207 protein-coding genes, 4 tRNA genes, 10 pseudogenes and 1 riboswitch (2 of these 222 cut by a window edge) are annotated in these 227,796 nt (G+C 64.3%); of the genes and pseudogenes, 125 read left to right on the top strand and 96 right to left on the bottom strand.

Annotation, left to right across the window (positions count from 1 at the left end; genetic code table 11):
* The 28 genes and pseudogenes from gltB to U5A82_RS18825 form a co-directional block, all read right to left on the bottom strand.
* Positions 1–2,212: the 5' portion of a glutamate synthase large subunit gene (gene gltB / locus U5A82_RS18960; protein ID WP_326292419.1), read on the bottom strand. 2,324 nt of this gene lie to the left of the window's left edge; only the first 2,212 of its 4,536 coding nucleotides appear in the window; it begins with the start codon at positions 2,210–2,212; its stop codon lies off the left edge, out of view.
* 87 nt (positions 2,213–2,299) lie between these two features.
* Positions 2,300–3,016 carry a DUF2059 domain-containing protein gene (locus U5A82_RS18955; protein WP_326293001.1) on the bottom strand — a complete coding sequence of 239 codons (717 nt, stop codon included), beginning with the start codon at positions 3,014–3,016 and terminating at the stop codon, positions 2,300–2,302.
* Positions 3,016–4,461 carry an NAD(P)-dependent oxidoreductase gene (locus U5A82_RS18950; protein ID WP_326292418.1) on the bottom strand — a complete coding sequence of 482 codons (1,446 nt, stop codon included), beginning with the start codon at positions 4,459–4,461 and terminating at the stop codon, positions 3,016–3,018. The genes U5A82_RS18955 and U5A82_RS18950 overlap by 1 nt, the downstream gene beginning before the upstream one ends.
* Before the next feature lie 164 nt (positions 4,462–4,625).
* A complete protein-coding gene (locus tag U5A82_RS18945) occupies positions 4,626–5,435 on the bottom strand; it encodes an undecaprenyl-diphosphate phosphatase (RefSeq protein ID WP_326292417.1) in 810 nt (269 codons plus the stop codon).
* A 106-nt stretch (positions 5,436–5,541) separates the two neighbouring features.
* Positions 5,542–6,471 (bottom strand): complex I NDUFA9 subunit family protein, encoded by a 930-nt coding sequence (locus tag U5A82_RS18940; RefSeq protein WP_326292416.1) that lies wholly within the window; start codon positions 6,469–6,471, stop codon positions 5,542–5,544.
* A gap of 103 nt (positions 6,472–6,574) precedes the next feature.
* Positions 6,575–7,153, bottom strand: a complete 579-nt coding sequence (locus tag U5A82_RS18935) for a TMEM165/GDT1 family protein (protein ID WP_326293000.1) — start codon at positions 7,151–7,153, stop codon at positions 6,575–6,577.
* Between the two features lie 68 nt (positions 7,154–7,221).
* Positions 7,222–7,360: riboswitch (yybP-ykoY riboswitch) on the bottom strand.
* A 52-nt stretch (positions 7,361–7,412) separates the two neighbouring features.
* Entirely contained in the window at positions 7,413–7,811 is a 399-nt protein-coding gene (locus tag U5A82_RS18930; RefSeq protein WP_326292415.1) for a hypothetical protein, read from the bottom strand.
* 85 nt (positions 7,812–7,896) lie between these two features.
* Positions 7,897–8,436, bottom strand: coding sequence for a hypothetical protein (locus U5A82_RS18925; protein WP_326292414.1), 540 nt, complete (start codon positions 8,434–8,436; stop codon positions 7,897–7,899).
* Between the two features lie 13 nt (positions 8,437–8,449).
* On the bottom strand, positions 8,450–9,004 hold the full coding sequence (locus U5A82_RS18920) for a demethoxyubiquinone hydroxylase family protein (RefSeq protein ID WP_326292413.1): 555 nt from the start codon (positions 9,002–9,004) through the stop codon (positions 8,450–8,452).
* Complete coding sequence (locus tag U5A82_RS18915; protein WP_326292412.1) at positions 9,001–9,495, bottom strand: disulfide bond formation protein B; 495 nt, start codon at positions 9,493–9,495, stop codon at positions 9,001–9,003. Before U5A82_RS18915 ends, U5A82_RS18920 begins: the two co-directional genes overlap by 4 nt.
* A 71-nt stretch (positions 9,496–9,566) precedes the next feature.
* A complete protein-coding gene (locus U5A82_RS18910) occupies positions 9,567–10,919 on the bottom strand; it encodes a S41 family peptidase (RefSeq protein WP_326292411.1) in 1,353 nt (450 codons plus the stop codon).
* Positions 10,920–11,022: 103 nt separating this feature from the next.
* Positions 11,023–12,257, bottom strand: a pseudogene (locus U5A82_RS18905) (murein hydrolase activator EnvC family protein).
* A 51-nt stretch (positions 12,258–12,308) separates the two neighbouring features.
* Positions 12,309–12,731, bottom strand: a complete 423-nt coding sequence (locus U5A82_RS18900) for a 23S rRNA (pseudouridine(1915)-N(3))-methyltransferase RlmH (RefSeq protein WP_326292410.1) — start codon at positions 12,729–12,731, stop codon at positions 12,309–12,311.
* A gap of 148 nt (positions 12,732–12,879) precedes the next feature.
* Entirely contained in the window at positions 12,880–13,284 is a 405-nt protein-coding gene (rsfS, locus tag U5A82_RS18895) for a ribosome silencing factor (protein WP_326292409.1), read from the bottom strand.
* Positions 13,285–13,347: 63 nt separating this feature from the next.
* Positions 13,348–13,989 carry a nicotinate-nucleotide adenylyltransferase gene (locus U5A82_RS18890; protein ID WP_326292408.1) on the bottom strand — a complete coding sequence of 214 codons (642 nt, stop codon included), beginning with the start codon at positions 13,987–13,989 and terminating at the stop codon, positions 13,348–13,350.
* Between the two features lie 253 nt (positions 13,990–14,242).
* Positions 14,243–14,449 (bottom strand): hypothetical protein, encoded by a 207-nt coding sequence (locus tag U5A82_RS18885; RefSeq protein WP_326292407.1) that lies wholly within the window; start codon positions 14,447–14,449, stop codon positions 14,243–14,245.
* A 61-nt stretch (positions 14,450–14,510) separates the two neighbouring features.
* Positions 14,511–15,992 carry a DNA recombination protein RmuC gene (locus U5A82_RS18880; protein WP_326292406.1) on the bottom strand — a complete coding sequence of 494 codons (1,482 nt, stop codon included), beginning with the start codon at positions 15,990–15,992 and terminating at the stop codon, positions 14,511–14,513.
* Positions 15,993–16,022: 30 nt separating this feature from the next.
* Positions 16,023–17,219: an aminotransferase gene (locus U5A82_RS18875; RefSeq protein ID WP_326292405.1), complete on the bottom strand. Its 1,197-nt coding sequence runs from the start codon at positions 17,217–17,219 to the stop codon at positions 16,023–16,025.
* 379 nt (positions 17,220–17,598) lie between these two features.
* Positions 17,599–18,015 (bottom strand): Dabb family protein, encoded by a 417-nt coding sequence (locus U5A82_RS18870; protein ID WP_326292404.1) that lies wholly within the window; start codon positions 18,013–18,015, stop codon positions 17,599–17,601.
* A 51-nt stretch (positions 18,016–18,066) separates the two neighbouring features.
* The gene (locus U5A82_RS18865) at positions 18,067–19,104 is read right to left on the bottom strand and encodes a LacI family DNA-binding transcriptional regulator (protein ID WP_326292403.1); all 1,038 of its coding nucleotides are present in this window, start codon (positions 19,102–19,104) and stop codon (positions 18,067–18,069) included.
* 105 nt (positions 19,105–19,209) lie between these two features.
* The gene (locus tag U5A82_RS18860; RefSeq protein WP_326292402.1) at positions 19,210–20,892 is read right to left on the bottom strand and encodes a GMC family oxidoreductase; all 1,683 of its coding nucleotides are present in this window, start codon (positions 20,890–20,892) and stop codon (positions 19,210–19,212) included.
* A gap of 57 nt (positions 20,893–20,949) precedes the next feature.
* Entirely contained in the window at positions 20,950–21,795 is an 846-nt protein-coding gene (locus U5A82_RS18855; RefSeq protein WP_326292999.1) for a sugar phosphate isomerase/epimerase family protein, read from the bottom strand.
* A complete protein-coding gene (locus U5A82_RS18850; protein WP_326292401.1) occupies positions 21,795–22,370 on the bottom strand; it encodes a gluconate 2-dehydrogenase subunit 3 family protein in 576 nt (191 codons plus the stop codon). The genes U5A82_RS18855 and U5A82_RS18850 overlap by 1 nt, the downstream gene beginning before the upstream one ends.
* Positions 22,367–23,245, bottom strand: coding sequence for a 3-keto-disaccharide hydrolase (locus U5A82_RS18845; protein WP_326292400.1), 879 nt, complete (start codon positions 23,243–23,245; stop codon positions 22,367–22,369). The genes U5A82_RS18850 and U5A82_RS18845 overlap by 4 nt, the downstream gene beginning before the upstream one ends.
* Positions 23,246–23,259: 14 nt before the next feature.
* Positions 23,260–24,174, bottom strand: a complete 915-nt coding sequence (locus U5A82_RS18840; protein WP_326292399.1) for a hydroxypyruvate isomerase family protein — start codon at positions 24,172–24,174, stop codon at positions 23,260–23,262.
* Positions 24,171–25,475, bottom strand: coding sequence for an MFS transporter (locus U5A82_RS18835; RefSeq protein WP_326292398.1), 1,305 nt, complete (start codon positions 25,473–25,475; stop codon positions 24,171–24,173). Before U5A82_RS18835 ends, U5A82_RS18840 begins: the two co-directional genes overlap by 4 nt.
* A 72-nt stretch (positions 25,476–25,547) precedes the next feature.
* A complete protein-coding gene (locus U5A82_RS18830) occupies positions 25,548–26,591 on the bottom strand; it encodes a sugar phosphate isomerase/epimerase family protein (RefSeq protein ID WP_326292998.1) in 1,044 nt (347 codons plus the stop codon).
* Positions 26,592–26,608: 17 nt separating this feature from the next.
* Entirely contained in the window at positions 26,609–26,983 is a 375-nt protein-coding gene (locus U5A82_RS18825; RefSeq protein WP_326292397.1) for a c-type cytochrome, read from the bottom strand.
* Positions 26,984–27,092: 109 nt separating this feature from the next.
* Between U5A82_RS18825 and U5A82_RS18820 the strand changes: the two genes are divergently transcribed.
* Entirely contained in the window at positions 27,093–28,220 is a 1,128-nt protein-coding gene (locus tag U5A82_RS18820; RefSeq protein WP_326292396.1) for a Gfo/Idh/MocA family protein, read from the top strand.
* A 72-nt stretch (positions 28,221–28,292) separates the two neighbouring features.
* Here the strand turns inward: U5A82_RS18820 and U5A82_RS18815 are convergent, their stop codons facing one another.
* The 5 genes from U5A82_RS18815 to U5A82_RS18795 all read right to left on the bottom strand — a co-directional run bounded on the left by U5A82_RS18815 (position 28,293) and on the right by U5A82_RS18795 (position 35,628).
* A complete protein-coding gene (locus tag U5A82_RS18815; protein ID WP_326292395.1) occupies positions 28,293–30,551 on the bottom strand; it encodes a TonB-dependent receptor in 2,259 nt (752 codons plus the stop codon).
* A gap of 95 nt (positions 30,552–30,646) precedes the next feature.
* Positions 30,647–32,209 carry a sulfatase family protein gene (locus tag U5A82_RS18810; protein WP_326292394.1) on the bottom strand — a complete coding sequence of 521 codons (1,563 nt, stop codon included), beginning with the start codon at positions 32,207–32,209 and terminating at the stop codon, positions 30,647–30,649.
* Entirely contained in the window at positions 32,206–33,471 is a 1,266-nt protein-coding gene (locus U5A82_RS18805) for an MFS transporter (RefSeq protein WP_326292393.1), read from the bottom strand. The genes U5A82_RS18810 and U5A82_RS18805 overlap by 4 nt, the downstream gene beginning before the upstream one ends.
* A 193-nt stretch (positions 33,472–33,664) precedes the next feature.
* The gene (locus tag U5A82_RS18800; RefSeq protein ID WP_326292392.1) at positions 33,665–34,735 is read right to left on the bottom strand and encodes an LLM class flavin-dependent oxidoreductase; all 1,071 of its coding nucleotides are present in this window, start codon (positions 34,733–34,735) and stop codon (positions 33,665–33,667) included.
* Complete coding sequence (locus U5A82_RS18795) at positions 34,732–35,628, bottom strand: aldo/keto reductase (protein ID WP_326292391.1); 897 nt, start codon at positions 35,626–35,628, stop codon at positions 34,732–34,734. Before U5A82_RS18795 ends, U5A82_RS18800 begins: the two co-directional genes overlap by 4 nt.
* Positions 35,629–35,658: 30 nt before the next feature.
* Here U5A82_RS18795 and U5A82_RS18790 point away from each other — a divergent pair, with 30 nt between their 5' ends.
* The 24 genes and pseudogenes from U5A82_RS18790 to U5A82_RS18675 all read left to right on the top strand — a co-directional run bounded on the left by U5A82_RS18790 (position 35,659) and on the right by U5A82_RS18675 (position 68,215).
* A complete protein-coding gene (locus U5A82_RS18790; protein ID WP_326292390.1) occupies positions 35,659–36,747 on the top strand; it encodes a Gfo/Idh/MocA family protein in 1,089 nt (362 codons plus the stop codon).
* A gap of 133 nt (positions 36,748–36,880) precedes the next feature.
* The gene (locus U5A82_RS18785; protein ID WP_326292389.1) at positions 36,881–39,418 is read left to right on the top strand and encodes a sulfite reductase flavoprotein subunit alpha; all 2,538 of its coding nucleotides are present in this window, start codon (positions 36,881–36,883) and stop codon (positions 39,416–39,418) included.
* A gap of 258 nt (positions 39,419–39,676) precedes the next feature.
* Positions 39,677–39,766, top strand: a complete 90-nt coding sequence (locus U5A82_RS18780) for a potassium-transporting ATPase subunit F (RefSeq protein WP_192670039.1) — start codon at positions 39,677–39,679, stop codon at positions 39,764–39,766.
* Positions 39,767–39,782: 16 nt separating this feature from the next.
* Positions 39,783–41,486, top strand: coding sequence for a potassium-transporting ATPase subunit KdpA (gene kdpA, locus U5A82_RS18775; RefSeq protein WP_326292388.1), 1,704 nt, complete (start codon positions 39,783–39,785; stop codon positions 41,484–41,486).
* Positions 41,487–41,503: 17 nt separating this feature from the next.
* On the top strand, positions 41,504–43,540 hold the full coding sequence (gene kdpB, locus U5A82_RS18770; RefSeq protein WP_326292387.1) for a potassium-transporting ATPase subunit KdpB: 2,037 nt from the start codon (positions 41,504–41,506) through the stop codon (positions 43,538–43,540).
* A gap of 13 nt (positions 43,541–43,553) precedes the next feature.
* Positions 43,554–44,141 carry a potassium-transporting ATPase subunit KdpC gene (gene kdpC / locus U5A82_RS18765; RefSeq protein ID WP_326292386.1) on the top strand — a complete coding sequence of 196 codons (588 nt, stop codon included), beginning with the start codon at positions 43,554–43,556 and terminating at the stop codon, positions 44,139–44,141.
* Positions 44,141–46,809 (top strand): annotated as a pseudogene (locus U5A82_RS18760) (DUF4118 domain-containing protein). Before kdpC ends, U5A82_RS18760 begins: the two are co-directional and overlap by 1 nt.
* Positions 46,806–47,534 carry a response regulator transcription factor gene (locus U5A82_RS18755; protein ID WP_326292385.1) on the top strand — a complete coding sequence of 243 codons (729 nt, stop codon included), beginning with the start codon at positions 46,806–46,808 and terminating at the stop codon, positions 47,532–47,534. The pseudogene U5A82_RS18760 and the gene U5A82_RS18755 overlap by 4 nt, the downstream one beginning before the upstream one ends.
* Before the next feature lie 207 nt (positions 47,535–47,741).
* Positions 47,742–49,961 carry a catalase gene (locus U5A82_RS18750; protein ID WP_326292384.1) on the top strand — a complete coding sequence of 740 codons (2,220 nt, stop codon included), beginning with the start codon at positions 47,742–47,744 and terminating at the stop codon, positions 49,959–49,961.
* Positions 49,962–50,038: 77 nt separating this feature from the next.
* Positions 50,039–51,205 carry a glycosyltransferase gene (locus U5A82_RS18745; RefSeq protein ID WP_326292383.1) on the top strand — a complete coding sequence of 389 codons (1,167 nt, stop codon included), beginning with the start codon at positions 50,039–50,041 and terminating at the stop codon, positions 51,203–51,205.
* Positions 51,198–52,169, top strand: coding sequence for a glycosyltransferase family 2 protein (locus U5A82_RS18740; protein WP_326292382.1), 972 nt, complete (start codon positions 51,198–51,200; stop codon positions 52,167–52,169). Before U5A82_RS18745 ends, U5A82_RS18740 begins: the two co-directional genes overlap by 8 nt.
* Positions 52,166–52,720, top strand: a complete 555-nt coding sequence (locus U5A82_RS18735) for a hypothetical protein (RefSeq protein ID WP_326292381.1) — start codon at positions 52,166–52,168, stop codon at positions 52,718–52,720. The genes U5A82_RS18740 and U5A82_RS18735 overlap by 4 nt, the downstream gene beginning before the upstream one ends.
* Positions 52,615–53,211, top strand: coding sequence for a hypothetical protein (locus U5A82_RS18730; RefSeq protein WP_326292380.1), 597 nt, complete (start codon positions 52,615–52,617; stop codon positions 53,209–53,211). The genes U5A82_RS18735 and U5A82_RS18730 overlap by 106 nt, the downstream gene beginning before the upstream one ends.
* Entirely contained in the window at positions 53,208–54,335 is a 1,128-nt protein-coding gene (locus tag U5A82_RS18725) for an acyl-CoA dehydrogenase family protein (protein ID WP_326292379.1), read from the top strand. Before U5A82_RS18730 ends, U5A82_RS18725 begins: the two co-directional genes overlap by 4 nt.
* On the top strand, positions 54,332–55,021 hold the full coding sequence (locus U5A82_RS18720) for a PIG-L deacetylase family protein (RefSeq protein ID WP_326292378.1): 690 nt from the start codon (positions 54,332–54,334) through the stop codon (positions 55,019–55,021). Before U5A82_RS18725 ends, U5A82_RS18720 begins: the two co-directional genes overlap by 4 nt.
* Positions 55,021–55,608, top strand: coding sequence for an SAM-dependent methyltransferase (locus U5A82_RS18715; protein ID WP_326292377.1), 588 nt, complete (start codon positions 55,021–55,023; stop codon positions 55,606–55,608). Before U5A82_RS18720 ends, U5A82_RS18715 begins: the two co-directional genes overlap by 1 nt.
* Complete coding sequence (locus U5A82_RS18710; RefSeq protein ID WP_326292376.1) at positions 55,605–56,450, top strand: glycosyltransferase family 2 protein; 846 nt, start codon at positions 55,605–55,607, stop codon at positions 56,448–56,450. Before U5A82_RS18715 ends, U5A82_RS18710 begins: the two co-directional genes overlap by 4 nt.
* Before the next feature lie 148 nt (positions 56,451–56,598).
* Entirely contained in the window at positions 56,599–59,064 is a 2,466-nt protein-coding gene (locus U5A82_RS18705) for an ATP-binding protein (protein ID WP_326292375.1), read from the top strand.
* A gap of 151 nt (positions 59,065–59,215) precedes the next feature.
* Entirely contained in the window at positions 59,216–61,504 is a 2,289-nt protein-coding gene (locus tag U5A82_RS18700; protein ID WP_326292374.1) for a TonB-dependent receptor, read from the top strand.
* 23 nt (positions 61,505–61,527) lie between these two features.
* Positions 61,528–63,174 (top strand): alkaline phosphatase D family protein, encoded by a 1,647-nt coding sequence (locus U5A82_RS18695; protein WP_326292373.1) that lies wholly within the window; start codon positions 61,528–61,530, stop codon positions 63,172–63,174.
* Positions 63,175–63,509: 335 nt separating this feature from the next.
* Complete coding sequence (locus U5A82_RS18690; protein WP_326292372.1) at positions 63,510–63,833, top strand: hypothetical protein; 324 nt, start codon at positions 63,510–63,512, stop codon at positions 63,831–63,833.
* On the top strand, positions 63,830–66,670 hold the full coding sequence (locus U5A82_RS18685; protein WP_326292371.1) for a hybrid sensor histidine kinase/response regulator: 2,841 nt from the start codon (positions 63,830–63,832) through the stop codon (positions 66,668–66,670). The genes U5A82_RS18690 and U5A82_RS18685 overlap by 4 nt, the downstream gene beginning before the upstream one ends.
* Complete coding sequence (locus U5A82_RS18680) at positions 66,670–67,620, top strand: diguanylate cyclase (RefSeq protein ID WP_326292370.1); 951 nt, start codon at positions 66,670–66,672, stop codon at positions 67,618–67,620. Before U5A82_RS18685 ends, U5A82_RS18680 begins: the two co-directional genes overlap by 1 nt.
* Before the next feature lie 415 nt (positions 67,621–68,035).
* Positions 68,036–68,215, top strand: coding sequence for a hypothetical protein (locus U5A82_RS18675; RefSeq protein WP_326292369.1), 180 nt, complete (start codon positions 68,036–68,038; stop codon positions 68,213–68,215).
* Between the two features lie 93 nt (positions 68,216–68,308).
* On the opposite strand, the gene U5A82_RS18670 is transcribed toward U5A82_RS18675, so the two are convergent.
* The 3 genes from U5A82_RS18670 to U5A82_RS18660 are packed head-to-tail and all read right to left on the bottom strand — an operon-like array spanning position 68,309 to position 70,752.
* A complete protein-coding gene (locus U5A82_RS18670; protein WP_326292368.1) occupies positions 68,309–69,673 on the bottom strand; it encodes a sensor histidine kinase in 1,365 nt (454 codons plus the stop codon).
* A gap of 10 nt (positions 69,674–69,683) precedes the next feature.
* Positions 69,684–70,364, bottom strand: a complete 681-nt coding sequence (locus U5A82_RS18665; protein ID WP_326292367.1) for a winged helix-turn-helix domain-containing protein — start codon at positions 70,362–70,364, stop codon at positions 69,684–69,686.
* A 13-nt stretch (positions 70,365–70,377) separates the two neighbouring features.
* Entirely contained in the window at positions 70,378–70,752 is a 375-nt protein-coding gene (locus U5A82_RS18660) for a PDZ domain-containing protein (RefSeq protein ID WP_326292366.1), read from the bottom strand.
* Between the two features lie 132 nt (positions 70,753–70,884).
* Here U5A82_RS18660 and U5A82_RS18655 point away from each other — a divergent pair, with 132 nt between their 5' ends.
* The 10 genes and pseudogenes from U5A82_RS18655 to U5A82_RS18610 all read left to right on the top strand — a co-directional run bounded on the left by U5A82_RS18655 (position 70,885) and on the right by U5A82_RS18610 (position 85,840).
* On the top strand, positions 70,885–71,619 hold the full coding sequence (locus U5A82_RS18655) for an AcvB/VirJ family lysyl-phosphatidylglycerol hydrolase (RefSeq protein WP_442802189.1): 735 nt from the start codon (positions 70,885–70,887) through the stop codon (positions 71,617–71,619).
* A gap of 3 nt (positions 71,620–71,622) precedes the next feature.
* Positions 71,623–72,030, top strand: coding sequence for a DUF2147 domain-containing protein (locus U5A82_RS18650; protein WP_326292364.1), 408 nt, complete (start codon positions 71,623–71,625; stop codon positions 72,028–72,030).
* Between the two features lie 20 nt (positions 72,031–72,050).
* Positions 72,051–74,603 (top strand): bifunctional lysylphosphatidylglycerol flippase/synthetase MprF, encoded by a 2,553-nt coding sequence (gene mprF, locus U5A82_RS18645; protein WP_326292363.1) that lies wholly within the window; start codon positions 72,051–72,053, stop codon positions 74,601–74,603.
* A gap of 84 nt (positions 74,604–74,687) precedes the next feature.
* On the top strand, positions 74,688–76,121 hold the full coding sequence (locus U5A82_RS18640; RefSeq protein ID WP_326292362.1) for an AcvB/VirJ family lysyl-phosphatidylglycerol hydrolase: 1,434 nt from the start codon (positions 74,688–74,690) through the stop codon (positions 76,119–76,121).
* Positions 76,122–76,251: 130 nt separating this feature from the next.
* A complete protein-coding gene (locus U5A82_RS18635) occupies positions 76,252–76,800 on the top strand; it encodes an RNA polymerase sigma factor (RefSeq protein WP_326292361.1) in 549 nt (182 codons plus the stop codon).
* Complete coding sequence (locus U5A82_RS18630) at positions 76,784–77,725, top strand: FecR family protein (RefSeq protein ID WP_326292360.1); 942 nt, start codon at positions 76,784–76,786, stop codon at positions 77,723–77,725. Before U5A82_RS18635 ends, U5A82_RS18630 begins: the two co-directional genes overlap by 17 nt.
* 74 nt (positions 77,726–77,799) lie before the next feature.
* Positions 77,800–80,751 carry a TonB-dependent receptor gene (locus tag U5A82_RS18625; protein WP_326292359.1) on the top strand — a complete coding sequence of 984 codons (2,952 nt, stop codon included), beginning with the start codon at positions 77,800–77,802 and terminating at the stop codon, positions 80,749–80,751.
* A complete protein-coding gene (locus U5A82_RS18620; protein WP_326292358.1) occupies positions 80,751–82,400 on the top strand; it encodes an FAD-dependent oxidoreductase in 1,650 nt (549 codons plus the stop codon). Before U5A82_RS18625 ends, U5A82_RS18620 begins: the two co-directional genes overlap by 1 nt.
* Positions 82,401–82,497: 97 nt before the next feature.
* Positions 82,498–84,207, top strand: a complete 1,710-nt coding sequence (locus tag U5A82_RS18615) for a thiamine pyrophosphate-dependent enzyme (protein ID WP_326292357.1) — start codon at positions 82,498–82,500, stop codon at positions 84,205–84,207.
* Positions 84,204–85,840 (top strand): annotated as a pseudogene (locus U5A82_RS18610) (FMN-binding glutamate synthase family protein). Before U5A82_RS18615 ends, U5A82_RS18610 begins: the two are co-directional and overlap by 4 nt.
* A gap of 54 nt (positions 85,841–85,894) precedes the next feature.
* Here the strand turns inward: U5A82_RS18610 and U5A82_RS18605 are convergent.
* Both U5A82_RS18605 and U5A82_RS18600 read right to left on the bottom strand, forming a co-directional pair.
* Positions 85,895–86,251, bottom strand: a complete 357-nt coding sequence (locus U5A82_RS18605) for a PilZ domain-containing protein (RefSeq protein ID WP_326292356.1) — start codon at positions 86,249–86,251, stop codon at positions 85,895–85,897.
* Between the two features lie 400 nt (positions 86,252–86,651).
* The gene (locus tag U5A82_RS18600; protein WP_326292355.1) at positions 86,652–86,780 is read right to left on the bottom strand and encodes a hypothetical protein; all 129 of its coding nucleotides are present in this window, start codon (positions 86,778–86,780) and stop codon (positions 86,652–86,654) included.
* Between the two features lie 143 nt (positions 86,781–86,923).
* Here U5A82_RS18600 and U5A82_RS18595 point away from each other — a divergent pair, with 143 nt between their 5' ends.
* The 11 genes from U5A82_RS18595 to U5A82_RS18545 all read left to right on the top strand — a co-directional run bounded on the left by U5A82_RS18595 (position 86,924) and on the right by U5A82_RS18545 (position 96,749).
* The gene (locus U5A82_RS18595) at positions 86,924–87,589 is read left to right on the top strand and encodes an alpha/beta fold hydrolase (RefSeq protein WP_326292354.1); all 666 of its coding nucleotides are present in this window, start codon (positions 86,924–86,926) and stop codon (positions 87,587–87,589) included.
* Positions 87,586–87,912: an alpha/beta fold hydrolase gene (locus U5A82_RS18590; protein ID WP_326292353.1), complete on the top strand. Its 327-nt coding sequence runs from the start codon at positions 87,586–87,588 to the stop codon at positions 87,910–87,912. The genes U5A82_RS18595 and U5A82_RS18590 overlap by 4 nt, the downstream gene beginning before the upstream one ends.
* Positions 87,909–88,994, top strand: a complete 1,086-nt coding sequence (locus U5A82_RS18585) for an amidohydrolase family protein (RefSeq protein ID WP_326292352.1) — start codon at positions 87,909–87,911, stop codon at positions 88,992–88,994. Before U5A82_RS18590 ends, U5A82_RS18585 begins: the two co-directional genes overlap by 4 nt.
* Before the next feature lie 352 nt (positions 88,995–89,346).
* Entirely contained in the window at positions 89,347–90,003 is a 657-nt protein-coding gene (locus U5A82_RS18580; RefSeq protein ID WP_326292351.1) for an isochorismatase family protein, read from the top strand.
* 63 nt (positions 90,004–90,066) lie between these two features.
* A complete protein-coding gene (locus U5A82_RS18575; protein ID WP_326292350.1) occupies positions 90,067–90,906 on the top strand; it encodes an alpha/beta fold hydrolase in 840 nt (279 codons plus the stop codon).
* Positions 90,907–90,929: 23 nt separating this feature from the next.
* Positions 90,930–91,178 (top strand): DUF1427 family protein, encoded by a 249-nt coding sequence (locus U5A82_RS18570; RefSeq protein WP_326292349.1) that lies wholly within the window; start codon positions 90,930–90,932, stop codon positions 91,176–91,178.
* Positions 91,175–93,103: an amidohydrolase gene (locus U5A82_RS18565; protein ID WP_326292348.1), complete on the top strand. Its 1,929-nt coding sequence runs from the start codon at positions 91,175–91,177 to the stop codon at positions 93,101–93,103. The genes U5A82_RS18570 and U5A82_RS18565 overlap by 4 nt, the downstream gene beginning before the upstream one ends.
* A gap of 159 nt (positions 93,104–93,262) precedes the next feature.
* A complete protein-coding gene (locus U5A82_RS18560; RefSeq protein WP_326292347.1) occupies positions 93,263–94,171 on the top strand; it encodes a VOC family protein in 909 nt (302 codons plus the stop codon).
* On the top strand, positions 94,168–94,596 hold the full coding sequence (locus U5A82_RS18555) for a DoxX family protein (RefSeq protein WP_326292346.1): 429 nt from the start codon (positions 94,168–94,170) through the stop codon (positions 94,594–94,596). The genes U5A82_RS18560 and U5A82_RS18555 overlap by 4 nt, the downstream gene beginning before the upstream one ends.
* 1 nt (position 94,597) lies before the next feature.
* Positions 94,598–95,950 carry an alginate export family protein gene (locus tag U5A82_RS18550; RefSeq protein WP_326292997.1) on the top strand — a complete coding sequence of 451 codons (1,353 nt, stop codon included), beginning with the start codon at positions 94,598–94,600 and terminating at the stop codon, positions 95,948–95,950.
* 103 nt (positions 95,951–96,053) lie between these two features.
* Positions 96,054–96,749 (top strand): YoaK family protein, encoded by a 696-nt coding sequence (locus U5A82_RS18545; protein WP_326292345.1) that lies wholly within the window; start codon positions 96,054–96,056, stop codon positions 96,747–96,749.
* Here U5A82_RS18545 and U5A82_RS18540 read toward each other — a convergent pair.
* The 3 genes from U5A82_RS18540 to U5A82_RS18530 form a co-directional block, all read right to left on the bottom strand.
* A complete protein-coding gene (locus tag U5A82_RS18540; RefSeq protein ID WP_326292344.1) occupies positions 96,746–97,321 on the bottom strand; it encodes a TMEM175 family protein in 576 nt (191 codons plus the stop codon). The two genes, U5A82_RS18545 and U5A82_RS18540, sit on opposite strands and share 4 nt — an antisense overlap.
* A 28-nt stretch (positions 97,322–97,349) precedes the next feature.
* Positions 97,350–98,279, bottom strand: coding sequence for a LysR family transcriptional regulator (locus U5A82_RS18535; protein ID WP_326292343.1), 930 nt, complete (start codon positions 98,277–98,279; stop codon positions 97,350–97,352).
* Between the two features lie 436 nt (positions 98,280–98,715).
* A tRNA-Ser gene (locus U5A82_RS18530) sits at positions 98,716–98,806 on the bottom strand.
* Positions 98,807–98,907: 101 nt separating this feature from the next.
* Here U5A82_RS18530 and U5A82_RS18525 point away from each other — a divergent pair.
* The 7 genes from U5A82_RS18525 to U5A82_RS18495 all read left to right on the top strand — a co-directional run bounded on the left by U5A82_RS18525 (position 98,908) and on the right by U5A82_RS18495 (position 105,402).
* Positions 98,908–99,798, top strand: a complete 891-nt coding sequence (locus tag U5A82_RS18525) for a peptidylprolyl isomerase (protein ID WP_326292342.1) — start codon at positions 98,908–98,910, stop codon at positions 99,796–99,798.
* A gap of 102 nt (positions 99,799–99,900) precedes the next feature.
* Positions 99,901–101,016 (top strand): alanine dehydrogenase, encoded by a 1,116-nt coding sequence (gene ald, locus U5A82_RS18520; RefSeq protein ID WP_326292996.1) that lies wholly within the window; start codon positions 99,901–99,903, stop codon positions 101,014–101,016.
* 277 nt (positions 101,017–101,293) lie between these two features.
* On the top strand, positions 101,294–102,124 hold the full coding sequence (locus U5A82_RS18515) for a sulfite exporter TauE/SafE family protein (RefSeq protein ID WP_326292341.1): 831 nt from the start codon (positions 101,294–101,296) through the stop codon (positions 102,122–102,124).
* 97 nt (positions 102,125–102,221) lie between these two features.
* Positions 102,222–102,932 carry a response regulator transcription factor gene (locus U5A82_RS18510; protein ID WP_326292995.1) on the top strand — a complete coding sequence of 237 codons (711 nt, stop codon included), beginning with the start codon at positions 102,222–102,224 and terminating at the stop codon, positions 102,930–102,932.
* A complete protein-coding gene (locus U5A82_RS18505) occupies positions 102,925–104,274 on the top strand; it encodes a sensor histidine kinase (protein ID WP_326292340.1) in 1,350 nt (449 codons plus the stop codon). Before U5A82_RS18510 ends, U5A82_RS18505 begins: the two co-directional genes overlap by 8 nt.
* Positions 104,267–104,827: a hypothetical protein gene (locus tag U5A82_RS18500; protein WP_326292339.1), complete on the top strand. Its 561-nt coding sequence runs from the start codon at positions 104,267–104,269 to the stop codon at positions 104,825–104,827. Before U5A82_RS18505 ends, U5A82_RS18500 begins: the two co-directional genes overlap by 8 nt.
* 191 nt (positions 104,828–105,018) lie before the next feature.
* Positions 105,019–105,402 (top strand): hypothetical protein, encoded by a 384-nt coding sequence (locus U5A82_RS18495; protein ID WP_442802188.1) that lies wholly within the window; start codon positions 105,019–105,021, stop codon positions 105,400–105,402.
* A gap of 51 nt (positions 105,403–105,453) precedes the next feature.
* On the opposite strand, the pseudogene U5A82_RS18490 reads toward U5A82_RS18495, so the two are convergent.
* Positions 105,454–106,655, bottom strand: a pseudogene (locus U5A82_RS18490) (phospholipase D-like domain-containing protein).
* Between the two features lie 125 nt (positions 106,656–106,780).
* On the opposite strand from U5A82_RS18490, the gene rpoZ reads away from it, so the two are divergent.
* On the top strand, positions 106,781–107,125 hold the full coding sequence (gene rpoZ, locus U5A82_RS18485) for a DNA-directed RNA polymerase subunit omega (protein WP_326292338.1): 345 nt from the start codon (positions 106,781–106,783) through the stop codon (positions 107,123–107,125).
* Between the two features lie 171 nt (positions 107,126–107,296).
* Here rpoZ and U5A82_RS18480 read toward each other — a convergent pair whose 3' ends face one another.
* On the bottom strand, positions 107,297–107,653 hold the full coding sequence (locus U5A82_RS18480; RefSeq protein WP_326292337.1) for a glycine zipper 2TM domain-containing protein: 357 nt from the start codon (positions 107,651–107,653) through the stop codon (positions 107,297–107,299).
* A gap of 108 nt (positions 107,654–107,761) precedes the next feature.
* Entirely contained in the window at positions 107,762–108,487 is a 726-nt protein-coding gene (gene ung / locus U5A82_RS18475) for a uracil-DNA glycosylase (RefSeq protein ID WP_326292336.1), read from the bottom strand.
* Between the two features lie 96 nt (positions 108,488–108,583).
* On the opposite strand from ung, the gene bla reads away from it, so the two are divergent.
* From bla to U5A82_RS18460, 3 genes are read left to right on the top strand one after another with little or no spacing between them, the layout of a single operon-like run.
* Positions 108,584–109,639 carry a class A beta-lactamase gene (bla, locus tag U5A82_RS18470; RefSeq protein ID WP_326292335.1) on the top strand — a complete coding sequence of 352 codons (1,056 nt, stop codon included), beginning with the start codon at positions 108,584–108,586 and terminating at the stop codon, positions 109,637–109,639.
* Positions 109,640–109,684: 45 nt separating this feature from the next.
* A complete protein-coding gene (locus U5A82_RS18465; RefSeq protein ID WP_326292334.1) occupies positions 109,685–110,050 on the top strand; it encodes an Mpo1-like protein in 366 nt (121 codons plus the stop codon).
* Between the two features lie 40 nt (positions 110,051–110,090).
* Entirely contained in the window at positions 110,091–111,158 is a 1,068-nt protein-coding gene (locus U5A82_RS18460) for a GNAT family N-acetyltransferase (RefSeq protein WP_326292333.1), read from the top strand.
* Here U5A82_RS18460 and U5A82_RS18455 read toward each other — a convergent pair.
* Together U5A82_RS18455 and U5A82_RS18450 are read right to left on the bottom strand one after the other, a co-directional pair.
* The gene (locus U5A82_RS18455) at positions 111,136–112,020 is read right to left on the bottom strand and encodes a cupin-like domain-containing protein (protein WP_326292332.1); all 885 of its coding nucleotides are present in this window, start codon (positions 112,018–112,020) and stop codon (positions 111,136–111,138) included. The genes U5A82_RS18460 and U5A82_RS18455 overlap by 23 nt on opposite strands.
* Positions 112,017–113,159: a GNAT family N-acetyltransferase gene (locus U5A82_RS18450; RefSeq protein ID WP_326292331.1), complete on the bottom strand. Its 1,143-nt coding sequence runs from the start codon at positions 113,157–113,159 to the stop codon at positions 112,017–112,019. Before U5A82_RS18450 ends, U5A82_RS18455 begins: the two co-directional genes overlap by 4 nt.
* A 171-nt stretch (positions 113,160–113,330) precedes the next feature.
* Here U5A82_RS18450 and U5A82_RS18445 point away from each other — a divergent pair, with 171 nt between their 5' ends.
* From U5A82_RS18445 to U5A82_RS18430, 4 genes are all read left to right on the top strand, one after another.
* On the top strand, positions 113,331–114,326 hold the full coding sequence (locus U5A82_RS18445; RefSeq protein WP_326292330.1) for an NAD-dependent epimerase/dehydratase family protein: 996 nt from the start codon (positions 113,331–113,333) through the stop codon (positions 114,324–114,326).
* Positions 114,327–114,622: 296 nt separating this feature from the next.
* Positions 114,623–115,633 (top strand): KpsF/GutQ family sugar-phosphate isomerase, encoded by a 1,011-nt coding sequence (locus U5A82_RS18440; RefSeq protein ID WP_326292329.1) that lies wholly within the window; start codon positions 114,623–114,625, stop codon positions 115,631–115,633.
* A 5-nt stretch (positions 115,634–115,638) separates the two neighbouring features.
* The gene (kdsB, locus tag U5A82_RS18435; protein ID WP_326292993.1) at positions 115,639–116,439 is read left to right on the top strand and encodes a 3-deoxy-manno-octulosonate cytidylyltransferase; all 801 of its coding nucleotides are present in this window, start codon (positions 115,639–115,641) and stop codon (positions 116,437–116,439) included.
* A gap of 13 nt (positions 116,440–116,452) precedes the next feature.
* Positions 116,453–117,043, top strand: coding sequence for a histidine phosphatase family protein (locus U5A82_RS18430; protein WP_326292992.1), 591 nt, complete (start codon positions 116,453–116,455; stop codon positions 117,041–117,043).
* 4 nt (positions 117,044–117,047) lie between these two features.
* Here U5A82_RS18430 and dmeF read toward each other — a convergent pair whose 3' ends face one another.
* Entirely contained in the window at positions 117,048–118,058 is a 1,011-nt protein-coding gene (gene dmeF / locus U5A82_RS18425) for a CDF family Co(II)/Ni(II) efflux transporter DmeF (protein WP_326292328.1), read from the bottom strand.
* Positions 118,055–118,327, bottom strand: coding sequence for a metal/formaldehyde-sensitive transcriptional repressor (locus tag U5A82_RS18420; protein ID WP_326292327.1), 273 nt, complete (start codon positions 118,325–118,327; stop codon positions 118,055–118,057). Before U5A82_RS18420 ends, dmeF begins: the two co-directional genes overlap by 4 nt.
* A gap of 76 nt (positions 118,328–118,403) precedes the next feature.
* Here U5A82_RS18420 and crtY point away from each other — a divergent pair, with 76 nt between their 5' ends.
* The 4 genes from crtY to U5A82_RS18400 all read left to right on the top strand — a co-directional run bounded on the left by crtY (position 118,404) and on the right by U5A82_RS18400 (position 122,711).
* Entirely contained in the window at positions 118,404–119,552 is a 1,149-nt protein-coding gene (gene crtY / locus U5A82_RS18415; RefSeq protein ID WP_326292326.1) for a lycopene beta-cyclase CrtY, read from the top strand.
* Positions 119,552–121,033 carry a phytoene desaturase gene (locus U5A82_RS18410; RefSeq protein ID WP_326292325.1) on the top strand — a complete coding sequence of 494 codons (1,482 nt, stop codon included), beginning with the start codon at positions 119,552–119,554 and terminating at the stop codon, positions 121,031–121,033. Before crtY ends, U5A82_RS18410 begins: the two co-directional genes overlap by 1 nt.
* 27 nt (positions 121,034–121,060) lie before the next feature.
* Entirely contained in the window at positions 121,061–121,642 is a 582-nt protein-coding gene (locus U5A82_RS18405; protein ID WP_326292324.1) for an LOG family protein, read from the top strand.
* Between the two features lie 79 nt (positions 121,643–121,721).
* Positions 121,722–122,711: a phytoene/squalene synthase family protein gene (locus U5A82_RS18400; protein WP_326292323.1), complete on the top strand. Its 990-nt coding sequence runs from the start codon at positions 121,722–121,724 to the stop codon at positions 122,709–122,711.
* Between the two features lie 425 nt (positions 122,712–123,136).
* Here U5A82_RS18400 and U5A82_RS18395 read toward each other — a convergent pair whose 3' ends face one another.
* From U5A82_RS18395 to U5A82_RS18375, 5 genes and pseudogenes are all read right to left on the bottom strand, one after another.
* Positions 123,137–124,483, bottom strand: coding sequence for an ammonium transporter (locus U5A82_RS18395; RefSeq protein WP_326292322.1), 1,347 nt, complete (start codon positions 124,481–124,483; stop codon positions 123,137–123,139).
* 14 nt (positions 124,484–124,497) lie between these two features.
* On the bottom strand, positions 124,498–124,836 hold the full coding sequence (locus U5A82_RS18390; RefSeq protein WP_326292321.1) for a P-II family nitrogen regulator: 339 nt from the start codon (positions 124,834–124,836) through the stop codon (positions 124,498–124,500).
* Between the two features lie 151 nt (positions 124,837–124,987).
* Positions 124,988–125,562 (bottom strand): annotated as a pseudogene (locus tag U5A82_RS18385) (DUF924 family protein).
* Positions 125,563–125,617: 55 nt separating this feature from the next.
* Entirely contained in the window at positions 125,618–127,060 is a 1,443-nt protein-coding gene (tldD, locus tag U5A82_RS18380; RefSeq protein WP_326292320.1) for a metalloprotease TldD, read from the bottom strand.
* 99 nt (positions 127,061–127,159) lie between these two features.
* Positions 127,160–127,387 (bottom strand): zinc-finger domain-containing protein, encoded by a 228-nt coding sequence (locus tag U5A82_RS18375; protein ID WP_326292319.1) that lies wholly within the window; start codon positions 127,385–127,387, stop codon positions 127,160–127,162.
* Here U5A82_RS18375 and U5A82_RS18370 point away from each other — a divergent pair.
* From U5A82_RS18370 to U5A82_RS18345, 6 genes are all read left to right on the top strand, one after another.
* A complete protein-coding gene (locus U5A82_RS18370; RefSeq protein ID WP_326292318.1) occupies positions 127,365–127,673 on the top strand; it encodes a hypothetical protein in 309 nt (102 codons plus the stop codon). The genes U5A82_RS18375 and U5A82_RS18370 overlap by 23 nt on opposite strands.
* A 278-nt stretch (positions 127,674–127,951) precedes the next feature.
* A complete protein-coding gene (locus tag U5A82_RS18365; protein ID WP_326292317.1) occupies positions 127,952–128,260 on the top strand; it encodes an ASCH domain-containing protein in 309 nt (102 codons plus the stop codon).
* On the top strand, positions 128,257–128,718 hold the full coding sequence (locus U5A82_RS18360) for a hypothetical protein (RefSeq protein ID WP_326292316.1): 462 nt from the start codon (positions 128,257–128,259) through the stop codon (positions 128,716–128,718). Before U5A82_RS18365 ends, U5A82_RS18360 begins: the two co-directional genes overlap by 4 nt.
* Entirely contained in the window at positions 128,715–128,996 is a 282-nt protein-coding gene (locus tag U5A82_RS18355; RefSeq protein ID WP_326292315.1) for a hypothetical protein, read from the top strand. Before U5A82_RS18360 ends, U5A82_RS18355 begins: the two co-directional genes overlap by 4 nt.
* Positions 128,997–129,082: 86 nt before the next feature.
* Entirely contained in the window at positions 129,083–130,192 is a 1,110-nt protein-coding gene (locus U5A82_RS18350) for a hypothetical protein (protein ID WP_326292314.1), read from the top strand.
* A gap of 265 nt (positions 130,193–130,457) precedes the next feature.
* Positions 130,458–130,697, top strand: coding sequence for a hypothetical protein (locus tag U5A82_RS18345; protein WP_326292147.1), 240 nt, complete (start codon positions 130,458–130,460; stop codon positions 130,695–130,697).
* A gap of 293 nt (positions 130,698–130,990) precedes the next feature.
* Here U5A82_RS18345 and U5A82_RS18340 read toward each other — a convergent pair whose 3' ends face one another.
* From U5A82_RS18340 to U5A82_RS18330, 3 genes are read right to left on the bottom strand one after another with little or no spacing between them, the layout of a single operon-like run.
* On the bottom strand, positions 130,991–131,302 hold the full coding sequence (locus tag U5A82_RS18340; protein ID WP_326292313.1) for a hypothetical protein: 312 nt from the start codon (positions 131,300–131,302) through the stop codon (positions 130,991–130,993).
* Positions 131,299–131,529: a hypothetical protein gene (locus tag U5A82_RS18335; RefSeq protein ID WP_066601807.1), complete on the bottom strand. Its 231-nt coding sequence runs from the start codon at positions 131,527–131,529 to the stop codon at positions 131,299–131,301. The genes U5A82_RS18340 and U5A82_RS18335 overlap by 4 nt, the downstream gene beginning before the upstream one ends.
* Positions 131,526–132,659, bottom strand: a complete 1,134-nt coding sequence (locus tag U5A82_RS18330; protein ID WP_442802220.1) for a P22 phage major capsid protein family protein — start codon at positions 132,657–132,659, stop codon at positions 131,526–131,528. The genes U5A82_RS18335 and U5A82_RS18330 overlap by 4 nt, the downstream gene beginning before the upstream one ends.
* On the opposite strand from U5A82_RS18330, the pseudogene U5A82_RS21755 reads away from it, so the two are divergent.
* Positions 132,552–132,800: pseudogene (locus tag U5A82_RS21755) on the top strand (phage antirepressor KilAC domain-containing protein); the annotation flags it as partial. The gene U5A82_RS18330 and the pseudogene U5A82_RS21755 sit on opposite strands and share 108 nt — an antisense overlap.
* Positions 132,801–132,980: 180 nt before the next feature.
* On the opposite strand, the gene U5A82_RS18325 reads toward U5A82_RS21755, so the two are convergent.
* Together U5A82_RS18325 and U5A82_RS18320 are read right to left on the bottom strand one after the other, a co-directional pair.
* Positions 132,981–133,139: a hypothetical protein gene (locus U5A82_RS18325; protein WP_326292311.1), complete on the bottom strand. Its 159-nt coding sequence runs from the start codon at positions 133,137–133,139 to the stop codon at positions 132,981–132,983.
* A gap of 415 nt (positions 133,140–133,554) precedes the next feature.
* Positions 133,555–134,916: a packaged DNA stabilization protein gene (locus U5A82_RS18320; protein ID WP_326292310.1), complete on the bottom strand. Its 1,362-nt coding sequence runs from the start codon at positions 134,914–134,916 to the stop codon at positions 133,555–133,557.
* Positions 134,917–134,919: 3 nt separating this feature from the next.
* On the opposite strand from U5A82_RS18320, the gene U5A82_RS18315 reads away from it, so the two are divergent.
* The 3 genes from U5A82_RS18315 (at position 134,920) to U5A82_RS18305 (ending at position 137,037) form a co-directional block, all read left to right on the top strand.
* Positions 134,920–135,384 carry a DUF551 domain-containing protein gene (locus tag U5A82_RS18315; protein WP_326292309.1) on the top strand — a complete coding sequence of 155 codons (465 nt, stop codon included), beginning with the start codon at positions 134,920–134,922 and terminating at the stop codon, positions 135,382–135,384.
* Positions 135,381–135,668 (top strand): HNH endonuclease, encoded by a 288-nt coding sequence (locus tag U5A82_RS18310; protein WP_326292308.1) that lies wholly within the window; start codon positions 135,381–135,383, stop codon positions 135,666–135,668. Before U5A82_RS18315 ends, U5A82_RS18310 begins: the two co-directional genes overlap by 4 nt.
* Before the next feature lie 154 nt (positions 135,669–135,822).
* Positions 135,823–137,037 carry a tyrosine-type recombinase/integrase gene (locus U5A82_RS18305; protein WP_326292307.1) on the top strand — a complete coding sequence of 405 codons (1,215 nt, stop codon included), beginning with the start codon at positions 135,823–135,825 and terminating at the stop codon, positions 137,035–137,037.
* 18 nt (positions 137,038–137,055) lie between these two features.
* Here the strand turns inward: U5A82_RS18305 and U5A82_RS18300 are convergent.
* From U5A82_RS18300 to lptB, 5 genes are all read right to left on the bottom strand, one after another.
* Positions 137,056–137,131: transfer RNA gene (locus U5A82_RS18300), tRNA-Val, on the bottom strand.
* A gap of 62 nt (positions 137,132–137,193) precedes the next feature.
* Positions 137,194–138,201 (bottom strand): MarR family transcriptional regulator, encoded by a 1,008-nt coding sequence (locus U5A82_RS18295; RefSeq protein WP_326292306.1) that lies wholly within the window; start codon positions 138,199–138,201, stop codon positions 137,194–137,196.
* A gap of 231 nt (positions 138,202–138,432) precedes the next feature.
* Positions 138,433–139,284: a D-amino-acid transaminase gene (locus U5A82_RS18290; protein ID WP_326292305.1), complete on the bottom strand. Its 852-nt coding sequence runs from the start codon at positions 139,282–139,284 to the stop codon at positions 138,433–138,435.
* Positions 139,285–139,538: 254 nt separating this feature from the next.
* Positions 139,539–141,059 (bottom strand): RNA polymerase factor sigma-54, encoded by a 1,521-nt coding sequence (rpoN, locus tag U5A82_RS18285; protein WP_326292304.1) that lies wholly within the window; start codon positions 141,057–141,059, stop codon positions 139,539–139,541.
* A 45-nt stretch (positions 141,060–141,104) separates the two neighbouring features.
* Positions 141,105–141,887, bottom strand: a complete 783-nt coding sequence (gene lptB / locus U5A82_RS18280) for an LPS export ABC transporter ATP-binding protein (protein ID WP_326292303.1) — start codon at positions 141,885–141,887, stop codon at positions 141,105–141,107.
* 522 nt (positions 141,888–142,409) lie between these two features.
* Here lptB and U5A82_RS18275 point away from each other — a divergent pair.
* Together U5A82_RS18275 and U5A82_RS18270 are read left to right on the top strand one after the other, a co-directional pair.
* A complete protein-coding gene (locus U5A82_RS18275; protein ID WP_326292302.1) occupies positions 142,410–142,712 on the top strand; it encodes a hypothetical protein in 303 nt (100 codons plus the stop codon).
* Positions 142,713–142,785: 73 nt separating this feature from the next.
* A pseudogene (locus tag U5A82_RS18270) lies at positions 142,786–143,555 on the top strand (hypothetical protein).
* Positions 143,556–143,630: 75 nt separating this feature from the next.
* On the opposite strand, the gene U5A82_RS18265 reads toward U5A82_RS18270, so the two are convergent.
* The 7 genes from U5A82_RS18265 to araD1 form a co-directional block, all read right to left on the bottom strand.
* Complete coding sequence (locus tag U5A82_RS18265) at positions 143,631–145,673, bottom strand: discoidin domain-containing protein (protein WP_326292301.1); 2,043 nt, start codon at positions 145,671–145,673, stop codon at positions 143,631–143,633.
* A gap of 111 nt (positions 145,674–145,784) precedes the next feature.
* Positions 145,785–148,634 (bottom strand): TonB-dependent receptor, encoded by a 2,850-nt coding sequence (locus U5A82_RS18260; protein WP_326292300.1) that lies wholly within the window; start codon positions 148,632–148,634, stop codon positions 145,785–145,787.
* Positions 148,635–148,884: 250 nt separating this feature from the next.
* Entirely contained in the window at positions 148,885–150,312 is a 1,428-nt protein-coding gene (locus tag U5A82_RS18255; RefSeq protein WP_326292299.1) for a family 43 glycosylhydrolase, read from the bottom strand.
* A 36-nt stretch (positions 150,313–150,348) separates the two neighbouring features.
* Positions 150,349–151,401, bottom strand: a complete 1,053-nt coding sequence (locus tag U5A82_RS18250; RefSeq protein ID WP_326292298.1) for an arabinan endo-1,5-alpha-L-arabinosidase — start codon at positions 151,399–151,401, stop codon at positions 150,349–150,351.
* A 111-nt stretch (positions 151,402–151,512) separates the two neighbouring features.
* Positions 151,513–153,081 (bottom strand): alpha-N-arabinofuranosidase, encoded by a 1,569-nt coding sequence (locus U5A82_RS18245; RefSeq protein WP_326292297.1) that lies wholly within the window; start codon positions 153,079–153,081, stop codon positions 151,513–151,515.
* Between the two features lie 20 nt (positions 153,082–153,101).
* Positions 153,102–154,028, bottom strand: a complete 927-nt coding sequence (locus U5A82_RS18240) for a Gfo/Idh/MocA family protein (protein ID WP_326292296.1) — start codon at positions 154,026–154,028, stop codon at positions 153,102–153,104.
* 10 nt (positions 154,029–154,038) lie between these two features.
* Positions 154,039–155,031 carry an AraD1 family protein gene (gene araD1, locus U5A82_RS18235; RefSeq protein WP_326292295.1) on the bottom strand — a complete coding sequence of 331 codons (993 nt, stop codon included), beginning with the start codon at positions 155,029–155,031 and terminating at the stop codon, positions 154,039–154,041.
* A 203-nt stretch (positions 155,032–155,234) separates the two neighbouring features.
* On the opposite strand from araD1, the gene U5A82_RS18230 reads away from it, so the two are divergent.
* Positions 155,235–155,999: a FadR/GntR family transcriptional regulator gene (locus tag U5A82_RS18230; protein ID WP_326292294.1), complete on the top strand. Its 765-nt coding sequence runs from the start codon at positions 155,235–155,237 to the stop codon at positions 155,997–155,999.
* 144 nt (positions 156,000–156,143) lie between these two features.
* On the opposite strand, the gene U5A82_RS18225 is transcribed toward U5A82_RS18230, so the two are convergent.
* A complete protein-coding gene (locus tag U5A82_RS18225; protein WP_326292293.1) occupies positions 156,144–157,451 on the bottom strand; it encodes a sugar MFS transporter in 1,308 nt (435 codons plus the stop codon).
* 120 nt (positions 157,452–157,571) lie between these two features.
* Between U5A82_RS18225 and U5A82_RS18220 the strand changes: the two genes are divergently transcribed.
* On the top strand, positions 157,572–158,732 hold the full coding sequence (locus tag U5A82_RS18220; RefSeq protein WP_326292292.1) for an aldose epimerase family protein: 1,161 nt from the start codon (positions 157,572–157,574) through the stop codon (positions 158,730–158,732).
* The gene (locus U5A82_RS18215; protein WP_326292291.1) at positions 158,732–159,604 is read left to right on the top strand and encodes an SMP-30/gluconolactonase/LRE family protein; all 873 of its coding nucleotides are present in this window, start codon (positions 158,732–158,734) and stop codon (positions 159,602–159,604) included. The genes U5A82_RS18220 and U5A82_RS18215 overlap by 1 nt, the downstream gene beginning before the upstream one ends.
* Before the next feature lie 276 nt (positions 159,605–159,880).
* On the opposite strand, the gene U5A82_RS18210 is transcribed toward U5A82_RS18215, so the two are convergent.
* From U5A82_RS18210 to U5A82_RS18195, 4 genes are all read right to left on the bottom strand, one after another.
* Positions 159,881–160,093 (bottom strand): hypothetical protein, encoded by a 213-nt coding sequence (locus tag U5A82_RS18210; RefSeq protein WP_326292290.1) that lies wholly within the window; start codon positions 160,091–160,093, stop codon positions 159,881–159,883.
* Positions 160,094–160,198: 105 nt separating this feature from the next.
* Positions 160,199–160,351: a hypothetical protein gene (locus U5A82_RS18205; protein WP_326292289.1), complete on the bottom strand. Its 153-nt coding sequence runs from the start codon at positions 160,349–160,351 to the stop codon at positions 160,199–160,201.
* 18 nt (positions 160,352–160,369) lie between these two features.
* Positions 160,370–161,080: a hypothetical protein gene (locus U5A82_RS18200; RefSeq protein WP_326292288.1), complete on the bottom strand. Its 711-nt coding sequence runs from the start codon at positions 161,078–161,080 to the stop codon at positions 160,370–160,372.
* Positions 161,081–161,201: 121 nt separating this feature from the next.
* A complete protein-coding gene (locus U5A82_RS18195; protein WP_326292287.1) occupies positions 161,202–162,425 on the bottom strand; it encodes a toxic anion resistance protein in 1,224 nt (407 codons plus the stop codon).
* 153 nt (positions 162,426–162,578) lie between these two features.
* Between U5A82_RS18195 and U5A82_RS18190 the strand changes: the two genes are divergently transcribed.
* The 12 genes from U5A82_RS18190 (at position 162,579) to U5A82_RS18135 (ending at position 172,922) form a co-directional block, all read left to right on the top strand.
* On the top strand, positions 162,579–162,899 hold the full coding sequence (locus U5A82_RS18190) for a DUF485 domain-containing protein (RefSeq protein WP_326292286.1): 321 nt from the start codon (positions 162,579–162,581) through the stop codon (positions 162,897–162,899).
* Positions 162,896–164,587: a cation acetate symporter gene (locus tag U5A82_RS18185; protein WP_326292285.1), complete on the top strand. Its 1,692-nt coding sequence runs from the start codon at positions 162,896–162,898 to the stop codon at positions 164,585–164,587. The genes U5A82_RS18190 and U5A82_RS18185 overlap by 4 nt, the downstream gene beginning before the upstream one ends.
* A 169-nt stretch (positions 164,588–164,756) precedes the next feature.
* The gene (gene typA / locus U5A82_RS18180) at positions 164,757–166,592 is read left to right on the top strand and encodes a translational GTPase TypA (RefSeq protein WP_326292284.1); all 1,836 of its coding nucleotides are present in this window, start codon (positions 164,757–164,759) and stop codon (positions 166,590–166,592) included.
* A 143-nt stretch (positions 166,593–166,735) separates the two neighbouring features.
* Positions 166,736–166,906 (top strand): hypothetical protein, encoded by a 171-nt coding sequence (locus U5A82_RS18175; protein ID WP_326292283.1) that lies wholly within the window; start codon positions 166,736–166,738, stop codon positions 166,904–166,906.
* Between the two features lie 108 nt (positions 166,907–167,014).
* Positions 167,015–167,425: a DUF805 domain-containing protein gene (locus U5A82_RS18170; RefSeq protein WP_326292282.1), complete on the top strand. Its 411-nt coding sequence runs from the start codon at positions 167,015–167,017 to the stop codon at positions 167,423–167,425.
* Between the two features lie 245 nt (positions 167,426–167,670).
* On the top strand, positions 167,671–168,162 hold the full coding sequence (locus U5A82_RS18165; RefSeq protein ID WP_326292281.1) for a response regulator transcription factor: 492 nt from the start codon (positions 167,671–167,673) through the stop codon (positions 168,160–168,162).
* A 67-nt stretch (positions 168,163–168,229) separates the two neighbouring features.
* Positions 168,230–168,574, top strand: coding sequence for a hypothetical protein (locus tag U5A82_RS18160; protein WP_326292280.1), 345 nt, complete (start codon positions 168,230–168,232; stop codon positions 168,572–168,574).
* A gap of 61 nt (positions 168,575–168,635) precedes the next feature.
* Positions 168,636–169,055: a hypothetical protein gene (locus tag U5A82_RS18155; protein ID WP_326292279.1), complete on the top strand. Its 420-nt coding sequence runs from the start codon at positions 168,636–168,638 to the stop codon at positions 169,053–169,055.
* Positions 169,033–169,500, top strand: coding sequence for an ArsR family transcriptional regulator (locus tag U5A82_RS18150; RefSeq protein WP_326292278.1), 468 nt, complete (start codon positions 169,033–169,035; stop codon positions 169,498–169,500). The genes U5A82_RS18155 and U5A82_RS18150 overlap by 23 nt, the downstream gene beginning before the upstream one ends.
* 88 nt (positions 169,501–169,588) lie before the next feature.
* Positions 169,589–170,911 (top strand): NupC/NupG family nucleoside CNT transporter, encoded by a 1,323-nt coding sequence (locus tag U5A82_RS18145; protein WP_326292277.1) that lies wholly within the window; start codon positions 169,589–169,591, stop codon positions 170,909–170,911.
* A gap of 65 nt (positions 170,912–170,976) precedes the next feature.
* Complete coding sequence (locus U5A82_RS18140; protein WP_326292276.1) at positions 170,977–172,044, top strand: DUF1176 domain-containing protein; 1,068 nt, start codon at positions 170,977–170,979, stop codon at positions 172,042–172,044.
* Between the two features lie 167 nt (positions 172,045–172,211).
* Entirely contained in the window at positions 172,212–172,922 is a 711-nt protein-coding gene (locus U5A82_RS18135) for an HAD family hydrolase (RefSeq protein ID WP_326292275.1), read from the top strand.
* Positions 172,923–172,991: 69 nt separating this feature from the next.
* On the opposite strand, the gene egtD is transcribed toward U5A82_RS18135, so the two are convergent.
* The 6 genes from egtD to gluQRS all read right to left on the bottom strand — a co-directional run bounded on the left by egtD (position 172,992) and on the right by gluQRS (position 178,098).
* On the bottom strand, positions 172,992–173,951 hold the full coding sequence (egtD, locus tag U5A82_RS18130) for an L-histidine N(alpha)-methyltransferase (RefSeq protein ID WP_326292991.1): 960 nt from the start codon (positions 173,949–173,951) through the stop codon (positions 172,992–172,994).
* Positions 173,952–173,956: 5 nt separating this feature from the next.
* Positions 173,957–175,225, bottom strand: coding sequence for an ergothioneine biosynthesis protein EgtB (egtB, locus tag U5A82_RS18125; protein WP_326292274.1), 1,269 nt, complete (start codon positions 175,223–175,225; stop codon positions 173,957–173,959).
* A gap of 84 nt (positions 175,226–175,309) precedes the next feature.
* Positions 175,310–176,164, bottom strand: coding sequence for a GGDEF domain-containing protein (locus U5A82_RS18120; RefSeq protein WP_326292273.1), 855 nt, complete (start codon positions 176,162–176,164; stop codon positions 175,310–175,312).
* A gap of 150 nt (positions 176,165–176,314) precedes the next feature.
* A complete protein-coding gene (locus tag U5A82_RS18115; protein ID WP_326292272.1) occupies positions 176,315–176,884 on the bottom strand; it encodes a cob(I)yrinic acid a,c-diamide adenosyltransferase in 570 nt (189 codons plus the stop codon).
* Positions 176,885–176,952: 68 nt separating this feature from the next.
* Positions 176,953–177,183, bottom strand: coding sequence for a twin transmembrane helix small protein (locus U5A82_RS18110; protein WP_326292271.1), 231 nt, complete (start codon positions 177,181–177,183; stop codon positions 176,953–176,955).
* A 9-nt stretch (positions 177,184–177,192) separates the two neighbouring features.
* On the bottom strand, positions 177,193–178,098 hold the full coding sequence (gene gluQRS, locus U5A82_RS18105; protein WP_442802187.1) for a tRNA glutamyl-Q(34) synthetase GluQRS: 906 nt from the start codon (positions 178,096–178,098) through the stop codon (positions 177,193–177,195).
* A gap of 94 nt (positions 178,099–178,192) precedes the next feature.
* Here gluQRS and U5A82_RS18100 point away from each other — a divergent pair, with 94 nt between their 5' ends.
* Positions 178,193–178,759 carry an HNH endonuclease gene (locus tag U5A82_RS18100; protein ID WP_326292270.1) on the top strand — a complete coding sequence of 189 codons (567 nt, stop codon included), beginning with the start codon at positions 178,193–178,195 and terminating at the stop codon, positions 178,757–178,759.
* An 82-nt stretch (positions 178,760–178,841) separates the two neighbouring features.
* Here the strand turns inward: U5A82_RS18100 and U5A82_RS18095 are convergent, their stop codons facing one another.
* Positions 178,842–179,576, bottom strand: a complete 735-nt coding sequence (locus U5A82_RS18095) for a Crp/Fnr family transcriptional regulator (protein ID WP_326292269.1) — start codon at positions 179,574–179,576, stop codon at positions 178,842–178,844.
* Between the two features lie 208 nt (positions 179,577–179,784).
* Between U5A82_RS18095 and murA the strand changes: the two genes are divergently transcribed.
* Together murA and U5A82_RS18085 are read left to right on the top strand one after the other, a co-directional pair.
* Complete coding sequence (murA, locus tag U5A82_RS18090) at positions 179,785–181,068, top strand: UDP-N-acetylglucosamine 1-carboxyvinyltransferase (RefSeq protein ID WP_326292268.1); 1,284 nt, start codon at positions 179,785–179,787, stop codon at positions 181,066–181,068.
* Positions 181,061–182,587 carry a sensor histidine kinase gene (locus U5A82_RS18085; RefSeq protein ID WP_326292267.1) on the top strand — a complete coding sequence of 509 codons (1,527 nt, stop codon included), beginning with the start codon at positions 181,061–181,063 and terminating at the stop codon, positions 182,585–182,587. Before murA ends, U5A82_RS18085 begins: the two co-directional genes overlap by 8 nt.
* On the opposite strand, the gene U5A82_RS18080 is transcribed toward U5A82_RS18085, so the two are convergent.
* From U5A82_RS18080 to U5A82_RS18070, 3 genes are all read right to left on the bottom strand, one after another.
* Positions 182,535–182,969, bottom strand: a complete 435-nt coding sequence (locus U5A82_RS18080; RefSeq protein ID WP_326292266.1) for a response regulator — start codon at positions 182,967–182,969, stop codon at positions 182,535–182,537. The two genes, U5A82_RS18085 and U5A82_RS18080, sit on opposite strands and share 53 nt — an antisense overlap.
* A 98-nt stretch (positions 182,970–183,067) precedes the next feature.
* Positions 183,068–183,286, bottom strand: a complete 219-nt coding sequence (locus U5A82_RS18075) for a DUF2188 domain-containing protein (RefSeq protein ID WP_326292265.1) — start codon at positions 183,284–183,286, stop codon at positions 183,068–183,070.
* Position 183,287: 1 nt separating this feature from the next.
* Positions 183,288–183,905, bottom strand: coding sequence for a DNA-3-methyladenine glycosylase family protein (locus U5A82_RS18070; protein WP_326292264.1), 618 nt, complete (start codon positions 183,903–183,905; stop codon positions 183,288–183,290).
* Positions 183,906–183,984: 79 nt separating this feature from the next.
* Between U5A82_RS18070 and U5A82_RS18065 the strand changes: the two genes are divergently transcribed.
* Entirely contained in the window at positions 183,985–184,302 is a 318-nt protein-coding gene (locus tag U5A82_RS18065) for a 2Fe-2S iron-sulfur cluster-binding protein (protein WP_326292263.1), read from the top strand.
* Positions 184,303–184,359: 57 nt separating this feature from the next.
* Here the strand turns inward: U5A82_RS18065 and rlmB are convergent, their stop codons facing one another.
* On the bottom strand, positions 184,360–185,100 hold the full coding sequence (gene rlmB / locus U5A82_RS18060) for a 23S rRNA (guanosine(2251)-2'-O)-methyltransferase RlmB (RefSeq protein ID WP_326292262.1): 741 nt from the start codon (positions 185,098–185,100) through the stop codon (positions 184,360–184,362).
* A gap of 103 nt (positions 185,101–185,203) precedes the next feature.
* On the opposite strand from rlmB, the gene U5A82_RS18055 reads away from it, so the two are divergent.
* The 5 genes and pseudogenes from U5A82_RS18055 to U5A82_RS18035 all read left to right on the top strand — a co-directional run bounded on the left by U5A82_RS18055 (position 185,204) and on the right by U5A82_RS18035 (position 191,296).
* A tRNA-Tyr gene (locus tag U5A82_RS18055) sits at positions 185,204–185,290 on the top strand.
* 52 nt (positions 185,291–185,342) lie between these two features.
* Positions 185,343–185,418, top strand: a tRNA-Lys gene (locus U5A82_RS18050).
* Positions 185,419–185,546: 128 nt separating this feature from the next.
* A pseudogene (locus U5A82_RS18045) lies at positions 185,547–187,819 on the top strand (glycoside hydrolase family 3 N-terminal domain-containing protein).
* A gap of 98 nt (positions 187,820–187,917) precedes the next feature.
* Positions 187,918–188,985 (top strand): fatty acid desaturase family protein, encoded by a 1,068-nt coding sequence (locus U5A82_RS18040; protein ID WP_326292261.1) that lies wholly within the window; start codon positions 187,918–187,920, stop codon positions 188,983–188,985.
* A 446-nt stretch (positions 188,986–189,431) separates the two neighbouring features.
* Positions 189,432–191,296, top strand: a pseudogene (locus tag U5A82_RS18035) (ABC-F family ATP-binding cassette domain-containing protein).
* On the opposite strand, the gene U5A82_RS18030 reads toward U5A82_RS18035, so the two are convergent.
* On the bottom strand, positions 191,293–194,136 hold the full coding sequence (locus U5A82_RS18030) for a CHAT domain-containing tetratricopeptide repeat protein (RefSeq protein WP_326292260.1): 2,844 nt from the start codon (positions 194,134–194,136) through the stop codon (positions 191,293–191,295). The pseudogene U5A82_RS18035 and the gene U5A82_RS18030 overlap by 4 nt on opposite strands.
* A 169-nt stretch (positions 194,137–194,305) precedes the next feature.
* Positions 194,306–195,823, bottom strand: coding sequence for a cysteine--tRNA ligase (locus U5A82_RS18025; protein WP_326292259.1), 1,518 nt, complete (start codon positions 195,821–195,823; stop codon positions 194,306–194,308).
* A gap of 96 nt (positions 195,824–195,919) precedes the next feature.
* On the opposite strand from U5A82_RS18025, the gene U5A82_RS18020 reads away from it, so the two are divergent.
* From U5A82_RS18020 to U5A82_RS18010, 3 genes are all read left to right on the top strand, one after another.
* Complete coding sequence (locus tag U5A82_RS18020) at positions 195,920–196,684, top strand: MerR family transcriptional regulator (RefSeq protein WP_326292258.1); 765 nt, start codon at positions 195,920–195,922, stop codon at positions 196,682–196,684.
* A 256-nt stretch (positions 196,685–196,940) separates the two neighbouring features.
* Complete coding sequence (locus tag U5A82_RS18015) at positions 196,941–197,651, top strand: Bax inhibitor-1/YccA family protein (RefSeq protein ID WP_326292257.1); 711 nt, start codon at positions 196,941–196,943, stop codon at positions 197,649–197,651.
* Positions 197,652–197,656: 5 nt separating this feature from the next.
* Positions 197,657–197,950 carry a TFIIB-type zinc ribbon-containing protein gene (locus U5A82_RS18010; protein WP_326292256.1) on the top strand — a complete coding sequence of 98 codons (294 nt, stop codon included), beginning with the start codon at positions 197,657–197,659 and terminating at the stop codon, positions 197,948–197,950.
* A 198-nt stretch (positions 197,951–198,148) separates the two neighbouring features.
* Here the strand turns inward: U5A82_RS18010 and polA are convergent, their stop codons facing one another.
* Complete coding sequence (polA, locus tag U5A82_RS18005; protein WP_326292255.1) at positions 198,149–200,935, bottom strand: DNA polymerase I; 2,787 nt, start codon at positions 200,933–200,935, stop codon at positions 198,149–198,151.
* 160 nt (positions 200,936–201,095) lie between these two features.
* Between polA and U5A82_RS18000 the strand changes: the two genes are divergently transcribed.
* Positions 201,096–201,911: a transporter gene (locus U5A82_RS18000; RefSeq protein ID WP_442802186.1), complete on the top strand. Its 816-nt coding sequence runs from the start codon at positions 201,096–201,098 to the stop codon at positions 201,909–201,911.
* Positions 201,912–201,933: 22 nt separating this feature from the next.
* On the opposite strand, the gene U5A82_RS17995 is transcribed toward U5A82_RS18000, so the two are convergent.
* Complete coding sequence (locus U5A82_RS17995; protein ID WP_326292254.1) at positions 201,934–203,082, bottom strand: serine hydrolase; 1,149 nt, start codon at positions 203,080–203,082, stop codon at positions 201,934–201,936.
* Between the two features lie 186 nt (positions 203,083–203,268).
* Here U5A82_RS17995 and U5A82_RS17990 point away from each other — a divergent pair, with 186 nt between their 5' ends.
* On the top strand, positions 203,269–204,099 hold the full coding sequence (locus tag U5A82_RS17990) for an alpha/beta fold hydrolase (RefSeq protein ID WP_326292988.1): 831 nt from the start codon (positions 203,269–203,271) through the stop codon (positions 204,097–204,099).
* Between the two features lie 21 nt (positions 204,100–204,120).
* Here the strand turns inward: U5A82_RS17990 and nadB are convergent.
* The 4 genes and pseudogenes from nadB to purM form a co-directional block, all read right to left on the bottom strand.
* A pseudogene (nadB, locus tag U5A82_RS17985) lies at positions 204,121–205,723 on the bottom strand (L-aspartate oxidase).
* A gap of 47 nt (positions 205,724–205,770) precedes the next feature.
* Positions 205,771–206,709, bottom strand: coding sequence for an ABC transporter ATP-binding protein (locus U5A82_RS17980; RefSeq protein WP_326292253.1), 939 nt, complete (start codon positions 206,707–206,709; stop codon positions 205,771–205,773).
* A 49-nt stretch (positions 206,710–206,758) separates the two neighbouring features.
* Positions 206,759–207,709 carry a phosphoribosylglycinamide formyltransferase gene (gene purN, locus U5A82_RS17975; RefSeq protein ID WP_326292252.1) on the bottom strand — a complete coding sequence of 317 codons (951 nt, stop codon included), beginning with the start codon at positions 207,707–207,709 and terminating at the stop codon, positions 206,759–206,761.
* 24 nt (positions 207,710–207,733) lie between these two features.
* Positions 207,734–208,828 (bottom strand): phosphoribosylformylglycinamidine cyclo-ligase, encoded by a 1,095-nt coding sequence (gene purM / locus U5A82_RS17970; protein WP_326292251.1) that lies wholly within the window; start codon positions 208,826–208,828, stop codon positions 207,734–207,736.
* 132 nt (positions 208,829–208,960) lie between these two features.
* Here purM and U5A82_RS17965 point away from each other — a divergent pair, with 132 nt between their 5' ends.
* The 12 genes from U5A82_RS17965 to U5A82_RS17910 all read left to right on the top strand — a co-directional run bounded on the left by U5A82_RS17965 (position 208,961) and on the right by U5A82_RS17910 (position 219,912).
* A complete protein-coding gene (locus tag U5A82_RS17965) occupies positions 208,961–210,226 on the top strand; it encodes a heavy-metal-associated domain-containing protein (protein WP_326292250.1) in 1,266 nt (421 codons plus the stop codon).
* Positions 210,223–210,876: an HdaA/DnaA family protein gene (locus U5A82_RS17960; RefSeq protein WP_326292249.1), complete on the top strand. Its 654-nt coding sequence runs from the start codon at positions 210,223–210,225 to the stop codon at positions 210,874–210,876. Before U5A82_RS17965 ends, U5A82_RS17960 begins: the two co-directional genes overlap by 4 nt.
* A 3-nt stretch (positions 210,877–210,879) precedes the next feature.
* A complete protein-coding gene (locus U5A82_RS17955) occupies positions 210,880–213,018 on the top strand; it encodes an RNA degradosome polyphosphate kinase (RefSeq protein ID WP_326292248.1) in 2,139 nt (712 codons plus the stop codon).
* Positions 213,019–213,024: 6 nt separating this feature from the next.
* The gene (locus U5A82_RS17950; RefSeq protein ID WP_326292247.1) at positions 213,025–214,542 is read left to right on the top strand and encodes a Ppx/GppA family phosphatase; all 1,518 of its coding nucleotides are present in this window, start codon (positions 213,025–213,027) and stop codon (positions 214,540–214,542) included.
* A gap of 126 nt (positions 214,543–214,668) precedes the next feature.
* Complete coding sequence (locus U5A82_RS17945) at positions 214,669–215,340, top strand: queuosine precursor transporter (protein ID WP_326292246.1); 672 nt, start codon at positions 214,669–214,671, stop codon at positions 215,338–215,340.
* Positions 215,341–215,489: 149 nt separating this feature from the next.
* Positions 215,490–216,407 (top strand): acetylglutamate kinase, encoded by a 918-nt coding sequence (argB, locus tag U5A82_RS17940; protein ID WP_326292245.1) that lies wholly within the window; start codon positions 215,490–215,492, stop codon positions 216,405–216,407.
* Between the two features lie 17 nt (positions 216,408–216,424).
* Positions 216,425–216,985 (top strand): DUF1993 domain-containing protein, encoded by a 561-nt coding sequence (locus U5A82_RS17935; RefSeq protein ID WP_326292244.1) that lies wholly within the window; start codon positions 216,425–216,427, stop codon positions 216,983–216,985.
* 124 nt (positions 216,986–217,109) lie between these two features.
* A complete protein-coding gene (locus U5A82_RS17930) occupies positions 217,110–217,424 on the top strand; it encodes a YggT family protein (RefSeq protein ID WP_326292243.1) in 315 nt (104 codons plus the stop codon).
* Positions 217,421–217,747, top strand: a complete 327-nt coding sequence (locus tag U5A82_RS17925; protein WP_442802219.1) for a DUF167 domain-containing protein — start codon at positions 217,421–217,423, stop codon at positions 217,745–217,747. The genes U5A82_RS17930 and U5A82_RS17925 overlap by 4 nt, the downstream gene beginning before the upstream one ends.
* On the top strand, positions 217,744–218,637 hold the full coding sequence (folD, locus tag U5A82_RS17920) for a bifunctional methylenetetrahydrofolate dehydrogenase/methenyltetrahydrofolate cyclohydrolase FolD (RefSeq protein WP_326292241.1): 894 nt from the start codon (positions 217,744–217,746) through the stop codon (positions 218,635–218,637). The genes U5A82_RS17925 and folD overlap by 4 nt, the downstream gene beginning before the upstream one ends.
* Before the next feature lie 4 nt (positions 218,638–218,641).
* Entirely contained in the window at positions 218,642–219,298 is a 657-nt protein-coding gene (locus tag U5A82_RS17915) for a YybH family protein (protein WP_326292240.1), read from the top strand.
* Entirely contained in the window at positions 219,295–219,912 is a 618-nt protein-coding gene (locus U5A82_RS17910; protein WP_326292239.1) for a MarC family protein, read from the top strand. The genes U5A82_RS17915 and U5A82_RS17910 overlap by 4 nt, the downstream gene beginning before the upstream one ends.
* 117 nt (positions 219,913–220,029) lie before the next feature.
* On the opposite strand, the gene U5A82_RS17905 is transcribed toward U5A82_RS17910, so the two are convergent.
* Positions 220,030–220,710 (bottom strand): YiaD family glycine zipper/OmpA-like lipoprotein, encoded by a 681-nt coding sequence (locus U5A82_RS17905; protein WP_326292238.1) that lies wholly within the window; start codon positions 220,708–220,710, stop codon positions 220,030–220,032.
* Between the two features lie 151 nt (positions 220,711–220,861).
* Between U5A82_RS17905 and U5A82_RS17900 the strand changes: the two genes are divergently transcribed.
* Positions 220,862–222,178, top strand: a complete 1,317-nt coding sequence (locus U5A82_RS17900; RefSeq protein WP_326292237.1) for a hemolysin family protein — start codon at positions 220,862–220,864, stop codon at positions 222,176–222,178.
* A gap of 656 nt (positions 222,179–222,834) precedes the next feature.
* Here U5A82_RS17900 and U5A82_RS17895 read toward each other — a convergent pair.
* Positions 222,835–223,464: a c-type cytochrome gene (locus tag U5A82_RS17895; RefSeq protein WP_326292236.1), complete on the bottom strand. Its 630-nt coding sequence runs from the start codon at positions 223,462–223,464 to the stop codon at positions 222,835–222,837.
* A 185-nt stretch (positions 223,465–223,649) separates the two neighbouring features.
* Here U5A82_RS17895 and U5A82_RS17890 point away from each other — a divergent pair, with 185 nt between their 5' ends.
* The 6 genes from U5A82_RS17890 to U5A82_RS17865 form a co-directional block, all read left to right on the top strand.
* Positions 223,650–224,540, top strand: a complete 891-nt coding sequence (locus tag U5A82_RS17890; protein WP_326292235.1) for a prephenate dehydratase — start codon at positions 223,650–223,652, stop codon at positions 224,538–224,540.
* 66 nt (positions 224,541–224,606) lie between these two features.
* Positions 224,607–225,335 (top strand): sterol desaturase family protein, encoded by a 729-nt coding sequence (locus tag U5A82_RS17885; protein WP_326292234.1) that lies wholly within the window; start codon positions 224,607–224,609, stop codon positions 225,333–225,335.
* Positions 225,336–225,343: 8 nt separating this feature from the next.
* The gene (locus tag U5A82_RS17880) at positions 225,344–225,781 is read left to right on the top strand and encodes a DUF2141 domain-containing protein (RefSeq protein ID WP_326292987.1); all 438 of its coding nucleotides are present in this window, start codon (positions 225,344–225,346) and stop codon (positions 225,779–225,781) included.
* A 73-nt stretch (positions 225,782–225,854) separates the two neighbouring features.
* On the top strand, positions 225,855–226,712 hold the full coding sequence (locus tag U5A82_RS17875) for a MipA/OmpV family protein (RefSeq protein WP_326292233.1): 858 nt from the start codon (positions 225,855–225,857) through the stop codon (positions 226,710–226,712).
* 113 nt (positions 226,713–226,825) lie between these two features.
* Positions 226,826–227,737, top strand: coding sequence for a tetratricopeptide repeat protein (locus tag U5A82_RS17870; protein ID WP_326292232.1), 912 nt, complete (start codon positions 226,826–226,828; stop codon positions 227,735–227,737).
* Between the two features lie 5 nt (positions 227,738–227,742).
* Positions 227,743–227,796, top strand: the beginning of a protein-coding gene (locus U5A82_RS17865; RefSeq protein WP_326292986.1) for an LON peptidase substrate-binding domain-containing protein. Its footprint extends 561 nt past the window's final position; only the first 54 of its 615 coding nucleotides appear in the window; it begins with the start codon at positions 227,743–227,745; its stop codon lies beyond the right edge, outside the window.

Here is a 227,796-nt window from a genome sequence, read left to right as displayed (position 1 = left end):
TGATCTTGAGCAGGCCTTCGTTGATCGCCGTGCGATAGCGTTCGAAACAGGCGTCGAGCGACAGGTCGCCGAACAGGCCACGACTGTGACGATCGGCGATGCTGGCTTCGGCCAGATAGGCGTTCACCGTGGTGGCGCCCACGCCGATCAGCACCGCGAAATAATGGGTGTCGAGCGCTTCGGACGACCGCACGTTGATCGACGCGTAGCTGCGCAGCCCCTTGCGGACCAGATGCGTATGCACGGCGGCTGCCGCGAGCACGCCTGCGATCGCGGCGCGGTCTGCGCTCACACCCTCGTCCGTCAGGAAGATTTCGGTGCGGCCTTCGCGCACCGCCTGCTCGGCTTCCTCACGGATGCGGGAAATGGCGGCGCGCAACTGCTCCTGTCCGCCGCTGGCGGGGAAGGTGCAGTCGATCTCGGCCACGGCCGGGCCGAAATAGGCTTTCAGCCGCGCCCATTCGGCGCTAGTCACCACCGGCGATTCCAGCACCAGCACATGGCTGTTCTGCGCGCCTTCCTCCAGGATGTTGTGGAGGTTGGAGAAGCGCGTCTTCAGGCTCATCACATGCCGTTCGCGCAAGGGATCGATTGGCGGGTTGGTGACCTGGCTGAAATTCTGGCGGAAGAAATGGCTGATCGTGCGCGGCTTGTCCGAAATGACGGCCAGCGGCGTATCGTCGCCCATCGACCCGATGGCTTCCTTGGCGTCCTCAACCATGGGCGAGAGGATCAATTCCAGATCCTCCAGCGTCAGGTTGGCGGCGACCTGGCGGCGGGTCAGTTCGGCCTTGTCCCAGCCCGGCAGCGCGGTCGGCGCATCGGCCAGATCATCGACGGCAAGGAAGTCCTTGATCAGTTCGCCATAGGGGCGTTCGCCCGAGATCCGATCCTTGATCGCGCGATCGTCGTAGATTTCGCCTTCCAGCAGGTCGACGGCGATCATTTGGCCCGGACCCATGCGGCCCTTTTTGACGATGGTGGTTTCGGGCACGACGACCATGCCGGTTTCCGATCCCACGATCAGCAGATTGTCGCCGGTCAGCGTGTAGCGCAGCGGGCGCAACGCGTTACGATCGACGCCGGCCACGACCCAGCGACCGTCGGTCATGGCGAGCGCGGCTGGCCCGTCCCACGGCTCCATGACGGAGGCGAGATAGTCGTACATGTCGGCATGCGCCTTGGGCAGGTCGGCGCTTTGCGACTGCCAGGCTTCGGGGACAAGCATCAGCTTGGCGGTCGGCGCGTCGCGGCCTGAGCGGCAGATCGCTTCGAACACGGCGTCGAGCGCGGCGGTGTCGGACGCGCCGGCCGGGATGACCGGCTTGATATCCTCCGACTGCTCGCCAAAGGCGAGGCTCGCCATCTTGATCTCGTGGCTCTTCATCCAGTTCTTGTTGCCGCGGATCGTGTTGATCTCGCCATTATGGGCGAGGGTGCGGAACGGCTGGGCCAGCCACCATTGCGGGAAGGTGTTGGTCGAATAGCGCTGGTGAAAGATCGCGACGCGGCTTTCGAACCGCTCGTCCTGCAGGTCGGGGAAGAAGACCGACAGCGATTCGGCCAGGAACAGCCCCTTGTAGATGATCGAGCGGCAGGACAGCGAACAGATGTAGAAATCCTGGATCTGCGCGGCGATGACCTTCTTCTCGATCCGGCGACGGATGAGGTAGAGATCCTTTTCGAATTCGGCGACGTCACGTTCTTCCGGCATCGGGCCGGCGATCATGATCTGCTCGATTTCGGGGCGGGTGCGCTGCGCCTTTTCGCCGATGACCGACACATCGACCGGCACCTGGCGCCAGCCATAGATGGTATAGCCCGCGTCGATGATTTCGGATTCGACAATGGTGCGGCAGGTTTCCTGCGCGGACAGGTCCGTGCGCGGCAGGAAGATCATGCCGACAGCCAGGCGGTTGGGCAGCGGCTTGTGGCCGGAGTCCGCGATCGCATCGTCGAAGAAGCGCACCGGCAGGTCGACATGGATGCCCGCGCCGTCGCCGGTCTTGCCATCGGCGTCCACCGCGCCGCGATGCCACACGGCTTTCAGCGCATCGATCGCGCTGGCGACCACGCGGCGGCTGGGGCGGCCATCGGTAGCGGCGACCAGGCCCACGCCACAGGCGTCGCCTTCCAGGTCGGGGTGATACATGCCCTCGGCCGCGATCCGTGCGCGTTCTTCGGGGCTGGCCATGAAATTGGTGTCGGTCATGATGACTTACCCTTGCATCTGGCCGTCCGTCTATCGGGGCACGGCCGCTATCATTCCGTTGGTGTCGGCAATCGCCGACGTCGATCGTCAGTTGGCCTTCTTGGCGTCCGCGCCAAGCAAGGCGGTAAGGCGGTCGCGTTCAGCCTTGGTCAGGTCGTTGTAGGTGCGCGGCTTGGGCAGCTTTTCCAGTTCGGCCGCAGACGATTTCATGATGTCCGGCATGGCCCGCATCATTTCCGGCATCACCTTCTGCAAGCGGCCGATATAATGCGGATCGGTGGCCAACTCCATGAAGCCGGCGCCGAATTTGGCGCCGACGGGCGTCTTCAGGAACGCCGTGATCTGGTCCAGTTCGGCGGCGTTGTAGCGGTAGGCGAAGGCCTCAGCCATGCCTTCGCGCATGTCAGGTTCATAGCGTCCCATGAAGCGGCCGATCGCGGGCATCATGCTGTTGACGATCACATCCATCCGCTTGCGGAAATTCGGATCGATGATCGCCATCATCTCCTCGATCGTCCCTTCGCCCAGCTTGTCCGCCTGTTCCGGGTCGAGGCCGCCGACTTTCAGGAACTCGCGGATCGGCATCTTGGTCATGCTGTCCATCATCGGACCCATCATCTTCTGCATCATCGGCCCCATCATCTTTTCCATGGTGCCGTTGGGGAGCATGATGGCGGCGATCGGCTTGGCCTTGGCCAGCAGCGCCGGATCGACAGATTGGGGCGTCGCGACAGGTGCTTGAGGCTGCGCCGCGACCGGCGAAGCGAGCAGGAGCAGGGGCGCGGCAAGAAAGGCGAGGCGCATCATGCCGCGACCCTTTCGCCCGCCTTGGCTTTCGCCTTCAGATAGCGGTGCATATGGTCGGTTACGTCGCGGCCGTCGCGGATCGCCCAGACGACCAGCGATGCGCCGCGCACGATGTCGCCTGCCGCGAACACGCCGTCCACGCTGGTCATCATCGTCTTGTGATCGACGCGCAGCGTGCCCCAGCGAGTGACCGACAGGTCTTCGCTGCCGAACAGCCGGGGCAGTTCCTCCGGGTCGTAGCCCAGCGCCTTGATGACCAGATCGGCGTCCAGCGTATGTTCGCTGCCCGGATCGGGTTCGGGCGCGCGGCGGCCCGATGCGTCGGGCTGGCCGAGGCGCATCTTGGTGACCTTGACGCCGGTGACTTGGCTTGTGCCTTCGAACGCGATCGGCGCGGTCAGCCAGACGAACTCCACGCCTTCTTCTTCGGCATTGGCGACTTCGCGCTGCGATCCGGGCATATTTTCCCGGTCGCGGCGGTAGAGGCACTTCACCGACTTGGCACCCTGGCGGATCGCGGTACGGACGCAGTCCATCGCCGTGTCGCCGCCGCCGATGACGACGACATTCTTGCCCGTCGCCAGCAGCGTGCCGTCTTCATGTTCGGGCACCGCGTCGCCGAAGCCCGCCTTATTCGACGCGGTGAGGTAATCGAGCGCCTTGACCACGCCGGCCGCGCCGACGCCCGGCGCCTTGATGTCGCGGGGTTTGTAGACGCCCGTGGCGATCAGGATCGCGTCATGCTTGGCGCGCAGCTGTTCCAGCGTCGCGTCGCGGCCGATCTCGAAGCTGTCATGGAAGATGATGCCGCCATCCTTTAGGCGCTGGACGCGGCGCATGACCACGTCCTTCTCCAGCTTGAAGCCGGGGATGCCATAGGTCAGCAGGCCGCCCGCGCGGTCGTGCCGGTCATAGATATGGACCTCATAGCCCGCCACGCGCAGATATTCCGCCGTGGTAAGGCCGGCTGGCCCTGCGCCGATCACGCCGACCGACTGGCCGCGCGCCGCGCCGGGGACCAGCGGTTCGACCCAGCCTTCCTTCCAGGCGGTGTCGGTGATGTATTTTTCGACGCTGCCGATGGTGACGGCGCCATGACCGGAAAATTCGATGACGCAATTGCCCTCGCACAGGCGGTCCTGCGGGCAGATGCGGCCGCAGATTTCGGGCATGGTGCTGGTCAGGTTCGACAGCTCATAGGCTTCGCGCAGGCGGCCTTCGGCGGTCAGGCGCAACCAGTCGGGAATGTGGTTATGCAGCGGGCAATGGGTCGAGCAATAGGGCACGCCACATTGCGAGCAGCGCGACGCCTGTTCCTCCGCCTTGTCCAAGATGAAGCTGCGGCTGATTTCCAGGAAATCGTCGGCGCGGTCGTCGGCTGCGCGCTTTTCAGGGTAGGATTGTGCCTTGCCCACGAATTTCAGCATCGGATTGTCAGCCATGGATCGCCTCTGAGTCTGTTGCAGATGCGCGCATAGCATAAAAAACCACGCAGTCACGTGGATTCTGACATTTAGGTCAGCATAGCTTACTAAATAAAAGCCCTTTGCGTGCCTAGTTGCGAACTGATCGCAAAAATCGAGACGATATTATGACCGAGTCGGACCTATCTTGCCGCAAGCCAGATCAACGTTGCTGTCCCTGCAACAATTCGGTACCATGCGAATGGCGCGAAGCCATGTTTCGACACCAGCCCGACGAACCATTTGATGACCAGCAGCGCGACGATGAAGGACATGATGAAGCCGAGCGCGATGCTGTCCCAGCCGACCGCCGCGCTGGTGATCTGATCGCCCTTCTTGAGCAGTTCCAATGTGGTCGCGCCCAACATGGTCGGGATAGCTAGGAAGAAGCTGAACTCCGCAGCCGTACGCCGTTCCACGCCTAGGCTCAGCGCGCCCATGATGGTCGCGCCCGAGCGGCTGACGCCCGGGATCATGGCCATGCATTGGATAAGGCCGATGCCGATCACGCGCACGACTGGGATGTTCGCAATGCCATGGAACCGCTGTTCCTTGATCGCCCGCTCCACGACCAGAATCGCGATGCCGCCCACGATCAGCGCCCAGGCGACGACCTGCGGCGCGCCCAGCAGTATCTCGACATAGTCGTGGAGGGCGAGGCCGATGACGGCTGCAGGGATGAAGGCGATGACGAGGTTGCGCAGGAAGCGCCAACTCACCGGTTCGCGCCGCAACAGTCCCATGCCGACCGCCCAGAAGGTACGCCAGTACAGCACGACCACTGCCAGGATGGCGCCCAACTGGATGACGACGTTGAACATCGCCCAGGTCGCCGAATCATAGCCGAGCAACTCGCTCGCCAGGATGAGATGCCCGGTCGAAGACACGGGCAGGAACTCAGTCAGCCCCTCCACAATGCCCAGCAGGATGACGGTCAGATAATGCAGGTCCATGGGCTTGTCCCTAATGGCTTGGCATAAAAAATCCTCCCCGGATGCGGGGAGGAGGCAGAAGGGCGGGGCAACGTGTCACGATCCCCCGCCTGTCTATGCATATCGCTCAGGCGCTCGCGCGACCGGCGAAACGGCCGTGGCGGCGATAGCGGACCATCCACTTGTCCGCGACCGCGCCCAGCGGCGTCGCGGCGACGCCCAGCGCCTGCAACCCTTCCGAACCGGGCGCAGCGACATTGTCGCGACCCAGCATGGCGAGCTGGTCGCGGGTGATCGGCGCACCCGGCAGCATCGCCAGCAGGGAGGCGAGGCCGTGGGGAACTTCGATGATCGGCTTGTCGCGGCCGATCGCCTTGGCGATCCAGGCGTTGATGTCCTTCATGCTCAGGACTTGCGGACCCGCCAGTTCATAGGTCTTGCCGCCATGGATGCCGGGCTGCTGCGCGGCGTTGGCGATCGCCTGCGCCACGTCGGCGACATAGACGGGCTGGAACTTCGTCGCCGCGCCGATCACCGGGATTACGGGGGCGGCCGAACCGATGATCTGGGCGAAACGGTTGAGGAACTGATCCTCCTGGCCGAAGACGATCGAGGGACGAATGATGGTTGCCGTCGGGAAGGCGGCCTTGACCGCGGCTTCGCCCGCAGCCTTGGACCGGCCATAGGCCGACGGGCTTTGCGCATCGGCGCCGATCGCCGAGATATGCACCAGTGCGGTCACGCCCACGCTCGCCGCAGCCTTGGCGACGTTGGCGGCGCCGTCGCGGTGGAAGCTGTCGAAATCGCCGGACAGGATGCCGACCAGATTGATGACGATGTCGCTGCCGTGAATCGCGCGCGCGACGCTGTCTGGCTTGCGGATGTCGGCCGCGACGAACTGCGTCTGGCCCAGATTGCCGAGCGACTTCACCCTGACCGCCGTGGCCAGATCACGCTGCGCGATCCGCACGCGCGCGCCCCGCGCCATCAGCGCCTGGGCGACCTGACGGCCCAGAAAGCCGCCGCCGCCGAAGATCGTTACCAGACTATCCTTCATCACGTGCGTCCCATGTCCAACAATAAGGGGAATGACTCCGCCTATCCCCTTGCAACAGCCGTCGCGCGCTGACAACCGCCCGCCACGCGGCGACGCTCCTTTTTTAGCCCAGCCAGCCCTGGAGGTCGGCCAGCATCCACAGGCCCAGACCCAGGAACAGCAGGGCGGCGCCGACCTGAAGCGCGCGCATCGGCACCTTCTTCGCCAGCGCTTCGCCGAACAGCACGGCGGGCACGTTGGCGATCATCATGCCGAGCGTCGTGCCCATGGTGACGGCGATCAGATTGTCGAAACGCGCGCCCAGCGCCACGGTGGCGACCTGCGTCTTGTCGCCCATCTCGACCAAGAAGAAGGCGACCAGGGTGGTCACGAACACGCCCGCCTTGGACGGGGCCTTGAGCGGTGCATCTTCATCGAAGGTGTCGGGGATCAGCGTCCATGCGGCCATCGCGATGAAGGAGGCGGCGACGGCGTAGCGGAACCAGGGCTGGGTCAGGACGCCCGCGATCGAATGGCCGACCAGCGCGGCGAGGAAATGATTGGCGACCGTGGCCGCGAAAATGCCCAAGATGATCGGAACCGGCTTGCGAAAGCGGGTGGCGAGCAGCATGGCCAGCAATTGCGTCTTGTCGCCCATTTCGGCGAGCGCGACCAGTGCTGTGGAGGTGAAGAGAGCTTCCATCATCTGTTCCGGGGCCGGGCGGGGTAAACAGACGCAATGCCACCGTCGCTTCCCGCCCGGCCGGACAGAAAAGCGCCGATGCCATTGGTCTCGCGCGATGCGGCCTTTTGGCCGCTCCCCATACGCCACGACCTCTCGGTCGAATATGTTGACGCATGGCCCGTTCCTGCAAGCGGAACGGCTGGCTACTCCCCAGATGACGAGCCGAGCCTTACCGACGGTCGTGACGGATGGCAAGCATGGCTCATCTGGGTCGGGCTTAAGGCTCGCCCTTGCTTTCCTGCATGCGTCGTTCGGCGAACCATCGCGCCATCATCTGCGCGAAGCAGCCCGTATTTGCGCCGCCGATCGCCGAGCAGCCCATCGGGGTGGCGTTACGTTGCGTTTCTTCCATCGTCGCGACCTGGCTGCCCCAGCCGGGGCCGCCCGACACGGCAGGCTTTTCGCGCAGCTTCTTGGGAATGCGATAGCGTTCCGATTCGGGCTTGCGGGCGCACACCACGATTTCGTCGCCCTTGCTCTGGGGGCAAGGATCGTCGCCATAGACCAGCAGGTTGATGATGCGTTCAGGCGGCGGCTCCGCCTGCGCAAGTGCAGGGGAGGGAAGCAGCGGGACCAGCAGCAGGCCGATCAGGGGGATCACGACGCCATGTCGCATAGATAAGTCCTTCATGCCCCTGTCGGATGCCGGTTTGCCCAAGGCCCGGCGGTTCAAGCTAGACGCCACCGGCGCCCGGCAGCCGTCAACGCTGCGGCGGTGTAGGGGCGGGCTGCTGCGCGGCCTTTTCCTCCGCCTTCACCCGTGCCTCGATCGCTTCGCTGTCGGCGTCGATGGTCGACAGGCGCTTGGCGCGCTCGGCTTCGACCAGATCCTTCCAGCTGGCATTGTCGAGCGCCTGCCGTTCCGCCTTCGCAAGACGGGACAACTGGGCGAAACAACCCGTCGCGCCGCCCGATCCGACCGGCGAGCAGCTTTCCGTGCCCTGCCGTCCGACATATTCCATCGAGCGGACGCGTTCGCCCCAGGCCTGCTTGCTGGGCATGTTGGGATCGCCGCGCAGCGGTTCGGGAATGCGATAGCGTTCCTCCTCGCCCTTGCGCGCGCAGACGACGATATCGTCGCCCGCGCTCTGCGGGCAGGCGTCGTCGCCATAGACGATGACGATATTGACCTTTTCCGATGCCGGATTGGTCGAGCCGGTCGGGGCGGCAGCCTGCTGGGCCAGGGCGGGGACGGACGCGCCCAGCATCATCAGCGCTGTTATCATCGGGATCTTCATCATCTGTCCGTCCTTTTCAGATGCGCTTGGAAAGCGCGATGGCGGCCCGGCATCCCAAACGGATGACGCCCGACAAGAGGGGGTAGGCGGGCGCCTGCTGCGCGCCATGGGCCAAGGCGGCTTCGCGATGTTCGACCTCCTCCGCCTGGAAATCCGCAATGGCGGTGGAGAGTTCCGGATCATCGTCGCCCAATTGCGCCAACTGGTCGGCATAATGTTTGTCGATTTCGGTTTCGACGGCCGCGGTGCAGGCCATGGCGACCTTCGGCCCCATGGCGGCGGTGACGGCGCCCAGCGCGAAACCGGCGGCGTTCCAGAAGGGCGACAGGATCGTGGGGCGCACACCGCGCCGGGCGATCATCGCGTCGAACGCGTCCCTGTGTCGTTCCTCCTGCGCCGCCATGCCTGCGATCAAGCGGCCATAGGGGTGGCGATCGCCGATGACGGCAAGCTGCCCGGCATAGATACGCACCGCGCCGAACTCGCCCGCCTGATCGACGCGCACCATGGAGGCGCGATCGGCGTTCGTCAGCCTCTTGCCGGGGCGGGGGAAATCCTCAGGCGCGCTCATGCTTTCCTCGCTTTCAGCAGCAGGGCCAAGATGGCGAGCGCGGCGGCGCTGGACAAGAGGCCGTTATAGCCCGCCAGCGAAATGCCCAGGAGGTTCCAGGGCGCGACATCGCAGCGGATGAGGGGGGTCGCCATGATCTGGTTCAGCAGGTCCGCGCCGCTGCCGCCCGACGGCGACGTGGAACAGGTGGTCAGCCCTTCCCACCAGCCATATTCGACCCCGGCATGGAACAGGCCGATGAGGCCGCTGATACCGACTCCGATCCCCGCAAAGCCGGTGAAGAGGCCGCTGACGCAGGCGCGGCCCCGCACCGCATAGGCGATCAGCGCCAGCGGGATCGCCACCATGTGCGGATAGCGTTGCCACCAGCACATTTCGCATGGATGCAGGCCGCCCACATATTGCGATATGTAAGCGCCACCCAGCAACAGCATAGGGGTCAGCAGCGCCAGCAGGCGGGCCTTGGCGAGGGACGGGGACAGGCTGTTCATACTGCCCGCTTAAACCCTCGCCTGGCTTTCGTCATGCTGAACTTGCGGGCGATTCCCCTGCAAGCGGCCGATTATTTCGCGCCCGGCTTTCGGGCTGCCGGCTGCGCCTGGGCGATGGTCGCGGCGGGCGTGCTCGCCAGGCGCGATATCGTCCTGAGCGCATAGTCGAGCTGGAAATCCTCGACGCCCTTCTTCTTGAGCTCCTCGGCCGACAGGGCGAAGCGCGGATCGTCCTTCGTATCCTCTTCCAGCGCCTTGTCGTCGGTCTTGATCTCGTTGATCAGGTGACGGCGCAGGTCGCTTTCGCGGAATTTGGGGCGATTTTTGTAATCGGGGTCGGACAGCTGCGGCACGCGGATGTCGGGCTGGATGCCGCCTTCCTGCACGCTGCGGCCCGAGGGTGTGTAGTAGCGCGCGGTCGTAAGCTTGAGCGCGGTGGTGTTGGACAGCGGCAACATGGTCTGGACGCTGCCCTTGCCGAAGCTGCGTTCGCCCATCACCAGCGCGCGATGCTGGTCCTGCAGCGCGCCCGCGACGATTTCCGATGCCGAAGCCGAGCCCGCGTCGACCAGTACGATCACCGGCAGACCCTTCGCGTCGTCGCCCGGCTTGGCATAATAGCGTTCGACGTCGCCCTTCGCCCGGCCGCGCTGCGACACGATTTCGCCGCGCTCTAGGAAGGCGTCGCTGACGGTCACGGCTTCGTCCAGCAGGCCGCCGGGGTTGGAGCGCAGGTCGAGGATATAGCCGGTGGGCTTGTGGCCCAGACTCTTGTCGATGCTGCGGATCGCCTGGCGCACGTCGGCCCCGGTATTGGCCGAGAAGCTGACGATGTTGATGATGCCGATATTATTCTTCACTTCCCATTTGACGGGCTTGAGCTGGATGATCTCGCGCGTGAGGGTGAGTTCGATCGGCTTGTCGCGGCCCGCGCGCACGAGGGTCAGCTTGAGCGAGGAGCCCGGCGCACCGCGCATCTTGTCCACCGCCTCGTCCAGCGTGCCGCCATAGATCAACTGGCCGTCAATATGGGTGATATAGTCGCCCGCCTTGATCCCCGCGCGCCAGGCCGGGGTATCCTGCGTGGGGGCGATCACCTTGACCGCGCCATCTTCCTGCGTGACGGTAAGGCCGAGGCCGCCATAGCTGCCCTCCGTCTGGGTGCGCAGATTCTGGAAATCGCGCGCATCGAGGAAGCTGCTGTGGGGATCGAGGCTGGCGAGCATGCCGTCGATCGCGCCCTTGATAAGCTTTTCGTCGTCGACCTTTTCGACGTAATCGCTGCGGACCTTCTGGAACACGTCCATAAATTCATCGAGCGCCTTGTAGCTCGATGCTTCCCCGTCGGCGAGCGCGGCAGTGGTGGCGGGGATGAGCGCAAGCGCCCCGAGCGCAACCGCGCCCTGGAGGAAAGTGGATTTCATGGGTGTCCTTGGAGTCCGCATCGATAGCCTGACATACGCCGATTCGTCGCCCAACGCAAAAGCGCGCTTCGACCAATGTCGCGTAGCATCGATGAGCGTAGGGTTAATTCATGCCGACGAGCGGTCCGATATCCACGGGACGGCCGTTGCGGCGCAGTTCGACGGTGATGTCGGGCCGTTCCGCGCCGGTGATGCCGACCGGATCGCCCTGCCGCACGCTGTCGCCGACCTGGGCGGTGACGCGATGCAGGCCGGTGATGAGCGTGGTCCAGCCCTGGCCATGGTCGATGATGAGGATCTGGCCATAATCGCGATAGGGACCGGCGAAGGCGACCCGCCCGGCGGTGGGCGCGATCGCCTGCGCGCCCGGTTGCGTCACCAGCGTCAGGCCACGGGATCGCACGCCGCCGTCGTTGACTTCGCCCATGCCGGTGACGAGCTGACCGATGACGGGCAGGCGATAGGGGGCGGGCCGTTGGCGGCGGCTTGCCGTTCCGGCGCGGCGGCCCCGGCCTGGTCGGGGCGGGCGGGGCGCAGGAGCGGGCCGGACAGGGACGCGAGTCGATCGCGCAGGTCGCCCGCCTGTTCCAGCCGGTCCATCAGGTCGACGATGTCGCGCGCCCGTTCCCCCAGCGCCAGCGCCCGGTCGCTCTCCAGCCCCGCATTGTTGCCGAGGTCTCGGGCGGCGACGCGCTTCTGCGCTTCCAGCGCAGCGAGCGCGGTCTGCCGATCCCTGCGATCCGCCTGCGCCTGGTCGAGGGCGTCGGCCGCCTGCTGCGCGGTCGCGCGCAGGGCGCGGCTGCGGTCCAGTTCCAGGCGCAGGCCGGCGGTGCGCTGGTGGATCACCGGCAGCACCTGGCCCAGCACCGCGCGCATGTGGACGGCGTCGGCGACCGATCCGGGCTGGATCAGGGCGAGCGCGAGCGGGCGGCGGGCCATCATCTGGAGCGCGGCGGTCAGGCGCACGACCGGTTCCTGGCGGAGGGCGAGGCGGGCGGCCTGGGCGCGCTGCATCCGGGCGATGATGGCGATGCGGGCCTGGGCCGCCTGAATATCGGCCTCCGCCTGCTGGATGCGGGCGGCGACGGCCGCGGCGCGGCGGCGCGCCTGTTCGGCGTCGTCGCGTGCGACGCTGGCCTGCTGCTCCAGCCGGATGGAGCGATCGCGCGCCTCGTCCGACTGGCGGCGGGCGGCCTTGAGCGACTGCTGTTCCTGCGCCAGCGTGGTCCCGGCGGTGCCGGACAGGATGATCGCGGCATCATTGGCGGCGGGCAGGCGCGTGGCGGCGAGGGCCACAAGGCCCGCCAGTCCGCCTGCGATGATGATGCTGCGCTTCACCCGATGTCCCGCCCGTAATGGCCTTTGACTAGGCGTAAAACCCGTGCGGTTCTAGCCTTCGCGGTGATAGGGATGATTGGCGAGGATGGAGCAGGCCCGCCACAATTGTTCGGCGAGCATCGCGCGGGCCATCATATGGGGCCAGGTCATTGCGCCGAAGGCGATCAGCAGGTCCGCGTCGGCCCGGTCGGCGTCATCGAACCCGTCCGCCGCGCCGATGAGGAAGCGGCATTCGCGGGTGCCCGCGTCGCGCCAACCCTCGATCCGGCGGGCAAAGTCCATCGAGCCGAGCTGCTTGCCCTTTTCGTCCAGCATGACCGTAACGGTGCCGGGCGCGACCGGGGGCAGCTTGCCGCCCCGATCGGGCATTTCGGTGATCTTGTGCGGCATGGTCAGGCGCTTGACGTAGCGGTCGACCAGCTCGGCTTCGGGCGAGCGTCCGATCTTGCCGCGCGCGACGATGTGGAGAAGCATGGCGACATCCAGATCCGTTCACCCTGAGTGAAGTCGACGGGCTTCAACCGAGCCACTCGCCTCGGTTCAACTGAGCGGAACGAAGTCACTTCGACTTCGCTCAGTGACGGGCTTCGACTTCGCTCAGCCCGAACGGAAACGCAGGTCTTCAGGCGTTGCCCGCGACCGGCGCGTCCACGAAGCCCCACATCCGTTCCAGATTGTAGAAGCTGCGCACTTCCGGCTTGAACAGATGGACGATCACGTCGCCGGCGTCGATCAGCACCCAGTCGGCGACCGGAAGCCCTTCGACCCGGGCGGAACGGCCCGTTTCCTTCTTGATCCGCTCGGCCAGATGCTGCGCGATCGCCGCGACCTGGCGCGACGAACGGCCGCTGGCGATCACCATATAATCGGCGATGCTGCTCTTGCCTTCCAGGGGGATCGAGATGGTTTCCTGCGCCTGGTCGTCGTCGAGCGACTGCATGACGAGGGCGTGCAGGGCGGCCACGGATTGCGCGCCAGGCGCGGTATCGTTGGCAGGGGCGAGGTTAGACAAACATACTCCAATCATTTCTTCCGTGGCCGCATTGCCGGGTCGGCCACCCGCCTGCGGCGGTCCTTTCCCGAGCATGCGTCATATGACCAACCGACGTGTGAGCGGGTCGCGCACGCACGTTGCTTCATATTCGCGATGCCAGAGGGGGTCCGCCTGCCGAAGCAGGGTTGCCGATCTTGGATCAGGGCGAAAGCGCAATAGCACGAGCGCCGGTCGTCTCCAATTCGTCCAGTCTGCACTCTGGCGCGCGGACCGGACGAAGCGCCGCAGCCAGCTCATGGCCGCAGAGCCACGAGCGCTTCGATCATAGCCTGGACGGGCGATCACGGCAATGGGCATTTGCCGCGCGATCCCGCGCCAGTCCTTCCATTGGCCAAATTGCGCCAGATTGTCCGCCCCCATCAACCAGATGAAGCGGTTTTTGGGATAGCGCCGGGTGAGCGCGCGCACGGTGTCGACGGTGTAGCGCGTGCCCAATCGCCGCTCGATCGCGGTCGCGCGAATCGGCGCGCGGCGGGCGACCTGCCGTGCCTTGGCGAGGCGCGTGGGGAGCGGCGCCATGCCCTTGGCAGGCTTCAAGGGATTGCCGGGCGACACCAGCCACCAGACTTCGTCCAGGTCGAGTGCTTCCCTGGCGAAGAGGGATATGGCGCGATGGCCGCCATGCGCCGGATTGAAGGAGCCGCCGAGCAGGCCGATGCGAGGGCCGATTGATGTCATGCGTCCCGCCATGCCAGCGCGCGCCGGAAGCGGCAATGGGCGAGGGCGGTTGGGGAGATGAAAGCGGCGGAGAATGACGCCCGGAAAATAGGATATCGTCCGCTTAACTTCGCATATTTCCCGCCGATTGCGACATGAAGTAACAGAAATAGGACATTATATGAGGTTTGGCCCTATCAACGGATACACTCTATATGATGTAGCATCCGCGCGTTCGATAGGACAGTTCGGCCCACCTGGCGCGCCATGCCGATCATGGATGGCAGGCGCGTTTCCATCGCCGTTGGTAGGGAATCTTGTCCAGTTGCGCCATCAGGTCCGCAAAGGGGTTCGCCTGTGCGGACATGGCCGCTGGCGATGGCGGATTATCGGTCTTTTCGTCTTTGTCCCGCCGCAGGGGACGGCGGAACAGGATGGATTTCCACATGACACTCTCCAGTTCGCGACCATGTCGGATCATCCTGTCCGATGTCGCTGATGGATAAGATACGCGGTGGAGCCGGGCTTGTTCCTCCTTTTGTTCACTCCGCCGCCGGCAGCGCCCGTGCCTCGTCGGTCTGGGCTTCGCGGGCGAGGACGTCGAGCGGTTCGACGCTATCGATCTCCTTCCCGCCGGTTTCGATGTCGAGGTCGCGGAACTTGCGGCCGGTGGACAGGACACGGGTTTCGAAGCTGCCGATGAAGCTGTTATAGTTGGACACCGCGCTGTTGAGGCCGGAGCCGAGGCGCTTCAAATGGGTCGCGGCGACGGCCAGCCGTTCGTAGAGTTCCTTGCCAAGCTGGCCGACCTGCTGCGCCTGTTCCTGCATCTTGGCCTGTCGCCAATGGCCCGCGAGCGTACGGGCGAGCGGCAGGAAGGTGGCGGGGCCGCAGATAATGACGCGGTTCTTGGCCGCGCGTTCCCACAGGTCCATGTCCGCTTCCAGCGCGGCGGTGACGAAATTGTCGCCGGGCACATACATGATGACAAAGTCGGGGGCTTTGGTGAATTGTTCCCAATAGGCCTTGCGCCCCAGGGCATCGGCATGGGTGCGCATCGCGCGGGCATGGTCGAGCATATGGGCGTCGCGCAGAGCCGGATCGACCTGATCGACCGCGTTCAGATAGGCGACGAGCGAGCATTTGACATCGACCACCATCTGCTGGTCGCCCGGCAGGTTGATGATGAAGTCGGGGCGCATCCGGCCGTCTTCGACCGCGACCGAAACCTCCTCCTGAAAATCGACGAAGGGGGAGAGGCCGGCGGTTTCGATCAGATTCTTAAACTGCTGTTCGCCCCAGCGACCGCGCGTCTTGGGCGCGGCGCGCAGCGCGTTGACCAGCTTGGCGGTTTCCTCGCGCACCTGGCCCTGACCCAGATGAACCTGCTGCACCGCTTCGCGCAATTCGGCATAGCTGCCGACGCGGTCCTTTTCGACGCGGGCCAGCCCTTCCTCATAGCGTTTGAGCGTGGTCTCGACCGGATTGAGCAGGGTCTTGAGTTGCGCTTCGCTCTTTTCGCTGGCCTGGGCGAAACGCTGGTCGGCGCGGGTGAGGAACTGGGTCTGGGCCGATTCGAGCAGCTTGCCGCCGATCTCGCTGAACTGGGCGGACAGTTGTTCCTTGGCGTCCTTGAGCGCGGCGATCTGCTGTTCGAAGGCCTGGGTGCGCGCCTGCGTGTCGGACCGGAGCGATGCGAGGTCGCGCAGGGCGGCTTCGCGTTCGGCCTGGATCGTGTCGAGGCGTTGCGCCGCGCTGGCCTGCGCGGCCTCCAGCCGATGGTCGGCGGCGATCTGCGCGGCTTCGAGCCGGGCGATCTGGGTCGCGGCGTTGGCGACCCGCTCCTTTTCCACCGCCAGTTCAGCGAGCGCGCCGTTGCGTTGCGCGGCGGCGGTGTCCAGCCGCGCCGCCAGGTCCGCCCTTTCTGCCATCAGGGGGCCGAGCGTCTTGCCCTTGAGCAGCCAGCCGACGGCTAGGCCGATCAACAGCGCGACGAGAAGGAAAAGAGCGGCCAGGCTGTCCATGATAAACCCCGATAAGAACGAATGGGGAACTTAGCCGGGGTCGGCGGAGGCGGCAACCTCTGTTTGCCGAAAGGCGGCGAGCCGCGCGATCGCCCGGTCCAATGTCGCGTCGCTCTTGGAGAAGCAGAGGCGCACCAGATGCGTGACGGGTGCCGCAGGGTAGAAGGCCGATATCGGGATTGCCGCGACGCCGACTTCCTCGATGATCCGCTCGCAGAACGTGACGTCGTCAAGTGCGATGCCCGAGGCGGGCAGGTCGATCAGGAGGAACCAGGTCGCCGCGCTTGGCTGGACGGCGTAGCCCGCAGCGGCCAGGCCCGCTGCCAGACGATCGCGCGAGGCCTGATAGGCGGCGCGCTGGTCGGCGAACCAGGCGTCGGGATAGCCAAGCCCTTTCGCCACGGCCCATTGCAGGTTGGGCGGGGTGGTGAAGGTCAGGAACTGATGCGCGCGGGCGAGCAGCGTGGCGATGGGCGGGGCGGCGCACATCCAGCCGACCTTCCAGCCGGTGACGGAGAAGATCTTGCCCGCCGAGCCGATCTTGACCGTGCGGTCGCGCATGCCCGGAAAGCCGATCAGCGGCCGGTGCGGGCGGTCGTCATAGACGGTCTGTTCCCACACCTCATCGCAGATGGCGATGATGTCATGGGCGACGCACAGTTTGGCGAGCAGGGCGAGTTCGTCGTCGCGCAGGACGATGCCGGTGGGGTTCACCGGATTGTTCATCAGCAGGATGCGGGTGCGGGGCGTGATCGCCGACTCCAGCGCGTCGCGGGTCACGCGCCAGTCGGGCGGAGTCAGCGTCACCACCCTCGGCACGCCGCCCGCGCGCTCCACCAGCGGTAGATAGGCGTCGTAGAGCGGAGCGAGCATCAGCACTTCGTCGCCGGGCCGGACCAGCGCGAGCAGGCTGGCGGACAGCGCCTCGGTCGCGCCGGAGGTGACGATGACCTCCTGCGGTGTGAGATCGAGTTGCTGGTGGCGGGCATAATGATCGGCCACCGCCGTGCGCAATTCCATCAGGCCGGGCATCGGCGGATATTGGCTGGACTGGCCGAGCAGGGCGTCGGCCGCCGCCTGGAGCACGTCGCGGGGACCGGGGCCTTCGGGAAATCCCTGCCCCAGATTGATCGCGCCGGTTTCCCGTGCGCGAGCGGACATATGTTCGAAGATGGTCGTGGGCATGTCCCGATAGACGGGGTGGCCCAGGGCGGGGGTGTCGGTCATGGCCAAGGGTATAGCGGGGCGGCGCAATAGGAAAAGCCCGGCTTAACTTCGCATATTTCCCGCTGGTTTCGATAGAAAAGACCAGGAGTAGGACATTTTGTTTCAAGTGGTGGCGGGGTCGCCATGGTGGTCGGCGCGTCCCGACAGGGTCGGGCGGTAGCGATTCTGACGGAGGATGTGCCGGTAGGACAGGGGCGGATTATAGAGGGGCTGTGACGGGTTGCAGGCTGATATGCCCCTCTATCGTCACCCCGGGCTTGACCCGGGGTCCCACTATTCTTCACGCTACTGAGCAAGCAGATGAAAGAAGAAGCGGGATCCCGGGTCAAGCCCGGGATGACCATGATTTTCATAGCCAATGTCAGTCGCTTCCCGCCGGTCAGGCGGCAGCGGGCACGACCTGCATGTCGTACACCAGGACCCTTTGCCAGAGATGGTCGCAGGCTTTGACGAAGGCCTGATGGATGGGATGGTCCTGATAGACTTTCTGGTCGGCCGGATTGTCGAACACCATCAGTTCCGACACGTCGAAGCTGCTGTCCACGACGTCGCGCTTTTCCGTGCTGGCGGGGACGCCGATCTGGAGGTCGCGGATGACGGGGATGGCGCGCAGCGTGCGCAGGCCCGCGATGAGCCGGTCGCGGTCGGCCGGGTTGCCGGGCCGTTTGAGCCAGAAGAAGACATGATGCACGAGCTTCGGCTGGGTCGCGGGTGTCGCCGCGCTGGCCGGGGAAAGGGCCATGCCTGCGCCGCCCAATGCCATCATCGCCGCCATTTCCCTTCTACTGGTTTCCATGCCGCATATCCTTCGTCGTGAGGGCGGGGCCTTCCCCGCCGGGTGATCGGGTCAGGAGAGGATCGCAATGCTCTCGCGCTCCACGAGCCGATGGTCGAATATCTCGTCGCTGACCGCCGTCGCGTTGCCGGTGCTGGCGAGCGCGGCGATCAGGCATTGGGTCGCACGGAACGCCATGTCCTCGACCGGTTGCCGCACCACGGTGAGCGGCGGCCAGATGCGCGAAGCGAGGATGGTGTCGTCGAAGCCCGTGACCGACAGGTCGCGCGGCAGGACCAGGCCCATATGCCCCGCCTGCGCGATCACCCCTGCGGCAAGATCGTCGCTGCTGCACATGATCGCGGTGGGCCGATCGGGCAGGGTCAGCAGCCTGCGCCCGGCGGCGACGCCCGAGGCATAGTCGAATTCGCCCTGGCGGACGATGAGGTCGGGGGTGTCGGCTATACCATGCTGGGCCAGCGCGTGCCTGAAGCCGTCGAGCCGGGCGGCGACCACGCTGCTGTGATCGGGACCGGCGATATAGGCGATCCGCCGGTGCCCGCCCGCGATGACGCGCAGGGTGATGGCGTGCATGGCGGCCCGGTTGTCGATCCGGACGGTCGTCATGTCGGGCATCGGCCTGCCCGTCGCGATCGCAGCCAGCGGCACGCCCAGGGTCGCGAGCAGGGCCGATCCGCTGAGCAGTTCGGCAAAGGGCGGGATGAGAAGGAGCGCGTCGGCGCCGCTGCGAACGAGGTCGGTGGCGATGCGTTCCGCCTCTTCGCGGCCCGTGCCTTCGCCTTCGCGCAGGATGAGTTGCAGGCCATGGGCGTTGGTGGCGCGCAGCGTGCCGACCAGCACCGCGTCCAGAAAGGGGGTGCGCCGGTCGGAATAGATGAGGCCCATGGTCGTCGCCCGCGCCTTGGCCAGGCGGCGGGCGGCAAGGTTGGGAACATAGCCCAGTTCGGCGATGGCGGCGCGCACCGCCTCCATCGTGGCGGCGCTGGCCCGACCCGCGCCGTTGATGACGTTCGATACGGTCATCGCGGACACGCCGGCCCGCTGCGCGACCGCGCGGATCGTCACGCCATTTTCCCGTCGTCGTGCCATGCCGCTTATCCCCCAATGCCCCTGTAGCGCCTTTCCGGCACGATCATAGGGCCGGAAAGGACGGATAGTCGACGGGGCATGCGACGGCGCATCCACGGACCGGAGTCAGATCACGCCGCCCTTCAACTGGGTCACGGCATGGTCGACGGCGCGGGCGGTCAGCGCCATGAAGGTCAACGACGGATTGACGCAGGAGATGGACGCCATCTGCGCGCCGTCGGTGACGAACAGATTGGCCGCGTCATGCGCCTGGTTCCATTGGTTGAGGACCGAGGTGCGCGGGTCCGCGCCCATGCGCGCGCCGCCCATTTCGTGGATGGCGTCGCCCGGCACATGTTCGCGCACCCGGCTTTCGACATTTTTGAGGCCCGCCGCGCGCAGCATCTTTTCACCCTGTTCGCGCGCGTCCGCCATCATCCGCAGTTCGTTGTCGCGGAAGGTGACGTCGAACCGCATCTGCGGCATGCCGAAGCGGTCGACCTTGTCGGGGCTGAGCGAGACGCGGTTGTCTTCATAGGGCAGGCATTCGCCGAACGCGCCCATCTGGAATTTCCAGCCGCTATATTGGCGCATCCCTTCCTTCATCGACGCGCCGAAGCCGACCGGCTTGCTGGGTTCGCGATAGGCCCCGCCCTGATAGCCATAGCCGCGCTTGAAGCCGACATCTTCCTGACCGTCATTGTTGCGGAAGCGGGGGACATAGACACCGCCGGGGCGGCGGCCATATTCGATATATTCCTCCATGCCCGGAATATCCCCCTTCACGCTGACGCGGAAGATATGGTCCATGACATAGCGGCCGAGCGTCCCGCTGCTATCGAAATGGCTGCGTTCGCCGCCGGGCTGGCGCGAGTTCATGAGGATCTGGACCGACGCCAGGGTCGACGCGTTGAGGAAGACCATGCGCGCCTTCACCACTTCGGCCTGGCCGGTCTTGGCGTCCACGAAATGCACGCCTGTCACGCGCTTGGTCGCGGGATCATAGTCGAGCTTGGTGACGACCGCGTCGGAGCGCAGCGTCAGCTTGCCCGTCGCGCGGGCGGCGGGCAGGGTGACGGCCTGGGTCGAGAAATAAGCGCCGAAGGAACAGCCATTGCCGCACTGGTTGCGGTGCTGGCATTTGGTGCGGCCTTGCTCCGGCTTGTCTTCGGTGATGTTGGACAGGCGGGCGTTGATCAACTTGCGCCCCGGAAACTGCGTTTCCAGTCGTTCCTTCATCCATTTTTCCGCGATGTTCATCGGCATGGGCGGCATGAACTGACTGTCGGGCAAATAGGGGAGATTTTCGCGCGACCCCGAAATGCCGACATATTTTTCGATATAGTCGTACCAGGGCACGAGGTCGTCATAGCCGATCGGCCATGCGCCGCCGATGCCTTCCCGCTGGTTCGCCTGGAAATCGGCGGCGCTCCAGCGGAAGCTCCAGCGGCCCCAGATCAGCGACTTGCCGCCCACGGCAGCGGGACGAATCCAGTAGAATTTGCTGCCATTTTCATAGTCATAGGGGTTCAGGCGGTCATTATTGTAGAAGGCCTGGTTGCTGGGCGCGACATAGCCGTGCTGGGCGATGAAATAGTCGCTCTGCTTGAGCGGGGCGGGCATTATGTTGCGCGCGGGCACATCATAGGCGGGGCGACCGTCATAGGTGTAGCCTTCGCCATGTTCGACCATGACGCCGCGATCCAGCATCAGGACGCGAAACCCCTTTTCCGTCAGTTCCTTGGCGGCCCACCCGCCGCTGATGCCCGAACCGATGACGATTGCGTCGAACTTGTCCGTCGAAGCCATGATGATCCCCTTTTCAAGGATGAAGTCTCTAGTCCCAGTGTCGCCAAGCGGCCCGCGTCAGAAACGCAGCGCGCGCAGCGTCTGGAAGCTTTTGGTGATGTCGGGCAGATAGGGTGCGGGCGACTGGTCGTTTTCGACGTAGAAATGCTGCGCCCCGGCCAGCCCGTTCAGCTTGAAGATGCTGGCGAAATCGATGGTGCCAAGGCCCACCGACGTCATCTTGCGGTCGGCCGCCATATCCTTGACATGATAGGCGTAGACGCGTCCGGCGAGGGTCTTGACCAGCGCCTGTGCATCTTCCCCGGCGTGGACCGCCCAGTAGAGGTCGAGTTCGATCTTCACCAGCGCGGGGTCGGTCGCCTTCACCAGCCGTTCGAACAGGCTGACGCCGTCGGGCTTCACGGTAAATTCGAAGTCGTGATTATGATAGGCAAAGCCCAGCCCCGCCGCCTTCAACTGCGCGCCGAAGCGGTTGATGTTGGTGAGCGCGGCGGTCCAGGCGTCGGCGCTGCGATGCTTGTCGATTATATAGGGCAGCACGATCGTGTCCGCGCCCAGCGTTTTGGCCATGGCGACGCTGGCGTCGAACTTGTCGAGCAATGCGTCATAGCCGACATGGATGGACGGCGATTTGAGGCCGAGGCGATCCATCGTCCGGCGCAGCAGGGCGTGGTCCATGCCGTCATAGCCGCCACCGCCATATTCGACTTCGCGATAGCCGATCTTCGCCACCTTTTCGAGCGTGGCGACCGGATCGGCGGAGAAGAGTTCGCGCACAGTATAGAGTTGCAGGCCGATGTTGCCGAGCTTTGCGGAACCCGCAGCCTTGGCGAAGAGGGGCTGGCTGGCGAGGGCGGCAAGACCGCCCGCGCCCAGCATCATGGAACGACGGTTGATCATCATCATGCGGTAAAGACCTTCTTGACCTTGGAATAGGGATAGGCGCCGTCATATTCGCCGGGCACCGGCAGATATTCGCGTTCCTGCGTCATGCCGATTTCCGACGTGTAATAGCCCGTGATCACCATCTGCCGGAACGCTTCGAAGAACATCTCGCCATCGGGAATCTTGTCTTCCATCGCCAGCGTCAGCAGGGCGTCCTGCTGCGCGGGGGTGGTCTTGATCGCGGGCAGCTTGTAATCCTGCCAGGCGCGGGCGTCGATTTCCGCCAGGCCCGTGATGATGGGCGCGCGATCCTCCGCCACCGACCAGTCGGCGAGCAGCTTTTCGATATAGGCAGGCACGCCGGCCGCGATCGCGCCGGGCGTGTCCGTGGCGGGAATGATGCGATCGCTGAGCGCGGTCATCAGGGCGCGCTGATCGGGCGTGAACAATTGGCGGCTGGGCGCGCCCTGGTCGATTGCGGGCGGGGACGCGGGCGGGGCGGGGGCGATCCCGGCCGCACGCGCCAGCGGCGCGAAAATCTGCGCGCCGAACAGGGCAAGCGTGCCCGCCAGCGCTTTTCTGCGGTCCATCATCGTCCGTCTCCCTTCAAATCCTGCGCGATCGCGTCCTGTGGCAATGGCCTGACCCAGATGTTGCGGAAGGACACCGGCGAATCATGGTCCTGCAACTGGATCGGCGCGGCGTCGCCATGCGCCTGATACTGGCCGATCGAACGCCATTTGGTGGTGCCCAGCATCGCCTGATGGTTCTGCACCAGCACGCCGTTCAGCAGCGCGGTCACATAGGCGGGACGCACAAGGCTGCCGTCCGCAGCGAAGCGGGGGCGTTCGAAGATGATGTCGTAGCTCTGCCATTCGCCGGGCTTGCGCGACGGGTTCACCAGCGGCGGCTTCCACGCATAGACCGCGCCGACCGTGCCGTCGGCATAGGTCGCGTTCCGATAGCCGTCGAGTATCTGCACTTCGTAGCGCTGCATGAACCAGATGCCGCTATTGCCGCGATCCTGCGAGCTTTTGGTCGGCGGATTGGGCGAGCGGAATTCCAGATGCAGCTGGACGTCGCCAAATGCCTGTTTGGAGATGAGGTTATTTTCGCCGCCGCTTTTGGCGCGGGGCGGGATGGTCATCACGCCCTTGTCCAGCGTCCAGGGGCCGCGTTCGCCGCGCCAGGCGTCGAGCGATGTGCCGTCGAACAGGACGATGGCGTCGGACGGCGCGCCGCCTGGGCTTGCAGCGGGGGTGACGACCGTGGGAGCGGGGCGGTCCGGATCATGGACGTGCCATTTGCCGCCGGGCAGGATCGGCGTGTCCGTAAAACCCAGCTTGCCCGGCTTGTCTGCCGATGGCGCCTGCGCCTGCGCCATCGTACCGGCCAGCAGGGCGGCGGCCAGTGCGATGCCTTTGGGCCAAGTGCCTTTGGGCCAGGTGCCTTTGGGGATGCGCTTCATCCTCTCCCTCCTCCTCATGCTGCGTCGATCGCGCGATAGGCGGCGATCAGGCGATCTTCGCCCGCGCGTACGGCCACCGAATTGCCATGTTCCATGCCGATCACCCCGGCATAGCGGCGACCGCGCAGCCAGCGGACGATGTTGCCATAGTGGATTTCGCCGGTGCCCGGTTCCTTGCGGCCCGGATTGTCGCCGAACTGGATATAGCCGATCTCCGCCCAGCAGGCGTCGAGCGTGGGGATCAGGTTCCCCGACTGAATCTGTTCATGATAGAGGTCCGCCAGGATCTTGACCCCCGGACTGTTCGCGCCGCGCGCGACGGCATAGCCCTGCGCGATCGATTGCATATAGACGCCGGGATGGTTGGTTCGGGTGTTGAGCGGTTCCATCACCAGCGCCAGGCCATGGGGCGCGACGATGTCGCCCGCGCGGCGCATACAGTCGATGATGCGGCCGGTCTGGATATCCTGTGGCACCTTGCGGTCCATGAAGCCGGTGACGACGGTCATATGTTTGGCGTCGAGGCGCTTGGCAACCTCCACCGAGGAGCGGATGTCGGCCAGGAAGGCTTCGCGCTCCGCATCGTCGTTCGCGCCCAGCAACGGGCGGAAGTCGGCCCATTGGGGCATGCTCGCGACGAAGACGCCCATGGTCATGCCCCGTTGCGCCAGCGCGCGGGCCATCGCCTGCTGTTGTTCGACCGGGCGGCTGCGCGCTTCATTGTCTTCCCAGGCGGTAAAGCCCTGATCGGCGGCATAGGCGATCTGTTCGAGCAGGCCGCCGCGACTGGCGAAACTGCCTTCGTGCGGGGCGTAGGCAAGCGAGAAGCGGGCCGCGTTGGAGCCGCTCCTGCGCGCCGTGGCCGACAGGGCGGGCGTGGCGGCGGCGGCCAGCCCGGCGGCGAGCATCGTGCGGCGGGAGACGGTCACGCCAACCCCTCCGCCACTCGCGCGGCCCAGGCCTTGGCACGGCGTTCCACCAGCCAGATGCCGCCGAAGACGACCAGCAGCGTGAGCGGCACGAAGGTCAGCCGGGCGAAGGATTGGGAGGCGGCGGCGTCCTCCACTTCGCGCAGGGCCGCGCCGGTCAGGCGGGTGAAGGCTTCGGGGCCGCCGGCGATCTCCACCTTCGCCTGGTCGAACATGCCGCCCAGTTGCGGCAGGACGAAGAAGCTGGCGAGTGCGCCCGCCGATCCGACCAGCCCCAGCGCCCAGGCGTCGCCGCGCGGATAGCGTTCCGCCACCGACGCCAGCATCGTGGGCCACATGGCGCAGACGCCCAGACCCCAGACGGTGGATGCGAGGATGGCCGATGCGGGTGATTGCGCCTGCGACAACATGAACAGGCCGATCGCGGCGAGCAGGCTGGACACCCAGAGCAGGCCGGGGTTGGACAGGCGACCGGCGATCTTCCCTGCGAAATGGCGGAAGACGAACATCAGCGCGCTGACATAGACGAGCAGCAGGATGCCGCGCATGCCCACGCGGTTGCTGAGCGCGACATCGATCCACTGGCCCGGCGCGAGTTCGGACGAGGCGGTGAGGAACATCGCGCCGAACCAGATGAAGAAGCTGGGGCGGCGGACGACTTCGAGCATCATGTCCTTCATGCCGTTTTCGGCGACGACCTGGGGCGGCTGCGGGAAGGTCGTGGTCGCGGCGATCGCGATGACGCCGATGGCGGGCAGATAGGCCAGGCCCATGATCGCCTGCCAGGGCAGGGCCGAGGCCAGGAATACGCCCGCCAGGCCGCCGACGATCAGCCCGCCGGGATACCAGGCGTGCAGGACGTTGAGGCGATGGGTCGTGTCTTCGGGATAGAGGCGGGCGGTGAGCGGGTTGATCGACGCTTCGGCAAAGCCCCAGCCGATGCCGGACAGGAGCATGCCAAGCCACACCAGATGATAGATGGCCATGCCGGTGGCGAACGCGCCCGCGCCCACGATCAGCGTCGTGCCGATCAGGAAGGCGACGCCGCACGCGATCAGCACGCGGCGGATGCCGAGCTTGTCGAGCAGGGCGCTGACGACGAAGACGGTGATCGAGAAGCCCAGGAAGGCCGAGCCGAGCGCCGCGCCGATCATTTCGCCCGCCGCGATCGGCGCAACGGGATCGATCCATTCCGCCTTGAGGCTGCTCGCCACCGCCGCGCGGAGCGCCGCGCTCATGGAGGCGGTGAAGAGCGCCAATACGCTCAGCCAGAATAGCCTCTGTCGGTTTACGCCCGTCATGCCCGCTCCTCTACCCTGTGCCCCGCCTGCTATTTTGTGTCGGGGCGTGTCTGCGTCAGTGTCGTTCGGCGTTCAGGCAAGGCCCAGCCAGCGCCGGTTGTCCGCCGGGTCGCCGCCACCTGCAAAATCGTCGAAGGCGCGTGTCGGTCGCCGGATCATATGCGCCTCGATGAAGGGTGCGCCTTCGCGCGCGCCGTCTTGCGGATGTTTGAGGCAGCATTCCCATTCCAGCACGGCCCAGCCGTCATAGCCATATTGGGTGAGGCGCGAGAAGATGCCGGTGAAGTCGATCTGGCCGTCGCCCAGCGAGCGGAAGCGGCCGGGACGATCGATCCAGTCGGCATAGCCGCCATAGACGCCCGCGCGCCCGGTCGGGTTGAACTCCGCATCCTTGACGTGGAACATCTTGATGCGGTCGTGATAGATGTCGATGAACTGGAGATAATCCATCGCCTGCAACACGAAATGACTGGGATCGTAGAGGATGTTGGCGCGGGCATGGCCGCCGACCGCATCCAGGAAGCGTTCGAAGGTCAGGCCGTCGTGCAGATCCTCGCCCGGATGCAGTTCGTAGCAGAGGTCGACGCCCTGTTCATCGAACGCGTCGAGGATCGGCCGCCAGCGTTTGCCCAGTTCTGCGAAGGCTTCCTCCACCAGACCCGCAGGCCGTTGCGGCCAAGGGTAGATGAAGGGCCAGGCGAAGGCGCCGGAGAATGTCGCATGGGCCTTGAGGCCGAGGCGTCGGCTGGCCTTGGCGGCGAGCTTCAGCTGATCGACGGCCCAGGCCTGCCGCTCGGCGGGCTTGCCGCGCAGTTCGGGGGGCGCGAAGGTGTCGAAAGCGGCGTCATAGGCCGGGTGGACCGCGACCAGCTGCCCCTGCAAATGGGTGGAGAGTTCGGAAATCTCGACCCCCGCTTCCCGGCAGCGACCGACGAGATCGTCACAATAATCCTGGCTTTCGGCCGCTAAAGCCAGGTCCATGCAGCGCGGATCGTTGCTGGGCAACTGAAGGCCCTTGTAGCCCGCATCCGCCATCCAGCGCGCGGCATTGTCCAGCGTGTCGAACGGGGCGGCGTCGCCCATGAACTGGGCCAGGAAAACGGCGGGACCGCGCATCGTCATGGGCTTTTCCGTCACTTGAGGCTTTTGAGATAGGCGATGAGCGCGGCGCGCTTGGCGGGATCGGGCGAGCCGATCGGCATGCGGGTGCCGGGCACCTTCTTCATCGGCGCGGCGAGAAATTCGTCCAGTGTCTTGTCGTCCCAGCGCAGCTTCGAGGCCTTCAACGCAGCCGAATAGGTGAAGCCGGGCAGCGAAGCCGCCGGACGGCCCGCGACGCCGAAGAGGTTGGGACCAAGCCCGTTCTTCCCGTCCTTCTGCACCGTATGGCAGGCGCGGCAGGTGCCGAACGCGGGCGGTGGCGCGGGCGCGGTTTGCGCCATGGCAGGCGCGGTGGCGATCATGCCAGTCGCGATGAAAATCAGCTTGAGGCTCGCTACCCTTAGCATCCTCGACTCTCCGTCATTATCTATTCTGCGCTATTATTTACCGGTAAACCGTGGCAGATCAAGTGCAACAATGGTCGTATGCACAACATGGCTGAAATGGAGGAGAGAGATGGAGAAACGCACATTGCGCCTGGGCATGGCTGGCGGCGGCGAGGGCGCATTCATCGGCGCCATTCATCGCGCCGCGGCCGCGCTGGACGGGGATTGGCGGCTGGTGGCGGGCGCATTCAGCGGCGACGCCGACCGGAATGCCCGGTCGGGCGAGGCGCTGGGGATCGACCCGGCGCGCACCTATGCGACCATCGACGCGCTGCTGGCGGGCGAGAGCGCCCTGCCCGCCGATCAGCGGATCGACGCCCTGTCGATCGTGACGCCCAATCATCTGCATGCGCCGATGGCGATCGCGGCGCTGGATGCGGGTTTCCATGTTTTCTGTGAAAAGCCGATGGCGATGAGCCTGGAGGAAGCGCGCAGAATCGCGCAGGCGGCGGCGCGGTCCGGCCGCCATTTCGGCCTCGCCTTCACCTATAGCGGCTATCCGCTGGTGGAAGAGGCGCGGGTGCGGGTGGCGCGCGGCGATTTCGGCAAGATCCGGCTGGTGCAGGTCGAATATTCGCAAGGCTGGCTGGCAAAGGCGATCGATACCGAGGGCAACAAGCAGGCCGAATGGCGCACCGATCCGGCGCGCGCGGGGCTGGGCGGATGTCTGGGCGATATCGGCACTCATGCCTTTCACCTGGCCGAACATGTGTCGGGCCTGCGCGTCAACGAACTCTGCGCGGACCTCGCCATCCATGTCGAGGGACGGCGGCTGGACGACGATGTCAGCGTGCTGTTGCGGCTCGATGGCGGCGCGCGGGGCGTATTGAAGGCGACGCAGGTCGCGGCGGGCGACGAAAACGGGCTGAAACTGCGCATCCATGGCGAGCATGGCGGGCTGGAATGGTCGCAGATGGAGCCGAACAGCCTGTTGCTACGCTGGCTGGATCGCCCGGCGGAGATCGTGCGGGCCGGTGGGCCGGGCCTTGCGCCATCGACCCAGGCGCGGCTGCGCACGCCTGCGGGCCATCCGGAAGGCTATATCGAGGCGTTCGCCAATCTCTACCGCGCCTTCGCGACGCAGGTACGGGGCGGGGCGGACTGGTTTCCGTCGGTGGACGACGGGCTGCGCACGATGGCCTTTGTCGAGGGGGCGATTGCGAATAGCGGGTCCGACAGGAAATGGACCCGCCTGTAGGCGCGCCCATCTTGCGATTATCCATGATGTCGCCGGGGCGCGCTTTCGCAAGCGCCCCGGCGACACGCCTTGTCAGAAATCGATGCTGCCGGTCAGGCCGAAATAGCGATCATTGTCGCGTGGCACGAAGCGCGACAGGCCGGCGACCGCGCCATAGGCGAGGAAGGTCGAATAATGCTGGTTGGCGATATTCTTGACGATGCCGCGCAGCGACCAGCGCTGCCCCTGATTGTCGCCCAGCAGCGCGATCGACGCGTTCCAGATGCCATAGGCGGGCTGGATCGTGTCGGGCGTCTGGGTGATCGAATATTGGGTCTTCGTGCGATAGCTGTAATCGGTGTTGACTTCGAGGCCCAGCGTGTCGCTGAGCGGCACGGTGTAGGTCGCGTCGACATGCGCCTTCCACTTGGGCGCATAGGGAAGCGGCTGACCGTCGAAATTGGTGCAGGTCGCATTGGCCGGGCAGTTGAACCGGTCGATCTTCGCATCGGTATAGGCGAAGTTGAGGCCGAGGTTCAGCGCATCGACCGGGCGGAAGCGCAGGTCGCCCTCGATCCCGCGCGATGATACGTCGCCCGCATTGGTGAGGCGGGTGACGAGCGCGCCCTGGAAGCTGTCCTGGAAATTGGTCTGATAGCCGCTGAACTTGGTGATGTATGCGGCCAGGCTGGCCTGAATCCGGTTGTCCAGCGCGGACCCCTTCAGACCGATTTCATAGCTGTTGGAGGTTTCGGGCGCGAGCGGTTCGACCGCATTCTGGGGCATGTTGAAGAAGACGTTATAGGCCTGCCCCTTATAGCCGCGCGAATAGGTGGCGTAGGCCTGCGCATTGTCCGACAGATCATATTGCAGGCCAAGGCGCGCGGTATAATCGGTCTTCGACGTGCTGCCGGTGTTGGAGATGGGCGCGGCGATGCCGGGCACGCCCGCTGCCGGGGCGTCCGACACGCGGTTGTGATAAAATTGCAGTTCGTCCTGAATGACGCGCCCGCCCACGATGCCGCGGAAGGCCGGGGTGAAGTTGATGTTCGCTTCGCCGAATGCTGCGAAATTGTCCGATTCCACACCATAGCGGGCGACGCCGAAATTGTTGACGGTCGCCCCGCCGATCAGCCGGGTGATGTCGCGGCGATAGACTTCGTCGGTCTTGGCCTTGAGGAAATAGAGACCCGCGACATAGTCGATCAGGCCGCCCTTGGCCGAGGTGAAGCGCAGTTCCTGGCTGATCTGGCTGCTGGTCACGCGGCCGCGATCGTCGCCCTGCGTCAGGGTGCCGGTCGTGCCGGGGGCGGTGAGGCGGCTGAAGCTTTCCCAATCCTGATGCTGGGCGTTCTTCCATTCGCGATAGGCGGTGATGGAGGTCAGCGTCGCTTCCCCGATCTCGAAATCGGCCTGGACCGACCCGCCGTAATTCTTGTCCCGCACGCTGCTGTCGAAGCTGCTGGCGACGGTCCTGTTGTTGCGCGAGGGCGTGACGCCTTCGGCGGCCAGAATCGCGGCGAGGGTGGGGTTGGTCGTCACCGCATTGTTCGGGTAGGCGATGCGGTTGGTGCTGGCGAAGACGCCGGTCGGCACATCCTCACGGCTCCATAGATAGTCGGCGTTGAAGGTCAGCGTGACGGTTTCGGACGGCTTGGCCACCAGCTTGGCGCGACCGCCCCGGCGCTTATAGCCGTTAACGTCGTTGCCGGTGACGAGGTTCTTCACATTGCCGTCGAAGCCCGCGATCAGCCCGGTGACGGAGAAAAGCAGCTTGTCCTGCACGATCGCGCCCGATGCGCCTGCGCGGAAGCGATATTCGTCGCCTTCGAAATAGCTGGCCTGGGCCGACAGGTGGAAATCATTGGTCGGCGTCTTGCTGACGATGTTGATGACGCCGGCGGACGCGTTTTTGCCAAACAGCGTGCCCTGCGGCCCGCGCAGCACTTCGATCCGGTCGATATCGACCAGGTCGAGCGTCGACTGGCCCGGGCGGGTCAGCACGACGCCGTCGACCACGGTGGACACGGATGGTTCGACGCCCGGCGACGTCGTGATGGTGCCGACGCCGCGGATGAAGACGGTGCGGTCCTTGTTCGATGCGCCCGCGCGGAAATCGACGGTCGGCACGATCGCGGCGATGTCCTGCAAATTATTGAGGTTCTTCTGCACCAGTGCGTCGCCGTTCAGCGCGGTGATGGCGATGGGCACATCCTGAAGCGATTCGGTACGGAAGCGGGCGGTCACCACGATCTCGTTCGGGTCGGCCGGGGCTGCCGGTTCCTGCGCCAGCGCAGCAGCGGGCAGAGCCGCTGCCGACAGCAGCAGGCGACGAAGGGCGTAACGAGACATGATAAGCTCCCTGATATTCAACTTTATAAGTAGACAATTAGAAGCGCTCATAAGCGCGCGCAAAAAAGAAAATCTATGACCGGGTCGGACTGGCCCTATCGGGCGAGGAATTTGAGCAATTCGGCCGGGAAGGGGGCCAGCGCGCGCTTGTCGGCATCGCGCAGGATCATCCGTTCGCCTGCATCGCGGGGCAGGGGCATGTCGAGGCCGCCGGTCGCTTCCAGCCGGTCGAACAGGCTCTTGTTCAGCCGCTCGACGATGTCGTGATGGCCGGGGCTGAAAATGAGGTTGCGGCTTTCGAGAGGATCGTCCTGAAGATCGTAAAGTTCGTCTATGTCCCAGATGCCGTGGTAGCGGACATATTTGTAGCGATCCTCGCGAATGGCGTGGACGGTCGGCGTCTGCGGAAAATTGCGTTCCCAATAATATTCGTAGAGCAGGGCGTCGCGCCATGGGACTGTTTTGCCCTGCATCAGGGGCAGCAGGCTGCGCCCTTCCATCCAGGCGGGCGGTTCAAGGCCAGCGATTTCCAGCATGGTGGGCGCGATGTCGAGATTGGCGACGACCTCGTCCACGGTGCCGCCACCGCCGAACAGCGCCGGGCAGCGGGCGACCATCGGGATGCGCATCGATTCTTCATAGGCGCAGCGCTTGTCGATCAGGCCATGTTCGCCGAACAGGAAGCCATTGTCGCTCATGTAGAGGATCAGCGTGTCGTCCAGTTCGCCGCGCGCCTCCAGATGGTCCATGATCCGGCCCATCCCTTCGTCAACCGACAGATAGGTTTCCATATAGCGTTTGTAATAATCGCCGATGTCGAGATCGTCATGATAGGCGAAGTCGACGCCGTGCCAGCTGTTGCGCTGATTTTCGACCCACATCGGGCGGCCTTGTGCGCCCGGTTCCATCGTTTCGGGATAGCGGAAGGCGGCGTCTTCATAGCGGCCCTCGTGGCGGGGCGCGGGGTAGAATTCGGCGTGGACCGCCTTGTGCGCCAGGAACAGCATGAACGGCTGTTCGCGGGTGCGCGTCTCCAGCCAGTCGAGCGCCAGGTCGTTCAACTGGTCGGTGAGATAGCCGTCCTGCTCCACCCGCTCGCCGTCGATATTCAGGCCATCGCCATTGGGCCAGTAATCGCCCTGCCCCTTGAAGCTGACCCAGCGGTCGAAACCGGGCTGCGGATCGTCGCCCTCCAGCCCCATATGCCATTTGCCGATGAAGGCGGTTTCATAGCCCGCCGCCTGGAGATATTCGGGGAAGAAGACGAGGCCGGGCGCGATCGGATGGTTATTGTCCACCACCCGATGCTGATGCGCATAGAGGCCGGTGAAGATGGTTGCGCGGCTGGGCGAGCAGAGCGCGGTGGTGACGAAGGCGTTGCGGAAATGCACGCCTTCGCGCGCGATCCTGTCCGTCACCGGGGTTTCGATGAAATCCTGGGGCTTCAAGAAACCCATTGCGTCGTAGCGATGATCGTCAGTCAGGACGATGACGATATTGCGCGGTTTGCCGTCGCCCTTTTTAGGGAGGGCGAGGTCCTGGGTGCGGGTGGTGAAGGCGGGTTCGGGCGCTTCCCCGTCGGCGGGCCAGGAGAAGGCGGCATAGGGCTTTCCCTGCCCTTGCGAGGCGAGAAGGATGCTGCGTTTTTCGTCTGTCATGCGGCGGCTTTCCGAAGCTGGGGCAGGCGGGGCAGCAGAAGCTGAATCCAGCCGATGCCCAGCAGATAGGAGATGGAAGCGAAAAGGAAGAGGGGGAGATAGCCCAGCCCCGCCGCCAGCGTGAGGCCTGCGATCTTGGCGATCGCCATGCCGCCCAGATTGCCGCAGAAGGCGCCGAAGCTGGTGACGCGGCCGACCTTTGCCTGAGGGGTGACGTCGGCGATGAGGGCAAAGAGGTTGGTCGAAAAGCCCTGATGCGCGGCGAGCGTGAGCGCCAATATGCCGACCGCGACCCAGTAATTATCCGCCTGCAAGGCGAGTGGCACGGGCAGGACGAGCAGCGCGGACACCAGCAACACGCCCTTGCGCACGCGGTTGAGGTCGTGGCCACGCGCGAGCAGGCGCGAGGGTACGAGGCCGCCGATCAGCGAACCGATCGCTGCGCCGCCATAGGCGACGGCGAGCGGCGGGCCGAGATCGACGCCAGAGAGACCGAATTGCCGGTTGAAGAAATCGGGCATCCAGAAGAGCAGCAGCCACCAGGTCGCATCGGACAGGACTTTCGCGCCTGCGATGGCCCAGGTGCGCCGGTCCTTCAGGATCGGGCCATAGTCGGGCGCGCTGCCATCTGCGGGTGGGGCGATGGCGGGCTGGGCCGATCCGAAGTCGATCCGGCGGGTGGCGAGCAGCCAGAGCGCTGCCCACGCCAGCCCGATGACGCCCGCCGCGATGAAGGTGCCGCGCCAGCCCCAGACGAGTGCGACCACGGGGATCGCCAGCGGGGCCAGCACCGCGCCCATGCTGTTGGCGGCATTGCCCAGGCCGAAACCGGCCGAGCGCAGGGACGGGGGGAAGATGGTCGCGATCGACTTGATGCCGGTCGGCGTCCCCATCGCTTCGGTCGCGCCCAGCGACACGCGGCAGAGGATGAACTGGACCATGGAGTGCGCCCAGCCATGGGCGATAGCGGCGATGCTCCATGCAGCGACGCCCAAGGGGTTGGCCCATTTGACGCCCAGCTTGTCCGCGATCCAGCCGGTGAAGAGAAAGGCGACGGCGGCCGCGCCCTGGAACCAGGCGGCCAGCGTGCCATAATCATCATCGGTCCAGTTCAGATCATGGGCGATCTGAGGCTTTAGGACCGAGATGATCTGGCGATCGACGAGGTTGAGGATACCCGCCGTTACGACCAGCCCGAACAGCAGCCAGCGGGTCCGGCCGGCGATGGCGGCGACGGGAATTTTGGTCGTCGGCGCGTTCATGGCGAAACACCGTCCCACAGGGTCTTCGCGGCGGGAAAGGCAGGCAGATGGATCATGCCAGTCTGCTCGCATGTGGCGCGAGCGGAGGCAAGACTAGTATTTCTATCGCTTTAGTAGAGTTTTCTGTCTCTCATAGCTTGGCGCTGGATCTTCCCATGAGGGCCGGGGTCAGCGTCCCATGCCACGGCACGCCTCAAAGCGTTAGTGGCGCGTGATCCAGATGGGGCAGGACGTGGCGGGCGAAGAGGTCGGCTTCGGCGGCATGGGGGTAGCCCGACAGGATGAAGGCGTCGATCCCTTCGGCGCGATAGGCGTTCAGCTTGGCGCGGACCTGATCGGGGTCGCCGACGATCGCCGCGCCGCAGCCGGAGCGGGCGCGGCCGATGCCGGTCCACAGATTATCCTCGACATAGCCTTCATTGCCTGCCGCTTCGCGCAGTTCGGCCTGGCGGCGGACGCCCGCCGATTGCGAGTCGAGCGAACGGGCGCGGATCGCCGCGCCTTCGGCATCGTCGAGGCGGGAGAGGAGGCGGGACGCGGCGGCGCGGGCTTCACCTTCCGTCTCGCGCACGACGACATGGACGCGATAGCCAAAGCGCAGCGTGCGGCCGCGTTTGGCCGCGCGGGCGCGCATGTCGGCGATGATGTCGCGCACCGCGGGCATCGTGTCGGGCCACATCAGATAGACGTCCGCCCCTTCGGCCGCCGCTTCGCGCGCCGCTTCCGACAGGCCGCCGAAATAGAGCGCCGGGGCGGTGCCGCCCTGGGCGATGCGGGGCGGGTCGAGTTTCAGAGTCCAGAAGTCGCCCTGATGGTCGAGCGGCTGGCCGTTCAGCAAGGTGCGCAGGATGTGCATCGCCTCGACCGTGCGGGCGTAGCGTGGGGCGCTGGCCAGCGTGTCGCCGGGCAGGTCGCTGGAGATGATGTTGATGGCAAGGCGGCCGCCCGCGATCTGGTTGATCGTCGCGATCTGGCGCGCCAGTTGCGGCGGCCAGCTTTCGCCCACGCGCACCGCCATCAGCAGCCTGATCCGCTGCGTCAGCGTGGCGATGGCGGCGGCGAAGGCGGTGGTGTCGATGCCCAGCGCATAGCCCGAGGGCAGCAGGATGTTGTCGAAGCCGCCGCTTTCGGCCGCCAGCACGATGTCGCGGCAATGCGCCCAGCTGGATTGCAGCTTCGGGTCGGGGACGCCCAGAAATTCATAATCATCGTCGCACAGCGCCGAGAACCAGGCGACTTCGCAGGGACTGAGGGCGGCGGTCATGGCAGGCGTTCGCCCAGCGACGCCTCCAGCACCGCATACCATTCGCTGCGGGTCCATTCGACCTTGAACGCGTCCACACTGCGCGCGATGCGGTCGGGCGACTGGCTGCCAACGATCGGGATGGGACGGGACGGATGCGTCATGATCCACGACAGCGCGGCGGCGGTAATGTCCACGCCATAGCGCGCGCCCTGTTCCGCGATCAGGATCGCGGCGGGATGCAGCGGCTTGGCAAGGCGACCGCCGCCCAGTGGCGACCAGGCCAGCACCGCCATGTCGCGCGCCATCGCCTGGTCGAGCGTGCCGTCATAGAGCGGCGCGGTGCGCAGGGCGGAAAATTCCGGCTGGGTGCTGACGATCGGCAGGTCGAGAAAGGCCTGCAAACTGTCCAACTCGCTGATTGCATAGTTGGACACGCCGATCGCGCGGACCTTGCCCGCTTCGACCATCTTGGTGAGGCTGGCGGCCACTTCCTGCGGGTGGGTCAGGAAATCGCGGCGATGGATCTGGTAGAGATCGACCTGCTCCACATGCATGCGGGTGAGCGAGGCATCGATCGCGTCGGCCATATAATCCGCGCCGCTATTATAGGGGATGCCGGGGCGGATGCCGCCCTTGGTCGCCAGCACCATCCGATCGCGCAGTTCCGGTGCGTCGGCCAGTATCCTGCCGAACAGCGCCTCGGCCGAACCGAAGCCGGCGGGCGTGTCGCAGCCATAGATGTCCGCCGTGTCGAGCAGGGTGATGCCTGCGTCCAGCGCGGCCTCCACCCTGGCGCGCGCGGCGGCGACATCCTCTCCGGCGAGCCGCCACATGCCCCAGGCGATCGGGAAAACGGAAATTCCACTCTTGCCGAGCGGACGTGGTTCGTTGGATAGGCGCAGCGTCGTCATGGACGGCTCAATGGCACAAGGATTATCCCAGTGGTAGACACTATACGCTATGGCATCGTCGGAACGGGCATGATGGGCGTCGAGCATATCCGCAACATCCTGATTCAGCCCGGCGCGACGATTACCGCCATAGCCGACCCTGTGGAAACGTCGCTGGGCTGGGCGCGGACCGCGCTGGGCGACAAGGCGGACGGCGTGGCGGCCCATGCCAGCGCAGCGGAACTGGTGCAGGCGGGGAATGTCGACGCGGTCGTCGTGGTGTCGCCCAATTACACCCACCGCGCGGTGCTGGAGCCGTTGCTGGACAGCGATGTCGCAATCCTGTGCGAAAAGCCGCTCTGCACGACGGTCGAGGATGCGCGCTGGGTCGTGGCACAGGTGGAGGGCCGCGCCGCGCCCTTCTGGACCGGGATGGAATATCGCTACATGCCGCCTGCCGCCGCCTTCATCGACCAGATCCATGGCGGGCGGATCGGGAAGCTCCAGATGCTGCTGATCCGCGAGCATCGCTTCCCCTTCCTGGTGAAGGTCGGCGACTGGAACCGCTTTGCCGCCAATACCGGGGGCACGATGGTGGAGAAATGCTGCCACTTCTTCGACCTGATGCGGCTGATCGTCGGGGCGGAGCCGGTGCGGGTCTATTGTTCGGGCGCGATGGACGTCAATCATCTGGACGAACGCTATGACGGGCGCACGCCCGACATTATCGACAACAGCTTCACCACGGTCGATTTCGCCAATGGCGTGCGCGCGATGCTGGACCTGTGCATGTTCGCCGACGGGGCGGAGCATCAGGAGGAGATGTCGGCGACCGGCGACAAGGCGCGGCTGGACGTGCTGATCCCGCCGGGCGACTTGGTGTTTTCGCCACGCGTCGGCTTCCTGAACGATAAGGCGGTCGAGCGGACCCATGTGCCGGTCGATCCGGCGGCGATGGCGGCGGGGTCGCATTATGGCGCGACCTTTTACCAGCATCAGGCCTTTGCGAAGGCGGTGCGCGGCGAAGGCGCGGTCGAAGTCACGGCGCTGGACGGGTTGCGCGCGGTCGCGATGGGGCAGGCCGCCGAAATCAGCGCGCGCGAAAAGCGGGTGGTGGAGATGGCCGAACTGGGGCTTTGACCGGCCAGCCATCGCCCGGAATGACGGCGCGTATGTCTGCGCGATATTGAGACTAGGTCGCATTTGCATTCATCGTGCATATGCGCGATAGCCCCGTGATAATCGTTCACGGATCGCAGCCATCGGAGCCTGGGTGACCAAGCGCGTCTTCTTTCAAATCCACTGGTTCCTGGGCATTACTGCAGGCATCGTGCTGGCGCTGATGGGCGTCACCGGGGCGGCGATGAGTTTCGAGGATGAGATCAGCGAAGCGCTGTCGCCGCGCCTGTTCGCGCCGGGCGTTCCGGCCAGGCCAGACCTGTCTCCGGATCGACTGATCGCGAAGGTGCAGGCCGATCATCCGGGCTTCTACGTCGCGCGGCTGGACTGGGAAACGGCGCGCGACCGATCGCACAGCATACGCCTGATCGCCAGCGAAGGGCGCGGCCGCCAGCAGGGGCAGGTGGACCGCGCGACCGGCGCGTGGCTGGGCGAACCGACCGGCGCGGGCTTCTTCCACCTGATGGACGAACTGCACCGCTGGCTCGCATTGCCGGGCGGCGGCAACGGGATCGGGCGACAGATCACGGCGTTCAGTGCCCTCTCTCTGATCTTCTTCGCCTTGTCCGGCCTGTATCTGCGCTGGCCGCGACAGGCGCTGGACTGGCGCGCCTGGTTCGTGCTGGACCTGCGCAAGACCGGGCGCAACCTGTGGCGCGCCCTGCATGTGGTGATCGGCACATGGGTGCTGCTCTTCTACCTGCTGAGCGCGCTGACGGGACTGTGGTGGAGTTATGATTGGTATCGGCAGGGCGTCACCTATGCGCTGACGGGCAAGGCCGGGGGCGAAGAGCGGGTGCGGGCGAAGGGGGATGGCATCGCGCCCCGCCCCCCGATCGATCCGGCCTGGACGGCGTTCCGGCAGGCCACGGGCGATCGCTATGGCTGGGTCCGCATCACGCAACCCGCGCCTGCGCAGCCGGTGAAGGCGATCAATTTCGACGCGCGCCCGACCGATGCGCGCCATATGCGCCAGACCGACCGCTACAGCTACGATCCCCGGACTTTCGCGCTGAAAAAGCGCGAGCTTTACGATCGCCGCCCGTTGGGCGTCGTCATCACCCAGAGTATGCTCGAACTGCATCGTGGCGCCTTTTTCGGCATCACCGGGCGGATCGTCATGCTGCTGACCAGCCTGACGATGCCGCTGTTCACCATCACCGGCTATCTCCTCTATTTGTCTCGGCGTCGCAAAAAGCGGGCGGCGAAGGCGCTGGAGGGGGGCATCGCCGTGCCCGAAGGCACGGGTGGGAGCGCGGGCGATCTGGTCATCGCCTATGCCAGCCAGGCCGGCACGGCCGAAATCCGGGCGCGCAACGCCGCGCTGGCGCTGGCGCAGGGGGGTGTGCGGGCACAGGTGCTGGCGATCGGCAAGCTGACGCCCGACCTGTTGGCGGCGACGCGGCGGATGCTGTTCGTCGTCAGCACCTATGGCGATGGCGAGCCGCCCGACATGGCGCGCGGCTTTGCATCACGTATTCTGGGCGGAGATGCGCAGGATCTGTCGCATCTTCGCTATGGCATATTGGCGTTGGGCGACCGCGAATATGCCGATTTCTGCGGCTTCGGGCTGCGGCTGGAGGCATGGCTGCGGGACGCGGGCGCGAGTGGGATCTTCCCGCTGATCGCGATGGACCATGGCGATGTGGTGGCCGAGCAGCAATGGCATGCGGCGCTACGCGATCTGGGCGCGGCCGACGCCATGCGCGGGCAGACCGTCATCCCCTTTGCGGACTGGAGCCTGGTGGCCCGTCATAGCCTCAATCCCGACAGCAGCGCCGCCCAGGCCTTTCACCTCCAGTTCGAACCTGCGGCCGATCGGCAGGCAGAGTGGGAAGCAGGCGACATCGTGGAGGTGCAGCCGTGCAACGCGCCGCAATCCGTGGACGCCCTGCTGGCGACACCAGCGCAGGATGCCGAGCTGATCGAACTGTCGGCGGAACTGCGCGCCCATCTGACAGGCGCGATGCTGCCCGATGCTGGAGCGCCTTTGACGAATGACGCGGTGCGCGCGCTGCGTCCTTTGCCGGTGCGCGAATATTCGGCGGCGTCGATCGCGGCGGATGGCACGCTGGACCTGGTGGTACGACAGGTGCGGGGGGAGGATGGCAGTCTTGGCATCGGGTCGGGCTGGCTGACGGCGCATCTGCCGGTTGGGTCGACCACGCGATTGCGGGTGCGGCCCAATCCCGGATTTCGCGTCGATCCGGCCCAGCAGGGGCGGCCGCTGATCCTGATCGGCAACGGCACGGGCATCGCTGGGCTGCGCGCGCATTTGCGGGCGCAGGCGCAGGGCGGGCATAAGGGGCATTGGCTGTTTTTCGGGGAGCGCAGCCGCGCCCATGAACGCTTCTTCGACGAGGAACTGTCCGGCTGGGTCGAGGACGGCACACTCGCCCGTCTGGATCGCTGTTTTTCGCGCGACGCCGATTGCGGGCGCTATGTTCAGGACAGGCTGCCCGATGTGGCGGGCGACCTTGCCGACTGGATCGCGCGGGGCGCGATCATCCTGATCTGCGGCAGCCTGGAGGGCATGGCGCAGGGGGTGCATGATGCGCTGGTCGGGATATTGGGGGACGCCGCCCTGGAACGACTGGCGGAAGAGGGGCGGTATCGCCGGGACGTCTATTAGGCCGATCGCCATCGGTGAAAATCCAACAATCATACGCAAATACTATGCGTTCGCGCTTTCCTGTCTCTCGCATTCAAATGCACCCCCGCCCTAGTTGAGGCGCGCAGACGAATCGGCGCCGCATCTTCCCTGGCGCCGGACGCCGTGCGGGAGATTCCATATGCAGGACATCCTCTGGATCGGCCTCATCTTGGGCATGCTGGCGGCGACGCTGGGCTATGCCGCCCTGTGCGACAATGCATGAGGGGTATGAGAGCCATGACCATCGACCTCTGGCTGGCGGCGCTGACCGCGATCGGCCTTCTTCTTTATCTGGTGGCCGTGCTCGCACGCCCCGAACGCTTCTGAGACGGGGGCGACCATCATGACAATCCAGGGATGGATATTGATCCTGGCCTTCGTCGGCATCCTGCTGGCGCTGGCGAAACCGGTGGGCCTGTGGCTGTTCACCTTGTACGAGGGGCGGCGCACGCCGCTCCATGCGGTGCTGGGTCCGGTCGAGCGCGGCTTCTACCGGCTGGCGGGCATCGACCCGGCCGAAGAGCAGAGCTGGCGGCGCTATGCCGTGCATATGCTGATCTTCAATGTCGCGCTGCTTCTCTTTACCTACGCGATCCTGCGGTTGCAGGGGCTGCTGCCGCTCAATCCGCTGGGCTATGCGGGGACGAGCGAACATCTGGCGTTCAATACCGCGATCAGCTTTACCGCCAACACCAATTGGCAAAGCTATGCCGGGGAATCGACCATGTCGAACCTCAGCCAGATGCTGGGCCTGACCATTCATAACTTCCTGTCGGCCGCGACCGGCATCGCGCTGGCTTTCGCGCTGTTCCGCGGCTTAGCGCGGCGCGGGGCCAAGACGATCGGCAATTTCTGGGCCGACATCACCCGGGTGACGCTTTACCTGCTCCTGCCACTCTGCTTCGTCATCGCGCTCTTCTATATCGCGAGCGGCGTGCCCCAGACGCTGGCCGGATCGGTCGATGTGACCACGCTGGAGGGCGCCAGGCAGACGATCGCGCTGGGGCCGGTGGCGAGCCAGGAAGCGATCAAGATGCTGGGCACCAATGGTGGCGGCTTCTTCAACGCGAACTCGGCGCATCCGTTCGAAAATCCCACAGCGCTCACCAATTTCGTGCAGATGCTGTCGATCTTCCTGATCGGCGTGGGCCTGACCTACACATTCGGCAAGGCCGTGGGCAATGTGCGCCAGGGCCGGGCGATCCTGGCCGCGATGCTGCTGCTGTTCCTCGCCGGGACGACGATCACCTATTGGCAGGAAGCGGCGGGCAATCCCGTCCTCCACCATCTGGGCGTCGCCGGGGGCAATATGGAGGGGAAGGAAGTCCGCTTCGGCATCGCCGCTTCGGCACTGTTCTCCGTCATCACGACCGCTGCATCCTGCGGCGCGGTCAACGCCATGCACGACAGTTTCACCGCGCTTGGCGGCATGATCCCGCTGTTCAACATGCAGTTGGGTGAAGTCGTGATCGGCGGCGTGGGTGCGGGCATCTACGGCTTCCTGCTGTTCGCCATCCTGGCCGTGTTCGTCGCGGGCCTGATGGTCGGCCGCACGCCTGAATATGTCGGCAAGAAGATCGAGAGCCGCGAAGTGAAGCTGGCGGTGCTGGCGATCGCCGTGCTGCCGCTCGTCATCCTGGGCTTCACCGCGCTGGCGTCCGTGCTGGACGCGGGCCTGGCCGGGCCGCTCAACAAGGGGCCGCACGGCTTCTCGGAAATCCTCTACGCCTTTACCAGCGCGGTGGCGAACAACGGGTCCGCCTTTGCGGGCATCAGCGCCAACACGCCCTTCTACAACGGGATGCTGGGCGTCGCGATATGGATCGGTCGCTTCTTCGTCATCGTGCCGATGCTGGCGATCGCCGGGGGGCTTGCCGCCAAGAAATATACGCCGGAGACGGCAGGCAGCTTCCCCACCACCGGGCCGCTATGGACCGGGCTGCTGGTCGGCATCGTCCTGATCGTGGGGGGCCTCACCTTCCTGCCCAGCCTAGCCCTTGGCCCTGTCGCCGATCATCTCGCGATGATCCGTGGCCAGCTTTTCTAAGAAACCGGAGCATATCCATGGCACGCACCGCGTCCAAATCGGTCTTTACCGCCGACCTGATCGTTCCTGCGATCGGCGACGCATTCCGCAAGCTTAACCCTAAGGAACTGATCCGCAACCCGGTGATGTTCACCACCGCCGTCGTCGCGGTGCTGCTGACGGCGCTGCTCGTCGTCGGGCAGGACGGTCTGTCGGTCGGCTTCAAGCTGCAACTGGTCATCTGGCTGTGGCTGACCGTCCTGTTCGGCACTTTCGCCGAAGCGATCGCCGAGGGGCGCGGCAAGGCGCAGGCCGCCTCGCTGCGCGCGACCAAGGCGGAACTGACGGCCAAGCGGCTGAAGGGCGATGGGCGGGAGGTTGATCCCGTTCCCGCCAGTGCGCTCAAGCTGGGCGATGTCGTGCTGGTCGAGACGGGCGACCTGATCCCGTCCGATGGCGAGGTCGTGTCGGGCGTCGCGTCGGTCAACGAAGCGGCCATCACCGGGGAATCCGCGCCGGTGATCCGCGAGGCGGGCGGCGACCGGTCCGCGGTGACTGCGGGCACGCGGGTGATTTCCGATGAAATCCGGGTGCGGGTCACCGTCAATCCGGGGCAGGGTTTCCTCGACCGGATGATCGCGCTGGTCGAAGGGGCCGAACGGCAGAAGACGCCCAACGAAATCGCGCTGACGCTGCTGCTGGTGGGCCTAACGATCATCTTCCTGATCGCGGTGGGCACCATTCCGGGCTTTGCCAGCTATGCGGGCGGTTCGATCCCGGTGTCGATCCTGGCGGCCTTGCTCATCACCCTCATCCCGACCACGATCGCGGCGTTGCTGTCGGCCATCGGCATTGCGGGGATGGACCGGCTGGTGCGTTTCAACGTGCTGGCGAAGTCCGGCCGCGCGGTGGAGGCGGCGGGAGACATCGACGTGCTGCTGTTGGACAAGACCGGGACGATCACCGTGGGGGATCGTCAGGCGACCGAGTTTCGTCCCGTCGGCGGCGCGACGCAGGCGCAATTGGCCGAAGCGGCGCTGCTCGCCAGCCTGGCCGACGAAACGCCCGAAGGCCGATCGATCGTGCTGCTGGCGCGCGACAGGTTCGGCCAGACCGCGACGACTTTGCCCGACGGGGCGGAGGTCATTCCCTTCACCGCGCAGACCCGCGTGTCGGGTGTCAGCATCGGTGGGTCCACCATCCAGAAGGGGGCGGTCGATTCCATCCTGAAGGCCATGCCGGTGGCGGTCGACGCGCGCGCTACGGACGAACTACGCCGCATCACGGACGAGATCGCGCGCGCCGGCGGCACCCCGCTGGCCGTGGCGAAGGATGGGCAATTGCTGGGCGCGATCTTCCTCAAGGACATCGTGAAGGCCGGTATTCGCGAGCGGTTTGGCGAGTTGCGGACCATGGGCATCCGCACGGTGATGATCACCGGCGACAATCCGCTGACCGCCGCGTCCATCGCGGCCGAGGCGGGCGTGGACGATTTCCTGGCGCAGGCGACGCCCGAAGACAAGCTGGCCCTGATCCGCAAGGAACAGGAGGGCGGGCGGCTGGTCGCCATGTGCGGCGACGGCACCAACGACGCCCCCGCGCTGGCGCAGGCGGATGTCGGCGTCGCCATGAACACCGGCACGCAGGCGGCGCGCGAGGCGGGCAACATGGTCGACCTGGACAGCGATCCCACCAAGCTGATCGAGGTCGTGGGGCTGGGCAAGCAGTTGCTGATGACGCGCGGCGCGCTCACCACCTTTTCGGTCGCCAACGACGTCGCCAAATATTTCGCGATCATCCCGGCGATGTTCGTCGTGCTTTATCCTGGCCTTGGCATCCTGAACGTCATGGGGCTGGGGACGCCGCAAAGCGCGATCCTGTCGGCGATCATCTTCAATGCGCTCATCATTCCCTGTCTGGTGCCGCTGGCTTTGAAGGGCGTGACCTATCGCCCGATCGGGGCCGGGCCCCTGCTGGCGCGCAACCTCGCCATCTATGGTCTGGGCGGGCTGATCGCGCCGTTCGTCGGCATCAAACTCATCGATCTGGCCGTCAATGGCCTGGGTCTGGCCTGAAGGAGCCTATCCCATGAACAAGGACATCCTGTCGTCGCTCCGGCCCGCTCTGGTCATGACGATCCTCTTCGCCATGCTGCTGGGCCTGGCCTATCCGCTTGCGCTGACCGGCATCGGCCAGTTGGTCTTCCCCGCGCAGGCCAATGGCAGCCTGATCGTGGCGGACGGCAAGGTCGTGGGGTCGGCCTTGATCGGTCAGGGCTTCGCCAGCGATCGCTATTTCCATCCGCGCCCTTCGGCGGCGGGCAAGGGCTATGACGGCCTTGCCTCCTCCGGCTCCAATCTGGGTCCCGCGTCGCAGGCGCTGGTCGACCGGGTGAAGGGCGACATCCAGACTTATAAGCCTGCTACACCCGATCGACCCGTTCCGTCCGATCTGGTGACCGCCTCCGCCTCGGGCCTCGATCCCCATATCACGCCCGAGGCGGCTTTTTATCAGGTGGCGCGGGTCGCGGCGGCGCGGGGGCTTGCCGCTCCCGCGATCCATGCGCTCGTCGAACGGAGCGTCGAACGCCCGCTGTTGGGCATATTGGGCGAGCCGCGCGTGAATGTGCTGGAAATCAATCGACGGCTGGATGAGATCGGCGCTACCAAGTCTTGATGAACGATCCCACCCGTCGAGACCCGGAGGCCTTCCTGCGCCAGGCGGCGCAGGAAGGTCGCGGCCGTCTCAAGATATTCCTGGGTGCGGCGCCCGGTGTCGGCAAGACCTACGAGATGCTGACCGACGGCATGCAGCGGCGCACGGCCGGGATCGACGTGGTGGTCGGCGTGGTCGAGACGCATGGCCGCAAGGAAACCGAGGCGCTGCTCAACGGCCATGAGATCGTGCCCCGGCGCGCCGTCGACCATATGGGGCACCGGCTGGGCGAGATGGATATCGACGCGATATTGGCGCGTCGGCCGCAACTCGTGCTGGTGGACGAACTGGCGCATACGAACGCAGCGGGGAGCAGGCACCCCAAACGCTATCAGGATGTCGAGGAACTGCTGGACGCGGGCATCGACGTCTATTCCACCGTCAATATCCAGCATGTCGAGAGTCTGAACGACGTGGTGGCGTCCTTCACCCGCGTGCGGGTGCGCGAAACCGTGCCCGACTCGATCCTGGAAATGTCCGAGATCGAGGTGGTCGACATCCCGCCCGACGAACTGATCGAGCGGTTGAAGGAGGGCAAGGTCTATATCCCGCAGGAGGCGACGCGGGCGCTGGGCCATTTCTTTTCCAAGTCCAACCTGACCGCCCTGCGCGAGATGGCGCTGCGCCGCGCGGCGCAGGCGGTCGATGCGCAGATGCTGGACTATGTGCGCGCCCATGCGCTGGCGGGCAGCTTCGCCGCAGGCGAGCGCATATTGGTCGCGATCGGCGAGGTGCCGAGCGCGCAGGGGTTGGTGCGCGCCGCCAAAAGGCTGGCCGACGCATTGAAGGCGCCCTGGTCCGCCGTCCATATTGAAACGCAGCGCAGCCTGGCCTTCACGCAGGCGGAGCGAGAGCAGTTGGCCGATACGATGGCGCTCGCGTCGCGGCTGGGCGCGACGACGGCGACGATACCCGCGGCGTCTGTGGTCGAGGGCTTGCAACATTATGTAGTCGATGCGCGCGCGACCCAGATCGTCATCGGCAAGTCGGCCCGGTCCTGGTGGTTCGAACTGCGCCATGGATCGGTGGTGGACAAGCTGGTGCGGGAGATTGGCGACGTGGCGGTCCATGTCCTGCCCGCCGACGATCCCGCGCCCGTGCGAAAGGGCGCGCACAAGCGTACGGCCCTTAACCGGGGCAAGCCGATCGACTATATCTGGTCGGCGGCCATGATCGCCGCGATGACGGCGCTGGGACGATTGCTGGTCGAAACGATCGATCTCAACAATATCGCGCTGCTCTATCTGATCCCCGTCATGTTCGCCGCCGCCAGCTTCGGCATACGGGCGGGCCTGTTTTCGGGGCTTTTGTCGAGCCTGGCCTATAATTTCTTCTTCCTGCCGCCCACGGGCACGCTGACGGTCGCCAACCCGGAAAATATCATCAGCATCCTGGTGTTGCTGGGCGTCGCGATCGTGACGAGCCAGTTCGCGGCGCGGGTGCGCGCGCAGGCGGACCTGGCTCAGTCCAGCGCGCGGCAGAACGCGGCGTTGGCGGGCTTTTCGCGCCAGTTGACGGCGTCGGCCAGCCGTGAAGAATTGATGCAGGCGATTTGTGCTGAGGTGTCGCGTTTGCTGTCTCTGCGCACCGTCCTGCTGCTACCGTCGCCCGACGGGCCGCAGTTGCGGGCGGCCTTCCCCCGGAGGACAGGCTGGAGCAGATCGAGAAGGCGGCGGCGCAATGGGCGATGGACAATGCGCAGCCGGCGGGGCGCGGATCGTCGACGCTGACGGCGTCCGACTGGCTGTTCCATCCGCTGCGCACCACACGGGGCGTACTGGGGGTACTGGGGCTGGCGCGCGAAGATGCCGGGCAGCCGCTGCGGTCCGACCAAATTCCGCTGTTGATGAGCCTGCTGGACCAGGCGTCGATCGCTTTCGACCGGATGGCGCTGGAAGAAGAGATGCTGGACGTGCGGCAGGTGCATGAGCGCGATCGCTTGCGGTCCGCGCTGCTCTCTTCGGTCAGCCACGACCTGCGCACCCCGCTCACCACCATCATTTCCGCCATCCACGAACTCAAGCGGCAGCATCCCTCGGACCTGCTGGATACGGTGGATGCCGAGGCGCGGCGGCTCAACCGCTTCGTCGCCAATCTGCTCGACATGGCGCGGGTGGAGGCGGGGGCCTTGCCGTTGAAGGTCGAGCCGACCGATCTGTTCGACGCGGTCGCGGGCGCGGTCCACGACACCAGACAATCGCTGGTCGGCCATGCGGTGCAGGTCGATATCCTGCCCGACATCCCGTTGGTGCGCGTCGATCCGACCCTGCTGCACCATTGCCTGATCAACCTGCTCGACAATGCGGGACGCTACGCCGATCCCGGCACGCCGGTCGTGGTCCGGGGTCGGCGCACGCCCGATGCGATCCTGCTGTCGATCCTGGACGAAGGGCCGGGTATCCCTCCGGGTGCGGAGGCGCGCGTGTTCGACACCTTCACCCGATTGGAAGGGTCGGACCGGGCCAAGCATGGCACCGGCCTGGGCCTGGCCATCGTCAAGGGCTTTGCCGAGGCGATGGGGCTGACCGTGTCCGCGTCCAACAATCTGGAACCCTATGGCGCCTGCTTCACCATCTGCGTGCCGCAATCGCTGATCATCGCCGACCTGCCCCGCGAGGACATCCTATGAAAGTGCGTCACAAGGTGCTGGTCGTGGATGACGAGCCGCATATCCGCAAGCTCATCCACGCCGCGCTGACCCGTGCCGACTATGCCATTGTCGAGGCGGAGAATGCGCGCGAGGCGCTAGAAAAGCTGAAAGCCGAGCGGCCCGACATCAGCCTGCTCGACCTGGGCCTGCCCGATCGCGACGGGCTGGAACTGGTGCCGTTGTTCAAGCAGCATAGCGACACGACGCTGATCATCGTGTCTGCGCGCGACGCGACCGACCAGAAGGTCGCCGCGCTGGACCTGGGCGCGGACGATTATCTGACCAAGCCGTTCGACACCGACGAACTGCTGGCGCGGGTCCGCGTCGCGCTGCGCAACCGGATGACGAAGGGTGGCGGCGTGACGACCGTGCGCGCTGGCGACGTGGAGATCGACCTTCTCAACCGGACGGTGCTCAAGGGGGGCAGGGAGACGCATCTGACGCCCAAGGAATATGCGGTGCTAGCGCAGCTCGCCAAATTTCCCGGCCGGGTCATCACCCATCAGCAGATCATGGCGCATGTCTGGCCCAATGAGCATGCGCATCATGTCGAATATCTGCGGGTGTTGGTGAGGACGCTCCGGCAAAAGCTGGAAAATGATCCCCAGCGGCCCCGAATCATCGGCAACGAACTGGGCATCGGCTATAGATTGCGTTTCAATGTGGAAGGCGAGACCGAAGAATTTGCGCCTGATAGTGATTGAATAGACGCGCTGATCAGCTTGTCGCGGTGACGATGTCAGCGACGTTGCAACAATCGTGCTGACCCAGGTTAGTTTCCGAAAATATTTAGCAACTTCGCGGTCATGAGGCTGTTAGTGAAAGTCTTGCCGCCACCGGTACAGGCTGATGGTCGGATTTATCCGAAATCATCCCTTGTGGCGGCCATCTTTCAGCAGACGAGGATCATCATGGCCAAAACGCCCCCGAAATCCAGCGCCCCCGATGGCATGATCACCCCCGCCGACCTTTCGCCCGCCGACATGGGTGGAGAAACGCCGCGCAACGCGACAGCGATCCCTGCCGATGCCGATATATCGCATGCTTATGCCGAACCGCAGGGCAATGGCGGGGAAACCCGTCAGAGCGCGGGCGGCGATGTCGCCACGCTGACGACGCAGCACGGCATTCCGGTGGCGGACGACCAGAACAGCCTGAAGCAGGGCGCGCGTGGTCCCACGCTGCTGGAAGATTCGCATTTCCGCGAGAAGATGTTCCATTTCGATCATGAGCGCATTCCCGAGCGCGTCGTCCATGCGCGCGGCTATGGCGCGCATGGCTATTTCGAATTGACCGACAGCCTGGCCGACGTCACCCGCGCCGACGTGTTCCAGCGCGTGGGCGAACGCACGCCCGCCTTCGTGCGCTTTTCGACCGTCGCCGGATCCAAGGGGTCGCCGGACCTCGCCCGCGACGTGCGTGGCTTTGCGGTCAAACTTTACACGCAGGAGGGGAATTGGGATCTGGTCGGCAATAATATCCCGGTCTTCTTCATCCAGGACGCGATCAAGTTCCCCGACCTGATCCACGCCGCCAAGCCCGAGCCGGATCGCGACTTCCCGCAGGCGCAGACAGCCCATGACAATTTCTGGGACTTCATCAGCCTGACGCCCGAAAGCATGCACATGATCATGTGGATCATGTCGGATCGCACCATTCCGCGCTCGCTTCGTACGATCGAGGGCTTTGGCGTCCATACCTTCCGCTTCGTGGATGCGGCAGGCAAGTCGACCTTCGTCAAGTTTCACTGGAAGCCCAAGCAGGGGCTGCAGTCGGTGGTCTGGAACGAGGCGGTCAAGATCAACGGCGCGGACCCCGATTTCCATCGCCGCGACCTGTGGGACGCGATCAACGCAGGCGATTTCCCGGAATGGGAACTGGGCGTCCAGCTGTTCGACGATGAATTCGCCGACGGTTTCGACTTCGATGTCCTCGACGCGACCAAGATCATTCCCGAAGAGCTGGTGCCGGTACGCATCGTCGGGCGGCTGGTCCTCGACCGCGTGGTCGACAATTTCTTCGCGGAAACCGAGCAGGTCGCGTTCATGACCCAGAATGTGCCGCCGGGCATCGATTTCTCGAACGATCCGCTGTTGCAGGGGCGTAATTTCTCCTACCTCGACACGCAGATCAAGCGGCTGGGCAGCACCAATTTCACCCATTTGCCGATCAATGCGCCCAAATGCCCGATGGCCCATTTCCAGCAGGACGGGCATATGGCCATGCGCAATCCCAAGGGCCGCGTGAATTACGAACCCAATAGCTGGGGGGCGACGCAGGGCGGGCCGCGCGAAGATCCGGCGAAGGGCTTCGTCAGCTTCGCCGAAACCGCCGATGGTCCCAAGCAACGGGTCCGGTCGGAAAGCTTCGCCGACCATTATAGTCAGGCGCGCCAGTTCCTGATCAGCCAGACGGAGATCGAGCAGAAGCATATCGGCGACGCGCTGGTGTTCGAACTGTCGAAGGTGGAGCGTCCCGACATCCGGTCGCGCACCGTGTCGCATCTGCGCAACATCGATGCGACGCTGGCGGAGACGGTCGCGGACGGCCTGGGCATGCCGCTGCCCGATCCGGCGGTCGCGGCGCGCGAACCCATTGCCGACCTGCCGCCTTCGGACAAGCTGAGCATCGTCAAGAACGGGCCGCCGACGTTCAAGGGGCGCAAGGTCGGCATCATGCTGAGCGATGGCGCGGACGCCGCGATCTTCAAGGCTTTGTTGAAGGCGATCGACGGCGAAGGCGCGGTCTATGAAGTCATCGCGCCCAAGATCGCGGGCGTGACGCTGTCGGACGGCACCACGGTCGCGGCCAGGCACAAGGTCGATGGCGGTCCATCGGTCCTGTTCGACGCGGTCGTCATCCTGGTGTCGGCGGAGGGCGCGGCGCTGCTGTCGCTCGACGCGGCGGCCAAGGATTTCGCGACCGATGCCTTTGCGCACTGCAAATATATCGGCATCAGCGCCGATGCCGAGGCGATCTTCGTCAAGGCGGGCATTGCCGACGATCTGGACGAGGCGTGTCTGCCTATCGCGAAGCCAGCCGATGCACAGGCCTTTATCGAGGCCTGCCGGTCGCTGCGCTACTGGCCGCGCGAGGTAGCCATCGACCTGGATGCCCAGCCAGAAAGCTGAGCCGTCCCGTCATTTCCGACAAACGGAGGGCTGGCCGTGCGCCAGCCTTCTGTGCCACCTTGTGAGGACCATTCCGCATGCGGATCGGCATCATCGCCCACCTGAAATATCCGATCGCCGAACCCTTTGCGGGTGGGTTGGAGATGCATACGCATCTGCTCGCCCGGTCGCTGCGCGATCGCGGGCATGCGGTGACGGTCTTCGCCTCGTCGCGATCGGCACCCGAGATCGGCCTGGAAGCGATATGTTCCGAAACGGCGATCAGCACGGTTGGCACTGCCGAAGCGCCCGATATCGCTTTCTTCAAGGAACATCATGCCTATCTGAGTTTGATGAGCGCATTGCGGCATCGGCGCTTCGACATCATCCACAATAACAGTCTTCACTATATCCCGGTGACGATGGCGGACAGCCTACCGATGCCCATGGTGACGACGCTGCACACGCCACCCTTCTGCTGGCTGGAGAGCGGAATCCGCCTGTGCCGCGCGCGCAACAACGCGTTCGTTGCCGTGTCCCAGGCCCTGGGCAGGCTATGGGACCATGTCATACCGACAGACGCCGTCATCATGAACGGTATCGACCTCGACCGCTTCTCCTTCCATCCGACGCCCGATGCGCAGCCCTATCTGGTCTGGTATGGGCGTATCGTGCCCGAAAAGGGCCTGCATCTGGCGATCGCGGCGGCGCGCAAGGTCGGCCTGCCGCTCAAGATTGCCGGACCGATCCTGGACGAGGTCTATTTTCGCGAACAGATCGCTCCGCATCTGGGCGCGGGCGCGAGCCATGTCGGCCATCTGGCGCATGCGACGCTCGCCGCCCTGGTCGGCGGCGCGCGCGCTTTTCTCTGTACGCCCTTGTGGGATGAGCCCTATGGGCTGGTCGTGGCCGAAGCGTTGGCCTGTGGCGTACCGGTGGCCGCCTTTGCGCGTGGTGCGATCCCGGAGATACTGGACTCTTCGTGCGGGGTGCTCGCCGTTCCCGATGATGTGGATTCGCTGGCGGCGTCGGTGCGGTCGGCCCTCTCGCTCGATCGTGCGGCCTGCCGCAGGCGCGCGGAACGGGTGTGCGACGCCCGCCGCATGATCGATGCCTATGAAGCGCTCTATCGCAAACTGGTCGCCCATGGCGACACGAGGCTACGGCTGGTCGGCAAGGCGGCGGCCGATCCCATGTCCGCCATCCTCCCCCTTGGCGGCGCTGCGATCGCTGGACCCGTAGGGGATATGCCGGGCCATGTCTGAGCCTTTTCAGCGCGCCGTCGGGGCGGAGATCGCCGCCTTGCCGATCGTCTTTTGCATCTGTGTGCCGGCGCGCGACGAGGCCGACCGGTTGCCGCTCTTACTCGACGCCATTGCCGGGCAGGACTGGCCTGGGACGATCTGCGTCTCGGTCGCCGTGAACAATAGCACCGACGACAGCCTGGGCGCGATAGCGGCGGCGCGGGCGCGTCATGCGGATCGCCTGGACATCCGGGTGAGCGTGGCCGACTTTCCGGCCGAACTGGCGCATGCGGGATCGGCCCGCCGACTGGCGATGAGCGAGGGCATGCGCTGTCTGCCTGATCTGGATAGCGGCGTGCTGGTCAGCACCGATGCCGACGCCCGCCCGCCCGCCGGATGGCTGCGCGCGATCGCGGCGGCCTTTGCGCGGGGCGCCGATCTGGTTGGCGGCAAGATCGTCATCGACGAGGAGCGCGAGCCTTTGCCGCAAGCGGTCGCGCGGCTGCGCTCCGCATGGGACGGCTATTGGGCGCAGGTGCGCGCCATCGAAGATAGGATAGATCCGGTCGCTTGGGATCCCGCGCCCCGGCATGGCGACCATACGGGGGCGTCGCTGGCGATCAGGGCGAAGCTCTACCTTGCCTGTGGCGGCGTGCCGATCATGCCGACCGGCGAAGACCTGGCGCTGGTGCGGGCGGCGGTCGCGATGGGTGGCCGACTGGCGCATCCCGCCGATGTCCATGTGCGGGTGTCGCCGCGAACCGAGGGGCGGGCCGAAGGCGGCATGGCGGCGGCTATGCGCGACATGTTTCAGGCGGCGGAAGACATGCGCGTGCCGATGGCGCCAGCCTTCCACCATTGGGAGGCCCGGGCGACATGGCGCAGGCATATGCGCGCGCGTCCCGATGGGGATGCGGATATCGCGCGGCAGGAACCGCTGCTGCCACCCATGGTGCACGACATGCCGTTGGAGGCCTGGGAATGAAGGAACGACCGATCGGCTATTATGTGCACCATCATGGGGCCGGGCATCTGGCCCGGGCGCGGGCAATCGCTGCGGCGTCCGGTGGACGTGTCACGCTATTGGGCACGGGGATCGGCGCGCTGGGCATCGATCTGGCGGACGATCGGCCGGTTTCGGGCGGGTTCGACGGCGTCGATAGAGCGGACTGCCGTCCTGATGCGCTGCATTATGCGCCGATCGATCATGGCGGTGTGCGGGCGCGCACCGCGGCGATTTTGCAGTGGATTGCCGCGCAACGGCCATCGCTGATGGTGGTCGACGTATCCGTCGAAGTCGCGATGCTGGCGCGCTTGGCGTCCGTGCCGGTCGTCTATGTCCGGCTGAATGGCGATCGTCGCGATGCGCCGCATCTGGAGGCTTTTCGGGGGCGACCGCCTTGCTCGCCCCGTTCCATGCAGAGCTCGACATGGGATCGACACCGCCATGGGTGCGCGCCAAGACCCGCTATCTGCCGGGCATCACCGCAACGCCGTCGTCCCGCCTTCATGGGGAAGGGCGCACCATCCTGGTAGTTTACGGTCGCGGTGGACAGCCGGGCGATGGTGAGGCGATGGCAAGGGCGGCGAAAAGCTGCCCGGACTGGCGGTGGCGCGTGATGGGGCCCTGTTCCGTGCCGCGTCATCTGCCGGAGAATCTCGACATGCTGGGTTGGGTGGTTGATCCGGATCGCGAAATCGCAGCGGCCACGGTGGTCGTGGGCGCGGCGGGGGACGGGCTTGTGGGCAGCATATTGGCCGCCGATCGGCCGTTCATCTGCATCCCCGAAGACAGGCCCTTTGGCGAACAGCAGGCGATGGCGCGCGGCCTTAACAAGGTCGGTGCGGCGATCGTCCTGTCCCGCTGGCCGGATGTGGCGCAATGGGATGCTCTGATCGCCGAAGCGATCGCGCTCGGCTCGGAAGCGCGACGAAGACTGCACGACCCGGATGGTGTGCGCGTTGCGGCACAATGGCTACAAGGGGTAGCGGATCGCCAGGGACCGGCATGGGATCAGGCGGCATGACGGTCGCCGACAGTCAGACACGCCATGCCGGATCGGCGGAAAATCGGGCGCGGTCCATTGCCGGGGCCTTGGCGCAGCTTGGCGCGCGTTATGATGCTGCCCCGGTCTTTCCCGTCGAGAGCGTGAAGCTGCTGCGCGATGCCGGGTTGCTGGCGACTTTCGCGCCCGTGGAGGCGGGGGGCGATCCTTTTCCCGATCTTCAGCGCGCATATGCCTGCATGATGGCGGTCCTGCGCATCGTCGGGCGCGCTGACCTCAGCGTCGGGCGCCTCTATGAGGGGCATGTGAACGCCCTGCTGCTGTTCGCATGGTTCGGCACTGCGGCCCAGCATGCGATCCTGCGCCAGACGCTGGGTCAGGGCGCGCTCTATGGCGTCTGGGCGACCGAGCCGCCGCCGGGCGTTCATCTGCTCCCTGCGGCAAAGGGGTGGACGCTGGACGGCGCGAAATCCTTTGCGACCGGAGCGGGCGGATTGGCGCATGCGATCATCACCGCCCAGCCGTCAGAGGGATCGCGCCGACTGGTTATCGCACAGGCTGACGATCCCGCGCGGGCCGACCTGTCGCAATGGCGGGTCCGGGGCATGCGCGCGACGGGAAGCGGGCGTTATGATCTGAGCGGCATGGCCATCGCGCAGGACGATCTGCTGGGCGAAGCGGGCGATTATGATCGGGAGCCGGATTTCACCACGGGCGCCTGGCGGTTCACCGCAGTGCAGCTTGGCGGCATCGAGGCACTGTTGACCGAGACGCGGGAGGCCATGACACCGCCGGCGCGGGCCGATCCCCTGCAACGCGCGAAATTTGCAGATGCAGTCGCGGCGACGCGTACGGCCTATCTGTGGGTGCGCGAATGCGCCTTGCGGGCGGCGGCAAGGGATATCGATGGCCCGGCCTTCGCACGGATGACTCGTGGCGTCGTGGAGCGTGCGGCGCTCGACGTGATGGAACTGGCGAGCCGCATCGTGGGAACGCGCAGCGCCGTCGATGGAGAGCGAATCGACAAGATCATCCGCGACCTCAGCCTCTATCTTCGCCAGGCCGGTCCCGATCATGCCAAGGATGAGGCGGCGATCGCTTGGATCGACCATGATGTCTGGGGCGATGGAGACAGGCTTTGGTGAGCGGGCGCGCGGTTGCGCGCCCGATAGCGGGGCGGCCCTGGCGCTACCGACGCTGGTTGCTGCTGGCCCCGCATCCCGATGACGAGACATTGGGGACGGGCGCGTTGATCGCGCAATTGGGCGCGACCGATTGCCTGGCCGGTCTGGTCTATCTGACCGATGGGTCGGGATCGCACCCGGTGCGTGACGACAGGGCCGGTCGCCTGATCGCCACCCGCAAACGCGAGGGGACGCTGGCGCTGCGGCGGTTGCTGGGTGGCCGGGGATCGGCGCCGCTTTTCCTGGGATGGCGGGACGCGCATCCGGAAGATGTGGACAGCCCGGCGTTTGCGCGCAGTCGTCGCAGGCTGGCGGCGCTGTGCGTTCGGTTGCGGGTCGACATCATCGCGACGACGGCGTTGCAGGAGCCGCATTGCGATCATGCGGCCGCCGCCAGGCTGGCATGCGCGGTGAAATCGTCGTGCAAGCGCAGGCTCTTCGTTGCCGAATATCCGGTCTGGGGCGCGCCGCCGACGGCACGAACCCATCGTGCGCTGATGACCAGGCCGATGCTGCCGGGGGTGCGCCGCCACGCGCTGGCCGCCCATCGCAGTCAGTTGACGGCGGCCCATGGCGAAGGCTTCCGCCTGCCCAAGGACAAGCGCCGCATGACGCCGCATGATATCCTCTATGTCAGGAGACGATGATGGCCCGGCATCCGACCACGATGGACGCAGGATATTTCGAAACCATGTTTCGCGAGACGAGCGATCCCTGGGATCTGGAGACGAGCGCCTATGAGCAGGCCAAGTATGAGGACAGCGTCCAGGCGCTGTCCGGCCGGATCTATGCCCATGCGCTGGAAGTCGGGTGCGCGAAAGGCATGCTGACCGCCAGGCTAGCGCCGCAATGCGAGGCTTTATTGGCGATCGACGTGAGCGAAACCGCCCTGCAGGCGGCGCGGAAACGGGTGGCGACGTTCGATCAGGTCGCCTTCGAGCGCATGATGTTTCCCAAGGACACGCCCAGCGACCGGTTCGATCTGGTGGTCCTGTCCGAGGTCGCTTATTATTGGGACGACGCCGATCTGGCGCGGGCGGCCGATTGGTTGCAGGCGCAGCTAGTGTCGGGCGGCGACCTTCTGCTCGTCCACTTCACCGGCGAAACCGATTATCCGCAAAGCGGCGACGATGCCGTCACCAAGCTTTGGGCGCGGTTGGGCGAGCGGATGACGATCGTCCGGGCCGACAGACGGGCCCGCTATCGGCTCGACCTGTGGCGTCATACCATATGAGCATCAGCGTCCTGACGATCGTCAAGAACCGGGCGGGGCATCTGGCCCAGCTTGTCGAAGGTTTGCGGCGCAGCGCCGTGCTGCCCGACGAGCTGATCATCGTGGACATGGGCAGCGATTCCCCGGTGGCTGCGCCCGATTGCGCCTTCCCGGTGCATGTCATCCGGCTGGGCGGCGAGGGCCTGCCCCTGGCTGCCGCCCGCAACGCCGCCGCGCGCGCGGCTGTCGGCGATCATCTGTTGTTCCTGGACGTGGATTGCATTCCGATGCGCGACCTGGTGGGGGCCATGCGCGACCAGCTGGATCGGGAGGATCATCTGTTCTGCGCCGAAGCCTTTTATCTGGGGCCGACGGATGCGCGGGGCGCGTGGGACGAAGAGCTGCTCAAGCGTTCGGCCATGCCTCATCCGGTGCGGGCATTCCCCGCCACGGGGGTGCGGGAAGAGGCCAATGCCGGTCTGTTCTGGTCCTTGATATTCGGTATCCGCCGCGTGCGGTTCATCGCGCTGGGCGGATTTGACGAGGCGTTCACCGGCTATGGCGCGGAGGACACCGATTTCGGGTTCAGGGCGCAGCGCGCTGGCCTTCCCCTGATGTTCATCGGCGGGCCGGGCGCTTTCCATCAATATCATGACGTGCTCGATCCACCGCTCCAGCATTTTGGGGATATCGTGCACAATGCGCGGCGCTTCCACAAACGCTGGCAATTCTGGCCGATGGAGGGCTGGCTGCGGGCCTTTGCCGACATGGGCTTCATCCGATGGTCCGATCAGGCGATCGTGGTGCTTCGCCGTCCCGATGAAGCCGACCTGACACGGGCGCGCCGAGCGTCCGCCGCCTAGAGCATGATTCGATCCTACAGGGTCGGATTATGCGACATGTGGCTGGCCCTGGGGAGGTGCGCATATTTTCAGGCGGCGGATCGCAGGAGCCGACGGACCGTTGTCGATCTGGTTGCCGAAGCCGTTTTTTTTATCCATGTGCCTAGCGATGAGTCATTCAAGCGATATGGATGCCGAGGTGCGCGCGGCAAAGCAAAACGCGCTTGTCGATCTTGCCGACGCCCTGCGCAATCTGCGCGATCCCGCAGACATTCTATTCGCCGCCGCGCAAATCCTGGGTCGCGCGCTCCAGGTTGGCCGGGTCGGCTACGCCGCCATCGACCATGATGAAGAGACGCTGCACGTCGATTGCGACTGGACGGCGCCGGGCGTCGAAACGTTGGCGGGCGTCCTGTCCCTGCGGGACTATGGATCGTTCGTCGACGGTCTGAAGCGAGGCGAATTCACCGTCATCAGCGATATTCGGCAGGATGCGCGCACCGCCGATCCGGCCGCCATCCGCGCGCTGGAGGGTAAAACCACCCGCGCCTTCGTCAACGCGCCGGTGGTCGAACATGGACGGCTCGTCGCCATGTTTTTCGTGAACGCCGTTACGGTGCGGGCGTGGAGCGACGCCGAGCTGGCGCTGATCCGCGAGTTTGCCGAGCGGACCCGGCTCGCCGTGTCGCGCGCGCGCGGGGAGCAGGCGCTGCAACGCAGCCAGGAACGCTACCGTACGCTGTTCGAATCGATCGAATCCGGTTTCTGCGTCGTCGAAGTCGATCTGGATGGATCGGACGGACGGATCGACTATCGGGTGATCGAGGCCAATCCGGCCTTCTATCTGCAGACCGGTTTTCCCGAGGCGATCACGGGGCGATGGTTGCGCGAAGCGGCGCCCGACCTGGAGGACCAGTGGTATGAGGCCTATGGCCGGGTCGCCGCGACCGGGGAGCCTGCTCGTTTCGAACAAGGATCGCGCGCGCTGGGCCGGTGGTTCGACGTCAATGCATTTCGTGTCGGGGATGCGGTCGACCGCCGTGTCGGCATATTGTTCAACGATATTTCCGCGCGGCGGAATGCCGAAGAACGCTTGCGCGAACTCAACGACACGCTGGAACAGCAGGTCACGGCCCGGTCGGCCGAGCGGGACCAGCTTTGGACCCTGTCCCAGGACATGCTCGCCCGCGCGGACTTCAGCGGCATGATGTCGGCCGTCAGTCCCGCTTGGACGCGGACATTGGGCTGGAGCGCCACGGAACTGCTCAGTCGCGGCTACGCCACCTTCATGCACCCCGACGATATGGCGCCGACGTTGGACGCCATCGCGCAGATGGCGCAGACGCATCAGCCCGCCCGCTTCGAAAACCGCATCGCGACGCAGGATGGCGGGTGGAAGCATATCGAATGGACCGTGGCGCCGGAGGCCGATGGCGTGAACTTCATCGCCGTGGGCCGCGATCTCAGCCAGGCGAAGGCCCGGGAAGCGGAACTGGAAATCGCGCAGGAAGCGCTGCGGCAGAGCCAGAAGATGGAAGCGATGGGCAGCCTGACGGGCGGCGTCGCGCATGATTTCAACAATCTGCTGACGCCCATCGTCGGCTCGCTCGACATGCTCAAGCGCAAGGGCATCGGCACCGAGCGCGAGCAGCGACTGATCGACGGCGCGATGCAGTCGGCGGAACGCGCCAAGACGCTGGTCCAGCGGCTGCTCGCCTTCGCCCGGCGGCAACCGTTGCAGGCCACGGCAGTGGACATCGGTCGCCTGGTCGATGGCATGGCGGACCTGATCGCCAGCACGACCGGTCCCCAGATTCGCGTGGTCGTCGATGCTGCCGCCGACCTGCCCGCAGCGACCGCAGACGCCAACCAGCTCGAAATGGCGCTCCTGAACCTGGCGGTCAACGCCCGCGACGCGATGCCCGATGGCGGGACGCTGCGCATCGCGGCGTCCGGCGAAACCGCCGGGTCGCGCCATGTCGGCGACCTCAAACCCGGGGACTATATCCGCCTGTCCGTCAGCGACACGGGCAGCGGCATGGACGACGACACGCGCAAGCGGGCGGTCGAACCCTTTTTCTCCACCAAGGGGATCGGCAAGGGGACCGGGCTTGGCCTGTCCATGGTCCATGGTCTGGCGTTGCAACTGGGTGGGGCGTTGACCATCCACAGTCGGCCAGGCGAGGGCACCGACGTCGCGCTGTGGCTGCCGGTGAGCGCGGTGCGGGCGGAGGATGTCAGCGCACCTGTCGGAGAGCAATCGACTCATAGCGGCGCCGGGGTCGCGCTGCTGGTCGATGACGAGGAAATCGTGCGTATCAGCACGGCCAACATGCTTCTCGACCTGGGTTATGAGGTGGTGGAGGCGGACTCGGCCGAACGGGCCTTGCAACTGATAGGGGACGGGTTGGCCCCGCAATTGCTGGTGACGGACCATCTGATGCCCTACATGACCGGGACCGACCTCATACGGATGCTCAAACCGGTTCAGCCGACGCTCAAGGTGCTGATCGTGTCGGGCTATGCCGAGGCGGAAGGGATCGAACCCGACGTACCACGCCTGACCAAACCATTCCGCCGGGATGAGCTGGCGCGCATGCTGGCGGCCATCGGTTCCAACAGTCCCGACGCCTGATCCGATCGCTTCGGACGGGAGGCCGCGGGGCTGCGGTCTGTGGTATGACAGCCCTGTATCCGAACTTTCATCGCTTTGTCATGGCTGTGCCGTCGCGTGGTCACATCCATAGGGCAGCGGCGAGCGCATCCAGACACATGGGGGCTCGCCAATGACATATCGCATCCGCATCCTTGCCGTCCTGCTCGCAGGCTGCTCGACCGTTCCCGCCCTGGCCCAGACGGGCCTGCCCGAAGCCGAAGCGACCGGCGCCGGCGAAGAGATCGTCGTCACCGCCCAGAAGATCGAACAGCGCGCAATGGACGTGCCGATCACCATCTCCGCGATCAGCGGCAAGCGGATGGAGCAGATCGGCGTATCGGACCTGGACGAACTGTCCAACTATATTCCCGGCCTCAATATTCAGGAACAGAGCGCCAACAATCCGGGCATCGTCATTCGCGGCATCACGTCGGACAGCGGATCGGCCCAGCAGGCGCCCCGCGTCACCCTCTATTATAACGGCGTCGACATATCGCGTTCGCGCGGTTCCTATCAGGACATTTACGACATGGAGCGGATCGAGGTGATCAAGGGGCCGCAGGCGACCTTGTTCGGCACCGCGTCGGCCGTGGGCGCGATCAGCATGATTTCCGCGCGGCCCAAGCCCGGCTTTGCCGCCGAACTGTCGGCGGGCTACGGCAATTACGACGCCAAGCTGCTGACCGGCTTCGTCAATGCCGGGTCGGACAAGGTCGCAGGTCGTGTCGCCTTCGCCTGGAAAAAGCGCGACGGCTATGTAAAGAATCTGTCGGCGACGCAGGATGATCTATATGCGCGCGATCAGCTGGGCGTGCGCGGCTCGCTGCGCCTGACGCCGACGGAGCGCTTCACCGCAGACCTGATCCTGACCTACGACCGGCAGCGCAATTCGGGCACGCCGTTCATTTCCCGCGCGTTGCCGACATCCGAAGGCCCGGGCAATCCCTTCGGATCGGCGAACCTGAGCGGATCGCCGCTGTCCTCCACGGTGCTGGGCGGCGACAAGCTGGGCCTGCATCGCGATGTCTATGACGCCAATCTGACCGTCGCCTGGGAGATTGACGACGGCTGGACGCTGACGATGGTCAACGGCTATCGCGATTTCAACAGCAACGAACTGTTCGACGCCGATGGTTCGGCCGCCTGGTATCTGGAATTTGCGGAAAAAGCGATCGGCTGGCAGGCGAGTCACGAGACGCGCTTTTCCTACGCCGACGATCATTTCCGCGGATCGTTCGGCTGGAACATGTTCCGCGAGAAGAACCGTCAGCGCGTGCCCTTCTCGACCGAGGAAGGCACCTATATCCAGTGCGCGACGCGCGCGGTTCCCGGCCTGCCGTGCATCGCGGCCAACGGCACGGTCACCGCATCGCAGGCGACCGCCATCCTGACGAGGGGCGCGGCCACGGTCATCCCCTATAGTTCGGTGTATGAAAATCAGGGGAAGAACGACAGCTATTCGATGTTCGCCGACGGCACCTGGATCGCGACGCCGTCGCTGGAACTGACCGCCGGTATCCGTGCGCTCATCGAGAAACGCCGGTCGGGCTATGTCACGACCGTCCCCAATTCGGTGCTGAGCCGCGCGCCGCTGATCCCCGGTCAGGTCAACACCAACGGCCGGGTGCTGCGCGCCGAGGATAGTTTCATCGCCTTCCTGCCGCGCTTCAACATCCTCTATCGCTTCTCGCCTGCGGTGAACGCCTTCGCCACTGTGTCCAAAGGCCGCCGCTCGCCGACCGTCAGCCTGGACGCCGGCGCTGGCGGCACGGCGCGGATCAATCAGATCCCGGAAGAAAATGTCTGGAACTATGAAGTCGGGCTGAAGGGCAATAGCGGCATCTTCTCCGGATCGCTCGGCGTCTATTACCAGACCTACGACAATTTCCAGGTCAGCGTGACGGGCAGCGATGGCGTGACGCGCACGGTCAGCGCCGGTACGGCCAGCAATCTGGGCGTCGAGGCGGAGGTGATGGTCCAGCCGACCTCCTGGCTGAACCTGTTCGCCAATGGCGGCTATATCGACGGAGGCATCGACGACAAGCCGGAGAATGGCCGCTTTGCCGGCGATCAGTTCCGCCTTCAGCCCAAATTCCAGGCGGCGGCAGGCTTCACCATCGATGCGCCGATCGGCAACGGCATGCGTGTCTTCGCGACGCCCAGCGTCACCTATCGCAGCAAGATCTTCTTCGAAGTGCCGAACACCGATGCGATCAGCCAGAAGGGTGTGACGCTGGTCAATGTTCGGGCCGGTGTCAGTTTCGCCGATGCGCGATATGAGATCGCCGGGTTCGTGCGCAACGCGACGAACAAAAACTATCTGCTCGACGCGGGCAACACCGGCGGCGCGTTCGGTATCCCCACCTACATCCCGGCCGAGCCGCGCTTCTACGGCGTACAACTCACCGGCCGTTTCTGAGCCTGCGTGCAAAGGAGAGCATCATGAGCTTCACGATCGATCGCCGCCTGCTCATCAAGGCCAGCATGCTGGGTCTGGGCGCGCTGTCCATTCCCGGCGCCGCGCAGATATTGGGCGGGCGGGGCTTTACCCATGGCGTCGCCAGCGGGGAGCCGGGCCTCGATTCGGTGCTGCTTTGGACCCGCTATGTCGGGTCGAGCGACACCGCATTGCGCGCCGAAGTCGCCAGCGATGCGGCTTTTACGAAGGTCATATCGGGCGGGGAGGCGACGGCGCGCGCCGATGCCGATCATACCGCTAAGATCATCGTCAACGGTCTTCAGCCCGGCCAATGGTATTTCTATCGCTTCATCGCGCCCGATGGCCGCATCAGCCGGACCGGGCGCACCCGCACCCTGCCGCAAGGCGACGTGTCGCGCTTCGGCATCGGCCTCTTTTCCTGCTCCAACATGCCGTTCGGCTGGTTCAACGCCTATGGCCATGCCGCTGCGCGCGACGATATCGACCTCGTCATCCATTGCGGCGATTATCTCTACGAATATGATCGCGGTCATTATCCCAGCCTGGAAGAGACGGTGCCGGGGCGCGTCATCGAACCGGCGAACGAGATGGTGACGCTGGCCGATTACCGCCTGCGCTATGCATCCTATCGGCTGGACCCGGATTTTCAGGCGCTGCACGCCGCCTTCCCGATGATCGCGCAATGGGACGATCATGAACTGGCGAACGACGCCTATGTCGACGGCGCGGAAAATCATCAGCCCGACAAGGAAGGCGAATGGTCCGTCCGCAAGGCAGCGGCGCAGAAGGTCTATCGCGAATGGATGCCGGTATCGGACGCGATGTATGACAGTTTCCAGATCGGCACGCTGGCGACCATCTTCCTGCCGGAGACGCGGATCACCGCGCGCAACAAGCAGTTGAACGTCGGCGAAGCCGTGGCGGGGCGCGGCGACCTGGCCAAGGCGCTGGCCGATTTTCGCGACGGGCCGTGGAGTGCGAAGGATCGTACGCTAATGGGCGCGGACCAGGAAAAATGGCTGTACGACGGCTTCGCCAAGTCGAAGAAAGAGGGGACGGCCTGGCAGATCCTCGCCCAGCAGGTCATCATGGGCTATGGTCGCTTCCCCACCAACGCGGCCGACTGGGTGCCCGCCAACGCGCCGGCAATCGTGCGCAAGACGCTGGCTGGTGCGGTTGCCGCATCGCAGGCGGGGCTGCCCTTTAATATGGACAGCTGGGACGGCTATCCCGCCGCCCGGAACCGGCTGTACGACGCCGCCTTGGCGGTCGACGCCGACCTTGTCGTCCTGTCGGGCGACAGCCATAATGCCTGGGGTTATAATCTGGGCGAACGCGGGCCGGGGCAGGGCGGCGGCAAGGACAGGGTCGGCGTGGAGTTCGCCGGGCACAGCGTGACCTCTCCGGGCTTCGAAACCTACGCCAAGGGTGTCCCGCCAGCCGACATTGCCCGCGCGCTGCGGTCGGTCAATCCGGGCATGGCCTTTTGCGACACCAGCCAGCGTGGCTATGTCTCGCTCGAACTGACGCCGCAGCAGGTCGCGGGGAACTGGCATTTCATGAAGGATATCCGCACCCGCACGACCGATCTGGCCGGCACCCATCGGATGACGGTGCAGCGCGGCGCGAAGCTGTTGCAGGACGCCTGACGATCAGAGGGCGATCGACCGGGACGTCTGATAGACGTTCCGGTCGATCGGTGCTGCAAATGCCGTCCGCGCTTGATCCATTCCGGACAAAAAATCGCGGCGTGCATTTCTAGGCGTAACTGCCGCTTAAGCATGTTTTTCTTGGCCGAACATTATCCGCAACGTCGCAAATCGGGCGGTTCTCGTGCGATTAGTGTCGCACCTATTAACCCGATCTAAAACCGTTCCGCTCTTTAATATCGGTCATGAAACGGTTTCGTCTTCCTCGACAGTGGAATCGGGAGTCCGGGCAACTCCCCCTCGCGCACGCACGGCCTGTCTTAGGCACTCAAGGCGTGGCGCGGGATTGGGCGCCTGCCTGCCTCCTGCTGATCGTCGGACTGGCGGGTCTTGGCATCGGCTGGATCGCCAGCGCCAAGGATTCCGGCCAATATCTGGTCGTAGCATCGCCCGGATCGACCCTTGCGGACATGATGACCATGATCCGCGCCGCCGATGGCGGACTGGTGGCGCCGGGGCGCTTCGCCAATATCGTCATCGCCGGTTCGGATCGTACGAATTTCCCGGCGGATTTGCGCAAGGCGGGCGCCTGGCTGGCGATCGCGACCCCGGCCCGGAACGGCTGCACCGCACCATTATCGCAGGAATCCCCATCATGATCGTGGAACTCGACAAGCTGCGTCAGCATTTCGGGCGCTTCCTGCTGGCTCTGTTCTGGGCGCATGTCCCGCTGCTGGCGGCGACCGCCATGCTGACCGGTCATTCGCCGCTCTGGGCCGCGCTAGCCGGCGCGGTGCTGGCGGGCAGCTATCATCTGATCTGGTGGCGGCGCGGAATCGCGCCCGCGACGCGCTATCTGTCCGCAGTCGCCCTGATGGGCGAACCGGCGATCCTGCTGGTCCTTCTGAGCGGCCATGCGTGGCAGATGGACATGCATATGTATTTCTTCGCCATGCTGGCGCTGACGATCGCGTGGTGCGACCGGCGGGCGATAATGGTCGCCGCGACCGCGACGGCGCTGCATCATCTGCTGCTGCTCTATCTGTTGCCCTATGCCGTGTTCCCAGGACAGGGCAATCTGGAGCGGGTCATTCTGCACGCCGCGATCGTCGCCTTCCAGACGGCGGTGCTGGTCTGGCTGAGCGACCGGCTGGTGGAAAGTTTCGGCAGCAACCAGCGCATGGGCGAGGAAATTCTCGCCAAGAACGAGGCGCTGGAGGATCGCACGCGCGAAGCGGAGGAGGCGAGCCGCGCCAAGAGCCTGTTCCTTGCCAATATGAGCCATGAAATCCGCACGCCGATGAACGCGATCCTGGGCTTTTGCCATCTGGTCGCACGCACCGACCTTGATCCCAAGCAAAAGGATTATGTGACCAAGATCGACAAGGCGGGCATATCGCTGCTGCGGCTCATCAACGATATTCTCGACTTTTCGAAGAATGAGGCGGGCAAGCTGTTGCTGGAAGCCCACCCCTTCGATCTGCGGACCGCGGTGGAAAACCAGGTGCAACTGGTCGCCGCCGAAGCCGAGGCGAAACGGGTGCGGATTCAATCCACGATCGACAGCGCCGTGCCGCGTCGCCTGGTCGCCGATGAAATGCGGTTCAATCAGGTCGTGCTCAACCTGCTGAGCAACGCGGTCAAATTTTCCGAGGACGGCGCCGTCACGATCAGCCTCGATGTGGCGCAGCAGGCGGGCGACAAGGTCATGCTGCAATTGGCCGTTCGCGACACCGGCATCGGCATGACGCAGGAGCAACAGGCGTCGCTGTTCAACAGCTTCACCCAGGCGGACAGTTCGACCACGCGGCGCTTCGGCGGCACGGGGCTTGGCCTCGCCATCTGTCGCCAGATCGTGGAACAGATGGGCGGCACGATCGCGGTGGAAAGCGCGCCGGGCGAGGGCAGCTGCTTCACATGCGCATTCAGCATGAAGATCGAAGACGATGCCGAGGCGATGGAGATAGATGTGCCCGCATCGGTCCGGCGTCTGCGGGTGCTGGCGGCGGACGACAATCCGGCGTCGCGCCAGATCATGCAGGATATATTCGCCGGGTGGGACATGCATATCGATCTGGTCGCGTCGGGCGAGGAAGCACTGGGCGCGCTGCACACGGCCGATGGGGGCGACGCGCCCTATGACCTGCTGTTGCTGGACTGGAAGATGCCGGGCATGGACGGCATGCAGACCATCAAGGCCATGGAAGCCATGACGTTCAGGACGCATAAGCCCAAGGCGTTGATCGTGTCGGCTTATGGCGCGGACGATTTCGTCATCGATGCCCAAAGTTGCGACATCGCCGGCTTCCTGACGAAACCGGTCGTGCCGCACACGCTGATCGACACGATTTCAGGCATTTTCCCCCTGGACGCGACACCTGTCCAGCCCGTTGCGGTGGCGACGGCGGATGTTCCGATGGTGGCGCCCCATTTGCGTGGGCTGTCCGTCCTGTTGGTCGAGGATAATGAAATCAACCGCGAGATCGCGACCGAGTTGCTGGGCGACGCGGGTCTGCTGGTCGAATGCGCGGAAAACGGAAGCATCGCCTGCGACAAGGTGCGCGCGAACATCGCTGGATATGCGGCGGTGCTGATGGACGTGCAGATGCCGGAAATGGACGGCGTCACCGCGACGAAGATCATCCGCGAAAGCTGGTCGGCGGATCGCCTGCCGATCATCGCCATGACGGCCCATGCCTATGAGGAGGAAAAGCAGCGCTGCCTCAAGGCCGGGATGAACGACCATATCGCCAAGCCGGTGGACCCCGCCCTTCTGGTGCGGACGCTGGATCGCTGGTTGCAGGCGGATCAGGCGACGGCGGCAGTCGCGCAGACCCAGTCACCCAAACTACCGGGCGCGCGCCTGCCCGATATATTGCCGCCGTTCGACCTCAAGGCCGCGTTGCTGCGCGTCAATGGGAAGGAGGCTCTGCTGCACAAGCTGATCGTCGCGTTCGGCGACAGCTATGCGACTGTCGCGCATGACCTGCGGACGCATATCGCCATCGGCCTGCTGCCCGATGCGCGGCGTCTCGCCCATAGTCTCAAGGGCGTGGCAGGGTCGCTCGAATTGCCCGGCGTCCAGAATGTGGCGTCCGATATCGAAAGGATGCTGGCGGGCGGGGAGCTGGATGATGCCAGGCTTGCGATCGGGCGGCTGGAAAGCGAAATCGCGCCTGCCATCGCTGCGGCACGAAGCCTCTCCGCTCCGACCGTTGCGGCAGCGCCCGCTGCGACAGGCGTTGCCGATCGCGACGCCGTGACAGCGGCGCGCGAAGCGCTGCGCGAACTGGTCCGCCGCCGCAGTCTGGGCGCGCGCGCCAGCTTCCATCATATGGCCGACCTGATGGGCCTGTGCAGCGAAGCGAGAAGCGCGCATGGGGTGTTCCGGGCTCTGGAAACGCTCGACTACGACACCGCGCTTGCGCTGATCGATGCGGAACGGGCTGATCATGGATTGGATCGGCGCGTCGCCGATCATGCCGGGAGGGCCTGATGACAAAGGCGACCATCCTCATCGTCGATGATGAAGTCTCGAACATCGAGATCATGAATGCCGTGCTGGAAGATGATTATGAAGTCTGCTTCGCCACATCCGGGCAGCAGGCGCTGGATACGGCGCGTGCGGCGCAGCCGGACCTGATCCTGCTCGACGTGCTGATGCCCGGGATCGACGGTTTCGAAGTGTGCCGCCAGTTGAAGGACGATCCGCTGCTGGCGGATATCCCGGTCATTTTCACGACGGGGCTGGGGGACACGGCAGACGAGATGCGCGGCCTGTCGCTGGGTGCGATCGATTATGTGACCAAGCCGATCCAGCCCGCGATCCTGCGCGCGCGCGTGGGCAATCATGTGGAACTCAAGCAGTTGCGCGATCAACTGGCGAACATGGCCGTGACCGACGCCCTGACCGGGCTTCGCAACCGCCGCCATATGGAGCGCGCGTTGAACGATGAGATCGTGCGCCTGGGCAGGACCGGCCAATGGCTGTCGGTCATCATGCTGGACATCGACTTCTTCAAGCAGTTCAATGACCTGTACGGCCATCCGGCGGGCGATCGCTGCATCGTGATGGTCGCGTCGGCGCTCACGCGCGCGGTCAAGCGGGCGACGGATATGTCGGCCCGTTATGGCGGCGAGGAATTTGCCTGCATCCTGCCCGACATCGATGCGCATGGCGCGGAACTGGTGGCGCAGGAGATACGCCTGCAAATCCAGTCGCTGAATATTCCGCACGCCCAGTCGCAGATAAGCCCGTTCATCACCGTCAGCATCGGCGTGGCGAGCGCCCGATGCGCGCCCGACATGATCCCGGATCAATGGGTGTCGGAAGCGGATCGTCGGCTCTACGAAAGCAAGAAGCGGGGGCGGAACTGCATCACCGTCGCGGAATTTGGCGGTTCGTCGTTGGATGCCGACGCGATTCGGTCCGCCTCGGTTCGCTGACGGCGCATCCGGAATTCTGCCCGACAAAAGTAACCCCGCCGGGAATATTCCACGGCGGGGCCAAGGTTCAGGGAGGTGTCACTCCAAAGGGGGAAGAAGTGACAACCCCTATATAGGGCGCGCATGTGAACCTTCAATGAAGCAGGTTCAGATCCTGTAGGGGGCGGTCGGCTCTGCGCACGAAGATCATGCCCGCATGGATGGAGCTGACCCTTTCCGCAAATCAAGGGAGGGCGGTCATGCGGATGGGACGATCCTGCGCTGTTTTTCCCGCACGGTCCGATCGCGATGAGAATCCACCCTCTATCATAGTCCGCCTGTCCAAAAGTTCATTTTCCCGTCACCCTGTCGACGGAGGGGCTGCGCCATAAGGGGCAGGCAGTCCACGACGGACCGCCTGATAGGAGTATGAACCATGAAAACCCGCATGATCCTGACCGGCCTGGCTTCGCTGGCCGTCCTCGCCACCCCGCTTGCCGCATCGGCTGCGACCGCTTCGTCCAAGCCGATGCATCATGTGGTCAAGCACAAGGCCGCCAAGAAGGTGACCACGACCACCACCACGACGACCGCCACGAAGCCTGCCTCCAAGTAAGCCCTGTCGACAGGGAGCCGGCATAGGGTTCGTCCCCTGTTGACCCGTCCCGGCTCCCGTCGCTCGGCTATGGCCGCCGCGCCATCCGATCATTCAAGGCTGCCGCCTGAGCAGCATTTCCACGCTGAACAGTTCGTTGCGACGGCTGAATCGCACGCCTCCTCCGTGCATCCTGGCGACCGCCGCGACGAGAGAGAGGCCGAGGCCCGCCCCCGCGATACCCCTCGCAGGGTCCAGACGCCCGAAGCGGCGCAAGGCCTCGGCCTCTCGTTCGGGCGCGATGCCTGTCCCTTCGTCGGCTAGCCCGACGATGACGTCATCCCCTTCGGCGGCCAGATATAGCGTCATCGTTCCCGCGCCATATTTGAGCGCATTGTCGATCAGATTGGCGAGCGCCTGGCCCAACAACTCGCGATGGACCGGCAGCGTTACCGGCAGATCGATGGTTATGGCGAGGGTGCGTCCCTGTTCTTCGCTCACCGGTTCGTACAACTCGCCCATGTCGGTCAGCATGGCGGCCAGGTCGGTCGAAACGAAACGATCGCGCCCGATCCCCGCCTCCATCCGGCTCACCTCCAGCGCGGTGGCCAGCATCGCCAGCAACTGGTCGGCTTCGCGGCTGATGCCGTCGATCGCCTCGCGCAACACGGCCGGATTGTCCGATTGCATCGCCCGGTCGATGCGGACTCGCAATCGGGTCAAGGGCGATCGTAGGTCGTGGGCGATGCTGTCCGTGACGGTGCGCAATTCGGCCAGCAACGCGCCGATCTGATCGAGCATGGTGTTGATCGTGCGGCCCAATGTATCGAAACTGTCGCCCGACCCGTCGAGCGGTACCCGCTGGTCGATCTCACCCGCGCCCACCCGCGCGGCGGTCGTCGCGATATGCACGATCCGCCGGTCGATGATATGGACCACCAGCCAGGCGGCGACGATGGCGAGCGGCAACGCCATCAGCAGGGCCGTCGATAGCGCGCCTTCCACGGTCTGGCGGATCTGGTCGCTGTCGTCGGTGCTTTCCCCCACCAGCAGGCGACGGCCATCCCGCAGCCGAGCGGCGGTGATGGTGTAGGGTGCGGCGTCTGCATCGCCGATGCGATAGAGCTTCGCCTTGATCCCGGCGGTATCGGCGGGAATGACCGGGGGCCAACCCGACAGATTGCCCGCGATCCGGCCGCCATCGGTGCCGGCGAGCAACAGGACGGCGTCGCTTTCGTCCTGCGCATGGGCAGTGACGGCGCTGGCCAGCGCTCGGTCGCCCCCTTGTTTCCAGACTTCCAGCAAGGTGTCGCGCGTGTCGCGTGCAATGGCATTGTCGGCCGCGTCCAGACTGGCGTGAACCAGTTGCGTCACCGACAAAAGGAGCGCGCCGCCGAAGACGAGTTCCAATATCAGGATCAGGCCGATGAAGCGCGCATGCGACGAGCGCAGCCAGCGCAGGGCGTCGCTTGCGGTCATGCGACCGGACTCATTCGCCCAACCGATAACCCGCGCCGCGCACGGTATGGATCAGGGGGAGGTCGCCATCGGCATCGACCTTGCGGCGCAGGCGGCTGATATGCACGTCGATGACATTGGTGCCGGGGTCGAAATGATAGTCCCACACGCCTTCCAGCAGCATCGTCCGGGTGACGACCTGGCCCGCGTGCCGCATCAGATATTCCAGCAGGCGAAATTCGCGCGGTTGCAGGTCGATGGCGCGGTCGCCCCGCTTCACCTCGCGCTTGAGCAGGTCCATGCGCAGCGTGGCGCAATTCAGGACCGTTTCGACATGCGTGCCGCTGCCGCGCCTGCGCATCAGCAGTTCGAGCCGCGCGAGCAGCTCGGCAAAGGCGAAGGGCTTCACCAGATAATCGTCCGATCCCGCAGTCAGCCCCGTCACCCGGTCGTCGACCGATCCCAGCGCCGACAGAAAGATCACCGGCGTTTCGATCCCTGCCGCCCGCAACGCGCCCAGCACCGCCAGCCCGTCCATGCCCGGCAACATCCTGTCGAGGATGATCGCGTCATAGCCGCCATCGGTCGCCATGAAGAGGCCGTCGCGACCATTGGCCGCATGGTCGCCGACATGGCCATGTTCGGCCAGCCCCTTCAGCACGAAGTCGGCCGTCGTCCGGTCATCCTCTACCAGCAAAATCTTGCGACCCATGGGCATGATCCTTCTAACCGACGCCGGTTCTGCCGCACTGCCAGATTATTGTGCGATAGGGAATGCCGTGGCGATCGAACATCAGTGGCATGGCGCAATGCCCCGGTGCATGAACCAGTTGGCGCACGGCCTCCAGCGCCACGGCCGGTCGGCCCGCTATGCCGGTCAGTTGGTCCCCCACCTTGATGCCTTGGCGATCGGCGCTGCCGCCGCTGCGCAGGCTGGTCACCACGACGCGGTGTCGGTCGTCCTCGCCCAACGTCAGGCCCATGCGATTGCTGACGGCGGCGGGAGCCGATGGCGCACGCACCCATTGCGTCGCCAAAAGGGGCGGGAGGGACGCCAGCAGCATCGCGGTCGCATAGAAAGGGCGGGCGGACCAGATCATGCCATTCTATTTAGGCTGCATGGCCTGTCGTCGCACTGTCCGGCAGATGACATAAAGTTCATGCAAAGGTCACCGATCCGATGGATGCAGGGGCGTTAAAAGGGCGACGAAAACAGACCGAAGGTCCAACTGATGACGCGCAAAAGTAAAATGCGATGGATTATGGCAGTTTGCGCGCTGCTGGTCGTGATCCTGCTGAAGTTCGCCTGGCTTGGCTATCTGGGCGGCGATCTGTTCACGCCGATGCGTCCGTTCCATTATCAGCCGCGGCCAGGTGCGCCGGTCGCCATCCTGTGGTCGGGCGACATGGGGTTTCGCGTAGGGATGGGGCCGCGCGTCGCCGCCCGGCTGGTCACCGATGGCGTGCCGGTGGTCGGCGTCAATTCGCTCAGCTATTTCCGTAAGACCCGGACCGCCGCCGACGCGACGGCGCTGCTGGAGAAAGCGATCGGACAGGCGCATGCGATCAATCCGCAGGCGCGACTGTTGTTGATCGGCCAATCCTATGGCGCGGACATGTTGCATGTCGCGCTCGATGGGCTTCCGCGCGCCGACCGGGCATCGGTCGGACTGGTGGCGCTCGTCGTGCCGGGTGCCACGGTCGAGTATCGGGCGTCACCGGCGGAAATCTTTACCTTCGCCATGGCGGAATCCGATGCGCTGCCGACCGCGCGTCAGCTGACCTGGACACCGCTGCTCTGCATCCAGGGGCGCGAAGAAACGGCGAGCCTGTGTCCGTTGCTGCATCAACGCAATGCCGAGGCGGTCGCATTGCCTGGAGGCCATCGGCTGAACAGCGATGTCGATGCCGTCTATGGCACGTTGCGCGCGGCCATGATGCGTGCCCATCTTGCGGGGAGGGCATAGGCCATGCGGCGTTTCACCCTTTCGCTGATCTGCGCCGCTGTGATGGTGCTTCCCGCCGCCGCGATGGCGGCTGCCCCGATCGAGGGGAACTGGGTCAATCCCCATGGCAGCGTGGTCGTGACGACAGGCGCCTGCCGCGGTGCGCTTTGCGGCTGGGTCCGCTGGGCCGATGCCAGCGCGACCGCCGACGCCGCCGATGCGGGCGTGTCCCATCTGGTCGGCACCGAATTGCTGCAGGATTATCATCCGCGCGGCCCGGGACGCTGGGCCGGCTATGTGTTCGTGCCCGACAGGGGACGCAGCTTTTCCTCTACGATCGAGCAACTGGACGCCGATCGATTGAAGATATCCGGTTGCCTGCTGGGCGGCTGGCTGTGCAAAAGCCAGATATGGACGCGGCAACGGGGGTGAGGGACAGGATGACCGATCGCATGACGGCCGCACAGCTGTTCCAACGCTATCGCATGACCCTATCGGTCGGCGTGGTCCTGCTGCTGGCCGCCCTGGGCTTCGTGGCGCTCGACCATCTGCTGCAAGAGGTGCATCTGCATGAGGTCCGGACCGCTTGGCATGCGCTGCCGACCGCCAGCCTTCTCGCGGCGACGGGGCTGACCGCGATCAGCTATCTGACATTGACGCTCTACGACGTATCGGCGCTGCGAGCGATCGGTCGGCCGCTCCCCTATCGCACCGCCGCCCTCGCGTCCTTCACCAGCTATACGCTCAGCCATAATCTGGGCCTGTCGCTGCTGACGGGCGGGTCGGCGCGCTATCGGATCTACAGCGCGGCGGGCCTGACCCTCAGCGATATCGCGCGCGTGGTGATGATCGCGAGCGCGACCTTCTGGAGCGGCGTGTTCGTGCTGGCGGGCGCGATGCTGGCGTGGCGTCCGCAGGTGCTGGCGATCGGCGCATGGGCGGGATCGGCGGACATGCTGCGGGGGCTGGGCATCGTCCTGCTGCTGGCGATGGCGGGACTGGTCGTCTGGGCGGGACCGCGCGGGCGCACGATCCGGCTGCGCGGCTGGAGCGCGCCCGTTCCGCCCGCGACGGGCATAGTGGCGCAGATCGGCATCGGCGCGGTCGATCTGGCCGCCGCCAGCGCCGCGCTGTTCATCTTGGTTCCCGGCGTCGGGATCGACCAATGGCCTGCCTTCTTCATCGGCTATACGCTGGCGATCATCGCCGTCCTTATCACCCATGTGCCCGGTGGCATCGGCGTGTTCGAAGCGGTGATGCTGGCCGCGCTGCCCGGCACGGCGCGCCCGGAACTGGTCGCCGCGCTGCTCGCCTACCGCCTGATCTATTATGTCGCGCCGCTGCTCATCGCCATCATCATCGTCCTGGTGCAGGAGGGCAGTCGCTGGCATCGACCGATCGCGCGGACGCTGATCGGCATGCGGGCCGTGGCATCGGGCCTTGCGCCCACGATGATGGCCGCTTTGGTCTTTCTGGGCGGCGTGGTGCTGCTGGTGTCGGGTTCGCTACCGACCGTGCCGGGACGGGCAGCTACGCTGTCTTCCCTGCTGCCCCTGGCATTGACGGAGGTATCGCATCTGGCGGGCAGTCTGGTGGGCGCGGCCCTGCTGATCCTGTCCGCCGGACTCTATCGCCGGTTGGACGGGGCCTTCTGGCTGACGCGCCTGCTGTTGATCGCGGGCGCGACCTTCTCGCTGCTCAAGGGCCTGGATTATGAAGAAGCGGCGGTGATGATCCTGATCGCGGGTGCGCTGCAATGGACGCGGCCCGCCTTCTATCGCCGAACGCACCTGCTGGCCGAAGCCTTCTCGCCCGGCTGGCTGGCGACCGTCGCGGTGATGGTCGGCCTGTCGATATGGATCGGCTTCTTCGCCTACAAGCATGTGGATTATCAGAATGAGCTGTGGTGGCAATTCGCTGAACGGGGCGATGCGTCGCGTTTCCTGCGGGCCAGCTTTGCCGTGGCGACCCTGCTGGCCTGCGTGGCGTTCCTGCGCCTTTTCCGGCCTGCCACGCCCGCCCGGCAGGATAGCAATGCCGCGCTCGGCCCCAGCGAGGCGGCGATGGCGCTGGCGCAGCGGACCGATGCCAACCTGGCCCTGACCGGCGACAAGCGGTTCCTGTTGTCGGCCACCGGCCAGGCGTTCCTGATGTATCAGATACGGGGTCATAGCTGGATCGTGATGGGCGATCCCGTAGGCGCGGAGGCGGAATGGAGCGACCTGCTCTGGACGCTGCGCGAACGGGTGGATGCCGCGCAGGGCCGCCTGCTGCTCTATCAGATCAGCGCCGCCGCCCTGCCGCTGGCGATCGAACTGGGGTTGCAGATCACCAAATATGGCGAAGAGGCGCATGTCGCCCTCGACCGTTTTACGCTGGAAGGGCCGGACGCCAAGCCATTACGTTACGCCGAACGGCGCGCGCTGCGCGAAGGCGCGAGTTTCGACATCGTCGCGGCGGCCGACATGGCCGACATCATGGACGAACTGGCGGAGATTTCGGCGCACTGGCTGGCGATCAAGCGGCACCGGGAAAAGGGCTTCAGCGTCGGACGCTTCGATCCGGCCTATATGGCGCATTTCGATTGCGCGGTCGTCCGCTGGCAGGGAAAGATCGTCGCCTTCGCCAATATCTGGAAGACGCAGGACCGGTCCGAACTGTCGGTCGACCTGATGCGCCACCGTGAAGACATGCCCTATGGCACGATGGATTTCCTGTTCATTCATCTGATGCAGTGGGGACAGGCGCAGGGCTATGCCTGGTTCAACCTCGGCATGGCGCCGCTGTCGGGACTGGACGCGCGCAGGCTGGCGCCCTTCTGGTCGCGGCTGGGGGCGATGCTCTACCAGCATGGCAATGCGCTATACGGTTTCGAAGGGCTGCGCGCCTATAAGGAGAAATTCTCGCCCGAATGGGATGCTCGCTTCGTCGCGGGGCCGCAGGGCCTGACCTTCGCCCGCACCCTGATCGATCTCCAGGCGCTGATCGGCAGCGGCGGTGGGTGAATATGACGAACTTGTCATCCGCCCGTAAAAACCGGGATAGTCGCACCAGCGCATGATGCCTGCCTGTCAAAGGGGTTCCAGGTCATGCGCAGGATCATTCGGATCGTCGTCGCCCTCATCGCGGGAAGCTGGCTGGTCGCGACCGGGATTGGCGCGCCGGTCAGTGCGTCGGCTGGTGGGACGGTCACGGTGGGCGCCTACAGCCTGGCGCCATTCGGCGGCATCCGGCTCTACCGCCCCGGCGGCTCCCCCCGTGCGACGGCCCTGTTCCTGTCTGGCGACGGCGGGTGGAGCGCAGGCACCGCCGCCATCGCGCGCGATCTGGCGAAGCAGGGGATATTGGTGGCTGGCGTATCCACCCCCACATTCATGCGGTCGCTGGAGCGGGAAAGGGGGCGCTGCATCAATCCCAACTATGCGCTGGTGGCGCTGGCGCGCGACGTGCAGCATCGCGCGGGCGTGCGCGCCTATATGAAGCCTATCGTCATCGGCTATTCCGCCGGTGCGACGCTGGCCTATGCCAGCCTGGCGCAATGGCCCGACGGGGCCTATCGGGCGGTCGTATCGCTGGGTTTCAGCGCGGATATGCCGGGCGCAAAGCCCTGGTGTTCCGCGCCGGGCTTCACCGCCCACGCCATCGCAAAGCCTGCGCACGGATGGCTATTCGCGCCCAACCGGCGCATCAAGCTGCCCTGGATCGTGGTGCAGGGCAGGCGCGACGCGGTGGTCGATTTCGCCGCCGCCCGGCGCTTCGTTACGGATGTGCCGCATGCGCGCCTGATCGATCTGCCGCAGGGCGACCATCGCTTTGTCGACCGTGCGCGCTGGATGCCGCGTCTGATGGCCGCGCTGGCGCCGATGCTCGATCCGGTCGCCACCGCCAATGTGGACGACCTGCCCCTGACCATCGTACCGCCCGCAGCGGGAGGCGACCATGGAAATATGATGGCGGTCATCTATTCGGGCGACGGCGGCTGGGTGGGACTGGACCGGGACATTGCGAGCCAGTTGGCGGCGAAGGGCATTCCGGTCGTCGGCGTCGACAGCCTGTCCTATTTCTGGAGCCAGCGCACGCCGTCGGGCGCGGGGCAGGATCTGCGCCATATCATCGCGGCCTACAGCGCCCGCTGGAACCGGCCGCGCGTGATGGTCATCGGCTATAGTTTCGGCGCGGACGTGCTGCCCGCGATCGTCGGCACGCTTGATCCGCAAACCCGCGCCCACATCTCCAGCCTGTCGCTGCTGGGGCTGGGCGCGACCGCTGACTTCCAGTTCCACCTGTCGTCATGGCTGGACCTCAATTCGACACAGGCCCAGCCTACGGTGCCCGCGATCATGCGGCTGCGGGACGTGACCATCCGCTGTATCCGCGGCGCAGCCGAAGATGATAGCGCTTGTCCGGCCATCCCCCGCAATGTCGCGACCCAGGTCGTGGTGCCGGGCGGCCATCATTTCGGGCGCAATGCCGCGTTGCTCGCCAATATCGTCCTGGGCCAGGGGGCAGGCCGCACCGGGTGACGTCGGCATGGCAATCGCGCCGGTTGCACGATGGAAGAATGAAGCAGATAAATATTCCGCATGACGACGGAAAAATGCGCGCCGCGTCTCTTGCCAGGGGGAGAGGAGAGAGGTCACGGAACGCGAAGCTTTGGCTCGATGGGTAGGGCGGGAGATACTGCCCCACGAACGCGACCTGCGTAACTGGTTGCGGCGGCAGGTCGTCGCTGCGGCCGATGTGGAGGACGTCGTGCAGGAATGCTATTGCCGCCTTGCCCAGTTGCCGGACGTCGCGCATGTCACCGCGCCGCGCGCCTATCTCTTCACCATGGCCCGCAACATCGTCCGGCGGCAGCGGGAGCGCGCCCGCGTGGTGCGCCTCGATCCCTTGTCCGACCTGTCGGGTGAGGGCGAAAGCGACCTGCTGACGCCCGAACGCTTCGCGCAGGCGCGGCAGGAGCTGGGACGCGTCCAGACGGCTTTGGCGATGCTGTCCGATCGCGCCCGCCGCATCTTCATCATGCGCAAGGTCGAAGGATTGAGTCAGAAGGCGATTGCCCAGGCGCTGGGCGTCAGCGAAACAATCGTGGAAAATGAGGCGAGCCGGGGGCTGCGCACGTTGCTGCGGCAATTGACGGAGCCGGAAGCCACATCCGAACAACCGTTCGCGGACGGAGGCCTGCATGCCCGAAACCGTTGACGATATGGCGGCGGTCTGGGCGCTTCGCCATCCGCTCGATGCGCAGCAGCAGGAACAGATGGACATATGGCTGGCGCAGGATCGCCGCCATGCCGGGGCGCTGCTGCGCGCGCAGGCGGCCTTGTCGCTGATTAACGAGGCCGTCGAGCAGGATGGGCCGCCACCTGTGTCCTCCCCGTTCTGGACCCGACGTCGGTGGATGGCGGCCGGTGTGGGCGGGGCGATGGCCGCCGCCCTGACCGGGGTGATCGGCGTGTCGAGGCTGATGGGCGACCATGTCACGACCGGGCGCGGCGAAATCCGCCGCCTGCCGCTTGCCGACGGATCGGTGGCGACGATCGACAGCGGCAGCGATCTGCGCGTGACGCTGGATGAGGAAAGCCGACGGGTCACGCTGGCGAGCGGGCAGGCCTGGTTCCAGGTCGCCAAGGACCGTCGCCGCCCCTTCGTCGTCGATGCCGGTATCGCGCAGGCCCGCGCGATCGGCACGGCCTTCTCCGTCAGTCGTACCGGCACAACTGTCCAGATCGCTGTCACAGAAGGCACCGTCGCCACCTGGGCACAGGATGGCGGCGGCACCATGACGATATTGAAGGCCGGGGATTTCGCGACTTTCGAGCGTGGTGCGTTGACACCGGTCAAAGGCAATGCGCCACAAGCGATCGAACGATCGCTGGCGTGGCGTGTGGGTGAGATCGCGCTGGAAGGCGATACGCTGCGCGATGCCGTCGCGCGGTTCAACCGCTATAATGCCCAGCAACTGGTGATCGCCGATGAGAGCCTGTCCAATGAACGGCTGATCGGCCTGTTCCGCATCGACAATCCGGCTGGCTTTGCCCGAACGCTGGCTGCTTCCCTTGACGTTGCGGTGACCACGACGCCGCAGGAAATTCGCCTGGCCCGCAAAAAAGTCGATCCGGTCTGACGGAAAATGCATCGGCGCGTCTCTTGGATGATGAGAGCGCACCGAAAGCAGGGCGCCAATAAAGGGGAGGACGTATGAAAGCTGCGCGCGCTCATCTTCTCGGCGCTACGGCCGCGATTGTCTGCTGCATCGTGTCGCCTGCCGAGGCTGCGGCCCAGATCCGGCGCTTCGATATCGCGCCGCAACCGGCGCAGACCGGCATCCCCCTGTTCGCCAAGCAGGCGGGGATCGAGATACTGGCCTCGGGACCGGTGGTCGAAGGCGTCAGGCTCGGCCGCGTCAAGGGCGCGATGGACGTGTCGCAGGCGTTGAAGCAGCTGCTGACCGGCACCGACCTGATGATGGTCAAGGTCGGTAACGCGATCGTGCTCAAGCGCGACAGGCCGACACCGACGCCTGCCGCCGCATTCGCCTACACCCCGGCGGGGTTCGCGCCAGCCGGTCAGGACGCTTCCGTCGCAGGGGCGATGGCGCCGCAGGAACAGGGTAGCCAGGACATCATCGTCACCGGCATCCGCCGCTCGTTGCAGGAATCGATCAACGTCAAGCGCGCCGCCAGCAACATCGTCGATGTCATCACGGCGCAGGATATCGGCAAGCTGCCCGACCAGAATGTCGCGGAATTGATGAGCCGGATCACCGGCGTGCAGATCACGCGGCGCGAAGGCGACGGTTCGAACTTCACCGTGCGCGGCATTTCCCAGAACCGGCTGGAGATTAACGGCCGGACCTTCCTGGGGCCGGGTGCGGGCGGCAACGCGTCGCTGGAATCGATCAGCCCGGAAATCATCGGCAGCATCGTCGTCGCGAAATCGCCGACCGCCGACATGCCGGAAGGGGCGCTGGGCGCGACCGTCAATCTCAAGACCAAGCGACCGCTGGATCTGGCCGATCTGGTCGTCAGCGGCCGATTGCAGGGCGCCTATACCGACCAGGCCGACCATCTGGGTTATCGCGGCTCGGCGCTCGTCTCGAAAAATTTCGGCGACCGGTTCGGCATCCTCGCCAGCGTGGCCTATTCCAACACCCGCACGCAGGGGCAGTCGTTCGATTCCGGCGGCTGGACCCGGACCGATGCGATCGACGGCAATGGCGACGGTATCAACGATCCGGGCCTGTTTCGACCCAATCGCTACATGGCGCGCATTTACGATCGGCGCGAACAGCGATTGACGCTCAACAGCTCCGTGCAATTTCGACCGGCGGACAATTGGGAGATCATTCTGGACGGCACCTATTCGCGCCTGAAGCGCGAACGCAACAGCGCTAATTACCAGATACTCTTCAACAATAATGACGTGAATGCCGTTGCCGACGAAAATGGCACCGTCGTCAGCGGCACCTACACCGGCGTCACGCTGCGTCCGCTGATTTATGACGAGCCGACGGAATTTCGGTCCACCAATCTCGGTTTCTCGACCAAATATGACGGCGACATCGTAAAAATGTCGGCCGATGCGTCCTATAGCAAAGGCAAGGGAACGGACGGTGGGCCGGGGGCTTCCTTCACCTATGTCGTCGTTCCGCGCGCGGGCAACACCACCAACGCCAGCTATGATTTTTCCGGCGGAGGGCCGGTGCCTAATCTGTCGCTCAATACCAATTTCAATCGGGACGACCCGTCCCAATATCAGCTCGCCTCGATCTTCGATGGCGACAACATCACCAACAATAGCGGCTATGACGGCCGCCTCGATTTCGACATACGCACCGACTGGGGTATGCTGAGTTCGATCCAGGTCGGTTCACGCTATGAAAATATCAAATTCTATTCGGAATCGCCCCAGAGCGTCCCTTCTGCAGCGAGCCTGCTGGCGGTCGGCGACAGGAATGGCGACGGCATCATCACCGTCGATGAAATGCCCGGCCTGAACTACGACAACAGCATGAGCAGCTTCTTCCCGGGCGCGTCGGGCGATTTTCCGCGCGATCTGCTGACCGGGACGGTCGACAAGGACGCCGCGCGCGACGCCTTCGGCCTGCCGATCCCGCGCGCCGACGCCATTCCGCTGGGGCGGGTATCCATCCGCGACGTCAAGCAGGACACTTTGGCTTTCTATGTCCGCGCCAATTTCAAGAGCGAGATCGGGTCAATGCCGATTACCGGCAATGCAGGCGTGCGCTATATCAGCATAGAGCGGCTATCGTCGGGCTATCTGTCCGACACGCAGGCGACGGGATCGAAATCGCGCTTCGACTATTGGCTGCCCAGCGCCAACCTGTCGGTCGAGTTGACGCCCAGCCTGATACTGCGCGGGGCCGCCGCCAAGGTGGTCGCGCGTCCCAGCCTCAACGATGTCGGGGTCAGCTTCATACCGTTCATAGTCGCGCGTACGGGATCACGGGGCAATCCGGCCCTGCGTCCATTCGAAGCGACGCAATATGATGCGACGCTGGAATGGTATTTCGCGCCTGCGAGCGCGCTGACGGTAGCGGGCTTCTACAAGGATGTCGGTTCCTTCACCATCAACACCACGCAGGCGGAGTTCGTGCCAGGCCTGTCCACCGGGCCGGACGACCTGTTCCAGATCACCCAGCCGACCAACGGCCGGTCGGGCACGATCAAGGGTGTCGAGGTCGCCTATCAGCAATCGCTCCGCTTCCTGCCTGCGCCCTTCAACAATCTGGGCGTCCAGGCCAACTACACCTTCGTCGACAGCAAGACGCCGCTGGTCGATGAAGCGACGCAGGCGTCGCTGCCTTTGCCGGGTCTGTCGAAGCACAGCTACAACCTCATCGGCTATTATGAGGACAAGACCGTGTCCTTCCGTGTCGCCTATATCCATCGCAGCAAATATCTGCAGGGTCAGGGCAGCGCGGCGTCGGGCGGCAGTTCCTACATGCAGGCGCGCGGGCAGCTCGATGCGTCCGCGCAGATCAACCTGACGCAGACTGTCCGGCTGACGGCCGAGGCGATCAACCTCACCCGATCGATCGAGCGACAATATCTCCAGCATCCGGGCCGATTGCTGAGTTCGCTGCGCGAAGACCGGCGTTTCTTCTTCGGCGTGGCGGCGACTTTCTGATGATGGAAAAAGCAAAGAGCATCGCCCGGCCGCTGATCGCCGCCGCCCTGCTGCTGACAGGCGGCGCCAGCGCGCAGGACAAGGCAAGCGACGCGAAGACAGCGGCGGACATCGTCATCTATGGCTGCACTTCGTCCGGCGTCATCGCCGCGATCGAGGGGCGACGGCTCAAACGGTCGGTGCTGCTGGTCTGCCGCGACGATTATGTGGGCGGCATGACGACCAACGGTCTGGGCTGGTCGGACACCGGTAGCCATCGCGCGATCGGTGGCTTGTCGCTGGACTTCTATCGCCGGGTGAAGCGCCACTATGACGACCCTGCCGCCTGGACCTTCGCCAAGCGGCCCGCGAAGGCCGAGAATTTCGTCGACGACGACGCGATGTGGCAGTTCGAGCCGAAAGTGGCCGAGCGCATCTATGAGGATTGGCTGAAAGAGGCGGGCGTCACCGTCCTGCGGTCCCAACCGATCGACCGGCGCGTGGGCGCGGTGGAGGTCAAGGATCATCGCATCATCGCCTTCCGTTCCAGGACCGGCAAGCGCTTTGCCGGACGCATGTTCATCGACGCCACTTACGAAGGCGATCTGATGGCCGGGGCAGGTGTCCATTTCGCTGTAGGCCGGGAAGCCAATGCCACCTATGGCGAGACGCTGAACGGCGTGCAGATGGCCAACACGACCAATCATCAGTTCCTGCGCGACGTCGACCCCTATGTCGTGCCCGGCGACCCGAAAAGCGGTCTGCTACCCCGGATCACGGCCGACAGGATCGCGCCGGACGGCACGGCCGACGACCGTATCCAGGCCTATACGTTCCGCATGTGCCTGACCGACGTGGCGGCCAATCGGGTGCCGCTGCCAAAGCCATCGGGCTATGATCCGCGCCAATATGCGCTGCTCAAACGCTATATGGACACAGGCTATCGCGACTTTTTCAAGAAGTTCGACCGTATCCCCAATGGCAAGACCGATACGAACAATTTCGGGGCGTTTTCCTTCGACAATATCGGCATGAACTATCGCTATCCCGAAGGGAGCGACGCCGAACGCGCGGCGATCGTCCAGGAACATCGGGATTATCAGCAGGGGCTGCTCTGGTTCATGGCGAATGATCCCGGCGTCCCGGCTGAAACCCGCGCGGAAATGTCGCGCTGGGGCCTGTGCCGCGACGAATTTACCGGCAACGGCCATTGGCCACGCGAACTTTACGTGCGCGAAGCGCGGCGCATGCTGTCGGACTTCGTGATGGCCGAACCGCATCTGCGCGGGACCAAGCCCACGCTGCGCCCCGTTGGCATGGGATCCTATAATATGGATTCACATAATGTCCGCCGGATCGTGGATGCCCGGGGCTTCGCGCGCAACGAAGGCAATATCGAAGTCACGCCGGGGCGCGCCTATCCCATAAGCTACGACGCGATCGTGCCGAAGCGGGCCGATGCCACCAATTTGCTGGTGCCGGTGGCCCTGTCGGCGTCGCATATCGCTTATGGATCGATACGGATGGAGCCTGTCTTCATGATATTGGGGCAGTCCGCTGCCGCGGCCGCATCCATCGCCATCGCGGATGGCGGGTCGGTGCAGGATGTCGCCTATCCCAAGTTGCGTCGGCAGCTTCTGACGGAAGGACAGATATTGGACCTGAAATAGGGCCATGGCGGATTTTATTGCTGCTTGATGTCCCGATCGATGATCCGAGGGCCGGGCTTGTGCGTTCCCGTCGCAAATCGAACGAGGACATCAACGCATGACGACAGTCGCACAGGTCATAATCGATACGCTTCAGGCAGCGGGTGTGCGCCGTTGCTACGGTATTCCGGGCGATACGCTCAACCATGTCACCGACGCGATCCGCCAGAGCGATATCCGGTGGGTGCATGTCCGGCATGAGGAGGCGGCCGGCTTTGCCGCAGGCGCCGACGCCATGCTGACCGGCGAACTGGCGGCCTGTGCGGGCTCCTGTGGTCCCGGCAGCCTGCATTTCATCAACGGCTTGTTCGAATCCCATCGCAACCGCGCGCCGGTCGTGCTGATCGCCAGCCAGATCGTGCGCGACGAACTGGGCTTCGACTTCCCGCAGGAGGTGGATTTCAAGTCCGTCTACGCCTCGTGCAGCGTCTTTTGCGAGGAAATCCGCACCCCCGCGCAGGCCCGTCGGATGACGGCGATGGCCGCGCAAAGCGCGCTCGCGAAACGCGGCGTCGCCATATTGATCGTGCCCGCCGACGTGTCGAGCGCGAAGGCGCCGGACGAACCCGACTTTGCGGTGCATCGCGCCGCGCCTGTCGTGCGGCCTTCGGACACGGAACTGGACCGGCTTGCCGATGCGATCAACGGCGGCAAGCGCGTCGCCATCTATGGTGGATCGGGCTGCGAACTGGCGCATGACAGCGTCGTCGCGCTTGCCGCGCGCCTCAAGGCTCCGGTCGCCCGCACATCGCGCGCGAAGGATTTCCTGGAGCATGACAATCCCTTCGACGTCGGCATGACCGGCATCTTCGGCAGTGAAGCGGGTTATCATGCGCTGATGTCGTGCGATGTCCTGCTGCTGCTGGGCTGCGATTTCGCATGGCGGCAATATTATCCGGAAAAGGCGACGATCCTTCAGGTCGATCTCGACGGCACCCATCTGGGTCGTCGCCATCCCGTCGATATCGGCGTGGTCGGCGACATCAAGCCGACCCTGAACGCGCTGCTGCCCCGCATCGTTCAGCGCGAGGACGACGCTTTTCTGGAGGATTGCCTGGAGCATCATCGCAAGGCGGAGGCGGCCCAGGCCAAACATGCCACGGTGGGCAAGGGCGGGGCGATCCATCCCCAATATCTGACCGAAACCATATCGCGCCACGCCGCGCCGGATGCCGTGTTCACCGCAGATGGCGGGTCGCCGATGGTCTGGTCGCTGCGCCACATCGCGTCGACCGGGCGCAATCGCACGGTCGTCAGCCTCAGCCACGGCACCATGGCCAACGCCATGCCGCAGGCGCTGGGCGCCAAGGCGGCCTTCCCGGACCGGCAGGTGATTTCGCTGTCGGGCGACGGCGGCATCGCCATGCTGCTGGGCGATCTGTTGACGGCGGTGCAGGAGAAGCTGCCGATCAAGGTCGTCGTCTATAATAATGGCGCGCTCGACTTCGTGGAGATCGAACAGAAGGTGGAGGGGCTGCTCGACGCCTATACCGATCTGATCAATCCCGATTTCGCCCGCGTGGCCGAAGCGATCGGCTTTAAGGGACGCCGGGTGGAGAAGGCGGAGGAACTGGACGCCGCCGTGCAGGCATGGCTCGCTGAACCGGGACCGGCTCTGCTCGATGTCGTGACAGATCGTTTCGAACTGGTCATGCCGCCCAATGTGCAGGCGGGGCAGGTTGCGGGCATGGCGCTCTATTCGGCCAAGGCGGTATTGGGCGGTCGCGGCAAGGATGTGGTGGGCATGCTCCGGAACCTCCTGTCATGAGCCACCAGCCCACGCTCGCCGACGCGCTGTTTCGCGATCATGCACTGTCCCGCAACGCGCTGTTGCTCTTCGGGCTTGTGGGCACGATCGCGTCCCTGCTGATCGGCCTGAGGCATCCGCATCTTCTGTGGTTGCTGATTCCGTTCGTTCCGCTGCTGGGCCTGGCGCTGCTGGACCTGTTCCAGACCCGCCACTCGCTGCGCCGCAACTATCCCGTATCGGCGCGGTTTCGCTGGTTCTTCGAATGGCTGCGGCCTTTCCTGCGATCCTATATCGTGGAAAGCGATCTGGATGGACGGCCGTTCAGCCATGACGAACGGGCACTCGTCTACGCGCGGGCGAAGGGCGATGTGTCGACCCATCCCTTCGGCACCGAACTGGACGTCTATTCCGAGGAATATGAATGGCTGCCCCATTCCATGGCCCCCTCGCGGCAGGCGCAGAAATATACGCGTGTCCATGTGGGGACGGACCAGTGCGCCAAGCCCTATCAGGCCGCGCGGCTCAATATCTCGGCGATGAGCTTCGGCGCGCTCAGCGCCAATGCGATCGAAGCGCTCAATCTCGGCGCGAAGATCGGCGGTTTCTATCATGACACGGGGGAGGGCGGCCTGTCGCCCTATCATCTCAAACATGGCGGCGACGTAGTATGGGAAATCGGATCGGGCTATTTCGGGTGTCGCGATGCGAAGGGCGATTTCGACCCCGGCCATTTCCGGGAAAGGGCCGCTCATGACGCGGTCGTGATGACCGAAATCAAGCTTAGCCAAGGCGCAAAACCCGGGCATGGCGGATTGCTACCCGGTCCCAAGGTCACGGCGGAGATCGCCAAGATCCGCGATATTCCGCAGGGCGAAGATTGCCTGTCCCCACCCTATCACACCGCTTTCTCCACCCCGCGCGGACTGCTGGAATTTGCCGCGCAGATGCGCGACCTGTCCGGGGGCAAGCCGGTAGGGATCAAGCTGTGCGTCGGCTATCCCCACGAACTGTTCGCGGTCGTCAAAGCGATGGTCGAAACCGGCATCCTTCTGGACTTCATCGTGATCGATGGCGCCGAAGGCGGGACGGGGCCGCTCCCACCGAATTGTCGGACCGGGTCGGCATGCCGTTGCGCGAAGGATTGATGCTGGCGCGCAACGCGCTCGTCGGCGCAAACCTGAAAGGCAAGGTGAAGCTGGCGGCGTCGGGCAAGGTCAACTCGGGCGCATCCATCGCCATGAACGCGGCCCTGGGCGCGGACTGGTGCAATGCGGCCCGGTCGTTCATGTTCTCGCTGGGCTGCGTGCAGTCGATGCGCTGCCATACCGATACCTGCCCCACCGGTGTCGCCACCCAGTCGCCCGCCCGTCAACGCGCGCTGGTGGTGCCGGAAAAGGCGGAGCGGGTGGCCCGTTTCCAGAGAGCCACCCTTGATGCGCTGCATGACATCGTCGTTGCGGCGGGCCTGGACTCACCGGACGAATTCACCCCCGATGGCCTGCGTCAGCGTATCAATGCCGCGGAAATGCGCTCCTTCGATGAAATCTACCCCTTTGTTGCGCCCGGAGAACTGCTCGAAGGCGCGCGCGATGCCCGGCTCGCGGCGTGGTGGCGGGCCGCTGATCCGAACAACTTTGCGCGCAGAACCTGATGATTGCCGAGAAAGACCCAACGGTTTTTCAGGCCTGGAACATAGTCGCGACGCCTAACAAAACAGGACCTGCGTCACCGCAGCGGGATCGCGCGTATTTTCCACGATAGGCCGGATGGCATGTTGGCGAATGAAGGCAGCGGGGTCGACCTCATGCTCCAACAATACGCCACATTTTTCGCCATCGGCCCAGATGATCGACGCGCAAAATTCGACGTCATCAACCAGGATCGTGACGGCCGTGCCGACGGGCGGGAAGCAGAAACCTTCGAGTTGGGCGCCATAGATGGAAATGTTTCGGATCGTGGCATATTCATACAGCCCGGCCCAGAATATCGTGCATGGCACGTTGGACGCTATGCGAGGATTTTCGCGACGCTCAGGTTCGATGCGGGCAAGCGCGTTTTGCATGATGTGTATCCTAGTCGTCCCCACAGCAAGATCGATTGAGCAGGAAGATTGTTCCATTTGGTCCGATGGATAAATGAAAATGCGTCAAAACCGTCGGGGATGCAGTGACTGGATGCGCGTGCGATATTTTGGCTGATATGACGCTTTTGCGGGTGGGAACGGGCTGAACAAAAGTAACCCCGCCGGAGAGAACTCCACGGCGGGGCCAAGGTTCAGGTGTCACTCCAAAGGGGGGAAAGAGTGACAGGACGGATATAGGGGGCATATCCGCGGCTTCAATGGGCGGACACATTCTATTATGATTTTGCAGGATGATCGGCAGGCATCGCGGATGCGTTTTCCGGTTTGACGTTCGCGAAAGCGGCGTTCTCATGCCTGCGACCAACGAGTTAAAGCCATGTCACGGCGCGATAGGTGTCCGCGCCAGTTCTTCCAACAGCACGGTTTCGAAAGCCGCCGGATCTTCGACTTGCGGCGCGTGGCCTGGGTCGGGCAGTCGGACGAGGTGGGCGTCGCGGAACCGCGACACCGCGTCGTCCGCCGCCTGCGGGACTTTCCGTAATGTCGCACTATCCCGTGACTATCGATGCGAATCGCGTGATGGCTTGCCGGAGGCGTAAGCCTATCCGGCAAGCGGACAGATGGAAGATCCCGCCTGGCCTTGCACACTCCGTGGACGAGCATGTTCTTCTCAGCGGGGGAGAAAATAGGATGACGCGTCAGAGGTGGATGAGGTCGCTGATTGCAATCGCCATATCGATGATCGTTGCCCCAGTCATGGCACAGACGGCGCGGTCGGATGTCGAACTCAAATCCCTTTATGCTTTGCCAGCTTCGCAATTCGTCGAACTTGATGGCGAGCGCATCCATTATGTGGATGAAGGTGAGGGGCCGACGATCATGCTGTTGCACGGCTCCTTCGGCAGCTTGCGGCAATGGAACGGGTGGGCCGATCGTCTGAAAAAACAGTATCGCGTCGTCCGTTTCGACCTGCCCCCGGCCGGCCTCTCAGGCCCGTCTCCCACCGCCGATTACTCGTTAGAGCGTAACCTTGCGATCATCGACGCGCTGCGCCAGCGACTGAATCTGGGCCGGTTCCTTCTGGTGTCGACATCCAGCTCTGGCCTGATCGGCGCTGCCTATGCGGCCTTGCATTCCGACCATCTCACCGGCCTGATCTACAGCAATGCGCCCGTCGGCAAGCTGGTGATGGACAGCAGCAGATTTTCCGATGCCCTGAAACAGGCCGTGGCGAGGATGCTACGCACAAAAGCTATCACAAGGACGAATATTGGCGGCAGATCATCCTTCATAACGTGGAGGATAAGAGCAAGGTGACGCCGGAACTGGTGCGCGAATGGACGGATCTGAACAATCGCTACCTGCTGATGCCGCCCGCCAGCCAACGCCCGGCGTCGCACGAACGCACGATCGACGATCTACCCAGGATTTCCGCGCCCACGCTCTTCCTCTGGGGCGCGCAGGATCATGAAGCGAGCGTGGAAGGCGATGCCAAACGGGGCATGGCGCTGCTGGCTGTGAAGGACAAGCAGTTGGTCGTCATTCCCCGTTGCGGCCATATGCTGCCCATCGATTGCGACGACCGCGCGCTGGCAGGCGCGATGCCCTTCATCCGCCGCGTGACGAAGACGGCACGGTGACCCTGCCCGCACGGCGTCGCGATCTGCTGGCCGCTATCGCCATGACGGCGGCGGCGGGGCGATTCGCGCCTGCATCGGCAGCGCTGGCAATGAACAAGGACGCACCCGAGGAAAGGGCGATCGAACCCGATCTCGCTATCGTCGATCCCCATCACCACATGCGCGATTATCGCGACCTGACCCCCGGGCAGGAACGCTATCTGGCGGCGGATTTCCTGTCGGACATCCTGCGCAGCGGCCATCGGATCATCCAGACCCTATTTGTCGAATGCGGGATCATGTACCGGCCCGACGGACCAGTCGAGCGCAGATCGCTTGGGGAAACGGACTATATCGCTCGCCTGGGCGACGACGTCGCGGCCCGACGGCCGCCGACCTGCGCGATCGCGGCGGGGATCGTGGGCAAGGTCGATCTCAGGGTCGGCGCGCGTGCCGACGATCTGTTGCGCGCCCATATGGAGGCGGGGGGCGGACGTCTGAAGGGCATACGCAATTCCATCGCATGGGATGCTTATCCCCCGCTTGCTGGCATGGGACTCAACAAGGATCTGCTGACGGATCCCGCCTTCCTCGAAGGGTTCAAGGCGCTCGAACCGCTTGGCCTGAGTTTCGACATCTGGCTTTTCCATCCGCAGATAGCGTCGCTGACCGCCTTAGCCCGGCGCTTTCCCGGGACCAGCATCATCGTCAATCATTGCGGCGGCCCGCTGGGCATCGGTCCCTATGCCGACCGGCAGGCGGAGGTTCGCAGAGATTGGGGCCGGGCCATGGCGGAACTGGCTACCTGTCCCAATGTCTGCGTCAAGCTGGGTGGTCTTGGTCCGTTCGGCCCCAGGCCGGAAGAAAGCATGAAGGAGGCTGGTTCATCGGTCCTGGCTGCGCAATGGCGTCCCTTCATCGAACGGAGCATCGACCTGTTCGGCGTCGAACGATGCATGTTCGAAAGCAACTGGCCCGCCAATGCCGGTGTCGCGTCCTATGGGGCGACATGGAACGCGTTCAAGATAATCGCACGCGGCGCCTCTGCGACGGAAAAGAGCCATCTGTTCCGTAGGACTGCCCAAAAGGTCTATCAATTATAAGAGCCTGGACAGCGCGATCCTGATGGGAGCGGCGATGCGCTCCCGCCTTCCCATTGCCGGACATCTCGACGCAGCAAAGATCGCGCCGATGCAACAGGCCTTTTCAATTGCCCGGGTTTCGGCACCGAAGCGCCAAGGGCGCATGGGATTTGGCCCAGCAGGCACCAACGAGCGACATAGTCTGCAACTAGACCTAAAGATTGAGCAACGAGGGAATCGCGCTTTCAACCATCGTTCGATTTAATCGAACGATGGGCCAAGTTTTATCAGACTGCACAGCATGAGCTGAGCCGACTAGTTCTTCAATCACACCGGAACGAACCGAGTGTACGAAATTCGATTGGAGACCGACATGACCATCAAAGCAACCCCGACCCCCGGCAAATCCCTGATCACGCCGACCGATCACACCCTCGTCATGATCGACTTCCAGTCGCAGATGGCCTTTGCCACAAAGTCGATTTCGACCGAGCTTCTGCGCAACAACGCGGCTCTGGTCGCCAACGCAGCCGCCGGGTTCAACGTCTCCACCATCCTGACCACGGTCGCCGTCGATAGCTTCTCCGGGCCGATGTTCAGCGAGATCACCGACGCCTTCCCGAACCAGCCGCTGCTCGACCGCACCTCCATGAACACCTGGGAAGACGCGGCCGTCATCGATGAGGTGAACCGCATCGGCAAGGAGCGCCTGATCTTTGCGGGCCTGTGGACCTCGGTCTGCATCGTCGGCCCCGTCGCCTCGGCGATCGACCAGGGCTTCGACGTCTATTTCATCTCGGACGCGTGCGGCGATATTTCGCAAGAAGCGCATGAGCGCGCCGTCGAGCGGATGATCCAGTTGGGTGCCAAGCCGATGACGTCGCTCCAGTATCTCCTCGAACTGCAGCGCGATTGGGCAAGGACCGAAACCTACGACATGACCACCGGCTTCGCGAAGAAGTGGGGCGGCGCCTATGGCCTGGGAATCACCTACGCCAAGACCATGTTCAACGCCTCCGAGGCGCATTGATCCAGTTCGGCGGCCGGGCTTTCCCCGGCCGCTTCCCTTCCCCATCGTACCAAGGATTTTCCCATGAGCAATTTTGTCACCACCACCGACGGCGTCGACATCTTCTTCAAGGACTGGGGAGCCAAGGACGCCCAGCCGATCATGTTCCACCATGGCTGGCCGCTCTCCTCGGACGATTGGGATGCTCAGATGCTGTTCTTCCTTTCCAAGGGCTATCGCGTCGTCGCCCATGACCGCCGCGGCCATGGCCGCTCCGCGCAGGTCGATTTCGGCCACGACATGGATCATTATGCGGCCGACGCCGCTGCCGTCGTCGCGCATCTCGACCTCAAGAACGCCATTCATGTCGGTCACTCCACCGGCGGCGGCGAAGTGGCGCGCTATGTCGCCCAATATGGCCAGCCACAGGGCCGCGTCGCCAAGGCGGTGCTGGTCAGCGCCGTTCCACCCCTGATGGCGAAGACCGGTGCCAATCCCGATGGCCTGCCGATGGCGGTGTTCGACGGTATCCGCGCGGCGCTGGCAGCGAACCGTGCGCAGATGTTCCGCGATTTTCCCACCGGGCCTTTCTACGGCTTCAATCGCCCCGGCGCGACGGCTCAGCCCGGGGTGATCGACAATTGGTGGCGTCAGGGCATGATGGGCAGCGCGCTTGCCCATTATGAGGGGATCAAGGCTTTCTCGGAAACCGATCAGACCGAGGATCTCAAGGCGATCACGGTCCCCACGCTGGTGCTGCAGGGTGATGACGACCAAGTCGTGCCCTATAAGAACGCCGCCCTGCTGCAGGCGCAGCTGTTGCCGAATGCGACGTCCAAAATCTATCCGGGCTATTCGCACGGTATGCTGACGGTGAATGCCGACGTGCTGAACGCCGACATTCTCGCCTTCATCCAGTCCTGAACCCACAACGCCGGAGAACGGACATGAAAGCCTACATCCTCTCCCTCGGCGCCGGCCTGATCGTCGGCCTCGTCTACAGCCTGATGGGCGTCCGTTCTCCTGCTCCCCCGGTGATCGCTCTTGTGGGGTTGGCTGGCATCCTGCTCGGAGAACAGCTGATCCCGGTCGCCAAGCGCTTTGCCAGCTTGCCGGAACTGGCCCGCTTCGTCCGCCAGGACGGCGTCCATCATGTGCTGGGCGAGCTGCCGACCCATGGAAAGCGCGACGCATGATGTCCCGCCGCCAGTGGCTCGCCAGCGCCGCCGCCACAACCGCCCTGACTGCACCTATGGAAAGTTTCGCCATGACCCAGACCGATCTCATCCTCACCAACGCCAAGGTCACGACGCTGGACCGGGAAAACCCGCAGGCTCAGGCAGTGGCGATCCGCGACGGCAAATTCCTCGCCGTCGGCACCGAGCAAGAGGTCCGCGCCGCCGCCGCGCCCAACGCCCGTGTCGTCGATGCTGGCGGCCGCCGTCTGATCCCCGGCCTGATCGACAGCCACATCCACGTCATTCGCGGCGGCCTCAACTATAATATGGAACTACGCTGGGAGGGCGTGCCGACCCTCGCCGACGCCATGGCCATGCTGAAGAAGCAGGTCGAAAATACCCCGCCGCCGCAATGGGTGCGCGTGGTCGGCGGCTTTACCGAGCATCAGTTCGCCGAGAAGCGCCTGCCCACGATCGCCGAGATCAATGCTGCTGCCCCCGATACGCCGGTCTTCATTCTCCACCTCTACGACCGCGCGCTGCTCAACGCGGCGGCGCTGCGGGCGGTAGGCTATACGAAGGACACACCCAATCCGCCGGGCGGCGAGATCGTCCGCGATGCGAAGGGCAACCCGACCGGCCTGCTGCTGGCCCAGCCCAATGCGACAATTCTCTATTCGACGCTGGCGAAGGGACCGAAGCTGCCGCAGGATTATCAGCTGAACAGCACGAAGCATTTCATGCGCGAGCTGAACTCGCTGGGCGTCACCAGCGTGATCGATGCGGGCGGCGGCTCGCAAAATTATCCCGATGACTATGAAGTCATCGACAAGCTGCACAAGGATGGCGAGCTGACCCTGCGCATCGCCTACAATCTGTTCACGCAGAAGCCCAAGGAGGAGTTGAAGGACTTCGCCAGTTGGTCGACGCAGATCAAACCGGGCGACGGCGACGACAGCTATCGCCACAATGGCGCGGGCGAGATGCTGGTCTATTCGGCGGCCGACTTCGAGGATTTCCGTGTCGCCCGTCCCGATATGCCAGCAGAGATGGAGGGTGATCTCGAACCCGTCATCCGCCTGCTCGCCGAGCGCCGCTGGCCCTGGCGTCTGCACGCGACGTACGACCAGACTATCTCCCGCGCGCTCGACGTGTTCGAGAAGGTGAACAAGGATGTTCCGCTTGAAGGTCTCAACTGGTTCTTCGACCATGCAGAGACGATCAGCGATCGTAATATCGACCGGATCGCGGCCTTGGGCGGCGGCATTGCGGTGCAGCACCGCATGGCGTTCCAGGGCGAATATTTCGTCGAGCGTTATGGCGCAAAAGCCGCCGAGGCGACGCCGCCGATCAAGAAGATGATGGATGCCGGCGTGCCGGTGGGCGCGGGCACCGATGCGACCCGTGTCGCCAGCTACAACCCGTGGGTGTCGCTCAGCTGGCTGGTGACGGCGAAGACGGTAGGCGGCCTGACGCTCTATCCGGTACGCAACAGGTTGGACAGGGAAACTGCGCTTCGTCTGTGGACCGAAAAGAACACGTGGTTCTCGAATGAGGTCGGCAAGAAGGGGCAGATCAAAGCAGGCCAACTGGCTGACCTGGCGCTGCTATCCGACGATTATTTCAGCGTAGCCGAAAGCGAGATCGCGCATCTGCGCTCTGTGCTGACCATATTGGGCGGCAAGATTGTCTATGGCGAGGGCAATTTCGGCCCACTTGCCCCGGAAGCGCCCAAGGCCATGCCCGACTGGTCGCCCGTTGCGACCTTCGGCGGCCATTGGCGGCGAGACGACTGCGCGAAGAAGATGGCATCGGCCTGCGGCTGCGCCTCCTCCTGCAATGTCCATGGCCATGACCATGCGGCGGCGCTCGGCGCAAGCGTACCCGCTGCCGACGTCCAGAGTTTCTGGGGCGTCATGGGCTGCGGCTGCTGGGCCGTCTGATCGCAGGAGCGCCCCTCCCAGCCGGAGGGGTGCTCTTGGGCTTTTCGATAATCTGGAACACACTCTTTGATTTTATGCGGATCGTTCGGATGCTTCTGATCGCATAGACAGTGGTTGCGACCTCATCGGAAGCCCGACGCCACGCACCGGAGATACAATATGAACCGCATCGCCCTCCTGATGGCGACCACCCTGGTCGCCATCAGCCCTATCGCCGCGCCTGCGCAATCGAGCGCTCCCCAGCAGAAATCGACCACCGACTTTTCCGTCGGCCCGCAATATGACACCACCCATGTCTATGTCGCGCCGGAAGATTTCGATCGCTTCGTCGCGAGCTTCACCGCCACCTTCGGCGGCACGACGAGCAAGCAGGGTGTCTTTCAGGTCACGCCGACGGACAGCAAGACGAAGTCGCAGCTCGTACTGACCCCCGCCGGTACGGTTTCCACCTTCGGTTTCGTCACGCCGATCCCGGTTCCGTTCGGCGCCGAGCGCACCGGCTATCTCGTGACCGACCTCGATGCCGCAGTCGCCTCCGCGATGCGGCATGGTGCGACGCGCCTCATCACCAGCTTTCCTGATCCCATCGGTCGCGACGTGGTGGTGCAGTGGGCGGGCGGCGTGAACATGCAGCTCTACTGGCACACGACAAAGCCCCATTATCCCGCGCTCGCTACGGTGCCGGAAAACCGCATCTACCTGACCGCCGACGCCGCCGACCAGTTCGTGAAGCAGTGGCGCGGCTTTGCCCATGCGACGGTAACCTCGGACGACAAGGCCGCACCGGGCGTGGAGATCGGCCAGCCCGGCAAGAGCTATCGCCGCATTCGAATGACGTCAGGCTATGGCAAGATGAGCGTGATCGTGTCGGACGGTCAGCTTCCCTGGCCCTATGGCCGCGACATGACGGGATATGAGGTGAGCGATCTGTCCGCGACCCTCGCCAAGGCGACGGCAGCAGGCGTCGAAACGCTCGTCCCCGTCCATGCGGAGGGGGATCGCAAGGCTGCGATAGTCCGCTTCCCCGGTGGCTATATTGCCGAAATTCATGCGCCGGTGAAGCCGTGACCGGCGCGGAGGAACCCCGCATCGTCGACGCGATCCTCGAATGGCGTCCCATCTGGTTCCTGGCGCGTCTGGCGCTGGTCAGCGCCTATCTGCTGGGTGGCCTCGTCAAGGCGACGGATTGGCCGTCCGCCCTTGCCGAGCAGGCCCATTTCGGCATGAGTCCGCCTGGTTTCTGGGCGGCGTTGACCATCGGCGTAGAGCTGGTCGGGCCGATCCTGATCCTGACCGGCCGCTTCGTCTGGCTGGGCGCCGGCATGCTAGGGGTCTTCACGCTCCTGGCCGCCTTCACCGCCAACGCCTTCTGGGCGATGCCGGACGGGCAGGAAAGCTTCATGGCGACCAACGCCTTTTTCGAGCATATTGGCCTGATCGGCGGCTTCATACTGGTGGCGCTCGTTGCCGAACGGGAACGGCGACGTGCTTAGGATGCTCATTGCCGCCGGGCTGCTGGCGGGGGCCGTGCCGACACCTGCCAGCGCCCAGCAGCGTGAGGCGTGGCAGGCCCCCACGCTCAGCATCACGCGCTATGACGAGGACTGGTCCGATCTCGCCGATGCGCAGAAACGCGCGCATCACTGGACCGGACCGTTCAAATATATCCCGCTTGGCGATGATAGCTGGGTGACGACCGGCATCGAATTGCGCGCCCGCAGCGAGAATTATCAGAACAATCTCTGGGGCGGGGCGGACGCACCAGACGACAGCTATCTGTGGCTGCGCGCGCTGCCCTATGCCGATGTGCATGTCGGCAAGGTCAGGGCTTTCGTGCAGCCGATCCTGGCCTACGCGGTCGGCGTAGCGCCGTCCGCCAGCCCCATAGACCAGACGCGGGCCGATCTGCTTCAGGGGTTTGGCGAAGTCGATCTAGGCCCTGTCACCCTGCGCGCCGGTCGCCAGATGCTGTCGCTCGGGACGGAACGGCTGGTCGGCACCCGCTACGGTCCCAATGTCCCGCTCGCCTTCGATGGGGCGCGGGCGGACGTCACCATGGGGCGCGCCACGATAAGCCTGCTGACCATGCGACCGGTCCAGCCCGGTCCCGGCAGTTTCGACGACGCGACCTCCGACGCCAAGGCGCTGTGGGGCGCCTATGCGACCCTGCCGGGGCTGGACATCTACTATTTGGGCTATCGCAACCGCCTTGCGCGCTTTGGCGGACAGACCGGGCGCGAAGTCCGGCATAGTATGGGCCTGCGCTCCCACGGGGTGCGCGGGGACTGGCACTGGAATGTCGAGGGTGTGGCGCAGTTCGGCCATTTCGAGGGGCAAAGGATCGCCGCCTGGACGCTGGGCACGGAGGTTGGTCGCAGCTTTCCCACGCTCCCCTTTGCGCCGGACGCGACCCTGCGGTTCAATGTCGTCAGCGGCGACAGCAAAGCGGGCGACGGCAAACTCGGCACGTTCAATGCGCTCTTCCCCAAGGGCAAATATTTCGGCGAACTCTCGCCCGTCGGCCCGACCAACATCGTCAGCGTCAATCCGCGCGTCAGCGGCACGCTCGGCAGTGGCGTCTCGTTCAGCCTCGCCGCCATGGCCTATTGGCGGTACAGCAAGGCGGACGGCGTTTATGACATTCCCGGCAATCTCATCCGCGAAGCCAGTGGCAGCACGGCACGCTTCATCGGAAAGGAGGCCGAAGCGACGATCGCCTGGCAAACGACGCCCGAGTGGGAATTGTCGGCGTCATTGTCCGCTTTTGCACCGGGTGCCTTCATCCAGCAAACCGGCCCGGCAAAGACGATCACGATGCTGGGTCTGGAAAGCAACTTTCGTTTTTGACCTTTCTATTCGATTTTATCGAAAGACAGGATCGATCTTATTCCACTGCATCGAGGCGGCGACAGCGGTTAGACGTAAGTCATAGACATTCACGGAGACCCTCATGACCGCCGACAAGCCTGCCACATCGCCGCTTCCCTGGCTCCTCCTGCTCCTCTCCGTCACGACCGGGCTGGTCGACGCCATCTCGGTGCTGGGCCTTGGCAAAGTCTTCACGGCCAACATGACCGGCAACGTCGTCTTCCTCGGTTTCGCCGCCAGCGGCGCACCAGGGTTCAAGATCGCACCTTATCTGTTCGCCATTATGTCGTTCATGGTTGGTGCGTTGATCGCCGGGCGCGTCGGCAAGCGCCATGCAGGTTCGCCCCTGCGCCGCTGGCTGCTGATCGCCGCGTCGGTCGAAGCCAGTCTCCTCTGGATCGCCGCCGGTGTCGCCGTCGGGTTCGACGTGGCCACGCAGACGCCGGACATGAGCGTCTACATCATCATCACGCTGACCGGCCTCGCCATGGGCTTTCGCAATGCGACCATCCGCCAGCTGAAGGTTCCGGATCTCACCACCACGGTCCTCACCCTCACGATTACCGGCCTTGCGGCGGATTCACGCGTGGCTGGCGGATCCAACCCGAACTGGGCACGCCGCGTCGCTAGTGTGGCCGCCATCTTCATCGGCGCGGCCATCGGCGCCTATCTCGTCACCCATGGTGGGCTGGTCGCGCCGCTCGTCCTCGCGGGCGGTCTGATCTTCGCAGGCACGCTCGCCTGCACGCTGTACCCGGCCGCCGCCAAGCCCCTCTAATCCTCCAGTTCCCGCTCGATCCTGCGGTCGGGCGGGAGCCAGAACAGCAGCACCGCGACATAGAGAATGATCGCCACCGGCCGGGCGAAGAAAGCCGCAGGCACGGCGACAGCATAGAGGGCAAGGCTGATCTTGCCCTTCCAATCGCGCCCGATGGCTCTCCCTACCGCCGACTGACGCCCATTGCAGGCGATGATCGACTGCTCGGTCAGTTCATAGCCGATCGCTGCCATGCCCAGCACGACGCCGTAGGACGCGGTCGCCATGGCCGAAAAGCCGCTGGCGTCGAACCACCGGATAACGAAGGGTACGAGCGAGAGCCAGAATAGCAGGAAGAGGTTCGCCCACAGCACGCGACCGTCAATCCGCTGGGTCGCCTGCATCAGGTGGTGATGATTGTTCCAATACAGTCCGACATTGATGAAGGACAGGACGTAAGCGAGCAGGATCGGCATGCTGTCCGACAGCGCTGCAAGCGTTCCGTCCTGCGGCACCTTCAGTTCGAGCACCATGATCGTGATGATGATCGCCACCACGCCATCGGTGAAGGCTTCCAGTCGGCCCGATCTCATGCTGCGCTTTGGCCTGCCCTCGGCCGGATCAGACATCGCCCATGCCCTCCAGTTCCTTGTCGTCCGCACCCAGGGCGACAAACTGATCGAGCAGCCAGGAGGCGGCAGGTCCCGGTGGCGCATCCCTGCGCCAGACACCGGCAAAACGGTAGGTTCCGCCTATGTGATCCGGCATGACGAGACGCACCAGCGTACCATCGATCAGGTCCGGTTCGATCATCGGCAGCGGCATGTTGCCCCACCCGATCCCCTCGCGCAGCAGCGCATGTTTCGCGCCCAGATCCGCCAGCCGCCACGTCTTGGGACTCATGACGGAATAATCCTGCCCCTCGGTAAAGCGCGATCGGTCCGTCAGCACCAGTTGGGTATGCTCGCGTCCGGCGCCGGGTGGGATGCGTTCCATGCGGCCAAGCGGGTGATCGGGTGCGGCGACGGGCACCATGGGAACCGAACCGGCAGCGATGCATTCGACCCCCTCCACGCCAGCCGCCAGCGGCCCGGATATTCCGATGGCCGCGCCGCGATCCAGCACCATGGCGGTGATCGCGCCGAGCGCTTCGACATGCAGACGAAGCTGGACCGTTGGAAACTCGGTCGCGAAATGGCGCAGCACTTTCCCTAACCGCTCGGATGGCAGCATGACATCGACGGCCAGATCCACTTCCGCTTCCAGCCCGTCGAGCAAACCCTTCACCTTCGCGCGCAGTCCGTCGAAGCCATGCGATATGCTGCGCACCTCCGCGAGCAGCGCGCGTCCCTCGACGGTCAACTGGGGTTTTCGCGTGCCCTCCCGATCGAACAGCGTCAGTCCGAGCTGCGCTTCCAGATTGGCGATGCCATAGCTGATCACCGACACGGCGCGATTGAGCTTCCGCGCGGCGGCGGCGAAGCTGCCCAGATCGACGATGGTAAGGAAGATACGAAGCTGGTCGAAGGTGGGGGTGCCGGGAGAATTCATTGTTCTACTTTCTAGAACGGATGGACCCAGTTTATGTATCTGCGTCGAAATTCTTGCAAGGTAAAAGGGCCATATCCGGTCTGATGCGCGCGCATCTCCGCTGGGTGCATTGTGGACAATGAGAAATCTCTCATGTCAGATGTCGATACCGGAGCTCGAAAAGCAGATCCTCCACGTTCTGGAGGTTGAACGGAAACCGGCCACACATCATCCCGACAAGCCGGATCACCTTCGGTCAAGAGTTGCAGTAGTGGAATGGGTTGCTGGCGGGCTTCGTCTTGGGCGCTGGCTGGTGCGCCGACATTTGCTTCGACAGAGCCGTGGCGAGAGATATTTTCGCCGCTTTTCACGCTGGAAATCAGGTAAAGCTTAGTGGAAAATAGAACGATCTGCATCGATCGATTTTTCAGAAAAAACTTTTAAAACAGAAACTTTATGGCGGAGCGGGAGGGATTCGAACCCTCGATACGCTTTTGACGTATACTCACTTTCCAGGCGAGCGCCTTCGACCACTCGGCCACCGCTCCGCATGCACTGGAAGGCGGCTCCCTATCGCGCGTCGGGCGGCTAGGCAAGGGGGGATGGCAATGCGCTTTACATTATCGCGCGGCGGCTGTCTGATCGCGGCATGAACCGCTGTCTTGCATTGGCGCTTTCCACCGCCTCTCTCGCCGCCCCGACCGTCGGAGCCGCCCCGCCCGCGACCCCTGCCGCCATAGTGGCGCAGGCGCCAGCCGACGCCTGGCGGTCGATCCCGGCCGACGATCTGCTGATAATGACGGTCGAGGGTGGCGGCCGCGTGGTCATCCAGCTCGCGCCCGGCCTGTCGCCTCGCCATGTCGCCAATATCGTCACATTGGCCAAGACGCATTGGTGGGATGGCACCAGCATCAATCGGGTGCAGGACAATTATGTCGTGCAGTGGGGCGACGCGACCGAGAAGAAACCGATGCCGCCCGGTCTGTCCGCCACCACGCCGGACGATTATGTGCTGTCTTTGGCGACGCGGCGGCTGGCCGTCACGCCATTGCCCTATCCCGACTCCTATGCTCCCTCAACCGGCTTTGTCGGGGGATGGCCGGTGGCGATGGATGGATCGTCGGCCTGGCTGCCGCATTGCTACGGCTATGTCGGCGTGGGGCGTAACATGTCGCCCGACGCTGGAACGGGCGCGGAACTCTATGCGGTCATCGGGCAGGCGCCGCGCCAGCTGGATCGCAACATCGCCGTCGTCGGCCGCGTGATCGAAGGGATGGCGATCCTTTCCAGCCTGCCGCGCGGATCGGGCGAACTGGGCTTCTACACGCCGCAGGAACATGCGGTGCCGATCCTGTCGGTTCGCCTGGCCAGCGATCTGCCGCCAGCGCAGCGGCCACGGTTCGAGGTCATGGATACCGGCTCGCCCAGCTTTGCAGACTATCTGCGATTGCGCGCCAACCGTAAGGATGATTTCTACGACAGGCCTGCCGGTGGCGTCGATCTGTGCAACGCGCCGGTGCCCATCCGGGCAGCACCCTGACGGTCTGTATCGTCCGGGAAATCAAGGAACCTTTGCCGCTTCAGGGGCGCTCTATCCGCATCAAAGCAGCGCGGACGACGCGCCCCATAATGGACAGGCATGATGATCATAGGCACCGTCAAGGAAATCAAGAATCACGAATATCGCGTCGGCCTGACGCCGGAAAGCGCCCATGAACTGACGGCCCATGGCCATCGCGTGCTGGTGGAAAGTGGCGCAGGTGACGGCATCGGTGCGAGCGACGCATCCTATGAACGGGCGGGCGCACAGATCGTCGCGCATGCCGCCGACATCTTCGCTGCGGCCGAAATGATCGTGAAGGTAAAGGAACCGCAACCGGCCGAGCGTGCGATGCTGCGCCCCGACCAGATTCTCTACACCTATCTGCATCTTGCCCCCGACCCCGAGCAGACCCGCGACCTCATCGCATCCGGCGCCACCTGCATCGCCTATGAAACCGTGACCGACGCGCATGGCGGCTTGCCGTTGCTCAAACCCATGAGCCAGGTCGCCGGGCGCATGGCGATCCAGGCGGGGGCGACGGCGCTGGAAAAGGCGCATGGCGGGCGTGGCGTGTTGCTGGGCGGCGTGCCGGGCGTACTGCCGGCCAGGGTTGTGGTGATCGGCGGTGGCGTGGTCGGCTTCAACGCGGCGCAGATGGCGGTAGGGCTGGGCGCGGATGTCACCATCCTCGATCGCAATCCCGAAGCGCTGGAAAAGCTGGGCATATATTTCGAAGCGCGGGCCAAGACGCGCTTTTCCAACCGTGCCAGTCTGGCAGAATGCGTCGCCGAAGCCGACCTCGTCATCGGCGCGGTGCTGATCCCCGGCGCGGCGGCGCCCAAGCTGGTGAGCGCGCAGATGCTTGGCACCATGCAGAAGGGTGCGGTACTGGTCGATGTCGCGATCGATCAGGGTGGCTGTTTCGAAACCAGCCACGCCACCACCCATGCGGACCCGACCTATATCGTCGATGGCATCGTGCATTATTGCGTCGCCAACATGCCCGGCGCCGTTGCACGCACCAGCACCTATGCGCTTAACAATGTGACGCTGCCCCATGCGCTGCGGATTGCGGAACTGGGCTGGAAGGAAGCGTTGCGGCGCGATCCGCACCTGCGCGCGGGTCTCAATGTCTGGAACGGCCGCGTGACCTATCAGGCGGTGGCCCACGATCTTGGGCAGCCCTATACGCCTGCGGAAGAGGCCGTCGCATAACTATACGTCAAGCGATCGGCCATGCGCGACCTGATCGCCGGGGTGATTTTGTTGTTCCAGCCTGCCCGACTTTGAAAGAGCAGCTTGCGGGTTCCGGGACGTCGTTCGTCTAGCGGGGCAGGGGGACATGACCACATGCCCCCCATGCAGCTTGATTTCGCCGAAGAGAGGCATGGTTTAACGTCATGGTCGATTTCCCCATTTTCGCCGCCTTGATACGTAAAGGCGATTCCCGCACCGCATGTGCGGGCCGCACCGGTCAGGAAGGGGGACGATAATGCAGGGTGATGTCATGACCTGGCTGGTGCCGCTCGTCGCCATGCTTGGTGCGGGCCTCCTCGCCGGTTTCGCGGCGGGCATTTTCGGTATCGGCGGCGGCTTCGTGGTCGTTCCCGCATTGCTGGTGGTGCTGCCCCTCCTGGGCGGCACGCATGATGCGATCGCCCATGTCGCGATCGGCACGTCGGCTGCGACCATCATCGTCACCTCGATCCGCTCGCTCCTGGCGCATGCCAAGCGCGGAGCGGTGGAGTTCGAAGTGCTCAAGACCTGGGCGCCCTGGATCGTTCTCGGCTGCGGCGCGGGCGTGATGCTCGCCAGCCATGTCGATGGCCGAACGCTCAAGATGATCTTTGGCGGCGGCGTGATCCTGATGTCGCTCAACTTCCTGTTGCCCAAGGTGAGCGGCAAGGTCGTAAGCGACACCATGCCGACTGGCATCATCCGCATGGGTATTGCCGGGGGCCTTGGCACCTTCTCCTCTTTGCTGGGCATTGGCGGCGGCACCATCGCCATCATGGTGATGACCCTTTGCGGTCGCACCATCCACCGCGCCATCGCAACGGCATCGGGCATCGGCACACTGATCGCCGTACCGACGACCATCGGCTTTGCGATCATCGGCCTCAAGGAAGGGGGCTTGCCATGGGGGTCGCTGGGCTACATCAATATCCCCGCGACGCTGGCGATCGCCTCCATGTCGATGCTGACCGCGCCGCTGGGTGTGGCCGCTGCGCACAGTCTGCCGGCAGGTCCGCTCAAGAAGATATTTGGCGCCTATCTCCTCATCATCGGCGCCCTGATGCTGCGTGCCGGCCTCAAGATGTAAGCGCCGCTTCCCGGTTGCCTGCGCGAAAGGCCGCCAGTGATGCCTAACAGGCTTTGTCACTGGCGGCCTTTCGCGTTATCTGCAAGCGGGAGGCATGATGGGGCAGACGGACGCAATTTCGATATTGCTGGTGGAAGATGACGCGGCGGCGCGCATCAATGTCGCCGCGATCCTCAGCAATGCAGGCATGACGGTGGAGCAGGCGATTGATGGTGCCACCGGCCTCAACCGTGCGGGCAGCGGTGGCCACGACGTCATCATCCTCGACCGCATGCTGCCGCATCTTTCAGGTATCGACATCGTCACCCGGCTGCGCGTGGCCGGCGTGGGCGCGCCCATATTGATGCTGTCCGCGCTCGGCCGCAGCGAACATCGGGTCGAAGGCCTGGAAAGCGGGGTCGACGATTATCTCGCCAAGCCGTTCGAACCCGACGAACTGGTTGCGCGCGTCCGCGCGCTCTGGCGGCGCGCCAACCGCCGCAGCCATGAACCGGTCCTGCTGTTCGGCGATCTGGAATGTCATGTGAAGGCGCGCACCGCCTTTCGCCGTGGTCGCCACCTGCCGCTTTCGCCCAAGGAATTCGAACTGTTCCGCTATCTGATGGAGCATGCAGGCGAAGTCGTGACCCGCGAAATGCTGCTGCGCCAGGTCTGGAAACTGAGCTTCGATCCGCAGACCAATGTCGTCGACGTCAATGTCGGCCGCCTGCGCCGCAAGCTGGAGGACGGGTTCGACGGCCCGGTGCTGGAAACCGTATGGGGCACGGGATACCGGCTGATCGGCACGACGAGATCCGATCTTGACTAAGCCCGGCCTGTTCCGGTCGGTCTTCGGGCGGGTCACGATTTCGGCCTTACTTGTCAGCCTGTTGTCCACGCTGGCGCTGTTCCTGGTGGTGCAGAAGATCGTCGAAGATCATGGTCGCGCCATGTTGGCGCGGGAAGTCGACACCGATCTTGCCGGCCTGGCCGACATTCATGTCAGCGGGGGCGGGACCGAACTGAGGGACCGTATCGCCGATCGCCTGGCCTTCGATCAGGAAGGCGTCAGAAGCTGGTATCTGCTGACCGATGCCACCGGCCGACGCTTGGCGGGCAATCTGGCGCGCTGGCCTGTCATCGCGTCCGACGTGTCCGAAGCGCGCCTCATCACCCTGCCGGATGGGCGTCATATATTCGCCCGCGCGACCCGACTCCCCGATGGCGCCCGGCTGCTGGTGGGGCGCAGCGACCGACGCAGCCAGGCGTTGCTCGCCCGACTGGCCACCGCCTTTGCCGTGGCAGGGGCGGGCATCGCACTGCTCAGTCTGGTGGCTGGGCATCTCGCCGCCCGTCGGCTGCGCGCTCGGGTTGAAACGGTGAACGCCGCTTTCGCCGCTGTCCGCGCCGGGCGTATTGCCGCGCGCGCGCCTGGCGCTGGCAGCAATGACGAACTGGCGGAACTGGCGGCCAACACCAACATCATGCTCGATCAGGTGGAGCGGCTGGTGGACGCCCAGCGGGCCGTGTCAGATCAGACGGCGCATGAGATCCGTACGCCGTTGATGCACCTGGACACACGTATTCTCAAGGCGATGGATGGCACCCAGGACGAAGCGTTGCTGCGGACGCTGGACCAGTCTCGGGCGGAAATCCGCGGTGTCGTGCACCTGCTCGATTCGCTGCTCGACATTGCGGGAACGCAGGCGATGCGGGGCGATCCGCGTGGCATGGCCGAAGTCGACCTCAGCGATATCGCGGAAAATCTGGCGGACCTCTATGGCGCCAGTGCGGAGGAGTTGGGGATCGGCTTTCATGCCCGCATCGCGCCGGGCGTTCGCTGCCGCGCCGACCCGATGCAGATGATGCGCCTCATGTCCAATCTGCTCGACAATGGATTCAAATATGTGTCGAGTGGCGGGTCCGTCCTATTGGAATTGGGGCCAGGGCCGCGCATCGTGGTGCAGGATGACGGCCATGGTATTCCGCGCGCCGATCGGGAACGCGTGTTCGAACGCTACGTCCGGCTTGACGGGGCGCTGGGCGGGGGACATGGGCTTGGCCTGTCGCTGGCCAGGGCGATTGCGGAGCGGCACCAAATGTCGTTGCATGTGGAGGATGCCGCGCCCGGCGCGCGGTTCGTGCTCCAGCCGGAGGGCCGCGATGATTAGAATGTTATTGACCGCCTGGCTGTTTGCCGCAGGACCCGCCGCCCCGGCAGCCGACCTGTTGCCGACCGACCCCGTATTGCGGACGCTGATGGAAGGCGAAGCTGCGCAGGCGAACAGCGATTACGGTGTGCTGCTCGAAACGGCAGGGATACTCAAGGCGCTGGGCGCCAGGCCGGCCAAGGAGCAGGATGATCTTGCGGCGCAGTGGATCCGTCAGGCCCATGACCATGGCGTCGCTGTATCGGATCTGGCTTTTCGCGGCCGCGCCTTGGGGCCGGCCTATCGGCGTGGCTCGCTGGCCGCGCGCGAAAGTCTGACCCTGCGCCAGCTTTTCCTGGCGGGGCAGCGCGCCCAGATTTCGGTCGCGCCTACGCATGGCGCATCCGGTCTGTCGATGCGGGTACAGGGCGCCGACGGTAATACGTTGTGCGACAAGGCCGTGGACGGCCGCCAGTCGGATTGCGCCTGGCTGCCGCTGTTTACGGATCGCTACGACATCGTGATCGAAAATGGCGGCACCATGCCCGCCGACTTCTACCTGATCGTGCGATAGTCGATCATCTATCGGAAATCGCTACATTAAATTGATGGTAGGCGGAATGGCGACCGCTCGGTCCATCGCCCCTTCCGGTCAATTGATCCATTCTGCACATCCGTTCAGGCAAAAAAGCCAGGGTTTGGTGCGTTGTGCGGATCATGGTTCAGATCAGAAGAGGAGAAGAACCCATGAATCGCTCCAGGCCCATGAATCGCTCCAGGCCCATTAATCGCTCCGGGATTGTCATCGCCGCTGCCCTGCTGGGCATGGTTCCGGCTACCGCCTTGGCGCAGGAAGGCCCCGTCAGCTATGAAGAGCAGCTGGCGCAGGTTGAAACGCAACTGGTCTATCATGCCCCGATTGCCGGGGTCGAAAATGATTATTGGTTCAACTACCAGACCGATCTTGCCGAAGCGCGCCAGGAATTGACCAAGGATTTGCGCGGTTCGTCCGATGCTGAGGATAATCGCGACGCATGGGAGGAGTATCGGGCCGAACTGGCTGATGCGCGCGGCGATTATGCCAAGGAAATGGCTGAAAAGGGCTATCCGGTCGGTGAGGTGCGCGTCCTGACCGACAATGGGCGCTGAACGATCGGACGGATAGGGGGAGGGGCTGTGCCATTCCCCTATCAATCCCTATCAATCGGCATCCGGATTGCGGAAATTCAGCCGCCGCGTCACCGTATAATCCAGCACCCCCACAAGCAGATAGCTGATCCATTGTTTCAACAGGGTCAGCCCGCTGCGCCCGCGACGATGCGCCTCCAGGCTGATCGCCCGACTAACATCTGCCTCCTGAGTAATGAACGCACGGACTTGCGCCGCAAATCCTGCATCCTTGATGCGGAGCATCACCTCCAGATTGATGAACAAGCTACGCATGTCGAAATTGGCCGACCCTACATAGACCGCATCATCGATGACGATCAGCTTTGCATGCAGTTTGCAGGGTTGATATTCATAAATCTCTACGCCGCGCTTGAGCAGCGGCCCGTAGAGAAGGCGCGAAGCGGCCACGGTCGCGCCATTGTCCGATTGCGCCGGCAGGATGATCCGCGCGCCCTCTCGTTTCGCGGCGCGCGCGATCCGCTTGAGCATGCCGCGCCCCGGCGAGAAATAGGCGGCGATCATATCGACCCGTCTGGCCTGCTCCAGATCCTGTTTCACGATCTTGGCCCAGGGGCTTAGCCGCCGGGTTGGTCCGCCGATCAGCCAACGGAACGGGTCGTCGGGATCATGGTGCAGGGTCGGGTGCCATTGCCGCACCATATGGCGCAGCGTGCGAAATCGATGTTTCTTCGTCGATCCCCACCGCCATAGCTGGCCATACCAGCGCGTCATCGCCCCGGCCTGTTCGCCCACGATCACCAGTCCGAGGTCGCGCCAACGATCGTCGGCGGGGATGCCGAAATAGCCGTCCTCGACGTTGAAACCGCCGATCATCAGCCGGCGGTCGTCGGCGATCGCCATCTTTTGATGGTTGCGGATCAGGTAGCGCGTGGATCGGCCAGTGCCAAATCGCCTGAAATGCGCGCCGACATCAATGAGGGGCGCGAAAAATCGTCCGGCGTCGCGGCCGATCCGAAGCCGTCGACCATCAACGTCACCGCCACGCCCCGCCCGCGCGCGGCGATCAGCGCGTCGCGCACCATCGTCCCGCTACCGTCGGCAGCGAAGATATAATAATAGAGTTTCAGGCTGTAATGCGCGCCCTCGATGAGGGCGATCAACGCACCGCGCAGAGACGGACCATCTGCGATCAGGCGCAGATGATTGCCGTTCAGGTCCAGCCGGATGTCGCCCGCATCGGCACTGGCAGGAGAGGATGTGACGGTCGCCATCCGCCCTCCATGCCCATTTTAGATGCAGGGAACCATCCCTTTATGACCGTTCATTGACTCTTCAATGGAGGGCTGCTAATCGGCCGGTTCACGACTTTCCTTCCGTTATTTGCAGGAGGCCCTGTTTGGCCCGCGTTACCGTCGAAGATTGCGTCGACAAGGTTACCAACCGTTTTGACCTCGTCCTGCTCGCCGCCCAGCGCGCGCGGGAAATTTCCGGCGGCGCCGAGCTGACGCTCGACCGCGACCGCGACAAGAACCCGGTCGTCGCACTGCGCGAAATCGCTGAGGAAACCGTATTCCCCGCCGATCTGCATGATTCGGTCGTTGCATCGCTGCAAAAGGTGCAGATCGATGACGACGATACGCCGGACGAAATCGGTTCGATCGCCCAGTCGGCGGAGGCGCTCCGCCTGACCGCTGCTGCGCCGCCGCGCAACCAGAATATTGGCGGCGATTACGACGGCTGATCACGGATACAAGTTTGGAGAGGAACGAAGGCCCGGCCTGCGCAAGCAGGACCGGGCCTCATCTTTTGCGACATGAAAAGGCGCGCTGGACCAAAGGTCAGCGCGCCTTTCTGTATTCAGCGGTGGGCCGATCCGAACGGACCGCCCACCGCCTATCTGTCGCCTAATGCATCAGCATTTGGAGTTGCGGTCGATCGCACGACCCGCGAGCGCGCCTGCGCCAGCGCCGATGATCGTACCGGGGGCACGGTCGCCGCGCGTATCGACGGCACGGCCCAGCAATGCGCCTGCGACGCCACCGACCAGCAGGCCGGTCGTCCCACCCGACTTGCGGCAGCGATAGCCGCGATCGTCACGATAGCCGCGACGGTCTGCATAGCGGTCGCCGCGATAGTCGCGATCACCACGATATTCCCGATAGCCGCGACGGTCATGGTCGTGGTCGCGGGCGCTTGCGATCGTCGGCGTGACGGCGCCCAGCGATGCGGCGGCAAGGGCAGTGGCCAATATGGCTTTACGAATGAACATGTGCTTCTCCTCGGACCTGGATTCTCTGTCTGTGATTCGGATATCGCACGAGCAGGTTGTTTCGTTCCTGAACCAGTTTGTTATGCGCCGTTCAGCTAAACCCTTTGGCTACAGCGAAAGGCCGGTTTGATGCCCGCCCTCGTCCTCGTTCAATGCCGGCAACGCCCAATCGATCGCGCCCCTTCCCTTGGCTTCCAGGAAGGCGTTTGCCTTGGAAAAAGGCCGTGATCCCAGGAATCCGTTGTGCGCCGACAGCGGCGAGGGATGGGCGGACTTGATGACCAGATGGCGGCTCTGATCGACGAAACCAGCCTTCCGCTGGGCATAAGCGCCCCAAAGCAGAAAGACGACCGGCTCCTCCTTCTGCGCGACGATCCGCACTATGGCGTCGGTAAACTGCTCCCACCCCTTGCCCTGATGGGATGCGGCGCGCCCCATCTCGACCGTCAGCACGCTATTCAGCAGCAATACGCCCTGTTTGGCCCAATGCTCCAGAAAGCCATGGCGAGCGGGGGCAATTCCTAGGTCCGCCTGCATTTCCTTGTAAATGTTGACCAGCGAGGGCGGCGTTCGCACGCCGGGTTGTACCGAAAAGCACAGGCCGTGCGCCTGCCCGTCGCCATGATAGGGGTCCTGCCCCAATATCACCGCCTTCACCTGATCCAACGGCGTCAGGTCGAGCGCACGGAAATAGGCGCTGCCCTTGGGAAAGATACGCTTTCCGGCCGCCTTTTCCGCCTGGAGAAAATCTTTCAGCCCTTGCATATGCGGGGCCGCGAATTGCTCGGCCAGCGGTTCGCGCCAGCTTTCGTGCAGTTTGATGGGGTCGCTCATGCCCGACTGATGGCGTGGGGCGCAAACCCCTGTCAACCTGCCTGAATCCTGACCATGCCTATTGCCTCGCGCGCGGCGATCCGCAAAAGAATGGTGATGTCGTTCCGCCGCTCCTTCAGCCTGCTGGCCGCTTTCGGCCTGTTCCTCGCGCCCTTGCCCGCCGCCGACGCGTTCGGCCCGCCGCCCAAGCCGCTGCTGCAGCAGACGGCCGAAGCCAAATTGCTGGGTGAATTCACACGTTTTGCCGCCTTGTCCGATGGAACGGTGGGGATCGCCGCGCGCGATCTCCAGACCGGCGAGACGCAGGCGTTGAACGGCGACACGCTGTTTCCGATGGCCAGCGCCTATAAAGTCGCGGTGGCCGGGCGCATTTTCGCGCTGATCGATGCGGGCGACCTGCGCCTGGACGATCAACTCGCGCTGGACCCGGCGCTGGCGAGCGAGGGCGGCATCGCCTGGATGTTCTCTCGTCCCGGCGCGACGCTGTCGGTCGACCGGCTGCTGGAACTGATGCTTCAGAAGAGCGACAATAATGCCACCGACGTGCTGGTCGCGCGGGCGGGCGGGCCGCAGGCGATCACTGGGTTCGTGACCAAGCTGGGCATCACCGGGCTGCGGGTCGACAGCGATACTGCGCATCTTCTCTACCGTGCCATGGGCATCCACCCGCTGTCGGGCAGTTTCCGCCAGAATGCGGACGCGGCGCGCCGCGCCGATCCGCAACTCGCCGTGCGGGATATACGCGACCTGCCCAATCTGGCCTTCGCGGCCGAGTTGGAGGATACGTCCACGCCGCGCGCCATGGTCGATCTGATCACCGCCTATGAATCGGGTCGCGCGCTGTCTGCGGCCAGTACCCAGCGGCTCTTCACCATCATGGCCCATTGCGAAACCGGCAAGAAGCGCCTTGTCGCCATGCTGCCGCCCGGCACCGCCATTGCGCACAAGACCGGATCACTGAACGGCATCGGCAATGACGTCGGTGTGGTGCGATTGCCAGATGGTCGTCGGTTCGCCGTCGTTGTCTTCGTCATGAAGGACAGCCGGGGCCATGACGTGCGCGACCGGATCATGGCGGAGGCGGCGCGCGCCGCCTATGATTACTTCCTCTACGCTCCCGATCGCGCGCACGCCCTGGCGCATCACACTTAACAGAGATCAGGATTCCCATTACGCTCATGGTCGGAGAGGATGACCATGACCGGCATGACCAGCTTCCGCGCTTTCTGGCCTTATTATCTGCAGGAACATGCGCGTCCGGCCACGCGCGCTCTGCATTATGTGGGCACCAGCCTGGTGGTGGGGCTGTTGCTGGCTGCGCCTTTCGCGCGACGGGGTTGGATGGCCGCTGCGGTGCCGCTGGCGGGCTATGGGTTCGCCTGGGTCGGCCATGGTCTGATCGAACATAATCGTCCTGCAACCTTTCGCTATCCGCTCTGGTCGCTCCGCGCCGACTTCGTCATGTGGTATCGCTTCCTCACCGGCCGCCTCGCCCGCGATCTGGCGCACGCCGGCGTGCGCGCCGACGGCACGGTCGATCCGGTAAAGCGCCTGACAGCCTGATCCGCTTGACCCGTCCCCGCGCTCTGCCACAAGGGGCGCGATGGCACTTTCCTCGACCTTCTCGCAGCCCGACCGGGCGACCCTGGCGCAACGCTGGCAGGCATTGGAGGCGCGATCGGACGGCGCTTTCTTCCTGAGCTGGACCTGGATCGGCGCATGGCTCGACAGCTATGACGTCCAGCCCGACCTCCTCGCCGTCACCGATGATGCGGGGCGGGATGTCGCGCTGGCGCTGCTTGGCCATGCGATGCAGCCGCGTCTGCTGGGCCGGGTCGGCACGCTCAGCCTCAATCAGTCGGGCGACCCCGCCGCTGACCGGCCCTATGTCGAATATAACGGCCTGCTGGTGGAGGCGGGACGGGAAGGGGAGGCGACCGCCGCCGCGCTGGCCGCCCTGTCCCATCGCCGCGACTGGCGCGCGTTGCGGTTGAGCGGAATCGCGCCCGATACGCCGTTGCTCGGCCTGGCAGCGCGTCGTCGCACATGCGTCGACACTTCGCCCGTCTATCAGGTCGATCTTAACGCCGTGCGCGCGGCCGATGGCGATTATCTTGCGCTGCTCAGCGCCAATACGCGCAGCCAGATCCGCCGTGCGATGAAGGATCATGGCGGCCCATTGCCCGATATCGCCGTCGCCACCTTGGACGACGTCGGTCCCTGGCTGGACGAGATGGCCGCGCTCAACGGCGGCCGCCATGCCGACAATGCCTGGGACGATGCCGGTTTCCGTCATTTCGTCGCCACGATCGCCGCGCGCGGACTGCCGTCCGGCGCGGTCGAACTGCTGCGCTTTGCCGATATCGGGGGCATGGTCGGCCTGCTGGTCAATTTCATTCATCGCGGCGTGGCGATGAACTACCAGTCCGCCTTCGCCGCGCTGCGCACGGCCAAGGACAAGCCCGGCCTGCTCTGCCATGCAGCGGCGGTCGACCATTATGCAGGGCGTGGCCTGACCCGCTACTCGCTGCTGGCAGGCAAGGATCGCTACAAGCAGAGCCTCGCCACCTGCGAGGAATCGCTCGACTGGTGGATATTGGAACGGTTCAGCCCGCGTCTCGAAGCCGAAGCGCTGCTCCGCCGCCTGCTCAGGCGCCCAGCTTCCGCATGATGCGATAGATCAGGCGGCGCAGGCCCTGCGCCTCCGGCTGCGCGCTGATCGTGCCGACCGGCAGGCCGCGCTTGCGCAGCAAGGCGTTGAAACTGTGCAACTCGCCTTCGGCTACGCTGCGGTCCGACCGCCATGTCACCGACAGGCTGACCGATACGGTGGGGCCGTTCTCCACGAAATGCGGGGCCTTTACCGGCACATGGATGGCGTCGCCCGGCTCCAGCCGCACCGCCGTGCCACGCGTCTTGAAACCATCCTGCCACACCAGGTTGCGATGCCCGCCGCCATGGAAATCCTCGCTTTTTTGCGCCGGGACCAGATGTTCGTCCCGCGCAGGGAAAACGGTCATCGTCTTCACGCCCATGATCTGAAGCAGGATATTATGCTCCGGGTCCATATGGAACGGCGTCACACTGCCGGGGGAGGACAGGAAGATGAAGGCTTCCCGGTGCAGCATCGGTCCGGTCTTCCGCGCGACGATCGGCGCAATCTCCGCCAGCGCCTCGTCCAGCACCGCAGCGTAGGCCGGATCGCGCTCGACATTCTTCAGCACGGCCCAACTGCCATTCGTCTCGATCGTGCGGATAGTCTCGCCCAGCGTCAGGCCGTTGGACGGCGTATCCTCGGGCCGTACGCCCAGCGGCAGCTTGCCCAGATTATATTCGACCGACGTGGCGGGCATGCGTTCGGCCAGGGTCGCCAGCGCGTCCAGCGTCAGCAAAGCGTGGCCGACCAGCCCATGATGCAGCTTGGTCGATTGGTCGGGATAAGCGGCGGCAAGAGCGGCGCGCGCCTCGTCGGGGAAGATGGCGCCAGCGGCCTGCGCGATCGGGCCCGGTGTAATGGGGCTATGGGCGGTCATGCCTGTCCTTTCAATTGTCTGGCGATCGCCTCAACGCCGTTGGCGATGGCGAAGGCGGCGCTCCGCTGCATCCGGGCCACGCCGGTGCCGTGCAGGGCAATGCGATATTGCACGATCGTCCGCCGCTCCGCCCACAGGCTGTCGATCATCGGATGGTCGGCGGCGGCGCAACTGTCCATCCATCCGATCGCCGGATCATCCTGCACCGCATGCAGATTGGCGATCTCGATCAGCACGCCGGGCGAAAAGCGTCCCATCGCTTCGTCGAACGCGATCTTGAAGGAGAACGCTCCGTCGCCATGGCGAAAATTGACCAGCATGGCGATCGCCCGGCCATCGAGGTCGATCCGCAACATATGCAGCCGTCCGGCCGCGAATGCAGCAGCGCAGGCACTGCGGAAGAAGGCGGCGTCGGCAGCCTTGCAGGCCAATGCCGTGCCTTCCTGGCCCTTCCACCCCGATGCCTCCAGCGCCAGAAAATCGCCACACCAATGCGCCAGGTCATCGCCCGCCGCCAGCAGCCTTGTCTCCACCGCCCCCAATTCCGCCAGCCTCTTTTGCAGGCGGCGCAGCTCCTTGCGCTTCTTGGACCGGACATGGCTGTCCCAATAGGCGTCGGCGGTCAGGTCCGATCGCAGCATGGCCCGGTCATAGCGATGGATTTCCCGCCGTCCGCGCCGCTGTTCGACGCACAGCGCCTCCAGCGCCGCCGCATTGGCCCCGGCCGCGTCCAAGCCCTGCAGATGCAGGAAGCCGCCCGCCCAGGGCGCTGCGTCCAGCTGCGCCAGAAAACTCCGCCATGCCGCACTCTCATGACCCGCGCGGATCATCGGTGCGCCGAAGAAGCAATGATCGTGCATCCAGTTCGCCACGCTGCCGATCGGCAATCGGCCATGCCGCGCCCGGCGGGTCACCGGCAGCAGTCCGATCGTCCTGTCGCCCTCCCGCGCCTCGATCAGGCGCACCTGCTGGTCCGCGGCGAGGTGGTCGATCGCCGCTTCCAGCATGTCGGGCGCGTAAAAGGCGTTGGCCTCGGCGGCGTCCAGCGCCAGCGCCGACCAGCGCGCATGGCGGTCCTGCCCATCCGGGTCGGGTCCGGTCGGTCCGGCGGGACGCGCGGGATGGGATGCCATATCCATGGCTCCCGCTTAGGTGATAAAGATTAGAGGGGGGTAAAGATGGGCAGCAGGATGGACCTTTCCATCGACGCTCAATGGCGTGTGGTGGAAGGGGGCTTTACAAGCCGTCGCATAGTGTCGGAGACGGGAGGGAAGGGCCGCGCGCCTTGATACATGCCGAAAGAGGGACGCATGACGATTCTCGTTACCGGAGCCGCCGGGTTCATCGGCATGCATGCCGCCGACCGCTTGCTGGCGCAGGGGCATGCGGTGGTCGGCATCGACAATATGAACGACTATTATCCAGTGTCTTTGAAGCGCGACCGTATCGCCCGGTTGCAGGCAACACATGGGCGGCTTTTCACCTTCCACGAACTGGATTTCGCCGATCTCGACGCCTTGCATGCGGCGCTGAACGATCAGGTGATCGAATCGATCGTCCATCTGGGGGCGCAGGCAGGCGTGCGCTATTCACTTATCAACCCGCACGCCTATGTCCGCTCCAACCTGGCGGGGCATGTCAACATGCTCGAACTGGCGCGCGAACGGCGGGTACGGCATCTGGTCTATGCGTCATCCTCATCGGTCTATGGCGGCAACGATACGTTGCCGTTCCGCGTCGAGGATCGTGCCGATCATCCCGTCTCGCTCTACGCCGCCACCAAGCGCGCCGATGAATTGATGAGCGAAACATACGCCCATCTTTTCCGCATACCCATGACCGGTCTGCGCTTCTTCACGGTCTATGGTCCCTGGGGCCGCCCCGACATGGCGATGTGGATTTTCGCGTCCAAGATACTGGCAGGCGAGCCGATCCCGGTGTTCAACCATGGCCGGATGCAGCGTGACTTCACCTATATCGACGATATCGTCGACGGCATCGTCGGCTGCCTCGATCATCCTCCGGCGGACGACGGTGCGGCCAAGCCCGGCGGCAGCCGCGCGCCGCACCGGCTCTACAATATCGGCAACAACAAGCCCGAAGAACTCATGCACCTGATCGCTGTGCTGGAGGACGCGCTGGGGCAAAAGGCGAAAATCGACTTTCAGCCCATGCAACCCGGCGATGTCCATGCCACCTATGCAGACATCAGCGCCATCGCGCAGGATATAGGGTTTGCTCCGACAATCGGTATCGACGTCGGCGTTCCACGATTCGTGCAGTGGTATCGCGACTATAAAGGATGAGAATCCCCTATCGATGGAGTTGCGGGACGACGAAATTTCGCATTTCGTCGCTTTAACCGTTCGGTCCGTCTGCTGCTTGACGAATTAGCGTGCTTTGACTGTCATGAATTTTCGTTCGCACTTGCAAAATGGATTGCCATAAGTGGCTGAAACAGCGTAAGCCGACGCCGGTGCTGATTATGAAATCAGTATGGGGTCGCGGAAAAAGGGAAAGGCGAGGCATCGGAAACGGTGGTTCGTCACCGTTGATCTGGCCGGATAATCCGGCTTTGAGAAGCGGATAAAAGGGCTAACGCGTGTCGACACCAGCATCTAAAATCATTCCGTTCGGTTCGGGCGGACGTATCGTAGAAACTGCCTGCCGCAGTCTGTCCATTGCAGCTTTGGGTCTCAACGCGCTGGAGGCCAAATTCGCAGATCGCGATTTTGCCACCACCTTCCTGCGCGTGATCGGCGTCATCATGAAGGTACGGGGCCGCGTGATCGTCACCGGCATCGGCAAGAGCGGCATCGTGGCGCGCAAGATGACGGCGACGCTCACCTCCACGGGTACACCTGCCATCTTCCTGCACCCCGCCGATGCAGGGCATGGCGACCTGGGCATGATCACCCCTGACGACGTCGTGCTGATGCTGTCCCATTCGGGTGAATCGACCGAACTCGGTCCGATCATCCAATATTGCAAACGCTTTGCTATTCCCTTGGTCGCCATCACCGCGCGGGCGCAGAGCACCGTCGCCACGGCGGCGGACATGTGCGTACTGATGCCCGAAGTGGAGGAAGCCTGCCCCAACGCGCTGGCGCCCACCACCTCCACCACGGTGCAGATGGCGTTGGGCGATGCGCTCGCCATTTCGCTGATGGAAATGCGCGGCTTTTCCGCCGACGATTTCCATAAATTCCACCCCAATGGCCGACTGGGCGCGCAGCTTATCAAGGTGCGCGAACTCATGGCCAAGGGTGAGAATGTGCCGATGGTACGCGAAGACGCATCCTTGCTCGACGCGACGATGGAAATGACGCGGGCGCGCCTCGGCGGGACGGCGGTGGTCGACCGCAACGGTCGCCTCATCGGCGCCTTCACCGACGGCGATCTGCGCCGGACCGTGACCGGTAAACAGAATCTGACCGGCGCCGTGGGCAGCGCCATGACCCTGACCCCCCTGGCGGTCGGTCCTGACGACATCGCGTCCGAAGCGATGCAGTTGATGCACGAACGCAATGTCATGCTGCTGTTCGTCTGCGAAAACGGCAAATTGGTCGGCGCGGTGCATATGCACGACCTTCTGAACGCCGGGGTCGCCTGAGCTTTCTGGTCGTCATTCCCGCGCGGGCAGGCTCGTCCCGCCTGCCGCGCAAGCCGTTGCGGTTGATCGCGGGGCGAACGTTGCTTCACCGCACGATCGCCATGGCGCGCGCGGCAATCGGCGCGCGGACCGACACGATATTGGTCGTGGCGACGGACGATGACGCGATCGCCGACCATGCCCGTGCAGCCGGATGCGATGCGGTCATGACTGACAGCGCCATCGCCACCGGATCGGGCCGCGCGCTCGCCGCCGCGCTGGCCCAGTCGGCGCCACCCCGTTTCGTCATCAATCTTCAGGGCGATTCTCCCTTCCAGCCCGAAGGCGCACTGGGCGCGGTGATCGACGCGTTACAGGCCGGTGCCCCGGTCGCGACCCCGGTGATCGCGCTCGACTGGCCCGCGCTCGACGCGCTGCGCGAGCATAAGAGCCGTTCGCCCTTCAGCGGCACGACCTGCGCGCGCGCGCCGGACGGCCGCGCCCTATGGTTTTCCAAGACGATCATTCCGGCCATCCGGGGCGAGGACAGGTTGCGCGACACCGCGCCGCGCTCGCCGATCTGGCGTCATGTGGGCTTATACGGCTACGCATTGAACGCTTTGCAACAATTTGAGGCATGCCCCCCCACGGCGCTGGAAAATCTGGAAGGGCTGGAGCAACTGCGCCTGCTCGAACTCGGCATTCCGGTCATGACCGTCGCGGTCGATCCGCCCCGTTTCGACAGCAGCGGTATCGATACGGAGGCTGACATCAGCCGGGTCGAAGCGTTGATCGCCCTCTATGGCGACCCCACGCCGCCGCTCTGACCCGGTCCGCACGATGCGCCGCCTCTTCATCATTCGTCACGGCAATACCTTCGCCAGCAGTGCGCAGGCGCGACGCGTGGGGTCGCGCACCGATATCCCCCTGGTGGAAAGCGGCGTCGCCCAGGCCGACCGACTGGGGCAATGGTTTGCAGGCCAGACGCTCCCCATAGATCGTCTGCTCGCCAGCCCGTTGCAGCGCGCCCGACAGACGGCGGATCGCATCGCGATCGCTACCGGTCATGCTCAGGACGGCACCCGCGACTGGCTGGGCGAGATCGATCACGGCCCGGACGAAGGCCGCCCGGAGGCGGAGGTGGTGGCCCGCATAGGTGCGCAGGCGCTCGCCGACTGGGACGAACGCGGCGTTGCCCCCGACGGCTGGATCGTCGACGCGGACCGGCGTATCTCCGCCTGGCGCGCCTTCTTCGCGGAACGCGAGGCAGGTGTCGATTTGCTCGTCACCAGCAACGGCGCGGCCCGCTTCGCGCTGATCGCCGCCGGATTGCCACTCGGCGCACTCAAATTGCGAACCGGGGCCTTTGGTGAACTGGCAGTCGACGCAACCGGCGCGGTGACGCTACTGCGCTGGGACGAGCGGCCCTAGCGCTTCAACCGCATTCTACCGTGACATGCTCCATCCGCGGCAAGCTGCGCACCCGTGCCCGCACCTTGATGGCGTCGGCGCCCGGCGCCAGGCTGATGATCGCGGCATGCGCCTGCGGCCCGATGCGCCAGACATGCAGGTCGCGGATCACCGCGCCTTCGTCTTCCACCAGGGTGCGGACCCGCGCCATCAGGGCCGGTTCCGCCGTATCTAGCAGGATCGTGGCGGTATCCTTCATCAGGCCCCAGGCCCATCGCGCGATCACCACCGCGCCCAGCAGGCCAACCGCCGGGTCCATCCACCACCAGCCCAGATAGCGCCCGGCCAGCAACGCCCCGATCGCCAGCACCGACGTCAGCGCGTCGGTCAGCACATGCACATAGGCGGCGCGCAGATTATTGTCGCCATGGCCATGCTTATGGTCGTGACCATCGTCCGGCCCATGGTCGTGACTATGGTCGTGCCCAAGCAACAGCGCGCTGACGATGTTGATGATCAGGCCGATGATCGCCACCAAGGTCGCCTCGCCGAAGGCGACATGGATCGGCTGAAACAGGCGCATGCCCGATTCGACCGCGATGAACAGGGCGGTAACGCCCAGCAGCAGCGCGGATGCGAAGCCCGACAGGTCGCCCACCTTGCCGGTCCCGAACGTGTAGCGCGGGTTGCGTGCATGACGCCTGGCATAGCCATAGGCGGCCGCTGCCACCGCCAGTGCACCGGCGTGGGTCGCCATGTGGAATCCGTCCGCCAACAGCGCCATCGATCCGGTGATCCAGCCGAAGACGATCTCCACCACCATCGTCGCAGCGGTCAGCCACACGACCCATATCGTCCGCCTGGCATTCTGGTCGTGCCCGGCGGACAGATAGATATGGTCGAAATAATGGCTGTCTTCGCTATCGTTCGCCCCATTGCCCGAACGACCCTGCAACGGCGCAATGGCCTTATTTTCATGGCTGTGGACGTCGTGGCCGTGGCCGTGATGATGGCCCTTTTCGTCGTGCATCGTCATTTCCCGTAACGGCGGATCAGCGCCAGCATCTCTTCTGTCGCGGCCAGGCGCGCCTCGTCCGACAGGCCGGGGCGGGCCACATGCTCGCGCATATGCTGTTCGATCAGCTCTTCCACCAGGCTCCCCACGGCCCCGCGCACCGACGCGACCAGTTGCAGCGTTTCCGAACAGCCCGCGTCGCCGGACAATTGCCGGTCGATGGCTGCAACCTGTCCTGCGATCCGGCGCACGCGCGCCAACAATTTATCGCGATCGTCTATAATATGCATAGGGTAGTCCCCTATACTATATGGACATGAAAACCAACAGTGGATCGTTGGCCCATGCTCCCCTATCAGCTATGATATGGCGAACGATCTGAACTGCGATTTGGCGATCATCGGCGGTGGCCTGGCCGGCGGCCTGATCGCGCTCGCCTTCGCGCGGCTGCGCCCGGACGTCCGCCTGCTGCTGGTGGAGCAGGGTGATCGCCCCGGCGGCAACCATGTCTGGTCCTTCTTCGACGGCGACGTCGCGCCCGCGGACCGCTGGCTGATCGATCCGCTGGTCGCCCATCGCTGGCCGCAGGGCCATACCGTTTATTTTCCAGGGCATTCCCGGCAATTGGCCACGCCCTATAATAGCGTTACTACTGTCCAACTCGCTGTCGCACTCGAACGCGAACTGGGGGATCGGCTGCTGACCGGTGTGCCGGTCGCTGCCTTGTCTCCTGACCTCGTCACCCTTGCCGACGGTCGCCAGATCCGGGCCAAAGCAGTCATCGACGCGCGAGGCGCGGGGGACTTGTCCACGCTCCGTTGCGGCTGGCAGAAGTTCGTGGGGCACACGCTGCGCCTCGACACCCCTCACGGCGTCGATCGCCCGGTCATCATGGATGCGACGGTCGACCAGACGGACGGCTATCGCTTCGTCTATCTGCTGCCGTGGGACGACCGCACCATCTTCATCGAAGACACCTATTATAGCGATACGCCGACCCTGGACGTGCCCGCCATCGCCGCCCGCATCGCCGCCTATGCGCAGGGAAAGGGCTGGCAGGGCGAAGTCGTCCATCGCGAACAGGGCGTGCTGCCGGTCGTCCATGGCGGCCACTTCGACCGTTACTGGCCCAAGGACGATCCTGTCGCTCGCGCCGGGGTGCGCGCCGGCCTGTTCCAGCCGATGACGGGCTATTCGCTGCCCGACGCCGTGCGCTTCGCTCTCTGGCTGGCGGATCAGCCGCTCGACGGACTGCCGACGGCCACGCGCGCCTACGCCGCGACGCAGTGGCGACGGGGCGGCTATTACCGCCTGCTGGGCAAGATGCTGTTCGGCGCCGCTGTGCCGGATCAGCGCTGGCGCATCTTCGCGCGCTTCTATCGTTTGCGCCCCGACCTCATCCAGCGCTTCTATGCCGGTCGTTCATCGATGACTGACCGTTTGCGCATCTTGTGCGGACGGCCACCCGTGCCCATAAGGGATGCCATGCGAACATTGTTGAACCCGCCCGCCTGATGAACAGGACAGCGATCGTCATCGGCGCGGGCTTTGGCGGCCTAGCGCTCGCCATCCGTCTGCAATCGGCAGGCATAGACACGACCCTGGTCGAAGGGCGCGACCGTCCCGGCGGCCGCGCCTATATGTGGGAAAAGGACGGCTTCACCTTCGACGCCGGGCCGACCGTCATCACCGACCCCGATTGCCTGGCCGAACTGTGGCGCCTGTCGGGGCACGACATGGCGCAGGACGTCACATTGATGCCCGTGTCGCCCTTCTACCGACTGAACTGGCGCGATGGCACGAATTTCGATTACAGCAATGACGAGGCCGCCCTGCGCGCCGAAATCGCTAAGCTCGATCCGGGCGATGTCGCGGGCTATGACCGGTTTTGCGATTATGCAGCGGGCGTGTTTGAAGAGGGCTATCGCAAGCTCGGCTCGGTCGCCTTTCTCGACTTCGCCTCCATGATCAAGGCGGCGCCCAGCCTCGCCAAATATCAGGCCTGGCGCTCGGTCTATTCGGTCGTCGCATCCCATGTGAAGAACGAAAAGCTGCGCGAGGCGCTGTCCTTCCACACCCTGCTCGTCGGCGGCAATCCGATGAAGACCAGCGCCATCTACGCCCTCATCCACAAGCTGGAAAAGGATGGCGGCGTCTGGTTCGCCAAAGGCGGCACCAACCGCCTGGTCCAGGGCATGGCGACGCATTTCGAGCGGCTGGGCGGCACGCTGCGCCTCGGCGATCCCGTCACCCGGATCGAAACCTATGGTGACAAGGCGACGGCGGTCCATACCGCGTCGGGCTGGCGCGGAGAGGCGGACGCGATCGCGACCAACGCCGATCTGATGCACAGCTATCGCGACCTGCTGGGCCATCATCCACGCGGACAGAAACAGGGCGAGAAACTGGCGCAAAAGCGCTGGTCGCCCAGCCTGTTCGTCCTGCATTTCGGCATCAAGGGCAGCTGGCCGGGAATCCCGCACCATATGATCCTGTTCGGCCCGCGATACGAAGGGCTGCTGACCGATATTTACGATCATGGCGTCCTGCCGCAGGATTTCTCGCTCTATCTGCACCACCCGACCGTTACCGATCCGTCGATGGCGCCGGACGGGCATTCGACCTTCTATGCGCTCGCCCCGGTGCCGCATATGGGGAAACTGCCGATCGACTGGGACCAGTTTGGCCATGCCTATGCCGAACGCATATTGGACGAGATCCAGCATCGCTTGATCCCGGATATCCGTTCGCGCATCGTCACTCGGTTCCATTATGCGCCCAGTGATTTCGGCCGCGACCTCAACGCCCATATGGGCAGCGCCTTCAGCCTGGAGCCGCTGCTGACGCAAAGCGCCTGGTTCCGCGCCCATAATCGCGACGATGTCATTCCCAATCTGTATCTGGTAGGGGCCGGCACCCATCCCGGCGCGGGCATCCCCGGCGTGGTGGGCAGCGCCAAGGCGACCGCCGCGCTGATGCTGGATGATTTGCGATAGGGGCGCTGCCCCGGATGGAATGAGACGATGAAGAGACTGGCAGTCTATTGCGGGTCGGCGACCCCCGCCGACCTCACCTATATCGATGCCGCGCGCCATGTCGGCCGCACTTTGGCGCAGCGCGGCATCGGCGTGGTCTATGGCGGCGGGCGCCTGGGCCTGATGGGCGCGGTGGCCGACGCTGCGCTGGAGGCGGGCGGCGAAGTGATCGGCGTAATCCCCGAGGCGCTGGTCGGCGCGGAGGTCGCGCACCGCGGCTGCACGCAATTGCACGTCGTCCAGACCATGCACCAGCGCAAGCAGCTGTTCACCGACCTGTCCGACGGCTTCGTGACCCTGCCCGGCGGGGTCGGCACGATGGACGAATTGTGGGAAGCGATCAGCTGGGCGCAGCTTGGCTATCACAGCAAGCCGGTCGGTCTGCTAAACGTCGCGGGTTTCTATGATCAGCTCATCGGCTTCAACCGGCAGATGGTGGAGGTGGGCTTCATCCGCGCCCAGCATGCCGGGATCATGATCCATGACGACAATATCGAAGGGTTGGTCGATTCCATGGCCGCCTATCAGCCGCACGAAACGATCTTCGTGATGAAGGCGGCACGGCTCTGACATCGGCACTTTCCTTTCGCTGGCGTCGCATTGAGGCGAGGGACTCGACGCGGGGGTTAGGCGAGGGCATGTCCTGAGCATGGATGTGACAAACCCTATCCCGACCCTTCCCACAGGCGAGAGGGCGGCCTTGGATCGGTCTGCCCTCGTCGCCCATGCGCGCGACAGCATCGCGCGCGGCTCCAAATCCTTCGCCCTCGCCTCGAAATTGTTCGATCCGCAAACCCGTGAGCGGGCTTGGCTGCTTTATGCATGGTGCCGCAAATGCGACGACATCGCCGATGGCCAGGACCATGGCGGCACGTTGCAAGGCGTAACGGACGGCCAGGCGCGTCTCTCCACGATCCGGGTGCTGTCGGGTAAGGCCTTGCGCGGCGAACCCACCGGCGACCCGGCCTTCGACGGGTTCGGTGTCGTGATGCGCGAATGCGCCATTCCCGACCGCTATGCTTACGACCTGATCGAAGGCTTCGCGTTGGACGCCCGCGAATGGCGGCCACGCAGCGAAGCCGACATGCTGCGCTATTGCTATCATGTCGCCGGCGCGGTCGGTTGCATGATGGCCGTGTTGATGGGGGTCGATCCAAACGACCACGCCACGCTCGACCGCGCCTGCGACCTGGGGCTGGCCTTCCAGCTTGCCAACATCGCCCGCGACATCAGCGAGGATGAAGCGGCGGACCGCTGTTACCTGCCCGAAGAGTGGCTGGTGGAGATGGACATCCCGCCGGGTGAACATATGAAGCCCTGGGTCCGGCCGCGCCTGGCGATCCTGGCGCGCCGAATGGCGGATATGGCGGCCGCCTATGAAGACAGCGCCCGCCATGGCACCGGCGCGCTACCGCCGCGCGCCGCTTGGGCCGTATTGGCCGCAGCGGGCATCTATGGCGATATCGCACGGGAAGTCGCACGGCGGGGCGAGCATGCCTGGGACGACCGGGTCATGACATCCAAGCGCGAAAAGCTGGGCTGGGTGGTGCGCGCGGGCCTGGCCGTGCCGGGTCGCGCCCGTCGCTGGCCCAGCCATGCCGATCGTCCCGCATCGCTATGGACGCGTCCGGCGGAATGATCGGGGTCTGACGCTCCCTATCGATCCATTCCCTCGCGCCATTCCGGCAGCCTGCGCGGGGAGGGGGAGGGCGAGTAAGTCGCCTTCTGAACTCCCCCATCGAACGCTACGCGCCATGTGCTATCCGCTACTATATAAGCGCGATGCGCTGCGGCTTCTTTCGCCTCGCTCTCGATGGGAAGGGGTTCCGTCCTACATCCGGCCAACGTTATCATCGTCGCCATCCCCGCCCATCGCGACGTCGTCGACGGCTTCCCCCTTGAGCCATAGTAAACGCGCCACAAGACGAACCTGCCAGTGGGCCGGGGCAAAAAAAGGGCCGATGCTTTCGCATCGACCCGAGGCATGTTCGCAGGAGGAACAAGGTGGGGCGGGCGGGCCATGTCCGTGTCGGGCGGCCCGCCCTGCCAATTCATGCCTGAGTATCAGGCGTTGTAAGCCCGCTCGCCATGTTCGCCGAGGTCGAGGCCTTCATATTCGACCTCCTGACTGACCCGCAGACCGGTTACGGCCTTGGCGATGAAGATGGCGATGGCGGTGCCGATCGATGCCCAGACGATCGTGGCCAGGACGGCTTCGATCTGGACGATCAGCTTGGCACCGATCTCATAATCTGCCGCGCCGGGGCCACCGAAGGCAGGCGAATAGACGATGGCGGTGCCGATCGCGCCGATGATGCCGCCGACGCCATGGATACCGAAGGCGTCGAGGCTGTCGTCATAGCCAAGCTTGGGCTTGATCACGGTGACGGCGTAGAAGCAGACGATCGATGCGACAGCGCCCAGGATGATCGCGCCGAAGGGACCGGAGTTGCCGGCAGCAGGCGTCACGGCGACCAGACCGGCAATGATGCCGGAGCAGAAGCCCAGAGCCGAACCCTTATGACCGTTCACCTTTTCGGCGAGCATCCAGAACAGGGCACCCGACGCCGTGGCGACGAAGGTGTTGATCATGGCGAGCGCGGCCGAGCCATTGGCTTCCAGCGCCGAACCGGCGTTGAAGCCGAACCAGCCGACCCACAGCAGGCCGGTGCCGACGCCGGTCAGCGTCAGGCTGTGCGGAGCCATCGGTTCCTTGGGGAAGCCGATACGCTTGCCCAGGATGAGGCAGGCCACCAGCGCCGAAACACCGGCGTTGATGTGAACGACGGTGCCGCCCGCAAAGTCGAGCGCGCCGAGCTTGAAGAACAGGCCGCTGGCCGCCCACACCATATGTGCGATCGGGAAATAGACGATCGTCAGCCACACGGCGGCAAACACCATCACGGCCGAGAATTTGATGCGTTCGACTACCGAACCCAGCACCAGCGCGACGGTGATCGCAGCGAAGGTCATCTGGAAGCAGACGAAGACATATTCGGGGATTTCGACGCCCGCGGTGAAGGTCGCCGCCTGCGAAGCGGGCGTGATGCCCTTCAGGAACGCCTTGTCGAAGGTCGAGATGAAGTTGGACAGCCCGCTGGTATAATCAGGGCCGAAGGCCATCGAATAGCCGTAGATCACCCAGATCAGCATCGCGAGACATGCCGCCGCGCCGATCTGCGTCATGACCGAGAGCATGTTCTTGCTGCGGACCAGACCACCGTAGAACAGGGCCAGGCCCGGCAGGATCATGGCCAGCACCAGGACGGTGGAGGTCATCATCCAGGCGACGTCGCCCTTGTTCACGGTGGCGGCGGGTGCCGCCGCATCCTGTGCCCAGGCGGGCAGGGCGGCGAAGAGCGAAAAGGCCGCAGCCCCCGCCACGCCGCCAAGTTTCTTGGAAAAGGTCATCAAATCCCCCCTTCTTACAGCGCGGTTTCGCCGGTTTCGCCGGTGCGGATGCGCACGGCCTGACCGACATCGAGGACGAAGATCTTGCCATCGCCGATGGCGCCCGAATTGGCGGCTGCCTGCGCGGCTTCCACGACGCGCGGCGCGAGGTCGTCGTCGCAGACCACTTCGATCTTGATCTTGGGGACCATGTTCGTCGAATATTCGGCGCCGCGGTAGATTTCGGTCTGGCCCTTCTGGCGGCCGAAGCCCTTCACTTCGCTGACCGTCATACCTGCGATGCCGAGCGAGGAGAGTGCCTCGCGGACATCGTCAAGCTTGAACGGCTTGATGATAGCCATGACAAGTTTCATGTCGCCCCCTGTGTCTGGTGTGCGGGGACATATCAGCAAGAGCCGTGCCAAAACGCTAATGGCGCGTTAACGCGGATCGTGCGCGCATCCCATCAGGGGATAGCGCCAAAAAAATGGGCAGTGATGGCGGGGTGCCCAAAAAATAGGCAGATTACCAGCGCGCGCCTTCCGCCACAGCCGCTTCTTCATCCGGCCGCGTTTCGCGACCCAACAGGGCGTTACGATGTGGGAAACGACCGAAACGCGCGATCATTTCATGATGCTTGCGTGCGAAATCGAGCGCTTTTTCGTCCCCAGCGCCTTCGAACAGGGTCAGCGAGAGATCCTGGTCCTCGATCGCCTCACTATGCTGGAGCGGCATGTAGAAAAAAGGCGACCCGCCCCGCCGATCTGCACGTCATACCCCTGCGCGATCGCGCCGCGCGCTACCGCGCGCGCCAGCGGGTCCGTGGCAAAAGCCTCTGCCTCGCCTCGAAACATGTTGCGGGGCAACTGATCGAACAGGATGATAGCCGCCAAAGCATCGTCTGCCCGATCAAGGAATGTCTCCGCCGGGAGCGATTGCTTGGCCTGCCATAACGCCTGGAACCGCGCGGAACATTGCCGGTCGAGCGCCGCGTCATGGCTCCACCATCCTGCTTCGCCAACCTGGTTGAACCAGAAGTCGAGCAGGGCCGCTGCCCAATCTGCGGTCACGGCATCATGACTGTCGGTCAACATGTTCATGCAGGATCAATGACGAACGGCGGCTAGGGTTCCCGCCGTTCATGCGTGAAACGTCTCAGGTCGCCGTGCCGCCGACGGTCAGGCCCTGCATCAAAAGCGTGGGCTGCCCGACGCCTGCGGGCACGCTCTGGCCACCCTTGCCACACATGCCGATGCCTTCGTCGAGCGCCCAGTCGTTGCCGATTCCCACGACCTTGGTCAGGGCGGTCGGCCCGTCGCCGATCAGCGTCGCGCCCTTGATCGGGTCGGTCAGCCTGCCATTTTCGACCTTATAGGCTTCGGTGCAGGAGAAGACGAACTTGCCCGACACGATGTCGACCTGGCCGCCGCCGAAGCTCTTGGCGAAAATGCCCGATTGCATGCGGCTGAGCAGTTCCGCCGGATCGTCCTGACCACCTTTGATGAAGGTATTGGTCATGCGCGGCATGGGGGCATGGGCATAGCTTTCGCGCCGACCATTGCCCGTGGGCGCGACGCCCATCAGCCGGGCGTTCAGGCGATCCTGCATATAGCCTTTGAGGATGCCGTCCTCGATCAGAATATTTTCCTGGGTCGGGGTGCCTTCGTCATCGATCGACAGCGAACCGCGGCGGCTCATGATGCTGCCGTCGTCGACCACGGTGACGCCGGATGCGGCGACGCGCTGGCCGATGCGACCCGAAAAAGCGCTGGTGCCCTTGCGGTTGAAGTCGCCTTCCAGGCCATGGCCGATCGCTTCATGAACCAGCACGCCGGGCCAGCCGGGGCCGAGCAGCACGGTCATTTCGCCCGCAGGCGCGGCGATCGAGCGCATGTTGACCCGTGCCTGCGCCAGCGCTTCGTCGATGGCGCGGTTCCAGATCGCCGGGGCCATGACTTCATCGTACAGATAGCGGCCGCCAACGCCGAACACGCCGGTTTCGCGCCGCCCATCCTCTTCCAGGATGATCGACACGTTGAGGCGTACGAGCGGGCGAATGTCGGTCGCGGTGAACCCGTCGGCGCGAACGATTTCGACCACCGACCAGCTGCCGGCCAGGCTGACCGACACTTGGGCGACGCGCGGATCGCGGGCGCGGGCGGCGGCATCGATCTCGCCGCACAGCTTCACTTTCTCGGCGAAGGGGACGATTTCCAGCGGGTTGGCGTCGGTGTAGAGATGGCGATTGGTGTGCTGCGGCGGCGGGGCGGGCTGACCCTTGGCCGGGTCGAGGAGGCTCAGGGTCTGCGCAGCCTTGCGGATGGCGGCTTCGCTGATGTCGTTGGCATGGGCGAAGCCGGTCATCTCGCCCGACACGCCGCGCAGGCCGAAGCCCGCATCGGTCGAATAGTCGGCGGTCTTGAGCCGTCCGTCGTCGAAGCCGAAGCTCTCGCTCGCGCGATATTGCAGATAGAGTTCGCCATCGTCGCACTGGCCCAGCGCCTGTGCGGTCAGGCGGCGGGCGCCGTCCGGGTCTAGCAGGCCCGGACGATAGAGAAGGCCGCGAGCGTCGGTAAATTGGTTGGCGATGTCAGTCATGCGACCGATATAGGCGCGACCGCCGCCAACCCCAATGGAAATTTTAAGCTATCATGCCGTCGACCGGAGCAGCCGACGGCGCGCAGAACGCGGAAATGCTTAAAGGCTGGCGCCCGATGCGATATCCGGCTTGGTCGCGATGTCGCCATTGTCGGCCACGCCGCCGATCAGCACAAAGCGCCGGTCGCAATAGCCGCAGTCGACATAGCCATGTTCGTCGATTTCCAGGAAGACGCGCGGATGGCCGAGCGCGGCGGGGATGTCCCCGGACCCATCGCAGGAGACGCGGGATTTGGAGACTCGGATGGTTTCGGGCGGCTGGATCATGATGCGCGGGGTTAGCAGCGCCCGCGCCGCGCTGCAATATCCGCTGTCACATCAGGGTGAGAGGATATCGGTCGCAGGGCAACGGCGTCCCTGCCGGGACGGCCCTGTTGCCTGCGGGCTGGTCTCTGGCATGGTGGATGACCATTACCGCCAAGGGCGACAGCATCAGTATGATGGACAGGATCATCCTGTGAGCGAACGCGGCGACGAGCATGCGGCGATCATGGCGGCGGGATGCTTGCGGCAGGATGAACGTTACGGATGCGGATTGTTTGGCGACGAGTAACCCGAGCGCGTCCAAGTCGAGCGTAGCATGAGAGGTGTGCCCTGCGCTGTTACTAGGAGAGTTTGGCCGAAAGCCATCCCCGGATGGCGTTTTCGTCGGCGAAACTGGTGGGCGATGACGGGCTCGAACCGCCGACATTCTCGGTGTAAACGAGCGTTATCAACGCAATAGCGCCATTTAAAGCCATATTCGGTAATGAACGGATTGGCTACATATGCAGAACATATGCGAACATGCGGACCATTTGCGGACCACCCGCTTGAACGGGGAGGCGGCCCATGGGTGACCTCATCATCCCGCTCAAAGGCATCTACTTCGACCAGATCGCATCGGGCGAGAAGCTGGAGGAATACCGGCTCGTCACCAGCTATTGGATCAAGCGCCTCCGCAACCGGACCTATGACCGCATCATCCTCCTGCGCGGCTATTCCAAGGGCGGCGGCATCGAGGGCAAGACGCGCCTGACCCGGCAGTATCGGGGCGAGATGATCCGCACCATCACGCATCCACATTTCGGGCCTGAGCCGGTCGTGGTCTATGCGATTGATGTCAGCACGCCTGCCCGCCTCAACGGAGGCGCTGCATGAGCGAGCGCAAAGACCCGCCCATCATTGAGCAGGAATATCTGCACGGCCTCAAGGTCGTAGACATTGGCGATCTTCGGGTTGCACGCGGCCGGTCTCGCCGACCCGTTTCGGCCTGCAAGCACCCGCGCATGGTGTACGATGGCCAAGAGCGCCGCATATGGTGCAAAGACTGCGAAACGGACATCGAACCGTTCGATGCTTTCACGAAAATCTGCGAGAATTTCCACCGGGCCGCGTTCGACATAGAGCGGCGGCAAGAGGCCGTAACGGAGGCCGAGCAGCACAGCATTTTGCGCATCGCCGCCAAGCAGATGGATGAGCATTTCCGGCGCAAGAACATGGTTCCTGCCTGCCCTCATTGCAGCGCTGCGATCTTCCCAGAAGACGTTCCAAAAATGGGAAGTGTCAACCACCAATGGGAAGAAGCAAAGCGCGCACGAAAGGACAAGACCCAATGACCTCGACCACCCCCACCGAACCCGAAGCGCTGGCGGCTGCTCTGGAGAGAAAGCGCGACAGGGTACATGTTGCCAACCGCCGTTCCGACCTTCCAATAATGCTGAAAATAACGTTCGGCGATTTGGAGGCGATCATATCATCGCTGGCCGCAGACCAAGATGCCGCCCTTTCCACCCCCGCCGCCCGGATGCTCGCGGACAGCAAGTCTATTGAGCAAATGCCCGAAACCCAATATACCTCTTCATCCGAGAGGTTGCATCTGGACCGCGATCTCTGAAACTCCCGGATGGCCTGGCAAGTAGCGCAAATCCCCCTCTTGAGGGGGAGGCGGTTGCGTTCCAGCAGCGTGTCCAGCCATGGATGATGCAGTGCTTTGGCGCAGAAATCAGCAGCGACATGCTGGAGCGGGCCGACCGCTTCACAGAAGAGGCGCTGGAACTGGCGCAGACGATGCCCGGCTTCACAGCGACCCGCGCCCATGCGCTCGTTGACTATGTGTTCGGCCGCGATGTTGGCGAGCGGCAACAGGAAGTAGGCGGCGTGATGGTGACGCTGGCCGCCCTCTGTCTGGCCGCCGACATCGATATGCACGAAGCTGGCGAAATCGAACTGGCGCGCATACTCCAGCCGCATATCGTGGAAAAGATCAGGGCCAAGCAAGCCGCCAAGCCTACGGGGTCAGCGCTGCCTGTCGCCCACCCGCCCGCCGCTGAGCCGGTTGGGTTGCGGGAGGCTGTGGCAAGGGAAGCGCGCGCCGCTGAAATGTCGGCCAACCTAATGCGCGACCGCAATCGCACTGGCGGATGGCAGGGTGCGGCAAGAACGGCGGATGCCTTTGATCGCATTGCCCGCGCTCTGCGCCAAGCCCTCACCACCCCAGCGCGAACGGATGATGCCGGGGTGGGTGGTCCAGGCTGGGACGTAGACGGTATGTGCGACGACCACGGACGCTTTGTTTGCTCAAAGTGCGCCCTCTCCCCTGCGCCAGATCGCGGGGAGGTGGACGCCGAACATATCGAACGCGCTGCCCAATGGCTGCATGACGAAGGCGGGTTCGGTGACGCTTGGTCCAATTATACATGGCCCGAACATCGAGACGATACCGGCCAGCGCGACGGCGGATTTGTGAAGATCGTGCCGTCTGATGTGCAGGCCAAGTTCCGCGAAGTCGCAACCCGGATGCTTCGCGTGTTTCCCGCCGCCCTTAAGCCAGCGGACGCCACACCAGCCGGGGAGGCGGTGCAGATGGCGGTGCCTGCCGATGTGGCAGCGCTGGTCGTGGCTGGTCGACAGATCATGGAACGGGGCTATGTCTCCATCTCGATCGAGGAAGAGCGCGTCGATTCTGAGGCTTTGACCAAGGCGCTGGACGCCTTCGCATCACGGGTATGCTGGGATGACGAGGGTGGCGAACTGCCGGATGCTCATGCCGATCCTTGCACTTGCGGCCAGCAGGGAGGTTCGGGCGAATGAGCGGGGAGCGAATCGGCGCAATCGGCTTTGCGGGGCTGGCTCTGTTGGCGGCAACGGAGGCGATGAACAGGGGCGAGCCGTTGCCATCGTTGCCGGTCGGAAAGCCGAAGCCGAAACCCCGTGAGAAATCCGCATCCCTCCAGCGCATGTTGCGAAAGGCCCGCTCATGACTGACCCTATCGCCGTGTCGCAAGGGGCGAGAGAGGCGGCATGGAGAAGTCGCAACTGGTTCATGCGTGGCGGTCCGCGTGAGCGATTTTCTTGGATGGCCGGCTTCCATGATAGCCATCCGCGCATCCAAGCCTTCGCCCGCTTCGAAGCAGAGACGCGCAAGGATGAGCGGGAGCGGTGCGCGAAAGTGGCGGATGATGCCGCCGAAGGTTCACGCGCCCTGCACAACCTCGCATCCAAGGATCATGACAGGGATGGATGCAACGTCCACGCCGAGGGGTGGAGGACCAGTCAGCAGATCGCCGCCGCCATCCGCAATTTGGGGGAGGGGTGATCACTCCTTGACCGAATCGAGAACATTGCGCGAACAAGCGCTATGCAGCCCGACGCCACCCGCCTGACCGACTACGCAAAATCCAGAGGCATGCTGTGGATGTGGCGATATCGCAAAAGCGGCGACCGCTGGGAGGCTCAAGTCGATCTTCACCATCGCGAGGGTGGTTGCAATGCGCGATGGGTTGGCAGGGGTGATAACCCGCAGGCAGCGCTAGACCAGGCGATCGAATATGCGATCTACTATTGGAGCGCCACCGGGGCGACGCATCGGGGGATCAGTCATGGCGGGAGTTAGGTCCACACCAGCAGCAGAACCGCGTCCCACCACCATTGCCACTTGCCGCGCTCTATGCGTGCTAGGTTGAGAGGGGGTACCTCTTTGATAAAGGCGCAGAACAGCGTCGGCCCCATGAATGGCTGATCATCAGGCATCTTGAATCCGCAGCTATATGTGCCATCGCTGTAGATCCCGATCGTCACATGGCCGATCAGTTCAGAACCCTCGGTGGACATTTCTGCCAGAATGCGACCGGATCGGGCGGCCATGGCGAGATAGCTGTTGGACTCGTAGTCGGTGTCGATGATGGTGGGCTTTTCGGTCACTTTGCTTCCTCCGTCTGAACGGGGTTCGTCGGCGGGTTGTCGATCGTCACACTGCTGTTGCGCGGTCGGAAAGTCCCCAGCACGCCAACAAGGCCTGTCGTGATGCCGCCGAAGCCCAAGGCCTCAGCGTATTTGCCTTGCGCGGCGAGCCATGCCGCGACCGTGGCGAGATAGCAGATGGCGAACAGGAGCAGGCCGAACGCGATTAGGGGTTGGCGGTCGGTCATGCCCTACCTCCCGCTAACAACGCGTCCTGGATCTTGACCGCATAGGTGATGCCGATGCCCAGCGAGGTCGTTGCGCGCATCACGTTCCAGCCATCTTCGGGATCCACCGCGAAGGAGCCGGGAATCAGCAAGATCGCGCCGCGCACGAAGAAAGGATTCTGTTCGGCCGTAGTGGTGTTGAGCCAAGTGATCGCGGCACCGTTCGCCGGGGTGGCAGTGGCGTTCTGCAATTCCTTGCCGCCGATCGTGCTGCCGCCGTTCGATATGATCGCAGGCCAAATCGTGATGACGCCAGCAGACGGCTTGCCGATGACGCGGTACGTCTGAAGCTGGCCGGTATCCTGCTTGGTGATCATGTTGACTGCGTTCACGCCAGCGATGGTGAAGGCGTCGCCGACCTTGATGTTCGCGTAGGCCGCTGCGGTGATGGTTAGGTTCTGCGAACGGTTGTCCACATTCTCGGTTTCGCCGGTCGCGCCCATGCTGGTGGCCTTAGGCTCCCAGAACTGACCAGCGCCATTGACGGTCATCGCGCCGCCCGTGGCAGCGCCCAGGGTCTTGGCCGTGTCATTCTTGAACGTATCGAAGCCGCTGATTGGGCCGACATAACCCTTCTCATAGGCCGTCGAGGTCTTGGTCAGGCCGGAAGTCTGCGGCTTTGCGAGATTCGACGCCATTCCGTTATAGGCCGATGCTGCCAAGAACAGCGAGCGATCGCGGTTGGTCACGCCGATACGCGAAAAGGTCGTGTCAGCGACTGCCACGTCATCAAAGCCGGTCGGTGCCATGCCGCGCTTGACGAACACCGAGCCGAGGGCGGCCGTGTCGAACAAGGCGCCATTGATGTCGGACGACAGCTTCTGCTTGGCTGCATCCGCATATTGCTGAAGCGCCCATTCGTTGCGCAGGTTCTTGGACGAAAGGGTTTGGCTGATAAAACCGAGAGTGAGCAACGGCTGCTCCAGCAAGTCGAAGCTGCTGCGCCCAAAGTGGCTTTCGCCGAGCAGATCGAAGCGGCCCCTGATGCTATCCCTCTCGGCCAGACCGCTAAGATACTCGGCACTGGCCGCAACCGCCTTGCCGCATTCCTTCGCGAGAAAGGGTGGATGACCCGGTTGAACGAGCCTTATCAGGACAAGATCAATTCTGGCCTGATGGACGTGAAGATCGGTAGTTGGGAGCATCCCGAAAAGGGCCTCCAGCGTAGTGTAACCGCTCTCATCACAGGCAAAGGGCTGGCGAAGCTGCATCAGCTTTTCACCGCCCATTAAAAACAGAACGGCGCGAAGCTACCACCCTTCGCGCCGCTCCTAACCCTCAACGAACCGGAGTTTCGTTATGGCTACCAACGTCATACCAATTCGTGCGCGCGCCGCAAAGAGCGGATATGCGGTGGGCGTCAAGCCCTTCGACCCCACTAATCCCGCGCATATCGCAGCATGGAACGCCATTCACGCCCTTGGTTGGGCTGAGCAGGCGGCACGGAGGGATGCGCAATGACCGACCGCCGCGCCTTCCTCACCGCCGCGCTGGTCGCGCCGGTCGCTATCGCCGCCCGCCGCTGCCCAAGCGCTGGTATGCTCGCCGTCGAGCGAACTGGATGTTGCCATCGCTCGTTTCCGGCAGGCTTGGTCTGAATATCAGGCTCATCCGATCCATGACACACGTGGAAACGATCCCGATTATGACCGGATCAATACAGACAGCATCGCTTTTAGCGATCGTGCCGATGAGGAGTTAGAAGCCGTGCTTCGCGTTCCAACACGCAGCGGTAAAGACATCGCCGTGAAGCTGGAGCTAATACTGAAAGAATATCAGGAATGCCATTTGCCGATGACCTGATCCAGATCGTCGCGGACAGCGCGCGGCAAATGGCCTAACCTATCGGCGGGCTTCGGCCCGCCACTTTTCAGCACCGCAAAGGCTTAATGGCGCGCAAGTAGGCTGTTCGGCACCGTCCCGTCATCACTCAGGGACGATGCAGGATGTCACTCTTTTCGCAAGCAAGCCCGCTCCCTGTCGTCCTCAATCAAATCGGCGGCGGCTTGAATGGAGGTAGGCCGCCATACCCTCGTCAGCTTCACGGAATCGTAGGCCGATCCACCGATTGAACCGAATGTTAGGCCTCCATTGTACCCGCACAGCCCTTTCGCCCGGTCGCCCGGTTGAGATGGCGCGCTCCTGCGACCAGGTTACGCCGTCTATGGTCCAAGACATGAAAGTCCGCGGGCTTGTTCCGGCAGGCGCGCGGCCAGGAAGGCCAGTCAGCTCAACGGAATTTATGATTCCGCGCCCGGCATCATTGTAAATCAAGGTGGTATCGAAACGCCGGCCCGCAACCTCGCCATAATGGGTGGCAACAGTGCTATCGATATAGCCGATATTGCCGTCCCGATCGCCAACGATAAATTTGCCATAGGCTAGAACGGCGTTGCGCCCGCGATACGCTTTGTCGGCCGCAACGCCCGAAGCGAACACCGCCCAGACTTTCGACTGCGCTGCCTGCGAAGCCGTTGCATAATAGACCAACGTTTTTGTCGGAAGGTGGACAAGAAGCCTTTGCTCATCAGCGTCTACCCGCGCCTCCATCTCGATCGCCGCCGCCTCTTCGTCGGTGAGGGCTTTAAGTTCATCATCAACAAATTTGTTAGACAGCTTGGCAGCGTCGCCATTGCCCGCGAGATATACACCAAGAGCCTCGTCCTTTGCGCTGCCGACAAAGGCAAAGCTATCGACATAGGCGGCTTTGGCATGGGTGCCGACAACGCCATACGAGATAAGCGCGCCGCTGTTGCGCACGAACGGGAAGCCGGAAGAGCCGGAATTAGTAAAATTCTCGATGGTGTAGCGGTTCAGCGCATAGGCCTCGCCTCGAACCTTGATCAGGCCAAGCACGGGATCAGGGTCGGCTTCAGACGAGCCGTATTTCAGGGGGTCGATTTCGGTAGGATTGTTAAGCTCGGTAACGACGAGATATTCACCATCCGTCGTCATGAATTGGCCATCGAGCCAAATTCCATCGATTGCCTGCCCAAGATCCGGGTCAGATACCTGATTGAGAGCAGACCCGTCCCAGTAATACATGCGATCGCCAGACCCGATCGCCAAACGGTCGAAGCTATAATCGAACCAACAACGCCCGCCGCGCCCGACATCGCCTAATTCGGTGATCGCTCCATAGGCAGAAACGGTAACCAGCTTCGTGCCGATCACGCGATAACATATCCCATTCCAAAGCTTGCCGCCGCGATCGGCTCCATCGCGCTTCGCCAGGCGAGAGATGCCAGGAGCGACACGCGCACATCCGCGAGCATCAGGAAGAGCGTAAACGGATGTGGGAATGGTCGATCGAGCAGGCGCGGAAACGTGACGCTGAAAGGAAAGCACGCCATGACTGACACCATCGCAGAACTGCGCGAGTTGCTGGCACTCGCCACCCCACGCCCATGGGAATACCTGAATACGTCAGGCACGATAGTCCAGAAGATCGACCGGCTGACTACCTATGTCATCGCGGAAATGCAGACCAGCAATGAGACGATTGACGCGAAGCTAATTGCCGCTGCCATCAACGCCCTTCCCGCCCTGCTGGATCGGGTGGAGGCGGGGGAGTGGCGGCCTATTGAGACGGCTCCGAAGGACGGTACGTGGGTGCTGATCTATGCGCCCGACCTAGAAATAGGCGTCACCATGGGCTGCTACTATCGAGAGGAAGAGCGGAACTCAGAATCAGGGCGCTTTGTGGGCGGTGAATGGACCGGGGCGGAATGGGATGGCGCGGTCAGCGGATATCTTCGCCCCACCCACTGGCGCCCACTCCCCGACGCACCCCAGCAGAAGGCCGACACCCCATGAGCGAGGCGGATTGCCCCTATTGCGATGGCCCGATGCCAAAGGCGGTTACGACGAAGGATCACATAGTCCCGCGCGTCCTGTGCGGCCAACGCTTAGGCCCTCAGAATATTATCCGGGTTTGCCGGGCCTGTAACCAGCTAAAGGGCGAGATGACGCCGGATGCTCTGGTGACCCTGGCTGAGGAAATGGAATTTCAGGCGAGGCAGATCCGCGAAATGGCGCGGCGGGTTGACGTGCTTATCGGTGAGCGTGGCTTGCTGCCCGCTGCTTTGCGGGGGGATTGAGGGTGGGGAACATCAGCGACATCGCAAAGAAATACCGCCGCGCTCTTCGCAATGAGACAGGCACGAAATTCACACTGGACGAACTGCGCGCCCTTGTGGACATCGGCACGCTTGACGCCCTCATTAGGGCCGAAGCCGAGGAAATTAAGGGTTCATGGGCAAAGACACATCACCTTACGTCATCGGAGATTGCTGGCTCGACAAGCGCCGCGATGGGCGTTCTCCCGACATCTGGCAGATTGCCCGATACGACGCCAAGTCAAGATCGGACATATATCGCAGCACTAAGTGCAAAGCATTAGACGATGCAATCGGTGCTATCCATGCTCATGTCGAAAGCGAAAGGGCGAAGGGGTCGCAGCCGGTTGAAGCCGCCACGGTCCTGCCGCAGCTTATTCTCTACTTCGATGAGCATGGCTCCAAGGTCGATAGCGCCGACACCATCGCGGGATCGCTGCGCCACTTCATCGGCTTTGTCCTGCAAGATGAAGTGGGCGCGCGCGTGACGGTCGCCCAGGTCAACAAGAACCTGATCACGCGCTACATCGCTTGGCGCATGGGTCCGCACGAATATTCGCTGCCATGGCGCGGCAAGGAATATGTGCATCGGTCGAAGGGCGTGAAGGGCGAAAGCGTCCAGCGCAACATCGAGGATTTGCGCGCCGCCCTCAATCATGCAGCCAACAACCAGCGCATCCCCTACGTGCCGAAGATCCCCAGCGTCCCGAAGGAGAAGCGGTCCCTTGCCCGCGATCGCGTCTTGTCGATCGAGCAGATGGGCGCGGCGCTGGCATTTCTTTCCATGGATAAGCCAACGTGGCGCTGGGTCGTCCTGATGATGACCACCGCCGCCCGGCCAGATGCTTGCCTTGCTTTCAACCCAGAGACGCAATGGCGCGAATCTCAGCGCCAGTTGGACATGCACCCGCCCGAATGGCCGCGCACAAAAAAGGTCAATCCGGTGATACCGCAGATCGCTGCCCTGAAACCTATCCTGAAAGATTGGAAGGCCGATCCGCATGAGGCCGTCGCGTCACGGCGCAATGCATGGCGGTTGATGCGATCAGCGCTCAACCTGCCCGCCGATGTCGTGCCTAAGACGATCCGCCACACCTTGGCGACGGAATTGCGCAGCCGAGGCATCGCCCAGGAGCAAATCAGCACATTGCTAGGCCATGCCTACGGGAATCGCACGACGGCGGTCTATGCGAAGTATGATCCGGCCTATTTGCGGGAGGCTGCGGCGATGCTGTCCACGATTTGGGGAGAGATTCGCGCGGCTGCGGACCAATGGCTTGCGGACCACATGCGGACCAAAGAGGGAAATGGAAACACGACTGTCATTGACAGAAAAGCGCCGAAAGGCTAGTATTTGCAGGCTTTATAATGGTGGGCGATGACGGGCTCGAACCGCCGACATTCTCGGTGTAAACGAGACGCTCTACCAACTGAGCTAATCGCCCCCGTGATCGGGTGGGGTCTATCTAGGGGAAAAAGCCCCGGCGTCAAGCGGGCATGCGGCCCCTTATGTGCCGAGCAGGCGGCGGCTGGCTCCGAACCAGCGGGTCAGCGCGTCGGCGGCCTCCTGCGCTAGGGCGATGAAAACGCGGCGGCCGTCATGGGGATCGGCCTGCCGCTCCACCAGCCCCTTGTCGGTCAGGGTGCGAATCCAGCGCAAGGCGGTCGTGGGCGGCACTGCGGCGGCGATACACAGGCTGGATACCGATACCCGTTCCTGTTCCAGCCGCGCGGCCAGCAGGTCCAGCATCATGTCCCAGGCCGGGTCGGCGAACAGATCGCCGGGCAGGAAATCCGCCCGTATCCGTCGGGCGCGCAGCAGGTCGCGAACTTGCGCGGCGGTGATGGTCGCCGTCGGCTTCTCCGTCGTTTGCGGTGGCGCGCCCATTGGGGAGAGTGCGGGCATGCCGATATAGTCGCTGGGCCGATCGGAAATGCGGGGGCCAAGATCGAAGCTGGGCGTGGCCATCCGCGTGCGCTCGGTCAGCGCGTCAAGGGTTCGGGCGAGGCGGCCCACCTCGGCGCTTAATTGTGCGAGGCGGGCGCCTTCCCGATCCACCTCATGCACCTGGCTGGTGATGGGCCGATGTTCGCCCGCCGCCACCAGCGCGGCGGCCAGTTCGGTGCGATCGGGGTCGCACAGCAATTGACTGTGCGGACTGCGCAGGCAGGCGAAGGCCAGTTCGACGGTGTCCCATCCTGTCACCAGAATCACGGACACGCCATTATGGATGGCCTGGGTTTCGACCTGGACCAACAGCCGTTCCAGCAGAGGCGTCGCGGACGGGCAGAAAAGAAGGATCGTGTCACACTGGGCCTGAAGGTCGAGCCGGACCGGCGCATCGGCCAGAGGCGTGACGCCCAGCAGGCGAAGGCCCGCCGCCGTCGCGACGGGTTCGAGATCGGGCGCTTCCATATCGTCCGCGATCACCAGCAGGCTGGCGCGTTCGTCCCGTGGCGCGAGCGGTGCGGCCGTGGCGGTCTGGGGCGCGGCGTAGGAGAAATCTTTCATCATGATCCGATCCTGTTCTACCTTCGTTCCGGAGACTAAAGCAAGAATGGATCGTTTCAGCCCCGCAAATCAGCCATTATGGAGTAGGTCTGGATCAAGATGCCGCCCGGTCGCTGCTGGCGACCGGTTCATGCCGGTTTTTTATCCATCTCATCGCCATTTCCAGGCCAAAATGATGGAAGTTTTCTGCCCAGTTAGAAAAGAATGAAGCTTCCTCCATAATGGAGATATTTGTCAGACGGCTGTCGCACGAGCGAAGTCGATATAAAGGTCGCGCAGGCGGGTTGAGACTGGGCCGGGCTTGCCATCGCCGATCGCCTGCCCGTCGATCCGCACTACCGACAGGCACAGGGTCGACGCACTGGTGATGAAGGCTTCCCGGGCCGCCAATGCTTCCGTGATGGTGAAGGGGCGGCGGATGACGGCAAGGCCGCTTTCTTCGGCCAGTGCGGTCAGCGCCGCGCCGGTGCAGCCGGCCAACACAGACTGGCTATAGGGCCGCGTGATGATGCCTTCGTCGGTGACGATGAAGGCGGTGGAGGATGCGCCTTCGGTGACGAAGCCGTCCTCGATCATCCAGGCTTCCTGCGCGCCTGCGTCCTTGGCGGCCTGCTTGGCCATGACCTGGGCAAGCAGGCCGACGCTCTTGATGTCGCGCCGCGCCCAGCGCAGGTCGGGCATGGTGGCGACCGCGATGCCCGTGCTGACCGCAGGCACGTGCAAGACCGGCTTGTCCTGCATGAACATGAAGAGGGTGGGCTGCATGTCCGGCGCGGGGATGAAGTCGCGGCTCACGTCCGCGCCGCGCGTGATCTGGAGATAGACCAGCCCCTCGGATAATCCGCTGCGGGCGATCAGTTCCCTTTGGGCGGCTTCGATGTCTGCGGTCGAGATCGGCAGGGCGATGCCGATCGCGGCGGTGGAGCGCTCCAGTCGGGCCAGATGGCTGGCGCTGTCGACTAGGCCCCCGTCGATCACGGCGGCGACTTCATAGATGCCGTCCGCGAACAGGAAACCGCGATCGAGCGGGGAGATGCGGACATCTTCGAGGGGCAGGAAAGCGCCGTTCAGATAGGCAACGGACATGGGCGAGGCGATCCTTTTCAGGCTGATCCAACAGGCGGAATTTGGCCGCCGCTTTTGCCGGTCGCGTCGAGCGGGTCAAGGGTGGTGGGGGGCTGACGAATAGGGTTTCCATCGCTTAACTTCCCACATTTCCCGCACATTTCGACATTTTGTTGCGCGCTTGCGATCCTATCGGAAAGGGGTGGTGTATGGCCCGGTCGTCACGAAAAGCCGGATATCTGGTATCAGAATAGCGTCAGGTAGGACAGCGCCGGTCAGGCCGCCTTGCCCTTGAGCGCCTTTTGCCGACGGCGCTGGACCGAAGAGCCGATGCCGAGCGCTTCGCGATATTTGGCGACGGTGCGGCGGGCGATATCCATGCCGCGCGCGCGGAGCAGATCGACCAGCGTGTCGTCGGAGAGGATCGCCTGCGGGTCTTCGGCCCCGATCAGCGCCTTGATATGGCTCTTGACCGCTTCGGCCGAGACGGCGGCGCCATCCGCGTCGGAGGAGGACACGCCGCTGGTGAAGAAATATTTCAGCTCGTAGAGTCCGCGCGGACAGGACAGATATTTGTTGGAGGTGACGCGGCTGACGGTCGATTCATGCATGGCGATCGTGTCGGCGACGGTTTTCAGCGTCAGGGGCTTCAGATGGGCTACGCCGTGGTGGAAGAAGGCTTCCTGCGTGCGGACGATCTCGCTCGCCACCTTGATGATCGTCTTTTGCCGCTGGTCCAGCGCCTTCACCAGCCAGTTGGCGCTGGCCAGGCAATCGGCGAGCCAGGCCTTGGCGTTCCTGTCCTGCGGTCCGCTCGACAATTCGACATAATAGCTGCGGTTGACGAGGACGCGGGGCAGGGTGGCGCTGTTGACCTCTATCGCCCAGCCGTCGCGGGTCGGGCGCACGAACAGGTCCGGCGTGACCGGCGCGGCGCGTTCGCTGGTGAATTGCAGGCCGGGCTTGGGGTCGTAGCTGCGCAGTTCGGCGATCATGTCCGCCATATCCTCCTCATCCACGCCGCAGATGCGGCGCAGCTGGGGCAGGGCGCCCTTTGCCAGCAGATCCAGATTGGCGAGCAGGCGCGCCATGCAGGGATCGTGGCGGTCGGCCTCCTTGGCCTGGAGCGCGAGACATTCGGACAGGCTGCGCGCGCCGACGCCGGTGGGGTCGAATGTGTGGATGACGCCCAGAACCCGTTCGACATCGAAAAGGGGCACGCCCAGGCCATGGGCGGTGGCAAGCAGGTTCGCTTCCAGATAGCCCGCTTCGCTGATCTGGCCGATCAACTGGGTGGCGATGAACAGGTCCATGTCCGACATTGCGGCGCGCGCCTGCCCCATCAGATGTTCCTGAAGGCCCATGTCGGGCGCGGCGAAACTGTCGAAGTCCGGCGCGTCCTCCGCATAGCTGCCGGCCATCGCGTCCGTGCCGCTGCCGCTTGTCCCATGGGCTTCGGCCATGCGATCGCCGGGACCATCGTCGATGAAGCTGTTCGCGCCATGATCGACGTCGAGCGGATTGTCGGCGACGCCCAGCCCCTGCGCGATGAGGTCGTCGCTCGCGCCGGTTTCGGCCGACAGGGTGGGTGCTTCGATCGTCCGGTCCACGCCGTCGGGCGTGGGCGGCGCATCGTCGCCGCCGGTTTCAAGCAGCGGGTTCTTTTCCAGTTCGCCCGCGACGAAGGCTTCGATTTCCAGATTGGACAATGTCAGCAGCTTGATCGCCTGCTGCAATTGCGGCGTCATGACCAGAGACTGGCTCTGCCGAATGTCGAGACGCGGCCCGAGCGCCATCAGTGCGCGTCCCGATCAACAGGAAGGGTGCGCGCGTGTCTCATCTCAAAGCTGGAAATTCTCGCCCAGATAGAGGCGGCGGACGTCGGCATTGGCGACCAGTTCGGTCGGATTGCCGGCAAAGAGAACCTGCCCGCCATAGATGATGCAGGCGCGATCGACGATTTCCAGCGTTTCGCGGACATTATGGTCGGTGATGAGGACGCCGATGCCGCGCGTCTTCAAATCCTTCACAAGATCGCGAATGTCGGCGATCGAGAGCGGATCGATACCCGCGAAAGGCTCGTCCAGCAGCACGATCGAGGGGTTGGCGGCCAGCGCACGGGCGATTTCGCAGCGGCGGCGTTCGCCGCCCGACAGCGCCATCGCGGCCGAATTGCGCAGGCGGGCGAGGCCGAATTCGGTGAGCAGCTGTTCGAGCCGCGCTTCGCGGGCGGCCTTGTCCGGTTCTGCCAGTTCCAGCACCGCGCTGATATTCTGCGCCACGGTCATGCCGCGAAAGATGGAGGTTTCCTGCGGCAGATAGCCCAGGCCCAATATGGCGCGGCGGTACATGGGCAGGTTGGTGATGTCCTGGCCGTCCAGCACGATGCGCCCATGATCGGGGCGCACCAGGCCCATGACCGAATAGAAGCAGGTCGTTTTGCCCGCGCCATTGGGGCCGAGCAGGCCGACGACCTCTCCCTTGCCCACGGTCAGCGACACGTCGGACAGGACGACGCGCTTGTCATAGCTTTTGGCGATGGAAATGACCGACAGGCCGTCGCTCACTTCATGCGGGATTTGCGGGCGTTGCGCCGTCCGTTCCGGGGTCATCACGTCGTCCATGCGTCTTGTCCTTGCAGCCGTTTGACTAAGCATCCCTTAAACGCCGGAACGCGTACGGCAGTTGGCAAGCTTTGTGCATGGGATTGCCGCCGGAGCAAGGGGAAAATGGTGATAGGGGCTTGCCGGTCGACGGAGGCTTTCACCAGTCCCAGTGCGACAGCGCCGGTCCGGGCGCCTATTCCAGGTCTGCCCGCCGGGAGCGAACCGTTGGTCATCGGTGCGACCGGCTGGCGCACCTGTTAGCTGGCGGCAGTCCGCACCGCGCTTCGCCAGCGAATCACGGTGATTCGGCGGCGACGCTTTATGTCTGGTGGCGACAGATTGTTGCTGGAGTCGGACCAGTGGAAGTGGGAAAACCGTTACGGGTTCATGTGGAATTCAGGCGCGTTTTTGGCGGAATAGCGTAACTTCGCTCAAGGCTCCGTTCGACTGGCGTCATGCACAGCCGGACAGAATCGCGTTGTCCGCCGCTCTGCGCTGAGCTTGGAAACATGACGGTTTATTGACCATCAGGAGAAAAATATGTCGCCGTCTCTGACGAAAATGGCCCCGCTTGCCGTGGTTTTGATTGGCTCGATGGGCTTGGGTGGCTGCGCCACGAAGGGGTTCGTCCGCGAACAGGTCGCCACCGTGAACCAGCGCGTGGATGCGCTCGACGCGAAATTGCAGACTACCGATGGCACCGCCCAGCAGGCCCTGGCCGAAGCGCGGTCGGCGTCCGGCCAGGCGCAGCAGAACAGCCAGCGGCTGGAACAATTGAACGGCCGCGTCGACGGGGTCGAGCAGCAATTGCAGCAGGCCCAGCGCAAGCGCGCTCGCAACTAAGGTCGCAGACGGCTATCTGCTATACGGGTCGGCGCTTTCCTTCGCGTCGGCCCTTTTTTGAGTTTTGCCCTGCATGATTCCTGCTTTTCTGGCGCTGATGGCGCTTGCGCTCACCGTGTCCACGCCCGCTCAGGCGGCCGACCGTCGTCCGGCCACGGCCAAGCGGAGCACCGCCAAGCCCGCTGCCATCAAGCCCAAGGCCGCCAAGTCCAAGGCAGCCAAGCCAGATGCCGTGACAGCCCAAGACGCACCCGCGCCGGAACTGTCGGCATCCGCCACGCGGGTCGCCGACTGGGTGATGAGCGCGCGGGACAATCGCGCGTTGCCCTACATCATCATCGACAAGCCGTCGGCCGCCGCCTTCCTCTATGATGCCAAGGGCAAGCTGCTGGCCCATGGGCCGGTGCTGATCGGCATCATGCCGGGAGATGACGCGACGCCCGGCATCGGCAGCAAAAGCCTGTCGGAGATCGGACCGGCGGAAAAGACGACGCCTGCCGGGCGTTATCTGGCGAAATTCGGCGTGGCGGCGGGCAAGCAGCGGGTCTTGTGGGTCGATTATGCGACCTCCGTCGCGCTGCACACCATCCCGCCGGGCAATCCCAAGGAGAAGCGCAAGGAGCGGATGCTGTCCCCGAAATAGACGACAACCGCATCACTTTCGGCTGCATCAACGTGCCCAAGGCCTTCTATGCCAAGGTCAGCCCGCTGTTTCGCAGGAAGGGGGGATATGTCTATATCCTGCCCGATACCAAGCCGATCGAGGATGTCTTCCCCCGGTTGCGGGTCCAGCCTTTTCTGAATGCCGCGCGCGATGCCAATTCTTTGGCGACCACGCAATAGAGGGGTTATCTATCGTCCGGCGGGCCGGGCCTTCGCCTGGGCGCGACGACGCCCGGTTCCTTGGCCGCCGCTTCGTTATTGCGCAAACAGCTTGAATTCGGCGAGGCGGGTCGCCTTGCCCTGGGGCTGGGTGAAGAGCAGGCGGACCTTGCTGGTCTGAAGCTTCGGCCAGCGGACATCGGTCACGCCGTTGGCGACCGGGCTGCCCTTTGGCGCGGCGATGTCACGCCAGTCTCCATCGACCCACGCTTGGAGCCGATAGCCTTGCGGGGCGGCGAAGCCCTCGCCGTCGGCGAAGAAGGCCAGTTCGGCGCGGGCGAGGTCGGTCGGCTTGCCAAGGTCGATGGCATACCATTGTTGCGCCGGAGAGGGTGCGGACGACCAGCCATTGGGCAGTTCCCGGAAGAACCAGGTGCGGCCGTCGATCGCATCATGGACATTTTCGATGTCGCTATTGCTGGACGTCGATCCCATCGGGAATTGCCCGCGCACCAGTTGTACGGCGAGGTTGATCGGACGGGCGATGGCGGGTGTGGGCGCGCGGTCGATCGGAACCTCTATGCGGCCCAGCGTGTCGCGCCGTGCGACTTCCCTGCCGTCCACTTCGATCGCCAGCCCCTTGCCCCGGCCGTAATGGCGGCCGTCTGCGTCCCACGTCACCGCGACCTTGTGGCCGTGATAGGGCACGTCCTGCACCCGGAACCAGGCGAGCGCCTGCGGATCGCGCGCATCGGGGAGCAGTGGGTTCACTTCCAGCATGTCGTCGGCGCGCGGGCGGATGCCGACCAGGCCGGTCAGGATCAGGTCGTTAAAACCCGAATGGAAATAATGGTGGCTGCGGTCGAGGCCGACGATCGGCTTGCCGGTCTCCGGGTGATAATCCTCCTCGATATCCAGGCGCCTATCCCGACCGACGCCCTGATAATGGAGCGCGGCATATTGGCGCAGCAGCCGCATATAGGCGCTGCGGGTGACGGGGCCGGTCTGCCGGGCATGGTCGAGCAGATTGGCCATGCCGTGCAGCACCTGCGTCGTCTGATAAGGCCAGACGGGGCCGTTCCACTGGCATTCCGGCGCGTCGCCCAGATAGCGATATTGCCGCATATAATATTCGTAACTGGCCTCGACCGTGCGCATGCCCGCCTTACCGGCCAGCGAGGCGGGGTCGAGCAGATGCGCCCAGGCGGCGGCATATTGCGCATCGTCGGGGACGAGGTCGAACATCCACGGGAGATAGCCGACCAGTTCGCGGTTACGGATCGGCTCCCAATAGTTGACGAACGGGTTCTTGCGCGACTGGTGACGGTCGATGAAGTGGCTGAGCCTGTCGCTCCACAGGTCGGCGAGGACGCGCTTTTGCAGGGCGTCGGCGCGGGCGGCATAGGCGGCGGCGAGTGGCTTGTCGCCCGCCATGTCGGCCATGCGCGACAGGGCGCGGGCATTGGCGAACATATAGCTGTTGATCGAAGGGCGGAACGCATTGCCGCCCCGAAATCCGTCCTTGCCGCCCGACGCGTCGATCGAGGAGACGGTATATTCGGTGGCGTCGAGCAGCGGCTCCACGAAATACAGCCCCTTGTCGAAGTCGTACTTGTCGTCCCACAGCCGATAGATGTGGTTCATGACGGGCAGATGCTTCAGGGCATCGCGACGTTCGGCATCGACCAGGTAACGGCCCCAGACCGAGTCCGCCATATGATCGGTAAAGTGGCGGTCGTTGCCACCGCTGCCATACATGAAATTGATATAGTCGTCCGCGAAACGCCGGTCATTGAGCCAGCGTCCCTCGCCTATGTGGAACCCACTGGCATCGTTCAGGCTGGCATAGGGGTGGCGCTGCCAGTCGACATCATCGAAAAATTCGGTGGTGATATAGCCTTCCGCGCCCAGATCGCGCTGATGGCCGCGATAGAGCTGCCAGCGATAATAATAGACGGCGTCGATTTGGGGATCGGCCGATTCGAAGAAGGGGATGCGGTGTTCATACCAAGGCGCATCGTTGCCGAAACGCTGCGTGGCTATGGCGGCGGTGTCGAGCGTGGCGGGGGGCGGGGGAGACGCGGCGCCGATCCCGATCATCGCGGCCCCGGCCAGCAGAAGCATCCTCATCGCGCGCATCGTCATCCTCCTTCCAAATAAATATGGCGGCCGTGCCGGGACTGGAGAGGGTCCCGATACGGCCGCCATGATATGGGGCACGGCGAGGAGACGCCGCGCCCCATCGGGCACTTATTTAAAGGTGTAGCGGACACCCAGCGCGAAGGTGCGCGATAGCAGGGTGGTGCCGAGGTTGAACTGATCCGGCCCGCCGACATCCTCAAACTTATAATATGTCTGCTGTTTCGACTTGGTCAGGTTCACCGCGTCGAAGGTCACGCCCAGGCGATCGTTGACGTTCCAGGTGAGCTGAAGGTCCAGGCTCTTTTCCGGGTTGCGCCATACACCGATCGGGTTGGCGAACAGACGGGCTTCGTTGTTCGCCAGGAACTCCTTGCGCCAGATATAGGACAGGCGCGCCCCGATAGGGCCGTTGTCATAAGCGAGAGTGGCGTTGTAGCTGAGGTCCGATACGCCGAAGAAGGACGAGGTCGACTGGCCAGTGATATTGCCTGCCGAATCCGACTGCGGAATATTCTGCTTGGAATCAAGGATCGTGACGCTGCCTACGAAGCCCAGGCCGTTGAGGACGCTGGGCAGGTAGGACGGGAAGTAGGTCAGGCCCAGTTCGATGCCCTTGAGCACGCCGTCCGACGCGTTGACGGGCCGCGTGATGGCGAAATTATTGGTCGCGCCCGCCACGATGCCATTGTTGGGAATGAATTCCTGCACCGTCAGCGGCACGACTAGCCCACTGATCTTACGACGGAAAGCCGTCGCGGTGATCGCGCTGTTCCGCTCGAAATACCATTCCAGCGCCACGTCGATATTCTTGGAATGAGTCGGGTTGAGCGACGCCGTGCCTGCCGTACCGCTGCCATAGCCAAGGTTGGTCAGGTCGCCGACCAGATTATAATTGGGATTGATGTCGGTGAAGTTGGGCCGACGCAGGGTTTCGCCATAGTTGAAGCGCACGCGCAGATTGTCGAAAATCTCGTAGCGCGCCGTGAAGCTGGGCAGGAACTTGTCCGACCCGCGCGACACGCTTGTCTGTGCGCCACCATTATAGCGGTCGAAGAAGTCATAGTCGGTATCGACGGTGACATAGCGCACGCCGCCCTGGAGCTTAAGCGGGCGACCGAAGATCGACACTTCGCCATCGGCCTGGAGATAGGCGGCGATGGTGCTTTCGTCGATGTTGAACACGCGCTGGAGCGACAGCTGGTCCGCCGTCCGCAGGCCGTAGAGGCCACGCACCGTGTCGGCATTGTCGTGCAGCCAGTAACCGCTGGGCAGGGTCCAGCTGGTCGGCACATCGGCACCGCCCTGATAGAAATCCTTGTTGGTGAAGGCGGCGTCCGTGCCAAGGCCTGCAAGCGTGGTGCGTGCCCGCGGCGCGCCTGCATCCTGCGTCCGCACGGACGTCGACGCCTTGCGCTGGTCTATGCGGATACCGGCCTTGATCTGGCGGATGAAGCCTTCATCCCAGGTGTAGTAGCCGTCGAGCGTGCCGGTGATGGCGCTGCCCTTGTCGCGATTGGCGTTGTCGTAAAATTGCGCGACGTTCCAGAGGGCCGGATTGGTCAGCACGCTGTCGTCATTGAAGTGGAACGAGGGGATGCCGCCGCCAGCGTTGAAATCGACGTTGATAGAGTTCCGGGTGCTCGCGCGCTCTGTCCGCATGGCGAGGAAGGAAGATTTCACCGTGCTGGTCTGATAGGCGATGTCGCCCACGATCTTGCCGCGATCGCCCAAGTCCCACTTGCCGTTCAGCGCATAGACGAAGCTATCCGTCTTAGACTTGTTATAGTCTCCGCTGTTGAAGCCATAGACGTTGTTGGCAACGCGCGATTTGACGATGTTGGTGCCTTCATACAGCGTCGGCGCCTGCGGATTGTCCCAGAAATCGACGAAGCTGAATTGCAGGCTGTTGAAGGTTTCGCCGCGGAATCCGGCATAGAAGACCTCAGCCGTATAGACCGAGCTGGCGTTGGGCGCCCATTGCAGCGCAACGTTGAAGGACGGACGCTCGCGCTTGCCATAGAGATCGGAGCTGAACACGGCGTCGCGCGAGAGCCAATAGGGCGTGGAAATGCCGTTGACGAGCATCGAGGAACCGGCGGCGGTGGACAGGCCGCGATCCAGACCGGGGGTCCATTCACCAGCGCCTGGGCCACGAATATACGCGCCTGTAACCGGGTTCCGGCCAGCCGGGAAAATGCGCTGGAAACCAGTCAGGCCTGTACCTGCGGAAGGCGTTAGCGTGGCGAAGGGCACCAGCGCGCCCGCCGTCACTGTCTGATCGCGATATTTGGTGCGAGTGTAGCTGCCATTCACCAGAATGCCGATGTCGCCGATGCCGGTTTCCCAGCGGTCGCTGACCAGCAGTGCTACGTTCGGATTATAGGTGTCGGCCTGCTCATTATAGATGCCGCGCGCCAGGCCCGAAATGGCGAAACCGTCGAAATCGAACGGACGGCGCGTCTGAACATCGACTTGTCCAGCGAGGCCGGTTTCGATCTGATCGGCCGAGCGTGTCTTGAACACGTCGACGCGGTTGACGAGGTTCGCCGAAATATCCTGAAGCGAGAAGGCCTGCCCCGCAGCGGTGAAGATGTTGCGGCCGTTGAGGGTCGTCAGCGCATCGGTCAGGCCGCGGATCGAAATACCTGCCGCTTCGCCCCCCGTGCGGTTCGTGACCTGAACACCGGTGACGCGCTGGAGCGCTTCGATGACATTGTTGTCGGGCAGCTTGCCGACATCTTCCGACACGATCGAATTGACGATCTGAGTGGAATTCTTGCGGACGTTCAACGCGCCCACGATCGAGGCGCGGACGCCGGTCACGACGATGTCGGCGGCTTCGTCGCTGCCCTGCGCGGCCTGCGGCTGCGGGGCGGTCGTGTCCTGCGCCTGTGCGGTGCCAGCCAGCATGAGTGCGAAGATGGAAGCGGAAGCGAGTGTGATCGGCTTGATTGCCATTTGGATATCCTCCCCGGAAGCTGGCGATTACGCCATGCGTGAATTACTCTGACTAATTATTGCTCCGACAAATGAATCGCAAGCGGAAATTTGGGGTTCGCTCCCACGAATTGGGATGCCAGTGACATTTATGCCGCATCTTAGGAAAATAGAGTATTCCCTAGGGTAAAGCGGCGAAAATTAGAAAAAGGGGCCGATTGCGCACGGCAACCGGCCCCTGTTGTTCGTTCATTAGTCAGACTTGGCAGCGTCAGTCGGCGCGCCAATATGCGCTGGCGTCGCGACTGGGGACGAGGCGAACCTGACCGTCCGCCAGGCCCAGCGCCTTGCCGGGGGCGGAGATGGCGGCGAAGCGCAACTGACCGCCGGCCTTGTCTTCCAGCCGTACGAACTGGCTGCGCAGGGCGAAGTCGGCGCTCTTGCTGTCCTGTTCCAGCGTCACCGACCCATCCTTTTTCGCGACCAGATAATGGTCGGGCAGCAGGATGGGGGACAGCATCACGCTTTGCTTGCCGGCCCGGCCCTGTGTCTGGCGGAACTGGGTCTGGGCCAGCGCCGGGTTGCCGGCCAGCAGGCTGGCGCCGTCATGGGCCAGCAGGCGCGTCGGGTCGGCGGCGGAAATGAAGCGTTCGGGCAGCGGGCCATTGCCCACGGGCACGCCGAAATCGGGCGTGCCGTCGGCGGTGTAATAGAGGCGCTGGACACGGGTGTGGCGATCGGGGTTGAGCAGCGGATCGCCTTGGATCGTTTCATAATCGCGGCCATGATAGACCAGCATGTCCCGGCCCTGCTCATCCACCGTGAAGCTGTTGTGGCCGGGGCCATAGACGCTGGTCGCCTTGTTGCTGACGAAGACCGGCTGGGGCGATTTGGTCCAGCTCTTGGCATCCAGCAGGTCCGCATTTTCGTCTGCCGTCAACAGGCCCAGGCAATAGCGCGCATCGGTGGCGCTGGCCGAATAGGTCATGAACAGGCGGCCGTTGCGATGCAGGACGGCGGGCGCTTCGGCGACTTTGTAGCCGCGCACTTCCCAATCGAGCGTCGGGACCGTCAGGCGCGTGACCGTCTTGCCCAGCTTGAGCGGCGATTCCAGCCTGGCGATATAGAGGTTGCTGTTGGTTTCGATGCCCGGTTCGCGCTGCGCCCAAGCGAAATAGCGTATGCCCTTATGCACGAAACTGGTCGAATCGAGGTTGAAACTGTCCCAGGGCGTCTGCAATTCACCCAGCACACGCCACTTGCCGGTCATCGGATCGGGCCCGTCGCAGACGATCGCATAGGTGCGGATTCGGAACACGTCGTCGCCACCGCCTGCCGGACCGGCGGCGAAATACATATACCATGTGCCGTCGATCTGATGGAGTTCGGGCGCCCAGATATAGCCCGAACGCGGGCCGCTGGCCTCATGCCGCCACAGCACCGCTTCCTTTGCGGTGGCCAGGCCCGCGATCGTCTTCGACTGGCGCAGCACCAGCCGGTCATATTCGGGAACGGAGCCGGTCAGATAATAATAGCCGTCGTCGTGGCGGAACACCTGCGCATCGGCGCGCTGCTTGACCAGCGGATTGACCGGGACCGGCGCGGTGGCCGGGGTCGAGGCGGCCTGGACGATGGCAGGCGTTGCGGACAGCGCGGCGGCGCTGCCGATGAAGCCGCGGCGGGATAGGGCTAGGGGCATGCGTGTCTCTCCGAATATGTTAGTCGGACTAATAGATTAATATTGGGCGACGGGCCAGCCGTCCGCTCCCCAAATGACCGGCGCAATGCGCAGCGTCGGCGCGCCGTTCGCCTGCTTGTCATAGGCATGATAGACGACATAGTCCCTGCCATCCCCACCCTTGGCATCAACGTCATGCAGCCAGCCCGCATGGCCGGGGCCACGGAAACGCTGCTGTTCGGCCAAGTCGGCGCGCAGGAAAATGGTGCCGCCGCCCTCCATCAGGGGGCTGCCGTCCTTGCCCAGATAGGGGCCGGTGATGGCCTTGGATCGACCCATGACGGTATAATAGGTGCTGTTCACGCCCTTGCAGCAATAGTCGTAGCTGACCATCAGCCAATAATAGCCGCCATGGTCGACGATGAAGGGCGCCTCGACCGGGGCCGGGCCGCCTGCGGGGGCGGGGCGGCGGGCGATCGACAGCGGCTTGGCCTTCGCATCCTTGGGCTTGCCGGTCTTCGGGTCGAGTGCGAACAGCTTGATCCCGGTCCAGAAACTGCCCAGCGACAGCCAGTGGCGGCCATCCCGATCGATGATGAAATTGGGGTCGATGGCGTTATAGTCGTCGTCCTTCGTGGACATGACGACCAGCCCTTCGTCGCGCCAGCCGTAATTTTTCGCCTTGGGGTCCAGCGTCGGGCTGGTGGCGAGGCCGATGGCCGAGCGGTTGGAACCGAAGGTCGATACCGAATAATAAAGGCGGTAGCGGCCGTTGACGTAGCTGATGTCGGGCGCCCACATGCCATCGCTGCCGGGGATCGCGTCCTTCGCCCAGGTGGGAAGGGCGGTGAAGATCGGGTCCCCCGCGGTCCAGGTCACCAGATCCTTCGACGTGCGGGTTTCGATCAGCCGCTTGCCATGGCCGGTGCTGAACACATGATAGGTGTCGCCTTCGCGGGCGATGACGGGATCATGGGTCGGGACTAGGTCGCCGGTCAGGCGGCTGTTGAGGCTGGTGCCGGTCGGTTGCACGGGCTGCTGGGCGCAGGCCGCGCCGACTGTAGCCAGCAGAGCGAGGCCCGCCAGGCTTGTCATGATATGCCGCGTCATGGGGGCCTCTCCCTCTTCTAGCCAATGGTTCCTGCAACCGGCGGGAGCGCGGGAACCGATATATGGGGGATGGAGCGGGCGGCAATTCCACCCTCCGCCCGCTCCAAACTTTTATTGCAGGTCGAGCACGACCACCGACTTGGCCGGCAGCGTCACGGTAAGCGTGCCGCCGCTGATCTGCGCACCGGTGAAGGCGACAGGCTTGACGGTTTCGGGCGCGTCGAACGTGTTGTGCGCATTGATCGCCGATGCGGTCAGGATGCGGCCGGTGACGGTCGCGGCGTTCAGGCCGTCCAGCTTCACGCTCACGGTGTTGGACTGGTTCGGATCAAGGTTCGACAGGCCGACATGGACCTTGCCATCCTTGCCCTTGACCGCCGATCCACTGACGGCGGGCATGGTGAACTGGTCCTTGGCATACCAAGGCGTCTGGATGTCGATCGGCAGCACCGTCGCATCCTGCCAGGGCTTGTACATTTCGAAGACATGATAGGTGGGGGTGAGCACCATCTTCTTGCCGTCGGTGAGGATCATCGCCTGCAGCACGTTCACCATCTGCGCGATCGCCGTCATGCGGACGCGGTCGGCATGACGCGCGAAAATGTCGAGATGGATCGATGCGACCAGCGCGTCGCGCATCGTGTTCTGCTGACGCAGGAAGCCCGGATGGGTGCCCTCATCCTGCGCATACCAGGTGCCCCATTCGTCCACCGCCAGGAAGACGCGCTTGGCCGGATCATATTTGTCCATGATCGCGCTGTGCCGGGTGATCAGGTCGTCCATCCGCCGCGCTTGCGACAGGATATTGGCCCATTGGTTCTCATCGAACGCGGATGGATTGCCGATCGGCGGGAAGGCCCCATTGAGCAACGTGTAATAATGGAGCGAAAGGCCGTCGAGCTTGTCACCCGCCTCCCGCATCATGACTTCGGTCCAGTTGGTGTCGTCGACATTGGCGCCGGCCGCGATCTTCATGATCTTGGTGCCACGTGGCGCCTTGACGAAGGTGGCGTAGCGACGCGTTTCGTCCGCGGCGAATTCGGGCCGCATATTGCCGCCGCAGCCCCACAATTCGTTGCCGATGCCGAAATAGGGGACGGCCCAAGGTTCCTTATGGCCGTTCTTCGCGCGTTCCTCGGCCAGGCTGCCGGCGGGCGAGGTCATATATTCGACCCATTCGGCCATTTCCTGCGGCGTGCCGTTACCGACATTGCCTGAAACATAGGCCTGCGCGCCGACCTGACGGACCAGTTCGAAAAACTCATGCGTGCCGACGCTATTGGGTTCGGTCACGCCGCCCCAATGGGTGTTGATCTTGACCGGGCGCTTGTTCTTCGCGCCGATGCCTTCACGCCAGTGATATTCGTCGGCGAAGCAGCCGCCGGGCCAGCGGATGATCGGCACCGACAGGTTGCGCAGCGCCGAAATCACGTCGTTGCGGAAGCCGTTGGTGTTCGGGATCGACTTGTCGTTGCCGACATAGAGGCCGCCATAGATGCCATTGCCCAGATGTTCTGCGAACTGGGTGAAGATCGCCTTGTCATAGACCGGGCCGGGCTTGTCGGCGTGGATCGTGGCGGTCGTCGGCTTGCCGTCGGTGTCGGCCACGGCGGTGGTGGTCGCGAGCGCGCTGGCGCACAGCAACAGCGCAGCGGAGGCGCGGCGCAGGGATTTCATCATCTTGTCCTCTCCCGTTGGAATTAGTCGTGAAATGCTTGCGTAGTTTCGCGGCGACCGCGCAGGAAGGCGTCGGCCACCAGCCGCAGCGGGCTGGTGTCGACATCCGACCGCCCGCCCCGGATCAGCGTGGCGAAGCGGGCATAGAGGCCCGCATATTCGACATCCTCGCCATGTTCGGTGCCGCTGGGCAGGGTCAGCACCGCGCCGCCATGAGCGAGCTTGAGCGTCCCCGCATCGGTTTCGACCACTATGTCCCAGCTTTGCGGGCCGGTCTGGCGCCAGTCGAGATCCATGTGGATCGGCGCGCCTGCCGTATCGCGGAACATCATGTCGGCGGCGATGGGCGCGGCGCGGTTTTCCGGCAGCACCAGAGTCGCGTCCTTCAGGAAGAAGGGGCGCGGCAATATATGAGTGACGATCGACAGCGCGTTGATGCCAGGATCGAACACGCCCAACCCGCCGGGCTGCCAGATCCACGCCTGGCCCGGATGCCAGACGCGCACGTCTTCGCGCCAGACGATCGAGACCTTTTCGATCCTGCGTTCGGCCAGCCATGCGCGCGCCGGAGCGACCCCGGCGGCAAAGCGGCTGTGCCAGGCGGCGAACAGGCTGACGCCGACCTTGTCGGCCTGGCTTTTGAGCGCTTCCACTTCCGCCAACGTCGCGCCGGGCGGCTTTTCCAGGAAGAGGTGGATGCCCTTCTTCAGCGCCTGCGCCGCCAGGTCATAACGGACCTGCGGCGGGGTGCAGAGCGCGATGGCGTCCACCGCCGGTCCCTGGGCGAGCAGATCGTCCAGGCTGGCATGATGCGGCACGCCGTCCAGCCCAGCATCATGCGGGCTGACGGTGGCCGCCAGGCTGAAAGCGTTGTTGCCCAGAATCGCAGGCACATGCTGATCGCGCGCGATCTTGCCTATGCCCACGATCGCGATGCGGATCGGGTCCATGTCGAAGCGTTCAGAGTTGCTTGACGGCGACCTGAACGGGATCGGCGCGCTTCAAGGCGTTGCGCACCGGCAGGGTGAAGGGCGCCGCGATGATTTCGAACACGTCGCCTTCTTCCGGCACGATGCCGTCGCTGAACGACAAGGTCGCGGTGCCGAAGAAATGAACGTGGACGTCGCCCGCGCGGCGGAACAGATCATATTTGAAATGATGATGTTCCAGGTTCGCGAAGCTGTGCGACATATTGCCTTCGCCCGACAGGAACGGCTTTTCCCAGAGGACTTCGCCGTTGCGGACGATGCGGCTGGACCCTTCGATATGCTCGGGCGGGGTGCCGACCAGCAGTTCCGGGCCAAGCGCGGCCTGACGCAGCTTGCTATGGGCGAGCCACAGATAATTGTGCCGCTCGGTCACATGGTCGCTGAACTCGTTGGCGAGCGCCAGCCCGATGCGATAGGGGGTGCCGTCTTCGCCGATGATATAGATGCCGGCGAGTTCAGGCTCCTCGCCACCATCCTTGGCGAAGGCGGGCATGGTCAGCGGGTCGGTCGGGCCGACCAACTGCGAACCGTCGCCCTTGTAGAACCATTCGGGCTGCTGGCCGACTGCGCCAGCGGCGGGCTTGCCGCCCTCCAGGCCTTCCAGGAACATGCGCATCGAATCCGTCTGCTTTTCGACGGCGGCGGCTTCGCGGTGCATCTTGTCGCGCCCTTCGGCCGAGCCGAGATGCGTCAGGCCGGTGCCGGTCAACTGGATATGCGCGCCGTCTTCATGGTCGATGGGCGCGAGCAGGCGGCCCGCTTCGAATTCGGCGGCGATGTCGATCGCGTCGCCCTGGCCGGCGGCGTCGACCGCGGCGGCAAGGCTGATCTTCTGCGCGATCGCGTGCAGCGCCAGGGCGCGAATGGTGGTGAAGCCCGGCACGATATAGGCCGCATCGCCCTGTGCGGCGATGACCGACCGCTGGCCATTGTCCGAACGGTGCTGCAACAGGCGCAATGTCATGAAAACTCTCCTCCCGCGCGCCTGGAAACGGCGCTCAATTCAAATGCCACAAGCGTTTCGCCACGCGCCTGTTTCGCCCGATGGGGCGAGGCGGTGGCGATGAATCTGATAATTACTCCGACATATTACAGGATGATGGTAATGGCAATGCTTGTATTATAGGGACGGATATGCCTCATTGGGGGAAGGCGAGAGGAACGGAAATGGCAAAGGAAAATCCGTCTTTACATGGGCAAGAGACGGAAAATGGCGGCGGGGCCAAGGCGGTGCGGGGCCCGGGGCGGCGGCTGCACGGGGCGATCGCGCATAAATTGGGCACGGCCATCTTGTCCGGCCAATATCAGCCGGGCGACACCCTGTCGGGCGAAGTCGCCTTCGCCGAAGAATTGGAGGTGTCGCGCAGCGCCTATCGCGAGGCGATCCAGGTGCTGACCGCCAAGGGCCTGGTCGAAAGCAGGCCCAAGGCGGGCACCCGCGTGTTGCCGCGCAATCGCTGGAACCTGCTCGACCCTGAAGTGCTGGCCTGGGCCTTTGCCGGGGAGCCGGACATCCAGTTCGTGCGCGACCTGTTCGAACTGCGCGCCATCGTGGAACCCGCCGCCGCGCGGCTGGCGGCGCAGCGGCGCGACAAGGAGGATCTGCGGATCATGAAGGACGCGCTCGCCGCGATGCGCCGCCATACGCTGGCGACCGAGGCGGGGCGGGCGGCTGACAGGGATTTTCACAATGCGATATTGCACGCGACCCGCAACGACGCGCTGCTGGTGCTGACCGCCAGCATCGGCGCGGCGGTCAACTGGACGACGCAGTATAAGCAGCGCGCCCGCGCGCTGCCGCGCAACCCGATCCCCGACCATGTCCGCGTCTATGATGCGATCGCGGCGGGCGATCCGGCGGCCGCCGCCGAAGCGATGGGCGTGCTGGTCGACCTGGCGCTGGAGGATACGGCGAGCGCGATGGGGACGTGATCGGCTCTGTTCCCCGGCGCAGGCAGGGGTCCAGTTGCGACATTCGATCTGGACCTTGGCCTTCGCCGGGGCACGGAAAAATAAAAGGCCGGAGCGGACATCCCGCTCCGGCCTTTTTCTGTTCCGGAATGCTTGCCCTCGGCTCTATTCGGCGACCTGCTGGTCCGGCAGGCTGTTGGTCGTCTTCGACCCCCACAGCGCGTAGAACAGGATGTAGAGTTCGCAGGCCGCAGTCAGCAGGAAGCTGGTCTGGAGGCCATAATGGTCCGCCAGCCAGCCCTGCACGACCACCAGCGCGCCACCGGCGATCGCCATGATGAGCAGGCCCGATCCTTCCTCGGTCAACGGGCCAAGGCCCTTGATGCCTAGCGTGAAGATGGTGGGGAACATGATCGAGTGGAACAGGCCGACCAGGATCAGCGCCCACATGGCGACGGGGCCGGTGGTGAAGACCGTGACCAGCATGACGATGAACGCACCGATCGAGAAGGCGGCAAGGACATGACCCGCGTCGAACTTCTGCATGATCGCGGAACCCGCGAACCGGCCGATCATCATGCCGCCCCACAGGAAGGTCAGGTAGCGACCGGCCTGTTCATGGGTCAGGTTGGCGATGTCGGGTTGGCTGACGAAGTTCACGAACAGGTTGGCGACGCCGATTTCCGCGATCAGATAGATGAATATCGCCGGAATGCCGAAAACCAGGTTGCGGTGGTTCCAGAGCGAATGCTTCTTGCGCTCTTCCTTGTTGTGGCGCTGCGTCGCATTGCCCATGGCGGGCAACGGGAAGCGGGCGATGACGAAGGCCAGCACGACCAGCACGCCAGCGACCAGCACATAGGGCAGGATCACCGACTGGGCGTCGGCGAGCCGTTCGGCCTGGGTCAGGACGACGTCGCCCTGCGCCGTGCCACCCTTTGATCGGCCCAGGATCAGATAGGCGCCGAACAGGGGCGCCAGCATCGTGCCGGCCGAATTCATCGCCTGCACCAGATTGAGGCGCGAGGATGCGGTTTCGGGCTTGCCGACGATCGCGACATAGGGGTTGGCCGCAACCTGGAGCAGGGTGATGCCGCTGGCGATCACGAACAGCATGACCAGCGTCACGCCATAGGAGGGGATCGACGCCGCGACCGTCATGCCCAGCGCACCCGCCGCCATGATCAGCAGGCCAACGACCAGCGATTTCTGGTATCCGACCCGCTCGATCAGCTTGGCCGAGGGTATCGACGCCACGAAATAGGCGATGAACCACACCGATTCGATCAGCGTCGTCTGGGTGTAGGTCAGTTCGAACACGCTGCGCAGATGCGGCAGCAGCGTATTGTTGATGACCGTGATGAAGCCCCACATGAAGAAGAGGCTGGCCAGCAGCGCAAGCGCAGGGCCGTAGCGCGTACCGGGATTGTGCGCCGCGGTCACGCCCGCGCCTGATGTGATCGGTCCTGCCATTCATCCTTCTCCACTGCAGTTCCAGCAGCATGGGCAGCCGATCTAGGGTTGCGCACGCTCATTTTGTCGGAGTATATCCCCCTTAACCGCCCGTCAATGGGCGTATCTGGGAGGAAGTCCATGCCAAAGGTCGTCAATTTGAAAACAGCGTTGTCACCTGCTGTCGGTCTGTATGCGCTGGCGGTCATGCTAGCAAGCGGAACGGCGATGGCGGCGGACGCCAGCCGTGCGCCCGCCGGCACCGCCCACGGTGTGGCGATAGAGGCGATCACGTTGAAAAATGGCGCGGGCGTGTCGGCCAAGATCCTGACCTATGGCGCGACGCTCCAATCGCTGTCCGGCCCCGGCAAGGATGGCCAAATCGCCGACGTGCTGCTGGGCTATGACGACCTTAAGGGCTATGTCGATTTCCCCAATTATTTCGGCGTGACCGTGGGCCGCTACGCCAACCGCATCGGCGGTGGCCAATTCAGCATCGACGGCAAGGCCTATAAGCTGCCCCTCAATGACAAGGTCAATTCGCTCCATGGCGGGGGCAAGGGCTTCGACAAGCAGGTGTGGAAGGTCGTGTCGTTGAAGAGTGGTCCCAAGGCCAGCCTGGTGCTGGCCCTGACCAGCCCGGACGGCGATTCGGGCTATCCCGGCAAGCTGGACGTGACCGTCACTTACACGCTGGACGAAAGCGGCAACCTGGGCATCGCGTTCGATGCGAAGACCGACAAGCCGACCATCGTCAACATGACCAATCACGCCATCTTCAACCTTCAGGGTGAAGGATCGCCTGATGGCGCGATGGGCCATATGCTCACGATTCCGGCCAAGGCCTATACGCCGGTCGACGCGAACCTGATCCCGACCGGCGAGCTAAAGCCCGTCGAAGGCGGCGTCTTCGATTTCCGCAAGCCCCGTCGCGTGGCCGATGGATTGCGCGACGGACGCGATCCGCAGATCATCGCCGGACGCGGCTACGACCATAATTGGGCGCTGGACAAGGGCCTGACCAAGACGCCGGCACTGGCCGCGCGGCTGGAAGACCCGGTGTCGGGTCGCGTTCTGGAAGTGCTGACGACCGAACCGGGCGTGCAATTCTACACCGGCAATTTCCTGGACGGCACCTTCATCGGCAAGCAGAGCCATGTCTATCGCATGGGCGACGGCATCGCGCTGGAGCCGCAGAAATTCCCGGATGCGCCCAACAAGCCTGCTTTCGTGTCGGCGCGCGTCGATCCGGGCAAGCCCTATCATCATGAGATGGTCTATCGCCTGTCGGTGGCGCGCTGATGGCTGAATGGCGTTTGATCGAACGCGGCGTCGCGGACAGTCTGGGCGAAGGCACGCTCTGGTCCGCGCGCGACAATGCGGTCTATTGGGTCGATATCCTCGCCCCGGCGCTCAATCGGCTTTCTTTGCAGGATGGGGCGCTGGACAGCGGCGCGGTCGATCGCTGGGCGATGCCCGAGCCGCTGGGCTGGGTGGCGGAGCGGGAGGCGGGCGGCTTCATCGGCGGCTTCCAGAGCGGCTTTGCCGATGTCAGCCTCGATCCGCTGACCATCACGCCGTTCGCCGACCCGGAACCGCATTTCCCCGGCAATCGGATGAACGATGGCAAGGCGGATGCGCACGGCCATATCTGGTGCGGCACCATGGACATGAGCGAAGAGCATGATCGTGGCGCGCTCTACCGTCTGGCGCCGGACCGCAGTTGGCGGGTGATCGACAGCGACTATCGCGTCCCCAACGGCCCGGCCTTTTCGCCATGCGGCCAGTGGCTCTACCATAGCGATACCGCCAAGCAGCAGATGTACCGCTTTCGCCGCACCGACGACGGCGCGACCGACCGCGAACCGTTCATCCGCTTCGCGCAAGAGGATGGCTATCCCGATGGCATGACCGTGGATGCGGAAGGGCATATCTGGGTCGCCCATTGGGGCGGCAGCCGGATCAGCCGCTTCACGCCCGACGGCGACCTGGATCGCGCCATCGCCTTGCCCGCCCGGCAGGTGACGAACATCACCTTCGCCGGGCCCAACCTCGATCGTATGTTCGTCAGCAGCGCGACCGTGGGCCTCGACGATCCGACGCCCTATGACGGCGGCTTCTTCGAAGTCGAGAGCGGGGTGCGGGGCTTGCCGACGAACCTCTACGCGGGCTGAGCCTGCATTTTAAGACATCGCGAGGGGCGCGGCCGTCTACAGATGGCCGCGCCCCTCGCGTAGGTGCCGCGCATAGTCTGTTGCGCCGATCAGCCGAATCAAGTAGGGATGCGGGACAACGTTGTCATACCCTCTCCAAAGTCGGACGACGTTGCGATCCCGGACGGCTCGGTGGCGAACTGCACGCGTCATCAGCCGTCCGGGGCCATTTTTCCGACACCCTCATGTCGGCCCGCGCGTCGACGTCATGCCATCGGCGGGCGAGGGCCACCGGTTTCACAGGTCCGGTCCCAGCATCAGCAATATGACGCCCAGGCTGGCGCTGACGAAGCAACTGGCGGCGAATAAGAGCTGTGTCGGCGTGCCGTCACCATAGTGCCGGGCGATCGCGCGCAGCCACAGCCCCTGCGGCTCCAGGCTGGCGATCAGCGCGACGCCGATCAACCGCAGGCCGATCTGCGCGGCGGGCCGGGGGTGCCAATCGGACATGATGCATGCGCTCCATGGGGGGAGGCGCTCTATCTATCCGTCAGGACATAGGGATTCGAGATCGGAAAAGGCCGCGCGACGTTGAAATGTCGTAGGATTGCGCCGCTATTTCCGCCGCCATCGGCGAAAGAGCGACAGGCCCAGCACGCCGCCGCCCACCACCGCCGCGATCGCGCCGCCAGCCGAGGCCAGCGCCCACGCCCCCGCCGCCAGCAGGCCGGTCAGGAAATCCACGATGATCAGTGTGAGATGGATCATGCCGGGGAAGAGACGGCGTTAATGGCCGAGTTCCTTGGCTTCCTGATATTTGAGTTCGAGAAAGCGGTTCTGCGTCGCCAGCTTGTCCAGGTCGCCGCTGGCGAGATTTTCGCTCATCCGCCCGATTTCGGCGTCGATCACCGACAGGCCGTCGACCAGTTGCTTTTCGGGCACCCGGCCATTGCGCGCCTCGCGCCGCAGCGGTTCGGGAATCGACTGATAGCCGGTGACGAGTTCGGGCAGGTGATCGGCCAGCAGGCGGCGAATATCCTGTGCGGCCGGATCCTGCTCGCCCAGCCGCTCCAGTTGCGGGGCCAGTATCTCCAGCTTGACGCCGATGCTGTCGACCAGCGTCACGGCGGGGGCAGGGAGCGCCTTGCGCTGGTTTTCCAGCCAGATCTCTGTCTTGAGCGGCAGGGCGGCGAGGTCGGTCGCGGCCAGCGCTTCGGTCTTCACCCGGCTTTCCGTCGGTGTGACCGCGATCAGCAGCAGCGCGGCGATCATCACGCCCAAGGCGATCATGACCCCGGTGGTGCCCAGCGGCAGGACGAACCCGGCGACGGCGCTGGCGAGCAAGATCGCCAGCACCGCCCAGAAGGCATATTTGACCTTGCGGATCAGCCCTGCATTGCGCCGCTGCCGTGCGCGGGACGAGAGGCTCTGCCCGCGATCGCTGTGGCGGCGCAGCACGGCTTCGGCATCGGCAAGGACGCGGTCGGATCGGCTCATGCCTCACCCTCCACCAAAGCCGTTCGGTTCGAGTAGCCGTCGAGCTTGTCGAGACGGCGTATCGAGAACAGTTCTCGACAAGCTCGAACCGAACGGGAAGGGGTAGGGCGCATGAAAATCCTCACCCCTCGATCGCGCTCAATAGCGGATTGTCCGCACGCACCTCCTGAGATGCCTGGGCCTGGCCCTGCGCGCGGGCGATATAGCCCTTGGACTTTTCCACTTCGCCCGACAGCGTGTTCACTGTCGTCTTCATATTCTCCAGCGCCTTCATCTTGAACGTGTCGATATTGTCCATCGTATCGTAGATATTCTGGAACGCGCGCTGGAGCGTTTCGATCGGGATGGTGCTGGACGCGGCCTGTTCGTGAATCTGCGCGGTCTGGCTTGTCAACAGTTCGCCGGTACGGTCGATCATGTTGGCGGTGGTGGTGTTGAGCGCGGTGATCTGCTCCAGCACCAGTCGCTGCCCGGCCAGCGCTTGGGCCACCGTCACCGCCGTACGCAGCGCCGCAACCGTTGTGGTGCCCGCGCGGTCCACGCCCTTGACCAGTTCGACATTGTTCTTCTTGACCAGGTCCAGCGCCAGATAGCCCTGCACCGTCACCGCCATCTGCGTCAGCAGATCCTGCGTGCGCTGGCGGATGTAGAAGAGCGCGCTCTCGCGGATCGCCTTCGCCTTGGCCGGATCGGTCGCGTCGAGTTCCAGCGCCTTGGCTTCCAGCCGTGCGTCCATCGTCTTGGAAATATGGATCATCTGTTCCAGACGGCCCATGGTCGCCCACATATTCTGGCGCTCCACGTCGATCGCGGCATTGTCCTTGATCAGCACGTCCTTGCCGCTGGCCAGCGACCCCAGGATGGCGTTGATATGGCCCTGCGCGCTTTTATAGCCGTCGAAATAGTCGCGCATCTTGTTGCCGAAGGGGATGATGCCGAACAGCTTCTTGGGCGCGAGCAGATTGCCCCGCTTGCCGGGATCGAGGTCTTCGACCGTGCGGCGCAGTTCGGCCAGGTCCGCCCCGACCTTCGTATCGCTGTCCATCGCGCGCACCGGGCGATCGAGAAAGCGGTTGGAGTGGCCCGCCGCCTCGGCGATTTCCTTGCGCCCCATATTGGTCAGCTGATCGACGCGCGCGCCGAATTCCGGCGAATTGGCGTCCTGCGCGACCAGGTCCGCGACGAAGGCGTCGACCTTTTCGTCCAGCTTCGACCTCTTCTCATCCTCGATCGGGACCAGGCCCGCCGCTTTTTCGGGCGCGACCACCGGCACCGGATCGGGCGGCGTCAGGTTCAGGGTGTCGCCAGCGGTCGTAGCGGTAGTGGTCGGCGCGGTCGAAGCCATGTCATCTCCCAGAAGCCCATAACGGCCCCTTGACTGTCATATGTGCATAAAACAGTTGGGCCGCAAGTCTGCCCGCCTGCTATAATGCCTCAACCCGCGACATTGCAATCGCCCCGCGCCCGGCTAGCATGGGGCAAATCTGGAGGAGGATGCATGATGCAGCTGAGGGACGAGGCGCGGGTCGCCCGGGTGGCGGCCGACCCGCGCTATGTCGCGCTGGTGGCGCGGCGGACGCGGCTGGGCTGGTGGCTGTCGGCAGCGATCTTCTTCACGTTCGTCGCCTATCTGCTGCTCATCGCCTTCGACAAGGCGTTGCTGGGCGCGCCGATCGGGGACGGCGTCACCTCGATCGGCATCCCGATCGGCCTTGGCCTCATCCTGTTCGCGATCGCGCTCACCGGCATCTATGTCGTCCATGCCAACCGCCATCATGACGCGCAGATGGCCGCCATATTGAAGGATCATGGCGCATGAGGGCATGGATCGCGCTGTTCGCCCTGATCCCCGGCCCCGCTTTCGCCGCCGCGCTGGAAGGGGAAGCGCAGCGTCAGCCGATCAACTGGATCGCGATCCTCATGTTCGTCGCCTTCGTGGGCCTGACGCTCTGGATTACAAAGGCGGCGGCGGCGCGCACCCGCACCGCGTCGGATTTCTACACGGCGGGCGGCGGTATCACCGGTTTCCAGAACGGCCTCGCCATGGCGGGCGATTATATGTCCGCCGCGTCCTTCCTCGGCATTTCGGCGCAGATTTTCAACGATGGCTATGACGGCCTCATCTACTCCACCGGCTTTCTGGTGGGCTGGCCGATCCTGCTGTTCCTGATGGCGGAGCGGCTGCGCAACCTTGGCCGCTTCACCTTCGCCGATGTCGCCTCCTACCGCTTCGCCCAGCCGCCGGTGCGCAGCTTCGCGGCGGTTTCCACATTATTGGTCGTCAGTTTCTACCTGGTCGCGCAGATGGTCGGCGCGGGGCAGCTCATCAAATTGCTGTTCGGCCTGCCCTATGCGGTGGCGGTGGTGATGGTCGGCGGGCTGATGATGCTCTACGTCCTGTTCGGAGGGATGCGCGCCACGACCTGGGTGCAGATCGTCAAGGCGGTGTTGCTGCTCGGCGGCGCCAGCTTCATGGCGTTGATGGTGCTGGCGCAGTTCGGCTTTTCCCTGGAAGCTCTGTTCGCCCGCGCGGTCGAGGTGAAGACGCAGGCAGCGCTAGCCGATGGCGCGGGCGCGGCGCAGGCGGCCGAACGCGGCCGTTCCATCATGGCGCCGGGCAACTTCATCAAGGATCCGGTGTCGGCCATTTCCTTCGGGCTGGCGCTGATGCTCGGCACGGCGGGGTTGCCGCATATATTGATGCGCTTCTTCACCGTCCCGGACGCGAAGGAAGCGCGCAAGTCCGTGCTGTGGGCGACTGGCTGGATCGGTTATTTCTACATATTGACGTTCATCATCGGCTTCGGCGCGATCGTGCTGGTGGGCACGGACAGCGGCTATATGGACGGGGCGGGGGCGTTGCGCGGCGGCGGCAACATGGCGGCGATCCACCTTGCTCATGCGATCGGCGGCAATGCCTTCCTCGGCTTCATCTCGGCCGTGGCCTTCGCGACGATCCTTGCTGTGGTGGCGGGGCTGACCCTGTCGGCGGCGTCGGCGGTCAGCCACGATCTCTACGCCACCGTACTAAAACAGGGGCAGGCGAGTTCAGAGGACGAACTGCGCGTGTCGCGCCTCACCACGCTGGCGCTCGGCGCGCTGGCGGTGCTGCTGGGGCTGGTGTTCGAAAAGCAGAACGTCGCCTTCATGGTCAGCCTGGCCTTTGCGCTGGCGGCGTCGGGCAATTTCCCGGTGCTGATCCTGTCGCTGCTCTGGAGCGGTTGCACCACGCGCGGCGCGGCCTGGGGCGGGACGATCGGGTTGCTGACGGCGTTTGTCCTGACGCTGCTGTCACCGGCAGTCTGGACCACGACCCTTGGCCTAGGTCCGGCGCCGTTCCCCTATAGTTCGGCGGCGATTTTCTCGGTGCCTGCCGGGTTCGTCGCGATCTGGCTGATTTCGCGGTTCGATCGGTCGCCGCGCGCGGCGGTCGACAAGGCAGGCTATACGGCGCAACGTGTGCGGGCGGAAACCGGCATCGGCGCCTTCGCCGCCAGCGACCATTGAAGGACGGGGGCGGCGGGCCGACCCCGCTCCCCGACAATGCATCGTGCATCACCGGCGTCGCGTCCGCCCCGCGCCCTTGCCGCAACGCATCATTTCCTGTAGGGGCGCGCCCGAAGCCTCTGTGTGACCCTGTGTCGGCTTGGGCGAACCCATATCCCGAAGGCAAGACATGTCCCTGCGTAACATCGCCATCATCGCGCACGTCGATCACGGCAAGACCACCCTCGTCGACCAGCTTTTCCGCCAGTCCGGCACCTTCCGCGACAATCAGCGCGTCGAAGAGCGTGCGATGGACAGCAACGACCTGGAAAAGGAGCGCGGCATCACCATCCTGGCGAAGCCGACGTCGGTCGAGTGGACCCCGGAAGGCGGCGAACCCGTCCGCATCAACATCGTCGATACCCCCGGCCACGCCGACTTCGGCGGTGAAGTCGAGCGCATCCTTTCGATGGTCGACGGCGTCGTCCTGCTCGTCGATTCGTCGGAAGGCGCGATGCCGCAGACCAAGTTCGTGACCGGCAAGGCGCTGGCGCTGGGGCTGAAGCCCATCGTCGTCGTTAACAAGGTCGACCGTCCCGACGAGCGTATCCAGGAAGTGCTGGACGAAGTGTTCGACCTGTTCGTGTCGCTCGACGCGACCGACGAACAGCTCGACTTCCCCGTCCTCTATGCGTCGGGCCGCAATGGCTACGCCAATGAAGATTCGTCGCTGCGTTCGGGTACGCTGACCCCGCTGTTCCAGAAGATCGTCGATCATGTCCCCGCGCCCGCCGTGGAAGTCGAGGGTGTGCCCTTCACCTTCCTGGTGACGCTGCTCGACCGCGACAACTTCCTGGGCCGCATCCTGACCGGCCGCGTGACCAGCGGTTCGGTCAAGGTGAACCAGGCGATCCACGCGCTCGACATGGACGGCACGGTCATCGAAACCGGCCGTGCGTCGAAGATCATGGCCTTCCACGGCCTTGATCGCGTGCCCGTCGACGAAGCCAAGGCAGGCGACATCATCTCGCTGGCCGGCCTCTCCGTCGCGACCGTGGCCAACACCATCTGCGACACGTCGGTCACCGAACCGATCCAGGCCCAGCCGATCGATCCGCCGACCCTCTCGATGCGCTTTGCCGTGAACGATTCGCCGATGGCCGGCCGTGAAGGCACCAAGGTGACGAGCCGCATGATACGCGACCGTCTGGCCCGCGAAGCCGAATCCAACGTCGCCGTGAAGGTTACGGAAAGCGCCGACAAGGACAGCTTCGAAGTTGCAGGGCGCGGTGAACTCCAGCTGGGCGTGCTGATCGAAACCATGCGCCGCGAAGGCTTCGAACTCTCCATCAGCCGCCCGCGCGTGCTGTTCGGCGAGGACGAGAATGGCGGCAAGACCGAGCCGTACGAAACCGTCATGATCGACGTGGACGATGAATTTTCCGGCACGGTCGTCGAGAAGATGAACCTGCGCAAGGCGGAAATGACCGACATGCGTCCGTCGGGCGGCGGCAAGACCCGCATCACCTTCTCCGCCCCCTCGCGCGGTCTGATCGGCTATCATGGCGAATTCCTGTCCGACACGCGCGGCACCGGCATCATGAACCGCCTGTTCGAGAAATATGGTCCGCACAAGGGCACGATTGAAGGCCGCAAGAACGGCGTGCTGATCTCCAACGGCGCAGGCGAGGCCAATGCCTATGCGCTGGGTCCGCTGGAAGAACGCGGCATCCTGATGGTCGGCGTGGGCGAAGCGCTCTACGAAGGCATGATCATCGGCCAGAACGCCAAGCCGGACGATCTGGAAGTCAATCCCATGAAGTCGAAGGCGCTGACCAACTTCCGCGCCAGCGGCAAGGACGACGCCGTCCGCCTGACCCCGCCCTGGAAGCTGACGCTGGAGCAGGCGATCGCCTATATCGATGACGATGAACTGGTCGAAGTGACGCCCAAGACCATCCGTCTGCGCAAGCGCTACCTCGATCCGAACGAGCGCAAGCGTATGAGCCGGTCCAAGGCGGCCTGATGTTTCAGGTTGCCTGCAAAAAGGCGGCCTGATGTTTCAGGTTGCCCGCAAAAAGGCGGCCTGATCCCTCGTTACCATGATATGCAGAAAGGGCCGGTGTCGCGAGGCATCGGCCCTTTCTTTTTAGCAAGGAAGCCACAAGAATGGCCGATCTTTATCTCAAGGCGCTGACTTCGGAACGCCGCGCTCTTTGGGCGGAATGCCGATTGAAGGGGCTGGCGAAAGACACGCCCCAACGGTTGCGCATCGTGGAAATCGACGCGCTGCTCGCCGCGCACAAGGCCAAGCAAGGCGGCACGAAGCCCGACGCCTGATAAGCGGCGCGGCTTTCGCGCCTTCGAGTTTTTGGCATCACAGCTTTTTGCAAGACAGGCGCAAAAGCCTTTCCTATCCTGCGTGGCTCGCAAACAGGGGAAACGCAGATGGAATATATGCTCTTGCCGCTCAGGCGCTACGCCGATTTCTCGGGACGTTCGCGCCGCAAGGAATATTGGATGTTCTTCCTCGGCTATATGCTGGCGGCGATCGCACTGGGTATAGTGGGCGTGATCCTGGGCGGTTTTCCCAGCGGCCAGGCATCGGGTGGGGCGTCGCTGATGGTGATCCTGCTGCTGGTGCTGGTGGCCGTGCTCATCATTCCGTCCTTCGCGGTGCAGGTCCGCCGCTTCCATGACCAGAACAGGAGCGGCTGGTTCGTGCTGCTCAACTTCGTCCCTTATGTCGGCGGCATCATCGTGCTGGTCTTCATGTGCCTGGACGGCACGCGCGGCGAGAATCGCTTCGGTCCCGATCCCAAGCAGACGGCGGCGGACATGGGCGATATCTTCCGCTGAACCGCATCGCGGGCGGCCTGCGCGCCAAAGATTCGCGGCAGCCCCGCGCCTTTTGTCGGTCCCTCTCCGCCCTGCGGAACGGATCGTCGGCCATCTGCATTGCATGCATGCGACCTGCCGTGTCACTTTAGGGACGGGTGAAACCGAATCGCAACCCTGAGTGGCGAATAGAGATGTGGGTGGCTGAGCCTCCCGAACCGGCCATATGTTGGTCGGCGAGTGGTTCACGCAGGAGGAATGATGCAGTGGCGCAAACCCTTCCAGCCTTGAGCGAGGGGGAAAAGCAGTGCCTGCGGCTCGTGGCGCAGGGCTTCAATTCCAAGGAGATCGCCCGTCAGCTCCATGTGTCGGAGCATACGGTCGATCAGCGCGTCCGCACCAGTTTGCGCAAGTTCGGCGTGCCATCGCGCAAGGAAGCGGCGCGCCTTTTCGTTTCGGTTGAGCAACGTCCGGCCCAAATCGGCACATATCAGCCATTGATATATCAACCGGAGCCGCTTGCGCCCCAACCCGATCCTGCGTCATCCCTTGATCAGCCGAACAGGCCGGATGTGCGGACGGAACCCAACAGCTTCCTGCGCCGCATCCTGGCCTTCGGTCCGCCGCTAGGGGGATCAACCAATGAACTGAGTGTCGATGGCCGCATATTGGCGATGGTCCGGGCCGCCGTTCTGACCGGCGTCGGTGTCGTCGCTTTGCTGCTACTCATTCGTGGGGCCTTCACGGTCCTGGGCTGATCCGTCCCAAATCGCCACGCTGAAGAACGCACCGCCCGACAAGGGCGTCGTGCGAAGGAGATGACTTGTGCTCAACCTCGATCCTGTAAAGACCCAGGCCGTCGCCGATCAGACCCGCCAGGCCTTCGCCGCGTTTGACACCGCGCTGGTCGATACCGCGCAGCTGACCACGGCCTTCCTGACGGCGTCGCAGGGGGCGGGCCTGACCGCCAGCGAAAGCCAGCGCATCATCAAGCAGATTCACGACAGCGCAACGAAGATCATCGAAGGGCGCAGCGACATGGTCCGCGCGACCGCGCTGCTCACCCGTTGCCTGCACGCCAGCGCCATTCCCGCAACGGCGGTCGGTTGCCCGATCGGCCTGGAACTCGAACAGCGCGAAACCGCGCGTCACCTGACCCTGGTCGCTTGATCTGGGTGAAAGTCGTCGGCATCTGCATGACCCTTGCTTCCCCCCTCAATCGGAAATGCAGATGCTGGCGGCTTTCTTCTGGCTCTTGACCCTCCTCGGCTGCCTCTTCGCCGGACTATTCGGCGGCAGGGACGGGCGATGGTTCGTTCTGTTCTTCCTGGGTTGCGTCGTGCTGACCATCCCGGCCCAACTGGCGGGGTCGTGGCATGCGACCCAGCTATGGTTGATGCTGGTCGATTCGACGCTGCTGGGCTGTCTCGTGTGGTTGATGCTGCGCAGCACTCGCTATTGGCCCATATGGGCCGCCGCCAGCCAGTTGCTGACCGTCCTGACCCATGTCGCGACCATGGTCATGCTCCAATTTTCAGACCGCATCTATGCCGGCCTCAGCACGGTCTGGGTCATTCCGTTGCTGCTTTTTACGATCATCGGCATCGAACTCGACCGGAAAGCCTTTCATGACCGTCCATATCCCGCCTGATCGGACCCTCCCCAATCAGGAGGCGGTCGACCTGGTGGTCGCGTTGCAACGCTGCCTGACCAATTTCCATGCCCGCAAGGAAGACCCCGCGATCCTGGATGGGGAGGGCAACGACCAGCTTCCCGCACTGGCCCGCTATCTCGAAGCGCGGCGGGTGCGGGCGATGCTGTTTGGCCAGAATCTGTTCGCCGATCCGGCGTGGGACATATTGCTGGCGCTGTATCAGGCGGAACTGGAAGGCCATGCGCTCACGCTGGAACAGATGAGCGAAAGCCTGCGTCTGTCGCTGAGCGTCGTCGTGGGTCAGGTCGGCACGATGGAGCGGCGCGGCCTGCTGAACGAACATCGCACGTCGCCCAATAGTCGCCGCCGCCGCGCGATTCGCCTTTCGCCGCTGGCGCTCGACGCCATGGCCTCCTGGGTTTCGCTCGCCTTCGAAGATTGAGGGAAGGCCGGGTCTGCGTCAAACGCTCTGGCCTCTGGGCGTCGTGGCCCATATAGTCACCGCGTTTGTCCTCACGCGAAAGCGCCTCATGCATCTTCTTATCGGCCTCGCGGGCATTTTGCTCATCCTCGCCATCGCCTTTGCCCTCTCCTCCGACCGTCGCGCCATCAGGCCGCGGGTCGTGGGCGCGGCCTTCCTGCTCCAGGCGGGAATCGCCATGCTGGTGCTTTACGTACCTGCCGGACGATCGATCATCGCGGGCATGTCGCGCGGGGTCGCCAACCTGCTCGGCTATGCGCAGGCGGGGACGGACTTCATCTTCGGTCCGCTGGCTCGGCCCGAAATCGGCGGGGCCAGCTTCGCCATCGCGGCGCTGCCCGTCATCATCTTCTTCGCCAGCCTGGTGTCGATCCTCTATTATCTGGGGATCATGCAGTTCATCGTTCGCTGGGTCGGCGGCGCGATCGAAAAGGTGACGGGCGTGTCGAAGGTCGAAAGCCTGTGCGCGGCCGCCAACATCTTCGTGGGACAAAGCGAAAGCCCGCTCGTCATCCGCCCCTATCTGGCGGGCCTGACCCCGCCGCAGCTGTTCGCGGTCATGACCAGCGGCATGGCGGGCGTGGCGGGCACCATCCTGGCCGCCTATGCGTCGATGGGGATCAAGATCGACTATCTGCTCGCGGCGAGCTTCATGGCGGCTCCGGGCGGGCTGTTGATGGCCAAGATCATGATGCCCGACCCGCGCGTGCCGGTGCAGGGCGAATTGCCGCTGGGCGACCATCCCGACCTGCTTCTGCCCGACACCCGCATCAGCGGTGCAGGCCCCGCCGCGCTGCTGCCCGAAGGCACGCCGGGCGAACCCATGCCGCAGGCCAGCCATGACGAGGAAAAGCCCGCCAACCTCATCATGGCCGCCGCGCAAGGGGCGCAGACAGGTGTCAAACTCGCTGTCGCAGTGGGCGCGATGGTGCTGGCCTTCGTGGCGCTCGTGGCGCTCGCCAACGGCATATTGGGCGGCATCGGCGCGTGGTTCGGCTACCCGACCCTCAGCTTCCAGATGCTGCTGGGCTATGTCTTCCAGCCGGTCATGTATCTGCTCAACATCCCCTGGGCCGAAGCGCAGGTGGCAGGCGGGCTGTTCGGGACGAAGGTCGTGCTCAACGAATTCGTCGCCTATATCAACCTGGGCCAGGTGCAGGGCGTCCTGTCGCCCCCGACCATCGCCATCATCACCTTTGCGCTGTGCGGCTTCGCCAATTTCAGTTCGATCGCGATCCAGATGGCGGTGACCGGCAATCTGGCGCCCAACCAGCGACCGATGATCGCGAAGCTGGGATTGAAGGCGCTGGTCGCAGGCAGCCTCGCCAATCTGATGAGCGCGGCGCTGGCCGGGCTGATGCTGAGCCTGTAAATGGTCAGGTCGGCTGCGTAACGGAAACGCTACCATCGTCCCTGCAAATCGGTTATGGTTAACCCATGGGGGCAAAACATTATTTCCTGGTCGCGCTGGCGGCCCTTGGCTGGTCGGGTGCCGGTGCGACGCAGGCACCTGCGCCCAAAGCGCTGACGCCAAAACCCGGTGTGCTGGAAACCTACAGGGACTGGACGATCGGCTGCGACAATCGCAACCGATGCGAAGCGGTATCCCTGCTGCCGGAGGGCAGCGACTGGCCGGACGGTCCGGTCATGGTGGGGATCGTGCGGGACGCGGGGCCGGATACCGCCGCGGAAGTGTGGGTCAGTCGGGACGGCAAGGGCGGCGGCGAGTTCAGCTTCCACGTCGATGGTCGCCGCATCGCCAGCGCCATGAGCCGCGATGGCGACGCCACGGTGCGTGGACCGCAGGCGTCGGCGCTGGCCATCGCCATGGCGCGGGGCGGGGTACTGGAAATACGGTCGGGCAACCGCCTGCTGGGCAAGCCCTCGCTGGCCGGATCGGGCGCGGCGCTGCGCTATATGGATGCGCGCCAGGGCCGGGCCGGGACCAGCACCGCGCTGGTCGCGACCGGCGCAATGGGGCCGATCGCCGTGCGCGCCGCGCCTGCCGCTCCCACCGTTCGCCGCGCGCCGCTGCCGGTCGGGCCAGCCCCGGCCGGTCTGTGGCGGGAGGAACTGACAGCGCTCGCCAAGTTCACGCGCTGCACCGATGAGATGCGGCGCGGCCAGTCGCCCGAACAATATCGCCTTTCGAAGACGGAGACGTTGATCCTCGTGCCCTGCGGCAGCGGCGCCTATAACAGCACGGCCGTTCCGGTGATCGCCACCGGCGTTGCGGGTCGGCGTGTCTTCCGTCTGGCCAGCTTCGACCTGAAGCCGGGCTGGAGCGAGGAAGAGGCGCGTCCCATGCTGGTCAATGCCGGCTGGACGGCGGACAAGCTGCGGCTCGACAGCTTCGCCAAGGGGCGTGGGCTGGGCGATTGCGGCGGCAGCGAAGCCTATGTCTGGGACGGCACCCGCTTTCGCCTGATCGAAGCCACCAGCATGGGCGAATGCCGTGGCGCGTGGCACTGGATCAGAACCTGGTCGGCGCAGGTGACCGAGTAGGCAGCGGCAGGCAAGGGCCGTTAAGTGCGCGCGGCATCGAAAAGCCGCGCGCGCAATTCTGCCCGCTTCTCGACAGGCTCGCGAAGGGATCGCGCGGTTCTGCCGCATGCAATCAGCATGGCACGCTTTGCAATGGAATTGGAACGAAAGGCGGCCATATCTACGCCATGACCCATCCGCTTCGCCAACCCGCCCCGTCGCTCGCCGCCTCCCATCTGCCGGACCCGATCCGCGCGGTGATCTTCGACATGGACGGGACGCTGATCGATACCGAGGCGGCGCATCGGCAGGCCTTTGCGCAAACGGGGCAGGCGATCGGCTGGCCGATGTCGGACGAGCTGCTGCTGTCGATGGTCGGCATCCATCGCGATGAAAATGAGCGGATGCTGGCGGCGCATCTGGGGCCGGACTTCCCGCTCGACCGTTTCTATGCCGACAGCGACGCCCTGTTCGAAGCAGCGGTGGATGCGGGCATCCCGCTCCGCCCCGGCGCGCGGCTGATCCTGGATCATCTGGCGCAGGCGGGCATCCCGATGGCGCTCGCCACCTCGACCGCCGCGCCCTATGCGCAGGCGCGGCTGGAGAAGAGCGGGCTGCTCCCCTATTTCGATGTGGTGGTGACACGCAGCGACGTCGACCGACCCAAACCGCACCCCGAACCCTATCTGCTCGCCGCCCGCCTGCTGGGCGTCGATCCGGCCCATTGCGTTGCGGTGGAGGACAGTTACGCGGGCGTCCGCTCCGCCACGGCGGCGGGCATCGCGACGGTCATGGTTCCGGACCTGTTGCCGCCCACCGAAGAGTTGGCGCTCGCTTGCGCGCAGATATTGCCCAGCCTCACCGACCTGCGCGACTTGCTGCTGCTCGTGGCGGAGTAGACTGGTCGCGGGATGCCGGTGTGTGCGTGTATCTCTACTGCTGATGCCGGGCCGTAGACAGTTCTCGGCTCAACCCGCTTCCGCCAACACCAGCGCGAACAGGCCGTCATCGTCGGTCCATTCCTCGACTGGCTCCCAACCGCCTGCGCGTAGTAGCAATCGCTGGTCGCGCGCGCCATATTTATGACTGCTCTCCGTATGGATCGTTTCGCCCGCATCCATGTGGAAATGGTGGCCGGCAATGTGGAAATGCAACGGTCTTTGCGCCTCCAGATGCATTTCGATCCGGGCCTTGTCGTCGTTCCAGATGGCGCGGTGGGCAAGGCCGTCGATCGGCATATCGCCCTCCAGCTCGCGGTTGATCCGCTCGACCAGATTGAGGTTGAAGGCGGCGGTCACGCCCTGCGCATCGTCATAGGCGGCGATCAATCGGTCGCGATCCTTGATCCGGTCCATGCCGATCAGCAGCTTGGCGTCATCGCCCAGCAGACGGCGCATGGCGCGCAGCAGGTCGACCGCCGCGTCCGGCTCCATGTTGCCGATGGTGGAGCCGGGGAAAAATCCCAGGCGTGGCAACCCTTCGATCGCGCTGGGCAGGGCCAGCGGTCGGTTGAAGTCGCCGACGACCGGCAGCACCGGCAGGCCCGGAAAGGCGTCGGCCAGCGCCGCGCTGCTGGCGTGGAGAAAGTCCCCGCTGATGTCGATCGGTACATAGGCGGCAGGCGCGATCGCGCGGAGCAGGTGCGGCGTCTTGCGCGAGCTCCCCGCGCCGAACTCCACCACCGCGCGACCTTCGCCGACCGCCGCCGCAAAATCCGCACCATGGGTCGCCAGCAACGCCGTCTCGGTACGCGTGGGATAATATTCGGGCAGGTCCGTGATCGCCTCGAACAATTCGGAACCGCGCCGGTCGTAGAACCAGATGGGCGGCGTCGCCTTGGGACTGCGCGAAAGGCCCGCAACGATATCGTGATGAAAGGCCGGATCGATCGTGCGAGTCGGGGCAGGGGGGGTGTCGGTCAGCAACATGGCGCTCACAAATCCTTTGCCAGCCGCAGCCCGGTGAACTGCCAGCGTTGATGGGGATAGAAGAAATTGCGGTAGCTCGCGCGCGTATGGCCGCGCGGGGTGGCGCAGCTTGCGCCCTTCAGCACGAACTGCCCCGACATGAACTTGCCATTATATTCTCCAACCGCGCCCGGTGCGGCGCGAAAACCGGGGTGAGGGCGATAGGCGCTGCCGGTCCATTCCCACACGTCGCCGAACATCTGCGTCAGCGTGGATACCGCATCGGCCGGGCGCGGACGCGGGCAGGCCGCATCGTCGAGCAGATTGCCGGTGCCCGCCGGGAGATTCTGCGCCGCGCTTTCCCATTCGGCCTCGGTCGGCAGGCGCGCGTTGGCCCAACTCGCATAGGCGTCGGCTTCATACAGGCTGATATGCGTGACGGGCGCAGCCGGGTTGACTGGCTGGCGCCCGTCCAGGCCGAAGCGGGTCCAGCCCTGCTCGCCCTGTTTCCAATAAGCTGGGGCGTCGATCCCTTCGCCCTGCACCCAGGCCCATCCGTCCGACAGCCAATGCGCGGCGTTACGGTAGCCACCATCCTCGATAAAGGCGATCCATTCGCCATTCGTCACCGGTCGATGCGCCAGAGCATGAGGACGCAGCACGACCTTGTGCCGTGGCCCTTCGCAATCGAAGGCGAAGGCATTCCGCCCATCCTCGCCGATCTCCACCAATCCTTCGCGCCCCTCGATCCAGTGGAGCGGGCCGGGCAGGGCCACCGGAGCAGCGCTGGGCGCCCCGAACAGCGCAGGCTCCAGCGGATTGAGCGAGAATAGGTGGAGCAGGTCGGTCAGCAGCAATTCCTGATGCTGCTGCTCATGATGCAGCCCCAGCGTCACCAGTGCGCGCGCCGCCTGCGGCAGCATGCCCAGTGCGGCAGTCAGCGCAGCATCGACATGCGCGCGGTAGGCCCGGATGTCATCGAGCGAGGGCCGGGTGAGCATGCCCCGCAGCGGCCGGGCATGGCGCGCGCCCTCCGCCTCATAATAGCTGTTGAACAGGAAGGCGTAGCGCGGATCGAACGGCCGATATCCCTGAACGTGATCGCGCAGAACGAAAGTCTCGAAAAACCAGCTCGTATGGGCCAAATGCCATTTCGCAGGGGACGCATCGGCCATAGACTGGACCGTCGCGTCCGCGTCCGACAGGGGCGCGGCCAGCGCATCGGTCAGCCCGCGCACGGTCCTGTAGCGGTCTTCCAGATCGTCCTGACGGGCATCCGTCCAGCTTTTGGCCATGCCTGTCCCTTCCGATACGGTCGATCCGCTCTCTGAAGGGAAAAGCGCATAAACGGGCGGGCGGTTCCAGCCCTACCCGAAAGGTCATACTTCCTGCAGGATCGGCGCGGCGCGGCAGACGCGGTCGCGACCCGATTGCTTGGCCTCGTACAGCGCGTCGTCGGCGCGGCGCAACGCATCCTCCAGGTCGCCGCCGGCCCAGCGGCAAACGCCGGCGGAAAAGCTGATCGGCCGGTCATGCACCTGACCGATCGGATCGCTGCGCATCCGGCTGGCGATCCGCGCGAGCGACCAGCTGGCCTCATCCTCTATGCAGTCCTGGAAGAAGATGGCGAATTCCTCACCGCCCCAGCGGGCAACCATGTCGACGCGCCGCACCAGCGCGGACAGGCGGGTGGCGAAGGACGCCAGCACCCGGTCGCCTTCCTCATGACCCGACAGGTCGTTGACCCGCTTGAAATAATCGATGTCGATGATCGCGACGCAGCCCTTGCGCCGGTCCTGGGGCAGCGCGGCCATATGGGCCAGAAAGCCGCGCCGGTTGGCGATGCCGGTCAGCGGGTCTTCGTGGGCGATCTGATGCAGGTCGTCCAGCCGCTCGCGGGTCACGCTCGCGACGCGTTGCACCCCGGCGTAGAGGGTATTGATGACATCCCCCACTTCGGGCAGCGCGACGGCGCCGCCCTCGCCATTGTGCAGCGTCTGCGCCAGCGCATGGATTGGGTTCAGCAGCGCGCCGATGCCCAGCAGGGCGATGCCGGTGCCGATCACCGTGGCCACCGTCAGCAATAGGAATTCAGCCAGTTGGATACGCCCGGTCGTCAGGCCCAAGGCCAGATAGCCCAGCAACGGCAGATGGGTCGCGACGAAACAGAGGGTAAAGAGCCGCAGGCGCAGCGACCGTGGAAAAATGAAGGATGTGGCGAGGTAGAAATGCATGGCGATCCCCGTCTCTTTTATGGACGCAATGCCTTCTCAGCCCGGTTCTCAATGCAGTGTGAAGAAACAGGGTTAACGATCGGGCGTAAGACAGGCCGTGCTGCAGGAGAGTCAGGCCGTGCGTCCTTGGTTTACCCGCGTCGTCCCGTCTCAGCGCGACGCGCCGGGCACCCATTTCACGTCGGCCGCGCCATTGCCGTTCAACCGGCGCGCCAATACGAACAACAGGTCCGAAAGCCGGTTGAGATAGACGAGCGCCTGGGGATTGAGCGCAACCTCCGCAGCGGCAGCGGTCGCGCTGCGCTCGGCCCGGCGCGTGATCGCGCGGGCGAGATGGACAGCGGCGGCGGCGGGCGATCCGCCGGGCAGGATGAAACTGTCGAGTGGGGCAAGATCGGCGTTCATCGCATCGATCTGCTGCTCCAGTCGCGCCACCTGGCTTGCCACGATGCGCAGCGCCCAGGGCACGTCCTCTCCCTCCGGAATGGGCGTCGCCAGGTCTGCACCCAGATCGAACAGGTCGTTCTGGATGACGGTCAGCCAGGCGGCTTCCGGGCAGTCAGCCATTGCGACGATCGCCAGGCCGATGGCGCTGTTCGCTTCATCGACATCGCCCACGGCCTGCATGCGTGGCGCATATTTGGGCAGGCGCGATCCGTCGGCCAGGCCTGTCGTCCCATTGTCGCCGGTGCGCGTGTAGATCTTGTTCAGCTTGACCATCGGCTGTCTGCCCGACTCTGTTTTTGCGTTTGGAAAGCCGTCAGCCGTTCCAGCCGACGCCGAACCGCTCAGTGCCCCTTGGACAGCAGCAATATCGCCACGATGATGACCGCCGCCGCCTGGAACAGCACGCGGTTCAGCATCATCTTGTTCTGCTTGACGCTCGACGGCCGCACCGCGCCTTCGGGCAGGTTCAGCTCTTCCTTGGTGGTCTGGAGGAAGGCGACGATGCCCCGGATCAGCGCGAACAGCGTCGCAGCCATGGCAAGGATCAGGGCGATGACGAGGATGGTGTTCATGGGCTTAGTCTAGGCGTTTGCAGCCGTGATGCCAAATGGAAAGCGTCCCGCCCGCAGGTCGGCGGCCAGCATCGCCGGGTCCATGCCCTGCGCCCGCAGATCGGCCAGCGCGATCGACCCGTCGCGCTTGGCAAGACGTCTGCCGTCCGCCCCGATCAGCAGCGGGTGATGGACGTAGGTCGGGCTGGGCAGATCCAGCAGCGCCTGTATCAGCCGGTGGACATCGGTCGCCCCGCGCAGGTCGCTGCCCCGCAGCACATGGCTCACGCCCATCGCCGCATCGTCCAGCGTGCAGGACAGATGATAGCTGGCGGGCGCATCCTTGCGCGCGAGCACGACATCGCCATGGGCGAGGGGGGTGGCGATTTGCAAGGTGGTTTCCATGCCATCCGGCGCCTGGAACGGGAGCGCGCGCCAAGCCGGCACCCCCATCCGCGCTACAGCTTGGGCCATATCGATCCGCCAGGCATGCGCTTCGCCCGCGGCGATCCGGCGTGTACGCTCTGCGTCGCTCAGGCCCCGGCAGGTGCCTGGATAGACCGGCCCTTCCGGCCCGTGCGGCGCGGTCAGGCTGGCCTGGATATCGGCGCGGGTGCAGAAACAGGGATAGAGCAGCCCTTGTCCCCGCAGCCGTTCAAGCGCCGCATCATATCGGTCCAGCCGCTGCGACTGGAAGACGACCTCGCCATCCCATGCGACGCCCAGCCAGGCCAGATCGGCCAGTATGCCCGCGACATGCTCTGCGCGACTCCGCGTGCCGTCTATATCCTCGATCCGCAGCCGGAACGCGCCGCCGGCCGCGCGCGCCATGTCATGTCCCATCAACGCCGACCAGCCATGACCGACATGCAGCAACCCGGTGGGGCTGGGGGCGAAGCGGGTCACCATATGCTGTGGTTTGGCAAGATGAGTCATACAGGCTCTTGACGGGAGATATTCGTTAATGCTGTCATGCTGCTGTCACCTTGCTGGAGGATCAGCGGCGGCGGCAAGGGGGAAGAAGGTTTCTATGTACCATCCCGACCTCATACGGCACCCGGAAAACTGCCCGGCGCTCGTTCTGAATGCGGATTATACCCCGCTCAGCTATTATCCGCTCAGTCTGTGGCCCTGGCAGACTGCGATCAAGGCGGTGTTTCTGGACCGGGTGGACATCATCGCCAGCTATGAGCGGCATGTGCACAGCCCCAGCGTGGACATGCGCATTCCGTCGGTCATCGCGCTCAAACAATATGTTCGCCCGTCCGAACATCCCGCCTTCACCCGTTTCAACCTGTTCCTGCGCGACAAATTTTCCTGCCAATATTGCGGGACGACGAACGACCTGACCTTCGACCATGTCGTGCCGCGCCGCGCGGGCGGGCGCACCACCTGGGAAAATGTCGCGACCGCCTGTTCGCCCTGCAACCTCAAAAAGGGCGGCCGGACGCCCAAGGAAGCGGGCATGAGCCTGTATGTCCAGCCGATCCGCCCCACCAGCTGGCATTTGCAGGAACATGGCCGCGCCTTTCCGCCGGGCTATCTGCACGAAAGCTGGCATGACTGGCTCTATTGGGATGTCGAGCTGCTGGCGTGACGATCCTTGGCGGCATGGCGGCGCGCCTGCTGCGCCCAAGGGCGTGTCGCCTGCGTTTCTGGTCGTCAACCAGTCCCCAGCGTCAGCCGACCGGCAACCAGTCCAGGTCCATGTCCTTGTGCCGATTGGTATAATGGCCGATCTCTTCCAACCGCGCCATGTCGTTCAGGATGATGCGCCCGTTGGAGCGGCTGATCAGCCCTTCCTGCTCCATCTGCCGGATCATCCGGTTCACATGAACCGACGTCAGGCCGATCGAATCGCCAATCTCCTCCTGCGTCAGCTTCAGGTCGAAACTGTCGGTGATGCTGTCGTCGGTCACGCGCAGCCGGTCGAACATGTCGAGAAGGAAGGACGCGACCCGCGCCTTGGCCGATGTGCGGCCCAGCGCGGCGAGCCGGTCGGTCAGCGCCACCCGTTCCGCATTGGAGAGCAGAAACAACAGCGCGGCGACGCGGGGATGCTCCTCCAGCAACCGGCGCAGCGCATGTTTGTCGAACGGGCAGACGATCGCGTCTGACAGCGCGACCAGCGATTCGGGCGCCTTGCTGTAGATGGTGCTGGCCGACCCGATGAAATCACCGGGAAAATAGACGCGCAATATCTGTCGGCTGCCATCGGGCAGGATGACGAAGCTCATCACACGGCCTTCGCGCAGCACGAATAATTCCGTCACCGTGTCGTTGACCCGCTGGATCATCGCGCCGCGCTTTATCTTGCGCGGATTTTCCTCAAGTCGGGCCAACGCCTTTTTTTCCGCGTCGGACAGGGGCACATGTTGTGCCAGCCTTTCCGCGAAACAACTTGTCGCCACCAAATACACCTTCTTTACGAATATCGTTACGATGGCAAAACGCCCTATCCGCCTTTTGGCTGCATTTTCAGAATCCGCACTAAACTCGATCAAGGTCGGCGCGTGCTTTGCAATAATGTTGCACCCTGTGCCCATCACGTCCGGTCGGGCATGGCGCATGGTCCCAGAGCCGCCTTGCGCGGGGCGCATTACACGCTATTAACCCTGCCCAATGGACCGCATTCACATTCGCGGCGGCAACGCGCTCAACGGCCGCCTTCCCATCTCCGGCGCAAAGAACGCCGCCCTGACGCTGCTGCCCTGCGCGCTGCTGACCGACGAGCCGGTGACGCTGCGCAACCTGCCGCGCCTGGCCGACGTCGACAGTTTCGGTCATCTGCTGAACCAGCTGGGCGTATCGACCATGATAGAGGGCGCGCGGCCGGAGGATTTCGGTCGCGTCATGACGATGCGGGCGGGCCGCGTCACCTCGACCGAAGCGCCCTACGACATCGTGCGCAAGATGCGCGCATCGATCCTGGTGCTGGGGCCGCTGCTCGCCCGCGCGGGCGAAGCGCGGGTGTCGCTGCCGGGCGGCTGCGCGATCGGCAACCGCCCGATCGACCTGCACCTGAAAGCGCTTGAGGCCTTTGGCGCGATCATCGAGATCGCGGCCGGCTATGTCCGCGCCAGCCTGCCCGATGGCGGCCTGCCTGGCGGCATCTACACCTTCCCCGTCGTGTCGGTCGGCGCGACCGAAAATGCGCTGATGGCCGCCGTCCTGGCGAAGGGCACCTGTATCCTCGAAAATGCGGCGCGTGAGCCGGAAATCGTGGACCTGTGCAACCTACTGGTCGCCATGGGTGCGGACATAGAGGGTATAGGCGGCGACAAGCTGGTCATCCACGGCCGCGACCGGCTGCACGGCGCGACCTATCGCGTGATGCCCGACCGGATCGAAGCGGGCAGCTATGCCTGCGCCGCCGCCATCACCGGGGGTGACATCGACCTGATCGGCGCCAATGCCGAAGACATGCACGCCATCCTGGCCGCGCTGCGCGATGCGGGCGTGCAGGTCGATCCGCACAAGGACGGCATCCGCATCGCATCCGATGGCAAGCTCAAGCCGCTGACCGTGTCGACTGCGCCTTTCCCAGCCTTCCCGACCGATATGCAGGCGCAGTTCATGGCGATGCTGACGAAGGCGGATGGCGCATCGGTCCTGACCGAGACGATCTTCGAAAATCGCTACATGCATGTTCCCGAACTGGCCCGCATGGGCGCGGACATCGCGGTCAACGGCCGCACCGCGGTCGTGCGCGGCGTCGACAAGCTGGTCGGCGCGCCGGTGATGGCGACCGACCTGCGCGCGTCGATGAGCCTGATCCTCGCTGGCCTTGCGGCCGAAGGCGAAACCCAGGTCAACCGGGTCTATCATCTCGATCGCGGCTATGAACGGCTGGAAGAAAAGCTGTCCGCCGTGGGCGCCGACATCGAGCGGGTCAGCGATGGCTGAGACATGCGAGCTGACGACCGATCGGGCGGCGCTGCTGGCGCTCTACGATCTCGACGCCGGTGGCTTCCGCAGCCTGGACGATATCACGGCGTTTGCGGCGCGCCTGTGCGATGTGCCGATCGCGCTCGTCAGCATCGTGGAAAATATACGCCAGCGGTTCCTGGCGCGTACTGGTCTGGACGCGGACGAAACGCCACGCGACGTGTCCTTTTGCCAGCATGCCATGTTGAAGCCGGACATTTTCGTGGTGCCGGATGCGGCGGTCGATCCCGGTTTTGCGGATAATGCGCTTGTTACCGGGCCGCCGCATATTCGTTTCTACGCCGGCGCGCCGTTGGTGGGCGCGGATGGAGAGCCTCTCGGTGCGCTCTGCGTCATCGATACGGTCCCGCGCGACGATCTGACCCCGTTGCAGCGTAAGGGTCTGACCTTGCTTGCCCGGCAGGTGATGGTGGAGTTGGAAGGCCGCCGCCGCGACCGCGACATCATCGCACGGCAGCGTATGGACGCCGCCGCCATCGCCGAAAGCGACCGCATGTTCCGCACCTTGTCGGACGCGATGCCGCAGATGGTCTGGTCCACGCTGCCCGACGGCTATCATGATTATTATAATGCGCGCTGGTACGATTATACAGGCGTACAGGCGGGATCGACCGATGGGGAAGGGTGGAACGACATGTTCCATCCCGACGATCAGGAACGCGCCTGGTCGCGCTGGCGCAACAGCCTGGAAACCGGCGAGCCCTATGAGATCGAATATCGGCTGCGCCATCATAGCGGCGAATATCGCTGGACGCTGGGCCGCGCGCTGCCGATCCGGGACGGTGACGGCGTCATCATACGCTGGATCGGCACCTGCACCGAGATCCACGAACAGAAGCTGATGATGGAAGAGCGTGAGTTGATCGCGCACGAACTGTCGCACCGGATCAAGAATATCTTTTCCGTCATCGCCGGGCTGATCGGCCTGTCGGCGCGGCAGCATCCCGAAATTCGCGACGTGGCCGATGACCTGCGCGATCGTATTCTGGCGCTGGGTCGCGCGCATGATTTCGTCCGGCCGCACAGTATCGACTCCGCGTCGCAACTGGGCGGGCGGCAGGGCCGCTTGTGGGGCATATTGGACCAGATTTTCGCGCCCTATCGCGGCGAAAGCGGATCGCGGATCACGATATCAGGTCATGATCCGTTGATCGATGATCGGTCTGCAACGCCGCTGTCGCTGCTGTTCCATGAACTGGCGACCAACGCCGCCAAATATGGGGCGCTATCGACAACCGATGGCACGGTCCATCTGGATGTGTCGGTGGAAGGCGATGCCATCCGGATCGAATGGCTGGAAGAGGGCGGTCCGACGATCAAGCCCGGCGGTACCGACGGCTTTGGAACGCGGTTGATGACGCTCAGCGTCGAACGGCAATTGGGTGGACGGATCGAACGGGACTGGAGGGCAGGCGGGTTGCGCCTCAGCCTCTGGATTCCATCCCGTTCCATGAGTCGGCTGGCGGGAACGGCGTAAAGCCGACGATTTCCACATCGTCCAGCACCGGCTGCTCGGACGCAGCCAGGCGCAATGCAGCGGAAATACTCTGCGCGCGGAAGGGTTTGGTGATCACGCCCAGCGCTGCGACCGAAGCGTCCCCAATCTGTGCGGGATTGGCGGTGACATAGATAACGCGGATACCGTGGCGGGCCGCCAGTTCCACGCCGATCTGCGGGCCGGTCGGCCCGTCGCGCAGGTTCAGATCGATCAGCGCTATGTCGCAATCGTCGGCGCTGGCCAGCGCGCCTTCCCGATCAGCCGCAATCGCGCCTACCGCAAAACCGGCATCCTCAACGATCTGTTCGATCTCCAGCGCGACGAATATCTCGTCCTCGACAATCAGAACCTTCTTGCGCATTCTCTGGCCTGTATAACTCGAACCAACTAAACCCGGGCGGGCGTTAAGGTTCCTCTTCTGTTGGAAAATACCCGCCAGCCGCGTTCACGACTGGCCTTTCACGCCTCGACGCTGGTCCATATCGTGTCGAATTTGGTCCCCTCCATCACCAATACGGACGCAGGATAGCCGGCCTCGCTCGCCTTGCGCGCGGTGCCCGTGGCGCTGTCTACCGCCAGTGCCTGGGTCGCGAAGGGGCCATAATATTTATTGTCCAGATTGATCTTCCAGACGCCCTCATGCTGGAGGACGATGTAGCGGGCATGGGGCAGGGGCATGTCAAATTACCTCGATATTATAATGGTGCCAGGCCATGATGGCCGCTGCGCCCCGATGGGGGCGCCAGGCTTCGGCGATTTGCCGGGTCAGTTGTTCGCTCGGCCGTTCGGACAGGCCCAGGATGCGGCCGATCTCGATCTGTACCGCCAGGTCGCCCGCTGGCCAGACATCCGGTCGGCCCTCCGCGAACAGCAGGTAGATTTCTGCCGACCAGCGCCCGATTCCTTTGATCCGCACGAGTTGCGCGATAGCTTCCTCATCATCCCGGGGCAGGGCATGCAGGTCGAGCGCGCCCGACAGGATCAGTTCGGCCAGGCTGCGCGCATAGCCCTGTTTCTGGCGGGACAGGCCACAGGCGCGCAAAGCATCGAAGTCACGCGCCACCAGTGCGTCGGGCGCGCAACCCTCGCCCAGTTCGGCCTCCAGCTTGCGCCACACGGCGGCGGCGGACGCGACGCTGACCTGCTGGCCCACGATCGTGCGCAGCAACGTCTCATAGCCCGGCGCGCGCATGCGCGGCGCGGGATAGCCTGCCCGGGCGATCGCGGCCGTAAAGCCCGGCTCCAGCGCGGCGATGGCGTCCAGGCTGGCGCGCAATTGTTCCGCAGTCGTCACCATAGGCTTATTGTCTGGCCCCTTGATTTCGTCGCGTCTGTCGGTCAGAGCGGCTGAGAAAAATTCTGGAGGGTGAGGGTAGATGCCGAAACTGATAGTGGTCAACCGTTCGGGTGAAGAACAGGCCGTCGATGGCGATAATGGCCTGTCGGTCATGGAAGTCATTCGCGATAACGGATTCGACGAGTTACTGGCCTTGTGCGGCGGTTGCTGCTCCTGCGCGACATGCCATATATATGTCGATCCCGCCTTCGCCGACAGGCTGCCCGCGATGAGCGAGGACGAAAACGACCTGCTCGACAGCAGCGATCATCGCAACGACGCCAGCCGCCTGTCCTGCCAGGTGGTGCTGACCGATGCGCTGGACGGCCTGCGCATCACCATCGCACCGGAAGATTGATCGGGACGGAACGGTGGGACGGGCGTCGATCGATGCCTTTCCCACCGTTCCGCCTTGTCAGCGCACCGTCGCGGCGTAGAGGGCGATCGCCGCCGCATTGGACACGTTCAGGCTTTCCATGCGCGGGCTGATCGGCAGCTTGGCGATGATATCGCAATGGGCGATCGTATTGTGGCGCAGCCCTTCGCCCTCCGCGCCCAGCACCAGCGCGACGCGCAATTCGCCGATCGCCTCGCCCAGCGTAGTGCCGGCGTCGCCGTCCAGGCCGATGCGCCAATAACCCGCCTCGGCAATTTCCTCCAGCGCGCGCGCCAGGTTCACCACGCGGATCCAGGGCACATTCTCCAGCGCGCCTGATGCCGCGCGCGCCAGCACGCCCAATTCGGGCGGGGCGTGCCGGTCCTGCGTGACGATGCACAGCGCGTTGAAGGCTGCTGCGGAGCGCAGGATCGCGCCGACATTATGCGGGTCGGTCACCTGGTCCAGCACCAATATGGGGCGCTTGTCGTCCTGTCCCTGCTCCAGAACATCGCCCAGCCAGACATCGTCCAGCGGCTCGACTTCCGCGACGATGCCCTGGTGCGGCGCGTCGGACGGGACCATCCGGCCCATGTCGGCGACGTCGGAATAGACGATCGGCAGCACCGGCGGCAGATCGAGCGCACCCAGCGCTTCGCGCGTGCCCCATATCTTGCGCACGATGCGGTTGGGATTGGCGAGCGCCGCTATGACGGCGTGGCGGCCATAGAAGCGGGGGAAGGCGCCCTTGGGCTTGGCGGAACGATGACCTTTTTTCATGGCCCGCTCTTTTCACATTCACCCATTGACAGGCAAGTCTCCTTTCGCCATTGAGCCGCCTCCAGCGCGGCGGGAACGCAAATTTCATGGCGCGCAGGGCACTGGACAGGTGGCCGAGTGGTTAAAGGCAGCAGACTGTAAATCTGCCCGGGTTTCCCGTACGCTGGTTCGAATCCAGCCCTGTCCACCACTGCATCGGGCCGATGCAGTCGGTCCTTCCCGGACCGGAAACAGGCCGGTGTGGACGCATAGCTCAGTTGGTAGAGCAGCTGACTCTTAATCAGCGGGTCCTTGGTTCGAGCCCAAGTGCGTCCACCATAGCCTTCCTCCCATCGCTGGCCAAAACCATCGCGCCGCAGGGTCATTGCCGCAGTGCAACGAAATGCGCACCGCCGCGTTCGCTTGGACAAGTTCCATTCATCCTTGCCCGGTTACGCCCGCTCTGCATGACACTTGATCGCCGCGACCTCATCCTCCGCACCCTTGGCGGCGTCCTCGCCATCGGCTTGCCCCGCAGCGCTTTGGCGCAGACTGATGTCGAGCGTGTCGACGCCCTGATCGCGAAGATGACGCTGGAGGAAAAGGCCGGGCAGATGACCTGCCTCGCCGACAGCTTCCGCCCGTTCAACCCGCCCAACCCGCAGGTCGGCATCCAGGATGAAAAGCGCCTGGCGCAGGAAATCCGCAAGGGCCGCGTCGGCTGCCTCTTCAACGGGATAGGCGTCGCGGGCGGCCGCCGCGCGCAGGAGATCGCGGTCAAGGACAGCCGCCTCGGCATCCCCTTGCTCTTCGCGGGCGATGTCATCCACGGCCTCAAGACCATCTTCCCGGTCCCCCTCGCCGAAGCCTCCAGCTTCGACCCCGCTTTGTGCGAGCGCACCGCCCGCGCCCAGGCGATCGAAGCCACCGCCGCTGGCCTCCACCTCACCTTCGCCCCCATGGTCGATGTCGCCCGCGACCAGCGCTGGGGCCGCGTGGTGGAGGGGGCAGGGGAGGACGTGACCCTCACCGGCCTGCTGTCCGCCGCCCGCATCCGGGGCTATCAGGGCCGCGACCTGCGCCGCGACGACGCGCTGCTCGCCTGTCCCAAACATTTCGCCGCCTATGGTGCAGTCGCCGCGGGCCTGGAATATGGCAATGTCGACATCAGCGAAGAAACGCTGCGCGAAACCCATCTGCCCCCCTTCGGCAAGGCGTTCGCGGCGGGCGCGCTCACCACTATGGCCGCCTTCAACGAAATCAACGGCGTCCCCGCCACGGCGGACAGCGAACTTCTCACCGACATTTTGCGCGGCGAGATGCAGTTTCGCGGCTTCGTCTTTTCCGATTACACCGCCGACGAAGAACTGGTCGCCCACGGCTTTGCGGAGGATGACCGCGACGCCGCCCGCCTCGCCGTTCTCGCCGGGGTCGACATGTCGATGCAGAGCGGCCTCTACATCCGCTACCTGCCCGATCTGGTGAAGAGCGGCGCGGTGCCGATGGGCACGATCGACGTCGCCGTGCGCCGCATCCTCTATGTGAAGGCCGCCATCGGCCTGTTCGACAATCCGTACAGATCGCTGAATGAAGAAGCGGAAAAGACCCGCATCTTCACCCCCGCCCACCGCGCCCTGTCCCGCGAAGCCGCCACCCGCTCCGTCGTCTTGCTCAAAAATGAGGGCGTCCTGCCGATCGACCCGGCCAGGGGCAGACAATCGCCCTCGTCGGCCCCTTTGCCGAGGATGTCCGCAACCTCTACGGCCCCTGGGCCTTCTATGGCGACCCGGACAAGGGCGTGGACATCGCCACGGGCCTGCGCGCCGCGCTGCCCGACCCGACGAAAATCACCGTCACGCGCGGCAGCGACATCAGCGGGCCGATCGACGGCGGCATCGCGGAGGCGGTCGCGGCGGCCAAAGCGGCGGATATCGTCCTGCTCGCCATTGGCGAATCGCAGGCCATGTCGGGCGAAGCCCAGTCCCGCACCGTCATCGAAATCCCGGCCGCGCAGCAGGCGCTGGCCGACGCGGTCACGGCCATCGGCAAACCTGTCGTCATCCTGCTGCGCCACGGCCGCGCGCTCGCCCTGCACGACGGCGTCGCCAATGCGCAGGCGATCCTCGCCACCTGGTTCCTGGGGAGCGAGGCGGGCCACGCCATCGCCGACATCCTGCTGGGGAAGGTCGATCCATCGGGCAAGCTCCCCGTCAGCTTCCCGTGGGAAAGCGGGCAGGAGCCTTTCTACTATGACCGCAAATCCACCGGCCGCCCGGTGCTGGGCAATGGCAGCACAGAATATAAGGCCCGCTACGCCACCACCGACAACAGCGCCCGTTTCCCCTTCGGCCACGGTCTGACCTATACCGACTTCGTGCTGGACCAGTTGAAACTGTCCGACAGCGCGCTGCGCTGGGACGCCGCGATCGAAGTGACTGCCCGCATCGCCAACAAGGGCGACCGCAAGGGCAGCGAAGTGGTCCAACTCTACACCCGCGACCGCGTCGCCAGCCGCACCCGCCCGATCCGCGAGCTAAAGCGCATGGCCCGCGTGACGCTGGCGCCGGGTGAAAGCAAGACCGTCCGTTTCTCGTTGTCGCGCGTCGACCTGGAGTTCGTCGGCGCCCGAAGCCAGCGCATCGCCGAACCGGGCGCGTTCGACCTGTGGGTCGGGCAATCGAGCGTGGGCGGATTGAAGAGCGAGTTTACGTTGTATGCGGAGGCTACGTCCAAGGGATAGGGTGGGGGTTAGTGCGCGGCTGGAGCGTCGCTTGACGCTCTTTTGCGCCAATCCTATCATCGCAGGACGGTTGGCGCAGCATTCGGAGACATGTTTTCATGACGGACACCGCCGGGGAGCGTGCGCCCGGCTATCGCTATTCGCGGCGCGGCACCCTGCCGCTGATCCGGCAATTGTCCGTCGTAGACAATCGTCGCAACGCCTTGTTGCTGCTGCTGCAATGGGTGATCATCATCGCTGCGGGTGCGATCGCGATCCAGGTCGATCGGATTCCGGTCTATCTGTTGGCCGCTATCGTCATCGGATCGCGCATCCAATGCCTCGCGGTGATGATGCACGATGCGTGTCATGGATTGCTGTTCAGCAATCGCCGGGTCAATGATTTCATTGGTGACATTCTCGTCTCCTATCCGCTGATGATGAGCATCCATCTCTATCGCGCGAACCATATGGTGCACCACCGCTACACCAACACGCTGCGCGACTATGATTATCGCGTTCAGCGGAAAGACCCCGATCAGCATTTCCCGAAAAGCAGGATGGGCATGGTCTGGCTACTCGTGCGGAGCTTGACCGGTCTCAACTATTATCGCGTGGCGCGGGCCGGTCGGGTCTGGGCGCCCATCGCCAATTTTCATAATCCCCGGCGCTTCGGTTTCGATTATCGCCTGTCGCTGCGTCTCCGCTATGTCGTCTGGGCAGTGCTGGTCTACGGCTTGATCCTGTGGTCGCCCTTCCGCTGGCAGATATTGGGTCTCTTCATGATCCCGCTCTTCATCTGGGCGAACGTCTTCAACCGGATTCGGGCGACGGCCGAGCATAATGGCGTAGCCGACGAGCAGGAATTGAACGGTACGCGGACCGTTATTCCCACCTGGCTCGACCGGTTTCTGATCGCGCCGCTGAATGTCAGCTATCATCTGGAACATCATCTGTTTCCCTCCGTGCCCTGGCATAATCTGCGCCGGTTGCACATGCATCTGATGGCCGATCCGGCCTATGCGGCGCAGGCGCACGTCACCCAAAGCTATTGGGGTGTCGTCAAGGAGTTGATGTCGCCCCCCACAACGGCAGACGCGAAGCTGTCGGTTGCGCTTTCTGAGGTGAAACCTGAAGTGGCGTTAGACACATCAAACGCATCGGTTCCGGCACAAGCGCAAACCTGATGCTGCCCTTTCCCTGCGCTCGGGCCTGCGCTGGACCATGTTGCGCCTGTCCTACACTTGCGCTGGCATGCCAAGATCGCACCGGCTCTTTCCTACCGTAAACCTGCTACATGCCATGCGACGTAAAGGGGCATGATAGGAACCGATAAGCCGTTCCCCAGCGAAGGCCGGGGGCCAGTTCCACGGTTTGACCTGGACCCCGGCCTTCGCCGGGGAACGCCGTGATCAGTCTCATGCGTTTCTATCAATCTAATCCGGTATAATCCCACCGCGCGGCCCACCCCCCCATTTCGCAAAAATTCTCCTATTGCGAAATCTACGCCACCCGTCCGTCCCCATGCTTTTGCGTCAGCCACGACAGTGTGAACTTCGCAACGCATCACCGCCTTGTAAAACGCCGCACCAGCGCCTTCCCGACCCCGCGCACCCATGCTAAGGGCGCGCCCATGCTGAATCTCAACGCCATCACCGTGCGCCTTGGCGGCCGCGTCATTCTCGATCGTGCCGCCGCCGCCCTGCCGCCGCGCAGCCGTGTCGGCCTCATCGGCCGCAACGGCGCGGGCAAGTCCACGCTGATGAAGGTGATGATCGGCCAGCTCGACCCCGACGAAGGGTCGTGCGACATGCCCCGCGACACGCGGCTGGGCTATATCGCGCAGGAAGCGCCGTCCGGCACCGCGACCCCCTTCGACACCGTGCTTGAAGCCGACAAGGAACGCGCCGAATTGATGGCGGAGGCGGAGCATACGCAGGACCCTGATCGCCTCGGCCATATTTACGAGCGGCTGACGGCGATCGACGCCTATACCGCGCCCGCCCGCGCCGCCCGCATTCTGGTCGGCCTCGGCTTTGACGAAGAAATGCAGGGCCGCCCGCTCGACAGCTATTCGGGCGGCTGGAAGATGCGCGTGGCGCTCGCCTCGTTGCTCTTCTCCAATCCCGACCTGTTGCTGCTCGACGAACCGTCGAACCATCTCGACCTCGAAGCCACGCTCTGGCTGGAAAATTTCCTCAAGGCCTATCGCGGCACCGTGGTCGTCATCAGCCACGAACGCGACCTGCTCAACAATGTGGTCGACTATATCCTCCATCTGGAAGGGGGAAGGTCACCCTCTATCCCGGCGGTTACGACGCGTTCGAGCGGCAACGCGCCGAACGGCTCGCCCAGCTCGAATCCGCCCGCGCCAAACAGCAGGCGGAGCGTGAGAAGTTGCAGGACTATGTCGCCCGCAACTCGGCCCGCGCCTCGACCGCGAAACAGGCCCAGTCCCGCGCCAAGGCGCTGGCCCGCATGCAGCCGATCGCCGCGGCCAGCGAAGACCCGACGCTGCATTTCGGCTTTCCCAGCCCCGCCGAACTGCGCCCGCCGCTCATCACCATGGACATGGCCTCGGTCGGCTACACCGAAACGCCGATCCTCAAGCGCATCAACCTGCGCATCGACCCCGACGATCGTCTGGCGCTGCTCGGCCGCAACGGCAATGGCAAGACGACGCTGGCCCGCCTGATCGCCGCGCAACTCGCCCCGATGGAAGGGACGATGGCCTCCAGCCCCAAGATGAATGTCGGCTATTTCACCCAATATCAGGTGGAGGAACTGGACGTCACCGACACGCCGCTGGAACATATGACCCGCGTCATGAAGGGCGCGACGCCGGGCGCGGTCCGTGCCCAGCTCGGTCGTTTCGGCTTTTCCGGCGAGCGTGCGGTGCAGAAGGTCGGCTCCATGTCCGGTGGCGAGCGCGCCCGTCTGGCGCTGGCGCTCATCACCCGCGACGCGCCGCATATGCTGATCCTGGACGAACCGACCAACCATCTGGACGTCGACAGCCGCGAGGCGCTGGTCCAGGCCTTGAACGACTATAGCGGCGCGGTGGTCATCGTGTCGCACGACCGCCACATGATCGAACTGGTCGCCGATCGTCTGGTGCTGGTCGACAACGGCACCGCCCAGCCGTTCGACGGCAGCCTGGACGACTATACCGACATCATCCTGCGCAAGGCCGACGGCAACAGCAGCGGCGACGCGCCGAAGGTCGACCGCAAGGCCGACAAGAAGGCCGCTGCCGAATGGCGCGAAAAGCAGAAGGTCTTGAAGAACGCGGTCAACAAGGCGGAACGCGAGATGACGGTGCTGGCCACCGAACGCGGCCGCATCGACCAGGCGTTGGCCGACCCCAAGGCTGCGACCGGCGCGGAAGCGAAAATGACCAGCAGCCAGCTCATGGTCAAACGCGCCGAGGTGGAGAAGAAACTCGGCGCGGCGGAAGAAATCTGGATGGACGCGACCGCCGCGCTCGAAGCGGGCTAACGGCCGATCAGGATGAAGGGCGCCCAGATATAGGGCTGCGCCGCGCCCGGACGCTTCGACTCCATCAGTTTCAGCATCGCTCGTTGCAGTGCGACCGCGCGGGGCAGGCCGCGACTGGCGCCCTTCACCGTTTCCAGCGTCACGAACGCGCTGGCGTCGTCCCGCACCGGCCAGTGCGACACCAGCAGCGATCCGGCCCCGGCATAGCGGAACGCCTGCGCCAGACCGGAATAGGCCGCCGCCTGCGCATCGCCGCCCGCCGCCGTGTTGCAGGCGGACAGGATCACCCAATCCGCGTCCATCCGCATCAACGCGATGTCCGACGCGGTCAGCAGCCCGTCCGCGTCCTTGCCGCCACCTTCCGATGGCGACAGGACCAACGCCGGTTCGGTCACGCCTTCCATCTCCCCATTCACCAATCCATGGGTCGCGAACAGGATCACATTATAGGGGGACAGGTCGCGGGTCCTTATCGCTCGCTCATTGGCATCCGCGCCGATCAGCAAGGTCGCATGATCCGGCCCGAACCGTTTGGCCACCGCCTGCAGCTCGGCCAGCGATCCGGGCAGGTCCGGCAGTTGCGACCACGCGTTGACGTCAGGCTGCCCGCTACGGAAATGATGATTGGCCGCAACCAACCATGCATCGGCCGCATCTGGTGCAGCGTTCGGGTGAGCCTTGGCCAAAGCCTGCGGAGCGCCGATGCCCAGGAAGCGTCCATCGCGGGAACCCATTTGCCGCCGCTTGCCCGCGTCGATCGCGAAGCTGGGTTGTATCTCTATCGCGAACCGCTTGATCAGCCAGGGCGTATCGCGATCGATCGCGTCGATCGGTCGTTGCGGCAGCAAAGCGAAAGGCAATGACGCAAAGGCGCCCGTCGGCACGATCTTCAACGTTCTGGCCTTGCCCAGCGTGGCGAGGATGGCAGGGGTGAAAATCTGGCGATAAATGTCCTGCGCTGCGGCTTGGTCGAAGCCTTTGGGCGTGAGCGAGGATCGCAATCGTTGGATCATCGCCACCATCGCGGCGCGTCCGATCGCGACTTGTTCGACCCGTGCGCTATGCGCGTTGATCGCCAGCAGATAGACGCCATCAAAAGCGGGTATCACCGCCAGCAGCGCTTCCTGAGGACCCAGGGCGGATTGCAATCGGCGCAGGTCGGGACGTTCGCCGCCATGCGCATCGACCCAGCGCGGATAGTCGCGCGCCATGGCGACCCGTTCTGCCTCCACCGTGATGGCGATCTGCGCGCGCGCCGCCCGCGCCGCAGCGACGCCCTGGTCGGTCGCCAGCGCCTTGAGTAGCCGCTTGTCGGCGACTTCCAGGACTTTCACGCTGTCCTGAAGACGGCGGACACGTTCCGCCAGCACGGGATCTTCGACCAATCGCTGCGCCACCAAACGGTTCGCCTGGGCGATGCGCGATCCTGTAAGCACGGCCATGGCGTCAAGTGCCAGGGCGCCGTCCTGTGTCTGCACCGCAGCCGCCAGCACCAGATCAAGTCCCGCCCGCTGTTCTTCGGTGAGTTCGCCATGGCCGTTCATGGCCGCCCCGTCGCGCAGGACGCCGGCCAGTCGCCGGGCATTCTCGCCCAAGGCCGCGTTGTCCGCCCCGGTCCATGCCAGCAGCACCGCCGCCTTTGCCAATGGCAGGGCAGGCGCATTGTCCAGTTGGCGGGTGATCGCCGCATAGGCGATCGCACCTTTGCGCGACTCTGCGATCCGGCCTGCCTTGATCAGTGCGGGAACCAGATAGGGATAGACGCGCTGGCCGATATCCTGGTCCCCGTCCGACCCGATGCCGACCCGCGTCAAAGCCGTGGTGAAACGGGTGATGGCTTTCGCGCGCTGCCCCAGCGCCACATTCGCGGAGGCGGCATAGGCCAGAGCGCGCGCCGATTGCGGGCTGTTTTCCCCCTCTATCTTCCGGAAACCCTCCTCCGCCTCCATGAACAAGGCCTCGGCGTAGGCATAGCGTTCCAGCGGCATCAGCACCGATGCCAGATTCTGCAAGCCGAACTGAAAATACAGGCTGTCGGTGCCCACCGTTTCACGCTTGATCGCGATGGCGCGTTGCAGATAATCCAGGCTTTCGGCCCGTCGCCCGGTTCGCGACAAAAGCAGGCCCAATGCCTCCAGCGCGCGGGCGTAGCTGGGATGTTTGCGATCGATATGATCGGTCGCCTTGTCGACGGCCAACCGCGCATAGCGCTCCGCTTCCGTGTCCTTTCCCGCGCGTTGGAGCATCTGTGCATAGCCATAATAGGAACCGATGCTATCCGCGCTGTTCGGTCCTACGGCTGTTATGCGCGCATCCATGCTGGCCTTTTGCGCCAGGACCGCTTCGTCATTGCGGCCCAGGCGGGACAGGGCCTGGGCATGGCCGAAGGCGATGTTGGAGCGGAGCATATGGGTTTCGGGATCAAGCCTGTCCGCCGCCGTGCGCGCGATATAGCCGTCCATATAGGTGCTCGCAGCCGCCAGCATATTCGCGCCGCTCGCCACATCGCCCAGCGTGGTTTGGACATAGCCCTTGATCGACAGGCCCTGCATCCATGGGATGGGATAGGCGTCGGCAAACGGCGCCAGCAGGGTGAGACCCGCGCTCGACCGCGCCAGCGCGTCGGGATTCTTCCCATCGATCTGGTCCATGGACGCCAGGTTGATCAGCGCGACACCCGCCAGCGGATGCGGCCGTCCGCCGACCTTCACCTTCATCGCGGCGTCCTGCACCTGCACCCACGCGTCGCGCGTCTGCTGCGACATGGACAGCGCATAATCGTCACTTTCGAACAGATTTAGCGCCCGTTTTTCCAGGCGATAGAGCCGCTCATAATGCACGTCATCAATAGAAAAGGCGGGAGGGGAAGGCGTCGTCGCGGCTGAAAGGGATACGGGTAAAGCCCACGTCAATAGGACGGCCGAAAGCCGAGCGGAAAACTGCATGTTGCTCCCACTGCTTCACCCCGACATCTTCTTGGGTGGAACGGGCGGGGGCGTCAAGCCGTGGTTAACCGCTTAGCGACAAACGCCAGTCCCAGCGCAGCGGATCGCCGTCCATCACATCGACGCCCCGCGCGATCAGCCCGTCGCGAACCTCGTCCGACAGGGCAAAATCCTTGTCCGCCCGTGCGGCGGCGCGGCGTGCGAGTTCGGCCTCTATCTCGTCCGATGTGATCGTCGCATCCTTTGGCCGCAGGCGCAGCTCTTCGCGGGTCAGAGACAGGAGGTTCAGCCCGAGCGCCTGGTCGAAGGCAGCGATCAGGCAAAGCTTTTCGTCCACCGGCACCTTCTTGATCCCGATAGCTTCTTCCAGCAGGGGCAGGGCGCGCGGGGTCATCAGGTCGTCGGCGATCGCGGCGTCGAACTGCTCCAGCAAGGGCGTCAGCTTGGGATGGAGATTGGCGCGCAGATAGTCGATGCGAGGCGACTGCCAGGTCACGGCTTCCGCGCGCGCCTTCAACCCTTCGACGCCCATGACCAGCCGCTTGAGCCGCGTCAGCGCCGCCGCCAGATTGTCGGCGCTGAACTCCAGTTCCGATCGATAATGCGCGCCAAGGCACAGCAGGCGATAGGCGATCGGATGCACACCGGCATCGATCAGCGAGAAGAGGGTCGTGAAGCCGCCCTTGGATTTCGACATCTTCCCCTGGCGGTCCACCAGGAAATTATTGTGCATCCACCAGCGTGCGCCGGTGAAACCCGCAACGGCGCCATGCGGTTCGCCGCAGCAACTATGGAAGGCCTGGTTTTGCGCGATCTCGTTGGGATGGTGGATTTCGCGATGATCGATGCCGCCGGTGTGGATGTCGAACGGCTGGCCTAGGCGCGCCTGGCTCATCACCGAACATTCCAGATGCCAGCCCGGTGCGCCCTTGCCCCACGGGCTGTCCCATTCCATCTGGCGCTGTTCGCCGGGCGGCGACTTGCGCCAGATGGCGAAGTCGGATGCGTTGCGCTTGCCCGCGACGGGATCGATCCGGGCATGCGCCGCATCGTCCCGACCGCCAGCCAGCGCGCCGTAATCGGGCACGCTGCCGCTGTCGAAATAGAGACCGCTCTCCAACTCGTAGCAGTGATCCGGCGCGATCTTCTGCGCAAATGCGATCATCTGCGGCACATAGTCGGTCGCGACGGTCCATTCGCTGGGCGCGATGATGTTGAGCGCGGCGATATTGGACTTGAACGCGTCCGTATAATGGGCGGCGATGTCCCAGATGCTCCTGGCGCTCGCCCGCGCGGCGGCCTCCATCTTGTCGTCGCCAGCATCGGCGTCCGACGTCAGATGGCCCACATCGGTGATGTTGATGATGTGGGTGACGCCCAGCCCCTTCCACAGCAATGTCCGGCGCAGCGTGTCGGTGAAGACATAGGCGCGCAAATTGCCGATATGGGCGTAATTATAGACCGTCGGCCCGCAGCTATAGACGCGCGCATGATTATCCTCGATCGGCGTGAAAGGCTCGATCGTGCGGGTCAGGCTGTTGAACAGGCGCAGCGGCGCGTGATTATGCTGGTCGTCGGACATGGGAAAGCCATGTCGCGAAGCGGCTTGGGCGTCAACGGTAGAGGTCCGGCAAAAAACGCTTGAACTTGACCCAGCGTCAACCGCTATCCCACTGTCATGACCGATTTGATGGATATCGCCGCCGTCGCCCGCGCCACCGGCCTCACCAGCCGGGCGCTGCGTTTTTACGAAGGGCGGGGCCTCGTGCGTCCGCTGCGCACCGCGTCGGGGCGGCGCCATTTTGGCGCGATGGATTTGGCGCGCCTGCACCGGATCGTCACCTTGAAACGCGCGGGCTTTACCTTGGGGCAAATCGAAACGCTGCTCAACGACCGGCCTATCGACCTTGCGCCGCTGCTGCGCGCGCAGATCGTCGCGCTCGACGAACAGGCGCATGACCTCGCCGAGGCCCGCGCGCATCTGACCACCGCCTTGTCCCGCATCGATCGTGGCGAGCCGCTCGATGCCGCGACCCTTTGCTCGCTGATCCGCATGGGAGATGACATGATGAATCCGCAAAACATGAAGACCGTGGCCGACCTATATAGAAGCGCGCAGGCCGAGGCGGATTTCGCCGATGCCAAGGAAGCCTTGCCGACAGATTTCGACCAGACCGCCTATGCTGCGCAATGGGCGGACCTGACCGGACGTATCGCCGCGGCTTTGCCGCTCGATCCTGCCAGCGTGCAGGCCGGTGCTTTCTATGACGAATGGCAGGCGCTGCTGGCGCCTTTCACGGCGTTAGCGACGCCCGCCATGACCGAAGGGGTGACGCGTCTCTACGACAATATCGGCGAATGGCAGGCGGATCAGACACCGCCCTTCTCCGCCGACGTCTGGATGTTCATCAAGGCGGTTGGGGAGGCCCGCAAGGCCAACTGACATTCAGGATCGGCGCGATTGTAATAAAATGTTGCAGGCGGGCCGATCCCTTGCGCCCATACGTTCTCCACCCGATATTGCTGATGCGGGCCGGGCCCCTCTGGCGACATGGATAACCCCCTTATCCCTGTCGCGATGTCGGACCGCATCGGGTGTGCCCGGTGCAGGTTTTGCGGCGATTTGCCCCCTCTCGTTGCCGCAGGAGACCGCACCGGGCCACTCGAACCAACTTTTTTGGATGGAGTGAGTGACCCCCATGAATAATCCCGTTCGCATGCCGGGCTATGGTGCCAGCCAGACGGCGCAGACCGACGCCGGCCTGCGCGCGCATATGCTGGGCGTCTTCCGCAATATGGGGCTGGGCCTAGTCATCACCGGCCTGGTCGCCGCTCTGGTCGGCAATACCCCCGCACTGGCCGCCGCCATTTACGGCACGCCGCTCAAATGGGTGGCGATCTTCGCGCCCCTGGCGTTCGTGTTCTTTTTCAGCTTCCGCATCGAAAAGATGTCGACCGCCACGGCGCGCATGACCTTCTGGGCCTTCGCCGCGGTGATGGGCGTATCCTTGGGCAGCGTGTTCCTGGTCTTCACCGGGGGCAGCATCGCCCAGGCCTTCTTCTCGGCCGCAGTCATGTTCCTTGCCATGGCGCTCTGGGGCCATACCACCCAGCGCGACCTGACGAAGATGGGCAGTTTCCTCATCATGGGCCTGATCGGCATATTGGTGGCCAGCCTGATCAACATCTTCATCGGATCGTCGGCGATGGCGATGGTCATTTCGATCATCGGCGTGGTGGTCTTCACCGGCCTTACCGCCTGGGACGTGCAGCGCATCAAGTCGGAATATTTCTACTATGCCGGTCATGAAGTGGCGCAGAAGATGCAGGTGATGGGCGCGCTGTCGCTGTACCTGAACTTCGTCAACCTGTTCCAGATGCTGCTCAGCCTGACCGGCGAGCGGGAATAAGCGCGATGCGGGATCAGGCTGCCGTGTCGGCCATGCTTTGCCCGGTCTGTCATGTCGGATTGGCGATGACGGACCGGCAGGGGGTGGAGATCGACTATTGTCCGCAATGCCGGGGCGTCTGGCTGGACCGGGGTGAACTCGACAAGATCATCGAGCGGTCCGGGCAGGCGAGCGCGCCAACGCTGCAACCCGCGCCCTTTGCGCAACAGAGCTATCGGCCGGATCGCGACTATCGCGACGATGGGCGCGGCTACCCGAAGAAACGCAAGAAGAGCTTTCTGGAAGAGCTGTTCGATTGACGAAGAAGGCCGGTCCCGATGGGGCCGGCCTTTTTGTCGTTTCACTGTCCTACCGCCCGATAAGAAACTATCACAATCCCACCGTCCGGCTATCCGGATACTCCCTATGAATCTTTATGATAGTTTCAAGGATTGGTAATTAAATTTCGAATTTAGCGGGAAATGTGTGAAGTTAAGGAGTAGCTTTCCTACTCCGCATCAGTGCGCCGCGCCCCAACTCGGCCCGGTGCCGATTTCCACGCCCAGCGGGACGCTCAGCGTCACGATCGGCTCGGCCGCGCTCTCCATCACCTGCCGGATGACCGCGCTGGCGGCTGCGACATCGCCTTCGGGCAGTTCGAACACCAGTTCGTCGTGGACCTGCAATAGCATCTTCACGGCGGGCAGCCCCGCTGCTTCCAGCGCCGGTTCCATGCGCGCCATCGCGCGCTTGATGATATCGGCGCTGGTGCCTTGGATCGGGGCGTTGATCGCGGCGCGTTCGGCGCCCTGCCGTTCGTGCTGGATCGCCGCCTTGATACGCGGGAACCAGGTTTTCCGCCCGAACAAGGTCTCGGTATAGCCGCGCTCCCGCGCTTTCTCGATCGTGTCGTTGATATAGATGCTGATGCCGGGGAAGCGCTCATAATAGCGGCTGATCATGTCCTGCGCTTCGTCGGCGCTGATTTCCAGCCGCCCAGCGAGGCCCCAGCGCGAAATGCCGTAGAGGATGGCGAAGTTGATCGTCTTGGCCCGGCCGCGCGTGTCGCGGTTGACCTCCCCGAACAATTGCTGGGCGGTGGCGGAATGAATGTCCTCGCCCGCCGCGAACGCGTCCCGCAGCGCAGGGACGTCGGCCATGTGCGCGGCCAGCCGCAGTTCGATCTGGCTATAGTCCGCCGCCAGTATGACATTGCCCGGCTCGGCGATGAAGGCATGGCGGATCTGGCGGCCGACTTCGGTACGGATCGGGATATTCTGAAGGTTGGGATCGGTCGAGGACAGGCGGCCGGTCTGCGCGCCGGTCAGCGAATAGCTGGTGTGGACGCGGCCCGTATCCTTGTTGATCTGCGCCTGGAGCGCGTCGGTATAGGTGGACTTGAGCTTGGACAGCTGCCGCCAGTCCAGGATTTTGGCGGCGATCGGCGCGCCTTGGGCCTTCAACTGTTCCAGGATGGTGACGTCGGTGGAATAGGCGCCCGACTTGCCTTTCTTTCCGCCCTTGTACCCCAGCTTGTCGAACAGGATCGCGCCCAGTTGCTGGGTGGACCCGATCGCGAAGGGCTGGCCCGCAATCTCGTGGATTTCCGTTTCCAGCGCAGCGATGCCGGCAGTGAACTCGGCCGAAAGGCGCGACAGATGCTCGCGGTCGACCTTGATCCCGCGATGCTCCATCTGCGCGATCACGCCGACAAGCGGGCGATCGACCAGTTCGTAGACGCGGCTCGCGCCTTCATTGGCGACGCGGGTCTTGAACCGTTTCCACAGGCGCAGGGTGACGTCGGCATCTTCGGCCGCATATTCGGTGGCGCGGTCGAGCGGGACTTCGGCGAAGCTGATCTGGCTCTTGCCGGTGCCGACCACTTCCTTGAAGCTGATGCATGTGTGATTGAGGTGGACGCGTGCCGCCTCGTCCATCCCATGGCCCGCGAGCGATTGCCCGGCGTCGAGGTCGAAGCTCATGACGATGGTGTCGTCATAGGGCGCGACGGAAATGCCGTGGCGACGCAGCACCGTCAGGTCATATTTCAGATTCTGGCCGATCTTGAGGACGCTGTCATCCTCCAGCAGCGGCTTGAGTTTCGCCAGCACCAGCGCCTTGTCCAGCTGTTCGGGCCGTTCGGCGAACATGTCGGTGCCGCCATGCCCGACCGGGATGTAGCAGGCCGCGTTCGGCCCGACCGCCAGGCTGATGCCGACCAGGCCGCAGGACACGCAATCCAGCATGTCGGTTTCGGTATCCACCGCCACCAGCCCTTCGGCATGGGCGGCGGCGATCCAGCGATCGAGCGCTTCCACCGTGACGACGGTTTCGTACAGGCTGCGGTCGATCGCCGGTTCTTCGAGGGCGGCGGGGGCTGCGGTCATGCCAGACTCGCTCGCTGCGGCGGCGGTCGCCGCCACCGCAACGGCCGCCGCCGGTGCGCCGAGCCGGTTGAGCAGCGTCTTGAAGCCATGATGCGCCAGAAATTCCTGCAACGGCGCCTGGGGAATGCCCTTGAGCGTCAGTTCCTCCAGCGGTTCGGGCAGGTCCATGGCATCGTGCAGCGCCACCAGACGCCGGGACAGGCGCGCCATTTCGGCATTGGCGACCAGGTTTTCCTGCATCTTCGACTTCTTCATGCCCGGCGCGGCGGCCAGCACGGATTCCAGGTCGCCATATTCGGTGATCAGCTTCGACGCGGTTTTGGGGCCGATGCCCGGTACGCCGGGCACATTGTCGACGCTGTCGCCCATCAGCGCCAGCACGTCGCCCAGTTGCTCTGGCTGTACGCCGAACTTGCCCATGACATAGTCCGGCCCGCGCCGTTCATTCTTCATCGTGTCGTACATGTCTACGCCGGGCTGGATCAGCTGCATCAGATCCTTGTCGGAACTCACGATCGTAACATGCCAGCCCGCAGCGACCGCCGCCTTGGTATAGGTGGCGATGATGTCGTCCGCCTCGAACCCGGCTTCCTCGATACAGGGGAGGGAAAAGGCGCGGGTCGCGTCGCGGATCATCGGGAATTGCGGGACCAGGTCTTCCGGTGCGGGCGGGCGGTTCGCCTTATACTCGTCGTACATGTCATTACGGAAGGTGTGCGATCCCTTGTCGAGGACCACGGCCATGTGCGTCGGCCCTTCCGCCTTGCCCAGCTCCTCGGCCAGTTTCCACAGCATCGTCGTATAACCATAGACCGCACCGACCGGCTGGCCATGCTGGTTGGTGAGCGGGGGAAGCTGGTGATAGGCGCGGAAGATATAGCCGCTGCCATCGACGAGATAGAGGTGATTCTGAGTCATGGGGAGGGGATAAAGCATCGCGCGGAAAAGTGGGAACCGGTTTTAACGATGCTGAACGTATAGGCCCGCCAGGCTGCATCCGATCCCAAGCAGGCGGCTCAAAGAGATTATTTCTGCATCATTTCCAGCAGCAGACGCTTATGGTCTGCGCAGGTGGGAGATGACGATGCGTTTGGGGTTGATGATGCGGGCGGTGGCGATGATGGGCGCGACATGGTCGGGGATGGCCATGGCGCAGGAGGCTCGCGACCTGTGCGCCGATCGCCCCGGCCTGGGCACCCCGGCTTGCACGGTGGACAAGGGGCGGGCGGTGCTGGAAGTGGGTCTGGGGGATTGGACCCGAGAGCGGGATGCGCTCAGCCGGACCGACGCGGTCGAGGCGGGCAACGCGTTGCTGCGCCTGGGCCTTGGTGACCATCTGGAGGCGCAGATCGGATGGACCGCCTACGGCCATGTCCGCACCCGCGATCGGGTGGCCGGTGCTGTGGACCGGGATGACGGGGTGGGCGACATCCGCCTGGCCGTACGCCGGAACCTGCACAATCCCGATGGTTCGGGTTTTTCGATTGCGGTCATGCCCTATGTGTCGCTGCCGACGGGCGGTTCGGCGATCGGCGACGGCGATTGGGGCGCGGGCCTGATCATGCCTGTCAGTTTCGAGCTGGGCAGTGGCCTGACGCTGGAACTGACGCCGGAGGTCGATGCGGCGGTCGACGAAGACCGGTCTGGCCGCCATCTTGCCTATGGCAGTGTCGCGGGCCTGGGATTTTCGCTGAGCGACAGCCTGTCCGGCACCATCGAGGCGTCGATCATGCGCGACAACGACCCGGTCGGTCATGACACGCAGGCGCTGGCAGGCCTGTCCTTTGCATGGCAGCCATCGACGGACATGCAGTTGGATGTCGGCGTCAATGCCGGGTTGAATGGCGACAGTCCGGACAGCGAAGTCTATTTCGGGATCGTGCGCCGTTTCTGATACGGAAGGTCCAGGATAGGCCCTAACGCGTCTCGTGGTTGGCAGCGACCGCCTTGGACACGGCCTGCATCAGCGCCCAGCGTTCCGGGATCGATACGGTGGTCGATCCGATCATCACCGCCACGGCATAGCTGGTGCCGTCGGGGGCGGTCATGATGCCGATATCATTATAGCCGGTCGATCGCGGCGGCAGGTCCTGGCCCGTCCCGGTCTTGTGCAGATAGGACCAGCCCGGCGGTACGCCGCCCTTGATCCGCTGCGGCCCGGTCTTGGCTTCCGACATGATCGACATCAGCAGCCGCGATGAGGCGGGGGACAGCATCTGCCCCTCCTTCAGCTTCGCAAGGGCACGAACGATGGAGGAGGGCGCTGCGCCGTCGGGCGGGCTGGCAAGATAATTGTCGAGCGCCTTCACCCGCACCGACATGGGGAGCTTGGCACGGGCGGCGTAGAAATTACGGCCGATCGAATAGTCCTGCCGCCAGTCGAGGCCCGCAGTGGCCGATTGCAGAAGTCGTTCGCCCGGACCGAAGCGGATATCCTTGATCATCCGTCGCGCCAGATAGCCGCGCACCGCTTCCGGCCCGCCGACCGCGCGCAACAGCGTGTCGTTCGCGGTATTGTCGCTTTGCGTCATCGCCCGGCGCATCAGGTCGGAATAGCTGGTAGTCCAGCCGCCATCCTTGATCAGCGCGGCGGACGGCTGATGAAACAGGGTCAGGTCGTTGCGCGTGATGGTGGTCGTGTCGGTGATGCGCAATTTGCCGCGATCGACCGCGTCGAGGAAGGTCATCGACACCCAGAGCTTGGATACGCTCTGCTGCGGGAACAGCGCGCCGCCGTTCCAGGCGACGGTCCAGTCCGCGCCGATGCGCCGGACGGCGATGCCGACCTTCCCATGGAAGCTCTGGCCCAGATTGCGGACGACGCTGACCAGTGCGGGCGGCGGCGTCTCATTCTGGTCGATGTCGCGATAGGGCAGGGGCGGGTTGGCGACGGGCCGGATCGGCCACGTATTGGTGGTGGGCTGCGCCCTTTGCGGCTGCGGCTTTTGGGGTTGCGGGGCGGCAGCCTGCGCGCGTTGTGGCTCGGGCGCGCTGACACAGGCGGATAGCGCCGCGATCAACAGGACCAGACGCGCAGAAGCGCCCCGGCGTTCATTCGATGTCATTGGCGTCCCCGCATTCTCTTGATGGCATAGGGAAGGGCCTTGGCCGGTCCGGCAAGACCCATGCGACGAATGATTCCACAAATGCGATGTAAGGAGGATGAACATGCAACCGTTTGATGTCATGCGAGATCGCTCAGATTGGGTTCAGCGGTTGACGAGCAGAATGATGCCATGAAGCACAGGATTATGATGGACCGGCGCGGGATGATTGCAGGAGCGCTGGCAACGGGCGGCTTGCTGTGGGGCGGCGTGGCGACGGCAGCACCCTTCGCGTCCCGGCGGATTGCCGTGACGGTGCGGGGCAGCGGGCGCGACGTGATCCTGATCCCCGGTCTTGCTAGTGGTCCGGGCATATGGAACGAGGTGCTGGGTGCGGTGCCGGGCTATCGCTATCACCTGGTGCATGTGCGCGGCTTCGCTGGCCTCGCGCCGGACGCCAATGCGAGCGGCGCGTTGATCCAGCCGGTCGCGGACGAAATCGCGCGCTATATCGATGCGGCGGGCATAGTGCGCCCTGCGATCGTCGGGCACAGCATGGGCGGCACATTGGCGATGCTGCTGGGGCTGAAGGGCCGGGCCGGGCGGGTGATGGTGGTGGACATGCTGCCCGCCGGCGCAGCAATGGTGGGTGGAACGGCCAGCGGCATGGGCTATCTGGCCGACCAGTTGAGCGGATATTTTACGGGCACGCAGGCGGGGCGGCGCTATCTGGCGCAGATCGTGGCGCAGGCGCCGGGCGCCAGGGGCAGCGATCCCGACGTCATCGCCAATGCGCTGCGCGATCTGGCCAATATCGATCTGGGGCCGCGCCTGGCCCAACTCGCCGCGTCCTTGACGGTGGTCTATGCCGTGGGCAGCGACGCGCAGCAGGCGGCTGCCATCACGCGCAGCTTTCGGGCCGGTTATGCCGCGAAAAAGCCGGTGATGCTGAAACAGATCGGTCCCAGCGGCCATATGGTGATGGCCGACCAGCCCGCCCGCTTCAACGCGGTGCTGAAGGATTTTCTGGCCGGGTGAGTTCGGCCGGGCCTCTGGCCGTCAGGGCGCCAATATCGTGTCGACCGCGTCAGGCAATGTTTCGGGATAATCGAGCGTGTAGTGAAGGCCCCGGCTTTCCTTGCGATGGAGCGCGGATCGCACCACCAGACGCGCGACTTCCAGCAGGTTGCGCAGTTCGATGAGGTCGGGCGTGACGCGGAAATTGCCGTAATATTCGTCCACTTCCTTCGACAGCAGGTCGATGCGGTGCTGCGCGCGCTCCAGTCGCTTGGTGGTGCGGACGATGCCCACATAGTCCCACATGAAGCGGCGAATTTCCTTCCAATTGTGCTGGACGATCACCTCTTCATCACCATTGGTGACGCGGCTTTCGTCCCATGGCCGGATGGGCGGAGGCGAAGGAAGGTCATCCCAGTTGGCGCGAATATGCTTGGCCGCAGCCTCGCCGAAGACGAAACATTCCAGCAGCGAGTTGGACGCCAGGCGATTGGCGCCATGCAGGCCGCTTTCGCTGACTTCGCCAGCGGCATAGAGGCCCGGCAGGTCGGTGCGGCCATGCAGGTCGATCACCACGCCGCCGCAGGTATAATGTTGCGCCGGGACGACCGGGATCGGCTCCTTGGTGATGTCGATGTCGAGGTCGAGCAGGCGCGCATAGATGGTCGGGAAATGATGCCGCACGAAGGCCGGGTCTTTGTGACTGATGTCGAGATGGACATAGTCGAGGCCGAGCCGCTTGATTTCATGGTCGATGGCGCGGGCGACGACGTCGCGCGGGGCCAGTTCCTCGCGCGGGTCGAAGCGGGGCATGAAGCGCTCGCCGCCGCCCGGTACGCCGGGGGAGCTTCAACTGGCCGCCTTCACCCCGAACCGCTTCGGTGATCAGGAAATTCTTGATCTCCAGATTATAGAGGCAGGTCGGGTGGAACTGGTTCATTTCCATGTTCGACACGCGGCATCCCGCGCGCCAGGCCATGGCAATGCCGTCCCCGGTCGCGCCGCGCGGGGCGGTGGAGAAGAGATAGGTGCGGCCCGCGCCGCCGGTGCACAGGATCGTCGCGCGGCCCAGCAGCGCATCGACATGGCCGGTCTGCTTGTTGAAGGCGTAGACGCCCCAGACATGGCCGTCGCCCGAATAGCGTTCGCCATGGCGGCTGGTGATAAGGTCGATCGCGACCATATCCTCCATCAGGGTGATGTTGGGATTGGCGCGTGCTGCCTTGAGCAGCGCGACCTGGACGGCGTGCCCCGTGGCGTCGTCGACATGCACGATGCGGCGGTGGCTGTGGCCGCCCTCGCGGGTCAGATCCCACCGCTTGCCGAACGCCTCGCCCCCATTGAAGGGAACGCCCAGCGCCGCCAGCCTTTCGATGGCGGCGGGCGCTTCGGAGACGACGAACTGGACGGTTTCGAGATTGTTCAGACCTGCGCCTGCGACCATCGTGTCGCGGACATGCGCCTCGAAACTGTCCCCTGCGTCGAGTACGGCGGCGATGCCGCCCTGCGCCCAGTTGGTCGAGCCACCGTCGAGCGCGCCCTTGGCCAGTACCAGCACCTTGCGGTCCTGCGCCAGGTCGATGGCGGCCGTCAGCCCCGCCGCGCCGGAACCGATGATGATGACGTCATGGGTGCTCGTGGTCATCCGTCTCTCAATATTATGGGCCGACATCTATTTCCGAAGGCAGTTTGCTAAGCCGCCGCCGTCAGGTTGAGGAAAACATCCTCCAGGTCCGGATCGCGGGTCACGACGTCGACGATGGCCAGGCCGCTCGCCTGGACGGCGCTCAGCACCTGTCCGGCATTGGCGCGGTCTTTCAGGTAGGTGATGGTCAGCGTGCGGTCGTCGGACAGTTCGACCTTTTCGAAGCAGGGCGCATCGGGAATCGCCGTCACGTCGCGATCGACCGTGACCTGCACCACCTTCTCCTGCGCCATGGCAAGCAATTCGCGGGTCGGCTTGTCGGTGATGACCTTGCCATGGTTGATGATGCCGATGCGGTCGCACAGCTCTTCGGCCTCCTCCAGATAATGGGTGGTCAGCACGATGGTGACGCCAATGGCGTTGAGTTCGCGGACATAGGCCCAGAGCTGTTGGCGCAGTTGGACGTCGACGCCCGCCGTCGGCTCGTCCAGCACCAGGATCGGGGGACTGTGCACCATCGCCTTGGCGACCAGCAGGCGGCGCTTCATGCCGCCCGATAGCGTGCGGGCATAGGCATGCGCCTTGTCCTCCAGATGGACGGCGCGCAGCAATTCCATCGAGCGGCGCTTGTCCTTGGGCACCCCGTAGAAGCCGGCCTGATTCTCCAGCGTTTCGAACGGGGTGAAGAAGGGGTCGAACACGATTTCCTGGGGCACGATGCCGATCGAATTCTTCGCATTGCGCGGATTGGCGTCGATGTCGAAGCCCCAGATGCTGACATCGCCTTCGGTCTTGTTCACCATACCGGCCAGGATATTGATCGTGGTCGACTTGCCCGCGCCGTTGGGACCGAGCAGGCCGTAGATCTGGCCGCGCGGGATGGACAGGTTGATGCCGTCGAGCGCGCGCTTGCCGCCTTTATAGACTTTGGTGAGGTTGCGGATCTCGATCGCGGCGGTGGGGGCGGTGGTGTGCGTGTCGGTCATTGATGCACTCTATGGGGATCGTACCGACCCAAGGGAAGGGGCGAGGGGATCAGAACTGGTCGGCGATGTCCATAAGGCCCAGCAGTTTTCTGGGCGCGACCTGGCGCCAGCTTGATCGCAGCCGTTCGGCGATATGGTCCCAATCGGTGTCACCCAGGTCGAGGCGGATGCCGACCCACTCGTCCCCGAAATAGGTCGGGCGATAATAGCGCTCCGGGTCGCTTTCGATCAGCATCGCCTGTTCGTCGGGCGCGGTGGTCTTCACCAGCAGGGCGATGATGCCGTCGCCATGATGATCGCGCGAGACATAGGCGAACTTCTTGCCCTTCACGATGCCGAAACAGGGCATGCCGTGCGAGATGACCTCGTCCGCCTGCGGCAGGGCGAGGGCAGTCTCGCGCACCTTGTTCAGCAGCCAGTCGGGTTGCCGCTCGCGGGTCACGAAATCGGCAAGGGCGCGGGAATAAAGCTGATGCTCGGCGATCAGGATGCGGGCGGCAAGGCTGTCTTCGCTGTCGCCCGGCAGGATCGCGACCGGGGTCTGGCCCAGCACCGGGCCGTCGTCCAGTTCGGCGGTCACGATATGGACCGAGCAGCCGGCATGGCTGTCGCCCGCGTCGATCGCGCGCCGGTGCGTGTCCAGCCCCTTATATTTGGGCAGCAGGCTGGGGTGGATGTTGAGCATCCGGTTTTCCCAGCCGGATACGAATTCCGGCGAGAGCAGGCGCATGTAACCGGCGAGCGCGACATAATGGGCGCCGGCGCCACGCAGTTGCGCGTCGATGATGCGGTCGAACTCGGCGCGCTTCAAGCCTTTATGGCTTTGGCCGAAGGTCGCGATGCCTTCGGCGGCGGCGAGGGCGAGGCCGGGGGCATCGGGATCGTTGGCGGCGACCAGCACGATCTCATAGGGGCAGTTTTCGGCCTTCGCCGCGTAGAGCAAGGCGGCCATGTTGGAGCCACGGCCAGAAATCAGGACGCCGACTTTTGCTTTGGTCATTACCCAACCCCGTTGTGAAGGGCGTTAGCCCAGATGCGTGGCCGACCAGTCGGCCTTCGCGCTCCAGGTTTCGACGCTGCCCCGGACGGTGCAGCCCTTGTCGCCTTCGCCGACCGTGCCGATGCGGAACACGGTTTCGCCCGTATCCTCCAGCGACTTGGTGACGGCGGCGACATGGGCTTCATCCACCGCCAGCACCATGCCGATGCCGCAGTTGAAGGTGCGCGCCATTTCTTCCGGTTCGATATGACCCTGCGCCTGAAGGAAGGCCATCAGTCGTGGCTGTTCCCAGCTGTCGGCATCCACCGTGGCGTGGGCGCCATCGGGCAGGACGCGGGGGATATTTTCCAGCAGGCCGCCGCCGGTGATGTGGGCGAGCGCATTGATCATGCCGGCGCGGACCAGCGGCAGCAGGCTCTTCACATAGATTTTCGTGGGGGCCATCAGCGCGTCGATCAGCAGCACGTCCTGATCGAAGATCGCGGGACGGTCGAGCCGCCAGCCCTTGTCGGTGGCGAGGCGGCGGACGAGCGAGAAGCCGTTGCTATGGACGCCCGACGAACCGAGGCCGATGAGTATGTCACCCGCTTTCACGCGGATGCCGGTCAGTGCCTTGGACCGTTCGACCGCGCCGACGCAGAAACCCGCCAGGTCATAGTCGCCAGGCCCATACATACCCGGCATTTCGGCGGTTTCGCCGCCGATCAGCGCGCAGCCCGCCATGCGGCAGCCATCGGCGATGCCCGCGATCACGCGTTCGGCGACGCCGCTTTCCAGCTTGCCGGTGGCATAATAGTCGAGGAAGAATAGGGGCTCGGCGCCCTGGACGATCAGGTCGTTGGCGCACATGGCAACCAGGTCGATTCCCACGCCGTCATGGCGGTCATGATCGATCGCCAGCTTGAGCTTCGTGCCGACGCCGTCATTGGCCGCGACCAGCAACGGATCGTCATAGCCCGCCGCTTTCAGATCGAAGAAGCCGCCGAAGCCGCCCAGTTCGGCGTCCGCGCCGGGGCGACGTGTCGCCTTGGCCAAGGGGGCGATGGCGCGGACAAGGGCATTGCCCGCTGCGATGTCGACGCCAGCCTTGGCGTAGCTGTAGGATTCGTTGTCGCTCATGAGGCAGCGCCCTAGAGCAATGGTGCGGAAAACGGAACCTTCGATGTAAGGGACGGATCTTCCCGCACGGATATGAGGATAAGTCTGCCTTCATGCTTGGCATCCCGGGCAATTGCCGCCAAAAGGGCGCGCGTGAGCCTGAGCCAGACCCTTTCCCGCCCCGCAGCCTATGTTCGCCTGCTCTCGCGGCCCGTCCAGATCCTGTTCGCGATCGCGCTGGGGCTGGCCGCCGCCGCCCTGTTCGCGCAGATGGAGGGGGAGCGCGGCGTGCCGCCCATCGCCAGCGGTGGCGATTTCGAGGTGCGCGGCGTGAAGGTCGACGTCCAGGCCAATGACGCCGACAGCGCGCGCTATGCCGGTTGGCGCATGGCGCAGCGGCAGGCATGGCGCATGCTTTGGGCACGAACGCATAGCGGTGCTGGCGCCCCGGCGCTGTCCAATTCGCAGATCGAGGCGATGGTTTCGGGGATCGAGATCGATTATGAGCAGGCGGGGCCGACCCGCTATGTCGCGACCCTGGGCATCCTGTTCGATCGTGCGCGCACCGGCCAGTTGCTGGGCGTGTCGGGCAACGTGATGCGATCGCCGCCGCTGCTGGTCATTCCCGTGCTGTGGGATGGCGGATCGGCCGTGTCCTATGAACGCACGAACGAATGGCAGAAGGCCTGGGCGCGCTACCGCACTGGCGACAGCGCGATCGACTATGTCCGCGTCGCCGGCTCCATCGCCGATCCGATCCTGCTCAATGCCGGGCAGACCGGGCGGCGCGGGCGGCTGTGGTGGCGGGTGCTGCTCGACCAATATGGCGCGGCCGACGTGGTGATCCCGATCGCGCGGCTGGATCGCGCCTATCCCGGTGGGCCGGTGACCGGCACCTTCACCGCACGCTATGGTCCGGACGACAGCCTGATCGGCAGCGTGACGCTGCGCGCGTCGAACGATGGCGGCATCGCCAAGATGATGGACGAAGGCGCGCGCCGGATCGACGAACTCTATATCCGGGCGCTCAACGACGGCCGCCTGCGGCCCGACCCGTCGCTCATCATCGAGGAGCCGGTCGACCCCGCCACGCTGGAGATCGAGAATGCGATCGACGCGCCGGTCGAGGCGGTGGACCTGCCGACCGTGTCCACCAGCGCGGCCAGCTTCTCCATCCAGTTCGAGACGCCCGATGTCGGGTCGATCGGCGCAGGCGAATCGACGGTGCGGTCGATCCCCGGGGTGCGGACGGCCACGACCAGCAGCCTGGCGCTGGGCGGGACATCGGTGATGCAGGTCAGCTTCGACGGCACGGTCGACATGCTGCGCGCGGGCTTGCAGGCGCGGGGCTACAGCGTCGCGGCGTCGGGCAACACGCTGCGGATCACGCGGCGGCAGGCGTCCCCGCCGTCGCAATGAGCCAGATCAGCCTGCCCTTCGAATGGCATGGTGGCGCGGAGGATGGCGATTTCCTGGTCAGCGACGCCAATGCCCAGGCCGTCGCCCATCTAGAACGGTGGCGCGACTGGCCGCTATCGGTCAGCGTCCTGATCGGGCCGCCGCGATCGGGCCGCTCCACTCTGGCGCGCCAGTTCGTGGCGATGAGCGGGGGCGAAATCATCGACGACGCGCAGGACGGTGACGGACAGGGGCCGGACGAACATCGTCTGTTCCACGCCTGGAACGCGGCGCAGACAGAGCGTCGGCCATTGCTGATGGTCGGGCGCACGTCGCCTGCGGGCTGGCCCGTCGCGCTGCCCGACTTGCGGTCGCGCCTGGCCGCCGTGCCGCATGTGGTGATAGAGGAGCCGGACGAGGCGCTGGCCCGCGCCCTGATCGCGCGCGCGTTCGACCGGGCGGGTGCCAGCTATGCCGCCGACGTGCCCGACTGGTTGCTACGCCGCGTCGAGCGCAGCTATGGCGCGATCGACGCGATCACCCAATTGCTGGATCGTGCCGCATTGTCATCTGGACGCAAGATTTCTGTCGCAATGGCGAAAGAGGCTCTGCAATCCGCAGGTTTTCTGCCTATAGTCCCGCTCGATCCCCCTCCTCAGCAACGCGAGTAATCCGTGGCCGAAGCCGATCCCTCCGCCAGCCTGACGCTGCCCAGCGACCGTTATTTCAACCGTGAGCTGTCCTGGCTGGCGTTCAACCAGAGGGTGCTGGAGGAGGCGATGAACCGCGCCCATCCGCTGCTGGAGCGGCTGCGCTTCCTGTCCATATCCGGCGCCAACATGGACGAGTTCTTCTCCGTCCGGGTTGCCGGGCTGAAGGGGCAGCAGTTGCAGAATGTCGATCTGCGCTCCGCGGACGGGCTGACCCCCGCGCAGCAGGTCGCCGCCCTGACCGAGGAAAGCACGCGACTGATGGTCGCGCAGCAGAAGGTGTGGGGCGCGGTGCATGACGAACTGGCGCAGGTCGGGATCGAGGTCATCGGTCCGGGCAGCGAGATGGACGACGCCTGCGGCCAGTGGCTGCGCGAACATTTCCTGACGCAGATTTTCCCGATCCTGACGCCGCAGGCGCTGGACCCGGCGCACCCCTTTCCCTTCATCCCCAATCAGGGGCTGTCGATCATCTTCGACCTGGAGCGCCTGTCGGACAAGCAGCCAATTCGCGAATTGGTGATGATTCCGCCGACGCTTGCGCGGTTCGTGCGCGTTCCCGGCGAACCGGCGCGCTATATGGCGCTGGAGGCGGTGATCCGGCGCTTTTCGGCCGACCTGTTCCCCGGCTATCGCGTCCGCAACAGCGGCGTGTTCCGCATCATCCGCGACAGCGACATCGAGATCGAGGAGGAGGCCGAGGATCTGGTCCGTCATTTCCGCAGCGCGATCAAGCGGCGGCGGCGCGGCCGGGTGATCCGCATGGAGATAGAGGAGCGCATCCCCGAGCCGGTGGAGGAGATGTTGCAGGACATGCTCCAGGGGCATGAGGCGGTGGTGGTCGAGGTGGAGGGCTTCATCGGCATCGGCGACCTGTCCGGCATCGTCGATGCCGACCGGCCCGACCTGAAGTTCGAACCCTATGTGCCGCGCTTCCCCGAACGCATCGCCGAATATGGCAGCGACTGTTTCGCGGCCATTCGGGCGAAGGACATCGTCGTCCATCATCCCTATGAAGCGTTCGACGTCGTCGTGTCCTTCCTCAAACAGGCGGCGTCCGACCCGGATGTCGTGGCGATCAAGCAGACGCTCTATCGTGCGGGCAAGCAGTCGGCGATCATCCGCGCCCTGATCGACGCGGCCGAAGCGGGCAAGTCCGTGACTGCCGTGGTCGAGCTGAAGGCCCGGTTCGATGAGGAACAAAATCTGATGTGGGCCGACGCGCTGGAGCGCGCGGGCGTGCAGGTGGTCTATGGCTTCATCGACTGGAAGACCCATGCCAAGATTTCCATGGTGATCCGGCGGGAGGGCGAGCAGTTCCGCAGCTACTGCCATTTCGGCACCGGCAATTATCACCCGATAACGGCACGGATTTACACCGACCTCAGCTTCTTCACGGCCGATCCGGCCTATAGCCGCGATGCGGCCGCGCTGTTCAATTACATCACCGGCTATGTGGAGCCGGAGCGGCTGGAAAAGCTGGTCATGTCGCCGCGCGACCTGCGCAATACGCTGTGTCAGCTGATCGATACGGAGATCGACCATGCGCGCGCCGGACGGCCGGGCACCATCTGGGCCAAGATGAACAGCCTGGTCGATCCGGCGATCATCGAGAAACTCTATGCGGCCAGCAATGCGGGGGTGCAGATCGACCTGATCGTGCGCGGCATATGCTGCCTGCGGCCCGGGGTTCCGGGCATGTCGGAGAATATCCGGGTGAAGTCGGTCGTCGGCCGCTTCTTGGAGCATAGCCGCATCGCCGTGTTCGGCAACGGCAACGCGCTGCCCAATAATGGCGCGAAGGTCTTCATCAGTTCGGCCGACTGGATGCAGCGCAATTTCGATCGGCGGGTGGAATTCATGGCGCCGATCGAAAATCCGACGGTGCACGACCAGATATTGGACCAGGTGATGGTCGCCAACCTGATCGATACCGAACAAAGCTGGTCGCTGGACAGCGATGGCCATTACACGCGGCTGGAGCCGGGCGACAAGCCGTTCAACCTGCACCGCTATTTCATGACCAACCCGTCGCTGTCGGGACGCGGGGCGGCGTTCGACAATGAAGCGGTGCCCACGCTGCGCCTGCGCGGAAGGGCCTGAGCCAAGATGAATTCGATGCTCAGCCGGGTGCGCGCGGTCGCCGAAAGCATGGCCACCTCGCCCGAGCCAGCCCATGCCCGCACGGCGATCATCGACATCGGGTCGAACAGCGTCCGCCTGGTCGTGTATGACGGGCCACGGCGTATTCCCTTCATCCTCTTCAACGAGAAGGTGATGGCGGGGCTGGGCGCATCGCTGGCGAAAACCGGCGCGATCGAGCCGGAGGCAATGGACCGGGGCTTGCGCGCCATCGGGCGCTTCGCCCATCTGTGCCGCGCGATGAAGGTCGCCGACATACGCTGCGTCGCCACCGCCGCCGTGCGCGACGCGACCAACGGGGCCGAGTTCATCACCCGCGCCAAGGCGATGGGCCTGACGGTCGAATTGCTGACCGGCGCGCAGGAAGCGATCGGCGCGGCGATGGGGGTGCTGTCGGGCATTCCGCAGGCGGACGGGATCGTGGGCGACCTGGGCGGCGGCAGCCTGGAACTGGCGCGCATTCGTCATGGCGCGGTGGAGCAGACGATATCCCTGCCGCTGGGCGTGCTGCGCCTGCCGCAGATCCGGGCGAAGGGGCCGCGCGCGCTGGAGCGGATGGTCGCCAAGATGCTGGAGAAGGCGGGCTGGTCGCCGGAACCGGACCTGCCCTTCTATCTGGTGGGCGGATCGTGGCGGGCGCTGGCGCGGTTCGACATGCAACTGACCAGCTTTCCCCTGCCGGTCGTCCATCAATATGAGATGAGCGCGGCGCGGGCCGAACAGTTGACCCGGATCGTCAGTCATGTCGATCGGGCCCGGTTGAAGCAGATACCCGCCATGACCGGATCGCGCGTGCCGACCTTGCCGGACGCGACGGCGCTGTTGTCGATCGTGGTGCGGCAGTTGAAGTCCAGCCGAATGATCGTGTCGGCCTATGGCCTGCGCGAAGGGTTGCTCTACGAAGCCCTGCCGGAAGACATTCGCGCCCACGATCCGCTGCTGGTGGCGGCTGAGGCGGAAGGGGAGGCGCAGGCGCGCTTTCGCGGGCATGGCGACCGGATCGAGCGCTGGATCGCGCCGCTGTTTCCCGACGATGATGTGGCGGCCCGGCGCATTCGCCGCGCCGCTTGTCTGCTGGCCGATGTCAGCTGGCGCGCCAACCCGGATTTCCGGGCGGAGCGAGGGGTGGAGATCGCGTTGCATAGCAATTGGGTCGGCATCACGGCAGCGGAGCGCGCGATGCTGGGGCAGGCGCTGTGCAGTCATTTCGGCGGCAGCGTGTCTGCGCTGAACAGCCTCGATCGGATCGCCACGCCCGAAGCGCTGCGCCGCGCGGTGCTGTGGGGGCTGGCCATTCGCCTGGCCCAACGCCTGTCGGGCGGTGTCGAAGGGCCGCTGGCGGTATCGCATCTGGCGCGACAGGGTGATCGCATCGACCTGCACCTGCGCGATGGTGACGCCGACCTCTATGGCGAAGCGGTCGAGCGGCGGCTGCGCAATCTGGCGCAGGCGATGGGGCTGAAATACCGGTTGCTGGCGGGGTAGGAGCCGCTTGGGAGGCTGGCTCGCTGCGCTCGCTACCCACCCCCGGCCCCTCCCTAAAAAGGGAGGGGAGAAGAAGGGGGAAGTCGCCATCTTCCCCAACGCAGCGATTCCCGGTAAGGGCGGTCGATGACCTCCTCGCCCGCGCTCATCAGCCGTTCGCTCTTTTCCTTTTCGATCTTCTATGGCGGCATGGTCTGCATCGCAGGCGTGCTGGGCAACAAGCAGGTGGCGTTGGGACCGCTGGCGGCGATCGGGCCGATGGTGGGGCTGGGGCCGCTGGCGGTGGAGGCGGGTATTTTCGCCTTCCTGCTGCTGGTCACCATTTCCAGCGCGGTGGCGGAATTGCATGGTCGCGCCATTGCCACCCGGCTGGTCCAGATCGGCTTCCTGCCGCTGATCGCATCCATCCTGCTGTCGATCGTCGTGCTGGCCGCACCGGCGGCGGGCGACATGGACCCCAAGCGGGCTGAAGCCTTTGCCATGATGATGGGCGGCACGCCGCGCATCTGGCTGGGCGGGATCATCGCCTATGGCATTTCGCAGACGCTGAACGTGACTTTGTTCGCGGCTCTCAAGGGGCGGGAAGGCAGCCGGATGCTGTGGCTGCGCGCTGCGACCGCCAGCATCCTGTCGCAGATCGTGGACACGCTGCTGTTCGTGTCGATCGCCTTTTACGGGGTGTTCCCGATCGGCGAACTGCTGCTGGGGCAGATGCTGGCGAAGGTGCTGTTGTCGGCCATTTTGGTGCCGCCGGTCATCTATCTGCTGGTCGCGCTGGGGCGGCGGCTGGATCGCTGAGCGGCGATCATCGCACGTAAAAGAGACAGCGAGTTGGACAGTTGTGGGTGATTGCAATTCGAATGTCATTCGTTAGCTAACTAAATATAAAGGCAGGCTCCGCACCTCCCGCGCAAACCATATTCTTGCTCAAGTGGTGCATTGGCCCTATGCGCCCGCGCATGAACAGCAAGCACGCTCCCGATCCCGCGCTCCTGGCGAAGGCCGAAACCCTTGTCGAGGCGCTGCCCTATATGCAGCGCTATGCGGGCAAGACCTTCGTCGTCAAATATGGCGGCCACGCGATGGGCGATCCCGAAGCCGCGCGCGATTTCGCCGAGGATGTGGTGCTGATGAAGGCGGTCGGCATCAATGTCGTCGTCGTCCATGGCGGTGGGCCGCAGATCGGCGCGATGCTCAAGAAACTGGGCGTCGAGTCGCAATTCGTCGGCGGCCTGCGCGTGACCGACGCGGAGACCGCCAAGATCGCCGAAATGGTGCTGGCCGGATCGATCAACAAGGAAATCGTCGGCTGGATCGCGGGCGCGGGCGGCCGGGCGGTCGGCATTTCGGGCAAGGACGGTGGCCTGGTCCTGTGCGAGAAGGTCGGCGGTCGTCGCGAGGCGGACCCCAATTCCGGGATCGAACGCAATGTCGACCTGGGCTTCGTCGGCGATCCGGTGTCGGTCGATCGGCGCATTCTGGACACGCTGGCGCAGGCGGGGATCATTCCGGTGGTCGCGCCCGTCGGCATCGGCACCGACGGCCATACCTATAATGTCAACGCCGACACGATGGCGGGCGCGATCGCGGCGGAATTGAAGGCGTCGCGCTTCTTCCTGCTGACCGATGTCGCGGGCGTGCTGGACAAGCAGGGACAGTTGCTGACCGACCTTAATCCGGCGGCGATCGCGATATTGCAGGAAGACGGCACGATCAGCGGGGGCATGATCCCCAAGCTGGAAACCTGCGTCCGTGCGGTCGAAAGCGGCGTCGATGCCGCCGTCATCCTGGACGGCCGGGTGCCCCATGCGATGCTGCTGGAAATCTTTACCGATCGCGGCGCGGGCACGCTGGTGCGGGCATGACGACGGCCGGATCGTCCATGTCGCTGACTCAGCTTCTCGTCCCGACATTCACGCAGATGCTGCGAACGCTGTCCGCGCTGCTGGACAAGGCACAGGCGCAGTTGCCCGATCCGCAGGCGCTGCTGTCGGCGCGGCTGGCGGAGGATATGTTTCCGCTGGCGACGCAAATCCGCTTCGCCTGCGTGCAGGCGCAGGAGGCAGTGTCCCGCCTGCGTGGCGAAGCTTTCCCGGCATCGCGCGACAGGCTGCTGGAGGAAGGGCGCAATGCGGGCGAGCGGCCCGGATCGCTGGAGGATGCCAAGACCCGGATCGCGGAAACGCTGGCGTTGCTCGATGCTCTAACGCCCGATGCGCTGGACGTGGCGGGGGATGCGCCGATTGCGCATGAACTACCCAACGGCATCATATTCGACTTGAGCGCAAACCAATATGCGCGGGACTGGGCGTTGCCGCAATTCTATTTTCACCTGATGACGGCCTATGCGATCTTGCGGGCGCAGGGTGTGGCATTGGGCAAGGCCGATTATGTGTCGCACATGTTCGCCTATCTTCGGCCCGGCACGTTGCCAGCAGCCTGAGCCGGGTGACAGGACATAGGCGCGTCGTTGGTCGAATAAGCGTCGCGCGCCGCTTGTCGCGGATCGGCCCCAACGCTAGATAGGAAGTCGCATTTGCGGCAGCGCAGCATGGAAGGCCGGTAGCTTGTTGGAATTTCTGAACGCCCTGAACGGCATCGTCTATATCGTGCTGGAAGCGATATGGTGGATCATCATCGTACAGGCGGTGCTGAGCTGGCTGATCGCGTTCAACGTCATCAACACGTCCAACGAATATGTCCGCAACGGCCTCTATGCTCTCGATCGGATGACCGAGCCGCTCTATCGCCCGGTGCGCAAGTTCATGCCCGATCTGGGCGCGCTGGACCTGTCGCCGATGGTCGTGCTGCTGGCGGTCATCATCCTGCAGGGACCGGTGCGCGAGAATCTGTTCGCGGCGCTGATGCGGGCGGCGGCCTGAACCCTGTCTGGAGCCAGGCAGGCGATGATCTGTTGCTCGCGATCCGGCTGACGCCAGGATCGGCGAAGGACGATATCGGCGGCCGGTGGATCGATGCGCAGGGCGCGGGCTGGCTATGCGCCCGCGTTCGCGCCGTGCCGGAAAAGGGCAGGGCCAATGGTGCCCTGATCGCGCTGCTGGCGAAACGGCTTGATTGGCCCAAAACCACGATTTTGCTGGAATCGGGCGACACCAACCGGCTAAAGCGGCTGCGCATAGTGGGCGGCGGGCAGGCGTGTGCCCGGCTCGCGCCGCTTATCGAAACATGGGTAGAACAGACATGACCATCGGCAAGATCATCGACGGCAAGGCGTTCGCCGCCACTTTGCGCGAGACGGTGGCGCAGGGCGTCGCCGCGTTCGTCGAGCAGGCGGGGCGTAAGCCGGGTCTGGCCGTGGTGCTGGTGGGCGAAGATCCGGCGAGCAGCGTCTATGTGCGGTCCAAGGGCAAGATGACGGTGGCGGCCGGCATGGAAAGCTTCGAATTCAAGCGGCCCGACAGTATCGGCGAGGAAGATCTGCTCGACCTGATCGAGGAACTGAACCAGGACGAGCGTGTCGATGGCATATTGGTGCAGTTGCCGTTGCCCAAACATATCGACGAAGCCGCCGTGATCGGCGCGATCGACCCGGCCAAGGATGTCGACGGGTTCCATGTCGTCAATTCGGGCAAGCTGGCGACGGGGCAGGACGCGCTGGTGCCCTGCACCCCGCTGGGTTGTATCATGTTGCTGAAGGACGAGCTGGGCGACCTGTCGGGGCTGGAAGCGGTGGTCGTGGGCCGGTCCAACATCGTGGGCAAGCCGATGGCGGCGTTGCTGCTGGCCGAAAGCGCGACCGTGACGATCGCGCACAGCCGCACCCGCGACCTAGCCAGTGTCGTGCATCGCGCCGACATCGTCGTCGCGGCCGTGGGCCGGGCGGAGATGGTGAAGGGCGAATGGATCAAACCTGGCGCGACCGTGATCGACGTGGGCATCAACCGCGTCGCCGATACCGAAGATGGCAAGAGCCGGATCGTGGGCGACGTCGCCACGGCCGAGGCGCTGGCCCATGTCCGCGCGATCACGCCGGTGCCGGGCGGGGTCGGGCCGATGACGATCGCGGTGCTGTTGCGCAACACGCTGGTCGCGGCGCATGCGCGCGCTGGCCTGCCCAAGCCTGCGGGACTGTAGGATTGTGGGGGCGCGGCTGGCACTGCTGATCCTTGGCGCGGTGGCGGTCGTCGCGGCCAAGCCGCCGCCGCGCTTCCAGCCCGATCCCAGCAGCGTGATCGCGGCGGAAATCGCGTTCAACCGGCTGGCGCAGGAAAAGGGGCAATGGACCGCCTTTGCCGAGACGGCGGCCGACGATGCGGTGATGTTCGTGCCGCAGAAGGTAATGGCGAAGGACTGGTTGAAGAAACAGGCCAATCCGGCGGCGTCGATCAACTGGGCGCCGTCGATCGTCTATGTGTCGTGCGACGGCAATCTGGCGGCCAGCACCGGCAACTGGAAACGGCCGAACGGTTCGGCGGGATATTTCACCACCCTCTGGCGGCGCGACAAGAAGGGCCGGTGGCAGTGGATATTGGACCATGGCGATACGCTCAGCACCGCGCGCGCGACACCGGAATTCATGAGCGGCAAGGTCGCGACCTGCAAGCGCGGGGCGCGGGGCGATGCGCTGCCGCCGCCGCCCGGCAAGAAGGGGGATGTACCGCCGATGCCGACGGATGAGAGCCTGCTGTGGAACGCCGATGTCGCGACAGATGGCAGCCGCCGCGTGACGGTGCGGATGTGGACCGGCGCGGCCTATGAGACGGTGATCGACGATCAGGTGAAGGCAGGGTCATGATCGAACTGTTCATTTCCGCGTTCATCACCCTGTTCGTGGTGATCGATCCGCCCGGCTGCGCGCCGATCTATGCCAGCCTGACGACAGACGCGAACGCGGTGCAGCGCCGGGCGATGGCGATCCGTGCGGTGGGGATTGCGGCGGCGATCCTTTTCGTCTTCGCGCTGTGGGGCAAGCAACTGCTGGGTACATTGGGCATCGCGCTCGACAGCTTTCGCATCGCGGGCGGGATCATGCTGTTCCTGATCGCGATGGACATGGTGTTCGAGAAGCGCACCGAACGGCGCGAGGACAGGGCGCAGAAGATCGCGGAAACGCCGGAGGTGGAGGACGTGTCCGTCTTTCCCATGGCGATGCCGATGATCGCCGGGCCGGGATCGATCGCGACCGTCATGCTGCTGATGTCGCGCGCCGACGGGATGGCGGAGCGGATGGTGGTGCTCGGCGCGGTGCTGGTGACGCTGCTGCTGATGCTGGGATCTTTGCTGGCGGCCGGGCCGCTGATGGCGCTGCTGGGGCGCAAGATCGAGGCGGTGATCACCCGGCTGCTGGGCGTGCTGCTCGCCGCGCTGGCGGCGCAGTTCGTGATCGACGGGTTGAAGGCGAGTTTTTAATCCTCCCCGGCACGGGAAGGTGGCAGGCGAAGCCTGACGGAGGGGGTGCGCCCGTGGCACGCCCCCTCCAGCACTCGCTTTGCGAGCGGTCCCCCTCCCCTTACCGGGGAGGACGGATCAGCCCCGTACGTCGTTTTCGGTGACCGGCGCGATCTTGATTTCGACGCGGCGGTTGGCGGCCTTGCCCTCTTCGGTCGCGTTCGACGCGATCGGCTGGGTCTCGCCGAAGCCGCGCGTGCCGATGCGGGCCGATTGGACGCCACGGCTGACCAGATAGCTGGACACCGCCTGCGCGCGCCGTTCGGACAGCGTCTGGTTGTAGGCGTCCGCGCCGTCGCTGTCGGTATGGCCATACACGTCGATATAGGTTTTGGGATATTGCGACAGAACCGACGCGACGTCGTTCAGCGTGGGCTGGAATTGCGGCTGCACGTCCGATTTGTTGAAGGCGAAGGTGATGCCGGACGGCATGCGCAGCAGCAGATTGTCACCATCGCGAATCACGTCGACACCGCTGCCGGCGGTGTCTTCGCGCAACTTGCGTTCCTGCGCGTCCATATAGGCCCCGACGCCCGCGCCAGCGACCGCGCCGATGCCAGCGCCCAGGATCTTTTCGGTGCGGTCGTTGCGCCCGCCGACCAGGTCACCCAGCAGGTAGCCGCCCAGCGCACCGCCGATGCCGCCGATCGCGGCCTTGGAAATGCTGCGCTGACCGGTTTCGGGGTCGGTCGTGCAGGCGGTGGTGGTCAGCATGGCGGCCAGCCCGGCGGCGCCGATGATGCGGTGCGAAATCCTCATGGTCCTGTTCCCTTGTCTTTTCGTCCGTTCGAGGGCGACTAAGACCTTAATCGCCGAGCAGAAATCTTTGTTCCACAAGCGAACTGAACGGATGGTGAGGGGAGTGTTGTGAAATTGAAAGATTAATGGTTATAGGAGGTAGCTGACCACCATGGCCACGATCCCTCCCCTTAATCCGACGCCCTTCCCCTGGGCAGACCTTGTCATCATCCTGGCGCTCGTTGCGCTGAATGGTGTCTTCGCCATGTCCGAACTAGCGATCGTGTCCGCGCGCAAGCCACGCTTGCAGGCGATGGAGAAGGCGGGGCGCAAGGGGGCGAAGGCCGCGCTGGCGCTGGCGGCCGACCCCGGTCGGTTCCTGTCCACAGTCCAGATCGGCATCACCCTGATCGGCATCGGCACCGGCGCCTATTCGGGCGCAAGCCTGGGCGGGCCGGTCGGCGAGCGGATGCAGGCGCTGGGGCTGGCCCCCAATCTGGCGCAGAATGCCGGGTTCGCCCTGGTGATCGGCCTGACCACCTATGCCTCACTGATCGTGGGCGAGCTGGTGCCCAAGCAGTTCGCACTGCGCGCGCCCGAGCCGATCGCCGTGCTGGTCGCCGTGCCGATGCAATGGCTGGCGAAGCTGACCGCGCCGATCGTGTGGATATTGGATGGGTCGAGCAGCCTGATCTTCAAGCTGCTGGGGCTGGCGCGCGAATCGGAACATCATGTCACCGCCGAGGAACTGCACCTGATCGTCGCGGAGGCGAGCAAGTCCGGCATCATCGAGGAAAGCGAGCGCGCGATCATCTCGGGCGTCGTACGGCTGGCCGACCGGCCGGTGCGCGAGGTGATGACGCAGCGGATGGACGTCGACTGGATCGACATCGCCGCCGACGATGCGACCATTCGCAGCCGCCTGCTGGAAACGCCGCACACCCGCCTGCCGGTCGGGCGCGGTTCGGTGGAGGACATCATCGGCATCGTGCAGGCGCGCGACATCATGACCGCGCTGTTCCGGGGCGAGGCGCTGAACGTCGGCGCGCTGATGCGCCGGGCGGAGGTGCTGCCCGATCAGGTCGATGCGATGGACGCGCTGGAAGTGCTGCGCCGGTCCGACGTGCCGATGGTGATGGTGCATGACGAATATGGGCATTTCGAAGGGATCGTGACCCCGGCGGACCTGCTGTCGGCGATCGCCGGCCATTTCGCGTCCGACCGCGACGCCTATGACGAACCGGACGTGGTGGAGCGGGAGGACGGCAGCCTGCTGGTGTCGGGGCAGATGCCGATCGACCAGCTGGCCGACCGGATCGGCATCGACCTGTCCGAGGACCGCGACTATGCGACCGTGGCGGGCCATGCGCTGTGGCTGCTCAAGCGCTTGCCCGAAGTCGGGGATTATATCGATGACCAGGGATGGCGATTTGAGATCGTGGACATGGACGGGCGCAAGATCGACAAGTTGCTGGTGGCGGAGAGGTGAGGCGTTACGTCTTATGTAGAACGCTTGAACGTGACTGCTATACCAGTAGCGGACACGAGTGACTTGAGCGAGAGTTCTGTCATGCGCGGCTGGTCCATTCTCTTGTTTGCCGGTCTTTGTGTTCAGTCCTCCGTCGGTGAAACGCAAACACCTGGCATCGTGCCTGTCCCTGCGACGCGGCAATTGAGCGGTCTAACTGCCGGGGAAGCGACAACTCTTATTGAGAAAATGGAAGACGCCCAGCGTGGGTTGCGAGCCGGACAGTTTCAGCCATTCGAGCTTCTTGCTGGTTCCATTGCGTCATACGACCAGACCAAGGTCGCACCACGAGAGGCTTTTCTGAGCGTTCCGTTTCAGAAGGTATGGAGCATCCGGCGTACGACCAGGGATAATAGGCTCTGGCAGCCATACCGACTGACTTACTCACCGAACGGTCTTAGTCAACTATACTGAGACATTGAGGTGGTGCTAGGTCTCAACGGGAACATTGAGCGGGTGCTCATGATATACAAACCGCCAGCACCATTCTGACTTACGGTGGCCAATGTCCGCTTCCACCCAAGTCAGCCATCACGTTACACGCCAACATCGCCCAAACGACGAAGGGCGCGGCACCATGGCGCCGCGCCCTTCGTCGCTTTGCTTTACCGCCCCGCTTATTCGCTGGCGTTGGCCGCGTTCGCTGCGGGGGCTTCCGTCGCATTGGCGGCGTTGCCCGCTTCGGCGGCGTTTGCGCCTTCCGCAGCGGCGGGCGCGGCGTCGGCGGCGGGGAGGGGAAGGTTGGACCCCTGGGTGTTGAGCCAGGCGATCAGGTTCGCGCGGTCGACCGGATTGCCAAGGCCCGCGAAGGTCATCTTGGTGCCGGGGGCGAATTCACGCGGGCTTTTCAGCCAGTGATCGAGATTGTCGAAAGTCCACTCTCCGCCCTTGCTCTTGAGCGCGTCGGAGAAAGCGAAGCCGCCCTTGCCCTGGCCGATGCCTTCGCCGACCGTGGCGTAGAGATTGGGACCGATGCCATTGGCGCCGCCCTGATTGACGGTGTGGCAGGCGGCGCATTTTGCGAACACCTTCTCACCGGCTGCGACGTCGGCGCTGGCGAGCAGGGTGTTGAGGCCGGGACCGCTGTCGCCGCCGCCTTCGCCTTCCGCTTCGACGCCTTCGATCGCATAGCCCATCTTTTCAGGCCGTTCGTCATGAAAATATTTGGAACTGACGATCCCGCCGCCAAGCGCGATAATCCCTGCAAACAAAGCCCAGCCAGCCACGGTATTGAAACGATCGCCCATTTCGCTCGACTTCCCTTGCGTTTCTGTTCTGGCGGCTGTCTTCCGCGCCCCCTCTTGTGCGCTGCCATAATGGCGGACACGCCGCCATGCAAGCCGGGTTGGCACGGTAAATCGCCCTTTGCCCGCAGATATACCCTTGTGGCGCTTGCGCGCGCTTGGCCGAAACCTTAAGCGCGCAGCCAGTCATGGACCATTATCCCGCCCCCGCCCGCGCGATCGTTGCGGACCTCGCCGCCAAGGCTGCGCTCGATCCGACGCGCGCCGTCGCCTATCAGGGCGCGCCCGGCGCCAACTCGCATCTGGCCGCGCTGGGCTATGCGCCCGATTGCGTGCCGCTGCCCTGTTTCGCGTTCGAGGATGCGATCGACGCGGTGCGCCATGGTCAGGCAGCGCGGGCGATCATCCCCATTGAAAACAGCCTGCACGGGCGCGTGGCGGACATGCATTTCCTGCTGCCCGAATCGGGGCTGGCGGTGATCGACGAATATTTCCTGCGCATCCGCCACTGCCTGATGGCCCCCGACAACAGTCCGGTGAAGAGCGCGATCAGCCATCCCCAGGCGCTGGGGCAATGCCGCCATTATCTGCGTGAGCGCGGCATCCAGCCGGTCGCCTATGCCGATACGGCGGGCGCGGCGGCGCTGGTGGCGGAAACGCGCTTGCCCGGCGAAGGCGCGATCGCGCCCTATCTGGCGGCGGAACTCTACGGCCTGCGCCTGATCGCCGAGAATATCGAAGATAGCGACGACAATATGACCCGCTTTCTGGTGCTGGCGCGCGAGCCGAAGATGCCCGCCGCCGACATCGGCAAGGTGATGACGACATTTCTGTTCGAGGTGAAGAATGTGCCCGCTGCGCTCTACAAGGCGATGGGCGGCTTTGCGACCAACGGGGTCAATATGACCAAGCTGGAAAGCTACCAGCGTGGCGCGAGCTTCGCTGCGACCGAGTTTTTCTGCGACATCGAAGGCATGCCGGGCGATCCGGCGGTCGACCGGGCGCTGGCGGAGCTGGAGTTCCACACGAAGTGGGTGCGGCAGCTGGGCAGCTATCGTCAGGCGCGGCCCCGGACTTAATTTGCAACGGCAGGGACATACGTCTTCCGCTTTCCCCGCAGCGTAACCCGGCCTATAGGCCCTCCCATGGTCGCAGCCATCATCCTGTCCGCGCTGGCGATGAGCGCCATCGTCGGCGTGCGTTATCTGCTCGCGAGCGGCGGGTTCGCGCTGGCGACCCGGATTCGCCAGCCGGGCCTGTACCGCGGCCTGGAAAGGCAGATGGGGCGGGAGATCGGCTGGTCGCTGGCGTCCGCGCTGATCTATGGCGTTCCGGCGGGCGTGGTCGCCTGGGGCTGGCAGGAACGCGGCTGGACGCGCATCTACACCGATGTGCAGGCCTTTCCCCTCTGGTGGCTGCCGGTCTCCGTGCTGCTCTACCTGATCGCACATGACACATGGTTCTACTGGACGCATCGCTGGATGCACCGGCCGCGCCTGTTCCGGATTGCCCATGCGGTGCATCATGCCAGCCGTCCGCCGACCGCCTGGGCAGCGATGAGCTTTCACCCGTGGGAGGCGCTGACCGGGGCGGTGGTGATCCCGGCGCTGGTGTTCCTGATCCCCATCCATGTCGGTGCGCTGGGCGTCGTGCTGACGATCATGACGGTGATGGGGGTGAGCAATCATATGGGGTGGGAGATGTTCCCGCGCGGACTTGTGCGCGGGCCGCTGGGCGGGTGGCTGATCACCGCGACCCACCATCAGCGCCATCACGACCAGTATAATTGCAATTACGGACTCTATTTTCGCGTCTGGGACCGGTTGTGCGGCACCGACAAGGGGCTGGGCAATTTCAAGAAGGGGCGCGTGTGAAGCCGGGAATATGGGCGCGGGTCGTCGCGCCGGTTATGGCGATGGCAGGATTGACGGCGGGGGCCCCGGCGGGCCAGCCGCAGGCGATCAGCATGGTGCTGGAAGGGCTTCGGTCGAACAAGGGGCAGATATTGGTGTGCGTCACCCGCGCCGCCGCCTATTTCCCCGATTGCACCACGGATCCCGACAGACATCATTTCGCCGTCGCGGCGAAACGCGGACCGATCCCCCTCGGCCAGCTGGCGCCCGGCGATTATGCCATCGCCATCATCCACGATGAAAATGGCAATGGAAAATTGGACACATTTGCCGGAATTCCGCGCGAAGGCGTGGGTTTTTCACGCAATCCGGTGGTGCGTTTCGGCGCGCCGCGTTTCGGATCGGCCCGTTTCACGATCGCGGGCGCACCGGTCGAACAGGTAATAAAGCTCAAATATTTCTTCTGAAAAGGCGTGGCGGGAACTGTAACCGCGCCGAAACATTCTACGCCCCAGACGCATTTTCATGAACAGGGCTATCATGCATTCATTCCGTTGCCGACTGGTCGCGACCCTCGTCGCTGCCCTGCCTGTCCTTGTCCCCATCGCCTCGCCTGCCGCAGCGCAGGAAGAGGAGCAGCACAGCACCCTGACCATCGGCGCGGGACTGGCGGCCATTCCCAGCTATGAAGGATCGGATGACTATCGGGTGATGCCGATCGTCCAGGCGCGCGGCAAGGTGCATGATATCGCGTTCTGGACGCGCGGGACGGCGCTCTATGTCGACGCCATTCCCGATCCGGCCGGCACCGGCGTCGATTTCGAACTCGGCCCGATGCTCAACGTCCGGTTCGACCGCTCCAGCCGCAAGGTCATAAAGGACGACGCCGTGCGCCTGCTCGGCAAGCGCGATGTCGCCGTCGAAGTCGGCGGGTTCGTCGGCGTCGGCAAGACCGGGGTCATCACCAGCGACTATGACAATCTGTCGGCGCGCGTTGCGGTGGCCAAGGATGTGGCAGGCGCGCATGGCAGCTATGTCATTACGCCCAGCATCGAATATTTCACCCCGCTGTCGGTCACGACCTTCGTCGGGCTGGGCGTTTCGGCGGAATATGTCGGTAAAAATTATGGTCGCTATTATTTCGACATCACCCCGCAGGAAAGCCTGGCCAGTGGGCTGGACGCCTATAACCGGGCCGGTGGGTCGGGTTTCAAGCGGTTGAGCGCCAATTTTTCGGCAGGCAAGTCGCTGTCGGGCGACATTCGCCAGGGATGGGCGCTGTTCGGCGTGGCGGGCTATTCGCGGGTGCTGGGCAAATATGGCGATTCGCCCATCGTTGCGGATGCCGGATCGCGCAACCAGTGGGTCGGTGCGATCGGAGTGGGTTACACCTTCTGATGCTGTCCTGACCCTGTCTTGTCCCGCCGCTTGCCTTGTGTCTTGGGGGTGACGCCCCACATAAGGCGCGGTATGGCGGTCGGCGCATGACCGTATTGGCAGGAGATAGAAGCGTGGCGACCCTGGGATTGAGCGAGGCCGACAAGGCGGCGGTGGAGGCATTTCGCCAGGATGTGGTAGAGCCTTCGCGCACGCAGTTGGTGATCGTGGATTTCTGGGCCGAATGGTGTGGTCCGTGCAAGCAACTGGCCCCGGTCATCGAAAAGGTCTGCGCTGATTATGCGGCCAAGGGCGTCAAGCTGGTCAAGGTCAATGTCGATGAGAATGGTTTCATCGCCAGCCAGTTTCGCGTGCAGTCGATCCCGACCGTTTATGCGGTATTCCAGGGCCAGCCGGTCGCGGACCTGACGCAGGCGCGGACCGAAGGGCAGCTGAAGCAATATCTCGACCAGTTGCTGTCGCAATTGCCGATCGAATCGGATGAAAAGGCGCAGTTGCAGGAAATCGCGCCGCTGATCGCCATGGGCGAAGAGGTGTTGGCCGCGGGCGATGCCGAACGCGCCCTGTCCGTCTTCAGCCAGATCGCCGAGATGGTGCCTGACAATGTCGAGGTCGTGTCCGGCCTGGCGCGTGCCCTGGTGGCGCTGGGGCAGCTGGACGAAGCGGAAGCGGTGTTGGATGCGCTGCCCGGCGACCTTGCCAAACATGGCGCGATCGATCAGGCGCGCGCGGCGATCGCACTGGCGCGGGACGTGAAGCCCGTCGCCGACCTTTCGGGCGTCCAGGCGCGGGTCGATGCCGACGCCGACGATCATGAGGCGCGGTTCGAACTGGCGGGTGGGCTGATGGCCAATGGCGACCGCGACGGCGCGGCCGACGCGCTGCTGGAGATCGTGCGGCGCGACCGGGCGTGGAACGACGGCGCAGCGAAGACTCAGTTGCTCACCATCTTCGAAGCGGTAGGGCTGGAAGATCCGTGGGTGTCGGCGCAGCGGCGCAAGCTGTCGCAGATATTGTTTTCGTAACCGCCATGCCCCTGGCGCGTGTCTCCATCTTTCCCTTGCCCGGCGCGCTGCTGCTGCCA

The organism is Sphingobium sp. CR2-8 (assembly GCF_035818615.1).
GTDB lineage: Bacteria > Pseudomonadota > Alphaproteobacteria > Sphingomonadales > Sphingomonadaceae > Sphingobium.
This window is presented reverse-complemented; position numbering and strand designations above follow the sequence as displayed.

Bases quoted from the DNA above. Each gene is read 5' to 3' on its own strand.
- U5A82_RS18955 (WP_326293001.1), bottom strand. From the start codon at position 3,016: ATGCGCCTCGCCTTTCTTGCCGCGCCCCTGCTCCTGCTCGCTTCGCCG.
- U5A82_RS18950 (WP_326292418.1), bottom strand. From the start codon at position 4,461: ATGGCTGACAATCCGATGCTGAAATTCGTGGGCAAGGCACAATCCTAC.
- U5A82_RS18945 (WP_326292417.1), bottom strand. From the start codon at position 5,435: ATGGACCTGCATTATCTGACCGTCATCCTGCTGGGCATTGTGGAGGGG.
- U5A82_RS18940 (WP_326292416.1), bottom strand. From the start codon at position 6,471: ATGAAGGATAGTCTGGTAACGATCTTCGGCGGCGGCGGCTTTCTGGGC.
- U5A82_RS18935 (WP_326293000.1), bottom strand. From the start codon at position 7,153: ATGGAAGCTCTCTTCACCTCCACAGCACTGGTCGCGCTCGCCGAAATG.
- U5A82_RS18930 (WP_326292415.1), bottom strand. From the start codon at position 7,811: ATGCGACATGGCGTCGTGATCCCCCTGATCGGCCTGCTGCTGGTCCCG.
- U5A82_RS18925 (WP_326292414.1), bottom strand. From the start codon at position 8,436: ATGATGAAGATCCCGATGATAACAGCGCTGATGATGCTGGGCGCGTCC.
- U5A82_RS18920 (WP_326292413.1), bottom strand. From the start codon at position 9,004: ATGAGCGCGCCTGAGGATTTCCCCCGCCCCGGCAAGAGGCTGACGAAC.
- U5A82_RS18915 (WP_326292412.1), bottom strand. From the start codon at position 9,495: ATGAACAGCCTGTCCCCGTCCCTCGCCAAGGCCCGCCTGCTGGCGCTG.
- U5A82_RS18910 (WP_326292411.1), bottom strand. From the start codon at position 10,919: ATGAAATCCACTTTCCTCCAGGGCGCGGTTGCGCTCGGGGCGCTTGCG.
- U5A82_RS18900 (WP_326292410.1), bottom strand. From the start codon at position 12,731: ATGCTTCTCCACATCGTCGCGCGCGGCAAGATCGGACGCTCGCCCGAA.
- rsfS (WP_326292409.1), bottom strand. From the start codon at position 13,284: ATGATTGGAGTATGTTTGTCTAACCTCGCCCCTGCCAACGATACCGCG.
- U5A82_RS18890 (WP_326292408.1), bottom strand. From the start codon at position 13,989: ATGACATCAATCGGCCCTCGCATCGGCCTGCTCGGCGGCTCCTTCAAT.
- U5A82_RS18885 (WP_326292407.1), bottom strand. From the start codon at position 14,449: ATGATCCGACATGGTCGCGAACTGGAGAGTGTCATGTGGAAATCCATC.
- U5A82_RS18880 (WP_326292406.1), bottom strand. From the start codon at position 15,992: ATGGACAGCCTGGCCGCTCTTTTCCTTCTCGTCGCGCTGTTGATCGGC.
- U5A82_RS18875 (WP_326292405.1), bottom strand. From the start codon at position 17,219: ATGACCGACACCCCCGCCCTGGGCCACCCCGTCTATCGGGACATGCCC.
- U5A82_RS18870 (WP_326292404.1), bottom strand. From the start codon at position 18,015: ATGGAAACCAGTAGAAGGGAAATGGCGGCGATGATGGCATTGGGCGGC.
- U5A82_RS18865 (WP_326292403.1), bottom strand. From the start codon at position 19,104: ATGGCACGACGACGGGAAAATGGCGTGACGATCCGCGCGGTCGCGCAG.
- U5A82_RS18860 (WP_326292402.1), bottom strand. From the start codon at position 20,892: ATGGCTTCGACGGACAAGTTCGACGCAATCGTCATCGGTTCGGGCATC.
- U5A82_RS18855 (WP_326292999.1), bottom strand. From the start codon at position 21,795: ATGATGATCAACCGTCGTTCCATGATGCTGGGCGCGGGCGGTCTTGCC.
- U5A82_RS18850 (WP_326292401.1), bottom strand. From the start codon at position 22,370: ATGATGGACCGCAGAAAAGCGCTGGCGGGCACGCTTGCCCTGTTCGGC.
- U5A82_RS18845 (WP_326292400.1), bottom strand. From the start codon at position 23,245: ATGAAGCGCATCCCCAAAGGCACCTGGCCCAAAGGCACTTGGCCCAAA.
- U5A82_RS18835 (WP_326292398.1), bottom strand. From the start codon at position 25,475: ATGACGGGCGTAAACCGACAGAGGCTATTCTGGCTGAGCGTATTGGCG.
- U5A82_RS18830 (WP_326292998.1), bottom strand. From the start codon at position 26,591: ATGCGCGGTCCCGCCGTTTTCCTGGCCCAGTTCATGGGCGACGCCGCC.
- U5A82_RS18825 (WP_326292397.1), bottom strand. From the start codon at position 26,983: ATGCTAAGGGTAGCGAGCCTCAAGCTGATTTTCATCGCGACTGGCATG.
- U5A82_RS18820 (WP_326292396.1), top strand. From the start codon at position 27,093: ATGGAGAAACGCACATTGCGCCTGGGCATGGCTGGCGGCGGCGAGGGC.
- U5A82_RS18815 (WP_326292395.1), bottom strand. From the start codon at position 30,551: ATGTCTCGTTACGCCCTTCGTCGCCTGCTGCTGTCGGCAGCGGCTCTG.
- U5A82_RS18810 (WP_326292394.1), bottom strand. From the start codon at position 32,209: ATGACAGACGAAAAACGCAGCATCCTTCTCGCCTCGCAAGGGCAGGGA.
- U5A82_RS18805 (WP_326292393.1), bottom strand. From the start codon at position 33,471: ATGAACGCGCCGACGACCAAAATTCCCGTCGCCGCCATCGCCGGCCGG.
- U5A82_RS18800 (WP_326292392.1), bottom strand. From the start codon at position 34,735: ATGACCGCCGCCCTCAGTCCCTGCGAAGTCGCCTGGTTCTCGGCGCTG.
- U5A82_RS18795 (WP_326292391.1), bottom strand. From the start codon at position 35,628: ATGACGACGCTGCGCCTATCCAACGAACCACGTCCGCTCGGCAAGAGT.
- U5A82_RS18780 (WP_192670039.1), top strand. From the start codon at position 39,677: ATGACCATCGACCTCTGGCTGGCGGCGCTGACCGCGATCGGCCTTCTT.
- kdpA (WP_326292388.1), top strand. From the start codon at position 39,783: ATGACAATCCAGGGATGGATATTGATCCTGGCCTTCGTCGGCATCCTG.
- kdpB (WP_326292387.1), top strand. From the start codon at position 41,504: ATGGCACGCACCGCGTCCAAATCGGTCTTTACCGCCGACCTGATCGTT.
- kdpC (WP_326292386.1), top strand. From the start codon at position 43,554: ATGAACAAGGACATCCTGTCGTCGCTCCGGCCCGCTCTGGTCATGACG.
- U5A82_RS18755 (WP_326292385.1), top strand. From the start codon at position 46,806: ATGAAAGTGCGTCACAAGGTGCTGGTCGTGGATGACGAGCCGCATATC.
- U5A82_RS18750 (WP_326292384.1), top strand. From the start codon at position 47,742: ATGGCCAAAACGCCCCCGAAATCCAGCGCCCCCGATGGCATGATCACC.
- U5A82_RS18745 (WP_326292383.1), top strand. From the start codon at position 50,039: ATGCGGATCGGCATCATCGCCCACCTGAAATATCCGATCGCCGAACCC.
- U5A82_RS18740 (WP_326292382.1), top strand. From the start codon at position 51,198: ATGTCTGAGCCTTTTCAGCGCGCCGTCGGGGCGGAGATCGCCGCCTTG.
- U5A82_RS18735 (WP_326292381.1), top strand. From the start codon at position 52,166: ATGAAGGAACGACCGATCGGCTATTATGTGCACCATCATGGGGCCGGG.
- U5A82_RS18730 (WP_326292380.1), top strand. From the start codon at position 52,615: ATGGGATCGACACCGCCATGGGTGCGCGCCAAGACCCGCTATCTGCCG.
- U5A82_RS18725 (WP_326292379.1), top strand. From the start codon at position 53,208: ATGACGGTCGCCGACAGTCAGACACGCCATGCCGGATCGGCGGAAAAT.
- U5A82_RS18715 (WP_326292377.1), top strand. From the start codon at position 55,021: ATGGCCCGGCATCCGACCACGATGGACGCAGGATATTTCGAAACCATG.
- U5A82_RS18710 (WP_326292376.1), top strand. From the start codon at position 55,605: ATGAGCATCAGCGTCCTGACGATCGTCAAGAACCGGGCGGGGCATCTG.
- U5A82_RS18705 (WP_326292375.1), top strand. From the start codon at position 56,599: ATGAGTCATTCAAGCGATATGGATGCCGAGGTGCGCGCGGCAAAGCAA.
- U5A82_RS18700 (WP_326292374.1), top strand. From the start codon at position 59,216: ATGACATATCGCATCCGCATCCTTGCCGTCCTGCTCGCAGGCTGCTCG.
- U5A82_RS18695 (WP_326292373.1), top strand. From the start codon at position 61,528: ATGAGCTTCACGATCGATCGCCGCCTGCTCATCAAGGCCAGCATGCTG.
- U5A82_RS18685 (WP_326292371.1), top strand. From the start codon at position 63,830: ATGATCGTGGAACTCGACAAGCTGCGTCAGCATTTCGGGCGCTTCCTG.
- U5A82_RS18680 (WP_326292370.1), top strand. From the start codon at position 66,670: ATGACAAAGGCGACCATCCTCATCGTCGATGATGAAGTCTCGAACATC.
- U5A82_RS18675 (WP_326292369.1), top strand. From the start codon at position 68,036: ATGAAAACCCGCATGATCCTGACCGGCCTGGCTTCGCTGGCCGTCCTC.
- U5A82_RS18670 (WP_326292368.1), bottom strand. From the start codon at position 69,673: ATGACCGCAAGCGACGCCCTGCGCTGGCTGCGCTCGTCGCATGCGCGC.
- U5A82_RS18665 (WP_326292367.1), bottom strand. From the start codon at position 70,364: ATGGGTCGCAAGATTTTGCTGGTAGAGGATGACCGGACGACGGCCGAC.
- U5A82_RS18660 (WP_326292366.1), bottom strand. From the start codon at position 70,752: ATGATCTGGTCCGCCCGCCCTTTCTATGCGACCGCGATGCTGCTGGCG.
- U5A82_RS18655 (WP_442802189.1), top strand. From the start codon at position 70,885: ATGACGCGCAAAAGTAAAATGCGATGGATTATGGCAGTTTGCGCGCTG.
- U5A82_RS18650 (WP_326292364.1), top strand. From the start codon at position 71,623: ATGCGGCGTTTCACCCTTTCGCTGATCTGCGCCGCTGTGATGGTGCTT.
- mprF (WP_326292363.1), top strand. From the start codon at position 72,051: ATGACGGCCGCACAGCTGTTCCAACGCTATCGCATGACCCTATCGGTC.
- U5A82_RS18640 (WP_326292362.1), top strand. From the start codon at position 74,688: ATGCGCAGGATCATTCGGATCGTCGTCGCCCTCATCGCGGGAAGCTGG.
- U5A82_RS18630 (WP_326292360.1), top strand. From the start codon at position 76,784: ATGCCCGAAACCGTTGACGATATGGCGGCGGTCTGGGCGCTTCGCCAT.
- U5A82_RS18625 (WP_326292359.1), top strand. From the start codon at position 77,800: ATGAAAGCTGCGCGCGCTCATCTTCTCGGCGCTACGGCCGCGATTGTC.
- U5A82_RS18620 (WP_326292358.1), top strand. From the start codon at position 80,751: ATGATGGAAAAAGCAAAGAGCATCGCCCGGCCGCTGATCGCCGCCGCC.
- U5A82_RS18615 (WP_326292357.1), top strand. From the start codon at position 82,498: ATGACGACAGTCGCACAGGTCATAATCGATACGCTTCAGGCAGCGGGT.
- U5A82_RS18605 (WP_326292356.1), bottom strand. From the start codon at position 86,251: ATGCAAAACGCGCTTGCCCGCATCGAACCTGAGCGTCGCGAAAATCCT.
- U5A82_RS18580 (WP_326292351.1), top strand. From the start codon at position 89,347: ATGACCATCAAAGCAACCCCGACCCCCGGCAAATCCCTGATCACGCCG.
- U5A82_RS18575 (WP_326292350.1), top strand. From the start codon at position 90,067: ATGAGCAATTTTGTCACCACCACCGACGGCGTCGACATCTTCTTCAAG.
- U5A82_RS18570 (WP_326292349.1), top strand. From the start codon at position 90,930: ATGAAAGCCTACATCCTCTCCCTCGGCGCCGGCCTGATCGTCGGCCTC.
- U5A82_RS18565 (WP_326292348.1), top strand. From the start codon at position 91,175: ATGATGTCCCGCCGCCAGTGGCTCGCCAGCGCCGCCGCCACAACCGCC.
- U5A82_RS18560 (WP_326292347.1), top strand. From the start codon at position 93,263: ATGAACCGCATCGCCCTCCTGATGGCGACCACCCTGGTCGCCATCAGC.
- U5A82_RS18550 (WP_326292997.1), top strand. From the start codon at position 94,598: ATGCTCATTGCCGCCGGGCTGCTGGCGGGGGCCGTGCCGACACCTGCC.
- U5A82_RS18545 (WP_326292345.1), top strand. From the start codon at position 96,054: ATGACCGCCGACAAGCCTGCCACATCGCCGCTTCCCTGGCTCCTCCTG.
- U5A82_RS18540 (WP_326292344.1), bottom strand. From the start codon at position 97,321: ATGAGATCGGGCCGACTGGAAGCCTTCACCGATGGCGTGGTGGCGATC.
- U5A82_RS18535 (WP_326292343.1), bottom strand. From the start codon at position 98,279: ATGAATTCTCCCGGCACCCCCACCTTCGACCAGCTTCGTATCTTCCTT.
- U5A82_RS18525 (WP_326292342.1), top strand. From the start codon at position 98,908: ATGAACCGCTGTCTTGCATTGGCGCTTTCCACCGCCTCTCTCGCCGCC.
- ald (WP_326292996.1), top strand. From the start codon at position 99,901: ATGATCATAGGCACCGTCAAGGAAATCAAGAATCACGAATATCGCGTC.
- U5A82_RS18515 (WP_326292341.1), top strand. From the start codon at position 101,294: ATGCAGGGTGATGTCATGACCTGGCTGGTGCCGCTCGTCGCCATGCTT.
- U5A82_RS18510 (WP_326292995.1), top strand. From the start codon at position 102,222: ATGGGGCAGACGGACGCAATTTCGATATTGCTGGTGGAAGATGACGCG.
- U5A82_RS18500 (WP_326292339.1), top strand. From the start codon at position 104,267: ATGATTAGAATGTTATTGACCGCCTGGCTGTTTGCCGCAGGACCCGCC.
- U5A82_RS18495 (WP_442802188.1), top strand. From the start codon at position 105,019: ATGAATCGCTCCAGGCCCATTAATCGCTCCGGGATTGTCATCGCCGCT.
- U5A82_RS18480 (WP_326292337.1), bottom strand. From the start codon at position 107,653: ATGTTCATTCGTAAAGCCATATTGGCCACTGCCCTTGCCGCCGCATCG.
- ung (WP_326292336.1), bottom strand. From the start codon at position 108,487: ATGAGCGACCCCATCAAACTGCACGAAAGCTGGCGCGAACCGCTGGCC.
- bla (WP_326292335.1), top strand. From the start codon at position 108,584: ATGTCGTTCCGCCGCTCCTTCAGCCTGCTGGCCGCTTTCGGCCTGTTC.
- U5A82_RS18465 (WP_326292334.1), top strand. From the start codon at position 109,685: ATGACCGGCATGACCAGCTTCCGCGCTTTCTGGCCTTATTATCTGCAG.
- U5A82_RS18460 (WP_326292333.1), top strand. From the start codon at position 110,091: ATGGCACTTTCCTCGACCTTCTCGCAGCCCGACCGGGCGACCCTGGCG.
- U5A82_RS18455 (WP_326292332.1), bottom strand. From the start codon at position 112,020: ATGACCGCCCATAGCCCCATTACACCGGGCCCGATCGCGCAGGCCGCT.
- U5A82_RS18450 (WP_326292331.1), bottom strand. From the start codon at position 113,159: ATGGATATGGCATCCCATCCCGCGCGTCCCGCCGGACCGACCGGACCC.
- U5A82_RS18445 (WP_326292330.1), top strand. From the start codon at position 113,331: ATGACGATTCTCGTTACCGGAGCCGCCGGGTTCATCGGCATGCATGCC.
- U5A82_RS18430 (WP_326292992.1), top strand. From the start codon at position 116,453: ATGCGCCGCCTCTTCATCATTCGTCACGGCAATACCTTCGCCAGCAGT.
- dmeF (WP_326292328.1), bottom strand. From the start codon at position 118,058: ATGACGATGCACGACGAAAAGGGCCATCATCACGGCCACGGCCACGAC.
- U5A82_RS18420 (WP_326292327.1), bottom strand. From the start codon at position 118,327: ATGCATATTATAGACGATCGCGATAAATTGTTGGCGCGCGTGCGCCGG.
- crtY (WP_326292326.1), top strand. From the start codon at position 118,404: ATGGCGAACGATCTGAACTGCGATTTGGCGATCATCGGCGGTGGCCTG.
- U5A82_RS18410 (WP_326292325.1), top strand. From the start codon at position 119,552: ATGAACAGGACAGCGATCGTCATCGGCGCGGGCTTTGGCGGCCTAGCG.
- U5A82_RS18405 (WP_326292324.1), top strand. From the start codon at position 121,061: ATGAAGAGACTGGCAGTCTATTGCGGGTCGGCGACCCCCGCCGACCTC.
- U5A82_RS18400 (WP_326292323.1), top strand. From the start codon at position 121,722: ATGGATGTGACAAACCCTATCCCGACCCTTCCCACAGGCGAGAGGGCG.
- U5A82_RS18395 (WP_326292322.1), bottom strand. From the start codon at position 124,483: ATGACCTTTTCCAAGAAACTTGGCGGCGTGGCGGGGGCTGCGGCCTTT.
- U5A82_RS18390 (WP_326292321.1), bottom strand. From the start codon at position 124,836: ATGAAACTTGTCATGGCTATCATCAAGCCGTTCAAGCTTGACGATGTC.
- tldD (WP_326292320.1), bottom strand. From the start codon at position 127,060: ATGACTGACATCGCCAACCAATTTACCGACGCTCGCGGCCTTCTCTAT.
- U5A82_RS18370 (WP_326292318.1), top strand. From the start codon at position 127,365: ATGGTTTCGGGCGGCTGGATCATGATGCGCGGGGTTAGCAGCGCCCGC.
- U5A82_RS18375 (WP_326292319.1), bottom strand. From the start codon at position 127,387: ATGATCCAGCCGCCCGAAACCATCCGAGTCTCCAAATCCCGCGTCTCC.
- U5A82_RS18365 (WP_326292317.1), top strand. From the start codon at position 127,952: ATGGGTGACCTCATCATCCCGCTCAAAGGCATCTACTTCGACCAGATC.
- U5A82_RS18360 (WP_326292316.1), top strand. From the start codon at position 128,257: ATGAGCGAGCGCAAAGACCCGCCCATCATTGAGCAGGAATATCTGCAC.
- U5A82_RS18355 (WP_326292315.1), top strand. From the start codon at position 128,715: ATGACCTCGACCACCCCCACCGAACCCGAAGCGCTGGCGGCTGCTCTG.
- U5A82_RS18350 (WP_326292314.1), top strand. From the start codon at position 129,083: ATGCAGTGCTTTGGCGCAGAAATCAGCAGCGACATGCTGGAGCGGGCC.
- U5A82_RS18345 (WP_326292147.1), top strand. From the start codon at position 130,458: ATGGCCGGCTTCCATGATAGCCATCCGCGCATCCAAGCCTTCGCCCGC.
- U5A82_RS18335 (WP_066601807.1), bottom strand. From the start codon at position 131,529: ATGACCGACCGCCAACCCCTAATCGCGTTCGGCCTGCTCCTGTTCGCC.
- U5A82_RS18325 (WP_326292311.1), bottom strand. From the start codon at position 133,139: ATGGCAACATCCAGTTCGCTCGACGGCGAGCATACCAGCGCTTGGGCA.
- U5A82_RS18315 (WP_326292309.1), top strand. From the start codon at position 134,920: ATGACTGACACCATCGCAGAACTGCGCGAGTTGCTGGCACTCGCCACC.
- U5A82_RS18310 (WP_326292308.1), top strand. From the start codon at position 135,381: ATGAGCGAGGCGGATTGCCCCTATTGCGATGGCCCGATGCCAAAGGCG.
- U5A82_RS18305 (WP_326292307.1), top strand. From the start codon at position 135,823: ATGGGCAAAGACACATCACCTTACGTCATCGGAGATTGCTGGCTCGAC.
- U5A82_RS18295 (WP_326292306.1), bottom strand. From the start codon at position 138,201: ATGATGAAAGATTTCTCCTACGCCGCGCCCCAGACCGCCACGGCCGCA.
- U5A82_RS18290 (WP_326292305.1), bottom strand. From the start codon at position 139,284: ATGTCCGTTGCCTATCTGAACGGCGCTTTCCTGCCCCTCGAAGATGTC.
- rpoN (WP_326292304.1), bottom strand. From the start codon at position 141,059: ATGGCGCTCGGGCCGCGTCTCGACATTCGGCAGAGCCAGTCTCTGGTC.
- lptB (WP_326292303.1), bottom strand. From the start codon at position 141,887: ATGGACGACGTGATGACCCCGGAACGGACGGCGCAACGCCCGCAAATC.
- U5A82_RS18275 (WP_326292302.1), top strand. From the start codon at position 142,410: ATGTCGCCGTCTCTGACGAAAATGGCCCCGCTTGCCGTGGTTTTGATT.
- U5A82_RS18265 (WP_326292301.1), bottom strand. From the start codon at position 145,673: ATGCGCGCGATGAGGATGCTTCTGCTGGCCGGGGCCGCGATGATCGGG.
- U5A82_RS18260 (WP_326292300.1), bottom strand. From the start codon at position 148,634: ATGGCAATCAAGCCGATCACACTCGCTTCCGCTTCCATCTTCGCACTC.
- U5A82_RS18255 (WP_326292299.1), bottom strand. From the start codon at position 150,312: ATGCCCCTAGCCCTATCCCGCCGCGGCTTCATCGGCAGCGCCGCCGCG.
- U5A82_RS18250 (WP_326292298.1), bottom strand. From the start codon at position 151,401: ATGACGCGGCATATCATGACAAGCCTGGCGGGCCTCGCTCTGCTGGCT.
- U5A82_RS18245 (WP_326292297.1), bottom strand. From the start codon at position 153,081: ATGATGAAATCCCTGCGCCGCGCCTCCGCTGCGCTGTTGCTGTGCGCC.
- U5A82_RS18240 (WP_326292296.1), bottom strand. From the start codon at position 154,028: ATGGACCCGATCCGCATCGCGATCGTGGGCATAGGCAAGATCGCGCGC.
- araD1 (WP_326292295.1), bottom strand. From the start codon at position 155,031: ATGACATTGCGCCTGTTGCAGCACCGTTCGGACAATGGCCAGCGGTCG.
- U5A82_RS18230 (WP_326292294.1), top strand. From the start codon at position 155,235: ATGGCAAAGGAAAATCCGTCTTTACATGGGCAAGAGACGGAAAATGGC.
- U5A82_RS18225 (WP_326292293.1), bottom strand. From the start codon at position 157,451: ATGGCAGGACCGATCACATCAGGCGCGGGCGTGACCGCGGCGCACAAT.
- U5A82_RS18220 (WP_326292292.1), top strand. From the start codon at position 157,572: ATGCCAAAGGTCGTCAATTTGAAAACAGCGTTGTCACCTGCTGTCGGT.
- U5A82_RS18215 (WP_326292291.1), top strand. From the start codon at position 158,732: ATGGCTGAATGGCGTTTGATCGAACGCGGCGTCGCGGACAGTCTGGGC.
- U5A82_RS18210 (WP_326292290.1), bottom strand. From the start codon at position 160,093: ATGTCCGATTGGCACCCCCGGCCCGCCGCGCAGATCGGCCTGCGGTTG.
- U5A82_RS18205 (WP_326292289.1), bottom strand. From the start codon at position 160,351: ATGATCCATCTCACACTGATCATCGTGGATTTCCTGACCGGCCTGCTG.
- U5A82_RS18200 (WP_326292288.1), bottom strand. From the start codon at position 161,080: ATGAGCCGATCCGACCGCGTCCTTGCCGATGCCGAAGCCGTGCTGCGC.
- U5A82_RS18195 (WP_326292287.1), bottom strand. From the start codon at position 162,425: ATGGCTTCGACCGCGCCGACCACTACCGCTACGACCGCTGGCGACACC.
- U5A82_RS18190 (WP_326292286.1), top strand. From the start codon at position 162,579: ATGATGCAGCTGAGGGACGAGGCGCGGGTCGCCCGGGTGGCGGCCGAC.
- U5A82_RS18185 (WP_326292285.1), top strand. From the start codon at position 162,896: ATGAGGGCATGGATCGCGCTGTTCGCCCTGATCCCCGGCCCCGCTTTC.
- typA (WP_326292284.1), top strand. From the start codon at position 164,757: ATGTCCCTGCGTAACATCGCCATCATCGCGCACGTCGATCACGGCAAG.
- U5A82_RS18175 (WP_326292283.1), top strand. From the start codon at position 166,736: ATGGCCGATCTTTATCTCAAGGCGCTGACTTCGGAACGCCGCGCTCTT.
- U5A82_RS18170 (WP_326292282.1), top strand. From the start codon at position 167,015: ATGGAATATATGCTCTTGCCGCTCAGGCGCTACGCCGATTTCTCGGGA.
- U5A82_RS18155 (WP_326292279.1), top strand. From the start codon at position 168,636: ATGCTGGCGGCTTTCTTCTGGCTCTTGACCCTCCTCGGCTGCCTCTTC.
- U5A82_RS18150 (WP_326292278.1), top strand. From the start codon at position 169,033: ATGACCGTCCATATCCCGCCTGATCGGACCCTCCCCAATCAGGAGGCG.
- U5A82_RS18145 (WP_326292277.1), top strand. From the start codon at position 169,589: ATGCATCTTCTTATCGGCCTCGCGGGCATTTTGCTCATCCTCGCCATC.
- U5A82_RS18140 (WP_326292276.1), top strand. From the start codon at position 170,977: ATGGGGGCAAAACATTATTTCCTGGTCGCGCTGGCGGCCCTTGGCTGG.
- U5A82_RS18135 (WP_326292275.1), top strand. From the start codon at position 172,212: ATGACCCATCCGCTTCGCCAACCCGCCCCGTCGCTCGCCGCCTCCCAT.
- egtD (WP_326292991.1), bottom strand. From the start codon at position 173,951: ATGTTGCTGACCGACACCCCCCCTGCCCCGACTCGCACGATCGATCCG.
- egtB (WP_326292274.1), bottom strand. From the start codon at position 175,225: ATGGCCAAAAGCTGGACGGATGCCCGTCAGGACGATCTGGAAGACCGC.
- U5A82_RS18120 (WP_326292273.1), bottom strand. From the start codon at position 176,164: ATGCATTTCTACCTCGCCACATCCTTCATTTTTCCACGGTCGCTGCGC.
- U5A82_RS18115 (WP_326292272.1), bottom strand. From the start codon at position 176,884: ATGGTCAAGCTGAACAAGATCTACACGCGCACCGGCGACAATGGGACG.
- U5A82_RS18110 (WP_326292271.1), bottom strand. From the start codon at position 177,183: ATGAACACCATCCTCGTCATCGCCCTGATCCTTGCCATGGCTGCGACG.
- gluQRS (WP_442802187.1), bottom strand. From the start codon at position 178,098: ATGACTCATCTTGCCAAACCACAGCATATGGTGACCCGCTTCGCCCCC.
- U5A82_RS18100 (WP_326292270.1), top strand. From the start codon at position 178,193: ATGTACCATCCCGACCTCATACGGCACCCGGAAAACTGCCCGGCGCTC.
- murA (WP_326292268.1), top strand. From the start codon at position 179,785: ATGGACCGCATTCACATTCGCGGCGGCAACGCGCTCAACGGCCGCCTT.
- U5A82_RS18085 (WP_326292267.1), top strand. From the start codon at position 181,061: ATGGCTGAGACATGCGAGCTGACGACCGATCGGGCGGCGCTGCTGGCG.
- U5A82_RS18080 (WP_326292266.1), bottom strand. From the start codon at position 182,969: ATGCGCAAGAAGGTTCTGATTGTCGAGGACGAGATATTCGTCGCGCTG.
- U5A82_RS18075 (WP_326292265.1), bottom strand. From the start codon at position 183,286: ATGCCCCTGCCCCATGCCCGCTACATCGTCCTCCAGCATGAGGGCGTC.
- U5A82_RS18070 (WP_326292264.1), bottom strand. From the start codon at position 183,905: ATGGTGACGACTGCGGAACAATTGCGCGCCAGCCTGGACGCCATCGCC.
- U5A82_RS18065 (WP_326292263.1), top strand. From the start codon at position 183,985: ATGCCGAAACTGATAGTGGTCAACCGTTCGGGTGAAGAACAGGCCGTC.
- rlmB (WP_326292262.1), bottom strand. From the start codon at position 185,100: ATGAAAAAAGGTCATCGTTCCGCCAAGCCCAAGGGCGCCTTCCCCCGC.
- U5A82_RS18040 (WP_326292261.1), top strand. From the start codon at position 187,918: ATGACGGACACCGCCGGGGAGCGTGCGCCCGGCTATCGCTATTCGCGG.
- U5A82_RS18025 (WP_326292259.1), bottom strand. From the start codon at position 195,823: ATGTCCGACGACCAGCATAATCACGCGCCGCTGCGCCTGTTCAACAGC.
- U5A82_RS18020 (WP_326292258.1), top strand. From the start codon at position 195,920: ATGACCGATTTGATGGATATCGCCGCCGTCGCCCGCGCCACCGGCCTC.
- U5A82_RS18015 (WP_326292257.1), top strand. From the start codon at position 196,941: ATGAATAATCCCGTTCGCATGCCGGGCTATGGTGCCAGCCAGACGGCG.
- U5A82_RS18010 (WP_326292256.1), top strand. From the start codon at position 197,657: ATGCGGGATCAGGCTGCCGTGTCGGCCATGCTTTGCCCGGTCTGTCAT.
- polA (WP_326292255.1), bottom strand. From the start codon at position 200,935: ATGACTCAGAATCACCTCTATCTCGTCGATGGCAGCGGCTATATCTTC.
- U5A82_RS18000 (WP_442802186.1), top strand. From the start codon at position 201,096: ATGACGATGCGTTTGGGGTTGATGATGCGGGCGGTGGCGATGATGGGC.
- U5A82_RS17995 (WP_326292254.1), bottom strand. From the start codon at position 203,082: ATGACATCGAATGAACGCCGGGGCGCTTCTGCGCGTCTGGTCCTGTTG.
- U5A82_RS17990 (WP_326292988.1), top strand. From the start codon at position 203,269: ATGATGGACCGGCGCGGGATGATTGCAGGAGCGCTGGCAACGGGCGGC.
- U5A82_RS17980 (WP_326292253.1), bottom strand. From the start codon at position 206,709: ATGACCGACACGCACACCACCGCCCCCACCGCCGCGATCGAGATCCGC.
- purN (WP_326292252.1), bottom strand. From the start codon at position 207,709: ATGACCAAAGCAAAAGTCGGCGTCCTGATTTCTGGCCGTGGCTCCAAC.
- purM (WP_326292251.1), bottom strand. From the start codon at position 208,828: ATGAGCGACAACGAATCCTACAGCTACGCCAAGGCTGGCGTCGACATC.
- U5A82_RS17960 (WP_326292249.1), top strand. From the start codon at position 210,223: ATGAGCCAGATCAGCCTGCCCTTCGAATGGCATGGTGGCGCGGAGGAT.
- U5A82_RS17950 (WP_326292247.1), top strand. From the start codon at position 213,025: ATGAATTCGATGCTCAGCCGGGTGCGCGCGGTCGCCGAAAGCATGGCC.
- U5A82_RS17945 (WP_326292246.1), top strand. From the start codon at position 214,669: ATGACCTCCTCGCCCGCGCTCATCAGCCGTTCGCTCTTTTCCTTTTCG.
- argB (WP_326292245.1), top strand. From the start codon at position 215,490: ATGCGCCCGCGCATGAACAGCAAGCACGCTCCCGATCCCGCGCTCCTG.
- U5A82_RS17935 (WP_326292244.1), top strand. From the start codon at position 216,425: ATGTCGCTGACTCAGCTTCTCGTCCCGACATTCACGCAGATGCTGCGA.
- folD (WP_326292241.1), top strand. From the start codon at position 217,744: ATGACCATCGGCAAGATCATCGACGGCAAGGCGTTCGCCGCCACTTTG.
- U5A82_RS17910 (WP_326292239.1), top strand. From the start codon at position 219,295: ATGATCGAACTGTTCATTTCCGCGTTCATCACCCTGTTCGTGGTGATC.
- U5A82_RS17905 (WP_326292238.1), bottom strand. From the start codon at position 220,710: ATGAGGATTTCGCACCGCATCATCGGCGCCGCCGGGCTGGCCGCCATG.
- U5A82_RS17900 (WP_326292237.1), top strand. From the start codon at position 220,862: ATGGCCACGATCCCTCCCCTTAATCCGACGCCCTTCCCCTGGGCAGAC.
- U5A82_RS17895 (WP_326292236.1), bottom strand. From the start codon at position 223,464: ATGGGCGATCGTTTCAATACCGTGGCTGGCTGGGCTTTGTTTGCAGGG.
- U5A82_RS17890 (WP_326292235.1), top strand. From the start codon at position 223,650: ATGGACCATTATCCCGCCCCCGCCCGCGCGATCGTTGCGGACCTCGCC.
- U5A82_RS17885 (WP_326292234.1), top strand. From the start codon at position 224,607: ATGGTCGCAGCCATCATCCTGTCCGCGCTGGCGATGAGCGCCATCGTC.
- U5A82_RS17875 (WP_326292233.1), top strand. From the start codon at position 225,855: ATGCATTCATTCCGTTGCCGACTGGTCGCGACCCTCGTCGCTGCCCTG.